The 222,220-nt window shown below is 62.3% G+C and carries 209 protein-coding genes, 5 tRNA genes, 2 pseudogenes and 2 riboswitches (2 of these 218 running past the window's edge); of the genes and pseudogenes, 104 read left to right on the top strand and 112 right to left on the bottom strand.

Annotated features, from left to right (window positions below; all coding sequences use genetic code 11):
* Both ACXAEK_RS20185 and ACXAEK_RS20180 read left to right on the top strand, forming a co-directional pair.
* Window positions 1–354, top strand: partial view of a hypothetical protein gene (locus ACXAEK_RS20185; RefSeq protein ID WP_475044662.1) — the final stretch only. It extends 1,020 nt beyond the left edge of the window; only the last 354 of its 1,374 coding nucleotides appear in the window; the start codon falls outside the window, past its left edge; its stop codon occupies window positions 352–354.
* A 70-nt stretch (window positions 355–424) separates the two neighbouring features.
* Complete coding sequence (locus ACXAEK_RS20180) at window positions 425–1,327, top strand: hypothetical protein (protein ID WP_475044660.1); 903 nt, start codon at window positions 425–427, stop codon at window positions 1,325–1,327.
* Here ACXAEK_RS20180 and ACXAEK_RS20175 read toward each other — a convergent pair.
* The 6 genes from ACXAEK_RS20175 to ACXAEK_RS20150 all read right to left on the bottom strand — a co-directional run bounded on the left by ACXAEK_RS20175 (window position 1,311) and on the right by ACXAEK_RS20150 (window position 7,588).
* Window positions 1,311–2,249 carry a hypothetical protein gene (locus tag ACXAEK_RS20175; protein ID WP_475044658.1) on the bottom strand — a complete coding sequence of 313 codons (939 nt, stop codon included), beginning with the start codon at window positions 2,247–2,249 and terminating at the stop codon, window positions 1,311–1,313. The two genes, ACXAEK_RS20180 and ACXAEK_RS20175, sit on opposite strands and share 17 nt — an antisense overlap.
* Before the next feature lie 4 nt (window positions 2,250–2,253).
* Complete coding sequence (locus ACXAEK_RS20170; RefSeq protein WP_475044656.1) at window positions 2,254–3,564, bottom strand: TRAP transporter large permease; 1,311 nt, start codon at window positions 3,562–3,564, stop codon at window positions 2,254–2,256.
* A 5-nt stretch (window positions 3,565–3,569) separates the two neighbouring features.
* Window positions 3,570–4,103 carry a TRAP transporter small permease gene (locus ACXAEK_RS20165; protein ID WP_475044654.1) on the bottom strand — a complete coding sequence of 178 codons (534 nt, stop codon included), beginning with the start codon at window positions 4,101–4,103 and terminating at the stop codon, window positions 3,570–3,572.
* Window positions 4,104–4,175: 72 nt separating this feature from the next.
* Window positions 4,176–5,150 carry a TRAP transporter substrate-binding protein gene (locus ACXAEK_RS20160; protein WP_475044652.1) on the bottom strand — a complete coding sequence of 325 codons (975 nt, stop codon included), beginning with the start codon at window positions 5,148–5,150 and terminating at the stop codon, window positions 4,176–4,178.
* Between the two features lie 51 nt (window positions 5,151–5,201).
* Window positions 5,202–6,455, bottom strand: coding sequence for an NAD(P)/FAD-dependent oxidoreductase (locus ACXAEK_RS20155; RefSeq protein WP_475044651.1), 1,254 nt, complete (start codon window positions 6,453–6,455; stop codon window positions 5,202–5,204).
* Window positions 6,452–7,588, bottom strand: coding sequence for an enolase C-terminal domain-like protein (locus ACXAEK_RS20150; protein WP_475044649.1), 1,137 nt, complete (start codon window positions 7,586–7,588; stop codon window positions 6,452–6,454). Before ACXAEK_RS20150 ends, ACXAEK_RS20155 begins: the two co-directional genes overlap by 4 nt.
* Window positions 7,589–7,681: 93 nt before the next feature.
* Between ACXAEK_RS20150 and ACXAEK_RS20145 the strand changes: the two genes are divergently transcribed.
* From ACXAEK_RS20145 to ACXAEK_RS20135, 3 genes are all read left to right on the top strand, one after another.
* Window positions 7,682–8,593 carry a LysR family transcriptional regulator gene (locus tag ACXAEK_RS20145; RefSeq protein WP_475044647.1) on the top strand — a complete coding sequence of 304 codons (912 nt, stop codon included), beginning with the start codon at window positions 7,682–7,684 and terminating at the stop codon, window positions 8,591–8,593.
* A gap of 85 nt (window positions 8,594–8,678) precedes the next feature.
* Complete coding sequence (locus ACXAEK_RS20140; protein WP_475044645.1) at window positions 8,679–9,371, top strand: GntR family transcriptional regulator; 693 nt, start codon at window positions 8,679–8,681, stop codon at window positions 9,369–9,371.
* A gap of 9 nt (window positions 9,372–9,380) precedes the next feature.
* On the top strand, window positions 9,381–10,115 hold the full coding sequence (locus ACXAEK_RS20135; protein WP_475044643.1) for an aspartate/glutamate racemase family protein: 735 nt from the start codon (window positions 9,381–9,383) through the stop codon (window positions 10,113–10,115).
* A 113-nt stretch (window positions 10,116–10,228) separates the two neighbouring features.
* On the opposite strand, the gene ACXAEK_RS20130 is transcribed toward ACXAEK_RS20135, so the two are convergent.
* From ACXAEK_RS20130 to ACXAEK_RS20100, 7 genes are read right to left on the bottom strand one after another with little or no spacing between them, the layout of a single operon-like run.
* Window positions 10,229–11,161 carry an AEC family transporter gene (locus ACXAEK_RS20130; RefSeq protein ID WP_475044641.1) on the bottom strand — a complete coding sequence of 311 codons (933 nt, stop codon included), beginning with the start codon at window positions 11,159–11,161 and terminating at the stop codon, window positions 10,229–10,231.
* 48 nt (window positions 11,162–11,209) lie between these two features.
* Entirely contained in the window at window positions 11,210–12,007 is a 798-nt protein-coding gene (locus ACXAEK_RS20125; RefSeq protein WP_475044640.1) for an MBL fold metallo-hydrolase, read from the bottom strand.
* Window positions 12,007–12,816, bottom strand: a complete 810-nt coding sequence (locus ACXAEK_RS20120; RefSeq protein WP_475044638.1) for a TatD family hydrolase — start codon at window positions 12,814–12,816, stop codon at window positions 12,007–12,009. Before ACXAEK_RS20120 ends, ACXAEK_RS20125 begins: the two co-directional genes overlap by 1 nt.
* Before the next feature lie 37 nt (window positions 12,817–12,853).
* Entirely contained in the window at window positions 12,854–13,972 is a 1,119-nt protein-coding gene (locus ACXAEK_RS20115) for a DNA polymerase III subunit delta' (RefSeq protein ID WP_475044636.1), read from the bottom strand.
* On the bottom strand, window positions 13,962–14,615 hold the full coding sequence (tmk, locus tag ACXAEK_RS20110) for a dTMP kinase (RefSeq protein WP_475044634.1): 654 nt from the start codon (window positions 14,613–14,615) through the stop codon (window positions 13,962–13,964). The genes ACXAEK_RS20115 and tmk overlap by 11 nt, the downstream gene beginning before the upstream one ends.
* Window positions 14,612–15,832, bottom strand: a complete 1,221-nt coding sequence (locus tag ACXAEK_RS20105; protein WP_475045325.1) for a D-alanyl-D-alanine carboxypeptidase family protein — start codon at window positions 15,830–15,832, stop codon at window positions 14,612–14,614. Before ACXAEK_RS20105 ends, tmk begins: the two co-directional genes overlap by 4 nt.
* Window positions 15,810–16,763 carry an SPOR domain-containing protein gene (locus ACXAEK_RS20100; RefSeq protein ID WP_475044632.1) on the bottom strand — a complete coding sequence of 318 codons (954 nt, stop codon included), beginning with the start codon at window positions 16,761–16,763 and terminating at the stop codon, window positions 15,810–15,812. Before ACXAEK_RS20100 ends, ACXAEK_RS20105 begins: the two co-directional genes overlap by 23 nt.
* Window positions 16,764–17,004: 241 nt before the next feature.
* Here ACXAEK_RS20100 and ACXAEK_RS20095 point away from each other — a divergent pair.
* From ACXAEK_RS20095 to ACXAEK_RS20080, 4 genes are all read left to right on the top strand, one after another.
* A tRNA-Ser gene (locus ACXAEK_RS20095) sits at window positions 17,005–17,094 on the top strand.
* Window positions 17,095–17,767: 673 nt separating this feature from the next.
* Window positions 17,768–18,739, top strand: coding sequence for a UDP-glucuronic acid decarboxylase family protein (locus tag ACXAEK_RS20090; protein WP_475044630.1), 972 nt, complete (start codon window positions 17,768–17,770; stop codon window positions 18,737–18,739).
* Window positions 18,740–18,860: 121 nt separating this feature from the next.
* Complete coding sequence (locus ACXAEK_RS20085) at window positions 18,861–20,237, top strand: glycosyltransferase family 61 protein (protein ID WP_475044628.1); 1,377 nt, start codon at window positions 18,861–18,863, stop codon at window positions 20,235–20,237.
* A 67-nt stretch (window positions 20,238–20,304) separates the two neighbouring features.
* Entirely contained in the window at window positions 20,305–21,627 is a 1,323-nt protein-coding gene (locus ACXAEK_RS20080) for a UDP-glucose dehydrogenase family protein (protein ID WP_475044626.1), read from the top strand.
* Between the two features lie 468 nt (window positions 21,628–22,095).
* On the opposite strand, the gene cobF is transcribed toward ACXAEK_RS20080, so the two are convergent.
* From cobF to cbiE, 6 genes are read right to left on the bottom strand one after another with little or no spacing between them, the layout of a single operon-like run.
* Window positions 22,096–22,848 (bottom strand): precorrin-6A synthase (deacetylating), encoded by a 753-nt coding sequence (gene cobF, locus ACXAEK_RS20075; protein WP_475044624.1) that lies wholly within the window; start codon window positions 22,846–22,848, stop codon window positions 22,096–22,098.
* Window positions 22,849–22,873: 25 nt separating this feature from the next.
* Entirely contained in the window at window positions 22,874–23,608 is a 735-nt protein-coding gene (gene cobA, locus ACXAEK_RS20070) for a uroporphyrinogen-III C-methyltransferase (RefSeq protein WP_475044622.1), read from the bottom strand.
* The gene (locus ACXAEK_RS20065) at window positions 23,605–24,924 is read right to left on the bottom strand and encodes a cobyrinate a,c-diamide synthase (protein ID WP_475045323.1); all 1,320 of its coding nucleotides are present in this window, start codon (window positions 24,922–24,924) and stop codon (window positions 23,605–23,607) included. Before ACXAEK_RS20065 ends, cobA begins: the two co-directional genes overlap by 4 nt.
* 4 nt (window positions 24,925–24,928) lie before the next feature.
* Window positions 24,929–25,723 (bottom strand): precorrin-4 C(11)-methyltransferase, encoded by a 795-nt coding sequence (gene cobM, locus ACXAEK_RS20060; protein WP_475044620.1) that lies wholly within the window; start codon window positions 25,721–25,723, stop codon window positions 24,929–24,931.
* Window positions 25,720–26,097 (bottom strand): cobalamin biosynthesis protein, encoded by a 378-nt coding sequence (locus tag ACXAEK_RS20055; RefSeq protein ID WP_475044618.1) that lies wholly within the window; start codon window positions 26,095–26,097, stop codon window positions 25,720–25,722. The genes cobM and ACXAEK_RS20055 overlap by 4 nt, the downstream gene beginning before the upstream one ends.
* The gene (gene cbiE / locus ACXAEK_RS20050) at window positions 26,094–27,290 is read right to left on the bottom strand and encodes a precorrin-6y C5,15-methyltransferase (decarboxylating) subunit CbiE (RefSeq protein ID WP_475044616.1); all 1,197 of its coding nucleotides are present in this window, start codon (window positions 27,288–27,290) and stop codon (window positions 26,094–26,096) included. Before cbiE ends, ACXAEK_RS20055 begins: the two co-directional genes overlap by 4 nt.
* On the opposite strand from cbiE, the gene ACXAEK_RS20045 reads away from it, so the two are divergent.
* Entirely contained in the window at window positions 27,289–28,029 is a 741-nt protein-coding gene (locus tag ACXAEK_RS20045) for a cobalt-precorrin-6A reductase (RefSeq protein ID WP_475044614.1), read from the top strand. The two genes, cbiE and ACXAEK_RS20045, sit on opposite strands and share 2 nt — an antisense overlap.
* Here the strand turns inward: ACXAEK_RS20045 and cobJ are convergent.
* From cobJ to ACXAEK_RS20010, 7 genes are all read right to left on the bottom strand, one after another.
* The gene (gene cobJ / locus ACXAEK_RS20040; protein WP_475044612.1) at window positions 28,026–28,790 is read right to left on the bottom strand and encodes a precorrin-3B C(17)-methyltransferase; all 765 of its coding nucleotides are present in this window, start codon (window positions 28,788–28,790) and stop codon (window positions 28,026–28,028) included. The two genes, ACXAEK_RS20045 and cobJ, sit on opposite strands and share 4 nt — an antisense overlap.
* On the bottom strand, window positions 28,787–29,503 hold the full coding sequence (locus ACXAEK_RS20035) for a precorrin-2 C(20)-methyltransferase (RefSeq protein ID WP_475044610.1): 717 nt from the start codon (window positions 29,501–29,503) through the stop codon (window positions 28,787–28,789). The genes cobJ and ACXAEK_RS20035 overlap by 4 nt, the downstream gene beginning before the upstream one ends.
* Before the next feature lie 2 nt (window positions 29,504–29,505).
* Entirely contained in the window at window positions 29,506–30,135 is a 630-nt protein-coding gene (locus tag ACXAEK_RS20030) for a precorrin-8X methylmutase (RefSeq protein ID WP_475044608.1), read from the bottom strand.
* A gap of 1 nt (window position 30,136) precedes the next feature.
* Window positions 30,137–31,300 carry a precorrin-3B synthase gene (cobG, locus tag ACXAEK_RS20025; protein ID WP_475044606.1) on the bottom strand — a complete coding sequence of 388 codons (1,164 nt, stop codon included), beginning with the start codon at window positions 31,298–31,300 and terminating at the stop codon, window positions 30,137–30,139.
* Entirely contained in the window at window positions 31,297–34,542 is a 3,246-nt protein-coding gene (cobN, locus tag ACXAEK_RS20020; protein ID WP_475044604.1) for a cobaltochelatase subunit CobN, read from the bottom strand. The genes cobG and cobN overlap by 4 nt, the downstream gene beginning before the upstream one ends.
* Before the next feature lie 152 nt (window positions 34,543–34,694).
* Window positions 34,695–35,729, bottom strand: a complete 1,035-nt coding sequence (gene cobW / locus ACXAEK_RS20015; protein WP_039128726.1) for a cobalamin biosynthesis protein CobW — start codon at window positions 35,727–35,729, stop codon at window positions 34,695–34,697.
* A 2-nt stretch (window positions 35,730–35,731) separates the two neighbouring features.
* A complete protein-coding gene (locus ACXAEK_RS20010) occupies window positions 35,732–36,142 on the bottom strand; it encodes a DUF1636 family protein (RefSeq protein ID WP_475044602.1) in 411 nt (136 codons plus the stop codon).
* Window positions 36,143–36,239: 97 nt separating this feature from the next.
* Window positions 36,240–36,445, bottom strand: a riboswitch (cobalamin riboswitch).
* Between the two features lie 51 nt (window positions 36,446–36,496).
* Between ACXAEK_RS20010 and cobO the strand changes: the two genes are divergently transcribed.
* A complete protein-coding gene (cobO, locus tag ACXAEK_RS20005) occupies window positions 36,497–37,132 on the top strand; it encodes a cob(I)yrinic acid a,c-diamide adenosyltransferase (RefSeq protein WP_039173313.1) in 636 nt (211 codons plus the stop codon).
* Window positions 37,133–37,356: 224 nt separating this feature from the next.
* On the opposite strand, the gene glpD is transcribed toward cobO, so the two are convergent.
* The 12 genes from glpD to metG form a co-directional block, all read right to left on the bottom strand.
* Window positions 37,357–38,934 (bottom strand): glycerol-3-phosphate dehydrogenase, encoded by a 1,578-nt coding sequence (glpD, locus tag ACXAEK_RS20000; RefSeq protein WP_475044601.1) that lies wholly within the window; start codon window positions 38,932–38,934, stop codon window positions 37,357–37,359.
* Window positions 38,927–39,712, bottom strand: a complete 786-nt coding sequence (locus ACXAEK_RS19995; protein ID WP_475044600.1) for a DeoR/GlpR family DNA-binding transcription regulator — start codon at window positions 39,710–39,712, stop codon at window positions 38,927–38,929. Before ACXAEK_RS19995 ends, glpD begins: the two co-directional genes overlap by 8 nt.
* A 139-nt stretch (window positions 39,713–39,851) precedes the next feature.
* Complete coding sequence (locus ACXAEK_RS19990) at window positions 39,852–40,931, bottom strand: DUF1513 domain-containing protein (protein ID WP_475044599.1); 1,080 nt, start codon at window positions 40,929–40,931, stop codon at window positions 39,852–39,854.
* Window positions 40,932–40,945: 14 nt separating this feature from the next.
* Window positions 40,946–41,941 (bottom strand): imelysin family protein, encoded by a 996-nt coding sequence (locus ACXAEK_RS19985; protein WP_475044597.1) that lies wholly within the window; start codon window positions 41,939–41,941, stop codon window positions 40,946–40,948.
* Complete coding sequence (locus tag ACXAEK_RS19980; protein WP_475044596.1) at window positions 41,941–43,470, bottom strand: di-heme oxidoreductase family protein; 1,530 nt, start codon at window positions 43,468–43,470, stop codon at window positions 41,941–41,943. Before ACXAEK_RS19980 ends, ACXAEK_RS19985 begins: the two co-directional genes overlap by 1 nt.
* Window positions 43,460–43,948: a bacterioferritin gene (bfr, locus tag ACXAEK_RS19975; RefSeq protein WP_475044595.1), complete on the bottom strand. Its 489-nt coding sequence runs from the start codon at window positions 43,946–43,948 to the stop codon at window positions 43,460–43,462. The genes ACXAEK_RS19980 and bfr overlap by 11 nt, the downstream gene beginning before the upstream one ends.
* Window positions 43,896–44,189 carry a (2Fe-2S)-binding protein gene (locus ACXAEK_RS19970; protein ID WP_475044593.1) on the bottom strand — a complete coding sequence of 98 codons (294 nt, stop codon included), beginning with the start codon at window positions 44,187–44,189 and terminating at the stop codon, window positions 43,896–43,898. The genes bfr and ACXAEK_RS19970 overlap by 53 nt, the downstream gene beginning before the upstream one ends.
* A 212-nt stretch (window positions 44,190–44,401) precedes the next feature.
* Window positions 44,402–45,415 (bottom strand): porin, encoded by a 1,014-nt coding sequence (locus ACXAEK_RS19965; RefSeq protein ID WP_475044592.1) that lies wholly within the window; start codon window positions 45,413–45,415, stop codon window positions 44,402–44,404.
* A gap of 91 nt (window positions 45,416–45,506) precedes the next feature.
* Window positions 45,507–46,775, bottom strand: coding sequence for an imelysin family protein (locus tag ACXAEK_RS19960; protein WP_475044590.1), 1,269 nt, complete (start codon window positions 46,773–46,775; stop codon window positions 45,507–45,509).
* A gap of 27 nt (window positions 46,776–46,802) precedes the next feature.
* A complete protein-coding gene (locus ACXAEK_RS19955) occupies window positions 46,803–47,282 on the bottom strand; it encodes a hypothetical protein (protein ID WP_475044588.1) in 480 nt (159 codons plus the stop codon).
* A gap of 10 nt (window positions 47,283–47,292) precedes the next feature.
* Window positions 47,293–47,463: a hemin uptake protein HemP gene (hemP, locus tag ACXAEK_RS19950; protein WP_008554566.1), complete on the bottom strand. Its 171-nt coding sequence runs from the start codon at window positions 47,461–47,463 to the stop codon at window positions 47,293–47,295.
* A gap of 369 nt (window positions 47,464–47,832) precedes the next feature.
* Window positions 47,833–49,551, bottom strand: coding sequence for a methionine--tRNA ligase (gene metG / locus ACXAEK_RS19945; protein ID WP_475044585.1), 1,719 nt, complete (start codon window positions 49,549–49,551; stop codon window positions 47,833–47,835).
* A 234-nt stretch (window positions 49,552–49,785) separates the two neighbouring features.
* Between metG and ACXAEK_RS19940 the strand changes: the two genes are divergently transcribed.
* The gene (locus tag ACXAEK_RS19940; protein WP_475044583.1) at window positions 49,786–50,547 is read left to right on the top strand and encodes an OB-fold-containig protein; all 762 of its coding nucleotides are present in this window, start codon (window positions 49,786–49,788) and stop codon (window positions 50,545–50,547) included.
* Window positions 50,548–50,618: 71 nt separating this feature from the next.
* On the top strand, window positions 50,619–52,361 hold the full coding sequence (locus ACXAEK_RS19935; protein WP_475044581.1) for a flotillin family protein: 1,743 nt from the start codon (window positions 50,619–50,621) through the stop codon (window positions 52,359–52,361).
* Window positions 52,362–52,497: 136 nt separating this feature from the next.
* On the opposite strand, the gene ACXAEK_RS19930 is transcribed toward ACXAEK_RS19935, so the two are convergent.
* The 6 genes from ACXAEK_RS19930 to ACXAEK_RS19905 all read right to left on the bottom strand — a co-directional run bounded on the left by ACXAEK_RS19930 (window position 52,498) and on the right by ACXAEK_RS19905 (window position 57,412).
* Complete coding sequence (locus tag ACXAEK_RS19930; RefSeq protein WP_475044579.1) at window positions 52,498–53,721, bottom strand: MFS transporter; 1,224 nt, start codon at window positions 53,719–53,721, stop codon at window positions 52,498–52,500.
* A gap of 114 nt (window positions 53,722–53,835) precedes the next feature.
* On the bottom strand, window positions 53,836–54,441 hold the full coding sequence (locus ACXAEK_RS19925; protein WP_475044577.1) for a YceI family protein: 606 nt from the start codon (window positions 54,439–54,441) through the stop codon (window positions 53,836–53,838).
* A 190-nt stretch (window positions 54,442–54,631) separates the two neighbouring features.
* A complete protein-coding gene (locus ACXAEK_RS19920) occupies window positions 54,632–55,399 on the bottom strand; it encodes a hypothetical protein (RefSeq protein ID WP_475044575.1) in 768 nt (255 codons plus the stop codon).
* On the bottom strand, window positions 55,342–56,280 hold the full coding sequence (locus ACXAEK_RS19915) for an alpha/beta fold hydrolase (protein WP_475044574.1): 939 nt from the start codon (window positions 56,278–56,280) through the stop codon (window positions 55,342–55,344). Before ACXAEK_RS19915 ends, ACXAEK_RS19920 begins: the two co-directional genes overlap by 58 nt.
* Before the next feature lie 18 nt (window positions 56,281–56,298).
* Window positions 56,299–56,700 carry a rhodanese-like domain-containing protein gene (locus ACXAEK_RS19910; protein WP_475044572.1) on the bottom strand — a complete coding sequence of 134 codons (402 nt, stop codon included), beginning with the start codon at window positions 56,698–56,700 and terminating at the stop codon, window positions 56,299–56,301.
* 82 nt (window positions 56,701–56,782) lie between these two features.
* Window positions 56,783–57,412: a hypothetical protein gene (locus tag ACXAEK_RS19905; protein ID WP_475044571.1), complete on the bottom strand. Its 630-nt coding sequence runs from the start codon at window positions 57,410–57,412 to the stop codon at window positions 56,783–56,785.
* 246 nt (window positions 57,413–57,658) lie between these two features.
* Here ACXAEK_RS19905 and ACXAEK_RS19900 point away from each other — a divergent pair, with 246 nt between their 5' ends.
* A complete protein-coding gene (locus ACXAEK_RS19900) occupies window positions 57,659–58,702 on the top strand; it encodes an aldo/keto reductase (protein ID WP_475044569.1) in 1,044 nt (347 codons plus the stop codon).
* A 220-nt stretch (window positions 58,703–58,922) separates the two neighbouring features.
* On the opposite strand, the gene ACXAEK_RS19895 is transcribed toward ACXAEK_RS19900, so the two are convergent.
* Window positions 58,923–59,906: a GlxA family transcriptional regulator gene (locus ACXAEK_RS19895; RefSeq protein WP_475044567.1), complete on the bottom strand. Its 984-nt coding sequence runs from the start codon at window positions 59,904–59,906 to the stop codon at window positions 58,923–58,925.
* A gap of 133 nt (window positions 59,907–60,039) precedes the next feature.
* On the opposite strand from ACXAEK_RS19895, the gene bcoG reads away from it, so the two are divergent.
* From bcoG to ACXAEK_RS19880, 3 genes are all read left to right on the top strand, one after another.
* Window positions 60,040–60,954, top strand: coding sequence for a 3-dehydrocarnitine:acetyl-CoA trimethylamine transferase BcoG (gene bcoG / locus ACXAEK_RS19890; protein ID WP_475044566.1), 915 nt, complete (start codon window positions 60,040–60,042; stop codon window positions 60,952–60,954).
* A 152-nt stretch (window positions 60,955–61,106) separates the two neighbouring features.
* The gene (locus ACXAEK_RS19885; RefSeq protein WP_475044564.1) at window positions 61,107–62,579 is read left to right on the top strand and encodes a carnitine 3-dehydrogenase; all 1,473 of its coding nucleotides are present in this window, start codon (window positions 61,107–61,109) and stop codon (window positions 62,577–62,579) included.
* Window positions 62,576–63,334, top strand: a complete 759-nt coding sequence (locus ACXAEK_RS19880; protein ID WP_475044563.1) for an SDR family oxidoreductase — start codon at window positions 62,576–62,578, stop codon at window positions 63,332–63,334. The genes ACXAEK_RS19885 and ACXAEK_RS19880 overlap by 4 nt, the downstream gene beginning before the upstream one ends.
* A 182-nt stretch (window positions 63,335–63,516) precedes the next feature.
* On the opposite strand, the gene ACXAEK_RS19875 is transcribed toward ACXAEK_RS19880, so the two are convergent.
* Window positions 63,517–64,377 (bottom strand): helix-turn-helix domain-containing protein, encoded by an 861-nt coding sequence (locus ACXAEK_RS19875; RefSeq protein WP_475045322.1) that lies wholly within the window; start codon window positions 64,375–64,377, stop codon window positions 63,517–63,519.
* 114 nt (window positions 64,378–64,491) lie between these two features.
* Between ACXAEK_RS19875 and ACXAEK_RS19870 the strand changes: the two genes are divergently transcribed.
* Genes ACXAEK_RS19870 through ACXAEK_RS19860 form a run of 3 tightly spaced genes read left to right on the top strand, consistent with a single transcriptional unit; the run spans window position 64,492 to window position 66,526 of the window.
* On the top strand, window positions 64,492–64,698 hold the full coding sequence (locus ACXAEK_RS19870) for a DUF2061 domain-containing protein (RefSeq protein WP_039134240.1): 207 nt from the start codon (window positions 64,492–64,494) through the stop codon (window positions 64,696–64,698).
* Window positions 64,691–65,605 carry a fatty acid desaturase gene (locus ACXAEK_RS19865; RefSeq protein ID WP_475044561.1) on the top strand — a complete coding sequence of 305 codons (915 nt, stop codon included), beginning with the start codon at window positions 64,691–64,693 and terminating at the stop codon, window positions 65,603–65,605. Before ACXAEK_RS19870 ends, ACXAEK_RS19865 begins: the two co-directional genes overlap by 8 nt.
* 18 nt (window positions 65,606–65,623) lie before the next feature.
* The gene (locus ACXAEK_RS19860) at window positions 65,624–66,526 is read left to right on the top strand and encodes an EamA family transporter (protein ID WP_475044560.1); all 903 of its coding nucleotides are present in this window, start codon (window positions 65,624–65,626) and stop codon (window positions 66,524–66,526) included.
* 92 nt (window positions 66,527–66,618) lie between these two features.
* On the opposite strand, the gene ACXAEK_RS19855 is transcribed toward ACXAEK_RS19860, so the two are convergent.
* Together ACXAEK_RS19855 and ACXAEK_RS19850 are read right to left on the bottom strand one after the other, a co-directional pair.
* Window positions 66,619–67,350 (bottom strand): NUDIX hydrolase, encoded by a 732-nt coding sequence (locus ACXAEK_RS19855; RefSeq protein WP_475044558.1) that lies wholly within the window; start codon window positions 67,348–67,350, stop codon window positions 66,619–66,621.
* A 4-nt stretch (window positions 67,351–67,354) separates the two neighbouring features.
* A complete protein-coding gene (locus ACXAEK_RS19850; RefSeq protein ID WP_475044557.1) occupies window positions 67,355–67,771 on the bottom strand; it encodes a DUF983 domain-containing protein in 417 nt (138 codons plus the stop codon).
* 198 nt (window positions 67,772–67,969) lie between these two features.
* On the opposite strand from ACXAEK_RS19850, the gene ACXAEK_RS19845 reads away from it, so the two are divergent.
* The 4 genes from ACXAEK_RS19845 to ACXAEK_RS19830 all read left to right on the top strand — a co-directional run bounded on the left by ACXAEK_RS19845 (window position 67,970) and on the right by ACXAEK_RS19830 (window position 69,944).
* The gene (locus ACXAEK_RS19845) at window positions 67,970–68,440 is read left to right on the top strand and encodes an EF-hand domain-containing protein (protein ID WP_475044555.1); all 471 of its coding nucleotides are present in this window, start codon (window positions 67,970–67,972) and stop codon (window positions 68,438–68,440) included.
* A 67-nt stretch (window positions 68,441–68,507) separates the two neighbouring features.
* The gene (locus ACXAEK_RS19840; RefSeq protein ID WP_475044554.1) at window positions 68,508–69,089 is read left to right on the top strand and encodes an RNA polymerase sigma factor; all 582 of its coding nucleotides are present in this window, start codon (window positions 68,508–68,510) and stop codon (window positions 69,087–69,089) included.
* Window positions 69,082–69,456 (top strand): hypothetical protein, encoded by a 375-nt coding sequence (locus ACXAEK_RS19835; protein ID WP_475044552.1) that lies wholly within the window; start codon window positions 69,082–69,084, stop codon window positions 69,454–69,456. The genes ACXAEK_RS19840 and ACXAEK_RS19835 overlap by 8 nt, the downstream gene beginning before the upstream one ends.
* Window positions 69,453–69,944, top strand: a complete 492-nt coding sequence (locus tag ACXAEK_RS19830) for a periplasmic heavy metal sensor (protein ID WP_475044551.1) — start codon at window positions 69,453–69,455, stop codon at window positions 69,942–69,944. The genes ACXAEK_RS19835 and ACXAEK_RS19830 overlap by 4 nt, the downstream gene beginning before the upstream one ends.
* A 95-nt stretch (window positions 69,945–70,039) precedes the next feature.
* Here ACXAEK_RS19830 and ACXAEK_RS19825 read toward each other — a convergent pair whose 3' ends face one another.
* Window positions 70,040–71,434, bottom strand: a complete 1,395-nt coding sequence (locus ACXAEK_RS19825) for a diguanylate cyclase domain-containing protein (RefSeq protein WP_475044549.1) — start codon at window positions 71,432–71,434, stop codon at window positions 70,040–70,042.
* A 115-nt stretch (window positions 71,435–71,549) separates the two neighbouring features.
* Here ACXAEK_RS19825 and ACXAEK_RS19820 point away from each other — a divergent pair, with 115 nt between their 5' ends.
* From ACXAEK_RS19820 to ACXAEK_RS19800, 5 genes are all read left to right on the top strand, one after another.
* A complete protein-coding gene (locus ACXAEK_RS19820) occupies window positions 71,550–71,834 on the top strand; it encodes a DUF3572 domain-containing protein (protein ID WP_475044548.1) in 285 nt (94 codons plus the stop codon).
* Between the two features lie 57 nt (window positions 71,835–71,891).
* On the top strand, window positions 71,892–72,581 hold the full coding sequence (locus ACXAEK_RS19815; protein WP_475044546.1) for an HAD family hydrolase: 690 nt from the start codon (window positions 71,892–71,894) through the stop codon (window positions 72,579–72,581).
* A 236-nt stretch (window positions 72,582–72,817) separates the two neighbouring features.
* Entirely contained in the window at window positions 72,818–74,377 is a 1,560-nt protein-coding gene (locus tag ACXAEK_RS19810) for a trimethylamine methyltransferase family protein (protein WP_475044545.1), read from the top strand.
* A gap of 407 nt (window positions 74,378–74,784) precedes the next feature.
* The gene (locus ACXAEK_RS19805) at window positions 74,785–75,372 is read left to right on the top strand and encodes a heme NO-binding domain-containing protein (protein WP_475044543.1); all 588 of its coding nucleotides are present in this window, start codon (window positions 74,785–74,787) and stop codon (window positions 75,370–75,372) included.
* Window positions 75,369–76,415 carry a diguanylate cyclase domain-containing protein gene (locus ACXAEK_RS19800; RefSeq protein WP_475044542.1) on the top strand — a complete coding sequence of 349 codons (1,047 nt, stop codon included), beginning with the start codon at window positions 75,369–75,371 and terminating at the stop codon, window positions 76,413–76,415. The genes ACXAEK_RS19805 and ACXAEK_RS19800 overlap by 4 nt, the downstream gene beginning before the upstream one ends.
* A 145-nt stretch (window positions 76,416–76,560) precedes the next feature.
* Here the strand turns inward: ACXAEK_RS19800 and ACXAEK_RS19795 are convergent.
* From ACXAEK_RS19795 to ACXAEK_RS19770, 6 genes are all read right to left on the bottom strand, one after another.
* A tRNA-Glu gene (locus tag ACXAEK_RS19795) sits at window positions 76,561–76,635 on the bottom strand.
* Between the two features lie 171 nt (window positions 76,636–76,806).
* Window positions 76,807–76,881: transfer RNA gene (locus tag ACXAEK_RS19790), tRNA-Glu, on the bottom strand.
* A gap of 104 nt (window positions 76,882–76,985) precedes the next feature.
* The gene (gene recJ, locus ACXAEK_RS19785; protein WP_475044540.1) at window positions 76,986–78,725 is read right to left on the bottom strand and encodes a single-stranded-DNA-specific exonuclease RecJ; all 1,740 of its coding nucleotides are present in this window, start codon (window positions 78,723–78,725) and stop codon (window positions 76,986–76,988) included.
* Between the two features lie 108 nt (window positions 78,726–78,833).
* Window positions 78,834–79,820 carry a class II fructose-bisphosphatase gene (glpX, locus tag ACXAEK_RS19780; RefSeq protein ID WP_475044539.1) on the bottom strand — a complete coding sequence of 329 codons (987 nt, stop codon included), beginning with the start codon at window positions 79,818–79,820 and terminating at the stop codon, window positions 78,834–78,836.
* Between the two features lie 155 nt (window positions 79,821–79,975).
* Window positions 79,976–81,262 carry a homoserine dehydrogenase gene (locus ACXAEK_RS19775; protein ID WP_475044537.1) on the bottom strand — a complete coding sequence of 429 codons (1,287 nt, stop codon included), beginning with the start codon at window positions 81,260–81,262 and terminating at the stop codon, window positions 79,976–79,978.
* 115 nt (window positions 81,263–81,377) lie between these two features.
* The gene (locus ACXAEK_RS19770; RefSeq protein WP_475044536.1) at window positions 81,378–81,632 is read right to left on the bottom strand and encodes a hypothetical protein; all 255 of its coding nucleotides are present in this window, start codon (window positions 81,630–81,632) and stop codon (window positions 81,378–81,380) included.
* Window positions 81,633–81,808: 176 nt separating this feature from the next.
* Here ACXAEK_RS19770 and ACXAEK_RS19765 point away from each other — a divergent pair, with 176 nt between their 5' ends.
* Window positions 81,809–82,396 carry a TetR/AcrR family transcriptional regulator gene (locus tag ACXAEK_RS19765; protein WP_475044534.1) on the top strand — a complete coding sequence of 196 codons (588 nt, stop codon included), beginning with the start codon at window positions 81,809–81,811 and terminating at the stop codon, window positions 82,394–82,396.
* Complete coding sequence (locus ACXAEK_RS19760) at window positions 82,393–82,872, top strand: GNAT family N-acetyltransferase (protein WP_475044532.1); 480 nt, start codon at window positions 82,393–82,395, stop codon at window positions 82,870–82,872. Before ACXAEK_RS19765 ends, ACXAEK_RS19760 begins: the two co-directional genes overlap by 4 nt.
* Window positions 82,873–82,879: 7 nt before the next feature.
* Here ACXAEK_RS19760 and ACXAEK_RS19755 read toward each other — a convergent pair whose 3' ends face one another.
* Together ACXAEK_RS19755 and ACXAEK_RS19750 are read right to left on the bottom strand one after the other, a co-directional pair.
* On the bottom strand, window positions 82,880–83,182 hold the full coding sequence (locus tag ACXAEK_RS19755; protein ID WP_475044530.1) for an antibiotic biosynthesis monooxygenase family protein: 303 nt from the start codon (window positions 83,180–83,182) through the stop codon (window positions 82,880–82,882).
* A gap of 71 nt (window positions 83,183–83,253) precedes the next feature.
* A complete protein-coding gene (locus ACXAEK_RS19750; RefSeq protein WP_475044529.1) occupies window positions 83,254–84,165 on the bottom strand; it encodes a pirin family protein in 912 nt (303 codons plus the stop codon).
* A 216-nt stretch (window positions 84,166–84,381) separates the two neighbouring features.
* Between ACXAEK_RS19750 and ACXAEK_RS19745 the strand changes: the two genes are divergently transcribed.
* The gene (locus ACXAEK_RS19745) at window positions 84,382–85,569 is read left to right on the top strand and encodes an adenylate/guanylate cyclase domain-containing protein (protein WP_475044527.1); all 1,188 of its coding nucleotides are present in this window, start codon (window positions 84,382–84,384) and stop codon (window positions 85,567–85,569) included.
* Window positions 85,570–85,587: 18 nt separating this feature from the next.
* Here the strand turns inward: ACXAEK_RS19745 and ACXAEK_RS19740 are convergent, their stop codons facing one another.
* A complete protein-coding gene (locus ACXAEK_RS19740) occupies window positions 85,588–86,778 on the bottom strand; it encodes a reductive dehalogenase (RefSeq protein WP_475044525.1) in 1,191 nt (396 codons plus the stop codon).
* 53 nt (window positions 86,779–86,831) lie between these two features.
* Complete coding sequence (locus ACXAEK_RS19735; protein WP_475044523.1) at window positions 86,832–87,707, bottom strand: LysR family transcriptional regulator; 876 nt, start codon at window positions 87,705–87,707, stop codon at window positions 86,832–86,834.
* A 122-nt stretch (window positions 87,708–87,829) separates the two neighbouring features.
* On the opposite strand from ACXAEK_RS19735, the gene ACXAEK_RS19730 reads away from it, so the two are divergent.
* Together ACXAEK_RS19730 and ACXAEK_RS19725 are read left to right on the top strand one after the other, a co-directional pair.
* Window positions 87,830–88,786, top strand: coding sequence for an NAD(P)-dependent oxidoreductase (locus ACXAEK_RS19730; protein WP_475045321.1), 957 nt, complete (start codon window positions 87,830–87,832; stop codon window positions 88,784–88,786).
* A gap of 104 nt (window positions 88,787–88,890) precedes the next feature.
* Window positions 88,891–89,364, top strand: a complete 474-nt coding sequence (locus ACXAEK_RS19725) for a hypothetical protein (RefSeq protein WP_475044522.1) — start codon at window positions 88,891–88,893, stop codon at window positions 89,362–89,364.
* 20 nt (window positions 89,365–89,384) lie between these two features.
* Here the strand turns inward: ACXAEK_RS19725 and ACXAEK_RS19720 are convergent, their stop codons facing one another.
* Genes ACXAEK_RS19720 through ACXAEK_RS19710 form a run of 3 tightly spaced genes read right to left on the bottom strand, consistent with a single transcriptional unit; the run spans window position 89,385 to window position 92,138 of the window.
* The gene (locus ACXAEK_RS19720; protein ID WP_475044520.1) at window positions 89,385–90,008 is read right to left on the bottom strand and encodes a TadE/TadG family type IV pilus assembly protein; all 624 of its coding nucleotides are present in this window, start codon (window positions 90,006–90,008) and stop codon (window positions 89,385–89,387) included.
* Window positions 90,009–90,012: 4 nt separating this feature from the next.
* On the bottom strand, window positions 90,013–90,549 hold the full coding sequence (locus ACXAEK_RS19715) for a TadE/TadG family type IV pilus assembly protein (RefSeq protein ID WP_475044518.1): 537 nt from the start codon (window positions 90,547–90,549) through the stop codon (window positions 90,013–90,015).
* Window positions 90,546–92,138 carry a pilus assembly protein TadG-related protein gene (locus tag ACXAEK_RS19710; protein WP_475044516.1) on the bottom strand — a complete coding sequence of 531 codons (1,593 nt, stop codon included), beginning with the start codon at window positions 92,136–92,138 and terminating at the stop codon, window positions 90,546–90,548. The genes ACXAEK_RS19715 and ACXAEK_RS19710 overlap by 4 nt, the downstream gene beginning before the upstream one ends.
* Window positions 92,139–92,476: 338 nt before the next feature.
* Between ACXAEK_RS19710 and ACXAEK_RS19705 the strand changes: the two genes are divergently transcribed.
* From ACXAEK_RS19705 to ribD, 19 genes are all read left to right on the top strand, one after another.
* Window positions 92,477–93,907: a Glu/Leu/Phe/Val family dehydrogenase gene (locus ACXAEK_RS19705; protein WP_475044514.1), complete on the top strand. Its 1,431-nt coding sequence runs from the start codon at window positions 92,477–92,479 to the stop codon at window positions 93,905–93,907.
* Window positions 93,908–94,173: 266 nt separating this feature from the next.
* Window positions 94,174–95,427 (top strand): sarcosine oxidase subunit beta family protein, encoded by a 1,254-nt coding sequence (locus ACXAEK_RS19700; protein ID WP_475044512.1) that lies wholly within the window; start codon window positions 94,174–94,176, stop codon window positions 95,425–95,427.
* Between the two features lie 66 nt (window positions 95,428–95,493).
* Complete coding sequence (locus tag ACXAEK_RS19695; RefSeq protein ID WP_475044510.1) at window positions 95,494–95,763, top strand: sarcosine oxidase subunit delta; 270 nt, start codon at window positions 95,494–95,496, stop codon at window positions 95,761–95,763.
* Window positions 95,760–98,705: a sarcosine oxidase subunit alpha family protein gene (locus ACXAEK_RS19690; RefSeq protein ID WP_475044508.1), complete on the top strand. Its 2,946-nt coding sequence runs from the start codon at window positions 95,760–95,762 to the stop codon at window positions 98,703–98,705. The genes ACXAEK_RS19695 and ACXAEK_RS19690 overlap by 4 nt, the downstream gene beginning before the upstream one ends.
* Window positions 98,698–99,243, top strand: coding sequence for a sarcosine oxidase subunit gamma (locus ACXAEK_RS19685; RefSeq protein ID WP_475044506.1), 546 nt, complete (start codon window positions 98,698–98,700; stop codon window positions 99,241–99,243). The genes ACXAEK_RS19690 and ACXAEK_RS19685 overlap by 8 nt, the downstream gene beginning before the upstream one ends.
* A 38-nt stretch (window positions 99,244–99,281) precedes the next feature.
* The gene (locus ACXAEK_RS19680) at window positions 99,282–99,620 is read left to right on the top strand and encodes a hypothetical protein (RefSeq protein WP_475044504.1); all 339 of its coding nucleotides are present in this window, start codon (window positions 99,282–99,284) and stop codon (window positions 99,618–99,620) included.
* 1 nt (window position 99,621) lies between these two features.
* Window positions 99,622–101,625 (top strand): DNA primase, encoded by a 2,004-nt coding sequence (dnaG, locus tag ACXAEK_RS19675; protein WP_475044502.1) that lies wholly within the window; start codon window positions 99,622–99,624, stop codon window positions 101,623–101,625.
* 133 nt (window positions 101,626–101,758) lie between these two features.
* The gene (rpoD, locus tag ACXAEK_RS19670) at window positions 101,759–103,744 is read left to right on the top strand and encodes an RNA polymerase sigma factor RpoD (protein WP_475044500.1); all 1,986 of its coding nucleotides are present in this window, start codon (window positions 101,759–101,761) and stop codon (window positions 103,742–103,744) included.
* Between the two features lie 83 nt (window positions 103,745–103,827).
* Window positions 103,828–104,439: a hypothetical protein gene (locus ACXAEK_RS19665; RefSeq protein WP_475044498.1), complete on the top strand. Its 612-nt coding sequence runs from the start codon at window positions 103,828–103,830 to the stop codon at window positions 104,437–104,439.
* Between the two features lie 34 nt (window positions 104,440–104,473).
* Window positions 104,474–104,902 carry a thiol-disulfide oxidoreductase DCC family protein gene (locus ACXAEK_RS19660; RefSeq protein ID WP_475044496.1) on the top strand — a complete coding sequence of 143 codons (429 nt, stop codon included), beginning with the start codon at window positions 104,474–104,476 and terminating at the stop codon, window positions 104,900–104,902.
* On the top strand, window positions 104,899–105,444 hold the full coding sequence (locus ACXAEK_RS19655) for a DUF4166 domain-containing protein (RefSeq protein WP_475044494.1): 546 nt from the start codon (window positions 104,899–104,901) through the stop codon (window positions 105,442–105,444). The genes ACXAEK_RS19660 and ACXAEK_RS19655 overlap by 4 nt, the downstream gene beginning before the upstream one ends.
* Window positions 105,445–105,527: 83 nt before the next feature.
* On the top strand, window positions 105,528–105,824 hold the full coding sequence (locus tag ACXAEK_RS19650; RefSeq protein ID WP_475044492.1) for a hypothetical protein: 297 nt from the start codon (window positions 105,528–105,530) through the stop codon (window positions 105,822–105,824).
* Window positions 105,825–105,927: 103 nt separating this feature from the next.
* The gene (locus tag ACXAEK_RS19645; RefSeq protein ID WP_475044490.1) at window positions 105,928–106,332 is read left to right on the top strand and encodes a hypothetical protein; all 405 of its coding nucleotides are present in this window, start codon (window positions 105,928–105,930) and stop codon (window positions 106,330–106,332) included.
* A 12-nt stretch (window positions 106,333–106,344) separates the two neighbouring features.
* Complete coding sequence (locus ACXAEK_RS19640) at window positions 106,345–106,545, top strand: hypothetical protein (RefSeq protein WP_475044488.1); 201 nt, start codon at window positions 106,345–106,347, stop codon at window positions 106,543–106,545.
* Window positions 106,546–106,709: 164 nt separating this feature from the next.
* Window positions 106,710–107,120, top strand: a complete 411-nt coding sequence (locus ACXAEK_RS19635) for a hypothetical protein (RefSeq protein WP_475044486.1) — start codon at window positions 106,710–106,712, stop codon at window positions 107,118–107,120.
* 49 nt (window positions 107,121–107,169) lie between these two features.
* Window positions 107,170–107,595, top strand: coding sequence for a hypothetical protein (locus tag ACXAEK_RS19630; RefSeq protein ID WP_475044485.1), 426 nt, complete (start codon window positions 107,170–107,172; stop codon window positions 107,593–107,595).
* Window positions 107,596–107,655: 60 nt separating this feature from the next.
* Window positions 107,656–108,072 carry a secondary thiamine-phosphate synthase enzyme YjbQ gene (locus tag ACXAEK_RS19625; protein ID WP_475044483.1) on the top strand — a complete coding sequence of 139 codons (417 nt, stop codon included), beginning with the start codon at window positions 107,656–107,658 and terminating at the stop codon, window positions 108,070–108,072.
* Window positions 108,073–108,194: 122 nt separating this feature from the next.
* On the top strand, window positions 108,195–108,662 hold the full coding sequence (gene nrdR, locus ACXAEK_RS19620) for a transcriptional regulator NrdR (protein ID WP_019294728.1): 468 nt from the start codon (window positions 108,195–108,197) through the stop codon (window positions 108,660–108,662).
* The gene (gene ribD, locus ACXAEK_RS19615; RefSeq protein ID WP_475044482.1) at window positions 108,662–109,759 is read left to right on the top strand and encodes a bifunctional diaminohydroxyphosphoribosylaminopyrimidine deaminase/5-amino-6-(5-phosphoribosylamino)uracil reductase RibD; all 1,098 of its coding nucleotides are present in this window, start codon (window positions 108,662–108,664) and stop codon (window positions 109,757–109,759) included. Before nrdR ends, ribD begins: the two co-directional genes overlap by 1 nt.
* 9 nt (window positions 109,760–109,768) lie before the next feature.
* Here the strand turns inward: ribD and ACXAEK_RS19610 are convergent, their stop codons facing one another.
* The 4 genes from ACXAEK_RS19610 to ACXAEK_RS19595 form a co-directional block, all read right to left on the bottom strand.
* Window positions 109,769–110,086, bottom strand: coding sequence for a hypothetical protein (locus ACXAEK_RS19610; RefSeq protein WP_475044480.1), 318 nt, complete (start codon window positions 110,084–110,086; stop codon window positions 109,769–109,771).
* Between the two features lie 77 nt (window positions 110,087–110,163).
* Window positions 110,164–112,176: a capsular polysaccharide biosynthesis protein gene (locus ACXAEK_RS19605; protein WP_475044479.1), complete on the bottom strand. Its 2,013-nt coding sequence runs from the start codon at window positions 112,174–112,176 to the stop codon at window positions 110,164–110,166.
* A gap of 6 nt (window positions 112,177–112,182) precedes the next feature.
* Complete coding sequence (locus tag ACXAEK_RS19600) at window positions 112,183–113,316, bottom strand: polysaccharide biosynthesis/export family protein (protein ID WP_475044477.1); 1,134 nt, start codon at window positions 113,314–113,316, stop codon at window positions 112,183–112,185.
* Between the two features lie 95 nt (window positions 113,317–113,411).
* Window positions 113,412–114,704, bottom strand: coding sequence for a capsule biosynthesis protein (locus ACXAEK_RS19595; RefSeq protein WP_475044475.1), 1,293 nt, complete (start codon window positions 114,702–114,704; stop codon window positions 113,412–113,414).
* 164 nt (window positions 114,705–114,868) lie between these two features.
* Between ACXAEK_RS19595 and ACXAEK_RS19590 the strand changes: the two genes are divergently transcribed.
* Window positions 114,869–115,456 carry a riboflavin synthase gene (locus tag ACXAEK_RS19590; RefSeq protein ID WP_475044473.1) on the top strand — a complete coding sequence of 196 codons (588 nt, stop codon included), beginning with the start codon at window positions 114,869–114,871 and terminating at the stop codon, window positions 115,454–115,456.
* Window positions 115,457–115,625: 169 nt separating this feature from the next.
* Here the strand turns inward: ACXAEK_RS19590 and ACXAEK_RS19585 are convergent, their stop codons facing one another.
* Window positions 115,626–116,678, bottom strand: coding sequence for a proline racemase family protein (locus ACXAEK_RS19585; protein WP_475044471.1), 1,053 nt, complete (start codon window positions 116,676–116,678; stop codon window positions 115,626–115,628).
* A gap of 196 nt (window positions 116,679–116,874) precedes the next feature.
* On the opposite strand from ACXAEK_RS19585, the gene ribB reads away from it, so the two are divergent.
* The 5 genes from ribB to ACXAEK_RS19560 all read left to right on the top strand — a co-directional run bounded on the left by ribB (window position 116,875) and on the right by ACXAEK_RS19560 (window position 120,362).
* The gene (ribB, locus tag ACXAEK_RS19580; protein WP_475044469.1) at window positions 116,875–118,002 is read left to right on the top strand and encodes a 3,4-dihydroxy-2-butanone-4-phosphate synthase; all 1,128 of its coding nucleotides are present in this window, start codon (window positions 116,875–116,877) and stop codon (window positions 118,000–118,002) included.
* A 1-nt stretch (window position 118,003) separates the two neighbouring features.
* On the top strand, window positions 118,004–118,555 hold the full coding sequence (locus ACXAEK_RS19575) for a 6,7-dimethyl-8-ribityllumazine synthase (RefSeq protein WP_475044467.1): 552 nt from the start codon (window positions 118,004–118,006) through the stop codon (window positions 118,553–118,555).
* A complete protein-coding gene (gene nusB, locus ACXAEK_RS19570; RefSeq protein WP_475044465.1) occupies window positions 118,552–119,034 on the top strand; it encodes a transcription antitermination factor NusB in 483 nt (160 codons plus the stop codon). Before ACXAEK_RS19575 ends, nusB begins: the two co-directional genes overlap by 4 nt.
* A 168-nt stretch (window positions 119,035–119,202) precedes the next feature.
* On the top strand, window positions 119,203–119,529 hold the full coding sequence (locus ACXAEK_RS19565; protein ID WP_475044463.1) for a hypothetical protein: 327 nt from the start codon (window positions 119,203–119,205) through the stop codon (window positions 119,527–119,529).
* A gap of 353 nt (window positions 119,530–119,882) precedes the next feature.
* Window positions 119,883–120,362 carry an MmcB family DNA repair protein gene (locus ACXAEK_RS19560; protein ID WP_475045319.1) on the top strand — a complete coding sequence of 160 codons (480 nt, stop codon included), beginning with the start codon at window positions 119,883–119,885 and terminating at the stop codon, window positions 120,360–120,362.
* 137 nt (window positions 120,363–120,499) lie between these two features.
* Here ACXAEK_RS19560 and ACXAEK_RS19555 read toward each other — a convergent pair whose 3' ends face one another.
* Window positions 120,500–120,685, bottom strand: coding sequence for a DUF6324 family protein (locus tag ACXAEK_RS19555; RefSeq protein ID WP_475044461.1), 186 nt, complete (start codon window positions 120,683–120,685; stop codon window positions 120,500–120,502).
* An 88-nt stretch (window positions 120,686–120,773) separates the two neighbouring features.
* On the opposite strand from ACXAEK_RS19555, the gene ACXAEK_RS19550 reads away from it, so the two are divergent.
* Both ACXAEK_RS19550 and ACXAEK_RS19545 read left to right on the top strand, forming a co-directional pair.
* Complete coding sequence (locus ACXAEK_RS19550; protein ID WP_475044459.1) at window positions 120,774–121,271, top strand: N-acetyltransferase family protein; 498 nt, start codon at window positions 120,774–120,776, stop codon at window positions 121,269–121,271.
* Window positions 121,272–121,465: 194 nt separating this feature from the next.
* Window positions 121,466–121,542 (top strand) — tRNA-His (locus tag ACXAEK_RS19545).
* A gap of 339 nt (window positions 121,543–121,881) precedes the next feature.
* Here the strand turns inward: ACXAEK_RS19545 and ACXAEK_RS19540 are convergent.
* Window positions 121,882–122,973 carry an aminomethyl transferase family protein gene (locus tag ACXAEK_RS19540; protein ID WP_475044457.1) on the bottom strand — a complete coding sequence of 364 codons (1,092 nt, stop codon included), beginning with the start codon at window positions 122,971–122,973 and terminating at the stop codon, window positions 121,882–121,884.
* A gap of 16 nt (window positions 122,974–122,989) precedes the next feature.
* Window positions 122,990–124,531: a trimethylamine methyltransferase family protein gene (locus ACXAEK_RS19535; RefSeq protein WP_475045317.1), complete on the bottom strand. Its 1,542-nt coding sequence runs from the start codon at window positions 124,529–124,531 to the stop codon at window positions 122,990–122,992.
* 117 nt (window positions 124,532–124,648) lie between these two features.
* Between ACXAEK_RS19535 and ACXAEK_RS19530 the strand changes: the two genes are divergently transcribed.
* Window positions 124,649–125,518: a LysR substrate-binding domain-containing protein gene (locus tag ACXAEK_RS19530; RefSeq protein WP_475044455.1), complete on the top strand. Its 870-nt coding sequence runs from the start codon at window positions 124,649–124,651 to the stop codon at window positions 125,516–125,518.
* Between the two features lie 1,266 nt (window positions 125,519–126,784).
* Here ACXAEK_RS19530 and ACXAEK_RS19525 read toward each other — a convergent pair.
* Window positions 126,785–127,141 (bottom strand): hypothetical protein, encoded by a 357-nt coding sequence (locus ACXAEK_RS19525; RefSeq protein WP_475044453.1) that lies wholly within the window; start codon window positions 127,139–127,141, stop codon window positions 126,785–126,787.
* A 153-nt stretch (window positions 127,142–127,294) separates the two neighbouring features.
* Here ACXAEK_RS19525 and ACXAEK_RS19520 point away from each other — a divergent pair, with 153 nt between their 5' ends.
* Window positions 127,295–127,876, top strand: a complete 582-nt coding sequence (locus ACXAEK_RS19520) for a hypothetical protein (protein WP_475044452.1) — start codon at window positions 127,295–127,297, stop codon at window positions 127,874–127,876.
* A 9-nt stretch (window positions 127,877–127,885) separates the two neighbouring features.
* Here ACXAEK_RS19520 and ACXAEK_RS19515 read toward each other — a convergent pair whose 3' ends face one another.
* Complete coding sequence (locus ACXAEK_RS19515; RefSeq protein WP_475044451.1) at window positions 127,886–128,191, bottom strand: DUF6476 family protein; 306 nt, start codon at window positions 128,189–128,191, stop codon at window positions 127,886–127,888.
* Here ACXAEK_RS19515 and ACXAEK_RS19510 point away from each other — a divergent pair.
* The 4 genes from ACXAEK_RS19510 (at window position 128,190) to ACXAEK_RS19495 (ending at window position 132,406) form a co-directional block, all read left to right on the top strand.
* Window positions 128,190–129,227: an RluA family pseudouridine synthase gene (locus ACXAEK_RS19510; RefSeq protein ID WP_475044450.1), complete on the top strand. Its 1,038-nt coding sequence runs from the start codon at window positions 128,190–128,192 to the stop codon at window positions 129,225–129,227. The two genes, ACXAEK_RS19515 and ACXAEK_RS19510, sit on opposite strands and share 2 nt — an antisense overlap.
* 184 nt (window positions 129,228–129,411) lie before the next feature.
* The gene (rpoH, locus tag ACXAEK_RS19505; RefSeq protein ID WP_475044448.1) at window positions 129,412–130,308 is read left to right on the top strand and encodes an RNA polymerase sigma factor RpoH; all 897 of its coding nucleotides are present in this window, start codon (window positions 129,412–129,414) and stop codon (window positions 130,306–130,308) included.
* 513 nt (window positions 130,309–130,821) lie between these two features.
* Complete coding sequence (locus ACXAEK_RS19500) at window positions 130,822–131,091, top strand: DksA/TraR family C4-type zinc finger protein (protein ID WP_475044446.1); 270 nt, start codon at window positions 130,822–130,824, stop codon at window positions 131,089–131,091.
* Window positions 131,092–131,284: 193 nt separating this feature from the next.
* Window positions 131,285–132,406, top strand: a complete 1,122-nt coding sequence (locus tag ACXAEK_RS19495; RefSeq protein ID WP_475044444.1) for a serine/threonine protein kinase — start codon at window positions 131,285–131,287, stop codon at window positions 132,404–132,406.
* A gap of 62 nt (window positions 132,407–132,468) precedes the next feature.
* Here the strand turns inward: ACXAEK_RS19495 and ACXAEK_RS19490 are convergent, their stop codons facing one another.
* From ACXAEK_RS19490 to ACXAEK_RS19475, 4 genes are all read right to left on the bottom strand, one after another.
* Window positions 132,469–132,972 (bottom strand): GNAT family N-acetyltransferase, encoded by a 504-nt coding sequence (locus tag ACXAEK_RS19490; protein WP_475044443.1) that lies wholly within the window; start codon window positions 132,970–132,972, stop codon window positions 132,469–132,471.
* Window positions 132,972–134,792 carry a M3 family oligoendopeptidase gene (locus ACXAEK_RS19485; RefSeq protein WP_475044441.1) on the bottom strand — a complete coding sequence of 607 codons (1,821 nt, stop codon included), beginning with the start codon at window positions 134,790–134,792 and terminating at the stop codon, window positions 132,972–132,974. The genes ACXAEK_RS19490 and ACXAEK_RS19485 overlap by 1 nt, the downstream gene beginning before the upstream one ends.
* A 149-nt stretch (window positions 134,793–134,941) precedes the next feature.
* Entirely contained in the window at window positions 134,942–135,904 is a 963-nt protein-coding gene (locus tag ACXAEK_RS19480) for an alpha/beta fold hydrolase (protein ID WP_475044439.1), read from the bottom strand.
* Window positions 135,904–136,194 carry an SCP2 sterol-binding domain-containing protein gene (locus ACXAEK_RS19475; protein WP_475044438.1) on the bottom strand — a complete coding sequence of 97 codons (291 nt, stop codon included), beginning with the start codon at window positions 136,192–136,194 and terminating at the stop codon, window positions 135,904–135,906. Before ACXAEK_RS19475 ends, ACXAEK_RS19480 begins: the two co-directional genes overlap by 1 nt.
* 101 nt (window positions 136,195–136,295) lie before the next feature.
* Here ACXAEK_RS19475 and ACXAEK_RS19470 point away from each other — a divergent pair, with 101 nt between their 5' ends.
* The 5 genes from ACXAEK_RS19470 (at window position 136,296) to ACXAEK_RS19450 (ending at window position 141,384) form a co-directional block, all read left to right on the top strand.
* Window positions 136,296–136,862 carry a tetratricopeptide repeat protein gene (locus ACXAEK_RS19470; RefSeq protein WP_475044436.1) on the top strand — a complete coding sequence of 189 codons (567 nt, stop codon included), beginning with the start codon at window positions 136,296–136,298 and terminating at the stop codon, window positions 136,860–136,862.
* A gap of 28 nt (window positions 136,863–136,890) precedes the next feature.
* Entirely contained in the window at window positions 136,891–139,791 is a 2,901-nt protein-coding gene (locus tag ACXAEK_RS19465) for a helicase-related protein (protein WP_475044434.1), read from the top strand.
* A 7-nt stretch (window positions 139,792–139,798) separates the two neighbouring features.
* Window positions 139,799–140,173 carry an RNA-binding S4 domain-containing protein gene (locus tag ACXAEK_RS19460; RefSeq protein WP_475044432.1) on the top strand — a complete coding sequence of 125 codons (375 nt, stop codon included), beginning with the start codon at window positions 139,799–139,801 and terminating at the stop codon, window positions 140,171–140,173.
* A gap of 62 nt (window positions 140,174–140,235) precedes the next feature.
* A complete protein-coding gene (gene fdxA / locus ACXAEK_RS19455; protein ID WP_019294695.1) occupies window positions 140,236–140,574 on the top strand; it encodes a ferredoxin FdxA in 339 nt (112 codons plus the stop codon).
* A 300-nt stretch (window positions 140,575–140,874) separates the two neighbouring features.
* Entirely contained in the window at window positions 140,875–141,384 is a 510-nt protein-coding gene (locus tag ACXAEK_RS19450) for a CarD family transcriptional regulator (RefSeq protein ID WP_019294694.1), read from the top strand.
* Window positions 141,385–141,455: 71 nt separating this feature from the next.
* Here ACXAEK_RS19450 and ACXAEK_RS19445 read toward each other — a convergent pair whose 3' ends face one another.
* Window positions 141,456–142,214 (bottom strand): adenosylcobinamide-GDP ribazoletransferase, encoded by a 759-nt coding sequence (locus tag ACXAEK_RS19445; protein WP_475044430.1) that lies wholly within the window; start codon window positions 142,212–142,214, stop codon window positions 141,456–141,458.
* A gap of 100 nt (window positions 142,215–142,314) precedes the next feature.
* On the opposite strand from ACXAEK_RS19445, the gene cobT reads away from it, so the two are divergent.
* Window positions 142,315–143,331, top strand: coding sequence for a nicotinate-nucleotide--dimethylbenzimidazole phosphoribosyltransferase (gene cobT / locus ACXAEK_RS19440; RefSeq protein WP_475044429.1), 1,017 nt, complete (start codon window positions 142,315–142,317; stop codon window positions 143,329–143,331).
* Window positions 143,332–143,388: 57 nt separating this feature from the next.
* Here the strand turns inward: cobT and ACXAEK_RS19435 are convergent, their stop codons facing one another.
* The 3 genes from ACXAEK_RS19435 to ACXAEK_RS19425 all read right to left on the bottom strand — a co-directional run bounded on the left by ACXAEK_RS19435 (window position 143,389) and on the right by ACXAEK_RS19425 (window position 147,126).
* Entirely contained in the window at window positions 143,389–145,281 is a 1,893-nt protein-coding gene (locus tag ACXAEK_RS19435; protein ID WP_475044427.1) for a cation:proton antiporter domain-containing protein, read from the bottom strand.
* Window positions 145,282–145,383: 102 nt separating this feature from the next.
* The gene (locus tag ACXAEK_RS19430; protein WP_475044425.1) at window positions 145,384–146,604 is read right to left on the bottom strand and encodes a PAS domain-containing protein; all 1,221 of its coding nucleotides are present in this window, start codon (window positions 146,602–146,604) and stop codon (window positions 145,384–145,386) included.
* Between the two features lie 66 nt (window positions 146,605–146,670).
* Window positions 146,671–147,126 carry an Lrp/AsnC family transcriptional regulator gene (locus ACXAEK_RS19425; RefSeq protein ID WP_475044423.1) on the bottom strand — a complete coding sequence of 152 codons (456 nt, stop codon included), beginning with the start codon at window positions 147,124–147,126 and terminating at the stop codon, window positions 146,671–146,673.
* Between the two features lie 151 nt (window positions 147,127–147,277).
* Here ACXAEK_RS19425 and hppD point away from each other — a divergent pair, with 151 nt between their 5' ends.
* The gene (hppD, locus tag ACXAEK_RS19420; protein WP_475044422.1) at window positions 147,278–148,378 is read left to right on the top strand and encodes a 4-hydroxyphenylpyruvate dioxygenase; all 1,101 of its coding nucleotides are present in this window, start codon (window positions 147,278–147,280) and stop codon (window positions 148,376–148,378) included.
* A 63-nt stretch (window positions 148,379–148,441) separates the two neighbouring features.
* On the opposite strand, the gene ACXAEK_RS19415 is transcribed toward hppD, so the two are convergent.
* Window positions 148,442–151,030 (bottom strand): hypothetical protein, encoded by a 2,589-nt coding sequence (locus ACXAEK_RS19415; RefSeq protein WP_475044421.1) that lies wholly within the window; start codon window positions 151,028–151,030, stop codon window positions 148,442–148,444.
* Between the two features lie 176 nt (window positions 151,031–151,206).
* Here ACXAEK_RS19415 and ACXAEK_RS19410 point away from each other — a divergent pair, with 176 nt between their 5' ends.
* Entirely contained in the window at window positions 151,207–151,926 is a 720-nt protein-coding gene (locus tag ACXAEK_RS19410; protein WP_475044420.1) for an SIMPL domain-containing protein, read from the top strand.
* 65 nt (window positions 151,927–151,991) lie between these two features.
* On the opposite strand, the gene ACXAEK_RS19405 is transcribed toward ACXAEK_RS19410, so the two are convergent.
* Window positions 151,992–153,284: an O-acetylhomoserine aminocarboxypropyltransferase/cysteine synthase family protein gene (locus ACXAEK_RS19405; protein ID WP_475044418.1), complete on the bottom strand. Its 1,293-nt coding sequence runs from the start codon at window positions 153,282–153,284 to the stop codon at window positions 151,992–151,994.
* A gap of 263 nt (window positions 153,285–153,547) precedes the next feature.
* The gene (locus tag ACXAEK_RS19400; RefSeq protein ID WP_475044416.1) at window positions 153,548–154,537 is read right to left on the bottom strand and encodes a hypothetical protein; all 990 of its coding nucleotides are present in this window, start codon (window positions 154,535–154,537) and stop codon (window positions 153,548–153,550) included.
* Between the two features lie 143 nt (window positions 154,538–154,680).
* On the opposite strand from ACXAEK_RS19400, the gene ACXAEK_RS19395 reads away from it, so the two are divergent.
* Window positions 154,681–155,172, top strand: coding sequence for a hypothetical protein (locus ACXAEK_RS19395; RefSeq protein ID WP_475044415.1), 492 nt, complete (start codon window positions 154,681–154,683; stop codon window positions 155,170–155,172).
* 40 nt (window positions 155,173–155,212) lie between these two features.
* On the opposite strand, the gene ACXAEK_RS19390 is transcribed toward ACXAEK_RS19395, so the two are convergent.
* Window positions 155,213–156,088 carry a hypothetical protein gene (locus ACXAEK_RS19390; protein WP_475044414.1) on the bottom strand — a complete coding sequence of 292 codons (876 nt, stop codon included), beginning with the start codon at window positions 156,086–156,088 and terminating at the stop codon, window positions 155,213–155,215.
* A 340-nt stretch (window positions 156,089–156,428) separates the two neighbouring features.
* Here ACXAEK_RS19390 and ACXAEK_RS19385 point away from each other — a divergent pair.
* From ACXAEK_RS19385 to ACXAEK_RS19305, 17 genes are all read left to right on the top strand, one after another.
* Window positions 156,429–156,504 (top strand) — tRNA-Thr (locus ACXAEK_RS19385).
* 294 nt (window positions 156,505–156,798) lie between these two features.
* A protein-coding gene (locus ACXAEK_RS19380) for an IS3 family transposase (protein WP_475038988.1) occupies window positions 156,799–157,925 on the top strand; the annotation gives its coding sequence in 2 pieces (ribosomal slippage) (window positions 156,799–157,063 and window positions 157,063–157,925; 1,128 coding nt in all).
* Between the two features lie 579 nt (window positions 157,926–158,504).
* Window positions 158,505–158,807 (top strand): transposase, encoded by a 303-nt coding sequence (locus ACXAEK_RS19375; protein WP_475044412.1) that lies wholly within the window; start codon window positions 158,505–158,507, stop codon window positions 158,805–158,807.
* Window positions 158,693–159,262, top strand: a complete 570-nt coding sequence (locus tag ACXAEK_RS19370) for an IS5 family transposase (RefSeq protein WP_475044410.1) — start codon at window positions 158,693–158,695, stop codon at window positions 159,260–159,262. Before ACXAEK_RS19375 ends, ACXAEK_RS19370 begins: the two co-directional genes overlap by 115 nt.
* A gap of 182 nt (window positions 159,263–159,444) precedes the next feature.
* Window positions 159,445–160,698 (top strand): polysaccharide pyruvyl transferase family protein, encoded by a 1,254-nt coding sequence (locus tag ACXAEK_RS19365; protein WP_475044409.1) that lies wholly within the window; start codon window positions 159,445–159,447, stop codon window positions 160,696–160,698.
* The gene (locus ACXAEK_RS19360; RefSeq protein WP_475044407.1) at window positions 160,692–161,936 is read left to right on the top strand and encodes an oligosaccharide flippase family protein; all 1,245 of its coding nucleotides are present in this window, start codon (window positions 160,692–160,694) and stop codon (window positions 161,934–161,936) included. Before ACXAEK_RS19365 ends, ACXAEK_RS19360 begins: the two co-directional genes overlap by 7 nt.
* Complete coding sequence (locus tag ACXAEK_RS19355; RefSeq protein ID WP_475044405.1) at window positions 161,873–163,192, top strand: Coenzyme F420 hydrogenase/dehydrogenase, beta subunit C-terminal domain; 1,320 nt, start codon at window positions 161,873–161,875, stop codon at window positions 163,190–163,192. Before ACXAEK_RS19360 ends, ACXAEK_RS19355 begins: the two co-directional genes overlap by 64 nt.
* On the top strand, window positions 163,189–164,166 hold the full coding sequence (locus tag ACXAEK_RS19350; protein WP_475044404.1) for an acyltransferase family protein: 978 nt from the start codon (window positions 163,189–163,191) through the stop codon (window positions 164,164–164,166). The genes ACXAEK_RS19355 and ACXAEK_RS19350 overlap by 4 nt, the downstream gene beginning before the upstream one ends.
* A 2-nt stretch (window positions 164,167–164,168) precedes the next feature.
* Window positions 164,169–165,476, top strand: a complete 1,308-nt coding sequence (locus tag ACXAEK_RS19345) for an O-antigen ligase family protein (RefSeq protein WP_475044402.1) — start codon at window positions 164,169–164,171, stop codon at window positions 165,474–165,476.
* A complete protein-coding gene (locus ACXAEK_RS19340; RefSeq protein WP_475044401.1) occupies window positions 165,397–166,437 on the top strand; it encodes a glycosyltransferase family 2 protein in 1,041 nt (346 codons plus the stop codon). The genes ACXAEK_RS19345 and ACXAEK_RS19340 overlap by 80 nt, the downstream gene beginning before the upstream one ends.
* The gene (locus ACXAEK_RS19335) at window positions 166,434–167,633 is read left to right on the top strand and encodes a glycosyltransferase family 4 protein (protein ID WP_475044400.1); all 1,200 of its coding nucleotides are present in this window, start codon (window positions 166,434–166,436) and stop codon (window positions 167,631–167,633) included. Before ACXAEK_RS19340 ends, ACXAEK_RS19335 begins: the two co-directional genes overlap by 4 nt.
* Window positions 167,634–167,728: 95 nt before the next feature.
* Window positions 167,729–168,244, top strand: coding sequence for a UDP-N-acetylglucosamine--LPS N-acetylglucosamine transferase (locus tag ACXAEK_RS19330; protein ID WP_475044398.1), 516 nt, complete (start codon window positions 167,729–167,731; stop codon window positions 168,242–168,244).
* A gap of 28 nt (window positions 168,245–168,272) precedes the next feature.
* Window positions 168,273–168,815, top strand: a complete 543-nt coding sequence (locus ACXAEK_RS19325; RefSeq protein ID WP_475044397.1) for a glycosyltransferase — start codon at window positions 168,273–168,275, stop codon at window positions 168,813–168,815.
* Complete coding sequence (locus tag ACXAEK_RS19320) at window positions 168,812–169,654, top strand: glycosyltransferase family 2 protein (RefSeq protein ID WP_475044395.1); 843 nt, start codon at window positions 168,812–168,814, stop codon at window positions 169,652–169,654. Before ACXAEK_RS19325 ends, ACXAEK_RS19320 begins: the two co-directional genes overlap by 4 nt.
* 4 nt (window positions 169,655–169,658) lie before the next feature.
* Window positions 169,659–171,713 (top strand): GumC domain-containing protein, encoded by a 2,055-nt coding sequence (locus ACXAEK_RS19315; RefSeq protein WP_475044393.1) that lies wholly within the window; start codon window positions 169,659–169,661, stop codon window positions 171,711–171,713.
* Window positions 171,714–171,739: 26 nt separating this feature from the next.
* A complete protein-coding gene (locus tag ACXAEK_RS19310; protein ID WP_475044391.1) occupies window positions 171,740–172,384 on the top strand; it encodes a sugar transferase in 645 nt (214 codons plus the stop codon).
* Window positions 172,385–172,508: 124 nt separating this feature from the next.
* On the top strand, window positions 172,509–175,505 hold the full coding sequence (locus ACXAEK_RS19305; protein WP_475044389.1) for a calcium-binding protein: 2,997 nt from the start codon (window positions 172,509–172,511) through the stop codon (window positions 175,503–175,505).
* An 817-nt stretch (window positions 175,506–176,322) separates the two neighbouring features.
* On the opposite strand, the pseudogene ACXAEK_RS19300 reads toward ACXAEK_RS19305, so the two are convergent.
* From ACXAEK_RS19300 to ACXAEK_RS19285, 4 genes and pseudogenes are all read right to left on the bottom strand, one after another.
* A pseudogene (locus ACXAEK_RS19300) lies at window positions 176,323–177,447 on the bottom strand (IS3 family transposase); the annotation flags it as partial.
* 313 nt (window positions 177,448–177,760) lie between these two features.
* Window positions 177,761–178,021 carry a hypothetical protein gene (locus tag ACXAEK_RS19295; RefSeq protein ID WP_475044388.1) on the bottom strand — a complete coding sequence of 87 codons (261 nt, stop codon included), beginning with the start codon at window positions 178,019–178,021 and terminating at the stop codon, window positions 177,761–177,763.
* Window positions 178,018–178,524: a hypothetical protein gene (locus ACXAEK_RS19290; protein WP_475044386.1), complete on the bottom strand. Its 507-nt coding sequence runs from the start codon at window positions 178,522–178,524 to the stop codon at window positions 178,018–178,020. The genes ACXAEK_RS19295 and ACXAEK_RS19290 overlap by 4 nt, the downstream gene beginning before the upstream one ends.
* Window positions 178,521–179,351, bottom strand: coding sequence for a hypothetical protein (locus tag ACXAEK_RS19285; RefSeq protein WP_475044384.1), 831 nt, complete (start codon window positions 179,349–179,351; stop codon window positions 178,521–178,523). The genes ACXAEK_RS19290 and ACXAEK_RS19285 overlap by 4 nt, the downstream gene beginning before the upstream one ends.
* Before the next feature lie 184 nt (window positions 179,352–179,535).
* On the opposite strand from ACXAEK_RS19285, the pseudogene ACXAEK_RS19280 reads away from it, so the two are divergent.
* Window positions 179,536–180,029, top strand: a pseudogene (locus ACXAEK_RS19280) (transposase); the annotation flags it as partial.
* A 2-nt stretch (window positions 180,030–180,031) separates the two neighbouring features.
* On the opposite strand, the gene ACXAEK_RS19275 reads toward ACXAEK_RS19280, so the two are convergent.
* Window positions 180,032–180,244 (bottom strand): NUDIX hydrolase, encoded by a 213-nt coding sequence (locus ACXAEK_RS19275; RefSeq protein ID WP_475044382.1) that lies wholly within the window; start codon window positions 180,242–180,244, stop codon window positions 180,032–180,034.
* 378 nt (window positions 180,245–180,622) lie between these two features.
* Here ACXAEK_RS19275 and ACXAEK_RS19270 point away from each other — a divergent pair, with 378 nt between their 5' ends.
* Window positions 180,623–181,237: a DUF2059 domain-containing protein gene (locus ACXAEK_RS19270; protein WP_475044380.1), complete on the top strand. Its 615-nt coding sequence runs from the start codon at window positions 180,623–180,625 to the stop codon at window positions 181,235–181,237.
* 394 nt (window positions 181,238–181,631) lie between these two features.
* Here the strand turns inward: ACXAEK_RS19270 and ACXAEK_RS19265 are convergent, their stop codons facing one another.
* Complete coding sequence (locus ACXAEK_RS19265) at window positions 181,632–186,878, bottom strand: calcium-binding protein (protein WP_475044379.1); 5,247 nt, start codon at window positions 186,876–186,878, stop codon at window positions 181,632–181,634.
* A gap of 123 nt (window positions 186,879–187,001) precedes the next feature.
* Between ACXAEK_RS19265 and ACXAEK_RS19260 the strand changes: the two genes are divergently transcribed.
* Window positions 187,002–187,433 carry a glutathione S-transferase family protein gene (locus ACXAEK_RS19260; RefSeq protein WP_475044377.1) on the top strand — a complete coding sequence of 144 codons (432 nt, stop codon included), beginning with the start codon at window positions 187,002–187,004 and terminating at the stop codon, window positions 187,431–187,433.
* Between the two features lie 1,073 nt (window positions 187,434–188,506).
* On the opposite strand, the gene ACXAEK_RS19255 is transcribed toward ACXAEK_RS19260, so the two are convergent.
* From ACXAEK_RS19255 to ACXAEK_RS19190, 14 genes are all read right to left on the bottom strand, one after another.
* A complete protein-coding gene (locus ACXAEK_RS19255; RefSeq protein WP_475044375.1) occupies window positions 188,507–188,872 on the bottom strand; it encodes an energy transducer TonB family protein in 366 nt (121 codons plus the stop codon).
* 422 nt (window positions 188,873–189,294) lie between these two features.
* Window positions 189,295–189,678 (bottom strand): biopolymer transporter ExbD, encoded by a 384-nt coding sequence (locus ACXAEK_RS19250; protein ID WP_475044374.1) that lies wholly within the window; start codon window positions 189,676–189,678, stop codon window positions 189,295–189,297.
* 5 nt (window positions 189,679–189,683) lie between these two features.
* Complete coding sequence (locus tag ACXAEK_RS19245) at window positions 189,684–190,064, bottom strand: ExbD/TolR family protein (RefSeq protein WP_475044372.1); 381 nt, start codon at window positions 190,062–190,064, stop codon at window positions 189,684–189,686.
* Window positions 190,061–190,702 (bottom strand): MotA/TolQ/ExbB proton channel family protein, encoded by a 642-nt coding sequence (locus tag ACXAEK_RS19240; RefSeq protein WP_475044370.1) that lies wholly within the window; start codon window positions 190,700–190,702, stop codon window positions 190,061–190,063. The genes ACXAEK_RS19245 and ACXAEK_RS19240 overlap by 4 nt, the downstream gene beginning before the upstream one ends.
* Before the next feature lie 11 nt (window positions 190,703–190,713).
* Complete coding sequence (locus ACXAEK_RS19235) at window positions 190,714–191,715, bottom strand: DUF6925 family protein (RefSeq protein WP_475044368.1); 1,002 nt, start codon at window positions 191,713–191,715, stop codon at window positions 190,714–190,716.
* Complete coding sequence (locus ACXAEK_RS19230; protein ID WP_475044366.1) at window positions 191,708–192,364, bottom strand: adenosylcobinamide amidohydrolase; 657 nt, start codon at window positions 192,362–192,364, stop codon at window positions 191,708–191,710. Before ACXAEK_RS19230 ends, ACXAEK_RS19235 begins: the two co-directional genes overlap by 8 nt.
* Complete coding sequence (locus tag ACXAEK_RS19225) at window positions 192,364–193,119, bottom strand: ABC transporter ATP-binding protein (protein ID WP_475044364.1); 756 nt, start codon at window positions 193,117–193,119, stop codon at window positions 192,364–192,366. Before ACXAEK_RS19225 ends, ACXAEK_RS19230 begins: the two co-directional genes overlap by 1 nt.
* Window positions 193,116–194,099 (bottom strand): FecCD family ABC transporter permease, encoded by a 984-nt coding sequence (locus ACXAEK_RS19220; protein ID WP_475044362.1) that lies wholly within the window; start codon window positions 194,097–194,099, stop codon window positions 193,116–193,118. Before ACXAEK_RS19220 ends, ACXAEK_RS19225 begins: the two co-directional genes overlap by 4 nt.
* The gene (locus ACXAEK_RS19215) at window positions 194,096–194,932 is read right to left on the bottom strand and encodes an ABC transporter substrate-binding protein (protein ID WP_475044360.1); all 837 of its coding nucleotides are present in this window, start codon (window positions 194,930–194,932) and stop codon (window positions 194,096–194,098) included. Before ACXAEK_RS19215 ends, ACXAEK_RS19220 begins: the two co-directional genes overlap by 4 nt.
* 3 nt (window positions 194,933–194,935) lie before the next feature.
* Complete coding sequence (locus ACXAEK_RS19210; RefSeq protein ID WP_475044358.1) at window positions 194,936–196,819, bottom strand: TonB-dependent receptor plug domain-containing protein; 1,884 nt, start codon at window positions 196,817–196,819, stop codon at window positions 194,936–194,938.
* A gap of 160 nt (window positions 196,820–196,979) precedes the next feature.
* Window positions 196,980–197,188, bottom strand: a riboswitch (cobalamin riboswitch).
* Window positions 197,189–198,337: 1,149 nt separating this feature from the next.
* Complete coding sequence (locus ACXAEK_RS19205; protein ID WP_475044356.1) at window positions 198,338–199,375, bottom strand: GlxA family transcriptional regulator; 1,038 nt, start codon at window positions 199,373–199,375, stop codon at window positions 198,338–198,340.
* Between the two features lie 4 nt (window positions 199,376–199,379).
* Window positions 199,380–201,344: an ABC transporter permease gene (locus tag ACXAEK_RS19200; protein ID WP_475044354.1), complete on the bottom strand. Its 1,965-nt coding sequence runs from the start codon at window positions 201,342–201,344 to the stop codon at window positions 199,380–199,382.
* A complete protein-coding gene (locus ACXAEK_RS19195; protein WP_475044352.1) occupies window positions 201,341–202,372 on the bottom strand; it encodes a quaternary amine ABC transporter ATP-binding protein in 1,032 nt (343 codons plus the stop codon). Before ACXAEK_RS19195 ends, ACXAEK_RS19200 begins: the two co-directional genes overlap by 4 nt.
* A 69-nt stretch (window positions 202,373–202,441) precedes the next feature.
* Window positions 202,442–203,389, bottom strand: coding sequence for an ABC transporter substrate-binding protein (locus ACXAEK_RS19190; RefSeq protein WP_475044351.1), 948 nt, complete (start codon window positions 203,387–203,389; stop codon window positions 202,442–202,444).
* A gap of 188 nt (window positions 203,390–203,577) precedes the next feature.
* Between ACXAEK_RS19190 and ACXAEK_RS19185 the strand changes: the two genes are divergently transcribed.
* Window positions 203,578–204,270 (top strand): response regulator, encoded by a 693-nt coding sequence (locus ACXAEK_RS19185; RefSeq protein ID WP_475044349.1) that lies wholly within the window; start codon window positions 203,578–203,580, stop codon window positions 204,268–204,270.
* Here ACXAEK_RS19185 and ACXAEK_RS19180 read toward each other — a convergent pair.
* Window positions 204,251–207,148: a response regulator gene (locus ACXAEK_RS19180; RefSeq protein ID WP_475044347.1), complete on the bottom strand. Its 2,898-nt coding sequence runs from the start codon at window positions 207,146–207,148 to the stop codon at window positions 204,251–204,253. The genes ACXAEK_RS19185 and ACXAEK_RS19180 overlap by 20 nt on opposite strands.
* Before the next feature lie 122 nt (window positions 207,149–207,270).
* Between ACXAEK_RS19180 and torT the strand changes: the two genes are divergently transcribed.
* Complete coding sequence (gene torT, locus ACXAEK_RS19175) at window positions 207,271–208,323, top strand: TMAO reductase system periplasmic protein TorT (protein ID WP_475045315.1); 1,053 nt, start codon at window positions 207,271–207,273, stop codon at window positions 208,321–208,323.
* Between the two features lie 226 nt (window positions 208,324–208,549).
* Here torT and ACXAEK_RS19170 read toward each other — a convergent pair whose 3' ends face one another.
* From ACXAEK_RS19170 to ACXAEK_RS19160, 3 genes are all read right to left on the bottom strand, one after another.
* Entirely contained in the window at window positions 208,550–209,143 is a 594-nt protein-coding gene (locus tag ACXAEK_RS19170; RefSeq protein ID WP_475044346.1) for a DUF2189 domain-containing protein, read from the bottom strand.
* A gap of 514 nt (window positions 209,144–209,657) precedes the next feature.
* Window positions 209,658–210,611, bottom strand: a complete 954-nt coding sequence (locus tag ACXAEK_RS19165) for a CobW family GTP-binding protein (protein WP_475044344.1) — start codon at window positions 210,609–210,611, stop codon at window positions 209,658–209,660.
* Window positions 210,611–212,359, bottom strand: a complete 1,749-nt coding sequence (locus tag ACXAEK_RS19160) for an amidohydrolase (RefSeq protein WP_475044343.1) — start codon at window positions 212,357–212,359, stop codon at window positions 210,611–210,613. The genes ACXAEK_RS19165 and ACXAEK_RS19160 overlap by 1 nt, the downstream gene beginning before the upstream one ends.
* A 163-nt stretch (window positions 212,360–212,522) precedes the next feature.
* Between ACXAEK_RS19160 and ACXAEK_RS19155 the strand changes: the two genes are divergently transcribed.
* The 6 genes from ACXAEK_RS19155 (at window position 212,523) to ACXAEK_RS19130 (ending at window position 218,895) form a co-directional block, all read left to right on the top strand.
* A complete protein-coding gene (locus ACXAEK_RS19155; protein WP_475044342.1) occupies window positions 212,523–213,452 on the top strand; it encodes a LysR substrate-binding domain-containing protein in 930 nt (309 codons plus the stop codon).
* A 133-nt stretch (window positions 213,453–213,585) separates the two neighbouring features.
* On the top strand, window positions 213,586–214,653 hold the full coding sequence (locus ACXAEK_RS19150) for an ABC transporter ATP-binding protein (RefSeq protein ID WP_475044341.1): 1,068 nt from the start codon (window positions 213,586–213,588) through the stop codon (window positions 214,651–214,653).
* Between the two features lie 66 nt (window positions 214,654–214,719).
* The gene (locus ACXAEK_RS19145; RefSeq protein ID WP_475044339.1) at window positions 214,720–215,823 is read left to right on the top strand and encodes an ABC transporter substrate-binding protein; all 1,104 of its coding nucleotides are present in this window, start codon (window positions 214,720–214,722) and stop codon (window positions 215,821–215,823) included.
* A 23-nt stretch (window positions 215,824–215,846) separates the two neighbouring features.
* Complete coding sequence (locus ACXAEK_RS19140) at window positions 215,847–216,674, top strand: ABC transporter permease (RefSeq protein WP_475044337.1); 828 nt, start codon at window positions 215,847–215,849, stop codon at window positions 216,672–216,674.
* On the top strand, window positions 216,671–217,474 hold the full coding sequence (locus ACXAEK_RS19135; RefSeq protein ID WP_475044336.1) for an ABC transporter permease: 804 nt from the start codon (window positions 216,671–216,673) through the stop codon (window positions 217,472–217,474). The genes ACXAEK_RS19140 and ACXAEK_RS19135 overlap by 4 nt, the downstream gene beginning before the upstream one ends.
* A gap of 26 nt (window positions 217,475–217,500) precedes the next feature.
* Window positions 217,501–218,895: an FAD-binding oxidoreductase gene (locus ACXAEK_RS19130; protein ID WP_475044334.1), complete on the top strand. Its 1,395-nt coding sequence runs from the start codon at window positions 217,501–217,503 to the stop codon at window positions 218,893–218,895.
* 99 nt (window positions 218,896–218,994) lie between these two features.
* On the opposite strand, the gene ACXAEK_RS19125 is transcribed toward ACXAEK_RS19130, so the two are convergent.
* The 4 genes from ACXAEK_RS19125 to ACXAEK_RS19110 form a co-directional block, all read right to left on the bottom strand.
* Complete coding sequence (locus ACXAEK_RS19125) at window positions 218,995–219,558, bottom strand: GNAT family N-acetyltransferase (RefSeq protein WP_475044332.1); 564 nt, start codon at window positions 219,556–219,558, stop codon at window positions 218,995–218,997.
* Window positions 219,506–220,426, bottom strand: coding sequence for a GlxA family transcriptional regulator (locus tag ACXAEK_RS19120; protein WP_475044330.1), 921 nt, complete (start codon window positions 220,424–220,426; stop codon window positions 219,506–219,508). Before ACXAEK_RS19120 ends, ACXAEK_RS19125 begins: the two co-directional genes overlap by 53 nt.
* Window positions 220,427–220,580: 154 nt before the next feature.
* The gene (locus ACXAEK_RS19115; protein ID WP_475044328.1) at window positions 220,581–221,606 is read right to left on the bottom strand and encodes a succinylglutamate desuccinylase/aspartoacylase family protein; all 1,026 of its coding nucleotides are present in this window, start codon (window positions 221,604–221,606) and stop codon (window positions 220,581–220,583) included.
* An 18-nt stretch (window positions 221,607–221,624) separates the two neighbouring features.
* On the bottom strand, window positions 221,625–222,220 hold the 3' portion of the coding sequence (locus ACXAEK_RS19110; RefSeq protein WP_475044327.1) for an aminotransferase-like domain-containing protein. Its footprint extends 589 nt past the window's final position; only the last 596 of its 1,185 coding nucleotides appear in the window; its start codon lies off the right edge, out of view — the gene reads right to left on this strand; the stop codon is at window positions 221,625–221,627.

Genomic DNA, 222,220 nt, shown 5'->3' with positions numbered 1-222,220 from the left:
GATGTGCATATCATGTTCGACCCGTTTGTCGCTCCGGATGCCGCCCATGCAGCGCGGTTTACTGGCGATAATGTGACATTCTGGCGCTGCCCGCTCCTGGGGCACCGGCTGGGCTCTTCTCTGCAGCAGATGGGCGTCTTGCAGGACATCGCCGCAGGGGCCATCGCAGGAGAGCTGACACCGCAGCGTTTCCATCGGCTGCTGCGCCGGCGCCATGCGTTTCCCCGGTTTCAGCGGGAGCTGGCCAACCTGGCCCTGGACCGCGGCCATCCGCGCCTTGCGAAACAGGTGTGCGACTATATCCTGCACCAGCGGGACGACCGGTTCTTCCGCCAGATGAGGGCGCGTCTATGATCTGGTGTACACCGGGGCGGAGACAGCAGCAGCCGTCAACAAGCAAAGCAGGCAGGGGCTGGACAGAAGAATGAGCCAGGCAAATACGGACATGCGCGGCATAACCCTTGCCTTTCATGTGGGCGCGCCTAACACGGACAACGGCCAGTTGACCTGGTCGCTGCGCAAGGACGCGCAGCCGCTGCTGGACCGTGGCGTGATGGTCCGCCGTCCCGGAACCTACATGACGGCACTCAATCAGATGCTGCGCAAGCAAAGCCAGGAATTTGTCACCGATCAGGAGCGCGAGGGGCTTCTGGCGGGCATTGTGAAGGACCAGGATGTATCGCGCATCATCCTGACAAACTCGGGGTTTCTGGGGGTGCCCGGCTGGATGCTCAGCGGCGGGCGGCTCTACCGGAATGCAGGCAGCAACACCGCCGCTTTGCGGGGGATCTTTCCCGGCAACCCCTGTGAGTTCTTTCTGGGGCTGCGCAACCCCGCAACCCTGATCGGCCCGGTGTTCCGGTCCCAGTCCAGCCGGACCTGGGACCAGTTCGCCGGCAGCACCGATTTCATGAACCTGCGCTGGTCCGAAGTGGTCGCGGATATTCAGCAGCGCAATCCCGGCTGCCGCATCACCGTCTGGTGCAACGAGGAAACGCCGGTGATCTGGCCCAGCATTCTGGGGCATGTCACAGGCCTGGGCGATGGTTTCAGGTTCAGCGGCGAGCTGGATATCACCCGCGGTATTATCTCAGAATCCGGGTATGAGCGGCTGGAGGCCTATCTCTCCGAGCGGCCCGGGCTTTCGGAGGATCAGCGGGAGCGGGTACGGTCGCTTTTCCTCAGCTATTTTCATTCCGAAGACGCGGTGGAAGAGGAAATCGACCTGCCCGGCTGGTCGCAGGCGCTGGTGGATGACATGAGCGAGGCGTATTTTGCCGATGCAGATCTGATCCGCTGGATGCCAGGGGTCACATTCCTGTCCTGAAACCGGCCTGGCTGTAAAGCGGCTTCATCAGAATTGCCGTCAGATACATCGGGATCTGATAGCAGCCGAGAAAGACCAGCAGCGGATCGGTCGTGGCTGCGGGCAGGGCGATCAGGAGAAGCGCGAAGTTCCGGTTGCCGGCGACAACGGATACGGGAACGGCGCCGCTGCCCGCGCGGCGGCGCAATACTGCAAAGGTCAGCGCTTGCAGGCCCAGGTTGGCGGCCAGCGCAAATCCCAGCCATTGCAGGACCAGCGCTGGGTCCGCGTGCAGCGCAGGTCCAAGCGCCGCCATCAATCCCACCACGATCACCGCCAGCGCGATCACGGTCAGCCCGTCGATGGCCTTCCCTTGATCCTCGCTCAGGCGGGGCAGGGTCAGGCGGCGCAGCAGGAAAGCGGCTGCGACAGTGAGGCCGATCACGCCGATCAGCCGCCCGGCCGCGCGCAGCACATCCCCCAGGTCGCCAAGGCTGGGAGCCAGCAGGAACACCGGGATCACCGTCAGCGGCATCAGCGCGGTGCCCAGGATCAGCAGGCGGAAGGCCGGTTCCGGCGCGTGGCCCATCAGCGCGGTGATATTGGGGCTGCCGGTCACCGATGGCGCGCTCAGCATCAGGATCAATGCCACCGCGGCGGGCGTCTGCGCCACGCCGGCCAGCGCCGCCAGACCCAGTGCCAGTAGCGGCAGGACAACCTGCAGCAAGGCGATGGCCTTGAGGCTGCCGATCCCGTCCGCCAGCCCGCCGGCGGCCTTGCGGAACCCGATCCGGTAGGCGTTCAAGAACAAAAGCCCGGCCACCATTTCCGGCAGCCAGGGCTGGAGGGATGCGGCCACCCCGGGCAGCAACAGCCCGGCCAGAAGCCCCAGGACCAAGGCGGCCCGCCCGTGCCGGGCGGCAAAGGCGAGCGCGCGCATCATGCCTCTAGACCGGTCCTGGCCTGAGGTTATTGGGCAGATAGGTCGCCAGTTCCGGGAAGGCGATCAGCACAAAGACCATCAGCACCATGATCAGGAACATCGGCACCGCAGCGCGGGCGATATAGCTCATCTCGTGGTGGGTCATGCCCTGCATCACAAACAGGTTGAAGCCGATCGGCGGGGTGATCTGCGCCATTTCAACCACCACCACGATGAAGATGCCGAACCAAATGAGGTCGATGCCCGCCTGACGGATCATCGGCTCCACCACCGCCATGGTCAGCACCACCGAAGAAATGCCGTCGAGGAAACAGCCCAGGATGATGTAGAACACCAGCAGCACCATCAGCAGTTCCAGGCGCGACAGTTCCCAGCCGGCAATCAGGTCCGCCAGCCCGCGCGGCAGACCGGTAAAGCCCATCGACAGCGACAGAAACGCCGCGCCTGCCAGGATCAGCGCAATCATCGCGCTGGTGCGGGTGGCGCCCATCAGGCTTTCAGTGAAGGTCTTCCAGCTCAGCGAGCCCTGTCCCAGCGCCAGCAGCAGCGAGCCGATAACCCCGAACGCCGCCGCTTCGGTCGCGGTGGCAAAGCCCAGATACATCGACCCGATCACCACCACGATCAGCGCAATCACCGGCGCCAGGAAGCGGGAGTTGTGGATCTTCTGCGCAAAGGTCAGCTTGCTCTCCTGATCCGGGTTCCAGTCCTTGCCGACCTTGGAATAGATCGCCACATAGCCCATGAACATCGCCGCCAGCACCAGGCCCGGCAGGATACCTGCAAAGAACAGCTTGGTGATCGATTCATTGATGGTGACGCCATAGACGATCAGCGTCAGCGACGGCGGGATCATCAGACCCAGCGTGGCCGCGCCGGTCAGGGTGCCGATCACCATCCGCTCCGGATAGTTGCGCTTGCGCAGTTCCGGGATCGACATCTTGCCGACGGTGGTCAGGGTTGCGGCAGAGGAGCCGGAAACCGCGGCAAAGACTGTGCAGCCGACGATATTGGTATGCACCAGCCCGCCGGGCAGCGGCGCCATCCAAGGCGACAACCCCTTGAACATATCCTCCGATAATCGGGTCCGGTAGAGGATTTCGCCCATCCAGATAAACATCGGCAGCGCCGTCAGGGTCCAGCTGGAGGAGGCCGACCAGATGGTGGTCAGCATCACGTCGCCGACGGGGCGGGTGGTGAACAGCTCCATACCGACCCAGGCCACGCCCATCAGCGCCAGGCCGACCCAGACGCCGGTGCCCAGAAGCGTGAACAGCACAAAGAGGAACAGAATGATGACGGATATATTTTCCATGGGGCTTACTCCGCGTGGCTCTGGTCAGCCAGATCCGTGGTGATGCGGTGATCGCCGCGGAAAATCACATGGATCAGATGGTCGGTGAGGGCGATGGCCAGAATGATTGCACCAATCAGCATGGCGCTTTGCGGCAGCCACAGCGGGGTGCGGTCCTGGCCCTGGCTCACGTCGTGGAACTTCCAGCTCCAGTAGACAAAACGGTAGGCGTAATAGCAGAAGTACCACATCACCGCGGTGCCGATGCCGAAACACCAGATCTCCAGCACCCGGCGGAAACGTTCGGGCACGGCATTCAGCAGGATCGACACCCGGATGTGGCTGCCGCGGTTCAGCGCATTGGCAAAGGCCAGGAAGGAGGCCGCCGCCATTGCGTAACCCGCGTAGTCCGGCGCGCCGGGAAAGACTTCACCGGTCCAGCGGGCCAGCATCTGGACCACGATAAGCCCCAGAATTGCGATCAGGCAGAGGGCGGCCAGCACCCCCGCCGCGAGGTAGAGAAAATCCAGTCCGGAGCGCAGCCCCCTGAGCACAGTCATATCATCCCCATCGGCATATTTTTATGAGAATACGGGCGGCACCTGCCGCGCCGCCCGTATCATGCAAAGTGATTATTCGGCGTGGAACGCGTCGACGATGGCCTTGCCTTCGTCACCGGCCGCTTCCAGCCACTCGTTGGTCATGGTGACGCCGATTTCCTTCAGCTCATTTGTCATCTGTTCAGATGCCGGCCCCACGCTCATGCCGCCGTCGCGCAGGCCTTGCAGGGTAAAGCCGGTGTATTCCTTGGCACGCCAGTTGCCGGCGTATTCAGCCAGTTTGGCGCAGCCCAGGATCACGTTCTTGTTGGCGTCCGAGGTGCCGTTCCAGACGTCCGAGTTCACCATCACGTAGTTGCGCGGCAGCCAGGCGTCCACTTCGTAGAAGTAGTTCAGGCTTTCCCAGACCTTGCGGTCATAGCCGGTGGAGCCCGACGATACCATCGAATCCGCCACGCCGGTGGCAAAGGCCTGGCTGATCTCAGCCGCCTCGATGGTCACCGGCAGCATGCCGGTCAGCTCGGCCAGGCGCGAAGTGGCGTTGTTGTAGGAGCGGAACTTGATGCCCTTCATCTCGGCGACCGAGTTCACTTCGTTCTTGAAGTACAGGCCCTGCGGCGGCCACGGCACGGCGTAAAGCAGGGTCAGGTTCTGCTCGGCCAGCAGTTTTTCCAGCGCAGGCTTGGCGGCTTTCCACAGCTTGTCGCTGTCATCGAACGAGGTTGCCAGGAATGGGATCGAGTCAAAGCCAAAGAGCGCGTTTTCGTTCTGGTGGCCGGACAGCAGCCGCTCGCCAATGGGGGCCTGGCCGGTCTGGATGGCGCGCTTGATGTCGGCGCCCTTGAACAAGGAGCCCGACGGATGGGTCTTGATCTCAATCTCGCCGCCGGTGCCGGTGGTCACGCATTCGGCAAACTCGGCGCCGGTGGCCGAGTGGAAGTTGGAGGCCGAATAGGCCATCGGCATGTCCCAGACCTCGGCAGCGGCGGGCAGGGCGGCAGCCGCGGTCAGCGCGGTGGCGGCCAGCAGTTTGGTCAGTTTCTTCATGGTCTTCTCCCTGTGTTTAGTCACGGCCCCTTAGGGGGCACTGGTTCAAGTTCAAATCGCATAGCGCGCCGGGTCGTAGGCGCTCATATCCATGTTCGGGGTGCGGCCCGAAATCATCTGCGCCAAAAGGCGCCCGGTCTTCGGCCCTCCCGTCAGGCCGATGTGATGGTGGCCAAAGCCGACAAAGGCACCTGACAGCCCCGGCACCTCGCCGATCACCGGAATGGAATCCGCAGGCGCAGGCCGGAATCCCAGCCATTCTTCCTCGTGCTTCCAGGTGACGCCGGGCAGGATGCGCCGCGCGTTCCTGCGCAACAGCTCCAGCGGCCCCTTCGACGGCCCGGCCTCCAGCCCGCCGAATTCCACAATGCCCGCAATCCGGATCCGTCCCTCCATCGGGGTCACCACGCATTTGGCTGCTGCCACCATGACGGGGGCCTTGGGCATTGCCGAAGGCTCCCACAATTCAAGATGATAGCCGCGTTCTGCTTCCAGTGGTACGGAAATTCCCAGTTTATCGGCCAGCGGTTTAGACCAGACGCCAGTGGCCACCACGACGGCATCGCAAGCAATGGTCTCGCCGCCCGCGCGGACACCTGTCACCTTGCCGTTCTCGCGGGCCACATCAGTCACATAGGCCTGGACCATCCGCCCGCCGCCCGCGGTGACATGCGCCGCCAGATCCTTCACGTATTGGCCCGGGTCCGAAATGATCCCGTGATCCTTCAGCCGGGCGGCAAAGCCGAATTCTTCGGCGTAGATCCCGTCATAGGCGCGGAAATCCGCGCCCTCCAGCTCATCCCAGCCAAAGCCGTGCTTCCTGCGCAGCTCCCAGCCAAAGGCGTCCTCGCCGAAATGCGCCCGGTCGTTATAGATGAACAGGTAGTCCGAGGGCTTCAGATGCCGCTCCGCCGCGGTGCCCGCCGCCAATGCCTGGTGATCGGCCAGCGAATCCCCGACCACCGGCGCCAGCGCCGCGGCGATACGCGTGGTGTCCTCTGCATTGGCGTGGCTCATGTATTTCATCAGCCAGGGCGCCAGCTTGGGCAGATACCCCCAGCGCATGAACAAGGGCTGGTTCGCATCCAGCAGCATCTTCGGCGCCTTCTTCCACAGCCCCGGACCCGTGACCGGCACGATGGAGCAGGAGGCCAGAATGCCACCGTTGCCGTGGCTGGTGCCTTCACCCGGCCCCTTGCCGTCGATCAGGATCACCTGATGCCCGTCGCGCTGCAGTTCAATCGCTGCCGAGACGCCGACAATGCCGGCGCCGATGATGGCAACGGTTTTCTTAGGCTGGCTCATGCCGCAACCTTCTTGGCGACCGCATAGCGGTCCAGCTTTTCAACGTCCGGCTTGATGCCCAGGCCGGGACCATCCGGCACCACCACTTGGCCGTCCTCCACCTGGAATGGCGTCTCCAGAATGTCTTCCTTCAGGAAGTAGCTGGCCTGATAGAACTCGCAGCCCAGCTTGATCTCGGGCGTGGCCGCAATCATGTGAGTGCCCGCCAGATGTGCCAGACCCGCCTCGAACATGTCACCGCCATAGGCCGACAGCCCATTGGCCGCCGCAATCCGCGCCACCGTCTGGCCGCGGGTCAAACCGCCCGATTTCATGATCTTGACTGAGACACCATCGCAGATGCCCTCGCGCGCCGCGCGCACCATATCCTCGGGGCCGAAAACGCTTTCGTCGGCCAAGAGCGGCACGTCGATCATCCCGCGCAGCTTGGCCATCATGGCAAAGTGATGAAACCGCACCGGCTGCTCGATGAAATCCGGCTTGAACTCCGCCACATCGCGCACCTGCGCCGGCGCGTCCTCGATGCTGAGGCCCTGATTATAGTCCACCCGCACCCGGAACTCAGGGAAATCCTTGGCGATCCGTTCCAGCCGCATGATGTCGAAGGCATGATCCTTGAAACCGGTCTTCAGCTTGATCAGCCCCACCTTGTCGGTGCGCAGCCGGTGCAACAGGTCAATGTCCTTCTCAAAATCCGGATCGGCAATCGAACAGCTGAGCGGGATGGTGTCGCGGCACTTGCCGCCCAGCAGCGCCCAGACAGGCGCCCCGGTGATCCGTCCGGTCAGGTCCAGCAGCGCGCTTTCCAGCGCCGCCTTGGCCTCGGTGCAATGGGCGACCGCCTTGGCCGCGTCCTCCATGATCGCCGCGCGGTCCGCCACCCGGCGGCCTTCCACCAGCGGGCGGATGTAGCGGTCCAGTGCCGCCAGGCTGGCCTCCGGCGTGCCGGTGAACACCGACCAGGTCGAGGCCTCGCCGTATCCTTCCGCCCCGCCTTCGCTGCGCAGGCGCACGATGATGACCTCACAGGAGCCCTCAACAGACCCGATCCCATGGTCGCGGCGCGACATCACGGGCAGCGCGAGATGCCACAAATCCATCCCGGCAATCTTTTCTTCCAGCACTTTCAACATCCTCCCAGGTGCGAGCGGAAGGGTGCCTTGACTTGGCTATCATTACAAATACAAAGAATTCGATAGAGTATCATAAAAAATGATGTGCTACCGATGTCCCTCCGCTTCCGCCAGTTGCAGGCGTTCCACGCGATTGTCGAAACCGGCACCGTCACCGGCGCGGCGGAGCAGCTGGGGATTTCCCAGCCCGGCATCTCCAATCTGTTGTATCAGCTGGAACGCCAGACCCGCCTCAAGCTGTTCGAACGCAGCAAGGGGCGGCTGATCCCGACGCCCGAGGCCGGCGTGCTGTTTCAGGAGGTCGACACCGTGGTGCGCGGCCTTGACCATGTGGCGCAGGCGGTGACTGATCTCCAGAACAAGCAGGCAGGCCAGCTGCAGGTCGCCTCGCAGCACTCCATGTCCTTCGGCTTCATGCCCGCGCTGATCGCCCGCTTTGCCCGCACCCGCCCGGACCTGTCGATCTCCTTTCAGGCGCAGTATTCGCTGAAGATCCAGGAATGGGTGATCTCCGGGTTGTTCGAGATCGGCATCTGCGAAATGCCCCTCATTCACGACGGGCTGGAGGTGCATCCGATCAACGTCGAAACCCGGCTGGCGATCCCGGCGGACAGCCCCTTGGCCGAACATGAGGTACTGACGCCGGAGCTGCTGGACGGCGTGCCTTTCATCGTCATGGGCCCCGAGCACATGACCCACCGCCGCACCCGCGAGGTGTTCCAGCAGGCGGGCGTGCCGCTGAAAACCCGGGTGCATTCGCATCTGTTCAAAAACCTCCTCAGCTTCGTGCAAGAGGGGATGGGGGTTTCCATTCTCGACCCTTTCGTGCTGGATTTTGAGACCGGCGGCGGCTTTGCCTCCCGTCCGTTCCGCCCGCGTATCATGATGGAAATGGGCGTGATCACCTCCAAGTCGCGGCCGCTGTCGGCGGTAGGGCAGGAGTTTCTGGCGCTCTTGAAGCAGGAACTGGCGCCTTATTCCGCTGGGGACGCTTCTGGGACTTGAAAATTGTATGCAACCCAGAATTCAGCATTGCGCAGACCTGACGCCCCGCCTAGTCTGCAGCGCGGAATGAACAAATGGCGGAACCATGGCCAAACGCGAAAGCAATGTGGATAGGGTTTACGAGGCACTGCGCCGGATGGCGGCGGATTTTGCCTTCAAGCCCGACCAGCGGATCAACGAAAGCGCGTTGTCCGAGGTGCTGGGCGCCAGCCGCACGCCGCTGCGCGAGGCGCTGAACCGGCTGGTGGCCGAGGGGTTCCTCACCTTTCAGAACAACCGCGGCTTCTTCTGCCGCCCACTGACGCCCAGCTATATCATGGACCTCTACGAGGCCCGGGTGGCGGTGGAATGCGAAGCCGTGTGGCTCGCCTGCACCCGTGCCTCAGATGAGGACATCGCTGCGCTGGCGGATTACCTCAACCGGATGGAGCCGGAGTACCAAAGCGCCACCGACCCGGAGGCGCTCTTGGCGATGGACGAAAGCTTCCACGCCCGGCTGGCGCAGCTTTCGGGCAACAGCGAGTTGCAGCGGATCCTCAACAATCTCAACGGCCGGATCCGCTATATCCGCCTCATTGACCTCAAGCGAATGCGCGACCGGGCAGGGGGCAAGGCGCCGGGCGACATCTCGGCCCACCGCCAGATTGTCGAGGGCATCGCCGCCCGCAACGCAGAGGCCGCCACATCAGCCATGCGCAGCCATATCGAAAAACGCCGGGAGGAAGCGACGGAAGCCGTCCGCATCGCCTTTTCCCAGCTCTACGTGCCGGACGAATAGGGGATTCACATGGAACATGGCGGCAAGACGGTCTTTGGCGCGGCGGTTGGCATCCTGATGCTGGAAACGCGCTTTCCCCGCATCCATGGCGACATGGGCAACGCGATGACCTGGGACTTCCCGGTCCACTACAAGGTGGTGCGCGGCGCCAATCCTGAAAACGTGGTGCGCGGTAATCCCAAGGAGCTGATCGACCTGTTTGTCGAGGCCGGCCGTGACCTTGTGGCCATGGGCGCCGATGGCATCACCACCAACTGCGGTTTCCTGGCGCTGATCCAGGACGAGGTGAAACAGGCGCTGGGCGTGCCGGTGGCAACCTCCTCGCTGATGCAGGTGCCGATGGTGCAGAATCTGCTGCCCGGGGGCAAGCGCTGCGGCATCCTGACCATCTCCAAGGCCACCCTGACGCCCGCCCACCTTGTTGCCGCAGGTGTTGCGCCGGATACGCCCATTGCCGGCACCGACGGCCTGCGCGCCTTTACCCGCGACATCCTGGGCGACGCGGCAGAGATCGACTTTGAGGCCTGCCGTCTGGACATGATCGACGCGGCCCGGGCGATGGTCGCGGATACACCCGATCTGGGCGCCATCGTGCTGGAATGCACAAATATGGTGCCTTACGCCCGTGATGTGAGAAAGGCCACCGGGCTGCCGGTGTTCTCGATCCACTCCTTCATCAACTGGTTTCAGGCCGGTCTGCTGCCCAAGGGGTTTCCGCTGGAACTGGATGATCCCCGGTTTTGAAGGCGGTAACCTTTAGTTGGATATTTCCTAATGAAATCTGAAGGATAAGGTCAGTCTTGTTGTCCAAATGTTTCGCGCGCGAAACATTTGGGCAGAAGTGCTGACCTTTTTCTTCAGCTCAAAACCAGCAGCCAGAACCATACGGTCAGGATGCTCGCCCCGGTGGCAATCAGCACCGAGGATGCCGCCACCCGTTTGGCCCGCCCGTACATATTGGCAAAAATATAGCCGTTGAACCCAGTTGCCATTGCCGCGTTCAGCACACCCGACCGGAACAGGTCCTGCGGCAGCGCCAAGACCGATCCCATGGTCCAGACAATCGCCGGATGGATCATCAGCGAGGTGAAGCAGACAAACAGGATCGCCCGCATATCGCCTTCGGGGCGGTATTTCACCAGCACGCCGCCAAGCGCAAACAGCGCCGCAGGCAGCGCGGCGCGGATCAGCAGCGACAGCGCCTCGTTTATCACCAGCGGAATGGCCAGCCCCGACAGGTTGACCGCGAACCCCAGCGTAATCCCCAGGATCAGCACATTGCGGAACATCGCGTTCAGCACCGCAGTAACCGTCTTGATGCCACCGGCCCCGCGGTTGCGCACAAACTCCATCGCGGTGATGCCGACGCCATAGCAGAACGGCGAGTGGAAGGCGATGATTGCGTAGTTGCCGGTCAGGTTGTCCGGCCCGAACGCGCGTTCGGTGATCGGCAGCCCCAGCAGGACCGAGTTGGAAAACAGGCAGCAAAAGCCGATGGCGATGCAATCCTCCCAGTCCCGCTTGAACAGGATACGGGCGCCAAACAGCCCGATCAGAAAACAAGTAAAGGCACCGGTGTAGAAGCTTGCCAGCAGCTGCGGATTGAAACTGGCGGAAAGGTCCAATTCGGCCATTGCCTTGAACAGCAGGCAAGGGATCGCAAAGCCTTGGGCGAACTTCATCACGCCATCGACATGTGCCTGGTCCAGCACGCCCCGCGCGGTGGCAGCATAGCCTGCGCCCACGACCAGAAATACCGGCAGGATGACGTCGATCAGGCTCTGAAACACTTTAGGTCCTAAAAGCTGCAAGAATGAAAAAGGGCGCAATTGCGCCCCTTAGATCTCCATCCGGATCACCATCCCGTCAAAGGCGGGGGTGATATGGCCCGGTGTCTCGGCCTCGACCGTGGCGTAATCCATGTCGATATGCATGTTAGTGAGAATGCCGCGTTTGGGCGCCATCCTGGCAAACCACTCCAGCGCATCATCGTAGCTGAAATGTGTCGGGTGCGGGGTACGGCGCAGCGCGTCCAGGATCCAGATATCCAGCCCCTCCAGTTCCGGCAGGGCGGCGTCCGGGATCTCCTTCACATCCGGGAGATACACCAGCCCGCCAATGCGGAAGCCCAAGGCGTCGATGGAGCCGTGGTTCACTTCGAACGGGCGGAACTGGATCGCGCCGCCAGGGCCATCAATGGTGAACGGCCCGCCGATGGTTTTCAGGTCCAGAATAGGCGGATAGGGCGATCCCTCAGGCTGTGCAAAAGCATAGCCGAACCGATTTAAAAGGGCGTCCTGTGTCGGCCCGTCGGCATAAACCTGAATGCGCTGGCGCATGTTGAAGTAAACCATGCGCAGATCGTCGATCCCGTGCAAGTGATCCGCGTGGGAATGGGTGTAGACCACCGCGTCCAGCCGCTCAACTTCGGCATCCAGCAGCTGGTTGCGCATGTCCGGCGGGGTGTCGATCAGCACCGCGGTGGTGCCGCCTGCATCAATGCGCTCCACCAGCATCGAGCAGCGGCCGCGGCGGTTCTTGGGGTTCCCCGGGTCGCAATCGCCCCAATGGCCGCCAATCCGCGGCACCCCGCCAGAGGAGCCTGAGCCAAGGATGGTAAAGCGCATCTCAGCCATCAGGCGGCGGCCTCAAAAGCTGCGGCCTTCCAGAACAGCCGGTCGAAATTGGCCTGTGTCTGGGCGGCAAACGCCGCGTAATCCATGCCGAACACCTCTGCGCCGACCTTGGCGGTAAAGGCCGTGTAGGCCGGTTCGTTGCGCTTGCCGCGGTAGGGGGGCGGCGCCAGGTAGGGGGCGTCGGTTTCGACCAGAATGCGCTCCACCGGGGCAGCAGCGAAAATGTCGCGCAGCTCCTGGCTCTTGGGGAAGGCGGCAATGCCGGACATCGACAGGTAAAAGCCCAAATCCAGTGCGGCCCGCGCTAGTTCCGCCGAGGAGGAGAAGCAGTGCATAACGCAAGTATAGGCGCCGTTCTTCATCTCTTCGCCCAGGATGCGGGCCATGTCGTCATCGGCAGCGCGGGAATGGATGATCAGCGGCAGGCCGGTTTCGCGTGCGGCAGCGATATGGATGCGCAAGGACTGCTGCTGCACGTCCTTGCTGTCGGCTGTGTAGTGATAGTCCAGCCCGGTCTCACCGATGCCGACAAACTTGGGGTGCTTGGCCAGCGCCACCAGCTCATCAACAGTCACCATGGGTTCGTCCGCGGCGCTCATCGGGTGGGTGCCCGCGGCGTAGAACACCGGCGCGTGTGCTTCGGCGATGGCGCGCACGGCAGGCTCGTTCTTCATCTTGGTGCAGATGGTCACCATGCGGGTAACGCCGGCCTCAGCTGCGCTGGCGATCACCTCGTCCAGGCGGCCTTCGAAGTCCGGAAAGTCCAGGTGGCAATGGCTGTCCGTAATCTGGGGGGGCGTCTCGGTCATGTATCCTCTGGTGCCGCTTGCGCCGCGCCGGAAAGCCTCAGCGCGACGCGGTTTCCTGCATCTTGAAAACCGTATCTAGGACAAGGGCGGCGGGGTCAAGGTTCACCGCCTGCCCGTGCCGCGCACGCGCTGTCACTTCCGCTGCCAGGTCGGCCCAGGCCCGCGCCCTGCGGGGATCGGGCGACAGGCGCTGCAGCATCGCCGCTTCCTGCGGTGCCGCCTCGGGCGCTGGCGGCGCGCCGGTGGCGCCGGTGCGCGCGAGCCGGGCCAGCGCCATCTCAGTCAGTGACAGCAGCAGCTCGAATTTCTCAGCCGCACCGCGCTGGGCGGCGGCCTCGGCCAGCGCCATGGCGCGCTGCCGGTCCAGGCGGGGCATTGAATCGAGGATCTGCACCAGTTCGGCATAGATCCTGAGCCCGCCCAGATTGATCAGCCGCAGCGCCGCGCCGACCGAACCGCCTGCCAAAGCGGCGAGGTTATCCATGTTTTCCGGCAGCTCCACCCCGGACTGTGCCAATGCGGCCTCCATGTCCGCAGCCAGCAGCGGCCCCAGCCGCAGGGTGCGGCAGCGCGAGCGGATGGTGGGCAAAAGCCGCGAGGGCTGGTGCGAGATCAGCAGGATCGTGGTGCGCGCGGGCGGCTCCTCCAGCATCTTCAGTAGTGCGTTGGCCGCGCTCACGTTCATGTCATCAGCTGCATCCACAATCACCACCCGGCGGCCGCCATCGGTAGCCGACAGGCCAAAGAACCGGTTCAGCTTGCGGATGTCGTCCACCACGATCTGGCTGCGCAGCTTGCCCTTGTCGTCATAAGAGCGGGTGATCGGCGCCAGGCCGGGTTCAGCCAGCGCCTGAATGCGATGGGAGACCGGATGTTCCGGGTCAATGTCCAAGCTCTGCGGCGGGGGAGGGGCGCCGAACAGGCCGTCCTCGGCCGGAGGGGTGGCCAGCAGGAAGCGGGCAATCCGCCAGGCCAGAGTTGCTTTGCCCACGCCCTGCGGGCCGGTCAGCAGCCAGCCGTGGTGCAGCCGGTCGGAATTGTAGGCGGTCAGGAAATCCTGCTCTGCCGCCTCCTGGCCGATCAGCTGCAGGGTTTCGCGCGGATGCGGCGCGCCCTCGGCCTGGTCGGCGCGTGGCAGCTCGTCGTCAGCGCTCATGCCCGGCTTCCTTCAAGGCTTCATCCGCCAGCTTGCGGACGTCTGCGGCGACGTCCTCCACCGGGCGGGCGCCATCGACCACGCGGAAGCGGTCCGCGAATTCCTGCGCCAGCGCCAGAAAGCCTGCGCGCATCTTTTCCTGCAGCCCGACGCCGAAATCCTCGAACCGTTCTTCCTTGCCCTGCCGCCCCTTGGCGCGGGCCAGGCCCTCAGCCGGGTCCATGTCGATCAGCAGGGTCAGGTCTGGCTCGCGGCCGATTATCAGCTTGTGCATCTGGTCGACAGCCGCGCGCAGGTCGCCGCGCGACAGGCCCTGGTACATCCGGGTGCTGTCGGCAAAGCGGTCGCAGATCACCACCTTGCCCGCCGCCAGGGCAGGCTCGATGGTGCGCTCCAGATGGTCGCGCCGCGCCGCCATGAACAACAGAAGCTCTGTCTCCGCCGACCAGCGATCAGGATCGCCCTCCAGCACCAGGCGGCGGATTTCCTCAGCCCCGGGCGAGCCGCCAGGCTCCCGCGTCAGCACCACATCGCGGCCTGCTGCGCGCAAAGCCTCTGCCAGCAGGCGGCATTGCGTTGATTTTCCTGACCCGTCAATACCTTCAAAGGTGATGAACAGGCCGCGTCCCGTGTCAGCCGTCACAGCGCCCCCTCGGGACCAGTCAGGAACTGCTTGATCAGCACCTGGGCCGCGGTTTTCACCCGCACAACAAAGCCGCCCGCAGGCACATCGCTTTCTGCCACCAGCGGCAGCCGCACCTCTGGCAGTTCCTCGGGCTGCAGGACCAGTTCGGCCAGGCGCTGGCCCTTTTTCACCGGTGCCTCGATCGGGCCGTTATAGACGACTTCACCCTGGATGGTCTTGGCCGACAGCGAGGGCAGCAGGATTTCCAGATCCTTGGCCGGCACCAGCCCTACCGATCGCTCGGCCCCCCGCCAAATTTCGGCTTCCGCGATGGAGATGCCCTCTTTGGCAACGGTTTTCTTGGTAAATTGGCGAAACGACCAGTTAACGAGGGCCTCTGCCTCCTCTGCCCGGCCGCGCTCTGTGTCCAGTCCAGAGACCACAAAGATTACCCGCCGGTCGCCCTGCTTGGCGGAGCCGACCAGGCCATAGCCTGCTTCCTCGGTATGGCCGGTCTTCAGCCCGTCCGCCCCGATCCCCAGCTTCAACAGCGGGTTGCGGTTGCGGGTGTTGGAGGGCGCGCGGCCGTCGAATTCGAAATGGGTCTCGGCAAACAGCGGGTAGTACTCGGGAAAGTCCTCGATCAGCCGCTCCGCCAGGATCGCCAGGTCATGCACGGACATCCGGTGCCCGGCAGCAGGCCAGCCGTTGGAATTGGCAAAGGTCGAGGCAGTCATGCCCAGATCCTGCCCGCGCTTGGTCATGTACCGGGCAAAACCGGCCTCGGTTCCGTCCGGGCTCAGCGCCTCGGCAATCACCACGCAGGCGTCATTGCCGGACAGCACGATGATGCCGCGCAACAGATCCTCGACCCGGACCCGGTCCTGAGTGTCCAGGAACATGGTGGAGCCCTTGTAGCTCATCGCGTGTTCACTGACCGGCAGCCGCTCGTCCAGTGTCAGCCTTCCGTCACGCAGGGCCTCAAAGGCCACATAGAGTGTCATAAGCTTGGACATGGAGGCAGGCGGCAGCGGCACATCGGCGTTCTTGGACAGAAGCACTGTATCGGTCCCGGCATCCAGCACATAGGCCGCGCGGGCCTTGGTGTCGAAAGCCGCGGCAGAGAGCGCCGACAGGCTGACAGCCAGGCCTGCGGCCAAGGCGAGACGCAGCGAAGACGGGAAAGCGCGGGCCGGCCGCGCCGTGTTCTGCTTAGTTAGTGACAGCATAGGCATCCGCAAATCCGGTTTCCTTTACGCTTTTCAGCAGCTGGCTGCGTTCGGACTTGTTCTGCGCCGGTCCGACCAGCACCCGCCAGAAGGCTTTGCCGCTGGAGGATTGTTCGCGCACCACTGGTACCATGCCGGCGCTGCGCATCATATTGGCTGTGCGCTTGGCATTGGCTTCGACGCTGAAAATACCGATCTGAATGAAAGGCTTGTCCAGCGAGGATTTCTGCGGCTTGGCGGCAGGGGCCGGCGCAGCAGCTGGTTCCGCCCGGGCCGGCGGCGCGGTTGCAGCCAGGGCTGAGGGCGCCGTGGCGTCAATTGCAGCGGCAGCACCGGCAATCGGGTCCAGTGGCGTTTCGGTGATGTCCGCGCCGGCAGCAGAGGCCAGCTCCAAGGCGGCATCCGTTTCGGCCTCAGCAGCGGGCAGTTTCGCAGCCGGATCCTCTGCGGCGGGTTCATTGCTGACTTCTTCGCGGCGCAATGCGGTCACGTTCAGCTCGGACGGGGCGCCTGCCAGCATACCCAGAGCGGCGGCAGCGTCCGAGGAGACCTGCAGGCGCGGGCCCGGGATCTCCCGCTCGCGCCGGAACAGGGCGCCGATCACAAACTGGCCGTTTGCATTGTTGCGGATGATCACCCGTTCCGGGTCCTTGGTGTCCGGATGCGCCACCCAGACGCCGCCGATCGAGGGCCGCCCGTCCCACAGGCCCGCTTCGGTGACCTGGAACACATCCGGCGCTTCGACGTCGCGTTCAACCAGCTTGGTGCGGCTGGACGCCTTGGCGCCGCTGCTGCTGCCGGCAGTGGCGGCGGCTTCCGGTTTCGGCTCTAGAAAGCCCAGTTTCGGCCCGTCTTCGCAGCCGGCCAGTACCAGCAGTCCTGCGACCGCCACGGCGATCCGCGGGGCCGTCCTTGCTCTCGACACGGTGTCTTTCATGCTCTCATCCTTGCCTGTGCCCGCGGCGCTTTTGCGCCCCCGCCGGGATGTCCGGTCTTTTTGATTTGGCGGCATGATAGCCTGCACATCCAGCCATGAAAACCCTGACGGGCTGCAGTGTTCGGTAATCCCGCGGCGGTGGCATAAATCCGCGCGGCGCAGAGGCGCGTGCGGATTTCTCTTGCAGTGCGGATTCCCCCTTGCCTCGCTGCGCGTTGCGTCCTAAACCGCTGCACGGACCGGGGAGGTGGCAGAGTGGTCGAATGCGGCGGTCTTGAAAACCGTTGAACGTGAGAGCGTTCCCAGGGTTCGAATCCCTGTCTCCCCGCCACCAAATCAGATAAGTGCTGCTGACTAATAAGAGTGCCCAAGAGGCCGGGCCGCCGGGTGGTTCCAGTATTTTAATGCGGTCATGGTCTGCTTCCGGTTCTGTCCCGGAGACATCACGCCTCAGTATGCCAATTGCTTCTGACATGCTGCTTGCCAGTTCTTTAGGGGTGTCAAAAGTCTTCTGAGACAATGCTGCGGTGATGTGCTGGTCTTTGGGGGGGGCGGGCTTTGCCTGCGCCTGTACTGCGCCCGGATCCTGACAGGCTGAAAAGGGGCGCTTCTCCGCGAACATTTTTCGTGCAAGGGTTGTGGCTGGGCCCGAAGCCCGGATGTGGTTGCCGGCGCACCCAGGAAGGCGGAGCAGAAGCAGAGGCAGACATAAAAAATGGATCCGGCTTTGCAGCCGCAAGTGCACCCGGGCCGTACTGGGCGGCAATTCTCCTGCCGGGGGTGGTGGTTCAAACCCTAGCCCGGCCAGCATGGAGGGGGAGAAGGGCAGGATCTATGCGGAAACCTTTCCAAGGCCTGTGGGGGCAGTTCAAAGGGGGAAAAACAGTCCCGAACAAATCTGAAGGATCTGTCTTGACCCTTAGATGGAACTTATGATCTTAGGCAGCTGTTGATCGCCAAGATAGCGCAGCCACAAATTTTGATACAGCAACCAGAGGGCCTAAATGGCACGTTATTACGAAAGCAGAAAGCGCATCCTTGTTACCGGTGGAGCTGGTTTCCTCGGGTCCCATCTCACGGACAGGTTGCTTGAGCAAGGTCACGAAGTTCTCTGTGTCGACAATTTGTTTACGGGCACGAAGAGGAATATTGACCATCTTCATAGCCATCCGCGGTTTGAGTTCGTTCGGCAAGACGTCACCTTCCCGCTCTATGTTGAGGTTGATGAAATCTACAATTTGGCCTGCCCGGCATCGCCGGTGCACTATCAGCACGATCCAGTGCAAACGACGAAGACTTCTGTCCACGGCGCGATCAACATGCTGGGGCTTGCCAAGAGGCTGAAATGCAAAATCTTTCAGGCTTCCACCAGTGAGGTGTATGGCGATCCGGATGTTCATCCGCAGCCTGAAGGGTACTGGGGCAGCGTGAACCCCATCGGCATTCGCTCGTGCTATGATGAAGGCAAGCGCTGTGCAGAGACCTTGTTCTTTGATTACCACCGGCAGCATAACCTTGAAATCAAGGTTGCGAGGATCTTCAATACCTATGGGCCGCGGATGCACCACGCTGATGGCCGCGTGGTGTCGAACTTCATTGTTCAGGCATTGTCAGGGCAGCCAATCACGATCTTCGGCGACGGCAGCCAAACGAGATCCTTCTGCTACGTTTCGGATTTGGTCGAGGGCTTCATGCGCTTGATGGAAACGTCAAGTGACGTAACTGGTCCTGTGAATTTGGGAAATCCTTGTGAGTTTACGATATCCGAGCTTGCAGAGGCTGTGGTGGAGTTGACGGGGTCGAAATCCGAAATCGTCTATAAATCTCTGCCTTCGGACGATCCAAAACAAAGACAACCCGATATTACCCTGGCCAAAAATACGCTGGGATGGGAGCCTGAGGTTCAACTCAAAGAAGGTTTGGGTAAAACAATTGAGTACTTTAGTAAGCGTTTGAAGGAGTTGGAGCTCCTCTAAAATACGGGCCAAATCCACCCTGTGCCATGTCAGGCTATAAAGCGGTAAAACGCGTTAAAGGACACGAGCCGGGCCAATACTTGGACAATTCTGCAGGAAACGCTTGAGGATATCACGTGTAATGAAGACCAAGAATAATGACCAAGCGCATGGTGCTACTGAGGAAATAAGCCCGTCGATGCAGATTCTGGCGACCCTTGAAACACAAGGGGCCGCCAGGGCTGTCGAGGTTGGCAAGGACCTTCTTCAAAAGAATTATTTCGACACAGCAACGCGGGAGGCCTTGGCTCAAGCCTATCGGGGATGCAACCGCGATGAAGAGGCGCGGCGCCTTCTCCCTGGCCCTGTGAAGCCATCCAATCCGAAGTCGCTGAAAATGGTCTCGCAAAGTGATCCGGAACTTGAAAGCCGGGTTCTGGCAGCAGGCAGCGATTATCCGGATATCCCGCCAGTTTCAATTCGTGACAACGGCAGGTCCTTCAAGCTGAGGACGCCACTGAACTTTCAGGATCTCCCGGAGAAAGTTCAACAGCACCCCGAATTCAAACACCGCGACATCACTATTGAGCTTCCTGGTTCCAGAACTGTTGCTTTTCCGAACGCACGGTATAGTGCAAATGGAACATTCGTAACCAGGGACTTTGAGGTCATCAACACCAATCGTGTTGGACATCACAAGTTGTCGGGTGTCTACTTTGCCCCTGGTTTGGGCTGGCATGTCGATTTGGATGACGAACCGGATGACCTGGGTGAGCCCGTTTTCCTTTTTCAGCGCCATCCAATGGCCAATTACTATCATTTTATTATGGAGCAAGTGTGCCATTTGCTCACATGGAAAGAAGTATTTGAGCCCAAAGGGATTAAGGTGCTTCTGAGGCGTAACAATTTTCTTGATTTGACACTTCAGATGCTCGAATTTCTGGAGATTGATACTCAGAAAGTGCTGTTTACTGACGCCGCGTATATGACTGCACCGCTTTTGATCAAGCCTGATGTCGCGATGCATACGGAAACGAGGGGAACTTTTGTTACGGCTGCCACGCTTGATTATTTTGACTTCGCTGTTGACAATTATCGGGGCGGCAACCGCGGCAGCACACCCAAGCGAATTTTCATTTCTCGCAAGGATGTCCCAAAACGTGGGCTTCTGAACGAAGCTGAGCTGGTAGAAACTCTGAAAAAGTTCGGGTTTGAAGAAGTCGTGTTGAGCGGCATGACCATTGATGAGCAGGTCGAGCTGTTCTCGAATGCAGAAGCGGTCGTCGCGGGACACGGAGCAGGGCTAACGAATATTGGATATTGCCGTCCCGGCACCTTTGTTCTGGAAATTACCAAGACCTTCACTCTGGATCGTGTGCGAATTTTCTGGGAGCTTGCTGCCGCCCGTGATCTGAATTTTGCGGTTGTGTGCGCAGAAGACGATCAAAAAGATCACTCGACTTCTTTCGCAGCGCCGATCGAAGAAGTCTCAGAGTGTCTTGCCAAGCACTTGGGGTGATTCTTCACCGCGTCTGATCTGACTTGGTTCAGGTCAGGGAAATCTAACGCAGTCCAAAGGAAGTTCTATGAAGATTGCTATGATTGGCACTGGTTACGTCGGGCTGGTGTCTGGTGTCTGTTTTTCTGATTTCGGGCATGAGGTCGTCTGCGTGGATAAAGATCCCCGCAAGATTGAGCAACTCAACCAAGGTGAAGTGCCTATCTTTGAGCCTGGCCTGGACGAACTTGTTTCCCGGAATATGAAGGCTGGACGCCTTTCATTCACGCAAGATCTTGCTTCCGCTATTGAGGGTGCCCAGGCGGTTTTTATCGCTGTCGGAACTCCCACCCGGCGCGGAGACAACCACGCTGACCTTTCTTATGTTATGGCTGCTGCTAAGGAGATTGCGGAATTTGCTCGGGGGTATTTGGTGGTTGTTACCAAATCTACGGTGCCAGTTGGTACCAACCGCAAAGTTCAATCCGTAATCAAAGAGGCAAATCCTGAATTGGATTTTGACGTGGCCTCTAATCCTGAATTCCTGAGAGAGGGAGCTGCAATCGAAGACTTCATGCGCCCTGATCGCGTGGTTGTCGGTGTGCAGAGCGAGCGCGCAGAGAAAGTAATGGCTGACATTTACCGGCCGCTTTACTTGCGTGATTTTCCGATTTTGAGCACGGATCTCGAGTCCGCTGAAATGATCAAGTATGCTGCGAACGCATTCTTGGCAGCGAAGATTACTTTCATTAACGAGATTGCCAGACTCTGCGAACGTGTCGGAGCGGATGTGAAAGAGGTTTCTCGGGGAATCGGGCTTGACGGCAGGATTGGCAATAAGTTCCTGCATGCCGGTCCTGGCTATGGCGGATCATGTTTCCCGAAAGATACCAAAGCCTTGTCGCGGATCGGCCATGAGTACGGTGTTCCGATGCAGATTACCGAGACCGTGATAAAGGTGAATGAGGAAATCAAGCATCGTATGATCGAGAAGCTGCTTGATCTTTGCGATGGTAGTTTCAGCGGCAAGGTCGTTGCCGTTCTAGGCGTAACCTTCAAGCCGAACACTGACGATATGCGCGATGCTCCTAGTCTGACAATCATTCCCAACATGATTGGTCATGGAGCAAAAGTGAGGGTCTGCGACCCGCAAGGACGGCGTGAAGGCGAAGAGCTTTTACCGGGGGTGGCTTGGCTGGAAGATCCCTATGCGGCCGCAGAGGGTGCAGACTTGTTGGTCATTCTCACTGAGTGGAACGAGTTCCGTGCATTGGATCTGCAAGAGCTTGCAAAACGAATGGATGTTCCGCGATTGGCGGATCTGCGGAATGTGCATTCTGCAGACGATGCAAAAGCCGCGGGCTTTGTCGCTTACGAAGGTGTCGGTCGGATAGGATACAGGAGAAGCTGAGCTTTTCTGCCGCAACTGGAACATTGACTTATGCCCGGGGTTGCGGCGCTGCTGACTTCCTTGTGGCGAAGATCGGCAGGCTTGAACTCCTGGCTGACGTCTGTTGCCGAACCCCCGCCGGCGTTTGTACTGCCGAGTGCCGCTGCACCTTGCAGGCGGTTGAAAATTCGTGGTGAGCCGGCTGCTGGGGGAATAGGCGCAGTTAACTGCGCAGCACCGGCCAAGGGATGCTGCGTAGTTTAGCGCACAAAGAGAATAATCAGGAACGGAGACGACTTTAACCGTCACTCCCTGTTTCGCATGTGTTTTGCGTGACTTTAAACTAAGCGGCTGAATTCGCTTAATATACCGCAGGCATTAAAACCATTGAACGTGACAGCGTTCCCAGGGGCCGCAACCCCGTGTCCTCGCGGCCAAATCAAACAGCTGCAGATGTGATCCGGCCGTTTCATGCAACGGCCGGGCTGTTCAGGTCTTGCGCAGCAGGTAGATGTCCATGATCCAGCCGTGCTCTGCGCGCGCCTTGGCGCGGGTGGCGATGATCTGCCCGGTGACATCCGCCAGCGGCCCGGCGACGGAAATCTGGTTCTCCATCCCGGCATAGGCCGTCCAGAAGATCTCCACCCCCTGCGGGTCAATCGCCTGAAAGGAGCACTCCCCGTCCAGCATGATCACCAGCGTATCAGCACTGTCCGGCCAGCCGTTTTCGCGCAGCTGCCGTCCGGTGGTGACAGTGAAGGGGGCGCCAATTTCGTTGACTGGAATAGCATGGGCCGCGGTCAGCGCTTGCATCGACGTAATGCCCGGGACCACCGTCAGCTTAATTTCGGCCAGCGTCTTCAGCCGTTCGGCAATCCGCATGGTGCTGTCGTAAAGCGATGGATCGCCCCAGACCAGAAAGCCGGCCTTGCCGCCCTCCGGCAGGTTGGCGGTGATGGTTTGCCACCAGATGCCGGCGATGGCGTCATGCCAGTCGTCCACGCGCTTGCGGTAGCTCTTGGTGGCCTCGTCGCGCACCGGCAAGGCGAATTCGACGATCTTCGGGGCATCGCCCTTGATCGCCCGGTTGCAGATCTCCCGGCGAAGCCCCGCAAGGTCGTCCTTTCCCGCACCCTTATTGGGGATCAGGATCAGATCCTGTGCGTTCAGCGCCTCGATCGCCTGCAGCGTCATGTGTTGCGGGTTGCCGGTGCCGATGCCGATCAGGGAAAGCTCTATCATAGAAGGGTCTTTCTGAATTGCAGGCTCAAGCGGCGGGCAGGTCCTGATCGGCCAGCGGGCCGTACAGGATCAACACCGGTGCCTTGGTTTCCATCGCGCGCAGCACTGATGGCAGCTCGCCCACATTGTGGCAGAACAGTTTCTGTTCGGGAGTGGAAACCCCCTGCGCCACCAGCGCGTGTGTGTCCGCGGGCAGGCCTGCCTCCATCAGCTTTTCCGCCAGATCGGCAAAGGTGCGTTTACCCATATAGACCACGGTTGTGGCATGCGGGTCGGCCAGCGCCGCCATGTTCAGGTCGTCCGGCAGACCGCCGGTCACGTCATGGCCGGTGATGAATTGCAGCCGCCGCGCTGTCAGCCGCCGGGTCAGCGGAATGTTGGCCGCCGCCGCTGCCGCAGAGGCTGCGGTGACGCCGGGCACAATCTCAAACCCGATGCCGGCCTCGCGCAGCGCGGTCATCTCTTCCTCCAGCCGTCCGAAGACGCCGGAGTCCCCGGATTTCAGCCGCACCACGTTGAGGCCGCTCTGGGCGTAATCGACCAGCAGCTGGCTCACATGATCCTGCTTGGGAGAGGGGCGGCCGGCGCGTTTGCCCACGCCCACCAGATCCGCCTCAGCACGGGCATGGCTCAGGATCGGGCCTGAGGATAGATCGTCGAACAGGATCGCATCCGCTGCTTTCAGCCGCTTCACCGCCTTGACGGTCAGCAGTTCCGGATCGCCGGGGCCGGAGGAGACAAAGCTCACAAAACCGCTCATGCCTGTTCTCCCGTGATCAGGTGGAAGAAGGTGCCCGTCACATGGCCCTTGATGGAGCCGGTCTCCGGCACCGGGCCGCCGTCGGCGTCCATGACATTTGCCAGCGGCGCGTCAGGTTCTTCCAGGATGGTTGAATAGTGGAACTCATGCCCCCGCAGTGCAGTGCCCGCGCCAAAGCCCGGCATCCCGGCCTGCAGAATGGCGCGGCGGTAGCCGAGGTGGAACTTGCGCTTCTCGTAGGAGGTCACAAGGCCCAAGAGCCCCAGCATCCGGTGGCGGTTGCCTTGCTTGTCGATCAGCGCCTCGCCCAGGGCCATGTAACCGCCGCATTCGCCATGCACCGGCTTGGTCTCCGCATGTTTGCGTACGCCCGCGCGGAAGGTTTCTGCCGCAGCCAGGGTGCCGCCATGCAGCTCCGGATAGCCGCCGGGCAGCCAGACCAGATCAGCATCCGCCGCCGGGGCCTCATCCGCCAGCGGCGAGAACGGCAGGATTTCGGCCCCCGCCGCGCGCCAGCCGGTCAAAAGATGCGGGTAGGTAAAAGAAAACGCCGCATCGCGCGCCAGCGCAATCCGCTGGGCAGGCGGAGTTGGCAGGCTTGCCGGCGCGGGCGCCTGGCCCGCCAGTGCCGCGGCTTTGATGGCTTCCAGATCCACATGCTCGCGCAGGAACGCCGCATAGCCCGCGATGGCGGCCTCCAGATCGGGGTGTTCCACCGCCTGGATCAGGCCCAGATGGCGCTCCGGCAGGGTCAGGTCGCCGCGGCGGGGCAGGGAGCCCAGCACCTTGATGTCAGCCTTCTCCATCCCCAACCGGGTGAGGCGTTCATGCCGCGGGCTGGCCACCCGGTTCAGGATGACGCCCGCAAAGGGCAGGTCAGGGTCGTAGTTCTTGAACCCCAGCGCGGTGGCCGCCGCGGATTGCGCCTGGCCGCCCACATCCACCACCAGCACCACCGGCCAGCCCATCCGTTTTGCTGTTTCGGCAGAGGAGCCAAAGCCCGACTGCCCGCGCGTTGCCACACCATCGTACAGGCCCATCGAGCCCTCACCGACGCAGATTTCTGCGCCTGCCGACTGGCTGGTGACCGCATCCAGCAGCCCGCCGTCCATCGCCCAGGTGTCGAGGTTGAAGCTGGGCCGCTTGGCCGCTGCCAGGTGGAAGGCCGGGTCGATATAATCCGGCCCGCTCTTGTAGGGCTGCACGGTCAGCCCGTCCTCGGCCAGCGCACGCAAAAGGCCCAGCATCACGGTGGTCTTGCCGGTGCCCGAGGAAGGCGCCGAGATCATCAGCCCGGGAGGGTTCATGTTGGTCATGGCCTTAGTCGTCCCCATGGTTCCAGCTCGACCACGGGCTGTCGGCGCTTTGCGGCCGGTAGCGGCGGTCGTAGTCGGCGGCGTACAGGCAGCTTTCGTCAAAGCCCTCGCCCTTCAGCACCGGACCCACCAGAATCAGCGCGGTGCGGGAGATCTTCTCGTCCAGCAATTCTTTCAGCGTGTCCAGCGTCGCGCGGATGATCTGTTGGTCCGGCCAGCTGGCGCGGTAGACCACGGCCACCGGGCAATCGCCGCCATAATGCGGCGTCAGGCTGTCCACCACATGGTCCAGATTGCCGATCGACAGGTGGATCGCCAGGGTGGTGCCGGTACGCGCAAAATTCTCCAGCGACTCGCCTTCGGGCATGGAGGACGCGCGGCCCGGGGTGCGGGTCAGCACTACCGACTGGCCCAGGCCCGGCAGCGTCAGTTCAGTGCCAAGCGCAGCAGCGGCAGCGGCAAAGGACGGCACACCGGGAGTGACGCTGACGGGGATGCCTTCGGCCTTCAGTCGGCGCAGCTGCTCGCCCATCGCCGACCACACCGACAGATCGCCCGAATGCAGCCGCGCCACGTCCTGGCCCGCCTCATGCGCCGCCTTGATCTCTGCCACGATGGCCTCCAGGTCCATCGCTGCGGTGTTCACGATTTTCGCGTCCGCCGGGCAGTGGCTCAGGATTTCCTCCGGCACCAGCGAACCTGCATAGAGGCACACCGGGCAGGACGCGATGATGTCGCGCCCGCGCAAAGTCAGAAGGTCGGCAGCGCCCGGTCCGGCGCCAATGAAGTGAACGGTCATGGCTCAAGTCTTTCTGCTATGGCCGCGGTGGCAAGCCCATCCGCGGTGACAACTCTGGGGGCCAGAAGGCGCGATTTTGCACCCGCTGCCCCATGGCGCGCCCCGGCCAGCGCCGCGGCTTCCGCCAGCGAGCCGGTGCCGAACCGCGCCTTGATCCGGGGCGAGCAGGTCAAGGTCTGCTCCCCGCTAATATCTTGTTCCTGCAAGGCAATCACCGGCAGCCCGGCGGCCTGTGCAAACGCCTGCATGGCGGGCGCTGCGGCCTTCTCCGCGATTGAAGCCAGCGCATCCACCTGCACCCCGGTCAGCGCCAAAGCCGCCTGCAAATCCGCCGCCGTGGCAGTACCGCGAAATCCGATCCCTGCCACTTTCATCGCGTGACGCTCCACTGGATCACAGGGCGTGCCCGCCGCCAGTCGCGCATCGACCCCAGCGGCCCGGCCTCGGCAATCTCCGCCTTCAGCAAATGCCCGCCGCGCGCCGCATGGGCCTGCATCAGCAGGGTCTCGGTCTCCAGCGTCACGCCATTGGCGACCAGCCGCGTGCCTTCTGGCAGCAGCTCCCACAGGTGGTCCAGCAGGGTCTGGGAGCCGCCGCCGCCGATGAACACGCAATCGGGCAGCGGTTGGCCTTCCAGCACCTCCGGCGCCTTGCCCAGTACCGCAGTCATCCGATGATCCAGCCCGAACGCCGCTGCATTGGCGCGGATATTCTCCAGCCGGCTCTCGCGCGGCTCAAATGTGATCGCCCGTGCCCTGCGCGCCGCCAGACACCACTCCACCGAGACCGAGCCGGAGCCGCCGCCAATGTCCCACAGCAGCTCGCCCGCCCGCGGCGCCAGTGCCGACAGCGTCAGCGCCCGCACTGGGCGTTTGGTGATCTGCCCGTCACTGATGAAATGCGCATCCGCCAGCCCCGACGCCTGCGGCAGCCCGGGCTGCATGGCCTCGATGGCCATAAGGACCGGAGCCCCCCCTGGCGGCATATCCCAGCCTTCGGCCGTGGTGCGGTGCAGCTGTTCCCTGGGGCCGCCAAGCCGTTCCATTACGGTCAGTTCAGCATCAGGCTGACCATGCGCGACCAGCCATTCCGCCAGCTCTGCCGGGGCCTTTCCATCCCGCAGGGTGCAGATAACCCGCACGCCCCGGCCCAACAGCGGCAGAAGCCGCGCATAAGGCGCGGCATGCAGGCCAAGGCACAGAACGTCCTCCAGCTTCCAGCCCAGCCGGTTGGCCGCCAGCGCAAAACAGGATGGCACCGGGTGTGAGACCCACTCATCGGGGGTCAGATCCCGCATCAGCGAGCCGCCGGCCCCATGCCAGAACGGATCGCCCGAGGCCAGAACAGCCACCTTGCGCCCGCGCATTTCCAGCACCGGTCCGGTGGAAAACGGCACCGGCCAGGGCTGGCCTTTGCTGCCAGCATCGACCAGTTCCAGATGCCGCGGGCCGCCAAAGATAACTTCGGCTTCGGCCAGCGCCTTCCGGCTTGCATCCCCCAAGCCTTCCAGTCCATTTTCGCCCAGACCAATGATCGTAAGCCAGTGTTTGGAAAGGCCATCAGACATGACACGCATCCTTCTTCTGGGCGGCACTTCTGAGGCCTCGACGCTGGCAAAAGCCCTGGCTGAAACGGATATGGATGCGGTGTTTTCCTACGCGGGCCGCACCGCCAAGCCGGTCAGCCAGCCGCTGCCGACCCGTGTCGGCGGCTTTGGCGGCGCCGAAGGGCTGGCGGCCTATTTGCAGGCCGAAGCCATCACCCATGTGGTTGACGCCACCCATCCCTTTGCGGCGCAGATGAGCACCAACGCGGTGCATGCCTGCGAGATGGCCGGCGTGCCGCTCTGCGCCTTCGAACGCCCTGCCTGGCAGGCGGGGCAGGGTGACAACTGGATCCACACCCTCAGCATTGAAGAGGCCGTAGACGCTTTGCCCCAGGTCCCTGCGCGGGTGTTCCTCGCAATCGGCAAGCAGAACCTTGCCCAGTTTGCGGCCAAGCCTCAGCATCACTACCTGCTGCGGCTGGTCGATGAACCCGAGGCCCCTTTGCCGCTGCCATACACCACGGTTGAGATCGCCCGCGGGCCGTTTGATGCGGCGGGAGACACCGCGCTGATGCAGCGCCAAGGTATCACCCATGTGGTGGCCAAGAATGCAGGCGGCACGGGGGCCGCAGCCAAGCTCACCGCCGCACGCGAGCTGTGCCTGCCGGTCATCATGATCGGCAGACCGCAGGTACCCGAACGGCCCGTCCTGGGCAGCGTGGCAGAGGTTATGGCCTGGCTGTCCCATTCCCCGGCTTAGGCCTCAGCCGCGTAGCGGGGGGTATAGACGTAGTTGCCGACCCGGCGGGTATCGCGGTTGCCTACAATCACCACGGTGCGCATGTCGGCCATCTCGGGCGTGGCCTCTTTCAGCGGCACCGTCAGCAGCTCTTGCCCCGGCTTGGTCACGTCGCGGGCAAAGGTGATCAGCGTGTCCTGACCGCAAGCCTCCCGCAGGATTTCCAGCGCGCGGGCAAACTGATGCGGCCGCGATTTGGAGCGCGGGTTGTAGAACGCCATCGCCAGCCCGGCCTCGCCCACCAGCTGCAGGCGCTGTTCAATGAGGCTCCAGGGTTTCAGGTTGTCACTGAGGTTGATGGCGGCAAAGTCATGCCCCAGCGGCGCGCCGATGGCGGCGGCAGCGGCCAGCATCGCGGTGATGCCGGGCAGCACTTTGATGTCCAGGTTCAGCCATGCGGGATGGGTTTCCGCATTGTTCTCCAGCGCTTCGAACACGGCGGAGGCCATGGCAAAGACACCCGGATCACCGGAGGACACCACGACAACCCGCTTGCCTTCGGCGGCCATCTCCAGCGCGTGGGTGGCGCGGTCGACCTCGACCCGGTTGTCGGTTGCGTGCAGGGTCAGACCCTCGCGCGGCTCGATGCGTTTGACGTAAGGGATATAGCCAACGATATCAGTGGCTTCCTCAATGGCGTCCCGCACTTCCTGGGTCACCAGCGCCTCGTTGCCCGGGCCAAGCCCCGCAATCACCACCCAGCCGTTTTGTGATACATTCATGGCCGGCGCCCCTGTCCGTGAACCAATACGATGGAGAAATAGGGAACCTCGCCCGTGATCTCCGAGAGCTTCTGCACGGTCTGGCCGGGCATGGTGCCGCGTTCGACCAGCCAGGCGTCATCCGCGCGGCCCGCGCGCTCCAGCGCGCGGCGCAGCTTGGGCAGGTTGCGGCCGATCTTCATCACCACCAGCGCGTCCGTCTCGGCGGCGCGTTTAGCCAGCTCATCCTCGCTGAGGGTGGCCATCGCCACGGTCAGCACATCGTCCCCCCAGGTGATCGGCTGGCCGGAGGCGGTCCAGCAGCCGGACATGCCGGTGATGCCCGGCACGATCTCCTGCGCGGCGCGGCCCTGCAGGCGGGTGTAAAGATGCATGTAGGAGCCATAGAGGAACGGGTCGCCCTCACACAGCACCACCACGTCTTCGTCCTGCGCGATCTCGGCGAGCGTATCGGCCCATTGGTCATAAAATTCAGCCAGCACCCGGTTGTATTCGGGGTCCGAGAAATGGATCTCGGTTGTCACCGGATATTCCATCGCGTGTTCGGTGACGCCCTCGGCCAGCATGCCCTCGACAATGGCGCGGGCCTGGCCCTGGCGGCCGGCCTTGCGGAAATAGGCGATGTGGCGCGCGTTTGAGATCAGCCGGTGCGAGCGGACGCTCATCAAGTCTGGATCACCGGGGCCGAGCCCTGCGCAAAAGACTGTACCCATGGTTACTCTTTCCAGCTCGCCAGCGCGTTCACGGCGGCGACGGTGATGGCGGAACCGCCCAGGCGGCCCTTCACGATCATGGACGGAACCGGAAGGTCCTCCATCAGCGCGTCTTTGGATTCCATCGCGCCGACGAAGCCCACGGGACAGCCGATGATGGCGGCGGGGCGGGGGCAGGACGGGTCCTTGAGCATGTTCAAGAGGTGGAACAGTGCGGTGGGGGCGTTGCCGATGGCGACCACGGCGCCCTCCAGCTTCGGGCGCCACAGCTCCAGCGCGGCCGCTGAGCGGGTATTGGACATCTCCTTGGCCAGCTCCGGCACCTGCGGGTCGCGCAGGGTACAGATCACCTCATTGTCCGCGGGCAGGCGCGGGCGGGTGATGCCTTCGCTCACCATATAGGCGTCGCAAAGGATCGGCGCGCCCTTGGCCAGCGCGGCACGGGCGGTCTCGGCCATGCCTTCGGAAAAGCGCACGTGCTCTTCCAGCCCCACCATGCCGGCGGCGTGGATCATGCGGACGACAACGCTTTCCTCGTCCTTGTTGAAGCGCGCCAGGTCGGCTTCGCGGCGGATGGTGGCAAAGCTCTCGGCGTAGATCGCGGCGCCGTTGGTCTCGTAGGTGTGGAGCATGTCAGCTGCCCTCTTTCAGAAGTTCGGGAGCGGCGCGCAAGGCGTCGGCGCTCAGGCGGGTCTTTAGCGGGAGATCCGCGGCAGTGCCATGGCGGATCAGGGAGAATTCGCCCGGACCGGTGGCGGTCAGGGTCAGCGGTGCGGCACCGGGGCAGGCGCAGCCCTTGGCGCAACCGGAGACATGCAGCTTAGTCCCGGCTGGGACATAGGGCGCCAGCTCCCGTGCCAGATCGCGCGTGGAGGAAAGCGCCTGCAGGCAGCCGGGCGCGCCGGTGCAAGCGATGATTTGCAGGCGCGGATCCGCCGCATCCAGGATCAGGCCGGGCAGGGACGGGAGGCTGACGGCGCCCTCTACCAGCAGCATCCGCCAGGGGGTCAGGCGGATTTCGCCGTACTCTGCGAGACTGGCGAGCGTGGCCGCAGGCATCTGGCCGAACTCCAAAGCGGCGAGTGTCCCTGCAGGGACAGCATCCGGCTTTGCGGTGAAGCTTGCCGCGGCCCGGAGAACGGTATGCTCCGGCGGCGGCCCGCGGCGCGCAATCAGACGGTGCATCCTGCCGCGGCCTTCGGGCGCGCCGCCCTGTTCCAGGAACCAGCGGGCCAGCGCCAGGGCTTCGGGCACCGCGGATTCACGTGTGACCGGCTTGCCGGCGTTTGCGCCGTCCGCGCGCAGAACCAGGGTTTCGCCGGCGCGTTCGATACGGATGTCGGCGGCGGTGTCTTGCAGGACGGGTTCGGCGCCGCAGTCGACAGCGAAGCCGAACTTGCCGGGCAGGGCAAGGTCCGTTGCCGCGGTTAGAGAGGCGCTCAGGTCTGTGGCGATAGCGTGGGTGTCGTCCCCTTCGCTCCAGAACGGAGCAAGCAGGACATTGCGGCGGGCTTCGGCCTGTGCGTCCGGGTCGATCAGGCCGAGATCGCGCAAACCTGCGATCAGCTCATCATGGGCGTCTTCGCGGATGCCGCGCATCTGCAGGTTGGCGCGGGCGGAAATGTCGAGGAGGCCGTTGCCGAACTCTTCAGAAAGTCTTGCGACACCGCGCGCCTGGCTAACGGACAGTTTACCGAGCGGCGCGCGCACGCGGACCACCAGCCCGTCGCCGGACATCATCGGGCGCAGGGCGCCAGGGCACCAGCCGTAGACCTTGGGGGCGGCGGCGGCACTCATGCGGCGCCCTCCAGCTCTGCCATGATCGAATTGCGCCGGGTGCTCCAGAGGCCTGCATCGAACAGAGCCCGGAAGCGGTCGCGCATGGCGGCGAGCGCTTCGGGGTTTTCGCGCTCCATGAACTCGACCAGATCGTCGCGGCCCAGGGTGGCCTCAAAATAGAGGTCGAAGAGATGCGGTTGCACCACCTGCGCCAGATGCGCAAAGGCGGCCATGTGGTCGAGGGTGGCAGCGACCTCAGCCGCACCGCGGAAACCGTGGGACATCATCGAGGTGGCCCAATCCGGATTGGCGGCGCGGGCGCGGGTGACGCGGGCAATCTCCTCGCCCAGCGAACGCGCCTGCGGCTTGTCGGGGCGGGTGGCGTCCATGTGGTAGAGCGCCGGGGCGGTCTGGCCGATACGGGCCATGGCGGCGGCAAAGCCGGCCTCATGCGCGGCGTAGTCGGAGGCGACCAGCAGGTCGGTTTCCGGCAAGTCCTGCAGGTGGACGAAGCTGTCGGCGCCTTGCAGGCGGGTTTCGAGCGCCTCACGGGCGTCGGTGATCGCGCCCTTGGCGTCGATGGCGTGGGAGGAAGCGTTGAGCCAGGCCTCGCCCGCCGCGGCACGGGCCTCGTCGCTGTAGTCATCCAGATGCGGGTTCATCGACAGGCCGTACTGGCCCGGTTTGGGGCCGAAGACGCGCGGTGTCTCGGTAAGATAGGGGTTGTCGGCCTGGGTCTCTTCGCGGTTTGCCAGCGCGGTGGCGGCGCTTTCGAACATCTGGGCGAGGCCCGGGAAGACGTCGCGGAACAGGCCGGAAACCCGCAGGGTCACGTCGATGCGCGGGCGGTTCAGCATGGAGAGCGGCAGCACGTCGAAGCCGGAGACGCGCTCGGAGCCTTCGTCCCACTTGGGCGCCAGCCCCGCGAGGTGCAGCGCCATGGCAAATTCCTCGCCCGCGGTGCGCATGGTGGCGGAGCCCCAGAGGTCGATCACCAGCCCCTTGGGCCAGTCGCCGTGGTCCTGGAGGTGGCGGCGCAGCAGCTCTTCCGCCAGTTTGACACCTTGCGCATGCGCCGCCCGCGACGGCACCGCCCGCGGGTCGGTTGTGAAGAGGTTGCGCCCGGTCGGGATCACATCGGCGCGGCCGCGGAACGGCGAGCCGGAAGGGCCGGGCGTCACGATCTTCCCGTCCAGCGCGGCGATTAGCCCGGCGCGTTCCTCTGCCCCGCATTGGCCGGTGCCGAAGATGTGCAGGCCCTCGCCGTACTGGCTTTCCTTGATGTCGCAGACAAAGGCGTCGATGCGGGTGATCGCCTCTGCGGGCGACGTGTCAGGGGTAAGGCCCAGGTCGGCCTCGACGCCGGTCCCCTGTGCCTCGGCGCGGATGTCGCCGATCAGGCGGTCGCGGCGGGCCGGGTCGAGGCCGTCGGCGGTGGAGTATTCGTCCAGCAGGCTTTCGAGCCGGGACATGCCCTCGGGCAGGTTGGTTTGCGCCAGCGGCGGCGGCAGGTGGCCGATGGTGACAGCGCCGATGCGGCGTTTGGCCTGTGCGGCCTCGCCGGGGTCGTTGACGATAAACGGATAGGCAACCGGGAGGGGGCCGGTCAGAACCTCGGGCCAGCAGGCGCCGGACAGAGCCACCGCCTTGCCCGGCAGCCATTCCAGCGTGCCGTGGGCGCCGATGTGGACCAACGCGTCGGTCTGGGCGCGCAGCCACTGGTAAAACGCCACATAGGCGTGGCGCGGGGTGCGGTCGAGGTCGTGGTAGTCGTCGACGCGGGTTTTGACCTCGCCGCGTTCGGGCTGCAGGGCAATCAGGGCGTTGCCTGCCCGCAGGGCCTTGAAGTGAAAGGCACCGTCACGGCAATCAATATCTTCCTCCGGGTCTCCCCAGGCCTCAGCCAAAGTGTTCTGCAGGTCTTGCGGCAGGGCGGCGAGAGCAGTTTTGTACTCCGTGAGCGGGACGCTTAGCGTTTCGTCCATCAGCCGCAGGCCGGTGTTTTCCTGCGGCTCAACGGTATAGCCTTGGTCCCAGAGCGTGCGCAGGATTTCGTCGCAGGACGCCAGCGCATCCAGTCCCACGGCATGGGCCAGGTTGTGGTCGCGGCCTGGGTAGGTGGAGAGGATCAGGGCAAGGCGCTTGTCTGCATTTGGAAGCTTGGCGAGGCGCAGCCAGCCTTCGAGGCGGTCCACAGCCGCCTTGATGCGGTCCGCGTCGGCGCGATGGGCAAAGCGGGAATACTGCAGGTCCGGGTCTTTCTTGCCTGGCGATTTGAAACTGACGACGCCGGCAAAGATGCGTCCGTCGACCTCCGGCAGCACCACATGCATGGCGAGGTCGGCGGGCGACAGCCCGCGGTCGGCCTCGGCCCAGTCCTTCTTGCGGGCGGTGGAGAGGGCGACCTGGAACACCGGGCAGCCGGTGGCGGAGAGCGGCGAGGCGCTGCCGTCTGTTCCTTGCGCTGAAAAGGCGGTGGCGTTGATGATGGCGGCGGGGGCCAGCTGCGGGAGTTTCTTGCGCAGCCAGTCCGCGGCAGAAGGCGCCTTGAGGCTGGCGGCAAAGGCGCCATAAGCGGCATAGCCGCGGGCGCGCAGTTCCGCGATCAGCGCATCCACCGGGGCGGTGTCGGCGGCGGTGAGGTAGGAGCGGTAGAAGCTCACCAGCACCAGCGGTTTGTCCTGCGGCGGCAGGTCGGCGAGCACGCCCTTGGCCGGGTCGTAGAAGCCGTGTTCCGGTGTCGTCTTGAGGCCGAGGACGGGGCCGGCGTAAAGCCCTGCAGCCAGCGACAGCTGGGCAAGTGCTGCCTGGGCCGCAACCGCACCGCCGGCGTCGCACAGGGATTGCAGGCGGCGCAGAGTGGAGACGGGCAGGGTGGACAGCTCATCAAGCCGCGCATCTTCGCGCCCGTCAGCGGGCAGGATCGCCAGCGCAATACCCTTGCGGCGGGCGAGGTCCTGCAGGGTGGCAAGCCCGTAGGACCAGTAACTTTCGCCGCCGATCAGGCGGACGAGGACGCCCTTGGCGCCCTCCAGTGTCTGTTCTGCATACACGTCGACCGACAGCGGGTGCTTGAGCGCCACCATGTTGGCGAGGCGCAAGCTGGGCAACTTGCCGCCCGCGCGGTGCCAGCCCGCCGCAAAGGCGCCGAGGTCGCTGTCGGAAAACGACAGCACCACAAGGTCCGCAGGCGTCTGCCCAAGGTCCTGCGGGGTATCGGTCTCGTCAAGGCCGTGGCTTTCGCGGAAGACGACGTGCATCAGATTTTGCCTTTCCCAGCCAGCAAAATGGAGTCCCGGGGCGCAAGCCCCGGATCGCGCCCGACCCGCCCCCATGGGCGGGCGCGATTGCGCCCACCCCGGGACGGGCGCGATCCTTTCCGCTCATGAAAATTGCGGGTCAAGAGCATGCTTCAGGCCCCCAGCTCGGCGCGGATGGCCTGTTCGTCGATGTCGTCATGCTCGGCGATGACCACCAGGGCGGTCTTGCGCGGCTGCGCGCCCCAGGGCTGGTCGTATTGGGCACGCAGGCGCTCGCCCACGGCCTGCACAAGCATCCGCATCGGTTTCCCCTCCACCGCGACATAGCCTTTGACGCGCAGGATATTGCGCTCGCGGGCGAGTTTCACGATGGCATTTTGCAGCGCTTCTGGATCGGAGACTTCGCCCATTTCGACAACGATGCTTTCAAAATCGTCATGCTCGTGGTCGTGATGGCCGTCGTGGTGGCTGGGGCGGGCGTCCAGATCGTCCTCGGCAGCCGCCTCGAGCCCTAGGATGATGCGCGGGTCGATGACGCCTTCGCTCATCGGCAGGATCGGCAGCTTGCGCGGCGCCTCGGCCTCGATCACGGCGCGGGCCTTCTCGACGCCTTCGTCGCCGGCCAGGTCGGCCTTGGACAGGAGCACGATGTCGGCGCAGGAGACCTGGTCTTCGAAGACTTCGCTGAGCGGAGTTTCGTGGTCCAGGCTCTCATCTGCTTCGCGCTGGGCGGCAACCGCGTCCAGATCGGGGGCGAACTGGCCTTTGGCAACGGCCTCTGCATCGGCCAGCGCAATCACGCCGTCAACGGTGATGCGCGAGCGGATCGCGGGCCAGTCAAACGCTTTCAGCAGCGGTTTGGGCAGGGCCAGGCCGGAGGTTTCGATCACGATGTGATCCGGCTTTTCCGGCAGGTCCATCAGCTGCTCGATGGTGGGGATGAAGTCATCGGCCACGGTGCAGCAGATGCAGCCGTTGGCCAGTTCCATGATGTTCTCGGCCGGGCAGTTCTCATCGGCGCAGGACTTCAGGATGTCGCCGTCGACACCGGCGGTGCCGAATTCGTTCACCACAACCGCCAGGCGCTTGCCCTGCGGGTTCTGCATCAGGTGGCGGATCAGGGTGGTCTTGCCTGCACCGAGGAAGCCGGTGATAACGGTGACGGGGATCTTGTTGAGATCGCTCATGATTACTCCTCGGAAGGGAAGGCGGCCGGCGGGATGCGGGCAACGGATTGTTTGCGGAATGCGGTGGGGCGCTCGCGCCAAGGCACAAGGCCGTCGGTTGTGGCGGCATAGGCGGCTGTGCCTGCCAGGATCTCAGGGATATGCTCTTCCGGGTCCATGTCGCCGTAGACATAGCTCCAGCGTTCCTCGCCGCCGGTCAGCAGCACGGTGCAGCTTCGCGAACAGGCCGACAGGCATTTGACGCCGCGCAGCGTTACGCCCTCGGGCATGCCGGCCTCTTTCAGCGCATCATGCAGCAGGGTGCCGGGGCGGGTTGCCTCGGGATCGGCGCCTTCGTTGCGGCACGTGAGGCACACGGTCAGCGTGACCGGTCCCGGTTTGCTGGCGGGGGTGCCCGCCTGATCGTCAGCCATCAGCGCGTCTCCTGTCGCGGCAGGGCTTGCGGGATGGCCGAAAAGGAACTGTCTCGTGCCAGCCCCTCACCCGGTCGCAGAACACCCCGTCTGCCCGTTGATCTCTCTCCTGCTGGCAGGTCTCCCGGCTTGCGGATGCCAAGGCGTTCGCCTTGCCGGCCATCCTGCCTTCCCGGGATATCTCCCAGTGGCATGGCGGCCTCATCCGGTCACGGTCGCGGGGGCGGCTGTGCTTCAGCCTGAGCAGGCCTTCACATTCCCTCTTCGCCTGTTTTCACAGGAACCAGCGGAACCCCCTTGCGCTATGGCGGGCTTCTTTGTCAAGACATGGGGTCAAACAGCTGGAGAGCCCCTATGAGCGAAAAGTCTGAAACCGGCATTTCAGAAGAAGAAGCCGCCCGTCACGCCTCGAAGATGGCTAAGAAGAAGGCGGCGCGTGACCGGATGATGAAGACCAAGGAGGGCGAGAAGGGACTGATCATCGTCCACACCGGGCCGGGCAAGGGCAAATCCTCGTCGGGGTTCGGGATGATCATGCGCTGCATCGCCCATGGGATGCCGTCTGCGGTGGTGCAGTTCATCAAGGGCGCCTGGCAGACCGGCGAGCGCACTCTGATCGAGGAGAACTTCAGCGATCTGTGCCAGTTCTACGCGATGGGCGAGGGGTTCACCTGGGAGACCCAGGACAAGGCGCGCGACATCGCTGCCGCCCAGAAGGGCTGGGAGAAGGCCAAGGAGATGATCCTGGACGAGCGCAACACCATGGTGCTCTTGGATGAGATCAACATCGCGCTGCGCTATGAATACCTGGACCTGGAGGAGGTGCTGGAGTTCCTGGTGGAGCAGAAACCGCCGATGACCCATGTGGTGCTGACGGGGCGCAACGCCAAGGAGGAGCTGATCGAGATCGCCGATCTGGTGACCGAGATGGGCCAGATCAAGCACCCGTTCCGCGCCGGGGTGAAGGCGCAGAAGGGTGTGGAGTTTTAATCTCTTACAGGCGGCAAAAGGCGGCGAAAGGCGGCAAATCCGATCGGGCCTGAGGTTTTGCGCTTTGCTTTGCAAATCGCCGGGGGGCGGGGGCGCTGCCTGCGGCAGCGCCCCCGCCCGGCCCAACGCTTTTCAGGGAACCTCTGGTTCCTTGAAAAGGGGCGGGAGTGCCCCCCCCCGTGTCTTGATGCCCCGCCTGCCTCCGCGCTTAAGCCCCTCCGCGCTTAAGCCGCCAGCCTCGCGGCTTTCTCGCTGATATAGGCATCCACCGCGGCGCGCTGCGCCTTATCCAGGCGCAGGCCCAGCTTGGTGCGGCGCCACAAATAGTCGTCGCCTGCGCGCACCCATTCGCGGGCAATTGCCCAGTCAAGCTCGCGGGCAGTGATGGTGGCGCCAAAGTCCCGGCCCAGATCACCGGCGGACTTGGCATCGCCCAGCACCTCCCAGGCCTCCAGCCCGTAAGCGCGGATCAGCCGGGCCGCCCAATAGGGCGTCAGGAAAGGGTATTCCTTGGCGAGCCGGGTTTTCAGCTTTTCCACATCCTCCACCGGGAAATCACCGCCTGGCAGGGCCGCGCCTGCGGTCCAGTCCGCGGGCAGCTGCGGGAAGACTTCACCGATCTTCGCCAGCGCCGCCTCGGCCAGCTTGCGGTAGGTGGTGATCTTACCGCCAAAGACATTCAAGAGCGGCGCCTGCGCCTGATCCAGTGTCAGCACATACTCGCGGGTCGCCGCAGTGGCGGAGCTGGCGCCGTCGTCATAGAGCGGGCGGACACCGGAATAAGTCCAGGCAATATCCTCGCGGCGCAGCGGCTGCTCGAAATATTGCGACGCGAAATCAATCAGGTAGTCCTGTTCGGTCTCGGTGCATTCAGGCGCCGTGTCCGGATCCGGATGGTCGGCGTCGGTGGTGCCGATCAGGGTGAAATCCTGCTCATAGGGAATGGCGAAGATGATCCGCCCGTCGGTGCCTTGGAAAAAGTAGCAGCGGCCATGATCGAACAGTTTCGGCACCACGATATGGCTGCCGCGCACCAGGCGGACGTTCTCGCGGCTGTTCTGGCCCAGCTTCTGGTGCAGCACGTCGGCCACCCAGGGGCCGCCCGCGTTGACCAGCATTTTTGCGCGGCGCTGGTGGGTTTCGCCGCTGGCCTGATCCTGCAGCGTGATCACCCAGTGGTCCGCATGGCGCTCCGCTGACAGCACTTTGGTCCGGGTCAGGATTTCGGCACCGCGGGCCTGCGCGTCACGGGCGTTCAGCACCACCAGCCGGGCGTCCTCGATCCAGCAGTCGGAATACTCAAAGGCGGTCTTGAACTTGCTTTTCAACGGCAGGCCCGCCGGGTCGGCTGCCAGGTCCAGCTTGGCGGTGCCGGGCAGGATGCCGCGTTTACTCAGGCTGTCGTACAGAAACAACCCCAGCCGGATCAGCCAGGCCGGGCGGCGGCCCTTCATCCAGGGCATGAAGGTCGTCAGCAGCTTGGACGTCGGCGTCTCGCTGTCGAACCGCATGTCCTTGTGGAAGGGCAGCACAAACCGCATCGGCCAGGAAATATGCGGCATCGCCTTCAGCAGCACCTCGCGTTCGATCAGCGCTTCGCGGACCAGGCGGAACTCGAAATACTCCAGATAGCGCAAGCCACCGTGGAACAGTTTGGTCGAGGCCGAGGAGGTGGCGGAGGCGAGGTCGTTCATCTCGGCCAAGGTCACCGAGAGGCCGCGGCCAGCCGCGTCGCGGGCGATGCCGCAGCCGTTGATGCCGCCGCCGATGATGAAGAGGTCCGTGACAGGTGTATCAGTCATTTTCGCTGCTTTCGTTTTGTCCTGCGGTGAGGATCCTTGTACCCGCCGCCTGTGCGGCCTGGGCGAATTCTGCCGGTACGGGGCGGTCGGTGATGACAACATCCAGATCTGCTGCATCGCAGATCCGCACCGGGGCGGAGCGGTCGAACTTGCTGCCGTCGCAGACCAGCACCTTCTGCCGTGCGTTTTTCAGGATTGCACGGGCGACAGATACCTCGCGGGCATCGTGATCCATCACCGCGCCGTCGGCATCCAAAGCCGAGGCGCCGATAACCGCAAAATCCACCTTGTAGCGGGAGAAGAACTCCACCGCGTCCTCGCCAACGATGGCGCCATCGCTTTGCCGCACGGTGCCGCCGGCCAGGATCAACTCCTTTGCCTGTCCACCCATCATCATATTGATAATGTTGATGTTGTTGGAAATCACCGTCAGGCCGCTGTGGCCGGAAAGGGCCCGGGCAACCTGTTCGGTGGAGGTGCCGATGTTGAGCGAAAGCGAGCAATTGTCGGGGATCAGCTCAGCGGCCATGGCTGCCATCGCCAGCTTGTTGCCCGCGTTCAGCTTGCGGCGGTCCTCATAGCCTTGGCTGGCAGCGGTGCTGACCCGGACGGCACCGCCGTGCACACGGGACAGGGCGCCGCGTGCCGACAGGTCGCGCAGGTCGGCGCGCACCGTTTGCAGAGAGACGCCAAAGCGCCGGGAAAGATCCTCGACCTCGACCCGGTCCTGCTGGTTCAGCAGGGAGACGATTTCGTTCTGACGGCCAATGGCATCCATTTGCTTTCCTTTCGCTGCGATTCTCTAGCGCATCAGGAAGGGAGAGTCACGATTCATTTTCGTTTTGATTTCGTGAATGCTGAAAACGAAAAAGCGCGCCTGGTGCGGCGCGCTTTGGCTGGTTCAGAAACGGGCTGGATCAGCTGAGCGGAATCAGGTGGTTGTCCCAGGCCAGATCCGCGCGGTGCAGCGGGTGCAGGCCAATGTCTGAAACCGAGAAGAGACGGCCGGTTCCGGTGCTGGCGGTGAACCCTGCGGCAGAGGGGGCAAGCCCGCAGACATCTGCCATCCTGTGCTCCTGCAGCAGGGTGCCGGAAACCGTATCCATCACTTGCAGCACCCCGCCGCGCGGCGAGGTGACGCCAATGTGCGATCCATCCGCGGAAAAGGCGATAGAGCCGCCGTAGCCCTGCATGTTCAGGATGCGGGGGTCGTCCTCAGTCAAAAGGCGCGCCGGGCCGCCGGGATGGTGCAGGCCTGCGGTGGGGACTTGTTCCCCCAGATCACCTTGCCACTGCATGGCAAAACCCACGGTGCCATCCGCGCGCATAGCCAGGTGGCGGATCGAGTTCAGATGCAGTTCCCGCGGCAGCTCCAGCTGCTCTTGCAGGGTGCCGTCGAAGTTCAGGTAACTGAGGTTCGGACGCATATCGGGCAGGTTCAGCTTGGCACGGCCGCTGTCGGGGTGGGTCTCGATACCGCCATTGGCCACCACAAGCCCCGGCGCGTCCCGGCGCAGCAGCATATCATGAGGGCCGATGCCGCCGGAACTGAAGGAGGTCAGGCGGCGGTAGCCGTTTGCCGCGTCCCAGACGCCGATCACGCCGCGGGCGTTTTCATAGTCATTTTCGGTTGTGAACAGGCGGCTGCCATCAGGTGAACACACCCCATGACCATAGAAATGATGGCCCGCGGGCGGCTGCAACCGGGCAATGGCGGCGCCGCTGCGGCAGTCGATCACATCGGCAAAGCGGCCCGGGCGGCGGGCAAAGGCCACCGCCTCGGGGCGCACCGGGTGGGCTGCCGCGGCATGGCCGCGGGCGGGCAGGGGGTGGCGGAACAGGATCTCGCCGCTGGCGTTCAGGCCTGCGAGCAGGAAATCCCCGCTGGCGTTTTTGCCTGCCGACAGGAAAGCCGGGCTGCCTGCGCTGGCCCAAGTGGTTTGCGGGGCAAGGCTTGCGGCGAGAAGGCCGGTCAGAAATCCGCGGCGGGAGGTCATGGTGCTTCCTTTCCTTAGTCGCCGTCCAGCGCGTTGAAACCGGCCGCGACGCCCAGTGCGGGGCCCAGTTCATCAGCCATCAGGCCGCGCAGGTCCTTGACCTCCTGCTGCAGCGATTCGATGCGGAAGCGGCTGGCGGGATCGGCCACGCCGGCAAAGACCGGGTCATCGAGGGTTTCCGCCTTCTTACGGGCCTTGGCAAAACCTGCGGTGATCTTGGCCTGCAGCTCCGGGTTGCTGTCCGCCAAGGCCAGCGCCAGCGGCTCCATAGCGTTGAGCGAGACCAGCACATGGCGCAGGCTGCGCCCCGAGCGGCGGGCCTCGGCACGATTTGGGCGGGGCCTGTCATAGGTGCCCAAGGGGCGGCCCAGGCGCATGTCGTCCAGCACCTGCAGTCCGGTCGTCAGCGCTTTCAGCAGCTCCTGGGTGATTTCATCCTCGCTGCGATAGCGGTTTTTCGGCGCGCGCATTTCGGTGGTGAAGGTTTCGGCCCAGTCCATGGCGATGGCTTGCGCAGTTGCGGCAATGCCGGTGCTGATGGCGCGGGTCAGGGCACAGCGGTAGTCCGCGCTGCCCGCGGTGGATAGGTCCGGATCATAGAGCAGGAATTCCAGCGCATAAAACCCGCGGGCGGCGATGGAGTAGCTGGCGAAATTATCCGGATCTCTGACGCCTTCATCCTCGCTGCGGATCAGATTGGCCAGCGCCTTGGGCGTCTTGCTGCGGCTGTCGGGCCAGAATGCCAGCGCAAAGGCGCGGCTGTCCGTTTCCGTCGGACCAAAGCGGTAGTGGCTGGCGGCGATCCAAGCGTCGAAGGCTTCGCCATAGGCCGCGCGCAGGCCTGCGGAATGCGGGGTGCAATCGGCTTGGGCGGCATCGGCCAGCGCAGCCGCATCCGCCGCCAGCTCCTCAAAGGCCGGCAGGATCAGCTGGTCTGTGATATTGCTGGTCAGCTCCGAGGCAGCCGCTGGCGCAGCGGCCAAGGCGAGGGTCATAGCAAGGGCGCGCATCAGAGGCTCTCTAGGAAAGAAATCAGGGCGGCGCGGTCCTGCGGCGGCAGTTTCACGATACGGGTTTTCGCGGGTTCTGCCTCGCCGCCATGCCACAGGATGGCCTCCAGCAGGGTACGGGCGCGGCCGTCGTGCAGGAAGGTGGCGCGCGGTGACACCTGCTGTGTCAAGCCAATGCCCCATAGCGGCGCAGTGCGCCATTCGCGCCCCGTGGCGCGGGCTTCGGGGCGGTTGTCGGCCAGGCCTTCGCCCATGTCATGCAGCAACAGGTCGGAATAGGGCCAAATCAGCTGAAAGCTCTGCTCCGGGCGGTCCGTCAGCCGGTGGGTCACATATTTTGGCACATGGCAGGATGCGCAGCCGCTGTCATAAAACACCTGCTTGCCGCGCAGAACCTGCGGGTCGCCGGTGCTGCGCCGGGCAGGCACGCCCAGGTTTCGGCTGTAGAAGGTGACCAGATCCATATTCGGCTGGTCGATCTCGGTTTCACGGGAATCACCGCCACCGTGCGGGGCCGTCTGGCAGGCGGTCTGCCGGTCCGTGCATTCTCCTGCATGGGCAGGGAACAGCGGGGTGGAGATGCCGATATCTCCGGCAAAAGCGCCTGCGGATTGCTCATGCACGGTTGGGGAACCTGCCTTCAGCCCAAAGCGGCCCAGCATGATCTGCTCGAACTCCCGCGACCAGACCAGATTGGCGCGGCCTGAGATGCCGTCGCCATCTGCGTCACCTTCATCCGCATGGGCCAGGATGTCGGCTGTCGGGATCGCCTCCAAGAGGCCCAGGCCGATCATCGGCGGCGCGACCCGGGGGGAGAGCATGGCGCCCTCGGCCAGCGGGCCGTAGCCGAGATTGGCGGCAGTATAGCTGGGGCGGCGAAGGGTGGCAGTCTCGCCGCCGTTCAGGGCAACCTCGAATTCCTCATATTCGACCTGCAGCTTGTACTCCGGCGCGATGCCGGGGGCAGAGAAATCCTGCAGCTGGCTGCCGTAGTGCGGATCGGGGACCGTGCCGATGTAATCGGTGATCTCCTGCAGCTCCGGCGGCACCGGGCCGGGCACAGACACCCGCAGGAACATGGTGGTGGCGGCATAATCCGGCTGCTCCGGCACATGGCCGCGGCCGTCTTTCAGGTGGCAGCGCTGGCAGGAGCGGGCGTTATAGAGCGGCCCCAGCCCGTCGGAGGCCTTGGTCGAAGCGGGTGAGAACACCCAGATTTTCTTGAACAATCCGTTGCCCAGCTTGAACTCCAGCTCCTGCTCGAAGCTGAGGTTGGCGGAATGCTGCGAGAACGCCTCGTCATCGGTGCGGGCGCGCACCGTGGCGGCGCCTGCGGGCAGGTCTTCGAACCGTTCGGGAGCGGAGAAATCCGTGGCCGGCGCGGTGGCACTGGCAATCCGGGCGCGTTCGGCATCGCTGCGGGGCAGGGGGGAGAGATGCGGCTCGGCCTGGTATTGGCTGGCCAGGTCCAGCGCCGCAAGCGGGGTGGCCGCCGCAAGCGCGGCAGCCAGAGCAATGTTAGTCTTCAACCTCTGCCATCTTGGTGGCGTTGAGCTGGGCATAGTTTTCGGCACCGATCCGGTCATGCAGTTCAAGCTGCGTTTCGAGGAAGTCGATATGGCCTTCTTCATCCGCCATCAGGTCTTCAAAGAGCTTTTGGGAGACGTAGTCGCCGGCTTTGTTGCAGACATCGCGGGCGTCTTTGTACAGCGCGCGGGCATCCACTTCGGCGGCAAGGTCGCATTCGAGGGTTTCTTTCGGCGTCTGGCCGATCCGCAGCGGGTCAAGCTTTTGCAGGTTCGGGTGGCCGCCGAGGAACAAAATCCTTTCAATCAATTTGTCCGCGTGCTGCATCTCTTCGATGCTTTCCTCGCGGCTTTTCTTGGCCATGCTGCCCAGGCCCCAATCGTCCTGCAGCCGGTAATGCAGCCAGTACTGGCTGACGGCCGTCAGCTCATGGCGCAGCGCTTTGTTGAGATAGTCGATAACCTTGGGGTCGCCCTGCATAATGTTTCTCCTGAATTGATGCCGCGCGCAAATTCGTAAGCTGCGCAGGTACTTCCAGCTTACTGCTGGACCGCATCGTGTCGAGGAAAAGCGGCATGCATCCGCCGCAATCGGCGGTTTTCCCCAAGGCGTGATAAATCTTGCCAGGGGTGATTATCGTTTCGGGGTCGGCGCTTCGCATCCAGTCGATGGCCGCGCGGATGTCATGGTCCGATATTTGCGTGCAGTGGCAAACAATCATGCTGCTGCGTCCTTACCCTTTGGCGCAAAAGGCCAAGTGATTCCGTTGGGAAATATATCCGACAGAAATGCTGGGGTTTCAAGGGTTATCCATACTAAAATACTTGGGAATGGGGCGACGGGCGGCAACCCGCTTGCAAAAAGGGGCCGCGCGAAACGCAGCCCCCTAGTGCGGTGGAGTTCAGGGGAATCCAAACGTCACCAAGGGAAAATTCAGGCGCCCAGCGGGATGATCAGGTTCACACCCAGAACGGTGCTTTTGGTGCCGGCTTCGTCCACGCGGGCGATGCCGCCGCCGATGGTGGCGCCGCTTTGAAACTCGTAATCGGCGCCAATGGTGATCAGGTCGGTCTCGCCCGCGCTGTCCAGATCGCGGTGCACCAGGCCGCCCGACAGGGTGACGCTGCCGATGGTATAGGCGCCGGTCAGAGTGGCATACAGCCCATCGTCGGCAGAGCCGCCGGCGTTGGAGAAGGCGGCCACTTCACCATATACGTCGAAACCGCCGTCGAAAGAATGCGCGAGGCCGGCCACGAAACCCTGCTCGTCATCAACGTCGCCTGCGCCGGCGCTCAGATGGCGCGCGCCGATGTGGTAGCGGGTATCACCGGCTTCCTGGCTCCACTGGATGGCAAAGTTGTCGAGATTTCCGGTGTTGCCTGCACCGCCGTCCGCGGTGGAGGTGCGGCCGCGGTCATAGCCGACAGAACGGCTGAGGCCGGAATCATCGGCGTAGAACACGCCAAAGGACAGGGTGCCCGCGCCGCTCAGTTCGACATCGGCCAGGATGCCGATTTGCTCAACCAGTTCATAGTCCTCGGCGATGGAGCTGCCGAAGTAACCCGCCGCGTCGTCCCAGGCAGTGCCGAAGACAGGCGCGAGTTTACCCACCGAAACGGTGGTGTATTCGCCGATGCCAAAGGAGACGCCCAATTCTTCGATATAGACGCCCATATCGTCAAAGGTGCGGTCATCGGCGGCATCGGTCAGCAATTCTGCGGTGACGGTGGCAAACAGCTCGACGCCGTTGCCAAAGCTATATGCGCCGGAGGCGGTGATCACGGCAAAGGTGTCGCGGATCTCGGCAGTTGCGTCATCAGAGGAGACGACGCTTTCATTGGCGATCTCGATCTCTCCTTCCCAGCTGAAGCCCTGGGCCAGGGCGGCGTTTGCGCACAGGAAGACGGGGGCGCTGAGGGCCAGCGCCGCGGAAGTTTTGATTTTCATGGGGAGTTCTTCTTTCTGCTGAGGGGCCAGGCCGCCGATGACAGCCGGGCCCCGTCATATTGATTCTGTTATGTTATTACGTTACGAAATCTTATTCGAAGACTGCCGAGGGGTTGTCAAGGCTGTCGGAACCTTCGATCGCGACACCGTCCAGTTTCAGCGTGGCCACGACACGCTCGATCGAGCGGGTCTGGTCGATCAGGCCGTTGACGCCGCCCATCACCAGCGCTTCGCCGGCTGTGTTGCCCTGGGCCAGCATCTGGTCATAGGACAGGCCCGCCTCCGCTGCGGTCTTGATGCGGCCAAGCGCCTGCATGGTGGTCGACAGCTTGCCGCGCATCTCGGCGTCCAGGTCCGCGTCCTTGGCAGCAACCAGATCGGACAGCGACGCACCCGAGACCAGTTCGCCGTTCACCCGCACGTATTCGCCCAGATAAACGTTCTGCACACCCAGCCCGTCGTAGTAGTGGCTGTTGTGGGTGTTGTCGGAGAAGCAGTCATGCTCTTCCTCCGGGTCGTTCAGCATCAGGCCCAGGCGCATCCGCTCGCCGGCCTGTTCGCCATAGGACAGCGAGCCCATGCCGGTCAGCATCGCGGTGATGCCGGCGCTTTCATCCGCCAGCAGCGCGCTGCGGGCTTCGCCTGCTTCCCCCCACTGGGCAGCGATCCACTCCAGATCAGAGATCAGCAGCTCGGTTGCGGCCTGCAGGTATTCGCCGCGGCGCGCGCAGTTGCCGCCGGTGCAATCGTCACCCGACGCGTAGTCGGTCCAGGGGCGGTCGCCCGCGCCATGTTCGGTGCCCTTCAGGTCCTGGCCCCACAGCAGGAATTCGATTGCGTGATAGCCGGTGGCCACATTGGCCTCGACCCCGTCAGCCTCATGCAGGGCGCCTTCCAGCAGTTCAGGCGTGATCTTGGCGGCGTCGATCACCTTGCCCGACAGCTCAAAGCTGGGGTTGGCGATCACATTGAGCGCCGCAAGGGTGTTTTCGTCGCTCGGCCCGCCATAGGAGGCGTCGACATAGTCGATCAGGCCCTCGTCCAGCGGCCAGGCGTTCACCTTGCCTTCCCAGTCATCGACGATGGCGTTGCCGAAACGGAACACCTCGGACTGCTGGTAAGGAACCCGGGCGGCGATCCAGGCGGCGCGGGCGGCTTCCAGGTTTTCGGCGGAGGGGTGCGCGACCAGCGTGTCGACAGCTGCCTTCAGCACCTTCGCGGTGGCCAGGCTGTCCTGGTACTTGGCCTCAGCGATATTGGCGTAGTTGGTCAGAACTGCGGCCTTGTCGGCGGCAAAGGCTGTGGTGGCGCCAAAGGCGAGACCAGCGAGGGCAGTGCCCGTGAGAAACAGGGATTTCATCAGCTAAGTCCTTGGTTGCTGTAGAATTCAATGAAGAGTTGCGGTTGCGGGCCGGGTCTGCTGCTGGGGCAGATGCGGGGTCATGATCTGCTGCAAAAGCAGGCCGCAGTCAGATGCAAGCTGTGTCAGCTCCTGCGCCTTGCGCGGGGTGACGATCAGCGAAGCGAGGATACGGGCGTCATCGTCCAAGCCCTCGGCAGCCGAAGCCAGAAGGTTGGCGAAACAATTCTCATCTGCGCCGAGGCATTTGCAGGTCATTCCGTGGCGCACCAGCGGGCGGCGGCCGTGGGTGGCGCAGAAGTTGCAGAGGAAACCGAAGGCCTCGAAGGCGGCCTCGGCCATTTCAGGGCCGAAGTTCACCTCGAAGTCGCGGCGCATCTGCGCCCGGGTCTCGGAGCCGGAGAACCAGTGGCGCAGATAGATCACGGCGCCTGCTTCCAGCGGCGGCAGATCGGACAGGGTGCCGACGGTCACGCCGCCGCGGGGCGACTTGTGCGCGGTGCTCATCTGCGGCGCCTTACTTGGTCAGGATCAGCTTGCCAGCGCGGGTGATGCGCAGCGAATAGATCTGGCCATTGAGCAGAATACGGGCCTGCACGCCGCCGCGGGTCAGATCCTCGGCGTGGTAGGTGGGGAATACTTCGGTGGTTGCGGTGGTGGGCACCGGCTTGGAGGCTATCTGGTTCATGACTTCCGCCCATTGCTGAATTCCGCCCTGTCCAGGATCCATTCCAGACAAAAGCCGGACAGAGCGCCGGAGGGGGCAAAGACCTGCGGCCACAATTGGCGCATGTCCTCTGCTTCCGGGTCTTTGACGTGGGGGCCGCGCAGGCGGCTGTCTCCGTTCGGCATGGTGGCGATCTCGATTGAATAACGTCACTCGGGCTCGCCTGAACCAAGTCAGGCTGGCTGGACTGCTGCATTCCTGAATTATTCACTCAGGTATGTCAATCTGAGTTTTTTAGTAAGAATTAATTTTTATGGCCTGCCAAGGAGATGAGGCAAAAGAAAAGGCCGCCCGGTGGGGCGGCCTTGGGAAGTTTCTATGCTGCAGAGCTTAGCTGCGGGTGCCGGAGAAGCGCTCTTGCCACTCCTCGCGCTGCTCGTCGGTGATCTTGGCAAAGAGCACGTCCGGCACGGTAAAGCCGTGGCCTGCGGGCAGAGCGGAGAGCGCCGCTGCCACGTCCTCGGGCCAGCTGCGGTCGTCCGAATTCAGCGCCGCCATCAGTTTGTCGCTGGCCTGCGGGATGAAGGGTGCGGACAGTACCGCGTAAAGGCGGATCAGGTTCAGGCCCAGGCGCACCTGCGCGGCGGCGCGTTCGGGGTCTTCCTTGAACACCGACCAGGGCGCGGCGGACTGCAGGTATTCGTTGCCGGCCACCCAGATCGCCCGCAGCTCCTGCGCCGATTTGCGGACCTCCATCGCTTCCATATGGCCCTCATAGGCGCGGATGCGGGTGGTCAGCTCGGCGATCAACGCCTGCTCCTGTTCGCCGCATGCGCCGCCTGCCGGAACCTCTTCACCGAATTTGGAGCGGCAGAACTTGGTGATGCGGCTGACGAAATTGCCCAGCACGTCGGCCAGGTCCTTGTTCACCGACTGCTGGAAGTTCTCCCAGGTGAATTCAAAATCCGAGCTTTCCGGCGCGTGGCTCAGCAGCCACCAGCGCCAATAGTCCGCGGGCAGGATCTCCAGCGCCTGGTCCATGAAGACGCCGCGCCCCTGCGAAGTGGAGAACTGGCCGCCGTCATAGTTCAGGTAGTTGAAAGACTTCAGGTGGTCGACCATCTTCCACGGCTCGCCGGAGCCGAGGATGGTGGCCGGGAACGACAGGGTGTGGAACGGCACGTTGTCCTTGCCCATGAACTGGACGTATTTCACATCCTCGGCGCCCTTGTCGGTGCGCCACCAGCGCTGCCAGTCGGCGTCGGTCTTGCCGTTGGCATCGGCCCATTCGCGGGAGGCGGCGATGTATTCGATGGGGGCGTCAAACCAGACGTAGAAGACCTTGCCCTCCATCCCCGGCCAGTCCTCGCCGCCTTTCTTGACCGGCACGCCCCAGTCTAGATCGCGGGTGATGCCGCGGTCCTGCAGCCCGGCGCCGTCGTGAAGCCACTTCTTGGCAATCGAGGTGGTCAGCACCGGCCAGTCGTGTTTGCTGTCGATCCAGGCGTCCAGCTGGTCCTTCAGCTGCGACTGGCGCAGGTACAGGTGCTTGGTCTCGCGCACTTCCAGATCGGTGGAGCCGGACACAGCCGAGCGCGGGTTGATCAGGTCGGTCGGGTCCAGCTGCTTGGTGCATTCCTCGCATTGGTCGCCGCGGGCCTTTTCATAGCCGCAGTTGGGGCAGGTGCCCTCGATGTAACGGTCGGGCAGGAAACGGCCGTCGGCGTTGGAATAGACCTGCTTCTCGGTCACTTCGCGGATCAGGCCCGCCTCGGCCAGCTTGCCTGCGAAATGCTGGGTCAGCGCGTGGTTCTGCGGGCTGGAGGAGCGGCCGAAATGGTCGAACGACAGGGCAAAGCCCTTGGCGATCTCCGACTGGATGCCATGCATCTCGGCGCAGTATTCCGCCACCGGCTTGTCCGCCTTGGCGGCGGCCAGTTCGGCGGGCGTGCCGTGCTCGTCGGTGGCGCAGAGGAACATCACCTCATTGCCGCGTCCGCGCTGGAACCGGGCGTAAAGGTCGGCCGGCAGCTGCGAGCCGACCAGGTTGCCCAGATGCTTGATCCCGTTGATGTAGGGGATTGCCGAGGTTATCAGAATGCGTGCCATGCCATCCATCCAGGTAATGCGTCAAAGGCCCGTCTAACCTATGCGGCGGGCGGCGGGAACCCCGTGTGCCGAAATCGAGGGAAATAGGAGATGCGGCGTCAGTTCCCGCTTGATCCTGTATGAGGGCTGGCGCACTCATGGGTTGAGAGTTTCCAATTTAAACCCTTGAAACGTCACGAGAGCGTTACCACATGTTTTGTATACCAATGCATACAATTGAGGGGCAATTCATCGGTGTTTGACTTTCTGCTTGATGGTGCCTTTGCGCCGTTTTCCCTTGCTTTGGCGCTGCTGGGCGGTCTGGCAGTGCTGGAGCTGGCGGCGCTCTTGCTGGGCGGCAGCCTGATCGGCAGCGACGGCGATGCGGGGCTGGACGCGGCAGAGGGGGCTGACCTCGGCGAGTTTCCGGATGCTGGCGACCTGGGGGACCTGGGCGCCGATGCCGCTGCGGATGCATTGGGCGATCTGGGAGACATTGACCTCGCGGATATCGACGGGGCAGAGGCATTGGACAATGCCGGAGCGGCGGATGCCGCGGGCGGCCTGGCGTCCTGGCTTGGGCTGGGACGGATGCCGACGCTGATCTGGCTGGCCGCTTTGCTGATGGGTTTCGGCCTCAGCGGCATTGGCCTGCAGATGGTGCTGAAATCCTATCTGGGGTTTGCCGCACCTGCCTGGATGGCGGGGCTGCCGGCCGGGGCCTTTGGCCTGTGGTTTGCGCGCGGCTTTGGCGGGGTCTTTGCCCGTCTCTTGCCGCAGACCGAGACCGAGGCGCTGTCGGAGCGCAGCCTGGGCCGCCGACGCGGGGTGATCACCCAGGGCACCGCGGCGCAGGGCCGCCCGGCCGAGGTGCGCGTCACGGATGGCTACGGAAATGCCCACTACTTGCGCGCCGAACCCTTTGCCGCGGGCGAGGTGCTGGCCCAGGGCACCGAAGTGCTGGTGATGCGCGACCGCCGCAAGGATCGTTTCGTGCTGATCCCGCTGTCGGAGTGACACGCCGGACAACATGGTCCGGCACCTGAAACCAAAACTGAAAAATCCTATTATCCAAGGAGGTATTCCGCATGGAATTTCAATTCATGCTCATTGTGGTGGTGAGCGCTCTTGTCTTTCTTCTGATCTTCGGCCTGGTGCTGGGCCGTCTCTACCGCCGGGCGACCCGCGAAATCAGCCTGGTGAAAACCGGTGCGGGCGGCAAAAAGGTCATCATGGACGGGGGCACCATCATCGTGCCGCTGCTGCATGAGGTGAGCCCGGTCAACATGAAAACCCTGCGCCTGGAGGTGAAACGCGACGGCGACGCGGCACTGATCACCCAGGACCGGATGCGGGTGGATGTGGGGGTCGAGTTCTATGTCTCGGTGATGGCCACGGCAGAGGGTATTGCCCGTGCGGCCCAGACCCTGGGCGGGCGCACCTTTGATGTGGAGCAGCTGCGCGAGATGATCGAGGGCAAGCTGATCGACGGCCTGCGCGCAGTTGCGGCGCAGATGACCATGGACGGGCTGCACGAGAAACGGGCTGACTTTGTGCAAGAGGTGCAGAATGCGGTCTCCGAGGATTTGCTGAAGAACGGCTTGTCTTTGGAATCCGTTTCGCTGACCGCGCTGGACCAGACCCCGTTTGAGGCGCTGGACGAAAACAACGCCTTTAACGCCGTGGGGATGCGCAAGCTGGCAGAGGTGATTGCCACCTCCAAGAAGGAGCGCGCCCAGATTGACGCCGAGGCCGAGGTGGCCGTGCGCCGGGCCGCGATGGAGGCAGAGCGCCAGCGCCTGTCCATCGAGCAGGACGAGGAGCAGGCCAAGATCGAGCAGGCGCAGCAGATCGAAACCATGAAGGCGGCGCAGGAGGCCGAGGTGGCCCAGCGGCGCGAGGATTCGATGCGCGAAACCGAACGGGCGCGGATTGCCCGCGAGGAGGCCATCCGCTCGGCTGAGATCGCCCGCGAGGGGAAAATCCGCGACGCCGAGATTGCCAAGGAACGTTCGGTCCGCGAGGCAGAGATCGCCAAGGAGCGTGAGCTGGAAGTGGCCGAGCAGGAGCGTCAGATCATCATCCAGCAGAAATCCGAAGAAGAGAGCCGGGCGCGGGCCTCTGCTGATCTGGCACGGGCCGAGGCGACCAAGGCAACCGAGGCAGTGGCAACCGCCCGCGAGGTGGCCGAGGCCGAGCGTCAGAAGCAGATCACCCTGATCGAGGCCACCCGCGAGGCCGAACGCCAGGCCACCGGCATCCGTCTGGCCGCGCAGGCGGAGAAGGAAGCCGCGGCCGACCGCGCCGAAGCCCGCCGCGAGGAGGCCCAGGCCGAGGCCGATGCGCTCAACATCCGGGCCGAGGCCAAGAAGAACGACATGCTGGCCGAAGCGGAAGGCAAGCGCGCGATTGTCGATGCCGAAAATGCGCTGTCGGGTGAGCTGATCCGGATGAAGGTCGACCTGGCCCGGATCGAGGCGATGCCCGCGATCATCACCGAGATGGTGAAACCGGCGGAGAAGATCAACTCGATCAAGATCCACCAGGTGAGCGGCATCGGTGCCGGTGCGCCCTATACCGCAGCAGGCGCCGGCCATAGCGCCGAAAAGCCGGTGGTGAACCAGGCGCTCAACTCGATCATGGGCATGGCGGTGCAGATGCCCGCGCTCAAGAAACTGGGCGAGGAGCTGGGCCTGTCGATGGAAAACGGTGTCAGCGGTGTCGCCAGCCAGGCGCTGGGCGTGGAGCCGGAGGCGGCAGAGGTGCCGCTTCTGAATGGCGCGGCGGAACCGGAGGCGGAGGCGGATAAATCCGCGGCTGCCCAAAACTGAGCAGCAGTCTCTCTGAGTGATCAGGAAGGGCCGGAAATTCCGGCCCTTTTTGCATGTGTAAACAGACTCTTAAAGGGTCAGAACTGTTGCCTGAATGTTTCGCGCGCGAAACATTTGGTCAAGGGTGCTGACCTTTTTACCGCCTCTCGCGCGAGCGCTTCAGCAGGCGGCCGATGGTGAAGGAGGTGCGCGGCGCATAGACATAGCTGGTGCGCTCTTCCGGGGTGGCGCGGACTTTCATCCGGCTGAGGCCGAAGACGATCAGCAGCACATGGCCGCAGGCGACATAGGCGAAGAGGGCCGGCGGGCCGTAGGCCTCGATCAGGGCCGAAGAGACATAGGGCGATGCGATGGCGCCAAGCGCGTACCAGAACATCAGGGCGGCCGACAGCTCGACCCGTTCGGCAGAGGTGGCAAAGTCGTTGGCGTGGGCGGCGGAGACCGAGAAGATCGGGAAGGTGGTGAAACCGAAGAAGCCGGCCGCCAGCATCACGCCCAGGGTGCCGGTGCCGCTGGCGGCCATAGTGATGGCGCAGCTGAGGATGGCGACGCCCGAGAGCCAGATCAGCACCCAGCGGCGGTCGTATTTGTCGGCGAGCCAGCCCATCGGGTATTGCGCCAGCGCACCGCCGGCCACAAAGGCCGCAAGGAAGAAGGCGATCTGATCCACCGCCAGGCCAACCTCCTGGCCATAGACCGGGCCGACCATCCGGAAGGAGGCGGAGCTGAGTGCGGCGACGATCACGCCTGCCACCGCCAGCGGAGAGCAGCGCCAGGCCAGCTTGGGGCGCAGCCGCGGGGCATTGGGGGTTTCCGGCTGGCTGGCCTTGGTCAGCGTCAGCGGCAGCAGCGCCGCGCAGCACAGAACCGCCAGCAGATTGTAGGACACATAGACCGCAGGCGGCAGCACTGCGATGATCAGCTGCGCGGCCAGCGAAGACCCCATGTCGACAATGCGGTAGGTGCCCATGGCGCGGCCGCGGTTCTCATTGGTAACCTTGGCGTTGAGCCAGGCCTCGATCACCGTGTAGGCGCCGGCGATACAGACACCGGAGGCAATCCGCATCGCGGCCCAGGCATAGGGGTTTTCGGTCAGGGTATGGCCAAGCAGGCCCATGGCGCCAAGCGCGGTGCAGACCGCAAAGGCGCGGGAATGGCCGACATTGCCCATCAGCCGCGGCGCCCACCAGCAGCCGATGAAAAAGCCGACGAAATGGCCGGTGCCCAAGAGGCCGATCTGGGTGGTGGTGAAGTTCAGGACCGAGCCGGAAATGGCATCCAGCGGGCCGACGCCTCCGGAAGACAGCTGCAGCAGGATGACGGACAGGAACAGGGCGGCAAAGGAAATGATCAGGCGCATAACGGCCCGACCATGACAGGCTGGGGTGGCATTGCCAGCCGGTTTCCGCCAAAGGGTGTCGTATTCTTGCGCAGCGGTGTTTTTTGGCACCGCAAGCCAGGGCGGGCCGCCGGGTCAGCCTGCCTGGCGTATCCTGGCCCGGATCGCAAGCGTCACCTGATCGGCGACCAGATCCGGATATCCGGTGGCGCCATAGGCGGCGCGGCTGAGCCGGCCAGAGAGGTGCACGTCCAATTCGCGCAGGTCATCCGGCGCGGTGCCGGGGCGGCGGTAGAGAGCGGCCTGCAGGGTGAGCGGCTTGGTGGTACCGCGCAGGGTCAGATCGCCATGTATCTGCGCGCCGCCTGACAGCCGCCCCTCCGGCCCGAGGTGCACCCGGGTGGAGCGGAAGCGGATATCCGGGAAACGCGCGGTATCCAGAACGGCGGCGCTCTTCAGCGCTTCGGTGGCAAAGATCAGACCGGTGCGGGCACGGCTGGCATTCAGGGTGATATCGGCCTGGCTGCGGGTCAGGTTTTGCGGGTCGATGCGGATCCGGGCGGCCTTGACCGGCACCCGCCCGTTGTGCGGCTGGCCGCTGAGCAGGAAGGTGAAGCGCACATCGGTCGCCTCCGGCATCAGCCGGTAGGGCAGCGGCGCTGCTTGCAACGCCTGCGGTGCCAGCAGGGCGGAGGCCGTCCAGCCGAGCAGCGTCCTGCGGTGCATCTGCCTTGTGTTCATGCGCGTTTCCCATCCGGATTGCCAGCTGTTGCCTGAGCCTATCCGGATTTGCCGCTTCTGGGCCTCACTTTCCCGCGTGCAGGCGTGAGGCGCGGGATCGGGGGGCGCTCCCGCCAGGCGGCGGCTTTTGGCAAAGCCTCTGCCTGTTGGGCCCGGCACCGGGCGATGCCCGGTGCCGGGCCCAAAGCCGCTAAGGCGGTGCTGGTGCAGCCAGGGCCGCCTGCGGGTGCGGGAGCCCTCCAGCCGCCGCCGGGCGCGCGGTCTGCTGGCTGGCCGTACCGGGCGGCAGCGGCGCGGCCTGCAGCGGGCTGCCTGCACAGGCTTGGGTGATCTGCCAGCTGCGGGGCGGCAGGGTGCGGGCGCGCAGACGCTGCAATGTCCAGCAGCATTTGCTGCCCGCAGAAGCGTGGCCGGACAGGCTGCTGCCGGGCGGGCTGCTGCTGGAGGGGCAGGGCGCATGGGACAGGTGCCAGCGGCTTTCGATCCCCTGGGCGCCGCCGGCGCCGGGGGTGAGCAGCAGGCCCAGCGGCGCCGGGCCGAAACGCCCGCCGGCCTCTGCCGCCAGATGCAGCCGCCGTACCGGGGTCATCGCCGGGGGCACGGGCAGTTCGGCCACCACCAGCGGTGCTGTGCCGCTGCGCAAGGCTTCCTCCATGGTCCATAGCAGATCCTCTGTCCGGGCGGCCTGCACGAAAAGGAAACGGGCCGGGCTGGCAAAGGGCGCCATGCCTTCCGGGTTCAGCTGCTTGCCGGCCTGGGGCGGCGACAGCCACAGCACGGGCGCCGGGAGCGGGTCCGGCGCGGCGGTGCGGGCTGCCGCAGCCAGCCAGAGCGCAAAACTGTGGCGGGCGGGGCCGCAGGCTTCATGCGCCCGGCCATGCTCCAGCGCGACCCCCTCTGTCAGGGAAAGCGCCGGGCGGGGCCGGTGGCGGCGGCGGGTGAGCAGGTGAGTCGGCATGAAGAAAGCATAGCATGTTCATGCTTTGTTCTCAACCGGGCGGCGGGCGGGCATGGCCCGCTCCGGTCCAGGCGCAGGCTGACCTTCCGGTCAGTTCGCGGACAGAGCGCTGCCCAGTGCCTGAAAGAAATCCTCTCTGGCATGTTGCTCAATCCAGGGCTTGTGGCCGCAGCGCTGCAGCAGGCAGAGGCTGAAATCCGGCAAGATCTTTTGCAGCGGCCGGGCAACACCTGCGGCGGGGTGCGGGTCATGGCTGCCGTGAATGGCCAGCACCGGGCAGCGAAGGCGGGCGGCTTCGCGCAGGAGCGCGCCGGACCGGCGCAATGCGGCAGCTTCCGGCCAGACGTGTTCAAAAATGCTCCGGTCAAAGGAGATTTTGCAGGGCTGCCGCGGCGCGGGGCATAGGCCTCCGCTTTCTCCAGCAGCTGCAAGGCCCGCTCCAGGCCTGCCTCCGTATCCACCGCGCCGTCAGCGAACAGCGCCCGCAGTTCCTGCCATTCGCCCGGCCGCAACCGGGCCTTGCGGGCCGCTTCAATGCCGGCGGCATATTCCGCGGTGAAGGGCGGGCTTCCAATCAGCACCAGTTTTGAAACCAGGCCCGGGTGCCGGGCCGCAAACAGGCAGGCCAGCCAGGCGCCCCAGGAAAAGCCCGCCAGTGCCACGGGCCGGGGGCAGGCGGAGGCCATCTGGGCGTGCAACTCGCGCAGTTGCCCCGCGACGGAGCGCTCCGATTGCCAGGGTTCGAGCACGCTGCAGCCGCGGGCCGCCAGTTCCTGCGCGACGGGCGCCATCTCTCCCGCAGCACCGGGGCCGCCGTGCAGCAGAGCTGCAGCCGCGGGCGGGGGGCCATGCAGCCGGGGCGCAGGCGCGGCGCTGGTCATTCCGGGACCGCCTGCCGGTCAGCCCTCGCGGGGGACAACCGGGCCGCCCTGTTTGGCCCATTCGGTAAAGCCGCCTTCCAGATGCACCACCGGCTTCAGCCCCATCTCCATCGCCGCCCTGGCGCTCAGCGCCGAGCGCCAGGCGCTGGCGCAGTAGAATACATAAGTCTTGTCCTGGTTGAACACCGGTTTGTGATAGGGGCTGTCCGGGTCGATCCAGAATTCCAGCATGCCGCGCGGGCAGGAAAAGGCGCCGGGGATCATGCCGCTGCGCTGCAGCTCCCGGATGTCGCGCAGGTCGATGAAGACGTAGTTCTCGTCCAAAACCTTCTGCTTGGCCTCTTCAACGGCCATGGTTTCCACCAGGCTGTTTGCCTCGGTCAGAAGCGCCTTGACGCCCTTGGTGATGGTTTGCGGCATGAGGGGCTCCCGGACAGAATGCGCTGATGGGACCCACCTTGCGACGGTTCGCGGCGGCAGGCAATGCCTGGCCCCCCTGCACCTACGGGCATTTCCGGCTTTTACCCAGCGGAACAAGCCACGCGACGCTTTCGACATAGACCGGATCGGAGGAGGACTTGTGCTTCTGGCAGAGAGGGGCGATCCAGATGTCCTTGTCTGTCCGCTTGTCCACAGAGCGCAGCAGGCCAAAATAGCGGGTGCTCTTGCCGCACGGGCTGGCCACACAGCGGGTGCGGCTTGACTTGCTGTTGTTTAAATAGTGGTTTGACAAGGAGCCGCACTGGCAGCTGAGCTTGGCCGGCTTCTTGATGACTTTCATTACGAAGTTATTGTTCCGGTTCCGTTTGGGGTCTTCCTTGACGCAGTGCTTGCCTCTGCTTTCAGGGATAAGCTCAACCCGCGCATCTATGTAGAACGGGTTTTTGTGTCCGGGGTTGTTATGCCGCTCGCATAGCGGGATGATCCATGATTTCCCGAGTTTGCGGCGCTTGTCCATGTCGATGAATTTGACATGGGCGCCGTGTGCAGGTTTGGATTTGCATCCAAGATACACGCATTTGAGGCGTTTCGTTCTGGCGTTGTTCTGCCAATGGGCAAGCCAGCTGTTGCAGCAGCTGCACTTCCGGCTGCCGGAGCCTTTCTCGTTTTCAACCGGATGGCGGTCCTCCATATAGGATTGTTCGCCGTCAATTCCGAATTTTCCGGTTTTCGAATAGGCGGGCATCGGACTCAGCCTCCGTGGGTTTGCAGCTGGGGTTCCCTTTGCTGGCGGCTGGGGAATTGCAGCTGTCAGGTGTGCAGCTTCTAGAGAATTAGCCCTTAGCGTTGTGCTTTCCACTGCAGGCGGCGCAAGCGGCTTGAACTTCCTGGATGGACCCTTAGGGTCGCAGGCTAATCCCGAACAGGAGCGCGCAAGATGAAAATGAACCCGTTGGGACGCACCGGCATGAGAGTGTCGGAACTGTGCCTGGGCACGATGACCTTTGGCACCCAGACACCAGAGGACGAGGCCCATGCACAGATTGATATGGCGCTGGCGAACGGTGTGAACTTTGTCGACACCGCCGAGATGTACCCGGTGAACCCGGTCAGCGCAGAAACCCTGGGCAACAGCGAGCGCATCATCGGCACCTGGAACGCAAAGACCGGCCGGCGGGGGGAGTATATCCTGGCCACCAAGCACTCGGGCGAGGGCATGCGGCATGTGCGGGACGGGGCGCCGATTTCCTCCAAGACCATCGCGCCCACGATCGAGGCGTCGCTGAAGCGGCTGAAGACGGATTATATCGACCTCTACCAGTTCCACTGGCCTAACCGCGGCAGCTACATGTTCCGGCAGAACTGGACCTATGATCCCTCCCGCCAGAACCGCGAAGAGACCCTGGCCAATATGGAGGATTGCCTGGAGGCGCTGCAGCGCGAGGTGGAGCGCGGCACCATCCGTGCTTTTGGCCTGTCGAACGAGAGCGCCTGGGGCACTGCGCAGTGGCTGCGGCTGGCGGAGGAGCGCGGCTGGCCGCGGGTGGCGTCGATCCAGAACGAATACTCTCTGGTCTGCCGGATGTATGACACCGATCTGGCGGAGCTGAGCGTCAATGAAGATGTGGGCCTGATGGCATTTTCGCCGCTGGGCACCGGACTTTTGACCGGCAAGTACCAGGGCGGGGCGGTGCCGGAAGGCTCGCGCAAGGCGATCAATCCGGAGCTGGGCGGGCGCCATAGCCCCCGGGTCTATGATGCCGTGGCGGCTTATTTGGAGATTGCCAAGCGGCATGGGCTGGACCCGGTGCATATGGCCTTGGCCTGGTGCCGGACGCGGCCGTTCATGGCTTCGGCGATCTTTGGCGCCACCCGCCTGGCGCAGCTGGAGCATCTGCTGCAATCGGTGGATCTGGAGCTGAACCAGGCAGTTCTGGACGAGATCAATGCCGGCCACCGGGCGCATCCGATGCCCTACTAAGGAGCGGCGGGGCTCCCGCCCGTCCTGCGGGCATTGACATGCCCCGGGCCGGTTGGGCCGGGCGCTGCTGGCGCAGCGCCGAAGGTTCTGCTGAGAGGCGCTTCAGGGGCAGGTTTGCCCTGAAGCGCTTTTGCAAGTGTATTCTTGCTTGCGCGTCAAGGGTGAACGGTGCTGCGCACCGCCGCTTTGCGGCCCTTGACCCGCGGGGCCGGGCTGGCGGTCAATGCGCGGTCGGGCGGGTGTGTTCCTGGCGCAGGTCGCGGGCCGAGGTTCCATGTGCGGTGCGGAAGGCACGGGCGAAGCTCGATTGCGAGGTGAAGCCGGTGGCTATCGCCACATCCATCAGCGGCATCGCGGTGTCGGTCACCAGGCGGCGGGCCTCGGCCAGGCGCAGCTGCAGGTAGTGGTCCTGCGGCGTGGTGTTGAGCTTGAGCCGGAACTGCTGCTGCAGGCTGCGGGGGCTGGTGCCCAGGGTCTCGGCGATCTGCGCCAGCGGCAGCGGCTCATCCAGAGAGGACTCCATCAGCGCATTGGCCTTGGCGGTCAGCGCACTGTGCCTGTGGCCGCCCAGGCGGCTTTGCGGACGCGGCAGCGCGGCGGGTCCGTCGAACAGGAACAGCCCGGCGACCCGGGAGGCAAAGCCCGCGCCATGGCGGGCGCTGATGATGTGCAGCATCATTTCGACCGCCGGCGTTGCGCCGCCGGATGTCAGGCGGGCGTCCGACACGGTGAAGCGGTCATTGCGGGCGTCCACCTCTGGAAAGCGGGCGGAGAAGTTTTCCAGGTCTTCCCAGTGGGTGGTGGCGGGGTGCCCGTCCAGCAGCCCGGCCTCGGCCATCAGCCAGGGGCCGCCGTCGATGCCTGCAATCGTGGCACCGCTGGCGGCAATGCGGCGCAGGCCTGCCAGCAGGCTGGGGGTGGCATGGCGGGCCAACTGGAAACCGGCCACGATGATCAGCAGCTCGCAGCCTTCCAGCCGCGCCAGCGGGAAGCTGGGCACGGTGAGGCCGCTGGTCAGCATCGGCGGCTCATGCGTGGCGCTGACGTAATCCCAGTCAAAGGCGGCGCGGCCCGCCAGCCGGTTGGCGGCGCGCATCGGGTCCACCGCGGCGGCAAAGGACAGCGTGTTGCATTCATCCAGAACCAGCACCGCTGTTTTCAGCGGCCGGTTCTCGGGCTGCAGGATGTTTTTTGCGGATTTCATCAACTTCAATTCGCCTGGTGTAAACTGTGCCGTAAAAGGCTGCGGCAGAGTCGCTGTCAGCGCAAATCGGAATCTGGGGAGGAGCCTGGGGATAACCCGTGGCAAAACCCTGTACATCGAAGGGAAAAGCGAAATGCCTCTGGAAATGAACCGTGAAGTCTTCATCACCTGTGCCGTGACGGGCTCTGGCGGCACTCAGGACCGCAGCCCGCATGTGCCGCGCTCGCCCAAGGAAATTGCCGACAGCGCCATCGCCGCGGCCAAGGCCGGCGCTGCTGTTGTGCACTGCCATGTGCGTGACCCGGAGACCGGGGTGCCGTCGCGCCGTCTGGATCTGTACCGCGAAGTGACTGACCGGATCCGCGATGCGGAGGTGGACGTGGTGCTGAACCTGACCGCGGGCATGGGCGGCGATATTGTCTTTGGCGGGGTCGAAAACCCGCTGCCGCCTGTCGAAGGAACCGACATGATCGGCGCCACCGAGCGGGTTGCCCATATCGCCGAGTGCCTGCCGGAAATCTGCACGCTGGACTGCGGCACCATGAACTTCGCCGAGGCCGACTATGTGATGACCAACACCCCCGGCGCGCTGCGGGCGATGGGGCAGATGATGACGGATCTGGGTGTGAAGCCGGAGATCGAGGCCTTTGACACTGGCCATCTGTGGTTTGCTAAGCAGCTGGTGAAAGAGGGAATTCTGGAACCGAACGCGCTGGTGCAGCTGTGCATGGGGGTGCCGTGGGGCGCGCCGGATGATCTCAACACCTTCATGGCGATGGTCAACAATGTGCCGGATGACTGGACCTTCTCGGCCTTCTCGCTGGGGCGCAACCAGATGGCTTATGCCGCGGCTGCGGTGCTGGCGGGCGGCAACGTGCGGGTTGGGCTGGAGGACAACCTGTGGCTGGGCAAGGGCCAGCTGGCTGAGAACTGGCAGCTGGTTGAGCGCGCCAACACCATCGTGTCGAACATGGGCGTGCGGGTGATCGGCCCCGCCGAAGTGCGCGAGAAGCTGGGGCTGACCAAACGCGCGCCGGCGGCGAAGTAAGCGTTCGGAACAGGGGGTGCTATGCGTGCACCCCCTGTGCACCCTCTGTGCACCGCCGCGCTGCGGCAACAGGGCAGATTGGGGGCTGGCCCCCAAACCCCCAGGATATTTTCGGCCAGAAGAAGTGCCGGGCGTTTTGAAAAGGACATCAGATGAAAACAGCAGCAATCATCGGCGGCGGGGTGATCGGCGGCGGCTGGGCCGCGCGGTTCCTTTTGAACGGCTGGAACGTGCAGGTATTCGACCCGGACCCGGAAGCCGAACGCAAGATCGGCGAGGTGCTGGGTAATGCCCGCCGCTCCTTGCCGGGGCTTGGCAATGTGGCGCTGCCTGCGGAAGGGCGGCTGACGTTTCACGGGACCGTTGCCGAGGCCGTGGAGGGTGCGGAGTGGATTCAGGAGAGCGTGCCGGAGCGGCTGGATCTGAAGCAGAAGGTCTATGGCGAGATGCAGGCCCATTGCGCGCCGGATGCGGTGATCGGGTCTTCGACCTCGGGCTTCAAGCCGTCGCAGCTGCAGGACGGGCGCGAGAACCCCGGCCAGATCGTGGTGACCCATCCCTTCAACCCGGTTTACCTGCTGCCGCTGGTGGAGCTGGTCTCAACCGGGGCCAACCCGGCGGGGGTGATTGAGCGTGCCAAGGAGATCATCAGCGCCATTGGCATGTTCCCGCTGCATCTGAAGAAAGAGATCGACGCCCATGTGGCCGACCGCTTTCTGGAGGCGGTCTGGCGCGAGGCGCTGTGGCTGGTCAAGGACGGTATTGCCACCACTGAGGAGATCGACAACGCAATCCGCTACGGCTTTGGCATCCGCTGGGCGCAGATGGGGCTGTTTGACACCTACCGGGTGGCCGGCGGCGAGGCCGGCATGCGCCATTTCATGGCGCAGTTCGGGCCGTGCCTCAGCTGGCCCTGGACCAAGCTGATGGATGTGCCGGAGTTCACCGATGAGCTGGTGGACCTGATCGCGGGCCAGTCGGATGCGCAGTCGGGCCATCTGGACATCCGCGAGATGGAGCGGATCCGCGATGATAACCTGGTGGGCATGATGCGGGCGCTGGGCAGCAACAACTGGGGGGCGGGTGAACTGCAGAACGCCCATGACACCGCCCGGATGGGGGCGGCGGGGCTGCCGCGTGCGATGGATGAGCTGGAGGATCTGAGCCAGCCGGTCCTGACCCAGAACCGTGTGGTGCCGCTGGATTGGACCGATTACAACGGCCATATGAACGAGGCGCGTTATCTGGAGGCGTTCTCGGAAGCGACCGACCGGATGATGGAGATCATCGGCTGCGATGCGGAGTATGTCGCCAACGGCGGCAGCTATTTCACCTTGGAGACCCATGTCCGTTACCTGGACGAGGCGCTGGCCGGCGATGCGATCCAGGTGAAGACCCAGGTGATCAAGGGCGAAGGCAAGAAGATGCACCTGTGGCACGCGATGTATGCGGGCGAGCGGCTGTTGTCGACTGGCGACACGCTGCTGGTGCATGTGGATCTGAAGACCCGCAAGTCTTCGCCGCCTGCGGCCCATATAGAAGCTAACTTAATGAAACTTGCCGAGGCCCATGCAGCGTTGCCTGCGCCTGAGGGGCTGGGGCGTGCGACGGGAGCACCGCGATGAACAGGGTTTTGATCACAGCCGGGGGCTCCGGCATTGGCCGCGCCATGGCGGAGGGCTTTGCCGCCGCCGGGCATCAGGTTTGGGTGACAGATGTGAATGAAGAGAGCCTGGCGGATATTCCGGCAGACTGGCGCAGCACCGCCGTGGATGCGACCGATGAAGCGGGCATGAAGGCGCTGTTCTCTGAGATCGCCAAATCCTGGGGCGGGCTGGATGTGCTGTGTGCCAATGCAGGCGTTGCCGGGCCGACGGCGCTGGTCGAGGATGTCGAGCTGGCCGACTGGCGCGCCTGCGTCAGCGTCAACCTGGAGGGCGCATTCCTGTCCGCCAAATATGCGGCACCTTTGATGAAGGCGGCCGAGGCGGGGTCGATCGTGATCACCTCGTCGACGGCGGGCCAGTACGGCTACCCGAACCGGGCGCCTTATGCGGCGGCGAAATGGGCCGTGATCGGCCTGATGAAGACGCTGGCGATGGAGCTGGGCCCCTTTGGCATCCGTGCCAATGCGATCTGCCCCGGCGCGGTGGAAGGCCCGCGCATGGAAGGGGTGCTGGAGCGCGAGGCGGCGGCCAAGGGCATGACCCGGGATGAGGTCTATGCGGGCTATGCCGCGGGCACCTCGATGGGCAGTTTTGTCGAGGCGCGCGACATTGCCAATATGGCGGTGTTCCTGGGCTCGGACGCGGCGCGGCTGGTTTCGGGCCAGGTGATCGCGGTGGATGGCCACACGGTGAACCCGGATCCGAAGGTTTGAGGTTTGAGCGGTGGGCGGAACCGCCCACCCTGCTGAAAACTGTTCCGCACGGCCGGCAGGCCGGGCAGCGCCCGTCCCGCCCCCCACGGGGCGGGCGCTTCGCTTCCCACCCCGCCGGGCCGGGCGCCGCCCTTAGTGGCATTTCGGTGTAGGGTAGGCAATTTGCCCACCAGCTGGGCGTGTCAGGAAATCGCCGCCCTGAGCGCGCGCAGCCGTCCGGGCAATTGCCGGGCGGTGATGTCTGCCTCGCGCACCAGATTGTCGAAATGGCTGGTAAAGGTGGCGATCCGTTCCTTATCGCGGAAGGCCAGATAATGGGTGCCTGCGTAGAACACGCACAAGAGCGGGCCGAAGATGGTGATCGGTGAGGAATACAGCCGCTTGGCATCAAACAGGTAGATGCGCAGGCGGGGGTAGAGCTGTTCGCAGAGGCGTTCGAACTGCTGCAGCTGCTCCAGCCGGATCTCCAGCGGCAGGCCCTCGTAGTAGCCTGCCGCATGGGCAAAACTGTCGAGCTCATAGAGCGGCATGGCGATTTCATAATCCGACGGCGACTGGCGCATCCAGGTGAGGCGGTCCTCAGACGCGCCGATGGCCTGATCGGCGGTGCGGCCCAGGTGGGGGGAATATTCCCATTCCAGAAAGCTGCGGGTTTTCAGCATGTCGGGCAGGGCGGCAGGCACATGGCGGATCTTGTAGCCGAGCGCCTCCTGATGCCATTCGAAGATCCGCTCATCGACCAGGGCGCGGGGCGCCTCGGTCAGGGTGAGGCTGGATGCCAGCAGCTCAGCGGCGCTTTCGGGGCGGTCAGACAGGCTGAGGAGCCAGTCGGCGGAGACCCCCAGCGCGCCGGCGCAGGCGCCGACCACATGGGCGTTCGGCAGCCGCGCGCCGTCATCCGTCAGCAGCTGCGAGATGGTGGAGCGGTCCACACCGACGGCGCGGGCCAATGCGCTTTGGCTGAGGCCGCTGTCGCGCAGGGCCTTGTTCAGCCTTTGCCGGAACTGCTCTGCCCGCACCCGTTTGTCGATATTTTCTAACATGTGTTTCGAAATATCATAAGTGATGGTTTTTGTTAACTGCATTCGGAATTCTGCACAGCTGCTGCGTAAGCTACTCTGGTTTCAAGCACTGATCCAAGAATTTCAGGAGGCAGTATGGAAACGCGCAAGCGCTCCATTGTGAAGGCGGTGATTTGGAACATCATGGGGCTGGTCTCCATGACGCTGGTGGGGCTTGCGGCCACCGGGTCTGTCAAGGCGGGCGGGGTGATGGCGCTGGTCAATACCGGCATCGGCTTCACCATCTACCTAGTTTACGAGCGGGTCTGGGCGCAGATCAACTGGGGGCGGCGCCATGTCTGAGAGCTGCCGCGACTACATGCCCCGCAGCGTCGAATGGGGCACGCTGGCGCTGATGCTGGGCTGTTATGCGGTGTGGCTGGCCGCCTTGTGGCTGCTGCCCGCAGTCAGCCTGGTGCTGGCAATTGCGGTGATGGGGCTGATGGCGGCGCTGCATTCTTCGCTCACGCATGAGGCGCTGCACGGGCATCCGTTCCGCAGCCGGTTCCTGAATGAAGCGCTGATGTTCTTGCCGCTGACGCTGTTCATTCCTTACGGCCGGTTCCGCGATACCCATCTGGACCACCACCGGGACGAATTGCTGACCGACCCTTATGACGACCCGGAAGCCAATTTCCAGGACCCGGCGGTCTGGGCGCGGCTGCCGGCCTGGCGCCAGCGGCTTTTGCGGATCAACAACACCATGCTGGGGCGGGTGATCCTGGGGCCGGTGATCGGGCAGATCTGTTTCATGGCGGGCGACTGGAAGCTGGCCCGTGCCGGCAAACCGGGCATTGTCCGCGACTGGGGGCTGCATGCCATGGGCCTGGTGCCGGTGATCTGGGTGGTTGTGCAATCGCCGGCGCCGTTGTGGGCTGCAGTTCTGGCCGCCTATACCGGGCTGGGGCTGATCAAGGTGCGCACTTTCCTGGAGCACCGCGCCCATGAGGACTGCCGGGGCCGTACCGTGGTGGTCGAGGACAAGGGGTTCTGGGCGCTGCTGTTCCTGAACAACAACTACCACATCGTGCATCACATGCATCCGGGCGTGCCCTGGTACGCGCTGCCGCGGCTCTACCGCGCCCGCAAGCCGGAGTTCGTGGCGGCCAATGACGGCTATGTCTACCGCAACTACCTGCAGATTTTCCGCAACTACCTGCTGCGCGCCAAGGATCCGGTGCCGCATCCGCTCTGGCAGCAGGGGGAATAAACCCGCATAAGCGGGGGCATGTTTGCCTGGATCCCCGTTTCCATCGCCGCTGCCAGCTTTCAGACCGTGCGCTTTATGCTGCAGAAGGTCCTGAGCAGCGTGACGCTGTCGCCGGGCGGAGCCACCTTCGCCCGGTTTTTCTATTCCGCACCCTTCATCCTGGCCGGGCTGGCGGGTTATCTGGCGGTGTCGGGGCGGAGCCTGCCGCCTTTGCCGCCCGCGTTCTGGACTTATGCAGCCATTGGCGGCACGGCGCAGATTCTGGCCACCGTCTGTGTTGTCGCCCTGTTCAAGCAGCGCAATTTCGCGGTTGGCATCACCTTCAAGAAGACCGAAGTCATTCAGACCGCCATCGTCGGGCTGGCGGTGCTGGGCGATTCCGTGTCGATCGGCGGCTGGGCGGCGATCCTGATCGGGCTGGCCGCGGTGCTGGTGCTGTCGAAGACGCCGGATGCGGCAGGCCCCTGGTGGCGGCATCTGACCAACCGGGCCTCGCAGCTGGGGCTGGGGTCGGGGGTGCTGTTTGCCTTTTCCGCAGTCAGCTACCGCGGGGCATCGCTGCAACTGGCAGAGCTGGAGCCCATGTTCCGCGCGGGCGTGACCCTGGCCGCGGTGGTCAGCCTGCAAACGCTGTTCATGCTGGTGTGGCTGGGCCTGCGTGAGAAGGGTGAGATAGCCCGGGTCTGGCAGGCGCGCAAAGTTGCGGTCTGGGTCGGGCTGACCAGCATGGGCGGCTCGTTTTGCTGGTTCTGGGCCTTCACGCTGCAAAACGCCGCCTATGTAAAGGCGGTGGGGCAGGTGGAGCTGCTGTTGTCGCTGCTGGCGTCAGTGCTGTTCTTCAAGGAGAAGGTCACGGGCCGCGAGCTGGCGGGCATGGGGCTGCTGGTGGTGTCGATCCTGGTGCTGGTGCTGGCCCTTTGAAAGGTGCCGCCTGCGTCAGGGCAGCCGGAATTATGCGATAATTCCGGCTCGGAAAACACGTGTTTTCCGGGACGTTTCCAGCCTTGGAAACGTTACCCGTCTGCGGGCATCGGGTAGCCTTTGAGGCGCAGGAACAGGCTGGCCTCGTCATTATTATGGAAATAGGGCACGCTTTGCGGCGGCTCTGCGTCCCGGACGCGGGCGGTGACTTCGGCCAGCACCACCTCTGTGATGAAGGGCAGGTCAAACTCCCGCACCTGGCTGAGCGGGATCCATTGCAGGTGCGACAGCTCATCCGCGGCGCGGGAGAAATCATCCAGGTCGCCGGTGATTTGATCGGCATCGACCAGAAAAAAACGCGCATCAAAGCGGCGCGGGCGGCCCGGCGGGGTCAAGGCGCGGAACACGAACTGCATGGCGCGGGCTGAAGGAATGTGGCCGGTGGCTGCAAAGCTCTGCCAGTCTTCGGGAACGTCTCCGGCCCAGGCGCCCGGTTCGCCCAGGATCAGGCCGGTTTCTTCCCACAGCTCGCGCACCGCGGCGACGGCGAGGGCGTGGTGCACGTTCCCGGGCGCCTTGTCTGCAAGGCGGTCCTGGCAGACCGGGGAGATCGGCGAGGCCAGCGGAATGTCCGCATCCGCCACATCCACCGCACCGCCCGGGAAGACGAATTTGTTTGGCATGAACGCCGCCTTGGCGCCGCGCTGGCCCATCAGCACCTGCGGGTCCTCCGACATCCGGCCGCGCATGGCGATCACCGTTGCCGCGTTGCGGATTGCGGTTTTGTCGGTGGTGGTCTCGCCGCAGAGATACGTCTCGCTCATGTTCTTACTGCCCTTGTCCTGCCGGGGTGTCCTTGCCAAAGCCATGCATCCGCCGCGCCCATTGATAGGCGATGACGATCCCCTTCATCCGCGGCAGAAGATAAAGGGAAGACGCAACGCAGCCAATCGTGAATACCGTGAACATCACCAGCGGCTCCGGCCGCCAGGAGAAGTAGACAACATGCATCAGCGGCGCCATGAGGTGGCCGACAATCAGGATGGTGAGGTAGGCCGGCCCGTCGTCGGCGCGGGCATGGGTCAGGTCGAGGCCGCAGTGGCTGCAGCTGCTGTTCACCTTGAGATAGGAATGCAGCAGCTTGCCCTCGCCGCAGCTGGGGCATTTGCAGCGCCAGCCCTTGGCCAGGGCGGGCATAGTGGGGCGGTCGTCTTGCGAGGGGGGAACGGCGGGGGACTCGGTCATGAAAATATCCTGTGTGCTGGGCGTATCTTTGCGCGCTTCAGGAGGGGGCGAAAGGGGAAAGGCCAATTTCTGCGCCGGTTTGCCGCAACGGGACGGGGGGTGAATTTTTTTCGGATTTCTGCGACGGATCTGCGGGGCTGGAGCGTTTTTCCTGTGCATCGGGCAGCAAGGGGCTGCCGCAGGAAAAGGAAAGCCGATATGAAACACGTCAAGTTCATCGCCGCAGTTGTTGCTGCCGCTGCTGTAACCGCGGGTGGCGCGGCGCTGGCCAAGGGCTTTGGCCATCACGGGCCGAAGATGTCCTTTGAGGAAATTGACACAGATGGCAATGGCGAGGTGACAAAGGCCGAGATCCAGGCGATGAAGGACGCGCGTTTTGCCAAGGCGGATGCAAACGGCGACGGCAAGCTGACGCTGGAGGAGATGCAGGCGCGGGCGCAGCAGCATGCAGGTGAGCGGGCGGCGCGGATGCTGGAACGCTTTGACAAGGACGGCGATGGCGCGTTGAGTAAGGATGAGCTGCCGCAGCCGCGCCGGGCGGGCAAGATGTTTGACCGGATGGATGCAGATGGCAGCGGCGGGATTTCGAAACAGGAATTCGAAGAGGCCCGGATGCATCATGGCGGCAAGCACCGCCACGGGCATGGGGATGAAACGGAGCAGAACTGATCGCTGAAGCGTGCTGCATAACGCGGAAATATCGCGGCGCCGGACCCCTGCTGCGGGTCCGGCAGCCATGAAGGCAGCGGCAGAGGAGGTCTCTGACGATGCGCTTCTGGTGCTTTATGCCAATGGCGACAGCCGGGCCGCGGCGGAGCTGACGGCGCGGCTGGGGCCGCGGGTCTTTGGTGTGGCGATGCGGGTGATGGGGATCCGCGCCGAGGCCGAGGACGTGACCCAGGAGGCGATGCTGCGCCTGTGGAAGATGGCGCCGCAGTGGCGTCCCGGCGAGGCGCAGGTTTCGACCTGGCTCTACCGGGTGGCGATGAACCTGTGCATCGACCGCAAGCGGCGCGCCCGCGGCGGGTATGTGGATCTGGACGCGGTGCCGGAGCCGCCGGATCCGGGCCGCTCGGCTGCTGAGGAGATGCAGGAGGGCGCGCGCCACGATGCGCTGCAGGCGGCGCTGATGCAATTGCCGGAGCGGCAGCGGCAGGCGGTGGTGCTGCGGCATTTGGAGGAACTGTCCAACCCGGAGATTGCCGGGATCATGGACATCAGCGTCGAGGCGGTGGAAAGTCTGACCGCCCGGGGCAAACGGGCGCTGGCCGCGGCTTTGGCCGGGCGGCGCGCAGAGTTGGGGTATAACGATGGCTGACACGGACAAAACACTGCAGGAGCTGGACGATCTGTTTGCCGCGGCGCGCAGCGCGCGCCCTGCGGTGCCGGAGCCGTTGAGGGCTGCCATCCTGGCGGACGCGGCGCGGGAGCAAGCGGGCTTGGTTCACGCAGCACCGGCCCGGGCCGCGCGGCAGCCGCTGTGGCGGCAGCTGATCGAGGCGGTGGGCGGCTGGCCGGCCATGGGCGGGCTGGCGGCGGCCAGCGCGGCGGGCCTGTGGATCGGGGTTGCGCCGCCCTCCTTTGTGCCGGACCCGGTGGCGCTGGCGGGGTATGAGGACGGCAGTTCCGCGGTCCCTTATGACAGTTACGACATGGCCGTGGTGCTGAGCGAGGACCTGCAATGAGTGCGGAAGGCAAGCCTGCAATGAAGCTGTGGCTGAAACTGCTGCTGGCGGGGTCGCTGGCGCTGAACCTGGCTGTTATTGGCATCGCAGCCGGGGCGGCCTGGCGGTTCTCCGGCAAGGAGAAACACTGGCAGAGGCCGCCGGAGATCGGTGCGGTGATCTTCCGTGAATTGGACCGGGACACGCGCAAGGCGCTGCGGCGGGAGGCGGGCGGCGGCCACGGCAGCTATGTCAAGCGCCGCCACGCAGAGGGCAAGGCGGTGATCGAGGCGCTGCGCAGCGAAGCGTTTGATGCAGCCGCCCTGCTGGCTGTGCTGCAGGGGCAGGCTGAGGCGCGCCATGCGTTTCACAGCAAGGTGCAGGAGGCCTGGGTGAACAAGGTGGCCGGGATGACGGCGCAAGAGCGTGCGGAGTTTGCCGACCGCCTGGAAGAGCGCATGGAGCGGCGCCGCGAGCGCTGGCATCAGCGCCGGGACGGGCGCAGCTAGGCCGCCGCGGCATCGGTTTTCAGACCTCCATTCACCTGCAGGCAGCCGGTTCGGCTGCCTCTTTTTTTGCGAGAGAGCGGCGGGGGATGCGGGGCTCAGGCTGCTTGGATGCAGTCCGGCGAGAGGGTGACCTGATTGCGGCCTGCATCCTTGGCGTTGTAGAGCGCCTGATCGGCTTTTTCGACCAGCGCCGCGGTGCTGGTCTCCTGACCGCCGCCGCCCATGACCGCGCCGATGCTGATAGTGACCTGGACCGGCTCAGCGGCGCCGGGCACCTGGAAGGGGGTGCTGTTGATTGCGTCGCAGAGGGCGCTGGCGGCCAGGGCGGCCTGCGCCTCGGTTGCGCCGGGCAGCACGGCCATGAATTCCTCGCCGCCGACGCGGGCGAGCAGATCCGCGGGGCCCAGCACCGCCTGCATGCGGCGGGCGGCCTCAATCAGAACGGCGTCGCCTGCGGGATGGCCATAGAGGTCATTGATCCGCTTGAAGTGGTCGAGGTCGGCCAGCATGACCGCGAATTTCTCGCCGGTTTCCGCGGCGGAGTGGGCCACGCGGTCCAGGAAAGGCCTGGCGTAGCGGCGGTTATAGAGGCCGGTCATCGGGTCCAGGACGGCCGCGCGCAAGCCGTTGCGGACGCTGTCGCGCAGCCGGTCCTTGCGGATCTTGTGCTGCAGCTGGGCGGTGAGGCGCAGTTCCAGCTCCTCGACATCGAAACCGGTCTGCAGCACGTCATGGGCGCCGCGGTCGAGCGCCTCGGCAGCGATATTGGGGTCGGCGGGATTGGGCACCGCAATCACCACCGACTGGCGGGTGGCGGCGCGGGCGCGCAGATCGGCCAGCAGGCGCAGGCCGGGGCCGGCCGAAGCCTCGTTCAGCTCGATGATGATGGCGTCGGCCACCGGGGCCTGCATCAGCCCCTGGATGTCGCTGATCGGATGGGTGCGCAGCGCATAAGGCAGCCGCGGCGCCAGCCGGTCGCGCCAGGCCATGGCAGTGCGCGGATCCTGGGCGACCAGAGCAACGGTGGCCTTGCGCAGATCCTCTGCGCAGGCGCGGTCGCTGAGCGGCAGGATGAAGCCGTGCGAGGCGTCGCGCTGCAGGTTCAGCTCCTCGTTGGCGCTGCGGGCGCGCAGCAGGCTGCGGATGCGGGCCTGCAGGATCACGTCGTCGACCGGCTGCTGCAGCACATCGTCGATGCCAGCGGCCAGTGCCGCCAGCCGGGCCTTGGATCCCTCCCAGTCGGAGACTGCGATCACCGGCAGGTCGGCCAGGGTTTCATCCGCCGCCAGTTCGCGTTTAACATCGGCGGCGGTGCCATCGGGCAGGGACATTGCGGTGAGCACCAGATCGGGGCGGTGGCGGCGCGCGGCCTGCAGCACCTCAGCCACGCTGCCGGCCTGGACCACATCGTAATAGGCAGCCGCCAGCTGCACCTTCAGCATGATGCGGTTGGTGGAGACGCCGTCGATGACCAGGATAGTGCCTTGCACGCGGTATCCTTTCGCCCCTTGCAAATCCTATGCCTTCCAATTTTGCTGAGACTGGTTAAGAAACCCTTTCGGATTTTTACTAAATTGGCCGCAATGCGGCAGGAAAGTGGGGAACATGCAGATTTCCGCCGATGCGGCAGAGACCCTGGCGCTGAAAGCGCTGGCCTGGCTGGCCGGAAATGATGAGCTTTTGCCGGTGTTTCTGGGGGCCACCGGGGCCTGCGAGGCGGATTTGCGGGCGCGGGCCGCGGAGCCGGAGTTCCTGGGTTCGGTGCTCGATTTCTTAACGATGGATGATGCCTGGGTGATCCAGTTCTGCGACAGCGCGGGGCTGGCCTATGAGATGCCAATGCATGCGCGGATGTCGCTTCCAGGCGGTTCGCAGGTGAACTGGACTTGAGATCGGCCCGTCCTGTGCCTAGGGTCCCGCCCGAATCCCGCGGAAAAAGGACCCGCCATGCCAGTTGATGCTTTCCTGTTCGACAAGGACGGAACCCTGTTCGACTTTGCCGCCACCTGGAACGGCTGGGCCGCAGAGCTTCTGGAAACACTGTCCCGCGGGGATAAGACTGCCAAAGAGGCGATGGCCAAGGCGATCAGCTATGATCTGGAGCGTGCTGCCTTCAATCCCGACAGCCTGGTGATTGCCAGTTCGAACGATGAGGTGGCAGAGGCGCTGATGCCCTATGTGGCGCATATGAGCCTGGCTGAACTGACGGATTACCTGGCGCAGAGCGCGTCGGATGCGGAGCTGGCCCCGGCGGTGCCGCTGGCGGAGTTTCTGGACAGTCTGCTGGCGCGCGGCAAAGTCTTGGGGGTGATGACCAACGACGCCGAGATTTCTGCCAAGAGCCAGCTGCGCAGGGCAGGGGTGCTGGACCGTTTTGCCTTTGTGGCAGGCTGCGACAGCGGCCATGGCGCCAAGCCGGACCCGGACCCGCTGCTGGCCTTTTGCAAGGCGGCAGGTGTCGAGCCCGGGCGCACGGCCATGGTGGGCGACAGCCGCCACGACCTGGAGGCAGGCGCTGCCGCCGGAATGCACCGGATCGGCGTGCTGACCGGCATGGCCCTGCGCGAAGAGCTGCTGCCGCATGCGGATGCCGTGCTGCCGGACATCGGCCATATTCCCGGCTGGCTGGACCGCTGACAACACGCTGATTCTCTGCCTGGCCTGTCTGGCTGCGGCTGTTTCGCCGGCGCACACCCTTGTGCGCCGGTTTTTGCTGCGACATACTGGGCACAAGTGTACAGAAATCGGCCGGACCGGCGCAATCCATGGCAAAAGCGACAGCTATGGTCGGGAACGGACAGGTTCGGGCTGACCGGATTGGCACAGTGAATGGCTATCAGCTCAGGCGAAATGCAGACGTAGGGGAGACCGGCATGGCAGAGACAGGCGCACGCAAGCGGCGGGGCGGGGGCAGGGCAGGCGCAGCGGCCCGGCGCGGCAGTGCCGTGCTGGAGCAGATGCCCTGGCAGATCCCGGTCAACATCGACCGCCCGACAGAACCCCTGAGCGAGGAGGGCGTGCAGGCGATCCACGAGGGCGCGATGCGCATCCTTGAAGAGATCGGCGTGGTGTTCCTGAACCCAGAGGCGCTGGAGATCTTTAAGCAGGCCGGCGTCAAGGTCGAGGGCGAACTGGTCAGGATGGACCGGGATTTCGTGATGGAGATGGTGGGCAAGGCGCCCCGCGAGTTCTCGATCACCCCGCGCAACAAGGACCGGGCGATCCCCTTGGGCGGCAATCATATCCTGTTCGGCAATGTGTCCTCGCCGCCGAATTACTGGGATATGGAGCTGAACAAGAAGGTGGCCGGCAACCGCGAGCAGTGCCGCGACCTGCTGAAGCTGACCCAGTATTTCAACTGCATCCACTTTGCCGGCGGCTACCCGGTGGAGCCGGTGGACATCCATGCCTCGGTCCGCCACCTGGATGTGCTTTATGACAAGCTGACACTCACCGACAAGGCGATGCACGCCTATTCGCTTGGCAAGGAGCGGGTCGAGGATGTGATGGAGATGGTGCGGATTGCAGGCGGGCTCAGCCATGAGGAGTTCGAAGCCCAGCCGCATATGTACACCAACATCAACTCCACCTCACCGCTGAAGCATGACTTTCCGATGATCGACGGCTGCCTGCGGCTGGCGCGGCGCGGCCAGGCGATTGTGGTGTCGCCCTTCACGCTGGCGGGCGCGATGGCGCCGGTGACCATGGCGGGCGCCGTGGCGCAGTCGATTGCCGAGAGCCTCTGTGCGATTGCGCTGTTCCAGTATGTGCGCCCCGGCACGCCCTGCGTCATTGGCACGTTTACGTCGAATGTGGACATGAAATCGGGCGCGCCTGCGTTCGGCACGCCAGAGTACATGCGCTCGACCCAGATGACCGGGCAGATGGCACGGTTCTACGGGCTGCCGATGCGGTCCTCGGGCGTCTGCGCGGCGAACGTGCCGGACGGGCAGGCGGTCTGGGAAACCTCGAACTCGCTGTGGGCCGCGGTGCAGTCGGGCACCAACATGGTTTACCATGCGGCGGGCTGGCTGGAGGGCGGGCTGATTGCCAGCCCGGAGAAGTTCATCATGGACTGTGAGATCCTGCAGCAGATCCAACGCTATATGGAGCCGCAGATCGCCGCCACCGGGCCTGAGGAGATTGCGCTCGATGCGATCCGGGAGGTGGGCAATGATGGCCATTTCTTTGGCATTCAGCACACCCAGGACCGCTATGCCACGGCCTTTTATCAGCCGTTCCTGAGCGATTGGCGCAACTATGAAGCCTGGGAGGCAGCCGGTGCCACCTGGACTGCCGAACGCGCGCACAAGATGTTCAAGGAGATTACCGGCAGCTTTGAGGAGCCGCCAATGGATGCCGCGATCCGTGATGAGCTGGCGGATTTTGTCGCCAGGCGCAAAGCCGAGGGCGGGGCGCCAACCGACTTCTGACCCTGAGGCGTCAACCGTCGTCCAGCAGAAACAGCGGAGGGAAGCCTCCGCTTTTTTTGTGCGGCAGCCTGTTTTGTGCCGCGGCCTGCGGGTCGGAAACTGCCGGTTTCGGCTCCGGCTTGCCCGCGGGCTTGCCTCCGGGCGCCTGGCGGTCCACTAGTGAGGAAACTGGGTGTTCCAAAGCCGGGGTGCCTGGGTGCAAATGGTCGAAGGGGCAGGTGCAAAGGGCCTGGCAGCCGGCTGCGGCCACCCTGGAGGCTGGGTTTCGCTGCTGAGGGTTCAGGCGTGGTGCAAGCGTTTAGGCTGACAAGGGAAATTGCTGCGTTTCACCGTGCAGATTTGTTTTGTTGGGTGTTTTTTAACCTGAATGCTTCAAGACTGGCTCAAAGGCAAAGAGGGGCCATTGTATGCACGGTCTGATCAACAGGGCGATTCAGGCTTTTGTGACCAGTACCTACGGGGCGGACCGCTGGGAAGAGGTTATGGAAGACGCAGGGCTCGGTTTTACCGAGTTCGAAGCGATGCTCTACTATACCGACGAGCAATCCGGCCAGATGCTTGCCTCGATGGAGAAAGTTCTGGCACGCCCCCTGGCGGAGATGCTGGAGGATATGGGCACGTTCCTGGTCTCCAACCCGCAGGTGGAGGCGCTGCGCCGCCTGTTGCGGTTTGGCGGGGTCAACTACGTTGAGTTCCTTCATTCCCTGGATGATTTGCCCGACCGGGCGCGGCTGGCGGTCTCTGACCTGCAGCTGCCCGGGCTTGAGCTGGTGGAGCAGGCACCGGACCAGTTTCAGCTGATCTGCCAGCCCGGATTGCCGGGCTATGCGCATGTCATGATGGGGGTTTTGCGTGCCATGGCGGATGATTACGGGGATCTTGTGTTCCTGGATCACAGCGGCACGCAGGCCGAGGCGGAGGTGATTTCGGTCACGCTGGTTGAGACCAAATTCGCGGCCGGGCGCGAATTCGATTTGGGGGCGCATTCCCTATGATGATTGATCACCTGACGCGGATGGCGGGCGTGATCTGCCCGATGTATGCCATTGTTGATGCCAAGGGGCGGATTACCTCTGTTGGTCCGACGCTGAAAAAACTGCGCCCTGACCTTGCCTGGCAAGGGCGCCGGTTCTTCCGGGTGTTTGATCTGTCGCGCCCGCGTTCCGTGCGTTCGGTGGAGGATCTGCTGCGCACATCCGGCAGCAAGCTGCATCTGCAATTCCGCGACAGCCCGCAAACCGGGTTGAAGGGCGTCTGCACCCCGATGCCCGACGGGCAGGGGGCGTTTATCAATCTTTCGTTCGGGATTTCCGTGCTGGAAGCCGTGCGTGACTACGATCTGACCAGCGCTGATTTTTCCCCCACTGACCTGACCATCGAGATGCTCTACCTGGTGGAGGCGAAATCCGCCGCGATGGAGGCGTCGCGGCAGCTCAACACCCGCTTGCAGGGGGCCAAGATTGCAGCGGAGGAGCAGGCGTTCACTGATACGCTGACCGGTCTCAAGAACCGCCGCGCAATGGATCACGTGCTGGGGCGGCTGATCAGCAGCGGCCGGGAATTTGCCCTGATGCATCTGGATTTGGATTTCTTCAAGCAGGTCAATGATACCCTGGGCCATGCGGCGGGGGATGCGGTGCTGCAGCAGGCGGCGCGGATCATGGTGGAATGCACCCGCCAGTCCGACACCGTGGCGCGGGTCGGCGGTGATGAATTTGTGATGATCCTGGAGGGGGTGCTGGATACCGCCCGGCTGGCGGCCATAGCAAAACGGCTGATCCAGCGGCTGGAGGAGCCGATTCCCTTTGGCGGCCAGACCTGCCGGATTTCGGCCAGCGCGGGCACGACTCTGTCCACCTGGCAAAAGACACCGGACGCACAGCAGCTGCTGAACCAGGCGGATCTGGCGCTTTATGCAGCCAAGCGTGCGGGCAGGGCGCAGCATTTCTTCTACCGCGAGGGTATGGAGAAAGAAGATGCAGGCGGTGCCGCAGCAGCAGCTCCGGCCCAGGCTGCGGCCCGCGGCCCGGCGGTCTGAAGAGAGAGTGTATTAGTCAAGTCAATACGGGCGTGCGGTCAAGACTGCCGCCCTTTTAATTTGTGCGCCGGAAACCCGCCCTTCACCGCAGCGGCACAGCAGCCTGCAAGGCCTGAATGGAAACTGCGGTTCTGTCGGGGAAAAGTGGCAGCCCGTAGGGGAATCGAACCCCTCTTTCCAGGTTGAAAACCTGGCGTCCTAACCGATAGACGAACGGGCCACTCTGTCTGTGAGGCGGTGTTTACTGATTGCGCCTGCTGGGGCGCAAGAGGGTTTTTGCAGAAAAACGAAGTTTTTCCAGCCTGTAATGCGGCTGGCTAGCCGCCTGAAAATAAACGAAAAAATCCGCAATGCTGCGGCGATTTTCTGGGCGGCGTCTGTGCGGGAGAAGTGGCAGCCCGTAGGGGAATCGAACCCCTCTTTCCAGGTTGAAAACCTGGCGTCCTAACCGATAGACGAACGGGCCACTCAGTGCGTGAGCGGGTATTTAGTTGTAAGCGCCGGAACCCGCAAGAGAAAAAGTACGGTTTTGTGAAATTTCTTATCCGCAGGGCGCAAGTGATTGAAATCTCAGGCTTCGGCGGCGTCTTCCAGGCGCAGCTGGGGGCTTTGGCGGCCGCCCCAGGTGTTCACTTCCAGCCGTCCGGCAAAGTGGAAGCGGGAGCCGCCGTGCTCCAGCAGCTTCGGCCCCAGCGCGGTGTCGAAAGCGCCAAAGCAGATCGCATCCACACCGCCGCCCATGCCGTCGCTGAGCGAGAGCTTCAGGTGGCTTTCGCCGACCTTCTTGGCAAAGCGCACCTGCAGGTCCGGCAGCGCATAGCGCGGGGCAGGGGCGCCGGCGCCAAAGGGGCCTGCCTGTTCGATCTGTTCAATCAGATCCACCGAGGCCGCGCCGGGCATCAGCGCGCCGTCCAGTTTCAGATCGGCGGGGCCGCCCTGGCCGGCGCCTTGTTTGGCGAGCAGCTCCGTGAGGCGTTCCATGGCCGGTTCCAGCTTGTCCCGCATCACTGTGAGGCCAGCCGCCATCTTGTGGCCGCCGCCCTTGACCAGCAGGCCCTCGGCCGCCAGCCGCTGGATCGAGGCGCCAAGGTCGACGCCGGAGACGGACCGGCCGGAGCCCTTGCCCTCTTCGCCGTCAAAGCCGATTACGATGGCAGGGCGGTTGGCGGCTTCCTTGAGGCGGGAGGCAACGATGCCGACCACGCCCGGGTGCCAGCCTTCGCCCGCCGCCCAGACCAGCGGCGCCTCCAGGCCGCGCTCTTCGGCCTGGTCCAGGGCTGCCGCGCGCACCGCGTTTTCGATGTCGCGGCGTTCGGTGTTCAGCTCGTCCAGCCGCTCGGCCAGGGCGGCGGCCTCGTGCGGGTTGTCCGTCGACAGCAGCCGTGCGCCGAGGTCGGCTTTGCCGATGCGCCCGCCGGCATTGACACGCGGCCCCAGAAGAAATCCGAGGTGATAGGCGGAGGGAGCTGAATCCATGCGGGAAACATCCGAGAGCGCCACGAGACCGGGACGCTTGCGTGCGCCCATGACTTTCAGCCCCTGGCGCACCAAGGCGCGGTTGGCCCCGATCAGCGGCGCCACATCCGCCACGGTGGCAAGTGCGACCAGATCCAGCAGCGCCATCAGATCCGGCCCCTTCGCGCCGGCTGCGCGCATCTGGCGGCCTGCCTCCACCAGCATCAGGAACACCACGCCGGCAGCACAGAAATAACCCAGGTCGCCGCTCTCATCCTGCCGGTTCGGGTTCACCACCGCGACGCAATCGGGAAGGGTTTCGCCGCCCAGGTGGTGATCCAGCACAATGACGTCGGCGCCTTTGGCCGCTGCGATGGGTTCGTGGCTGAGGGTGCCGCAGTCAACGCAGATGATCAGGTCGTGGGCGGCGGCCAGCTCCTGCATGGCGGGCACATTGGGGCCGTAACCCTCGTCGATGCGGTCGGGAATATAGAGCGTGGCCTCCAGCCCCATCTGCCGCAGCCAGACCAAGAGCAGCGCGGCAGAGCTGCCGCCGTCCACATCGTAGTCGGCAAAGACCGCGATCCGCTGCTTGCGCTGCACCGCCTGCAGGAACCGCGCGGCGGCGGCTTCCATGTCCTTCATCTCGCGCGGGTCGGGCAGCAGTTCCTTCAGCTTGGGCTCCAGAAACCCTGTGGCCTCCATCGCGGGCACCCCGCGGCGGGCCAGCACCTGGCAGACCGAGCGGGGCAGGCCGGTCTGCTGCGCCATCATCTCTGACGCCCGGTCCACCTCAACCCCGGGACCCACCCAGCGGCGCCCGGTCAAGGACTGTTCAACACCCAAAAAGCTCATCTTCTGCCCTCATATGCAAAGGCCGGACCCAATACGGACCCGGCCCTTCTTCTGGCTCTAAATATCCCCGCCGGAGGCAGCGGCGCAAGCCGCAGCTTGGCGCAACGCTTAGTCCTGATGCGGCGCCAGCGGCGTGCGGTAGGTCATGCGGCGCACGGAGCCGGTTTTCGAGCGCATCAGCAGGGTGGTGGTCTCCACCCAGCCCGGCTCGCGCTTGATACGCGGCAAGAGCGAGCCGCCGGTCACGCCGGTGGCAGCAAAGATCACGTCCTGGGTCACCATCTCGTCGCGGGTGTAGATGCGGTCCAGATCGGTGATGCCGGCCTTGGCGGCGCGCGCCTTTTCGTCTTCGTTGCGGAACACCAGGCGGCAGAAGATCTGGCCGCCCATGCATTTCAGCGCGGCTGCTGCCAGCACGCCTTCGGGTGCGCCGCCCTGGCCCATGTACATGTCGATGCCGGTGGTCTCGGATTCGGCGCAGTGCATGACGCCGGCCACATCGCCGTCGGTGATCAGGCGGATCGAGGCGCCGGTTTCGCGCACTTCTGCAATCATCGCCTCATGGCGCGGGCGCTCCAGGATGCAGACGGTGATGTCGGAGGGCGCGCAGCCTTTGGCGGCGGCCAGCGCCTCAACCCGTTCGCGTGGAGACATGTCCAGCGACACCACGCCGTCCTCATAGCCCGGGCCGATCGCCAGCTTGTCCATGTAGGTGTCCGGCGCGTGCAGCATGGAGCCGCGCGGGCCCATGGCGATCACGGTCAGCGCGTTGGGCATGTCCTTGGCGGTGAGGGTGGTGCCCTCCAGCGGGTCCAGGGCGATGTCGACGCCGGGGCCGTTGCCGGTGCCCACTTCCTCGCCGATGTACAGCATCGGCGCCTCGTCGCGCTCGCCTTCGCCGATCACCACCACGCCTGCGATGTCCAGCAGGTTCAGCTGCTCGCGCATGGCGTTGACGGCGGCCTGGTCGGCGGCTTTTTCGTCGCCGCGGCCAATCAGCGAGGCGGAAGCCAGCGCCGCCTGTTCTGCAACGCGGGCCAGGCCCAGCGACAGCATGCGGTCATGAAAGGGCGCGTCAGAGGTGTTCGAAGTCATACCGGAAATCCTGTCTCAACGGGAAAGATGTGAATGGGCGTTTCACGCCGAATAGCGCGGGGCGGGGCTTGCTCGCAAGGGCCGATAGCGCTCGCCGCGGCAGGAAAGCCCCGCCGCAGCGCAGTATGTTGCGCATTTCCGCCGGTTGGCGCGGCTCAGAGCTCTTCGATGCGGAGCGCGACCGGATCGCCGTCGACCACATCGGTGGCAGCCAGGCCTTCGAGCGCGGCGTCCAGCGTGGCGCGGGTGCATTTGTGGGTGACGATCAGCACCGGCGCGACCGGGGCGGAATGGCCGTACTGGCGCATCCGGTCGATGGAGACGCCGGCTTCGCCCAGAACCGCGGCCACCTTGGCCAGCGCACCGGGTTTGTCCAGCAGCCCCATGCGCAGGTAGAAGGGGGCGGGTAGGCCGGTCTGGGCGGCCGGAACCTCCCGCAGGGTTTCGGCAGGCTGGCCGAAGGTTGCGATGCGCAGGCCGCGCGCGAGGTCCAGGACGTCGCCCATCACCGCGCTGGCGGTGGGGCCTTCGCCCGCGCCGGGGCCGCGCAGCACCACTTGTTCAATCGAGTCGCCTTCGATCACCACCATGTTGGTGCCGCCTTCCAGCTGGCCCAGCGGCGAATTCGCAGGCACCAGGCAGGGCGACATGCGCTGCTCCAGCCCGCGGGCGGAGCGCTGCGCCACACCCAGCAGCTTGATGCGGTAGCCCATGTCGGCAGCGGCATGGATGTCTTCCAGCTGGATGCGCTGGATGCCTTCCAGCTCCACGTTATCAAAGGCCGGTTTGGTGCCGAATGCGATGGAGGCCAGCAGCGCCAGCTTGTGGCCCGCGTCGATGCCGCCGACGTCCAGGTTCGGGTCGGCCTCCAGATAGCCCAGGCGGCCGCATTCCTCGAACAGCGCGTTATAGCCCTGCTCGGTGGCCTGCATCTGGGTCAGGATGTAGTTACAGGTGCCGTTCATCACGCCCATGACGCGGGTGATTTCATTGCCGGCCAGGCCCTCGGTCAGCGATTTGATCACCGGGATGCCGCCGGCAACGGCCGCCTCAAACCGGATCACCCGGCCTGCGGCTTCGGCCTGTTCGGCCAGCGCCTGGCCGTGGATGGCCAGCAGTGCCTTGTTGGCAGTGACAACGTCCTTGCCCGCGGCCAGTGCGGCCTCGGTTGCGGCCTTGGCGGCGCCTTCATGGCCGCCCATCAGCTCGACAAACACATCCACGTCATCGCGCACCGCCAGCGCCACCGGATCGGTCTCCCAGGCGTAGTCCTTGAGCGAGACGCCACGGTCCTTGCTTGCGTCGCGGGCGGAGACCGCCGAGATTACCACGGGGCGTCCGGTCCGTGCCTCCAGCAGCGCAGCATGGCGGCGGATGATCTTCACCACACCGATGCCAACCGTGCCCAAACCTGCAATCCCAAGACGAAGCGGTTCTGTCATAGCTGGAGGTCCTTTGTTCCAAAATTCTCAGCCCCGCCTTAGCCGGTTCAGCGCGGGCGTGCAACGCTGCTGCGGGGCAAGGAATGGTGATGCAGGCGGTAAAGCCGGGAACGGGTCAGAATTCGGCGTTTTTCACCGCCTCGGCGCGGCGTTTCAGCCTGGCACTGCGGGCGTCGAGCTCTTCCTGCAGTTCCGTGCTGGCCTGTTGCGGCGGGTCAAGCGGTTCCAGCGCGCTGTCCAGAGGCAGCAGTTCGGGGTATCCCGCGCCGCGAAGGTCCGGGGTCAGCCGGTCTTCCAGCTCAGGCACGCGGGTGCAGGCGGCGGCAGCCGTCATGGCCAGAAGAAAAGCGATCCGTGTCCAAACCTGCATTGAAATAGCCCTTGTCCCCTATGGTGCCGGTTCTAAGGCGTCCGGCGCCGCGGCACAATTGAATTCCCGCCGGGACGCAGGGGATTGGCTTGGCCCGGCCACGCAGGTAAAGGGCGGGCTGGCTTTCGGGCATTCTCACCCTTTTTTCTGAACATATGTTCAGTTACGGTCACCTCATGGCACGTACCCAAGGTTCCCATTCCGGTATCACCGGCCCCAAGATCCGCGAAGCCGCTTTGCGGCTGTTTGCGCAGCAGGGCTATGCCGCGGTCTCGATGCGCCAGATCGCCAAGGAGGTGGGGGTGCAGGCCGGGGCGCTGTATAACTACACGCCGGACAAGCAGAGCCTGCTGTTCAACCTGATGGAAACCCACATGGTGGAGCTGCAGGCGGCCTGGGACGCGGTGCCGCGGGCCGGCAGCGCGCTGGAGCGGCTGCGCGCCTTCACCGGTTTCCACATCCGGTTTCACCTGGAGCGCCCGGATGCGGTCTTCATTGCCTACATGGAGCTGCGCAACCTGACGGAGGAGAATTTCACCGTCATCGAATCCCTGCGCCGCGATTATGAGAACGGGGTGGAAGGAATTCTGAAGGAAGGTGTGGAGCAGGGGGTGTTTGCTATCCCGGACACCAAGATCGCCACCCTGGCGGTGATTGCGATGCTGAACGGTGTCAACACCTGGTACCGCTCCGAAGGGCGGCTGTCGCTGGACGAGGTGGAGTCCGTTTACTGGGGCATGGTGCAGAAAGCGGTCAGCGCATGAGGCTGCTGGACCTGCAAACCAGCCGGTTGCGGGCGGCCCCCTGGCAGGACCTGACGGACACGGAGCTGGCGGATCTGTTTGCGCCAAAGGTGGTGCAATGGCTGCCCGCCGGGTTCCAGTCGCCGGCAGACGGCCGGGCGCGCCGGGCGTTTCTGGAAGCGGTGTCGCAGCAGGCCGAGGTAATTGCCCTGCGCAACGCGGCGGGGCAGGGGATCGGGCTTGTGATCCTGTCGTTTGCCGAAGAGGGTGGGGCCGCCCGGAACCTGGGTTATCTGTTTGCCGAAGCTGCCTGGGGGCAGGGGCTGGCCAGCGAGCTGATTACCGGGCTGCAGGTCCAGTTCCGCGGCAGCGGCGTGATCCTCAGCGGCGGTGTGATGCAGGAGAACGCGGCCTCTGCCCGGGTGCTGGAGAAAGCCGGGTTTGCGCCCAAGGCAGCAGGCGCCGAGACTGTCTACAGCTGGCGCGCGGACGGCTGACACCGGGTCAGCTGAGCAGTCCGATCATGTCGTAATGGTCGATCTGGCGGCTCAGCACCATCGGGTCCTCCTCGGGCAGCACATGCGGCTGCTCCCAGTCTTCGCCGGCAAAGGCCTGCAGCGCCTCGACGCTTTCCCAAACCATGACCACGCAGAAGGTTGCAGGCAATTCCGGCCGCGGCAGGCCGGCAGTGACCGAGACCAGACCCGGCTGGCGGCGTACATGCGGCACCGCGGTATCGGTCAGAAAAGTCTTGAAGTCCTGGATCTTGTCGTCGCGGACGGTGGCACGGAACACCCGGATAATCATCACTCCCCCCATCGGTCTTTGGACAGGGGGAGTATAGCATATCAATGGCCCGTTTGGGCGGGCCAATCCAGTCAGTGCGCGGGCTTGATAAACGTTCCGTTGCGCAGGTCGCGGAAGGCCTGGTGCAGCTCAGCCTGGGTGTTCATCACGATCGGCCCGTGCCAGGCCACCGGCTCATTGATCGGGGCGCCGGAGATCAGCAGGAAGCGCACGCCTTCGGGGCCCGCCTGCACGGTGATTTCGTCACCGGTGCCAAAGCGGATCAGGGTGCGGTCGCCCGACAGATCGCGGATATTGACCTCTTGGCCCGCGACTTCCTTTTCCAGCAGCACGCCCTGGGGCGCGGAGGCGTCGGCAAAGGCTGCCTGGCCTTCAAACACATAGGCAAAGGCACAGCGGTAGGTGTCGATGGGCAGGGTCTTCTTGACGCCGGCGGGCACAAAGACATCCAGATACTGCGGATCGGCGGCGATGCCGTCCACCGGGCCGCGCTTGCCCCAGAATTCGCCGGTGATCACCTTCACCCGTGTGCCGTCATCGTCGATGACCTCGGGGATGTCGGTGCCGCGCATGTCCTGATAGCGCGGCGCGGTCATTTTCTGGCTGGCGGGCAGGTTGCCCCAGAGCTGGAAGCCGTGCATCTGGCCCTTGGCATTGCCCGCGGGCATCTCCTGATGCAGGATGCCCGATCCGGCGGTCATCCATTGCACATCGCCCGCGCCCAGGGTGCCGGCATTGCCCAGTGAGTCGCTGTGCTCGACTGAGCCTGCCAGCACATAGGTGATGGTTTCGATGCCGCGGTGCGGGTGCCAGGGGAAACCGCGCAGGTAGTCCTCGGGATTGTCGTTGCGGAAGTCGTCGAACAGCAGGAACGGGTCCAGCTCCGAGGGATCCTGAAAGCCGAAGGCGCGGTGCAGTTTGACCCCGGCGCCCTCCGTGTGGGGCTGGGCGGGGCGGGTTTCGATGATAGGTCTGAGGGACATGGGCCTGTCTCCTGGTTTCCGTTGCTTGCGGGTAAAATAGGATGTGCGGCGGCGCCGGAAAACCGGCTGTGGGCCACGTGTGCTGTGCGCTGATGAACAGAGCGCCCCGCAGCCCGCGGGGCTGCGCGGCCCAACGGGGCGCGGTGCTGCAGGCGCCAAGGACGGGCGGGAGTTCCCCCGTTGCCGGGCGCAGCGCAGGCGGGGTAGCGTAAGGGCATGACACAAGCACCTGATCTGCTGCCGCTCTTGCCGCCGGAGCGCCTGCAAGGCGCCCTGCGTGTGATCACCTACATGCTGGGTGAGGCCCGTGCCGCCACTGATGCCGACGATGTGCTCACCCGGATGTCAGAGCTGATCCGCGCAGGCGGCGTGCCGCTGGACCGGGCCACCTCCATCGTGCCGCTGCTGCATGCCGAGGCGGTGGCCAGCGCGCGTTTCTGGGAGCGCGGCAAGGGCGCGCGCAGCTACCTGTTTCCCTTCAACGAGGCAAGCGGCCAGGGCTATGCCCATTCACCCGCCGCCGATGTGCACCGGACCGGCGAGTGGGTGGTCCTGTGGCTGCCGGACACGCCGGACGAGCGTTACGGCATCGTGCCGGAGCTGAAAACAGAGGGCTACACCCATTACATCATGGCGCCGGTCTTCATGCGCAGCGGCATGGCCAGTACTTTCAGCTTTGCAACCCAGGCACCCGAGGGGTTCTCGGACGAAGACATCACCTTCCTGCGGGCCGTCTTCCCGGCGCTCTCGGCCTGCCAGGAGATCCTCACCACCGCCCGCGCCATGCAGGAAGTGCTGCGGATCTATGTCGGCGAGGAGCCGCAGCGGCGGATCATTTCAGGCGACGTGCACCGGGGCGAGGTGATGCATATCCGCTCTGCCATCCTGTTTGCCGACATGCGCCGCTTTACCGAACTGACCGCAGGCATGAGTGCAGAGGAGGCCACCAGCCTGCTCAATGCCTATTACGATTGCATCGTGCCGCCCGTCGAGGACGCCGGCGGCGAGGTGCTGAAATTCATCGGCGACGGTATTCTGGCGATCTTCCGCGCCGAAGGGGACGGGGTGCAGACCTGCGCCCGGGCGCTGGAGGCCTCGCGCGAGGGGCTGGCGCGGGTGGCTGCCTGCACTGGTGCGCCGGGCTTCGAGGTTGGTATTGCGCTGCATTTCGGCGAGGTCGCTTTTGGCAACGTCGGCTCCGGTATGCGGCTTGACTACACGGTGATCGGACGTGACGTGAACCTGGCGGCGCGTGTGGCCGGGCTCTGCGGTTCCAAGGAGGAGGTGCTGCTGGTGTCGTCGGAGTTCAGGAAACGGGCAGGGCTTGCGGGGCGCTCACTGGGCGCGCAGAGCCTGAAAGGGCTGCAAACGCAGGAAGAGGTGTTTGCGATCCCCGCGCGGTGAGCCCGTTCTGGGTAACCCTCACTCTGCCGGGGAACCGGCGGCCTTGTTCCACCACTCGGACGGTTTGATGCGCTGCCCATGTTTGCCGGCCAGCCGCAGCGCCAGCTTGCGCAAGGGGCTCAGCGCCAGCTTCAGCCACAGCCGGTTGCGGCGTTTGGAATAGTCGCGGTTGAAGGGGCAGACCCGCATGCAGATTGCGCAGTCAGAGGCCATCTTGGCCCAGAAGGAAAAGCATTTCTCGGCATCCGAGGTCCATTTCCTGACGCCCTTGATGGCCGATACATTGGCAGTGTCCGTTGAGGGCGGCCCGTAAGGCAGCGCCTTCACCGGGCAGGCATCGGCGCATTTGGTGCATATGCTGCAGAAGTCCCTCACCCCCAGTGGCTGCGGCGCATCATGGGCCAGCGGCAGGTTGGTGAAGATCTTGGAAAACCGCAGGCGCGGCCCGAATTCCGGTGTGATCACCATCTGGTTGCGCGCGTATTCGCCAAGCCCGGCCTTCACCGCGTAAGGGATCACCAGTCCGGTGTCGTTCATCGACGGCACCGCCTCATAGCCGAGGTTGCGGATATAGGCGGCCAGCTGCATCACGATAGAGGCCTCGTGGCTGTATTCCCGCCCCGTCGCGGCACCGGCCAGGGCAGAGGGGTAGGTGGCGACCAGTTCCTTGTCCATCTCATGGCCCAGCACGATGACGCTGTTCAGCCCGTCCGGCAGATCATGCGGCGCCTCCGACATGTCGCGGGCATCGACGCGGGACGTGTAGAGCCAGCGTTCGTCCATGTCGGTGATGCCGCAGAGGTTGGCGCCAAAGAATTTTGCAATGCGCTTTACCTCGGCGGACATCTTGGCGGGGTCGCCGATCTCCAGCGCGTCCTTGGCCACCGGCGTATCGGGGCGGATCGCGGCCTGGAAACCCTCGCGGATGCCCTCATGCGCGCGGCGGCCGGAGACCACGTCGGAGATCAGCCAGGCGGCATTGCGCAGGGCAAAGTCGCGCTGGGAGAAACCGTCGCCGCGGCGCGGGGCGGCCTCCATCCGGTAGGAGGAGAAGAACTTGGCAGTGTGCTTGGACTTGACCCGTTCATCCCAGAAGGCGCGGGTGAAGATGTCGTTGCGCTGCGAGAACCGCTCGAAATCATCGGTGACTTCGATCCCTGCGGCTGCATCGCCATCGCGCTGAGGCGGGGTGTTCTGTGGCCAGGGCATGGCCGGACGCTATCGGGCAAAGCGCGCGCGGGCAAGGGATCGCGCAGGGTTATTTAACAGAACAAGGAGACGATCCAGTCCCGCACCATAGCCACCTCGGCGCTGTTCGGGGCGTCGCCCGCGGCGGGCAGCAGGTAGTGGCCCTGGCCCATGGGAATCTCGGCGTCCAGCACCGGCGCCAGCCGTCCTTGCAGCAGCGGCAGATCACCATATCGGCGCATCAGCATCGCCACGCCGGCGCCCGAGGCGGCCATCTCGATCGCTGCCAATGATGTGTCCACATAGAGCGGTGCGGCGCGGTCCTTGAGCGGTACGTTTTCCTGTTCCGACAGCCGCAGCCAATGATCCTGGTAGCCGTGGATATGGATCAGCGTCTGGTCAAACAGCTGGTCCACCGATTGCAGCCGACGTGCCAGCTGCGGCTGCGCGACGGGGATCACGCTTTCGGTGGAGAGCAGATGCGCGCGCCGGTCGAACCAGCCGGAGGGGCCAAGCCGCAGGTCGATGTCCACGTCCTCGTCCTGGGTGCTGTCGGCCCAGACGGCTGAAATCAGCCGGATGCGGATATGCGGGTTGGCCTGATGAAATGCGCCGAGCCGGGGGGCGATCCAGAGAACTGCGGTGGAAACCGGCGCGCGGATCGTCACGGTCCGGGTCTGCACGTGGCCCAGCAGCCCGCGGGTGGAATAGGCTATGTCCGTCAGCGCCTGCGCGACCGAAGGGTAATAGGCATGCCCCAGCTCCGTCAGCTCTAGATGGCGGGCGCGCCGGGTGAACAAGGTGATGCCAAAGCTTCTCTCCAGGCTGCGGACCTGATGGCTGACAGCGGCCTGGGTCAGCCCCAGTTCCTCCGCCGCGGCGGTGAAGCTTTGCAGGCGGGCGGCGGCCTCAAAGGCGCGCAGCCAGACGAGATTTGGCAGATCGGACATGTATGTTGCAAAAAATTTTGGGGTCAGGCCGCGTTATTATTCGTTTTTGTTTCAGCAAAGGTCAAGCTAGCCATAGGGGCAGACGGACACCCCGGGAGGAGAAATTTGCAATGGGAACCACTTTGAAAGTCGGCTTCATCGGTCTTGGCAATGTCGGCGGCAAACTGTCCGGCAGCCTGCTGCGCAATGGCGTGGACCTGACCGTGCATGACCTGAATGCTGATCTGGTGCAAAGCTTTGTGGACAAAGGCGCCAAGCGGGCGGAAGACCCGGCGCAGCTGATGCGCGACTGCGATGCGGTGATCACCTGCCTGCCGTCGCCTGCCGCGTCCGATGCGGTGATGCGGGAAATGCTGCCGGAGGTAACCGCAGGCAAGATTTGGATGGAGATGTCGACCACCGACACCGCCGAGGTTGAACGCCTGGGCGCGATGGTGATCGAGCAGGGCGGCCGCGCGGTGGACTGCCCGGTCTCGGGCGGCTGCCACCGGGCGGCGACGGGCAATATCTCGATCTTCGCGGGCTGCGACCGCGAGACATTTGAAACCATTCTGCCGCTGCTCACGACCATGGGCCGCCGCATCCTGCACACCGGCGGGCTGGGGTCGGCATCGGTGCTGAAGGTGGTGACCAACTATCTGGCGACCGCCAACCTGATCTCTTGCGTGGAGGCGCTGACGGTGTCCAAGGCGGCCGGCATGGACCTGAACGTGGCGTTTGAGGCGATGCGGATTTCCTCGGGAAATTCGTTCGTGCATGAGACCGAAAGCCAGGTGATCCTGAACGGGTCGCGCGACATTTCCTTTACCATGGACCTGGTCAAGAAGGATATCGGCCTGTTCCAGGAAGTTGCCGACCGCGCCAATGTGCCTTTGGAGCTGAACCCGGTGATGATCAATATCTTTGATGATGGCATCGCCAAATACGGCGAGCGGGAATATTCCCCCAACATCATCCGCCGCCTGGAGGACGCCACCGGGCTGGACATTACCGCGCCGGGCTTCCCGGCGGAAATGCTGGACGATGAGCCGGAGGAGCCCGGCTACGAGGTTGTCGTGCGCCGCGCTGCTGCGGAATAGGTTTCCCCAACCTGTACGGCTGCATTCAGCCCCTGCTTTGGCGGGGGCTGTTTTCTTTTGCTGATCCGGTTTATGCCCGGCAGAGCAGAAACGGGGAGCAGCGGATGAATAACGAAGTTCTGGCGACGATTGAGGCCTCGGCCAGCCGGCGCGTGATGGGCACCGTGATGCTGGGGCTGACCGGCTGCCTGCTGGTCTATGTCGCCTTTGCTGCGCCGCCCTCGCCGGCCTGGCTGGTATTCCTGGTCGCAGTTGGTGCAGGTGCCCTGTGGCTGGCTGTTCGGATGTGGCAGGCAACCGTTCACCGGATCGAACTGACGGCGGAGGAGCTGCGCTGTTCGGACGGGCAGGTGATTGCGCGGGTCGAGGATATCGAAGCCATCGACCGCGGCTTCTTTGCCTTCAAACCGTCAAACGGGTTTCTGATCCGCACCGGGAGCCAGGGCGCCAGGGCCTGGATGCCGGGGCTGTGGTGGCGCTCGGGGCGCCGGATCGGCATTGGCGGGGTGACGCCTGGGTCGCAGGGCAAGGCGATGTCGGAAATACTGGCCGCGATGCTGGTGCAGCGCGGCCAGTAAGATCTGCGTTCACTGAACGGTCAGTCGGTTGCTTCACCGCCATCGTCATGGCTGCCTGAGCCAGTGGCGCTGCCTTCAAAGGCGACCAGCGGAGCAAAGCGGGGCCGGGTGAAGACAAAGTTCTTCACATCCATCAGCGGAATACCGACGTTGAAGGCTGGGCTCACCTCGTTCCAGGTTTCCACGAGGATCACACGCTCCTGATCGGGCATATCCGGCAGCTTTTCCTTGACGGTATTGATGGTGCCATCCGCCCAGGGCTGAAATGCAGCACCGCGGACCTCGGACCAGTCGACATAGTAGTTCTGATCATCTTCGTCCCAGCGGACGACAGAAATCCGGGTCGACAACGTGGTGTCGTTGCGCACGAGTTCCGACGTTAGCGCGTGCATGCTGTCGATATAGTCGTCATTCACGAAATTGGTTTCGCGCGAGATCAGGTCCGAGACGGTATAGGCTGCCTTCAGATTGATGCTTTGCTGGCGGAAGGCGTCGAAGAAGGTGTAAATAGACGCAAACAATCCCAGAAGAAGCGGCGCGTAGAAGGCAAACTCGATGGCTGCGTTGCCCTGGGTGCTGTCCAGAAAGCGGCGGGCCGGTGCCGGCAGGTGCCGGCTCAAATGGCGGGAAAAGAGTGTCAGCATGGCGTTACCTCGGTTCCTGGACGAAGGCGGAAGACGCAATCAGATTGACGCGGCCGTCCTCATCCTTGGTCAGGTTCGTGCCAAGGCCCCAGGTGGGAAAGATCGGCTCGAACTTCATGCAGGCGCGGATGAACATCAGCTCATTTGACTGACCGTTTTCGAATGACCGGACCGGCTGGACGTCTTCAACGCGGTTCACACAATCCGGTGTCGGATCAATGGCTGTCCATTGGTACGGGTCGATCTGCAGCATCTCCAGGCGCAGCGATGTGCTGCACTCATCGATGAAGCCGGAGCGGTTGCAGATCTCGTCGCGCAGCTGATCGTGCTGCATATCGCCGCCGGTGCCCAGACGGATGATCCGGACCGTCTCGTCCAAAGCCCTTTCTAACTGGGAGTGGCGGAGGTTGATCATGCCCAGTTCGACGGTGGACATCAGGATCATCAGGAAGGCGGGAATGACGATGGCGAATTCCACAGTGGAGTTGCCATCCTCGCGCTGCCTGAAACGGCGCAGTGCGTGTGTGATACGGCAGATCATTGGGTGAGCCTCAGCTGACGGATGGATGTTGCGATCGAGGCAAAGGCGTCGGAAATCTCCAGGCCTTCCACGTCGAAGTAATGGGAGTCAGAGCTGGCGCAATCCTGCAGGACAGCCACACCATCGCTGGGCGCTTCAAAGCCGATGGTATAGACAATGATGCCCTGATCTTTGGCTGCTTGGCAGATGCTGCGGGTCCGCGCGTTTTTGGTCGAGTTGCCAAAATAGTCGTAGACGCCGTAGTACCATTCACTGCGGGCGGCAGAGCTGCCCATCCAGTCGGCATAAAGGTTATAGTAGAGGTACTTGAGCGGTGTTTTGGCGAAAAGATCCACATAGCTCAGCCGCTCAGCCGCGTCATCGCCATAGGGTGTGTCGTGCCAGTAGGAGTAGCCGTCCCGGCGGAATTTGCCTGTGGACGGGTTCAGTGTCGAATAGACGCCGCTGGAGGCGTGGTACCAGACGTTAGAGTTGCCTTCGCGGTGGTCGCTCTCGACATAGTACTGCGATGTGTTCTGGCCATCCGTCATCAGCACGATGACCTTGACAGTATCGGTGTCGGTATATTCCGAGGGACGCGCGGAAAAATCGTTAGGAATAATGGCGTCCGGCCCGGAGGACAGTGCACTGACGGCCGGGCGCGAGGAGGGGTCAAGCAGGCTGGTTCCCCATTTCATGCCAATGTCGATGGAGGTGTTGCCGCGCCCGACAAGACCGTCGATGAAGTTCTTGAGCGTCGTCGCGTCTTTTTGGAACAGCATCATTTCCCGGTGCGCGTGCTCCTCGCAAATCGGAGATCCGACCAGGTCCGGCCGGTCATCCCAGCGGTCCCACGGGGAGAATTGCATGGTTTGTTCCAGCGATGCGGTGGTCGACAAACCTGCCGAGGTGAAGTCTGAGGAGGAAAAATTCACGCAGTTGGAATAGCTGTGAAGCCTGTCGAGATTGTACTGGTTCAACAGCTCTTCAGGTGCGGACACCTGCGTTGCATAGGGAACGATGGAGATCGACATCTTACCGTCGGTGGTGTTCGCCACCATGGTGTCGACGAATTCCTTGGCCGCGATTTTGAGGTTTGTCAGGCGGCTGTTGCGGGTCATGGAGCCGGAGACATCCAGAACCAATGAAATCTCGACCCCGTCGATGCTTTCTTCGGCACGCGAAGTCGCAAAGAGAGGCAGGTCGCCGCCGCCGGCAAATTTCAGCAAGTGGGTCGGGAAAGTGGTGTCGATTGTGGCTTGCACTTTTTTAAAGCCAAGCCCCGATTCCCACCAGGGAGCTTGGTAATAGTCTTCCAAGCCCGACTTGGAGAGGTAGTCGCGCACCACTGCATCGGGCGAGTGCTGCTGGTCAAGGTCAGCTGCTGCCAATGCAGCCCGGTCCAGGGTGTATTGCAGCATGGTGCGGTCGCGCTCCATGCGCATCAGATCCACGCCGATGCCGCCAACAGCCAGCATTGCCAGAAATGTGCCGATCATCGGCTTGGCCAGCATCCCGTCCTCTTCCCGCAGGAAGGATTTCCCCTTGGCCAGGCAGCGCAGGGTGAGCGGGCTGCTCAGCGCCGTTGAATTCTTGTGCCGTCTACTCATTTAAACACCCCCCGCCGGAACCTGAGTAGGTCAGCCCGGCTTCAGCAGCGAAATTTACACATAATTAATGGTCTGCGAACGTGGCGGAATTGGGGCGGATTTGGGCCTAAAAAGCTGCGATTGCAGCGGTCTGAGTTGCCAATTTCCCCGCATCCGGCAGGGTTGTCGCGGACCTGGCGACAATGCGTGCGAGCAGGCTGCGAATTGTGAGCTTTCGGCTAAAATGCGAATCTTTTTGATAGGAAATGGTCAAAAAGGTCGCACTCCTTAATCTTCTCTGCATAGAGTGAGGGCATCATCGGCAGCGAGTTGATGTTTGATCACGGAGAAGATTTTAGATGACCAGCCGCACAGAGCCGAGCTTCCGCGAGAGCGTGGACCTGATGTTTAACCGGGCCGTGAAACTGATGGACCTGCCGCCTGGGCTGGAAGAGAAGATCAGGGTTTGCAATGCAACCTATACGGTGCGTTTCGGTGTGCGCCTGCGCGGCGCCATGCATACATTCACCGGCTACAGATCTGTCCATTCCGAACATATGGAACCGGTGAAGGGCGGCATCCGCTATGCCACCGGGGTGAATCAGGATGAGGTCGAGGCGCTGGCGGCGCTGATGACCTATAAATGCGCCCTGGTGGAGGCGCCGTTCGGCGGCTCCAAAGGCGGTTTGTGCATCGACCCGCGGGAGTATGAGGAGCATGAGCTGGAGCTGATCACCCGCCGCTTTGCCTATGAACTGGCCAAGCGCGACCTGATCCACCCCTCCCAGAACGTGCCTGCGCCCGACATGGGGACCGGCGAGCGCGAGATGGCCTGGATTGCAGACCAGTACGCGCGGATGAACACCACCGACATCAACGCCAAGGCCTGTGTCACCGGCAAGCCGTTGAACGCCGGCGGTATCTCGGGCCGGGTCGAGGCCACGGGCCGCGGGGTGCAATACGCGCTGCAGGAGTTCTTCCGCCATGAGGAAGACAAGGCGGCGGCGGGTCTCAGCGGCAAGCTGGATGGCAAGCGGGTCATTGTGCAGGGCCTTGGCAACGTGGGCTATCACGCGGCCAAGTTCCTGTCCGAGGAAGATGGCTCGCGGATCATTGGCATCATCGAACGGGACGGCGGGCTGTACAGCGCGGACGGCCTTGACGTTGAGGCTGTTCGCAACTGGATCGTCAAGCATGGCGGCGTTTCCGGCTATCCGGACGCACAATTCCTGGAAGATGGCGCGCTGCTGCTGGAGGAGGAGTGCGACATCCTGATCCCGGCGGCACTGGAAGGGGTGATCAACCTCTCCAACGCGGACCGCGTCAAGGCGCCGCTGATCATCGAGGCCGCAAACGGCCCGGTCACGGCTGGCGCGGATGAGGTCCTGCGCAAGAAGGGCTGTGTGATCATCCCTGACATGTATGCCAACGCAGGCGGCGTGACCGTGTCCTATTTCGAGTGGGTCAAAAACCTCTCCCACATTCGGTTTGGCCGGATGCAGCGCCGCCAGGAAGAGGCGCGCCACCAGCTGGTGATCGACGAGCTGCAGCGCCTGGACGATGTGATGGGTGACACCTGGTCGATGTCGCCGAACTTCAAGGACAAGTACCTGAAGGGCGCGGGCGAGCTGGAGCTGGTACGCTCGGGCCTCGATGACACCATGCGGGTGGCCTATCAGTCGATGCGCGAAGTCTGGCACAGCCGCGACGACGTAACCGACCTGCGCACCGCCGCCTATCTGGTGTCGATCGACAAGGTGGCCAAGAGCTATCACGCCAAGGGACTCTGACCGGGGTTGGCTCTGGCGGGTACCTGGGGGCGGAGAGGAAACTCTCTGCCCCTTTTCTGTGCGCGGCATGCAATACGGCATCCGGTGTCGCAAATATTACTAGACAGAGGTGACTAGTTCGTGTGACTTGCGGCAAAGCCCTGCTGAACCGCCGCAAAATGAACCTTGGGGCTAGGAGCGGCAGGCGAAAGCAGTTAGCAATGCCGCCAAGGCCCGGGCCGCAGATTTTCCGGGCAGCGGAAAGCGATTTGACGGGGAGGGACGACATGCGGTTTTCGGGCTGGCGTGTGCTCAAGGAGGGGCTCACCGGAAACAAGGGGTGGAAGCCCCATTGGCGGGACCCTGAGCCCAAATCCGAGTATGATGTGGTGATCATCGGCGGCGGCGGCCACGGGCTGGCGACCGCCTACTACCTGGCCAAGGAGCATGGCATCACCAATGTCGCGGTGCTGGAGAAGGGCTATCTCGGCGGCGGCAACGTGGGGCGCAACACCACCATCGTGCGGGCGAACTATTACCTACCGGGCAACTCGGAGTTTTATTCCCACTCGCTGAAACTGTGGGAAGGGATGGAGCAGGATCTGAACTACAATGCGATGATGTCCCAGCGCGGCATCATCAACCTGTTCCACAACGACGGCCAACGTGACGCGGCAGTGCGCCGGGGCAACTCCATCGTCAACCAGGGCGACGATGCCGAGATCCTGAGCCGCGAGCAGGTGCGCGAATTGGCGCCGTTTCTGAATTTCGACAACAACCGTTTCCCGATCATGGGCGGGCTGATGCAGCGCCGTGCCGGCACCGCACGCCACGACGCGGTGGCCTGGGGCTATGCCCGCGGCGCCGATATGCGCGGGGTGGATCTGATCCAGAACTGCGAAGTGACCGGCATCGACGTGGAGAACGGCAAGGTTGTGGGTGTGCAGACCGTCCGCGGCCCGATCCGGGCCAAGAAGGTGGCGCTGGCCGCAGCAGGGCGCTCCGGCCAGGTGGCGGTGATGGCGGGGCTGACCTTGCCGATCGAAAGCCATGTGCTGCAGGCTTTTGTCTCGGAAGGGCTGAAGCCGATTGTCGACCACGTTATCACCTTTGCCGAAGGGCATCTGTATATCAGCCAGTCCGACAAGGGCGGCATGGTGTTCGGCAGCTACCTGGATTCCTACAGCTCCTACGCCGCGCGGGGGAACCTGCCGATGGTGGAGCACACGATGGAGAGTTTTGTGGCGATGGTGCCGGCGCTGAGCAAGGCGCGTTTGCTGCGCAGCTGGGGCGGCATCATGGACATGACGCCGGACGGATCACCCATCATCGACCATTCGCCCATCGACGGCCTCTACCTGAACTGCGGCTGGTGTTACGGCGGCTTCAAGGCGACGCCGGGCTCGGGCCATGTCTATGCGCATCTGATCGCGACAGACCGGCCGCATGGCGCAGCCACGAAACTGAAGCTGGACCGCTTCCGCAGCGGCGTGGGCCTGATGGATGAGGAGGGGACCGGTGCGCAGCATAACCTGCACTAAGCGTTTGGAGTGCGCCGGGTTTGCCTCCGGCGGGAGTATTTTCTGCAAATTGAAAGGGCGCTGGTCATGAGGATCACTTGTCCGGTCTGCGGCGAGAGGGACCGCCGCGAGTTCTATTACAAAGGTGCCGCATTGGTGCGTCCGGCAGAGGGCGCGGATCTGGATGCTTGGCATGAGTATGTGAACCTGCGGGAAAATCCGGCGGGGCCGCTGGAGGAACTGTGGTATCATGAGATGGGCTGCAATTCCTGGCTGAAGGTCACCCGCAATACTGCGACCCATGAGATCCTGGATGTACAGCTGGCCTCAGAGGCCGGGCTGGGAGGTGAGAAATGAGACTTCCCGGCAAAGGTTTGAACCAGGGCGCAAAGCCCATCACGTTCGGCTTCGATGGCCGCCATTTGATGGGGCTGGAAGGCGACACGCTGGCCTCGGCGCTGCTGGCCAATGATGTGCATCTGATGGGGCGGTCGTTCAAATACCACCGCCCGCGCGGGGTGCTGACCGCAGGCAGCGAGGAGCCGAATGCGCTGGTGACTGTCGGCACCGGCGGCGAGCAGGACCCGAACATCCGTGCCACCCAGCAGGAGCTGTTTGAAGGCTTGGAGGCGCGCAGTCAGAATTGCTGGCCGTCTGTAGAACGCGACGTGATGGCGGTGAACGACCTAGCGGCGCCGTTCTTTGGCGCGGGGTTCTACTACAAGACCTTCATGTGGCCGGCGGCCTTCTGGGAGAAGGTCTATGAGCCGATGATCCGCAATGCGGCAGGGCTTGGCGCGCTTTCTGGCGAGGCGGACCGCGATACTTATGAGAAGGCTTTTGCGTTCTGCGATGTCTTGGTCATCGGCTCCGGCCCAGCGGGTTTGATGGCGGCACTGACCGCAGGCCGCGCTGGTGCGGATGTGATCCTGGCCGAGGAAGACAGCCGCATGGGCGGGCGCCTGCTGGCCGAGCGCGAGGACATCGGCGGCAAGCCGGGCTATGAGTGGGCCGCCGAGGTGCTGGCTGAGCTGGAGGCGATGGACAACGTGCGGCTGATGACCCGCACCGCTGTCACCGGCGCCTATGATCAGGGTACTTATGGCGCGCTGGAGCGGGTCTCGCACCATCTGCCGCGGCGGCATTCGCTGAAGGGCAGCCATTTGCCGCGCGAATGCTTCTGGCGGATTGCGGCCAGGCACGCGGTGCTGGCGGCAGGCGCGATCGAGCGTCCGGTGGCATTCCGCAACAACGACCGGCCCGGCATCATGATGGCGGGCGCCGTGCGCGCCTATCTGAACCGCTGGGGGGTGGCGCCAGGGGAGCGGGTGACGCTGTTTGCCAACAACGACCAGGCCCACCGCACGGCGCGGGATCTGCATGACGCGGGCGTGCATATCGCCGCCGTGATCGACAGCCGCCATGATGCGCCGGTCGATGGCCCCTATCAGGTGATCAAGGGGGCGCAGGTCTGCAACAGCGCAGGCCGCCAGCGTGTCGAGAGCATCACCGTGCGCTCGGTGAAGGGCGAGGAGAAGATCCAGACCGACTGCCTGGCGATGTCCGGCGGCTGGAACCCCTCGGTGCATCTGACCTGCCATCTGAACAGCCGCCCGCAGTGGAACCGTGAAGCACTGGCATTTGTGCCCACTGAGGGCGCGGTGCCGGGGATGGTGACGGCGGGTGCCTGTAACGGCACCTTCTCCACCGCAGGTGCGTTGCGTGAAGGCGCTGAAGCGGCCGGCAAGGTGCTGGAGGCGCTGGGCCTGAAATCCGCGGCTGCCGACCTGCCGGACGCCGAGGATGATCCCTACTGCATCGCTGCGCTGTGGGCCGTGCCAGGCAAGGGCCGCGCCTGGCTCGACTTCCAGAACGACGTGACCGTCAAGGATGTGAAGCAGGCGGCCACCGAAAACTTCCGCTCGGTCGAGCATATGAAGCGTTATACCACGCAGGGCATGGCGACCGATCAGGGCAAGAACTCCAACGTGGCCGCACTGGCGGTGCTGGCGGATGCCACTGGCCGGACAATCCCTGAGACCGGCACCACCACCTTCCGCCCGCCGTTTGTACCGGTGTCGCTGGGGGCAATGGGGGCAGGGGCCACCGATGAGGGCTTCAAGCCGCAGCGGTTCCTGACGTCGCATGGCGAGAGCGACAACCGCGGCGCGCATCAGCTGGAGGTGGGCCTGTGGTACCGGGCGGCTTATTACCCCAAGCCGGGTGAGACCAATTGGCGCCAGTCCTGCGACCGGGAGGTGACCCTGGTGCGCAATGCGGTGGGCATCTGCGATGTGTCCACCCTGGGCAAGATCGACATCCAGGGTCCGGACGCGGGCAAGTTCCTCGACTTCCTTTACACCAATACCTTCAGCACGCTGAAGGTGGGCAAGGTCCGCTATGGGCTGATGCTGCGTGAAGACGGCTTTGTCATGGATGACGGCACTACCGCGCGGCTGGGTGAAAACCACTATGTCATGACCACCACAACCGCCGCCGCGGGGCAGGTGATGGCGCATATGGAGTTCGTGTCCCAGGCGCTTTATCCGGAATGGGATGTGCGCTTTACCTCGGTGACCGAGCAATGGGCGCAGTTTGCGGTGGCCGGGCCGAAGTCGCAGGAGCTGCTGAACGGTCTGCTGGATGAGGATGTGAACGGCGAGACCTGGCCGTTCATGGGCTGCGGTGAGGCGACCGTGCTGGGCGTCAAGGGGCGGCTGTTCCGGATCTCCTTCTCGGGTGAGCATGCCTATGAGGTTGCCGTGCCCGGGCGCTATGGCGAGGCTCTGTTCCGCGAGCTGCTGAAGCGCGCCGAGGCGATGGGCGGAGGAGCCTATGGCATGGAGGCGCTGAATGTTCTGCGGATCGAGAAAGGGCTGATTACGCACGCCGAGATCAACGGCACCGTGACCGCCTTTGACCTGGGCCTGCAGGGGATGATGTCCAAGAAGAAGGCTTTCCTGGGCCAGGCAATGTCCACCCGCGAAGGCCTGATGGCCGAAGACCGGATGTGCTTGGTGGGGCTGAAACCTGTTGGTGCTGCCAAAGAGATTACTGCTGGTGCGCATCTGTTCACGCCAGGCGACCCGGTGGAGCGGATCTATGACCAGGGCTATGTAACCTCGGCCGGCTATTCGCCGACCTTGGGGCACCCCATCGGCCTGGCGTTCCTCAAGGAGGGGCCGGACAGGATTGGTGAAACCGTGCGCCTGGTCGACCATATGCGCGGTGTGGATACGTTGTGCGAGGTAGTGTCGCCTGTGTTCTTTGACCCGGAAGGAGGGCGTGCCCGTGGCTGAACTGATTGCAAAAAGCCCCTGTGAAGGGCTGGTTCCGGCAAGTATCGGCGGCATGAGCCTGACCGAGGAGCATCCCGGTGCGATGTGGGCGGTGGCACCGTTCAAAGGCCGGCAAGAAAAGCTGAGCAAAGAGCTGGAAGCCGCCCATGGCATGGCGTTCCCGGCGGCAAACCGGGCAACTGGCAAGGCGGGCAGCCGTGCAGTCTGGTTCGGCCGGGACATGGCGCTGCTGATGGGGCCTGTGCCGGATGCCAAGCTGGCGGAGCACGCGGCGCTGACCGATCAGAGCGACGCCTGGGCAGTGGTGAAGCTGGAAGGCAAGGGCGCCGAGGACGTGCTGGCGCGGCTGGTGCCGGTGGATCTGCGGCCTGAGGTCTTCAAGCGCGGCCATACCGTGCGGGCGGAGCTGAAGCACATGATGGCCTCTGTCACCCGCACTGGCCCGCAGGCGTTTCAGGTGATGGTGTTCCGCTCGATGGCGAAAACGCTTGTGCATGATTTGAAAACAGCCATGGAAGCCGTGGCGGCGCGGGGGTAATCTTTCGGGAATCACCAACTGATTCCCGGAGCGCATCTATGATCCGCATCGCCTTTGCAGCCGCCTTGCTGGCGGCTCCGGCCTATGCTTCTGAAAGCAAAGAACAAAGCTGCAAATACCAGGGCCAGGTTATGGCCGCGGTGCAGCAGGCGCGGCTGGACCGGGTAAAGCAGGAAGTGGTGGAGCAGGTCATTCTGGACAGTGAACCGGAATGGCCCGAAGCCTTTTCCAACGCAATCCCGCAGCTGGCCTCCCACGTCTACGCGATGAAGCGGCGCGACCTGAAGGGCGTGGACCTTGGCGCGGCTTTTGAGGAGCAGTGCCTGCAAAACTGGGACCAGATCCAGGCGATGCAGCAGCAGCTGAAGTCGAACTGATATGTCGCTGCCGCCCGGTTTTCTGGATGAATTGCGCACCCGCGTCAGCATCTCTGATGTTGTCGGGCGCAAGGTCATGTGGGACCAGCGCAAGTCGCAGCCAGGCAAGGGCGACTTTTGGGGGCCGTGCCCATTCCATCACGAAAAGACTGCGTCATTCCACGTCGAGGACCGCAAGGGCTTCTATTACTGCTTCGGTTGCCACGCCAAAGGCGACGCGCTGAAGTTTGTGCAGGAGACCGAGAACGTCGGCTTCATGGAGGCAGTCGAGATCCTGGCAGGGGAAGCGGGCATGGAGATGCCCAAGCGCGACCCGCGCGCGCAGGAGAAACAGGACCGCCGGGCGCTCTTGGCCGATGTGATGGAGCAGGCGGTGCAGTTCTTCCGTCTGCAACTGAAAACCGGGGCGGCGCAGGATGCCCGCGCCTATTTGCAGCGCCGGGGGATGACGGCGCAGGCGCTGGACCGCTGGGAAATCGGCTTTGCCCCTGACGGTTGGCAGAACCTGTGGGATGCTTTGCGCGGCAAGAACGTGCCAGAGGATCTGATCATCGGCGCAGGGCTGGCCAAGCCGTCGAACAAGGGCGGCAAACCCTATGACACCTTCCGCAACCGGATCATGTTCCCAATCCGCGATGCGCGCGGGCGGGCGATTGCCTTTGGCGGCCGGGCGATGGATCCGAATGACAACGCCAAATACCTGAACTCGCCTGAGACCGAGCTGTTCGACAAGGGCCGCAGCCTGTACAACCACGGCCCCGCACGCTCTGCATCCGGCCGCGGCTCCACGCTGATCGTCGCCGAAGGCTATATGGATGTGATTGCGCTGGCCGAGGGCGGTTTCCAGTCCTCTGTCGCACCGCTGGGCACAGCGATCACCGAAAATCAGCTGCAGATGCTGTGGCGGATGTCGGATGAGCCGATCATCGCGCTGGATGGCGACAAGGCAGGTATCCGCGCCGCGATGCGGCTTATTGATCTGGCGCTGCCGCTGCTGGAAGCCGGCAAAAGCTTGCGCTTTGCCATCATGCCTGAGGGCAAGGACCCCGACGACATGATCCGCTCCGAAGGCCCCGAGGCGGTGCAGGCGGTGCTGGATCAGGCGATGCCGATGGTCAAGCTGCTGTGGCAGCGCGAGACCGAAGGCAAAGTGTTCGACAGCCCCGAGCGCAAGGCCGCGCTCGACAAGGCGCTGCGGGAAAAGATCAAGCTGATCCGCGACCCCTCGATCCGCAAGCACTATGGCGAAGACGTCAAGGAAATGCGCTGGCAGCTGTTCCGCGGCAGTCGCGACAGTGGCGGCGGAGGGGGCGGCTATCAGCAGCGGGGCGGCAAGGGCGGCGGCTTCCGCGACGGCGCCCGCGCACCCTGGAAACCGGGCAAGGGCTTTGGCCCGATCCCGCAGCCGCGGGCGACCACAAGGGCGTCGCTGGTGGCGGGTGCCGATGATGAATCCTTTGCCTCCATGCGCGAGGCGGTGATCCTGGCGACAGCCATCACCACGCCGGAGGTGATTCCGGAATTCGAGACCAGCCTGGAACGCCTGCAGTGCGCCGACCCGGATCTGGCGGCGCTGCGCGACATGGTGCTGCGTCACGGCATCAGTGCACCGGAGCGGCTGCGCGAGGAAATCGACTGGTCTTTGGGGCCCCATGCCCTTGAAAACCTCTTTGCCCTTCGCCATGTCGCAATCATCCCCTGCCTGCGCAAACCCGGCGACACCGAACTGGCCAGCATGACCCTGGCGGAAGAACTCGCAAAACTCGAAACGCTGCGCGGGCTGGATGCGGAACTGGCAGAAGCCGAAGAGGATTTGCATGGCCTAGCGGATGAGGCGCTGACCTGGCGGCTGCGGCAGGCGGCAGAGGCCAAGAACAAGGCCGTGCGCAGCGAAAATGAGGATAAGGCAACCTATGACGTGGGCAAGAATGGCGCGCGGCTCAACCGGGATGAGCGCGATGCCTTCGGTGCCCTTTTGGACCGGATCGGCTTCTCCGAAAAGTAAGTCGCAGGGTGATTCTGCGTTTTGCTAAGGAAGAGCACAGGAAAATTGGGTAAACGGGGTGACGAATCAGATGATCGCGCTAATGATTCGCGAGAATCGAATCGCCCCCGCAGCCCCTGGTAAGGAGCAATGAATGGCCGCCAAAGACACCGACGACCGCAAACCTGACGATCAGGACGCCGAAATCTCCCTCGACATGAGCCAGGCTCAGGTCAAGAAGATGATCGCGGAGGCCCGCGAGAAAGGCTACATCACCTACGATCAGCTCAATCAGGTTCTGCCGCCGGATCAGGTCAGCTCGGAACAGATCGAAGACGTGATGTCGATGCTCAGCGAGATGGGCATCAACATCATCGAGGACGAAGAGGCCGAGGAAGAGGAAAACAAGGGCACCACCGACCTTGTGACCACCGAAGGCCCGCGCGAGGTTGCGCTGGCCGGCGCCCAGACCGAAAAGCTGGACCGCACCGACGACCCGGTGCGCATGTACCTGCGCGAGATGGGCTCGGTTGAGCTGCTGAGCCGTGAAGGCGAGATCGCGATTGCGAAACGCATCGAGGCGGGCCGCAACACCATGATCGCAGGCCTGTGTGAAAGCCCGCTGACCTTCCAGGCGATCACCATCTGGCACGACGAACTTCTGTCCGAGGACATTCTGCTGCGCGACGTCATCGACCTGGAGGCCACCTTTGGCAACCAGATGGACGAGGACGGCGAGGAGGAAGAGCCGGTTGTCGACACCTCCGCCGTGGCGGCTGCCAAGCCGGCCAAGGATGAAGGCCCGGAGCTGGATGCCGATGGTAATCCGATTGCCAGCGATGATGACGACGATGAGGACGATCAGGCCAACATGTCGCTGGCCGCGATGGAGGCCGCGCTTAAGGACCGGGTTTTGGTCACTCTGGAGCGGATCTCCACCGACTTTGCCGAACTCAGCGAAATGCAGGACAGCCGGATTTCGGCCACCCTGAACGAGGATGGCTCCTTCAGCTCTGATGATGAGGCGCGCTATCAGTCGCTGCGGTCTGAAATCGTCGAGCTGGTGAACGGCCTGCACCTGCACAACAACCGTATCGAGGCGCTGATCGACCAGCTTTATGGCATCAACCGCCGTGTGATGCAGATCGACAGCTCGATGGTCAAGCTGGCCGACCAGGCCCGCATCAACCGCCGCGAGTTCGTCGACGCCTACCGCGGCCGCGAGCTGGACCCGAACTGGCTGGCCGACATGGGCGAGAAACCGGGGCGCGGCTGGCAGATGTTCATCGAACGCTCCACCGGCAAGGTTGAAGAGCTGCGCGCCGATATGGCCCAGGTAGGCCAGTATGTCGGCCTGGACATTTCTGAATTCCGCCGCATCGTGCAGCAGGTTCAGAAGGGTGAGAAAGAGGCGCGTCAGGCCAAGAAGGAAATGGTCGAGGCCAACCTGCGCCTGGTGATCTCCATCGCCAAGAAATACACCAACCGCGGGTTGCAGTTCCTGGACCTGATCCAGGAGGGCAACATCGGCCTGATGAAGGCGGTGGACAAGTTCGAATACCGCCGCGGCTACAAGTTCTCGACCTACGCAACCTGGTGGATCCGTCAGGCGATCACCCGCTCCATCGCGGACCAGGCCCGCACCATCCGGATCCCGGTCCACATGATCGAGACCATCAACAAGCTGGTCCGCACCGGCCGCCAGATGCTGCACGAGATCGGCCGCGAGCCAACCCCGGAAGAACTGGCGGACAAGCTGCAGATGCCGCTGGAGAAGGTCCGCAAGGTGATGAAGATCGCCAAGGAGCCGATCTCGCTGGAGACCCCGATCGGCGACGAGGAAGATTCGCAGCTGGGCGATTTCATCGAGGACAAGAATGCCGTGCTGCCCTTGGACAGCGCCATTCAGGAAAACCTCAAGGAAACCACCACAAGGGTGCTGGCGTCCCTCACGCCGCGTGAAGAGCGGGTTCTGCGGATGCGCTTCGGTATCGGCATGAACACCGACCACACCCTGGAGGAAGTCGGCCAGCAGTTCAGCGTGACCCGCGAACGGATCCGCCAGATCGAGGCGAAAGCCTTGCGGAAACTGAAGCACCCCAGCCGCTCGCGCAAGCTGCGCAGCTTCCTGGACCAGTAATCAAAAGGCGCCCCGCGGGGCGCCTTTTTCTTGCCTGATTGACATGTATTCTCCGCGCCATAACAGCTTGGGAATTTTAGATTATGTTGTTCAGGATCGTATTTGCCCTTTTGGCAGCCAGCACGGTATCTGCGCAGGCGGAGGCCCCGGATTTCTATAAAGTCCCGTTCCTTTCGGATGTCGCCAGCGCCAGTATTCAAAGGGACTATGAGCGGGTTCGCTGCAAGCAAACCTATATGGTGGCAGTGTCGCCCAATGGTCATTGGGCGTCCCGCTGCAGCGGCAATAAACTGTCATCGACGATCACCAGTGCCGTATTGCAGAAATGTGAGCACCTTGCCGGCCAGCCTTGCGGCCTGGCGATAGCAAAGGGGCGTAATTTGCCTGGTTGGCAGGCTGTGCCTTCAATGGTTTATGCGGAAAGGGTCGGCCCGGACACTATTCCGTTCGTGGCGGATCTGCGCGGCCGGGATGTCGCCGCCCGCTACTCTGCGGCCCGGCGCACCAAAGCCATAGCGCTGAGCCGCAACGGTGCCTGGGCCTTTGCGTCCGGACGGCTGACAAGGCGTGAGGCGGAGCAAGCCGCGCTTAGAAAATGTGAAGAAAATGATGGTAACCGGAGGCGCTGCTTCTTGTATGCATCCGGCAATGAAGTTGTGTTTGGGCCTGATACGGATATCTATCCCGAGCGCTGAGCATCACAGGAGCAAGATTTGGAAAGGCCGTTTCATGATTGCGAGTGACACGCGTCAGAACCTCATCGTCTTCGACGGCGAATGCGTGCTGTGTTCCGGCTTCTTCCGCTTCATGCTGCGGCATGACCGGGCAGGGCGGTTTGCCTTTGCCACTGCGCAGTCGCCTTTAGGGCAGCGGCTTTACCGGGAGCTCGGCCTGCCTGCGGACAACTTTGAAACCAACCTGGTGATCGTTAACGGCCGCACCTATCAGCGGCTCGATGCGGTTGCAGCGACCCTGCGGGCGCTGCCCTTTCCCTGGCCGCTGCTGTCTGCATGCCGTTTTCTGCCGCGGCGGCTGAAGGATTTTCTCTACTTCAGCATCGCCCGGAACCGGTACCGTCTGTTCGGCCGCCATGACCGCTGCATGATCCCCAGCGCCGAGTTGCGCGCGCGGTTCGCACCTGGGGGATATCAGGCATGAGGGATGCCTTTGGCGAGGTTATTGCCGCGCAAAAGCTTGATGTGCCGCCTGCCTTGCTGAGGTTCCATGCAGAGCCGCCTGGCACCTGCCGCGGGGTCGTGAGTGTCGAGGGCGGCAGCCGCTGGGGGCGGCTGCTGGCCGCGCTTGCAGGCTTCCCGCCGCCGATGCCGCCGTCGCGGTTCCAGCTGGATGTCGCGCCACAGGGAAAGGGCCATGTATGGCGCCGCCGTTTCGGCAGGCATCAGACCCGCTCACTGCTGCGCTACGATCCGGCGGGCGGCAGGGTGCTGGAACGGTTCGGCCCTATCGACTTGGAACTCCGCGTGACCGCGCGCCAAGGCGCCCTGACGGTTGCGGTGGAGCAAGCGCGCCTGTTCGGTGTGCCGCTGCCGCGCGTGCTCTGCCCGCAGAGTGCCTCTGTGGAATTTGAAACACCTGACGGCCACATCGGTTTTGACATCTCCGCCAGCCTGCCGCGGGTTGGCCTGCTGGTGCGGTACCACGGCCATATCGAGCTTCCGGAACTGGATCTCAGGCGTTAACCATTTGCTAACCCTGTTGTTGTTCCGAACTGCCCTGGACTCTAAAATGGCGGCATCGCTCATGTACTTCCGGGGGGAAGAAGATGTCTGCACATACCAACATGGATGAGGCGCTGCAGGCGCTGACGGACAAGCTAAAGTCGCTGAATGACCTGGTGACCGCCAACCACTTCATGGTTGATGTGCTGTCCAGCCAGGGCGAGGAACTGAAGCAGATGGGCGCCGCGGAAACCCGTGACATGCTGCGCCGCCAGGCCCGCGACAAGTTCCACCCTGACACCGGCGCCGCACCGAATGCCGCCGCACTGGAAATTCTGGAACAGGTGCTGGGCGAGCAGCAGCAGAGCGCCGAAATCATTCCCTTTCCTGCCCGCGCGTGAGCCTTCGTTCACAGATCTGCGAGAGGCCGTGAGAAAGCTGCCGGACCTATTGGAGCGCGCCGGCGGACTCCCTATGTTAGTTTGAACACAGGGATATTTCCGAATGAAACAGCTTTTTTCCGTCTTGGGCCTGGCCGGTCTGGCCGCTCTATCAGCCCCTTCTGCAGATGCTTTTACAACCACCCGCGGCGTGCGGGTGCTGCCGGTTGATGACACCGTATATGAAGTGGTGCCGCGCGGGGCTGGGGGAACCTGGGAATACTGGTGCGCCGCCGCTGAATACGCCCGCCGCGAGCTGGGGGCGGGCTGGACCGACCGATTTTATGTGGTGCGGGGCCGTGGCGTCAGCGTTACCACCGGCCGCCGTTCTTCGGTACAGTTCACGCTCTTCCCCGAACGCCGCGGTATTGCCCCCAAAACGGGCTGGCTGTCGCTGGGCTTCCGCCCGGGCGAGAGCATGTCGGTGCAGCAAGGCTACGGGTATTGCGTGAACGAGCCGGTTTTGTAGTGCATGAAAATCATGGCGCTGATCCTGCCTGAGTTAGCGGGCAGTCTTTTCGACACGCCTTCTGAACACAGTCAACAGTTCACGGAAGGTCACGGCAAGGTGCTTCCGCAGGACAGGGGAAGTGCCCCGTCGGTTCAAACGAGCGGTCGCAACAGTTTTCTGCGTGACGTGCAGCGAGGCGACCTCAGTATTGAAAATGCCTTAAGTGTCTGAAAATTATATTATTTTAGAACCGTTTGCGTCTTTGGCGGCCAATTGCGCGGGACAGGAGAAAGGCGCGCAGCCACCGCACGGCAGTTTGAGTGGCTCGTGTGCTTATTCTCTCTAACCTAGAGGTGGGGCATTGGTCTGCCCTGCTTTGAGGAAAAGGAGCTTCCATGAAACTTGTTGCAACCGCCGCTATCGCCTCTGCATCGTTAATTTTGACGATCCCTGCCAGCCTGGAGGCCAATGCCAGCCGCTACAATATCCGTGTTAACCCGGTGTCCGACGGCGTCTTCGAAGTCATTCCAGGAACCGGTAATGGAATTTTATTCTGGTGCGGTGCCGCGGACTATGCTCATCGCGTGCTTAGGGCGCCCTGGAATGCAAATTTGCGCATTACTCGCGGGCTTGGTCCCAGCGAAACTACTGGGCGCCGTTCAGCGGTACAGTTCACGACGGATGCCAACTTGACGGCAGACACTCGGGCTGGCGGATACAAGTCTGTTAACAGTCTGCAATCTGGTGATACAATGAGAATTCAGAAAGCCTTTGATTATTGCTTTGAGCCCTTCGGGCGGCCGTGAGTGTGTTTTAGGCCGCGGCCTTCCGGAATCCGCAGGGAAGGAGGTTGAAATGATCCGTAAAGCACTGTTTCTGAAAGGAATTCTGGCAGTAGTTCTGTCGGTTCCTGTGCCTGCGTCCGCATGGCGTGCGATAAACCGGAATGAGGTGCTGCCAGTTTCCGAGGGCGTTTGGGAAGTGGTTGCCGGGAGCCGCTCGGGCGCACAGGACTATTGGTGCAGCATCGCAGACTACGCCATCCGCCAGCTGCGGGCGCCGGTGAACCAGAGGATCTATGTCTGGCGTGGGGAGGGGCCGTCGGTAAACCGGCCTGGGCGCAAAGCAGTGCAATTTGCCTTTGGAATGCCGCCGGGGGTTCCAGACCGCTCTGGCGGCTTGTCGCTGAATGTGCGCGAAGCGGGAGACAGCCTGCGGGTGACTTCGGCGCAGAACTATTGCTTTGACCGTCTGCCCGGGCGTGACCTTTGGTGGCCCTAAACAAAGGCGTTTGCAGATTTCCGGGTTGCCTGAACATAGGGTTTCCGCCACAACGGCCCAATGCAAGACAGCTTCATTATTCCGACCCGCGGCCAGGGGCTCTATGAGTTTACCGGCGACGTGCAGGCCTGGGTGGCTGCCAGCGGTGTTCAGGACGGGCTGCTCACGCTGTTCGTGCGCCACACGTCCTGTTCCTTGCTGATCCAGGAAAACGCGGATCCCGACGTTCAGAGCGACCTGCGCGCCTTCTTTGCGCGGCTGGTCCCGCCGTCGTCCCACCCATCCATGAGCTACTTGCGCCATACCTATGAAGGGCCCGATGACATGCCGGCCCATATCAAGGCGGCGATGATGCCGGTCAGCCTGTCCATACCGGTTGACCGCGGCAAGCCGGTATTAGGCACCTGGCAAGGGATCTACCTGTTTGAACACCGCGACGCGCCGCATCGGCGCCAGGTGGCAGCGCACCTGGCCTGAACCTCTTCATCTAGCGGCAAAAAAACACCTCTACCCAAATTCTGGAGGGTAGCCTATAGTTGTGGATAACCGGGAGAACTCCGGCACAAAGAATAGGCTGACAGGATTGAGGGAGCAGGCGGATGCGCTGCCCATTTTGCGGAAATATCGACACTCAGGTCAAGGATTCACGTCCCGCCGAAGATCATGTTTCGATCCGGCGGCGCCGGTTCTGCCCGGCCTGCGGCGGCCGCTTTACCACCTATGAGCGGGTGCAGCTGCGCGACCTGGTGGTGATCAAGACCAACGGCAAGCGCGAAGATTTCGACCGTGACAAGCTGGAGAGGTCAATCCGCATCTCAATGCAGAAACGCCCGATTGAGCCGGAGCGCATCGACCAGATGATTTCCGGCATTGTACGTCGGCTGGAAAGCATGGGCGAAACCGATATTCCCTCCAAGAAGATCGGTGAGATCGTGATGGAAGCGCTGGCCCGGATCGACACTGTTGCCTACGTGCGTTTTGCGAGCGTTTACAAGAATTTCCAGGCCGCAGACGACTTTGAGGACTTCGTCCACGAGCTGCGCCCGCCGGTGGCGCCGGAAGAATAATGGACGCAGATCACCGATTTATGGCGCTGGCGCTGTCCCTGGGGCGGCGGGGGCAGGGCAATTGCTGGCCGAACCCGGCTGTGGGCTGTGTCATCGTGAAGGACGGCCGGGTGGCCGGCCGCGGCTGGACCAAGCCGGGCGGCCGCCCGCATGCCGAAACCGAAGCGCTGGCGCAGGCAGGGGATGCAGCCCGCGGAGCTACCGCCTATGTGACCCTGGAGCCTTGCGCACATCAGGGTGAGACGCCGCCCTGTTCGCAAGCGCTGATTGATGCAGGCGTGGCCCGCGTGGTGGCCGCTGTGGAGGACAGCGATCCGCGGGTGTCCGGCCAGGGCTTCCAGATGCTGCGCGATGCGGGCATCACAGTTGAAACCGGGGTCTGGGCCGCCCAGGCCGCCCGCGATCATGCGGGGTTCTTTCTGAAGACCGAACAGGGCCGCCCGCTGGTGACGCTGAAGCTGGCCAGCAGTTTTGACGGGCGGATTGCCACCGGATCGGGGCAAAGCAAATGGATCACCGGACCGGAGGCCCGCCGCGCCGTGCATGCAATGCGTGCCCGCCATGATGCGGTTATGGTCGGCGGCGGCACCGCACGGGCGGATGATCCGTCGCTGACAGTGCGTGATCTGGGGGTGGAGAGCCAGCCGGTAAGGGTAGTGATTTCGCGCCATCTGGATCTGCCGCTGATGGGTCAGTTGGCCCGCACGGCCAGGGAGGTGCCGGTTTGGCTGTGCCATGGTCATGGCGCTGACCATGAACGGATCCAGGCCTGGGAAGGGCTGGGGGCCCGGCTGATCCCTTGCGCGTCTCACGGCGTGCAGCTGGACGCGGGCGATATCCTGCAGCAGCTGGGTGCCGCCGGGCTCACCCGGGTATTCTGCGAAGGCGGCAGTGCGCTGGCGGCGTCTCTCCTGGCCTTTGACCTGGTGGATGAGCTGATCGGGTTTACCGCAGGTCTGGGCATCGGGGCCGAAGGCCTGCCCTCGATTGGTGCATTGGGCATCGGCCGCCTGGAAGAGGCGCCGCGCTTCGATCTGGTCGAAACCCGCCCGCTGGGCAAGGATATTCTGCACCGCTGGACCCGCGCGCTGCGCTAGGGGCAGGGGCTAGTAATCGCGGATCTTTGGTTTGGAAGATTTTCTGTCTGACAAGGCACTGGAGTGCAGGAAATCTGGTTGATTTCCAAGATCCTGTAACGCTGCCTGGCTGAAAATCCGCCAAATCCGCAGGACGCCAAAACTGCTGCATTTCAGCGGCACGGCCTGTATGCAAATGGCGCTGCCTTTCCCGGGGCTTGCCAAGCCTCTGGAATTTTGCGGTTTTGGTGCCAGTGGTGCGGAACTGCTGGGTTTTGACCCGATTTTGCTGCCGGTCTTTTGACTGAGAAGCCGGGCGCTCCCGCCCGTCGCAGGAGCATGTGTCATGCTCCGCTCCCATTGGCCGCCAGGGGTGCGCTGGCATGGCCAGGGCATCCCGCGGGCGCGGGAGGACACCGGAACTTTCAGCGCCAGAGGCTGGCATAGGTGGCAAACAGGCCTTGCAGTTTTGACAGCAGCCGGTTGCCGGGACCGGGGTGCGGCAAGCGTCCGTCGCGCAGCCGCATAACGGCGGTTTCAACAGAGCATGGCTGTCCGGTGACCGGGTCGAAATAGCGCGGGTAGTCGATCAGGGCGGCATGAACGAGACCCAGAAGCGGCACCGGAGCCTGGCGCCAGGGCGGTGGCGGCGCCATGTCGGCGGTCAGGCCCCAGCCGGCATAGAACGGCGTTCCCATCGTGGTGACACGAACCCCGCGCAGCAGCGCCTCGAACCCCAGCAAAGAGGTCATCGTCCAGACCTCCTGCACCTCGTCCAGCAGCGCAACCGGATCCGCATGCGCCGCCACGGCATCCGCGAAATCCCCGGCAGCCACCTGTCCCTTGCGCAACCCGGCCTCCACGTCCGGATGCGGCTTGTAGATGATCACGGCCTCCGGGTTGGCGCTGCGCGCCGCGCGCAGCAGGTCCAAATTCGTCCGCACCGTCCCCGCTCCGCACAGGATTGAGGCATCGTCCTCCACCTGCCCCGGCACCAGGATCCGGTGCCCCGTTGGCAGCGACGGGGCCTGGCCGCCAAGATTATACTTCGACAGGCCGCCCCGGATCAGCGATTGCACCAGCCGCTCCGCCCGCAGCTCCTGCGCCTCTGTCATCGCGGTGCGGCGGGCAATCAGCCGGTCCAGGTCAGAGGGCTGGCGCGGGTCATAGTAAATGCCGCTGCTGTCCGTCACCAGCGACAGCGGCGGTACCAGTTCCGCACCCAGCCCGCGGGACCGCAAGAAGCCGTCCTCCACGCGTACGGCACTGCCGTGGGCCTTTGTGGCTTTGCCTGCCCAGATCATTCGGCGGCGCGCTCCCGCCTGTGCCTTGGCAGGGTCTTCGGTGAACAGCACCCGCTTCTCGGCACCGAAAAACTTCTGCAGCGGCTTGCGCTTCCACAGCCGCATGCCGGAAGCCGCCCAGCCGTGACGGTCCTGCCGCCAGGCCCTTGCCTTGGCCTCCAGATTGTCCAGCACGGTTTCCAGCTGGCACAGCTCATCCCTGAACGGGTCGTACCATTTGGGATAGAGGATCATCGCCGCCGCAAACAGTTGCGCCCGGGTCAGCTGCCGCTGGCGCCGGGCAGGCGGGGCATCGTCCAGGGACAGCCCCCATCCAGCGTAGAACGGCTGTCCGAAGACCCGCGGTTTGTGACCTGCCAGGATCGCCTCGAACCCCAGTTGAGAGGATACAGTATAAACCCCCACGGCACCTTCCAGCAATTCCCAGGGGGAGACGCTGCCTGTGAACAGGGTGACGCGCCCCTGCGCGTCCGCTGCATCGAAATATCCCGCACGGAAGCCGCGCAGTGTTTCTGGGTGGGTCTTGATCAGCACCCGGGCACCGGGGTGTTCTTCCTGGGCAAAGGCCAGCATCTCAAGGAACCGCGCCCGGTCCGCCCGGGAGGCCGTGACAGAGGCGTCATCCCGGGCCTGATCCGCAACCAGCACATAACCGGGCTCAGGTGCCGGGGTTTCGGGGTCAAAGGCGTTGTATTTGCTGAGATGCGCCTCCCTGAGCCTGGCAATTGCGTCCCGCGCCCGGCGCATCAGATGCGCGTCATCCAGCGGATGGCCGGCGAGCAGCTGCTCCAGTTCCGAAGGCGCTGCGGCATCGAAATGCACACCGGAGCGGTCCAGCAGCAGCCCCATCGGCGGCTCCCCGGCCCGGCCCGGGTGGATTGATCGCAAAAAGGCATCCTCGACCCTGAGTAAGCCGCAGCCGCGCTGCCGTGCCACCGCCCGGCCGCGGTGCGCCGTCGGGGAGGCGCCCCAAATTCCTACCAGATCCTCCGGCCGGGGAAGGCCCAGCCGGATGTCGTACCCAGCCAGCTGCAAGATCCGCCGCACCCGGCGCTGGGTCAGAAATCCGCCATTGAAAACAAAAAGCCGGGACGCATCGCTCCCGGCTTTGTGCTGGCCTGTTGTCAGGCACATGAGGGGTTAGCCATCCAGTGCAGTGGAGACGCTCGACAGCGAGCCGACCGGCGTTACGAGAAGCGAGATGGTCTTGGTCCACTGGGTATAGGGCGCTTCGGTGACATAGAGCGTATCGTCGTCGCGGATTACGAAATCGCGGGCGACAAACAGCCCGTTCGGCTGAGTGAGGTTCAGCACATAGACCATGCGCTGTGCCCCGATCAGATCGTCGCGCCCCAGCACCTGGTTGGCAATCTCGGCCGGCTCGTTGCGCAGCACGAACACGCCGGTGGGGTCCGATGCTGTGGAAATCAGGCCGCCCACCTGGGCAATGGCTTCCAGCGCTGACAGATCCTGGCTTTCAAACGGCACCCGCGCCTGGGCAGAAGTGGCGCCCAGTGCGGTAAAGGAGCGGGTGTCCTCTTCCACCAGGATGCGGTCTCCGCCGCGCAAGGCGACATCCAGTTCCGGATGGTCGAACAGATCCTGGAACCAGATCTTGCCCTTTTCGCTGCCCCGGATCACGGTCACCTGGGCGATTTCCGGTTGAATGGTAACGCCGCCGGCCTGCGCCAGCATCGCGGACAGGGTGCGTGTCGGCCGTTCGATCGGATAAACACCCTGGGCACCGACGGAGCCTGTCAGGCTGACGGTCGCACCGTCGCCCGCCAGGCGGCGCACCTGCACCTGCGGGTCGGGAGTCTGGTCTTCCAGCTTCCGGGTGATGGTCTCGCGCAGCTGATCCGGGGTGTTGCCGGAGGCGCGCAGGCGGCCTGCATAGGGCACAAAGATATAGCCGGCGCTGTCCACCTGCACCTCTTCCAGCACTGTGGAGTTGGTGGCCTCGGCTGCCAGCAGCCCGTCGTCGACGTTTTCCCAGACCGTCAGCCCCAGCACATCGCCGGGGCGGATCGTGTCGGAGGTCAGCCTGCCCGCAGAGGTGAAGCCGGATGAAAAGCCAAGCGCGGGCACCACCGCGGTGGCACGGGCGACCCGGTCATTCACCGAGACGATGAAGGCGTCGCCTTCGCGCTGCACGGAACCTGCGAAGATCTGGCGTTTGTTGGGGCCGACCTTGGGCAGGCCGCAGGAGGCCGCAAGGGCCAATGCTGCCAGCATTGCCACCGGACGCGCCCAGCGAAGGGGAACGGATTTCACTGCTCGGTCTCCTCGACCAATTATTGTTTGCCACAAGTTTTAGGGGCAACCTAACCGGATGGAAGGGAAAAATCCAGTCTTTGGGCGAAATGCTGTCAGGTCACCAGCCGCAACTGTTGCCGCGGTGCCGCTGTGCCCAGGCGCAAGGCGTCATAGGGGTCCTCGTCTGCCAGCATCATATCGGCCACCTGGCGCAGCAGCTGGCGGCGGCCTTCGCGGGAGTAGAACCCGCCCGGCACCTGTGATGTTTCCAGCAGGAACCGGCGGTAATCCTTGTAGGCGCGGCTGTCGGGCCGGCTGGCGGCGGCAAAGAATTCCGCCAGGGGCTGCTGCGAGACGAACTCCGGCTTGGCATAGACAGCGCGCCCGAACACCCGCAGAGGGATGCCGCGCCACAGCACTTGCTGCCCGGCGGTGGAATTGACCGTCACCGCTGTGCGGGCCTCGTTCAAGAGCTGCGCCAGCTTGCCGCCGCGCACGTAATGCACCCGGTCAGCAATGCCATGCGCGCGCGCCAGTTTCCGCAGCGTGCGGCGCACCTGGGCGCGGTCATCCTCCAGCGGATGCGCCTTGATCACCAGATGGTGATGGCGGGGGGCGCCTTCGGCAAAGCCGCTGATTACCTCATCCAGGAAATCGCCCATGCTGGAAAACGGCGAATGCATCTGAAAGGAGCTGTCATGCTCCAGTTGCAGCAGCGCCAGGTGATAAGGAAAGCCGCCGTTTCGGATGCGCCGCTCGGCCAGCCGCCGGTCCAATGCCTGGGCGGGCATAAGCAGCAGGCGTTTCAGATAGAGCCGGAATTCCTTGGTCACGGTAAGCGCCCGGTGCGGCCGGAAATTGCCGTACTTGCGGTTCCGGAACATCACGAACCAGTGGTAGAGCGCGCCGTAGAACACGTGCTGGCGCATGTCGCCCCAGTGGGCAGGCGGCAGAGGTGCCTCCATATCGGATAGCGCAAGCGCTTGCTGCATTTCTGAAACGCTCATTTCCATCAGCCGCGAATGGCCATTGGCACCGCCGCGCTCATAGGTCACCCAATAAGGGCGCAGATAGCCTTCCTCAAACACATGCACGGTTATGCCGCGCTGCTGCGCCGCCTGAACGGCGGCGGCATGTATCGGCCGGGTATCGCCATAGAGCACGATGTCGGTGATGCCGCGGCGCTCCAGCAGCCCGGCGAGAGCTTCCGGCCATGTATCCTGGCGGCCGTTGAAAGGGATGTAACTGTCCTTGCAGCGCCAGAAGGCCTGATCGCCCGCATTGAAGCCCACCCGCGCCACCTCGCAGCCGGCCGCCTGCAGCATCTTGCCAAGGGCGGCGAAAAACGGGCCGTGCGGGCCCTGCAGAAACAGAAAGCTGCGTTGTGTCTTGGGAAGGTTCGGCATTACGATCGCAAAGATAAGGCTGGCTGGCTCAAGGTTTTGTTAACACCCGACTGGGGCGAAACTATGGCCGCAGGGGCGGGCAGGGCAAGCCGGGGCTTGTGCCGGCAGCGCAGCTTGGCTACCTCTGCGGCAGGATTGTCATAGCACCGGCAAGGAGCAGCCCCATGTTTACAGGCATCATCACCGACATAGGCACCATTGCCGAGCTGGAGCAGCAGGGCGATTTGCGCGCCCGCATCCGCACCGCCTATGACACCGCCACCATCGACATTGGCGCCTCGATCGCGTCTGACGGGGTCTGCCTGACCGTGATTGCCCTGGGCGAAGACTGGTACGATGTGCAGATCTCGGCCGAAACTGTCTCCAAGACCAACCTCGACAGCTGGGCCGTGGGCAAGCGGGTGAACCTGGAGCGCGCGCTGAAAGTGGGCGACGAGCTTGGCGGCCATATAGTCTCCGGCCATGTGGACGGCGTTGCAGAAGTGGTGAAGATGGAAGACGAGGGCGACAGCACCCGGGTCACCCTGCGCGCACCGGAGGCGCTGGCCCGTTTCATCGCGCCCAAGGGCTCGGTGGCGCTGAACGGCACGTCGCTGACAGTGAACGATGTGGATGGCTGCGATTTTGGTATCAATTTCATCCCGCACACCAAAGAAGCCACCACCTGGGGCGGCGTAAAGACGGGCGACCGCATCAACCTGGAAATCGACACCTTGGCCCGCTACGTCGCCCGTCTGCACGAGGCCGGCTGACCACCCGCCCTTCGGCTTCTTTCTGGTTGAAAATACTCCGGGGTGAGGCCCGGAAGGGCCGAGGGGCAGCGCCCCTTTTCCCCCTCAGCCAGACGCTCCCGCCCCCTCGGCCAGCATCATGGATGCCGCCCAAGGCGTTGGGCCGGGCGCGCCGCTGGCGCGGCGCGCGTCACCACATGTCGCCGACGGTATAGCCTGCCGGGAACGGGTCGCTGGGATCCAGCGTGTAGCTGGAAAGGCCATAGATCCAGCCCTGGCCTGACAGGGTCGGGACAATCGCCTTGTAGGGGCCCACCTGTGTCTCCTCCAGGATGCGGCCCGTAAAGGTCGTGCCCAGCGGGCCGGCATTCACATAGTCCTGCCCTGCGCCCAGCAGCCCGCGGGCGTGCAGCACCGCCATCTTGGCGCAGGTGCCGGTGCCGCAGGGCGAGCGGTCGAGGATGCCGCTGGCGTCCTGCGGGCGCGCCGGATCGAAGGGGCCGGTCGAGATGGTGATGGCCCCGCGCCCATGGGTTCCCTCCGCCACCGGAGCGCCCCAGAGGTTGGTGATCGTCGGCCCGGTGATTTCAGGGTTCCCGGGATGCACCACCGGCAGCTGCTCCGCGGTGGCATGGCGGATCGCCTCGGACACCCGCACGATTTCGGCGCCATTGTCCGCGTCCAATGAAAGGCCAAGCCTTTCCGCCTCGGCCAGCACAAAGAACATGCCGCCCCAGGCCACATCCACGGTGACCGTGCCCAGGCCGGCGACCTCGACCTGTGCATCCAGATGCACCGCAAAGGCGGGCACGTTCTTGAACTCCACCCGCGTTACCTTGCCGTCCTTGCACGCGGCGCGGACCCGGATCAGCCCGGCCGGCGCCTCCAATGTCAGCTCGGTGACCGGCTCCACCATCGGCACCATGCCGGTCTCCAGCAATACCGTCACCACGCAGATGGTGTTGGAACCCGACATCGGCGGATATTCCGACTGCTCGAAGATGATGAAGCCGGCGTCCGCCTCCGGATGGCAGGGGGGCACGATGGCATTGCCGCACAGACCCGGGTTGCCGCGCGGCTCGCGCAGCATTTGCAGGCGGATTTCGTCATGGTTAGCGGCCATGTCCTGCATCTTCTCGAACACCGAATTGCCCCGCAGCAGGGGCATGCCGCCAGTGATCACCCGCCCCGGTTCGCCTTCTGCATGAGCCTCAACCGCCTGAATGATGCGGGATGCGCGCATGTCTGGTCCTCCCAACCCTTTGAAACCCTGGATCCATGATTGGATCCAAAATAACTTGTGCACGGATGCACAAGGCGCGTCCAGACCCCTTGTTGCCGTTTGCAGGACTGGCATTTGCTGCATCTCTGGGCTATCTGGCAAGGAAAGAACCCGCAGTGCCAGGCGTACTGCCCCAAGCCCACTGAAAGGCTGCCACATGAGCTTTGAAACACCGGGGCCGGTAGAAGCGCAACTGCGCGATGCCATCAGCCCGATTGAAGAGATCATCGAAGAGGCCCGCCAGGGCCGCATGTTCATCCTGGTCGACCACGAGGACCGTGAGAATGAGGGCGATCTGGTGATCCCGGCGCAAGCTGCCGATGCGGCTGCGATCAACTTCATGGCAACCCATGGCCGCGGCCTGATCTGCCTGACCATGCCGGCCGAACGGATCGAGGAACTGGGCCTGCCGATGATGGCGATGCACAATTCTTCGCGCCACGAAACCGCCTTTACCGTTTCCATTGAGGCGCGCGAAGGCGTCTCCACCGGCATCTCTGCTGCCGACCGCGCCCTGACTGTCGCCACCGCCATCGACCCGGAGAAAACCGCCGCCGACATCGCCACGCCCGGCCACGTGTTCCCGCTGCGGGCGCGCCGGGGCGGGGTGCTGGTCCGCGCGGGCCACACCGAGGCCGGCTGCGATGTTGCCCGTTTGGCGGGCCATTACCCGTCCTCCGTAATCTGCGAGATCATGAAGGAAGACGGTACCATGGCGCGTCTGCCTGACCTGGTGGAATATGCGCAGAAACACGGGCTGAAGATCGGCACCATTTCCGACCTGATCACCTACCGCGCCCGCAACGACAACCTGGTGGTGGAAACCTCGCGCGAGACCGTCAACTCCGAAATCGGCGGTGAGTGGGAAATGCGGCTGTTCACCGACCAGACCCACGGCATCGAGCATGTGGTGATGATCAAGGGCGACATCACCACGCCGGAACCGGTGCTGGTGCGCACCCACGCACTGCATGAGGCAACCGATATTCTGGGTCTCGGCCCGAAATCCGCCCGCCAGCTGCCGCGCGCGATGGAGATCATCGCCGAGGAAGGCCGCGGCGTCGTGACGCTGTTCCGCCAGCCGCGCAATGCGCTTTATGCCAACGAGGACGAAGGCCCGCGCACGGTGACCATCAAACAGACCGGCATCGGCGCCCAGATCCTGTCGAGCCTGGGCTTGCATAAGCTGGTCCTGCTGACCGACTCGCCCTCGACCAAATACGTCGGGCTGGACGCCTATGGCCTTTCCATCACCGGCAGCCGCCCCATTCTGAAGGACGCTTGATATGGCTGGACATGAAACCCACTACACCCTGCCGCGCGCGGAATTCGATAAGCCGGTGAAGCTGCTGATCGTGGTGGCGCCTTACTACAAGGATATCGCCGACAATCTGGTGGCGGGCGCCGCGGCGGAGATCGAAGCCGCAGGTGGCACTTATGAAATCGTCGAAGTGCCGGGCGCGCTGGAAGTGCCGACTGCAATTGCCATCGCCGACCGGACTTCGAACTTCGACGGCTACGTGGCGCTGGGCTGCGTGATCCGCGGCGAGACCACCCATTACGAGACTGTCTGCAACGACAGCTCCCGCGCAATCCAGCTGATGGGGCTGCAGGGCCTGTGCATCGGCAATGGCATCCTGACCGTGGAAAACCGCAAACAGGCCGAAGTGCGCGCCGATACTGCCGATCAGAACAAAGGCGGCGGTGCTGCGGCTGCGGCCTTGCATCTGATCGCACTCACGCGTAAGTGGGGCGCCCAGACCAAAGGCATCGGCTTCAAGGCGCCCGCAGGGGCCTACCAGGTTGCCGATACAGACAACGGATCCACCAGCGCATGAGCACCCAGGACAGCCGCCCCAAGGGCAACGGCAAGAATCAGATGAGATCGGCAGCGCGGCTTTACGCCGTGCAGGCGCTGTTCCAGATGGAACACAGCGGCCTCACCTTTGACAGGGTGATCGTTGAATTTGAGGACCACCGTTTTGGCGCTGTTTATGAAGGCGATGAGATGGCGGAAGGCGACACCAAGGTGTTCCGCAATCTGGTGCGTGAGGCGGTGAATCATCAGGCGAGGATCGACCAGATGACCGACCGCGCCCTGGTGGCGAAATGGCCGATTGCCCGCATTGATCCGACCCTGCGGGCACTGTTCCGCGCGGCCGGTGCCGAGCTGCTGCAGTCCGACACCCCGCCCAAGGTGGTGATCAACGAGTTTGTGGACATCGCCCGCGCCTTCTTCCCGGAAGGCAAAGAGCCGAAGTTTGTCAACGCCGTGCTCGACCACATGGCGCGCGAGGCGCGGCCGGAAGCGTTCTGAGGCATTCAGAACCGGTGTTGAGAGATGAAAGGCGCGCCTTTGGGCGCGCTTTTTGTGTTTAAACAAAGGTTTCGCAATGACTTCGGCAAATTCCGCCGATGCGGCAAAGAAGCGCTGGACGGCGCTGTAAAGACTGCTAACCTCCTCTTGAAATTCTGGAGGTCAGTGATGCCTGAACTGGTGAAGATGTACATCCGCAATGTTGTGATTGGCTTTGGAATCGCAGGCGGTTTTGTCGCCATGCTCTTGTGGTTCAATGTGATGAACCTCTGGTCTCTCGTCTCCACCTCCGATGCCGGGCTGCTGGCAGTGTTTCTGCTGTGGTTCATGCATGGCATTGTTTTTGCCGGCGTGCAGTTTGCCTGGGCGGTCATGGCGATGGCAGAAAAGGACAAGGGCCCCCGCGGCGGCACCCCGGTGGCGCATCAGTTCCAGCCGGTGCGCGTGCAGGCTGAGGCGCATTCGCAGCAGGACCGCCAGCTGCGCCGCCGCTGAAAGGTCAAAGACGCTGAAACATTCCGCCGCGCTTTCCACCCCGGAAGGCGCGGTTTTTCTTTGCGGGGGGAGGAAAAGCGGCGGGACCACCAGTCAACCGTGCGGCTTTGATTCCCGAGGACCTGTATATACAGGTGGGCGCCAGGTAAACGGACCAGGATCCGGACAGAGCCAGCTCCCTCGGAATTGCTTAAGGCCACCGGAATGCTGCCTGTCACGAGAAGGGCAGAACCCGCCAAGCCCGTAACTAAGCTGCCGGAGGCGCCGTTACAAGGGGGCAGGAGCATCCGGCAGCGTTTCGCGGCAAAAGCGCGGCATTGCTTTTTGTTCTCCAATTGTTCACATTTGCCCGCATGATGGAAGATCTGCAACCAGGACAGAAGCTCGCCCGCGGCGTGTCGCGCTATCTGCGCTCGCTCGGCTATGCGCCGCTGGAGGAATTCGTGCCGGCCCGCGGCCTGCGGGTGGATGTTATGGCGCTGGGGCCCAAGGGAGAGATCTGGGTGATCGAGTGCAAGTCCAGCCGCGCCGATTTCCAGTCCGACAGCAAATGGCAAGGCTACTTGGAGTGGTGTGACCGGTACTTCTGGGCAGTGGATGCGGAGTTCCCGGTGGAACTGTTGCCTGATGAAACCGGGCTGATCATCGCTGATTCCTATGATGCGGAAATCATCCGCATGGCGCCTGAGGAGAAGCTGGCGCCGGCCCGGCGCAAGAAGCTGGTGCAGAAATTTGCCATGGATGCTGCCCGCCGCCTGCAAGCCTTGCGCGATCCGCGTCCGGGCAAGGATGGGATGCTGCTGGGCGGCGCTGAGGATGAGCCGCCGGACTAGTGATCCGGCGGTGCTCCCGCGCCAGCGGATGCCCCGGCTGCGCCGGTGCCTCCTGGCAGCCTTGGGCTGTGCAGCGCAGCTGCGGTGCGCTGCGGACGGCACTGCCGTCTCAGCCCCTTGTGTGCGATGTTTCTGCCTTACTTGACGCTGCGCGCGGCTTGGGCTGCGGCGCGGATCTCGTCGGCGATCTCCTCGGCCTCTTCCGGGTCGAAGTCCATTGGGATTTCGGTGCCGCCGGCCTCGATGAAAATTCGCACCATGCCCTGATCGGTCGGGCCGATTTGCAGGTTTGCCTCGATGTCGCGTTCGGTATTGATACTCATCTTGCACTCCCAAGCCGGTCAGCGGATTGCAGCCGGTGCTAGCCCGCCGCAGGCTGAAAGGCAAGCCGGGTTTGCGCTACACTGGGGCATGACGGATGTGACCCTGCGCCGATTCGCCCCGACCGACATGCAGTGGCTGGTGGCCCGCCACCAGGATCTTTATGCCCGCGAGGCCGGGTTTGACGAAACCTTCGGGCCGCTGGTTGCCGATATCCTGCACAGCTTCTGCGCCGGCCATGATCCGGCCTGCGAGCGGGGCTGGATGGCGGTGAGCGGGAATGAACGGCTGGGCACCGTGTTTTGCATGAAAAAGGACGAGGCAACCGCGCAGCTGCGGCTGTTCCTGCTGACACCCAAGGCGCGCGGCAAGGGGCTGGGAAAGCGTCTGCTGCGCGAGTGCATGGCGTTTGCCCGCGCGGCGGGTTACGGCAGTATGATGCTGAAGACCCACGAAAGCCATCGCACAGCCTGTGCGCTGTACCGGGCCTTTGGCTGGGAGCTGGAAGGAAGCCGCCCTGTGCACAGCTACGGGCAGGATCTTGTGGAGCAGACCTGGCGCCTGTCCCTTGTTGAGGAGCACGCTTAGGAGCGAGGATTGCTCACGCATCCCTGAAGGGAAGATTCTGACGTGTTTGCAAATGCTTGTGGATAAGTTTCCGCATAGCCTGCCGTCATGTTCAGGCTTTGTCCGTCATCAGCCGACAGAGGGCCGGTTTCTGAAACAGAAGGCAAAAAAACCTCTTGCACGGCTCTGGAGCGTGCTATAAATGCCCCCTCAGTGCCGCCTTAGCTCAGTTGGTTAGAGCGCTGGATTGTGGATCCAGAGGTCCCCCGTTCAAGCCGGGGAGGCGGTACCATAAACCCTCAGTAAAATGAAACTTTGCCACCTCTGAGAAGTGCATGCGCTGCGGCCTGTCCCGATGTGTAGCCAATGTGCAGCCATTGCTAATCCGAACGCTTTAGACAGCTACAGAGGTGCTCAGCACATAGTCGCGAGTTGCTCTGGCTCCGACGGTTTATGCAAGTATTTGCATGCCTGAGTTTGGCAATGCCCTGCGTCTTGGCAGACACCCAATCTGCCGAAAACCTCAAATCTCTTGGCTGGGCTCTTGCAAAGGCCCCCCCCCCTCGAACTGGCAGCCTAGCAGCCAATCAAAGCGCGCGTTTCTTAGGCCGCCGCTCTGCTTTTGGCTGGCTTACTGATGAGGTCGCAGCTTTTGCGGATCATAGACCGGGCTTTCAACCACAATAGCCGTGGTTTCCAGCGCATCGCCCTTGACCGTGAGAACCGCCCCGGCCGCGACCCCTGGGCGGACATGTGCCAGCGCCAGCGACTTCCTCATCCGGTGCGAATAGCATGGGCTGTTGATCACCCCGATCTCCTCACCATCCAGCAGCAAGGCCTCTCCGCCCTCCACCATGTCAGAATGATCAATATCGAGGCAGGCATTGGAAATCTTCTCCCGGCCTTTCGCCGCCATCACTGCTTCCTTGCCGCGGAAATCGCCCTTAGCGGCGCTTACTGTGAACCCCAGGCCGACCTCCCACGGGGTGTGCGCTTCGGTCATGTCATAACCGTAAAACAGCAGTCCCGCTTCAATCCGCACCTTGTCGAGCGCGGTGAATGAGCAGGGCATGACACCAGCCTCTGCCAGCTTGTCCCAGATATCTGCTATCACTGCGGCGCTGGCAAAGATCTCATAGCCGCGTTCACCTGAATAGCCGGTGCGTGAGATCCGGCAGGGGTGGCCAAACAGGACGGCGGGTGCGTGTTCAAAATACCCCAGCCGGGCAAGATCGATGTTGCAAAGGGCGTTCAGGATGTCCAGCGCTGCCGGACCCTGGACCGAGACGTCGTGCAGGTCGTCGGTGAACTCCAGCCAGACGTCACGGCCCTCTGCCGAGGCTTGCAGCAGCGCCATAGTATTGCCGGAGCCATGCACGATCATCCATTCATCGCCGCCGTTGTTTGAGACGATGGCGTCGTCAGCAATTCCGCCCGCTTCGGTCAGCACGCAGAGGTAGGCGGCTTTACCCGGCACCAGTTTGGACAGGTCGCGTGTGGTCAAGTGATCCAGCACGGCCTGCGCGTCCTTGCCGCGGACAAACACCTTCTTCAGCGGGGACATATCGAACATGCCGGCCCGCTCGCGCACTGCGTCGTGCTCGTCATTCGGGTCGGTGCTGTAAGTCCAGGCGGTGCCCATGCCGTTCCAGTCCTCAAGCCCTGAACCCAGGGCAATGTGGCGGGAGGCAAGCGCCGAGATGCGGCTCAGTTCTTCGGTCATGTTTCAGGGTCCTTTCTCAATACCATTCGTCGGGCATGGCGGCTTTGCGCTCCGCCACGAAGTCATTCAGGGCTGTGCGGATTGCTGTCGGCATCTCCGGCGGCTGATACTCCGTCAGCATCTGCCGCCAGCGGGTGGCAGCGCGCTGGTCAGAGGTCTTGCGGCCATTTTCGTCCCAGGTTTCAAAGGGGCCGCCTTCGGGCACCTGCGGTTCAAAATTGGCGGTGGTGTAATGGCGCAGGGTGTGGCTCGAAGACAGGAAGTTCTCGCCCGGACCCGCCTCGGCGTAGGCATCACGGCCAAAGGCCTCGTCGCCCGTGCCAAACCCCTGCAGCATCTTCAGCATCGCGCCGCAATGGTCGAGGTCCATTACGAACTTCTCGTAGGACATCACCAGCCCGCCTTCTAGCCAGCCCGCCGCGTGCCAGACCTGATGGCCGCCGGACAGGAGAGTTGCCCACATCGCACCAGTGCTGTCCTGCATCGCCTGGCCGTCGGCGGCGTTGGAGGCTGTGACCTGGCCGCCGCCGGAGCGCACCGGCACTCCCAGCCTGCGGCCCAGCTGGCTCAGCGCCATGGTGGTGAGGTTCGCCTCCGGGGAGCCAAACGTCAGTGCGCCGCTGCGCAGGTTCATGGAAGAATGGAAGCTGCCGAAGACGGCCGGGCAGCCTGGGCGCACCAGCTGGGTGAGGGCGATGCCCACCATCGCCTCTGCCAGGGTTTGGGCAGCAACCGCTGCCGGTGAGAGCGGCCCCATAGCGCCGGCAAAGATGGCGGGTGAAATGCAGACGCATTGGTTGGCCTCAGCATAGATGCGCAGGGAGGCGGACATCACGCCGTCATAGATCAGCGGCGAATTGACGTTGATATTGGCCTGCATCACCGCGTTCTGGTCGAGAAACTCCGCGCCAAAGGCCAGCCGGGCCATCTCAACGCTGTCCTGTGCGCCCTGGGCTGAGGTGACGCCGCCCATGAAGGGTTTATCCGATAGGGTGAGATGCGCCAGCATCATGTCCAGATGCCGCTTGTTCACCGGCACATCGGTCGGTTCAACCACGGTGCCGCCGGTATGGTGCAAGGCAGGCGACATATGCGATAGCTTCACGAAATTCTCAAAGTCCGCCAGCCTGGCGTAGCGGCGGCCTTGCTCCAGGTCGGTGACAAAGGGCGAGCCGTAGCCGGGCATCAGCACCAGGTTGTCACCGCCCAGGGCCACGGTGCGGGCGTGGGTGCGGCCATGCAGCTGGAATTCTGCGGGCGCAGATTTGCACAACTGGCGCACATGGCCCGGCTCGAAGCGGACCCGGACACCGTCAACGCGCGCTCCGGCTGCGGCAAACAGAGCAAGTGCTGTGTCGTCACCACGGAATTCAACGCCGATATGCTCCAGGATCCAGTCCGCCTGAGCTTCGATGCGCCGGAGTGCGGTCTCGTCCAGCAGGTCGTAGGCAGGGATCTGACGGCGCCTGTACACCGGTGCAGCCTGAGGTGCATTGTGCCGGGTCAGCCGCCCCTGGCGCGACCTGCCGCGCTGGGTGATGTGGGTCTTGGCGTTCATATTTCCCAACGATGCACCTCCTGAAGATAAGTTTCGTGATTCATTTTTTCAGATTTTGAAACGCCAACAATCGATATTATTTGCCCTCAGTGTTCAGAAAATTTATACGTTTGTATCGTGCCCGTAGAATTCCGCCATCATGACAGCCTGCGCCTGTTTGCTGAGATCGCCCGCTACCGCAGTTTTTCAGATGCGGCCGGGGCGTTGAACATGACCAAGGGTGCGGTCAGCTATCAGATCAAAACACTGGAGGCGGATCTGGGGTTTGCGCTGTTTCAGCGCAACGCCCGCGGGGTGGAGATGACGCCCGGCGGACTCAAGCTGCTGGCTGCCTGCCAAGACCATTATGAAGAGATCGAGGCTGGGATCCTGACTCTGAAGGGGCTCTCTGCCAGGACATTGACGGTGGGCATCTCCACCTATTTCGCCGCCCGCTGGCTGTCGCCGCGACTGATGTCCTTCATGCAGGAGCATCCGGATATCCAGCTTCGGCTGCAACCGATGATCCGGCTGTTCGACCTTGAAGCGCAGGGTGTTGATATCGCGATCCGTTGGGGAAGCGGGCAATGGGGAGATGGCGACGTTACGCCGTTTCTGCCGTGCCCGGCTTTTCCCGCAGGCAATGCTGCAGCACTGGAAACGGTGGAGCGGCTGGGCTGGGAGCAAGCGGTTTCAACCTTTACGCTGCTGCGTGACCATGATGACAGCGATGCTTGGACAGACTGGCTGAATACCGCGGCGCTGCCGCACTGGACGCGGCGGGATACGCTGATCATCCCTGACCCCAACGTGCGTGTACAGGCAGTGATCGATGGTCAGGGTGTCGCCTTGATGGACACCCTGATCGAAAGGGAGCTGGAAGAGGAGAAGCTGTTCCGTCTGTCACCGCATATGCTGCAGGACTATGGCTACTTTCTGGTCCGCCCGCGCAAAGCTGTCTCGCGGGAAGCTGTCCGTGCATTCTCTGAATGGCTGCAAAAACAATAGGCTGCGCATATTGCCGGCTTGCCTTTTAAGCTCTCGCATAAGCAGCTCCGGCACCGGCGCCGGACCTGTATGTGGATGGCGGTTTCTGGGCAGCTGCCACGTGGCGAAACAATGTTCTCCAAGACCGGCTCAGGGCCGGTCAGGTTCCGAAGGGGGGGGGGGGCGCAATCTGCGGCATTGCAACGGAATCTTTTGTATAAAACGGTCCCTAAAGCACCGCGCAGCATTCAGCATACGGGGCTAAACCCGGTCGCTCGCCGCACTAAGAACAGGCGGCCGGTTCGAGCCTGTTTCGTTGAAAACTCTGGCTTGATCGAGGGGTAACTCGCTTGTTCAATTCCCGTGTGGATTGGGGAGAGCAGCGACGATGAAACCGAGGCGGAAAGCGCCAGCGGCGTTGGTCCATGAGTTCTCGCTCGGCCAATCCTCAGCTGGCCGAACCAAGCAGCCAAGTTGCTTTGGGTTGATACTTTTCTCAGTCTTTCCGCGGAACATTCCGGCCATTGGTTGAGCGGCTGTGCGAGGTGTGGGTTTGCCCGGCTCACCAACTCGCAAGTGCGTTGCTTTGGCGCTTTTAACAAGCGTTGACGTGGGTCGGATCGGTGGCCGTAGTATGAGGCGGCGGATCGTTCGTACGTGCCCTCTGCAGGGGGTGTAAACCAAGAAGTTCTTTGCTTCGCGCCGCACCTCTTGAGTGATCAGCGCATCGGGGCGGCCAGTTGTTGCCTGCCGCTTTCTACCCTTAACACGAGCTGCAGAAAGGTAAGTTCTGGGCGCCTTGGTGAGCCTGTATTCAAAGCCGCGCAGCATTGTGTTCCAGGCGCTTTGCACCCTTATTCAGGGATGGAGAGTTCCGAGACCATCTTCGCATTGAGAGGTGCTCGGGTCATGGTTCGCGGGCTCCACTGTAGCGATACAACAGCCAAATGCAGGCAGGGCATGAAAGCGATCGAAGGCCTGATTTTTAACCAAGGCAATGTTTGATCAGGGTAAGTGAGTAAATCGCGGGCTGTGGAAAAATGTAATAATCTAGGGTGAGATTTGTTGATCCACAGGTGCCCCGTTCACGCCGGGGGGTACCATTTTGCAGTTCCAGCATCCGGCCGGTGTTTGCCGTTGGTCCGCTTTGCTGCCGGGCCTGGTATTTCAAGTGGTGCGGGTACGTAAATGAGCCCCGGCAGGGGCTCAGATTTTGTGCTGCAGAGGCAGGCCTGCAGGGGCGTCACGGCCGCGTTTGCCTGCAGGCACTGCCCGGCGCAGCCATCCTCAGTCTGTGGTGCTGGTTGTTGTGGTTGTCGTCGTCGAGGTCGCGTCATCGTCATCTGCCACCAGCACCAGGAACAGGGTTCCCGCGACAACGCCAGCCGTGGCACCCGCGGACAGCCCGGTTTGCGGCAGGCTGTCGGTGGTGGCCTGCGAGACAGCTTCGGCGCCCGGCGCCTGGCAGGTCACCTGCAGGGTGCCGTCTGGCAAATAGCTGGCGGCGACAGGCACCGCAGCACCGCAGGCCAGCCGCCGCTTGGCCTCGTCCAGCGCGGGGTTGCCGGCCTGGGCAAAGGCAGCCTGGCCGGCAAGGGTGAGCGGAATAATCAGGGAAACTGCCTGCAAGATGCTGGTAGGCATGGGAAAACAACCTTATGCTATGGAACAGTTTGAGGGTAGTGAAGCTGCGTCTGGCGGACAATATGCTGCGTATTGCCCGGCGGGGTTCCGGCAGTATGCCGCGCAACTGCCGGATGTCATGAGCGGATTTTGGTTTATTGCGAGGAAAATGTTATGAACGGCACTTTTGTCAAAAGCCTGACCGCATGGGCGTCCTGTCTTGGCCTGGTTGCCGGACCGGGGCTGACGCAAGGCTCGGCACCCCTGGTCTACACGGTTGTGGTACCCGCGGGGGAATTCGGGTCGGCAGCTTTTCTGGCGGAGCTGATGGCCGCCTTGTCCGCAGCCAAGGCCTTTTGCCGTGCCACCGGCAATTCGGCGCTGCAGGTGGATTGCCTGTCCGAACGCCTGGAAGCCACGGCAGGCGGTATCCCCAAGGGAACGGATTATGATGAGGTGCGCAGCGTCCTGCAGGACACGTCTGCCAAGCTCAGGCGCCTGGCCCGGCAAAACAGTGATCCGGGACGCGGCCGGGTCAGCGTTACCAGCTCTGCCGATCCCTCGGTGCGTACCAGCCGCCCGCTGACACCTGTCAGCCCGTCCGCACAGGCGGCAGTCAATCAGCAGGCCGCCCGGATTTTCGAGGAGGCAGCCACTGTTTTGCTGCGCAGCGCCGAGACCGCGCGGGAGCGGCAAAGCCAATACGCGCAGATCGCCGCGGCCATTGATTCAAACAAGGTGCTGCTGCGGTCCTGAGCCGCCGGCCTATTGCTGGATCTGAACTTCCTGGCGCAGCGCACCGGTCTCGCGGTCAAAGATCAGTATGCGGTTGTCCCGGCTGACGACTGCAATCCAGCCGCGCCCCAGTGTCACCGCATCGGCCTCCACCCCCGCAGGCAGGGTGATTTCCGCGGGCAGCGGCGCATCGCCGGACTGCAAGCGGATGACAAGCAGCGAGATAATCACTACAAGCCCGCCAATCATCACCACGGTCAGCGTGGTCACCAGCCGCCGCAGGAACCGGATCTGCGGCGGTTCCACATTGGTTTCGGTCTCGGAAGGATCAGTCATGGGCAGCCGCCGGATTGAGTTTGTCATCGCGGAAAACCCGCCTAAGCGGCTTGATAAAGCGGTTTCGCGCGATGTGCCAGAGGAGGCGTCGCTGTCGCGCACCCGGCTGGCGCGGCTGATCGATGAGGGCGCGCTGATGGTGGACGGCATCGTGGTGCAGGACGCCAAGGCGCGCGTCGCAGAGGGCGCGCAGATCGCCATCGAGGTGGAAGAGGCCGAGGACAGCCATATTGGCCCTGAGGATATTCCGCTGGAAATCGTCTATGAGGACGAGGATCTGATTGTCATCAACAAGCCCGCGGGCATGGTTGTGCATCCGGCGCCGGGTTCGCCCTCGGGCACTTTGGTCAACGCGCTGCTGCACCATTTCGGCGGCAATCTGTCGGGCGTGGGCGGGGTCAAACGCCCCGGCATCGTGCACCGCATCGACAAGGAGACCAGCGGCCTCCTGGTGGTGGCCAAGTCCGACGCCGCCCACCAGGGGCTGGCAGCGCAATTCGAGAAACACACGGTTGAGCGCTACTACCAGGCCGTTTGCTACGGTGTGCCGGACGGCAACGACCCGCGCCTGCGCGGCGTTAAGGGCGCCAGTTTCGAGCCTGGCAATATCCTCAAGCTCACCACCCAGCTGGCCCGCCACAAGGCCGACCGCCAGAAGCAGGCGGTGCTGTTCCAGGGCGGCCGCCATGCGGTGACCCGCGCGCGCATCATTGAAAGCTTTGGCAACCCGCCCTGCGCTGCGCTGATCGAATGCTGGCTGGAGACCGGCCGCACCCACCAGATCCGGGTGCATATGGCCCATGCCGGGCACGGGCTGATCGGCGACCCCACCTATGGCGGCCGCCGCAAGCTGGCCGCCAAGGCGCTGAATGAAGCCGGGCAGGCAGCAGTGCAGGCTTTCCCGCGCCAGGCGCTTCATGCTGCGGTGCTGGGCTTTGACCACCCTGTTAGCGGCGAAGCGCTGCGCTTTGAGGCGCCGCTGCCGCCGGACATGGCGGATCTCCTAACAGCTTTGCGGAACGAAACCGCGCAGTGACGGTGCCGGAACATCCCCGGTAAACTACCAGCAAATCAGCGTGTTCCTGCCTGTGATGCAATTCACAGACGAAATAAGTCGGGCTAAACTAGAAGAATTCCCTGTGTGGTCCTTGAAAAGGATTTGGCGCTAACACATATGCGCTGATGTTAAGTCCTTATACATTTTGGGAGGGACACTTTATATGGCGAATTATGCAAATCTGCCTGCCCCGACACCGGAAGGCGGCCTGAACCGGTATCTCCAGGAAATCCGCAAGTTTCCGCTTTTGGAGCCGGAAGAGGAATACATGCTGGCCAAGCGCTGGGTCGAGGAGCAGGACGCGCAGTCTGCCCACAAGATGGTCACGTCCCATCTGCGGCTCGCGGCCAAGATCGCCATGGGTTACCGCGGCTATGGCCTGCCGCAGGCCGAAGTGATCTCTGAGGCCAACGTCGGCCTGATGCAGGCGGTGAAGCGTTTTGACCCGGAAAAGGGCTTCCGCCTGGCAACTTATGCCATGTGGTGGATCCGCGCCTCGATCCAGGAATATATCCTGCGGTCCTGGTCGCTGGTCAAACTGGGCACCACCTCGGCGCAGAAGAAACTGTTCTTCAACCTGCGTAAAGCCAAAGCCCGCATCGGCGCGCTGGAGGAGGGCGACCTGCGCCCGGAAAACGTCGCGCAGATCGCCAACGACCTTGGCGTGACCGAGGATGAGGTGATCTCGATGAACCGCCGTATGTCCGGCGGCGATGCCTCGCTCAATGCCACCGTCGGATCCGAGGGCGAGGGCACCATGCAATGGCAGGACTGGCTCGAGGATGAAGACGCCGACCAGGCTGGCGACTATGAAGCCCGTGATGAGCTGGAAGCCCGCCGTGAGCTGCTGACTGCTGCGCTGGACGTGCTGAACGACCGCGAGAAGGACATTCTGACCCAGCGCCGCCTGATGGATCAGGCGGTGACGCTGGAAGAGCTCAGCACGCAGTATAATGTCAGCCGCGAACGCATCCGCCAGATCGAAGTGCGGGCGTTTGAAAAGCTGCAGAAGAAAATGCGCGAACTGGCAATGGAAAAAGGCATGCTGACCGGCGCTTGATCCGGCGGCCATGCGAAGGAATGAAAGGCGGTGCTGGGCACCGCCTTTTTTGTCATCTGGCAATGATGCTGGCTTTACGGCAGTGCTTCTGCCGTAATGTTTCGCGCGCGAAACATTGGGACAGCAGTACTGACCTGAAAAAGCTGGCGGATGCTGGCGGGAAACCTGTCTGGCACGGGCCTGGCGAAACGCTGGGTGCGCGGCGGGATAGGGGCTGGCAGAAACGCTGGCACGGTCGTTTTGGCGCGGCTGGCTGAAATCACTCTGGTTGCTGGCGGTGCTAGCTGTCTGGCTGTCCCGAAGGAGAGCTGGAGCGCTGGCTGCTTGCGGCCTGGTGATTCTGGCTTGCTTGCAATTTCTGTATTCTGTTTATGCGGTCTGCGAGTGCGGGTCAATGGAAAATGCAATAAAATCAAATAGTTGATAGATTTACTCGGATATTGCCGCCATGCCGGGCTGGCCAGGGCACCGGCGCGGGATTAAACTCAGGTCTCTGGCACAGGAGGAGGAGCCATGGCAGGCGGCTGGGCGCAGGACGGCGCGGTGAATGAACAGATCGAAGCCTCGATCAACGACGAGCTGGCGCGGATGAAGGCCGTGAGGCGCCCGGTGGGCGAAAGCCTCACCCATTGCGCCGAATGCGAGGAACCCATTCCGGAGAAACGCCGCATTGCTCTTCCCGGCGTCAAGCTCTGCATCGACTGCCAGCAGGAACGCGACGGCGCCCAACAGGCGCGCGGCGGCATCAACCGGCGCGGCTCCAAGGACAGCCAGCTGAAATGACGCAAGCCTCTGCTGCGTCTGAATCGTCTTCCCCGCATCCCCTTTGGCTGCTATATCGGGCGCCGGGCTCACAGGCGATGGCGTCGCTGGAGAGCGGTTTGCTCTCGCCCAAAACCCACGCTCCTGTACGCCGGGACTTTCAATCGGGAGATTGAAGGCCCCGCCTTGTCTCCCAGAAAATGAGGAGGCATCCATGGCCTGGTCGCCGGAAAAAACCGAAGTCAAAAGCTGGAACGAATGGGACACGCTGCGCCATGTGATCGTGGGGCGTGCGGATGATTGCCACATCCCGCCGGAAGAGCCCGCGCTGGATGCCAAGGTGCCGGAAGACAGCGACATGCGCGGCCAGTGGGGCCGCCGCCCGCAGGAAACCATCGACCGCGCCAATGAACTGCTGGACAATTTTGCCGATCAGCTGCGGGGCCGCGGCATCCGTGTCGACCGTCCGGTCTCAATCGACCATGCGCAGCCCGTCACCACGCCGGATTTCCACACCGACAGCCAATTCGGCTGCATGCCGCCACGCGACGTGCTGCTGACTGTCGGCCATGAGATGCTCGAAGCCACCATGTCCTACCGCTGCCGCTGGTTCGAGTACCTGAACTACCGGCCGCTGCTGAAGCAGTACTGGGAGGAAGATCCGAACTTCCGGCACGAGGCAGCCCCCAAGCCACGCCTCACGGATGCGGATTACCACCCGGATTACCTCAGCGACAAGATCGGCGAGGCCAAGCGGCTGGAATGGGCGGCGGAGAAGTTCTTTGTCACCACCGAGGAAGAACCCTTGTTCGACGCCGCCGACGTGCTGCGCTTTGGCAAGGACCTGGTGGTGCAGCATGGTTTCACCACCAACCTCAAAGGCATCGAATGGCTGCGCCGCCACTTCCCGGATCACCGCGTGCACACGGTGAATTTCCCGGGCGACCCGTACCCGATCCACATTGACGCCACCTTCACCCCGCTGCGCCCGGGGCTGATCCTGAACAACCCGCAGCGCCGCCTGCCGGATGAGCAGCGCGAGATGTTCAACAAGAACGGTTGGGACATCGTCGACGCGGCGCAGCCCGCCCACAACACCCCGCCGCCGCTGTGCTATTCCTCGACCTGGCTGTCGATGAATGTGCTGGTTCTGGACCCCAAGACCGTCTGCGTCGAGAAATCCGAGGTCTACCAGGCGGAGCAGATGGACAAGCTGGGTATGGAAGTGGTCGAGGTCGAGCTGCGCGACGCCTATGCCTTTGGCGGCGGCTTGCACTGCTGCACCGCGGATGTTTACCGCGACGGCGACTGCGAGGACTACTTCCCGCATCAGTGAGCCCTCTGAGACCCTCGCGCCGTTTCCCGGCGCGGGAAACGGCTAGGAAAACACGTGTTTTCCTAGCCAGAATTTTCGCAAAATTCCGGCCGCCCGGCGAGAGGCATCCGCAAAATATGTTGCGGGCCGGCAATACCATGCGGATGGATGCCGCCGGTGTCTGCAAATCCGCCCCTGCGGTAGCAGCGGACGGCGCCAAGGTTTTGCATATTGACCGTCAGCACCACCGCGCACCGGCCCGGATATTGCGCAGGCAGGTAGGTTTTCAGAGCGGCCACCGCAGCGGTGGCATAGCCTTTGCCTTGATCCTCGCGATCAATCATGAAGGCACGGAGGCCCAGTTCATCCGCAGCGGCAAAGCTGTATGTCTCATGATACAGCCGGTCGATTTTGAAGAAGCCCACCGCGCGGGAGCCGTCGAGGATGGCATGAAAATCCACGCCCTCCTCATTTTCCTGGAACGCCTGCGCCACGGTGCCGGAGTAGCGAACCTGATCCGGCTCCACCTGGATGCGGGCGACAAGATCAAACTCGCCGCGGGCCACCGGGTGCAGGGCAATTGGCATCAGTCTTCCATCGCTTCCAGCTCGTCGATGAAGCCGGAGATCATGGAAAGACCCTTGTCCCAGAACTTGGGGTCGGTGGCATCGAGGCCGAAGGGGGCCAGCAGTTCCTTGTGGTGCTTGGAGCCGCCTGCCTTGAGCATTTCGAAATACTTGTCCTCAAAGCCTTCGCCGCCCTCGGCATAGACCGAGTAGAGCGCGTTCACCAAGCCATCGCCAAAGGCATAGGCGTAGACGTAGAAGGGCGAATGCACGAAGTGGGGGATATAGGCCCAGAAGGTCTCGTAGCCCTCCATGTACTCGAACGCCTCGCCCAGCAACTCAGCCTGCACCGACATCCAGATGGCGTTGATGTCATCCGGGGTCAGCTCGCCCTCAGACCGGGCGGCGTGCAGTTTGCATTCAAAGTCATAAAAGGCGATCTGGCGCACAACCGTGTTGATCATGTCCTCGACCTTGCCGGCCAGCAGCACCTTGCGCTGCTCCTTGGTCTTGGCGTTGTCGAGCATCTTGCGGAAGGTGAGCATTTCGCCAAAGACAGACGCGGTTTCCGCCAGAGTCAGCGGGGTGGAGGAGAGCATTTCGCCCTGTTCTGCGGCCAGCACCTGGTGGACGCCATGGCCCAGCTCATGCGCCAGTGTCATCACGTCGCGCGGCTTGCCCAGGTAGTTCAGCATCACATAAGGATGCACGTTGGTGACGGTGGGGTGGGCAAAGGCGCCGGGCGCCTTGCCGGGTTTCACGCCGGCGTCAATCCAGCCGTCCGAGAAGAAGGGGGCTGCAATCTCGCCCATGCGGGGATCAAAGGCGTTATAGGCCTCCATCACGGTCTTTTCGGCATCTGCCCAGCTGACGACCGAGGTGTCCTCCAGCGGCAGCGGTGCGTTGCGGTCCCAGACCTGCATCACGTCGAGGCCCAGCCATTTGCGCTTCAGCTCGTAGTAGCGGTGGCTGAGCTTGGGGTAGGCGGCGACCACGGCCTCGCGCAGCGCCTCGACGACCTCGGGCTCCACGTCGTTGGAGAGGTGGCGGCCGGTCTGCGGGCTGGGCATGCCGCGCCAGCGGTCGATGATTTCCTTTTCCTTGGCCTGGGTGTTGTGGACGCGGGCAAAGGTCTTGATGTTCTCAGCAAAGACGCGGGCCAGTTCGCGGGCGGCAGCCTCGCGCTTGCTGCGGTCCTGTTCGGTCAGCAGGTTCAGGGTGCCTTCGATGTTCAGCTCTTCGCCATCAACGGTGAAGGTGAGGCCCGCGATGGTCTCGTCAAACAATTTCTCCCAGGCGTCGCCGACGATGCCGAGGTCATGCATGAACTTTTCCAGCTCGTCCGACAGCTGGTAGGGTTTCATGGCGCGGATGCGGCGGAACACGCTGTCATAACGCGCCAGTTCCGCATTGGCGGCCAGATGCGCGTCCATCACGCTGTCTTCGATCCGGTTCAGTTCCAGCGTGAAGAACACCAGCGGGGTGGTGGCGATGGTGACCTTTTCCTGGCAGTCGGACAGAAAGGCCGCGCGGCCGGCGTCGGTGGTCAGCTGGTAATAGCGCAGCCCCGCAAAGGACATGATGCGGCCGGCGATGTTGTTGATCTTCTCATTGCGCTGCACGCATTCCAGCAGGCCGTCCGCATCCAGATCCGCCAGCTTGCCCTCGTAGTCGGCGGCAAAGGCGGCGCATTCCTCTTGCAGCCAGTCCAGGTCGCGGGCCAGTTCGGGGGCGTCCTCAGACGCATAGAGATCGCTGAGATCCCATTCCGGCAGGTTGCCAAGGCCGCCGGAACCGGCAGTGGCGTTTGCGTCGCGGACGGGGAAGGGAAGCTGGAACATGGGGGCTCCTGTCATGAAAAATGCGTTGACCCAACATCTAAGGGCGGGCTTCAGGGATCACAAGCCGAGGGTCGCGGAACCGGGAGAGAATGACAGATGCAGGTAAGAACGGGGTAAATGCAGCGTACGCCGCAGAGGCAACGGCGGGGTCAGCCGCGGTGCTGCTCGAAAAGGCGGCACATGCTGTTGAAAACGTGCTCCCGGATTTCCGGCGTTTCCATCATCACCTCGTGCTGGCCGCCCTTGATCAGGTCCAGTTCGCCGCCGGGCCAGCGGTTCATGCGATCGTGGATGGCGTCCGTGTTGACGATCTGTTCATCCGAGCCAAGGAAGGTGATGCAGGGCAGGGCGGGCGAGGATTGTTCCGCCAGCCAGGAGCATTCCTGCAGGCTGACGCGCAGCCATTGGATGGTCGGCCCGCCAAGCGCCAGATCGGGCTGCGCCGCCAGCTGCGCGTGCATCATCCGGTACATATCGGCATCGGTGGTCAGAGTGTTGCCCTCAAACGGGGTGATCTGCACGTATTGGTCCAGCGCCGTGGTCGGCAGCAGCAGCCTGTCCAGGTGCAGATAGGGGGCAATACCGCCGAGTAAGCTGGCAAAAGGGCGCAGCAGCGGCGGGATCTGGATGCCCCACATCGGGCCGGTGAAGCAGCAGGCGTTTACCTTCAGCCCTTGCATCACCGCGCGCAGGCCGATGGCGCCGCCCATGGAGTGGCCCACAAGGAACCAGGGTTTGGGAAGCTCCAGCTTTTCTGCCAGCCGGATCAGGGCCTGGACGTCCTTTTGAAAGTCGGTGAAGTCTTCAACATGGCCCAGGCGGCGCTCTGCCAGCATCCGGTCTGCCAAGCCCTGGCCGCGCCAGTCCACAGTGAGGGTGGCAAAGCCGCGGTCTGCGAAATCTGCCGCGGCCAGGCCGTATTTCTCGACATATTCGGTGCGCCCGGGGAACAGCAGGACAGTGCCCTGTGCCGCGCCTTCGGGGCGCCAGTGGCCCGCGCGGATGCGCAGGTCGTCAGAGGCTTGCACCCAATGGGCCTGGCCGCCCGCAGGCCCCTGGGCGATATCCGCGAACAGGGGGGCGGGCTGCAGGTCCATTTGGGCGCCGTCCATTAGGACAAGGCCGACGCAAGTTTCATCGCGGTGCCCATGTCGCCGTCAATGGTCAGCTTGCCCGACATGAAGGCGGCGGTGGGGTTCAGGTCGCCCTCCAGGATCGACTGGAACGTATCGGCGTCCGCAGTCATGGTCACATCGGCGTCTTCGTCGCTGACCCGCGCGCCGCTGCTGTCCAGCACGATGGCGCCCAGGCCCTCAATCTCGAATTTGGCGGACGCGTCAAAGGCGCCTGCGTCCAGTTTTTCGTTCAGGGCTTCTGCCGCCTGTGCAAGGGTATCGCTCATATCGGTCCTCAATCTGCTTTGCGCGCTTCATAGCACAAACCTGTGAAGCATTTGCATCCAATACTGGAAAATGCCGCGCGCGGGATTACACTGGGGGCATCATGCTGGCAATTCACTCAAAGCTCAAAGCTATCGTGGCGGCAACGGCGGTCACAGTCACGTATTCCCTGCCTGCGCAGGTTTCCGCGCAAGCGCTGACTGCTGATGTGCTGCTGCAGGACCTGGCGCAAGCGGCGCCGGCGGAGGCTGCGGCAATAGACCGCGAGTTGCAGGCGCTGTGGGCCAAGAGCGGTTCGCCTGCCATGGATTTGCTGCTGCGGCGGGGGCGTGACGCGATGGAACGGGGCGACCTGCAGGAGGCGGTGGAGCACCTGACCGCGCTGACCGATCACGCGCCGGATTTCGCCCGCGGCTGGTACACACGCGCGCGGGTCTATTTCGAGATCGGGCTTTATGGCCCGTCGGTTGCGGATCTGGAGCGGTCACTGGCGCTCAATCCGCAGGACTACAACGCGATCTATGCGCTGGGCGTGGTGTTTGAGCAGTTCCGACAGCCGGAACATGCGTATAAGGCCTACCAGCGTGCCAAGGCTATACATCCGCACCACGAGGAAGTAAGCAGCGCCCTCGAACGTCTGAAATCCTCGGTCGAGGGCAGGGAACTGTAAGCCCCGTTGGGGCGCGGGGGCTGAAATCATGGCAAGCGCATCGCGGATCGTGGCCGTCCTGGGCCCGACCAATACCGGCAAAACCCATTATGCAATTGAACGGATGCTGGGCTACCGCACCGGTGTCATGGGCTTTCCGCTGCGGCTTTTAGCGCGGGAGGTCTATGACAAGGTGGTGGCGGCCCGCGGGCCGTCCGTTGTGGCGCTGGTCACCGGTGAGGAGCGCATCGTGCCGCCGCGGGCGCAGTACTGGATCTGCACGGTTGAAGCGATGCCGGAGGGCATGGGCTGCGACTTCCTGGCCATCGACGAGATCCAGCTTTGCGCCGATCCGGAGCGCGGCCATGTGTTCACTGACCGGCTGCTACGCGCCCGTGGCACCCATGAGACGCTGTTCCTGGGAGCAGACACCATGCGCGGTCCGATTTCAGCGCTGGTACCGGGTGTTGAATTCGTGCGCCGCGAACGGATGTCCGATTTAGCGTATGCAGGTTCGAAAAAGATAAGCAGGATGCCGCCGCGCACGGCAATCGTCGGATTTTCTGTTGATAATGTCTATGCGATTGCTGAGCTGATCCGCCGCCAGAAGGGCGGGGCGGCAGTGGTGATGGGGGCGCTGAGCCCACGGACACGCAATGCTCAGGTGGCGCTCTACCAGAATGGCGAGGTCGATTACCTGGTGGCCACCGATGCCATAGGTATGGGGCTCAACCTCGACATCGACCATGTGGCGTTTTCCTCCACCACCAAGTTCGACGGCCGCCGGATGCGCGAACTGGCGCCCAATGAACTGGCGCAGATTGCAGGCCGCGCAGGCCGGGGGATGAGCCACGGCACCTTTGGCGTCACCGGCGACGCCAGGCCGCTGGACGAGGGCACCGCCTCGGCAATCATGAACCACCAGTTCACGCCGCTGAAGAAGCTGAACTGGCGATCGGCTAACCTGCAGTTCGGCACCGTTGAAGCGCTGATCAACTCGCTCGAATCAAGCCCCTCGAACGAGAACCTGATCAAGGCGCGCGAAGCGGATGACCTTGGCGCGCTGAAGATGCTGTCGCGGGAATCCGCCGTCATCTCGCGCACCACCAACGCGCAATCGGTGAAACTGTTGTGGGATGTCTGCCGGATACCCGATTTCCGCGGTATTTCCCATGCCGAGCACGCCTCGCTTCTGGGGGTGATTTTCGAGCATCTGCACGGCGGCGGGGTGGTGCCGGACGATTGGATGGCTCGCCAGATAAAGCGGATTGACCGCACTGACGGAAACATCGACACATTGTCCAAACGTCTGGCATTTATCCGGACGTGGACATATGTCGCGCAGCGGAATGGCTGGCTGCGTGACGAAAGCCATTGGCGCGGGGAGACGCGCGCTGTAGAAGACAGGTTGTCGGATGCTCTGCATGAGCGGCTGACTCAGCGATTTGTGGACCGGCGCACGTCTGTGCTGTTGCGGCGGCTCAAACAGAAGGAGGCCCTTTTGGCCGAAGTGAATGACAAGGGTGAAGTGACGGTCGAAGGCGAATTCGTCGGCCGTCTGGAGGGGTTCCGGTTCAGCCCGGACAAAGCTGCGCAAGGCACTGAGGCAAAAGCCCTCAAGGCGGCCTCGCTGCAGGCTTTGGCGCCGCAATTCCATCTGCGTGCGGACCGGTTCTATAACGCGCCCGATACCGAGATCGATTTTACCGAACAGGGCGGCCTGATGTGGGGCGAGCATGCGGTGGGCAAGCTGGTTGCCGGCGCCGATGCGCTGAACCCGCAGATCGAGGTGTTTGTAGATGAGGCCGCAGGCCCGGATGTGGCCCAGAAGGTCGAGCGCCGCCTGCTGCATTTCATCACCCGCAAGATCAACGCGCTGTTCGAACCGCTGTTGAACCTGCAGAAGGATGAGGAACTGACCGGCCTCGCGCGCGGTTTTGCTTTCCGCATGGTCGAGAACCTCGGCGTGCTGCCGCGCGCAGGCGTGATGCAGGAGGTCAAGGATCTGGATCAGGACGCCCGCGGCGCGCTGCGCAAGCATGGCATCCGCTTCGGCCAGTTCACCATTTTCATGCCGCTCTTGCTGAAGCCCGCGCCGACCCGTCTGCGCCTGGTGCTGTGGTCGCTGGCGAACGGCCTGCAGGACTTCCCCGAGGCGCCGCCGCCGGGCCTGGTCACCGTTCCGTCGGTCAAGGACGCGCCTGAGGGCTATGACACCATGTCCGGCTACCGCGCCGCGGGCGAGCGGATGATCCGCATCGACATGCTGGAGCGCCTGGCCGATATGCTGCGTTCTGAGGACAGCCGCGGTGGTTTTGAAGCCAAGGCGGATATGCTGTCGATCACTGGCATGACGCTGGAGCAGTTCGCGGACCTGATGCAGGGTCTGGGCTATAAGGCCGAGAAAGGCGAGCGCGAGAAGGTGAAGCCGGTGGCGGCTGAGCCGGAAGCGAAGCCTGCTGAAGCGGCTGTAGAAGAACCTGCGGCAATAGAGGCTGCGGCTGAAGCGCCCGCGGCGGAAGCTGCAGAGGCGCCGGCAGAGGTTCCTGCTGAAGACGTGGCTGCCGAAGCACCGGCGACCGAAGCCGAAGCGGCACCTGCGGAAGCGGCAGCAGAAGCCAAATCTGAAGCCCCTGCTGATGCGGAACCGGAAATGGAAGTGTTCTTCACTTTCACCTGGGGTGGCAACCGCGGCGGACGCCAGGGCGGTGGCCAGCGCCAGCAGAACCGCCGGCCGCAGGGCGACGGTAAGCCTGGCGGCAAAGGCAAGCCGCGCGGCGCCAAAGGCGGCGACCGCGAGGGCGGCCGGGGCAAGCCGGGCCGCAAGGGCGGAGCGCGCCAGGATCAGGGGGCCAAGACCTATTCCGCGCGCCCTGCCAGGAAGGAAAAGCAGATCGACCCGGACAATCCCTTTGCAGCTGCGCTGATGGGGCTGAAACAGGGCGACTGACCCGGCCATGACTGAGGGGGCGCCCAAGATCCGCATTGACAAGTGGCTATGGCATGCGCGGTTCTTCAAGACCCGCAGCCTGGCCGCGAAGCAGGTCAGTGCGGGCCATGTGCGCCTCAATGGCAGCAAGGCGCTGAAACCGGCTCAGAACGTCACCCCTGGTGATGTTCTGACCTTTGCTCAAGGCAATGTGATCCGCGTGGTGCGGGTTGAAGCCATAGGCGAACGCCGCGGACCGGCCCCTGAGGCGCAGGCGCTGTACTTTGATATGACCGAAAAACAGGAAAAAATTCCTGCCAATCCGAAGTTCGAGGGAAAAGGCCGTCCGGACAAAAAAGCCCGCAGGGCGCTTGATCTTACCCGCAAGCCCGAGGGCTTTTGACGCCTTGAAGTGCAGCCGCGTCTGGATTAGCTAGGCGCAAACGGAAAACGGGACTCGGTACAATGACCTATGTCGTGACGGAAAACTGCATTGCCTGCAAATACACCGACTGTGTCGAGGTATGCCCGGTGGATTGCTTCTATGAGGGTGAAAACACCCTGGTGATCCATCCCGACGAATGCATTGACTGCGGCGTTTGCGAACCGGAATGCCCCGCTGACGCGATCCGCCCGGACACTGAGCCGGATATGGACAAATGGGTTGAGTTCAACCGCAAATACGCTGAGCTGTGGCCGGTGATCGTGTCCAAGAAAGACCCGATGCCGGGTTACGAGGAACGCGACGGCGAAGAGGGCAAGATGGAGAAGTATTTCTCTGAGGCGCCTGGCGAAGGCGGCTGATTCTCTGCCGCACGCCGCGATGCCGCAATTGTGCGGAGAATCGCCGCATTATCACGGGATTTTACGAACCCGTGCCAGCAGGCCGCCTTTCGGGCGGCCCTTTTTTATGGTATGCTTGAAGCACAAAAGACATAAACAATCGGAGTCCGCCCCCGGCGCACGCCTGCAGCGTTGCGCATTTTGGGCGGTATTTCTGCGGAGAAGATGTCCTGGGGGCTGGTCACGATGAACTGACCGGATCCGGGAGTTTTGTTCGCCAAAATGCCGGTGCCGCCCGGCTGTGAGTGAGGAAAAACCTGTATGACCAAGTCGAAGAAGCTCGAATTCCGCCCCAATGATTACGTGGTCTACCCGGCGCATGGCGTTGGCCAGATCATCTCGATCGAGGAGCAGGAAGTGGCCGGCTTTGCGCTGGAGCTTTTCGTGATCACCTTTGAAAAGGACAAGATGACCCTGCGGGTGCCGACCAACAAGGCCACCGAAGTGGGCATGCGTTCGCTCAGCTCGCCGGACGTGATCGCCCAAGCGATGAAAACGCTCAAGGGCAAGGCCAAGGTGAAGCGCGCCATGTGGTCGCGCCGCGCGCAGGAGTATGAGCAGAAGATCAACTCCGGCGACCTGATCTCAATCGCTGAAGTGGTGCGCGACCTCCACCGCACCGATGATCAGCGCGAGCAGAGCTACTCCGAGCGCCAGTTGTACGAGGCGGCGCTGGAGCGGCTGACCCGCGAAGTGGCTGCCGTGTCCGGCAATGACGAGATCGCAGCCGCCAAGCAGGTGGACGAGGTGCTGACCTCCCGCGCTGCCTGATCCGGCGCTCCGCTTTAAAGTAAAGGCCGTGCCCGCCGGGCGCGGCCTTTTTCGTTGTGAGTGAGCCAGGGTCAGGCGCAGATTGCAAGCAGCGCCAAAAGGCCCGCGATCTCTGCCACTTGCTGCGAGGCGCCTAGAATGTCGCCAGTCTGGCCGCCGATCTTGACCTTGGCCAGAAGGCCCAGTCCAGCCACGGCCATGGCCATGGCCAGGGCCATGCCAAGGGCCGCGGCGCCAAGCACAGGCAGTGACAGGCCAATGGCCAGTAGGGCGGCCAGCAAGCAGGGCAGAACGCGGGGGCGGCCTACGGTTTGGGACAATCCGGCACTTCGTGCATTGGGCAGCGACGCCATCAAGGCAGGCATCACCGCGCGGCTCAGCATGGCCAGTGGCGGCAGGATCCAGGGCCCGGCGGTCGCGAAAAGTGCAGCCAGGGCGCTCCAGCGCAGGCCGAAGCCGAGGATCAGCGCGATTACCCCATAGGCGCCAATATGGCTGTCCTTCATGATCTCCAGCCGCTGTTCGCGGGTGAAGCCGCCCCAGAGCCCGTCGGCGGTATCGGCCAGCCCGTCCTCGTGCATGGCGCCGGTCAGCATCACCTGCGCCGCCAGCGCCAGCCCTGCGGCCACGATGGCCGGAAGGCCGGCCGCCAGTGCCAGCGCCGCAAGAAGCGCCGCGGGCAGGCCCACCACAAGCCCGGCTAGCGGAAACGCCCAGACAGCCCTGGCCTGACGCTGAAAGGCGTCAGGGGGGAGGTGCGGCAGCGGCAGCCGGGTCAGCAGCACCAGTGCCAGCGTCATGTCTTTAGCTTGAATGTCGTTTTTTCGCATCTGCGGGCCTATTGGAGGGCTTGCGGCGTTGCGGCCAGCGGGTAAACAGTCTGCAACCGCTTTATCCGCGTCACCCACTCAGATGCAACGAGGCAATGCCATGCTGCCACAGCTTTCCTCCCTTGATGATTTCCGCGCCGCGCTTGCTGGCGCTCCTGCGCAGGACCAGGCCGCACTGGATGGTGCCGCCGCGCGCAATACGCAGCTGACTAAGCCGCCGGGAGCACTGGGCCGGCTGGAGGACCTGGCGATCTGGTACGGTGGCTGGCGCCGCAGCGACCGGCCGGAGATCACCGCACCGCAAGTGATCGTCTTTGCCGGCAATCACGGGGTGATGGCGCAGGGGGTCTCGGCCTTTCCGGCAGAAGTGACGGCCCAGATGGTGGTCAACTTTGAGCATGGCGGCGCGGCGATCAACCAGCTGGCCCGGCTGGCTGGTGCCCGCATGGATGTGCATGCGCTGGAGCTGGACCGCCCCACTGCCGATTTTACCCAAGCGCCTGCCATGAGTGCGGACGAACTGCTGACGGCGCTTCAGGCTGGCTGGTCGGCAGTGGACCCCAGTGCCGATTTGCTGGTGGTAGGCGAAATGGGCATTGGCAACACCACCCCTGCGGCGGCGCTGGCCTGTGCGCTGTTTGGCGGCGAAGCCGCAGACTGGACCGGACGCGGCACCGGTGTGGATGATGCCGGCCTTGCAAACAAAACCCGCGTGGTGGCCGAAGGCGTTGCCCTGCACAAGGAGGTAATCCGGGACGGCCTGGACGCGCTGGCTTGCCTGGGCGGGCGCGAGATTGCCGCCATGGCCGGCGCCATCGCCGCAGCGCGGATCCTGCATATTCCGGTCATCCTGGACGGTTTCATCTGCTGCGCTGCCGCAGCCTGCCTGGCGAAGACTGCAGATGGCGCGCTGGACCACGCAGTGGCGGGTCATCAAAGCGCGGAGGGCGCCCATCCGGCGCTGCTGGCGAAGCTGGGCAAGCAGCCGCTGCTGTCGTTGGGCTTGCGGCTGGGAGAGGCCTCTGGCGCGGCGCTGGCGATCCAGGTGCTAAAAGGCGCCATCGCCTGCCACAGCGGCATGGCCACCTTTGCCGAGGCAGGGGTTTCAGACAGCTGAACCTGGCGGCTGTTCTCCGGATCGAATTCTAGGCCCCGGCACTGCGCCGGGGCTGTTTCATTCGGCGGCCTCGGAGGATTTCTTGCGCTTGCGTTCGGCCATGTCAAAAATCGCGCTTTCGATGGCTTTCTCCAGCTCCCGCGCCCGTTCGATATAGGCGGGGTTCTGGCTGGCGGGCACGCCGGGGATCCAGTGCTGGGCCAGATCGCGCAGGTTGGCCCGGTCATGGGCATAGAAGGTTTGCGCGGCCTGCGCAGCCTCATATTCGCTGAGGCCCACGTTCTCCAGCACGTAGCGGCCGGCGCGGACCGAACTGTCGAACATTTCGCGCACGATGTCGTCGGCGCCGGCCTGGTACAGCTCATAGACGTGGTTGCGGTCCTTGGCGCGGGCGATGATGTGCAGATCGGGGTAGGAGCGGCGCACATATTTGACCATCTTGACCACGCCCTCCGGGTCATCCAGCGCCACCACAAAGACCTTGGCCTTGGCGATGCCCGCGGCCTTCAGAAGTTCCGGCCGGGTCGGGTCGCCCAGAAAGCTTTTGACCCCGAAGCGGCGCATCAGCTGCACCGCCTCCATATCGTGGTCCAGCACCACGGTCTTAAACCCGCTGGCCTGCACCAGCCGGTTGACGATCTGGCCAAACCGGCCGATGCCGGCGATGATTACCGGGCCTTCTTCGTCGATTTCATCCGGCTCGTGGGCCTGCAGAGGTTCTCCCATGCGCTTTGACAGGAAGTCATAAAGGATGAATAGCAGCGGGGTGATCAGCATCGACAGGGCGATTACCAGCAGCAGCTTTTCCGACAGGGCCGGCGGGATGACGTTCAGCTGGGTCGAAAACGCCAGCAGCACAAACCCGAACTCGCCGGCCTGGGCAAGGCTAAGGGTGAAAAGCCACAGCCGGCGGCGGCGCAGGCCAAAAGCGTGGCCAACCGCAAACAGCACTGCGCCCTTGGCAAAGATCACCAGCAAGGCCAGGCCGATCAGGTCGCCGGGGTCGGCCAGGAACTGGCGGTAGTTGATACCTGCGCCGACGGTGATGAAGAACAGGCCCAGCAGCAGCCCCTTAAAGGGGTTGAGGTCGCTTTCCATCTCGTGGCGGAATTCAGAGTTGGCCAGCACCACCCCCGCCAGAAAGGCGCCAAGCGCCGGCGACAGGCCCACCAGGGTCATAAGGAAGGAGATGCCGACAACAATCATCAGCGCCAGGGCGGTGTACATTTCACGCAGGTTGGAAGCGTGGATGAAACGGAACAGCGGCCTGGTCAGATAGATGCCTGCCAGGATGATAAAGGCAATCGCGGCCAGCGTGACCAGCGCCACTGCCCAGCCGGGCAGCCCGTCGACCAAAGACAGCGAGTGGTGGCCGCCGCCATGCCCGCCTGCGCCCTCCCGGTTGATGGAGCCGTCGGAGGCGAATTGCGGAATGGCATAGGTGCCCAGCAGCGGCAGGAAGGCCAGGATCGGAATGACCGCAATATCCTGGGTCAGCAGCACCGAGAAGGCAGAGCGCCCGCCGCCGGTTTGCATCAATCCTTTTTCCGACAATGTCTGCAAAACAATTGCGGTGGAAGACAGCGACAGCGCCAGCCCGACCGCAAGGCTGACGTGCCAGGGCTGGCCCGCGGCCATGGCCGCCGCCATCAGAACAACGGTGGAAGCGGCAACCTGCATGCCGCCAAGTCCGATCAGCTTGTCCCGCATCGCCCAAAGCGCGCGCGGCTCCAGCTCCAGCCCAATCAGGAACAGCATCATCACCACGCCGAATTCGGCGAAATGGCGCAGATCTTCGGTTTCGGCGCCGGTAAGGCCCAGGACCGGGCCAATGGCGATGCCTGCAGCCAGATAGCCCAGCACAGAACCCAGCCCCAGCCGGGCTGCCAGGGGAACGGCGATGACGGCGGCACCCAGGTAAATGGTTGCCTGATAAAAAAACTCTTCCATATAGAAGGTATCGCAAGCAGGCCGGGGCCTTGGCAATCATTTTGGCAGCGAAAGGCTGAGGCGCTGGCAATCCGGCGCCTGCCGGGACCGCTGCGGGCGGTCTTAGTGCTCCAGAATGCGGATTTCTTCGCTTAGCTTGCCAATACGGTCCAGCCGCCGGGAGATCCGCTCCTGAAAACCGCCCAGCTGGTCGATGATGTCGGCCAGGGTTTCACCGGAATCAGTCAGCCGGGCACTTTCAATCTTGAGCAGGACACGGGTGGAGCTGAGGCCCAGGAAGTGGCGGTGCATAACTTGGCAAGCGCTGGTGATGCGCACGGCTTCCTCATCGACCTCTTTCATGCCGTCCTCCGAGCGTTTGACCTGCGCCTTGACCAGGTCGCCCAGAATCTTGCGCTCGGCCTCCATATCGACATTGCCCAGGTCGCGGCGCTCCTTTTGCAGCTGGTTGTCGCATTCGATCAGGATGCGCGCCATGCCTTCGACAAACAGGCTGTTGTTCACCGAAGATTTGATCTTAGCGAAATTGCTGTTCTTTCCCATCACATGAGCGGCGAACCAGTCCGACATTTCGCGCGACATCGAGCCATAGTTTTGTGACAGAACGGTCACCGGGCCACCCGAGGGTTCGATCCGCGACGCCAGCACACGCAGGTTATGCGGGATGGTATGCATCGCGTCGAAGTCGGTAATCAGCCCTTCGGTTTCCTCTACCAAGGTCTCCGCGTCCCGCAGCATGCTGGTCAGCTCCTGGACGCGGGCGTGCGGCTGCTGGCCCAGCCCGTGATCGCGGGCAATCAGCTCCTGGCTCAGCGCGTGGGCGGCGAATTGGTGGTAATCTTCATACCCCTGGCTGTTCAGCCAATCGAGGAGATACTGCGCGCTGTCCGCGGGATTGACGCCTTCGTCCTTTTCCCGCTTCAGCATCTTGGCGTAGAGGCTGCGCACCTGGTCAAACAGTTCGCTGCTGGGCTTGATACGGGCGGACAGATACCCGTCCTGGCAGGGCACCACCACCGCAAACACCCAGTAGTACAGCCCGTCCTTGGACTTGTTCTTGACGTATGCCCCCATCGATTCGCCGCGCTGGATGGTGTCCCAGAACAGCGAAAACACGCCCTTGGGCATATCCGGATGGCGGATTACTTTGTGCGGGGCGCCGATCAGCTCTTCCCAAGGATAGGCGCCGACGCGGCGGAAGACATAGTTGCCGGCCTGGATCACACCCCGGCTGTCGGTTCTGGAGAAGAAAACTTCATTGAGGGCGAACGGGGCCTCGCCGCTGGTGGGGCGCGTTTCGACGCGGCGGTCAACAAAAGACACGGCACATTCCACTTTGGGTTACAGTAGTCGTTACTGCATCTTTACGCCGAAATCCTTCCCAGCTGGTTAAGTCGGCAGCGGTGCATCGCGTTTTAATTGTGCCATTACGATCTGGCTTTGGACCCTGGAGACGGCGGGATGCGGCAGTAAAATGCCGTGAATGAGCGTATTCAGCGCCTCCAGGTCGGCGCAGTAGACACGCAGCAGGTAATCGGCCTCGCCGGTCATCGTCCAGGCGGAGGTGATTTCCGGCTGGCTGGCCACCAGGCGGGCGAATCCCTTGGATTGCTCCGGCCCGTGGCTGCCCAAATGCACTTGCACGAAGCCCTGGACCGCCAGCCCCAGTTTTGCTGGGTCCAGCCGTGCCGAATAGCCTTGGATATAACCGTCGGCCTCCAGCTTTTGGCGTCGCCGTCCCGCTTGGCTGGGCGAGAGATTGAGCATTTCACCCAGTTGCTGTGCGGTCAGATGCGCGTCTTTCTGCAACGCTGCCAGAAGTTTCATGTCTGTTGTGTCTAGCATGCGGAAAATCTCCATACTTTTAACTATTCTCGCGGAAATTGCGCACGGATCAAGGTGTGGGTGCGAAACAATGCGGAAAACAAGCATGCGATATGCGGTACTCTTGATGCAAGAATTCACTTGTTTCCCCATGATCTCAAGGAGATGCGCAATGGGCCCGTTCCCGCATAATGCCCCGAAATCCGAAATCACGACTGAAAACCCCGCAGGCACCGATGGCTTTGAATTCGTTGAATTTGCCAGCCCCGAGCCGGAAGAGTTGCGGGAGCTGTTTACCCGCATGGGCTATGAATTGGTGGGGCACCGCAAGGACCAGCCGCTGGTGGAGTTGTGGCAGCAGGGCGATGTGACCTATATCCTGAACGCCGACCCTGAGAGCTTTGCCGCCAAGTTCGTGGAAGAGCACGGCCCCTGTGCCCCGGCGATGGGCTGGCGTGTGGCGGATGCGCAAAAGGCATTGGATCATGCGGTTGCCAAGGGCGCAGAGGCCTATGATGGGCCGGGCAAGGTGATGGATGTTCCTGCGATCAAAGGCATTGGCGGGTCGCTGATCTACTTCATCGATCAGTACTACGACACCTCACCCTACAACGGCGAATTCGAGTGGTTGAAGCAGTCCAAGCCGCGCGGCGACGGGTTCTATTATCTGGATCACCTGACCCACAATGTCTACAAGGGCAACATGGACAAGTGGTTCAGGTTCTACGAGGAGCTGTTCAACTTCAAGGAGATCCGTTTCTTCGATATCCAAGGCAAGTACACCGGCCTGTTCAGCCGCGCGCTGACTTCGCCCTGCGGCCGCATCCGGATCCCGATCAACGAGGATCGGGGCGAGACCGGTCAGATCGTGTCCTATCTGAAAAAATACAACGGCGAAGGTATCCAGCACATCGCAGTCGGCACCGAGGACATCTATGCCAGCACCGACGCGATTGCCGGCAAGGGCCTGAAGTTCATGCCAGGCCCGAATGACACCTATTATGAGCTGTCCAAGAAACGGGTGCACGGCCATGAGGAGCCGCTGGACCGCATGAAGAAACACGGTATCCTGATCGACGGCGAGGGTGTGGTGGACGGCGGCGAAACCCGCATCCTGCTGCAGATCTTCTCCAAAACCGTGATTGGGCCGATCTTCTTCGAGTTCATCCAGCGCAAGGGCGATGACGGCTTTGGCGAAGGGAACTTCAAGGCGCTGTTTGAATCGATCGAGCGCGAGCAGATTGAAAACGGCGAGATACAGGCCGCAGAATAGTCTGTCAGGAAAGCAGGCTAAGCCGGGTTTGCCTCGCAGGCCCGGCTTTTCTTCGGGCTGGTCTTAGCCCTTGGGCATGGTCAGAGTGCGGTTGCGGCCGCCTTTCTGGTATTGCAGCTGGCTTTCGCCGATGGCGATCACCCGGCCGCCGTCAATGCGGTCGCCGACTTGCACCTTCTTGTACCGGCCGGAGGGCAGGCGGACCAGGGCGCGGCGGTCGGTGGCAGTGCCATAAACGCCGATCAGGTTCAGCTTGCGCAGGTTGATGGCGTTATTGACCGTGGCGCGGCGGGCAACAGAAGCTGCTGTTGGAATGCGCGGTGCGGCGGCCGCTGCGGCGGCAGGCACCGCGGCGGCGGTTTGCACCTGATTCTGGGAATTGCGGCGGGCGCGGTCGACGAGATTGGCGAAGTTGGCGGGCCGGCCGCGGGGCTGCACCGATGCGGCAACGGCCAGTTCCGTTACCGGCAGCTGTTCCTCTTCGGCGGGTTTCAGGCTCGCAGGCCGTTTGCGCGGCCGCAAGGAGGCCAGCTCTGCCCGGCTGAGGCCGCCAAGCTGTGCCCGCTCCACCTGTTCCTCCAGATCTGCAGGCCGCGGCTTCGGCCGTTTGCGCGACAAGACTTGGTTGCGCGCGACTTCCTCGGCCAGGGCCTCGGCCGCCGGGTCGCTGCGGTCAGGTGCGGGCGGCGGCACCACCTTGGGGCGGCCCTTGAAAATCATGATGCCATCGGGGTTGAGCGTGCCATCAGGGCTCGCCTTGACCAGGCCGCGCCCGTCCAGATCAAACGCTTTCCCGGCGGCGGCGGGGGAGGCGACAGGGGCAAGTTCCAGATCGTTGGAAAAGCCGTTCGGCTGCGGCAGCGCCACGGCATCGGGGGCTGATCCGGTCCGGTCGATGGAAGCGGTGTAAAGTTCGTCCAGCCCGGCGCCAGCGGGGAACTGCCCCAGATCCGGTGCAACCGTCCAGACGCCGGTGGCTGCATAGCGCGCAGCCTGGGCCAGCGGGTCCAGCGGCTCCTCCGCCGCGGTGTTCTGCGGCGGGCTGATATTGCCGGGCTGCAATGTTTCCGGTTCCAGGAAGGCCGTGTCAGTGCCTTCCTCCGGCAAGTCCACACCGTCTGCGGCGGCTTCATCCGCGACAGACGGGTGCAGATTAGCGGCGCCGGTCCCGGCCAGTTCCGGGTTGCCTTCCTCAAAACTCTCAGCTGCATCCGCGCCGGTGTCTGCTGCTCCGGCATCAGGCTGTTCTGCCAGCACGCTGACCTGCGGGGCAATCGGTTGCGGATCGGCCTCTTCGCTGGGGTGTTCCAGCGCAGCCGGCGTGTCATTCGGGCCAGAGTTTTGCGCCGTGCCGCCGTCTGCTGCGTTAACTTCAGGGGCGGGGGCCAGACGTTGATCCGGTTCCGGGCTGGAGGTCAGGAAAGCTTCTTCGCCCAGCACGGCCCAGACAGCCGCAGCGGCCAGGAACAGCAGCAAGACTGCGGTCAGGATCAGCCCCAGATGCCGCGGCTTGCCTTTGGTTACGGTCTTGTTTTCTTGTGCCTCTGCTGCAGGCTTTGCCTGGACCGCGCCGGGCGCTTCTGATGCGGTTTCCCGCAGGGCGGCTGGTGCAGGGGGAATTGACGGGCGGGGCGCAGCAAGCGTTGCCGTGTCCAGAACCAAGGCCGGCTGTGCCGCGCCCAGCGGTTTGGCTGCGGCCGTCTCTGCGCCGCGCTTGGGGGCGGCAACAAGCGGTGCAGGAGACGCGGTGCTTTTGTCATCTTCGGCGGTTTCAGCGGGTGCAGTGGCGGTATTGGCGGCCGGCGGAGCGGGCGGCAGGCTCGAGGGTTTTGCAGATGGCGCCGCGGGGCCTGTCTGAGGCGCATCAGCCAGGGGCTGGTCCTGTCCGGCGGGGGCAGGCTTGGAAACAGCGTCGGGGCCAGCCTGTGCCGCCGCCACTGCAGGAGCGGCAGGTTCTGGCTGCTCTGCCTGGTCTGCATGATCCGGCAGAGGGTCGTCCAACACTGCAGCGTTTAAAGTGCTGTCTTCGTCCTTGGCTGGATCATCTGCCGCCTCCGCCGCGTCTGCAGCGGCATCTTCACTGGCAGTTGCTGGTTCTTTGGCAGAAACCGGAAGGTCCAGCGGCCCTGCCACCGCAACAGCTTCGCTGTCCGGTTCCACCTCAGTGCCGCGGATCGCCCGCGTGGTGCCAAAGAACGGCTCACCCAGAAACCCGCTGCCATCCGGAACCGCAACGAAGCTGACCGGTCCGAACCCGTGTTCAACGGCAAATGTCTCTGCCTCGTCCAGTGTTTCCAGTGCCACGGCCGCGACATGGGTGATGCTGCCATCGGCTGAGATGTCAAAGGCCAGCTCATCCACGGAATAAGGGGTCGCCCCAACCAGCGCCTGCCGGGCAGTGTCAATTCGGGCATCAGCCGGAAGATCACCGGTCTCGACGGTCAAATAGCGGATCTGGTCGTTGGGCAGGATAAGTTTGGAAAAGACGCCTTCCGGTTCAAGCCGCAGCGCTGCCTCGCGCATTTCCGCCAGCGCGGCGGGCAGGTCGCCGGCATCGAATGGCGTGAGGGCAACGCTGCGCCAGCCGTCGCCGGCGCGATAGATCAACTCAATACCATCAGAGGAAAGCGAAAGTGCAAATGCCGGTTTCATGCTTTGGGTCAAACCCTCAAAATCCATACTGCCCGGGGCCGCTTGGCGCGCCCGGTGTTTTGCCGCGGACCTTAAAGCAGAAACCTGCCGGGTTAAAGGAAAAGACCGCTGCGGGGGCTTGCGGGCGGCAGTTCGCCGCCCCCATCTAGAGGGCATTCCAAAAGGAGCTATTGAGCATGAAAGCAAAGAAACTTCTGGCAGCGGCGCTGATGCTGTCGGTGAGCACTGCGGCAATGGCGGCGGACGAGGCACAGGCGTTGCGGCAGATCACCGTGAACGGTGAGAGCATGGCGCAGGTGGCGCCTGAGCTGGCAACCATCACCCTCGGTGTGACCGAAGAGGCGGAAGAAGCCGCCGCTGCAATGGCCGCGGTCTCGGACTCGATGGCGGCGGTGATTGCACGCCTCAAGGACGCGGGCATTGCTTCGGCGGATATGCAGACCCGGCAGATTGCCATGCATCCTGTCTGGTCGCAGGACCGCTCTTATGACAGCGGCGGCCGCCGCGAGATCACCGGTTTCCAGGCCTCCAGCACGCTGATGCTGCGGGTGCGCGAACTGGACCGGCTTGGTCCGGTGCTGGATTCGGTGCTCGGCGCCGGTGCCAATCAGTTCCAGGGCCTGAGCTTTGGTGTGGAAAATCCGGAGGCGGTGACTGACAGGATTCGCGGCGAGGCGGTCAAGGACGCCATCCGTAAAGCCCAGCAGCTGGCTGAAGCCGCGGGGATGAAGCTGGGGCCGGTGCGGACGATCAGTGAGCATGGCAACGGCGGCGGCCGCCCGATGATGGCGATGGAAATGGCCCGCAGCGATGCGATGCCCATTGAGGCGGGTGAGCTGACCTTTACCCACACCGTGTCGGTTGTCTTTGACATGATGGCGCCGGGCGGCGAATAGGCCCGGCGGAAATGGAAAAGGCCGGGCAGGGCGCCCGGCCTTTCTGACTTGAACGGCGGGAGACCTCAGCCGCAGGCCTTGGCCAGGGCCTGATCCAGGTCGCGGATAAGATCATCCGCATCCTCGATGCCGATGGAGACGCGCACCACATTGGGGCCGGCGCCCGCAGCTTCCTGCTGCTCCGGAGACAGCTGGCGGTGGGTGGTGGAGGCCGAGTGGATGATCAGCGACCGGGTGTCGCCAAGGTTGGCCACATGGCTGAAGATCTCCAGTGAATCCACTAGTTTGACGCAGGCCTCGTACCCGCCCTTGACGGCAAAGGTGAACAGGCCGCCGGTGCCCTTGGGATAGCACGCCTGAGCGCGCTCGTAATAGGGCGAGGACGGCAGGCCCGCATAGGTCACATAGTCGACGCGATCATCGTTTTCGAGCCATTCGGCCACCTTGCGGGCATTCTCGCAATGGCGCTGCATCCTGAGGGAAAGGGTCTCGATCCCCATCAGCGTGTAATGCGCCGCTTGCGGGTTCATCGTCATGCCCAGATCGCGCAGGCCGATGGCGATGCCGTGGAACGTATAGGCCAGAGGGCCGAAGGTCTCATGGAATTTGAGCCCGTGGTAGGCCGGTTCCGGCTCCGACAGCGACGGGAACTTGTCATTGGCAGACCAGTCGAACTTGCCGCTGTCGATCACACAGCCGCCGGTCACGGTGCCGTTGCCGGTCAGATACTTGGTGGTCGAATGCACGACCAAAGCAGCGCCCTGGGCAATCGGGTTGCACAGGTACGGTGTGGCAGAGGTGTTGTCGACGATCAGCGGAATGCCCGCAGCATCGGAGACATCTGCCAGCGCCCGGATATCGGTTACATAGCCGCCGGGGTTGGCAATGGATTCGCAGAACACCGCGCGGGTGTTTTCGTCGATCGCCGCCTTCACTGCGTCCAAGTCGTCGGTGTCGACGAATTTTGCCGACCACCCGAAGCGTTTGATGGTCTGGCTGAACTGGGTGACGGTGCCGCCGTAAAGCCGGGTCGAGGCCACCACGTTGCAGCCCGGCCCCATCAGCGGGAACAGTGCCATGATCTGTGCCGCATGGCCGGAAGAGCAGCACACCGCGCCAACGCCGCCTTCGAGCGTTGCCAGGCGTTCCTGCAGAACCGCGACGGTGGGGTTGGTCAGGCGCGAATAGATAAAGCCGACTTCCTGCAGGTTGAACAGCGCGGCTGCATGTTCGGCGTCACGGAAAACATAGGCGGTGCTTTGATAAATCGGCGTCTGCCGCGCGCCGGTGGCCGGGTCCGGTTTGGCGCCGGCGTGGATCTGCAATGTGTCGAAACCATAGGACGGAGCGTCTGACATGAGGTGGTCTCCCTGAAAGGTCTTTTGTCTCGCGCGCACCACAGCATGGCTGCGTGCCAAAGGCAATCACGTGAATGCCGCAGCAGAGGCCTCCCGCCCGTCGCCGGCCGCCTGACGGCAGCCGCTCCCGTTGGGCCTGGCGCCATGCTGCGCATGGCGCGCGCCGCGCATCGCGCGGCGCCGGGCCCAACTGTGAGAGGCATCCGGCGGATGCCCGGGAACAGGCGGGAGCGCCCGGTCACGAGAGGGGCAGCCGGCCGCCGTCAGCGCATCCAGAAGCCTTCAGACTTGATCCGGTTGCGGATCGCCTGTTCGCGCCGGGGCAGATTGCCCTGATCAAACAGCGCCCGGACCTTTTCACCGCGGCCCTGATAGACCATGCGCTTTATGGGCTCATAGCCTTTCAGAACCTTCTTGATCCGGTTCGGCGCGGTGATTTCATGCAGCAGCTCCACCACCCGGTCGCTTTCGCGTGCATAAAGCAGCGGGAACAATCGGTAGTGGCAGCTGGTCCTGCCATCCAGATAGCCGCCAGGCAGCCCGTCGCGGCCGCCGCCAAAAGAGTGGATCACCAGCGGCAGCACAATCTGATCCAGCCAAGGATCCAAGGCCTGGCAAACCAGTTGCGGAGGCGGATCGTTCAGCACCGACTGCGCGTAGACCAGAAACCGCTTTCCAAAGGCCCGCGGGCAGGCGCCGTAAAAGAAGCCGGCGTTGAAGTAAAGATACCGTTTCCAGTATTCATCCGGCTGGCTGGGATCGAGGCTGGACAGGAAATCCAGCCCAAAGCGGTTGTAAAGAGATTGCCAGATCCCGCCGTAGCCGGGACCGTAAAGCGTCGGTTTCGGCCAGGTGCCCTCAACCCGCAGCGAGGCGGAGGGGCGGGAGAAGTCAAACGGCACGTCCGCCAGCTCGTCCGTGATCAGCGTGTCAGTGTCGAAGAACACAAAAGGTTCGCCCTTGGGCATTGCCTGCAGCGCTTCGATTTTGTTGCCGTAAGGATAGGAAGCGCCAAATACCTTGCTCTCGAACGGCAGGATGTCGGCCCCCAGATCCGCCAGCGCCTGCAGAACCTCTGCGTTGCGGATGCTGGGATCCTTGTCCCACAAGGGGCCAGGCTGCGGCACCGCCACAAAAAGCCGGCCCGCAAAGCCCGGTGAGCAATGGCGCAGCGAGGCGGCAAACAGCACGGCTTCATACTGCAGCCGGCCCGCTTGGCCGATGATCATCACATTGAAGGGGGCATTTACCATTGTTTTCCCCGTTTTCCGTCTCTTCCGGGCGGATAGGACTGCCTGATAGAGTAGCTACTAGCCTGCAGGGCGCGGCGCAACCGGCCTGCGGCAATTACCAACGGGTCTGTGCTGTGCCGGGCGCAGACCGGGGAGAAGAAAAGATGATCGACGTGTTCCTTGCCATTCTGGCGGCATCGGTTCAACCGGGAGAGCCGAAAGGGGCAGGCACGGCCGCCGCCGGAACGGCAGAACCGGCTGCGCAGCAGGCGGCGCTTGCCGCAGAGCCGCAAGAGGCCACCGGCCGCTTTACTACCGCGCTTGAAGTCAAGCCGATCCTGGCGGCCACCCGGACCAATTGGATCCATGTGCGCGAGTTCGACGGACAGGACCTGCTTTATGTCACGCATCTTTGGTCATGGCGCTGCGGCCTCGCCGGGATCAGGCTGGGGGTAAACGGTCAGGCGCCGCAGGATTGGCCGCTGCCCGCCTGCCATCTGGAGGAGGGGTTCCCCAATATGATCAAGGAAGAGGATGGGATGCCCTACCGCAGCTATCCATTAGGCTCGCTTCAGCAGGTCGCAGTGGAAATCACCTATGATGATCTGAGCACCGAGAGCCTGATTTTTGGCCGCGACGGCCAGCCGCTGGATTAATGGGGGCTGACCCAAGAACGGGCCGGGCAGACCGCAAGCGTCAGGGGGCGATCAGAGCTACCCCGGGCATCCGCTGGATGCGAAAGAGGTCTTCTTCGTAAAGTTCGCTCAGTTCGTCCACCAGCCCGGCTGTCCAGCCTGGCAGATCCAGTTCCTCTTCCAGTGCCTCTTCGCGGGCGAATTTGTCCAGAAAGGCCGCATAAACCCGGCGCTTGTGGATTTCCGTAAGGCCGGGATGGGCCGCCAGATAGGCGCGCAACCGTTCCAGCCCTTCCGGTTGCAGAAGCGCCGCCAAAAGATCCATTCCGCCCTTGAGGCCGGTGCCGGCCTCCAGCCCTCCCAGCTCGCGCAGCACTTGCTCCCAGGTCAGCGGCAGATCTTCATAGCACCAGACCGTGACGGGCATGCTGGGCGCCATTTTGCGCATCTGTTCCAGCAGCTGCGACCAGCGCAGCTGCCGCAGGTCACAGCCTTGCAGCGCCTTGTTTTTAATGGCCCGGCTGGATCGGGCAAACAGTGCCGGCAGAAAGGTTGCCGGGTTGCGCAGCGCCATGAAGACCTCGGGTGCGTCGTAAGGAAACAGTGCCTGCAGCGCTTGCAGCCGAGTGCCGGCTTCCGGATAAAGCCGCCCTTCCTGCAGTGCGTGCCTGGGCGAGCCAAAGAAATGCGGATTGGACAGTATGACCCGGTCGGCCTGATGGTCCCCCAGGATCGCACCCCACAGCAGATCAGGCGCATCCTCCGCGGCGGATCCATTCTTCATCGCGGCAATGCAGTCCTTCAGCAGGGTCCGGTACCGCCCAGGGCCTGGAACGGCCGTGCCCTGCGTGGACAAACCGTCCGCGTTTTTCAGCAGAGCTTTCAGCAGAAGGTCTTCCTCCGTCGCATGCGCTCCGCAGTGGATAATGACCTGCATGACCTGGCCTGTTTTTACGGGTTTCTTACAATCAGACCTACTTCGGCCCCGCAGCAAGGTCAAACCTGTGCTTGAAGCACTGTTTCCTGGCGGGTTTGAGTTCCGCAGAGTTTCAAGTGCAGCTGCTAAAATGCGGCGGCAGATCCGGGCGGGGGCATTTGCCAGGGGCACTATCCCCGAAATGTGCCTAAACTGATGATTCCGGGTGCCATACACGCTTGACGCCTTTTGCAGACTTTAGTACCAGACGCGGGCAGATCGGGCCGAGGCGTTTCCTTTGCCCTAAACGGCTTGCCTGGGCGGTTGCCTGGCGTCTCGCCGAAAACCTGCAATTGTGTGTGCCCCTATAGCTCAGCTGGTAGAGCAACTGATTTGTAATCAGTAGGTCCGCGGTTCGAGTCCGTGTGGGGGCACCATTGCAAAGTAAATTTCCTCAGCATTTCAAGGACTTACCTTGTAAGTTGAATTCCCAGCCCACCTCTAGGTCCACCCTTTGAATGCCGTATAACTGGTCTGTAGACCAGCAGCCCAAGCGCCCTCGACCCGCTCGGAAACAATTGGGAAGAGCAAGCGCCCAGCCTCCCAACCTGAAAGGCGGTCAATCGGCCACACTTTTGAAGGTAGCTTCTGCCACATAATCGAAGGCCAATTTACTGATCCTCCCCCAATGAAGTGGTCCGCCGTTATGTTTAGGAAAACGGAGGATCAGAATGGGAACGAAGCGACACAAGCCGGAAGAGATTGTCACGAAGCTGCGGCAGGTTGAGGTGCTTGTCGGTCAGGGATTGCAGCGCGTGGATGCGATCCGCGAAGTGCGCATCACCGAGCAGACCTACTACCGCTGGCGCAAGCAATACGGCGGGATGGGAACCGACCAACTCAGAGAGCTCAAACGGCTGCAGAAAGAGAACGAGCGGCTGCGTCGCGCCGTTTCGGATCTGACCCTGGACAAGCTCATCCTGTCGGAGGCCGCAAAGGGAAACTTCTGAGCCCCGCTCGCCGCCGGGCCTGCATAGATCATGTGCGCAGTCGGTTCAGCGTGTCGGAACGGAAGGCCTGCCGTGTCCTGGGGCAGCACCGTTCCACGCAGAGAAAATTGCCACGAGGCCGGGTCGACGAGGCGCGCCTGATCGCGGACATGATTGAGCTGGCGCGCCAATACGGCCGCTACGGTTACCGGCGGATCGCGGCCCTGCTGAGGGATGCAGGCTGGCAAGTGAACGACAAGCGTGTCGAACGCCTGTGGCGGCGTGAGGGGCTGAAAGTGCCTGCGAAACAACCGAAGAAAGGACGGCTCTGGCTGAACGACGGCTCCTGTGTCCGGTTGCGGCCCGAATATCGCAACCACGTCTGGAGCTACGACTTCGTGCATTGCCGGACCGATGATGGGAAGGCCTTCCGCACGCTGAACATCCTCGACGAACATAGCCGGGAGTGCCTGGCTATCCGGGTGAAGCGGAAGCTGAACTCAGGTGACGTAATCGATGCCTTGAGTGACCTGTTCATCCTGCGGGGCGTCCCGGCCTACATCCGGTCCGACAACGGTCCTGAGTTCGTGGCACAGGCTGTCCGGGACTGGATTGCTGCGGTCGGCTCCAAGACCGCCTACATTGAGCCGGGATCCCCCTGGGAGAACGGATACTGTGAAAGCTTCAACGCCCGGTTCCGCGATGAACTGCTCAACGGAGAAATCTTCTACAGCCTGCGCGAGGCTCAGATCCTGATCGAACAATGGAGGAAGCACTACAACACAAAAAGACCACACAGCGCCTTGCGCTATCGCCCACCGGCTCCGGAAACACTCGTCCCGATGGACCCGAGGCCGGTCATGCACTAACAATCAAACCGGACCACTCAGGTGGGGCTGATCACTAGCTCGCGATGGTTCTCCGCGATTTCCAATCGTACACGGATGGCCCAAACATGTTTCGGCATCAGCGGACGCTTTTGCCCAACAACCCGCCCTTTGTTCCAGGCAGGGCGGCAGGCACGTATTGCTGGTAGATTAGCGACAGTCATGACGGTTCCTCCAACCCGCCACGATCCGCCGCATCGCCAATCCGACATTGGCAGCTCAGGGTAACACGATGAAGGCCGATCCTGTCATGGTTACAAAGAGCCCAGAGCCGACTTTGATCGCTTATTAAGCCTTCGCGTGTGCAGCACGCCGCGAACGGCGCTAAGGAGCCATTGACCTTGTTGCCTTGAAAAGCCACGGTTACCTCTGATCAGATTAAGGGTTTTCAAGTGAATTTAGAACAATCCGGTTGCCGTTTGTTGCTTCGAGCCGTGGCGATTGCTGCTCTTGCGTTCTGGCTGCTACCCACTCACAAGCTGCAAGCGCAGAACCTAGGGTCAGGATGCATTGATTTTCAACGCGCTGCGTGATTCACGGCTCGGAAAACGGAGCGGTGACATGAGCGACCTTTATTGGCTGACCGACGAGCAGATGGCCAAGCTTGCCCCTTTTTTCCCGAAGTCGCACGGTAAACCACGGGTCGATGACAGGCGGGTGCTGAGTGGAATTATTTTCATCAATCGCAATGGGTTGCGCTGGCGAGACGCACCGGAAGCCTACGGACCGCACAAGACGCTCTACAGCCGGTGGAAGCGGTGGAGCGAGAAAGGCATCTTCGCGCGGATGATGGCTGGGCTGGCTGCCGAACACGGCGAGGAAAAGACCGTGATGATCGACGCGACATACCTGAAAGCCCACTGAACAGCGACCAGCATGGGCGTGAAAAAGGGGGGCGTGGACGCCTGATCGGCCGGACCAAGGGTGGCATGAACACCAAAATCCATGCCATCTGCGACAGCCAGGGACGCCCCCTCAATCTGTTTGTCACCGCCGGGCAGGTCAGTGACTACATTGGTGCCCGGGTATTGCTGAGCAGTTTGCCCAATGTCGAATGGTTGCTCGGGGACCGTGGGTATGACGCCGACTGGTTCAGGAACGCATTGAAAGACAAAGGGATACGCGCCTGCATCCCAGGCAGAAAGCAACGCAAGACCCCGGTCAAATACGACAAGCGCCGATACAAACGGCGCAACCGCATCGAGATCATGTTCGGCAGGCTCAAGGACTGGCGGCGTGTGGCGACACGCTATGATCGCTGCCCCAAGGTCTTCCTATCAGCCATCGCCCTCGCAGCTGTCGTCATTTACTGGTTATAAATCCTGACCCTAAATTGTATGTACCTTACTATACTTTGGCTTATCCAAGTATCTGCAAGTGCGTTTTAACTGTACTTACGGATGGCTCTTGCTTGCATTTGTGCGCTACATCTCAACAGTTGCGCCCAAGATATCCCACACTGCCCAGGCCTATAGTTCTCAAAATACCTTTGAGGACTATCATGATTACACTTTTAAACGCAGCTCCGGACACCGGAAACCAGGGTGTAAGCGCGCTCTGCCATGCGACCGTGTCAGGTCTGGCGCGCCGAGGTGCCTCTGAAATTACGGTTGCCGACCATGGGCGCGGTTTGCGGCAGGCAGATTGGGGCCATGCGACGGTCAATCTAGTTGGCCTCACACACAGCCGTCGCTTCTGGCGCGGAGATAACCTGCGTGCGGCCCATGTTTGGACGCGTGCAGGTGGAGGCCCGAACGCGCCTGCACGAACGGTCGCAAGATCTCGTGCAGTTTTGGATATTTCTGGCGGCGACAGTTTCACGGATGTTTACGGTCCCAAACGGTTCCGCGCTATGATCCTTACCAAGCGCTTGGCGCTGAACGCCGGTGTGCCGCTCATTCTCTTACCGCAGAAACTTGGCCCATTTTCTAACCCAGCATTCAAAGCAGAAGCCGTTGCTGTTCTGCGCGCAGCCTCCGCTGTCTGGGTGCGAGACACTCTCAGCTTCAAATTCCTTCTGGACGCGTTGGGAGCTGACTTCAATCCGGACCGGCACCGCCTGGGGGTCGACGTCGCAGTCGCTTTACCTCAGGCACGGCCAATCGGTTTGAAATCGTCTGTCTCAAGTTGGCTCCAAGCTTCCAGGAATTTCCCTCTGGCGGGGCTGAATGTTTCCGGTCTTCTGTGCAATGACAGGGAGGCGGCGCGTCAAAACTTTGGCTTAAGAGACTTGCATACCAACCAAACCGTTGCGCTGTCGCAAAGATTGCTGAAACAACATCCAGATCTTCGGTTGCTGCTAATCCCGCATGTGCATCGTCCCGGCGGTGACGCAGAAAGTGATCTGGACGCCGCACAGGCTTTAAAGACACGGCTTGGCGTCTTGGGAGATGGCCGTGTTTTGGTGCTGGAAGACCAGTTGAACGCAATGGAATTGAAGTGGGTGCTGTCCCGACTGGACTGGTTCGCCGGAGCACGAATGCACGCAACAATCGGTGCGTTTTCCTCCGGGGTGCCAACCCTTGGGCTGGGCTACACAGACAAGGCGCAAGGGGTGTTTGCCGAGTGCGGCATTGGCGAAGAGGTTGTGGATCTGCGCTCTGCCGATGCCCGCCAGGTGGCCGACAGAGCTGCCGCCTCTTTTTCCAGCCGGGGCATCCTGAAGCTTGATCTTGCCAGCCGCATTGAAGGGATCAAGGCCCGGGCCTACCGTGAGATGAGTGTGATTGCCCGCCAGGCAGGCATTGCATGCTGAGCACAGCGCGGGCTTCATCCGGAAAACCGATGGTATGGGCAATACCAATCCTGGCTGAAGCAGCCGCGCTAGGCCGCTCAGTGGTCTTTGCATGGGTTCTCGGTCCAGGCGAGCTGGGCCAAGCGATGATACTGGCCCTTACTGTCAGACTTGCGGAAATGGCAAGCGACGTGGGTGTAGACCGGCTAATGCTGCAGGCCGATGACGGCGGCACTTACCGCTTTCAATCAAAGATGCACGGCGTTGCCATTGCAAGGGGGCTGATTGCAGCGTTCGCTCTGCTGGCTGCAGCACCGATCCTTGCCGCGGTTTTCAGTGGTGGGCCTTCGCCGACAGCCTATGCATGGCTGGCGGCCGTCCCGGCGCTGCGCGGGATGGTCCATCTGGATTTTCGCCGAAGTGAACGCCTGTTCCGCTACAAACCGATGGCGCTGGTCGAGGGCGGCGCATCCGTTGCGATGATCATCTGCGTGCTGCCGTCCACACTTTTTTTGGCGGACCATAGGGCGATGCCGGCTGTTCTGATTGCTCATGCTGCGGTGTATGCCTGCCTTTCCCACCTGGTTGCCGTGAGGCCGTATGTTGTACGTTTTTCTGCCAGCGCTTTCCTGCGTATTTGGCACTTTGGTGCTCCGCTGGTTTCGAACGCAGTGCTGTTGTTTGTTACCTTTTATGCGGATCGGATTATCGTCTCCAAAGCATACGACTGGGCAACACTGGCACTGTACGGCGTAACACTGCAACTGGCGCTGCTGCCGGCGCAAATTACCGGCCGCGCGGCCTCGTCTCTGGTCCTGCCGAGTCTTCGCGTTTCCATCCGCCGCAATGCACTAGCTAAGACCTGGCAGCCGGTTTTGGCACTGCACATGTTGCTCGCCGCAGCTATCGCAGCGGGGTTTGTCCTGCTGGCCCCAACCGGCATTGGGCTTGTCTACGGCGCTGGCTTTCGGCCAGACTCCACTTTGGCGTTGGCCTTGGGGATCGCCGCCGGGTTCCGCATCCTAAGAACCCCCTATTCTCAGCTTGCCATTGCTACCGGGCGCACCGGGGACCCGGCGCGCGCCAATCTGGTGCGGGCCCTGGCGATCATCCCAGCGGCTGTTTTTGCTGCAGTCGGACTTCCGCTCTCAGCAGTTGCTGCGGCAGCCGCTCTTGGAGAAGTCGGAGCTTCGTTGTGCGCGTATTTGCTGGCCCGGCCCACGTTCAAACCTGCAGGCAGACAGGAGGTTTACGCATGAGCACCGATCCAATCTCCGCGATTGTTGCAGGCAACATGTGTACCGGCTGCGGTGCCTGCGCAGGGGCCTTCCCCAACGCGATCCGGATGATTGAGGATCCGGTGCATGGACGGCGGCCGGTTGTGGAAAACTCCGGTGAGGGACGGCAGGCCGCGAAGTCGGCGCTGGCGGTTTGCGCGGGAGCATTTAGCGATTGGTCTGAGCTGAAGCGGGATGATGGTATCGATGCAGACTGGGGTCCTGTTCTAGGCGCCTGGGAGGCTTGGTCCAGCGATCCAGAAATGCGGCGCCAAGGGTCATCGGGCGGTGCGGTGACAGCTTTGGCCGGCCATGCGCTGGCGATGGGCACTGCTGACGGGGTGGCTCATATCGCAGCGCGGCGGGATGACCCGCGCTTGAATGAAGCCGTAATCAGCAAGGACCGTAAGGGGCTGATGCGAGGCACCGGGTCACGCTATGCTCAGGCAAGCCCAGCTGAATTGCTGGGCAAAATAGCTACATGCAATGACCAAGTCGTGTTCATTGGTAAGCCATGCGATGTCGCGTCGGTGCATCAGGCCAAGCAGCTCCACGCTGATTTCGCGGCCAGAATTCCGCTGACGATCTCGATTTTCTGCGCCGGGGCTCCAAACCTGACGGCGACGGAACAGCTTTTGGACAAGCTGGAGGTCCCCAAGAACGCCAAACTGGTCGACTTGCGCTACCGCGGGAATGGCTGGCCAGGAATGATGCGGGCCAAATGGCAGGATACCCAAGGCATCCTGTATACAAGTAAAAGCATCGCCTATGCCGAAGGCTGGGGCAAGTATCTGCAATCGGAGCGCCGCTGGCGCTGCCGGATTTGCTCGGATCATACGGGCGCATTTGCAGATATTTCGGTGGGTGATCCATGGCACTCCCCCCCTTGCGGCGAACAGGACAAAGGGCGTTCACTGATCATTGCCAGGACCAGGCGGGGGCAAGAACTCATCGAAGCGGCCATACAGGCCAAAGCACTCGTAGCAGAGCCAAGACCCCGCGATGTGATCGCACGCGCTCAGCCCAATCTGAAGAACACGCATGGGGCGGTCTGGGGGCGGTCTCTAGCCATGCGTGCCGTGGGGCTGCGCGCTCCCAGAACCTTGGGCCAGCCGCTCTTCTCCTTGTGGATGGAGCTGCCCTTGAAACAGAAATTCCAGTCGGTTTTCGGCACTTGGAAACGCATATTGCGCGAGCGTCTGTGGCGCAAAGTGACTATCTCGGAAGTTCAGAAATGAAGCTGGCGGCTCACCTCTCCGCAGGGCGGACGTCCAATCTGGATGTTCTCAGGCTGGGTCTGGCCGGCTGCGTTATCGTGAGCCATGCCTGGCCCCTTGCACTTGGTCCCGGCACACCAGAGCCACTGGAGCAGCTCACAGGCCGTTCACTTGGCGGGTGGGCTGTACTGTTGTTCTTCTTCCTGTCCGGCCTGCTGGTAACTGGAAGCGCCGAGCGCAAGACGATGCCGACCTTTTGGCAAGCACGTGCCAAAAGGATTTTCCCCGGACTAGGAGTGGCTTTGCTAACCACGTTGGCACTGGCATGCGCCAGCGGTGCTGCGCCCCAGGCGAATGAAGCGGCCATTTGGTTCCTGCGCGCTTTTACTCTTCTGTCGATAGAGCATCAGATCCCGGGAGCCTTTGCGGAAAATCCGTATCCCGGCGTTGTAAACGGCCCGCTGTGGAGCTTGTTTCATGAAGTGACGGCCTACGGCCTTTGTGTCCTGCTCGTCCTTTCTGGCTTGGTTCGCCATGCCCTGGCTGTTGCAGGGCTGGCGCTGGCCGCCGGAGCTGCAACGTTGTGGGGCGGGCATTTACCCGGGCGCCTTACGGTGTTCGTCCCCTTGTTCTACGCCTTTCTGCTGGGCATGGCCGTCTACCGCCTGCGCCATCGCATCGAAATAAACCCCACACTTGTTGCCGCGGCTAGCCTGGCCTCAGTGGTTCTTCCTGGAGCTTGGTCCATTGGGGCTGTCTGCTTTGCAATGCTCGCAACAGCACTTTGCCTGCCGCAGATTAAGCTGCACGCAGACTATTCCTATGGCCTCTACATTTACGGCTGGCCGGTTGCGCAGTTTGCGATCCACATTCTGCCGGGCACGGGGCCGGTTGAGCTAGCCATCCTCAGCCTTGCTGCAACACTTCCTTTCGCCTTTCTGAGCTGGCATCTCGTCGAAGCCCCGATGACGCTTCGCCGGCGCGTTCAGGTGTAATCATGGCAGCCAAGCTTGCATCATCGCGCGGGATAATGGGCGTTCCAACCGAGATTGTGGTCTTTTTCCTGGCCGTCATGCTGCCAACGGCTGTCTCGCTCAACCTTGGCGGGCTGCGGCTTTCTGCCTACCGGGTTGTTCTGATCGTTATCTTCCTTCCTATGCTTGTCCAGCTGTTGTCGGGACAGCGGGGCCGGATCACCATTTTCGACATCTTGCTCCTTTTGCACTGCACTTGGGCCGTAATCGCACTGATCAAATGGGGCGGGTTTGGGCAAGGAATTGAATCCGGCGGCATCTATTTTGTGGAATGCGCCGGTGCCTATTTAGTCGGCCGCTTGTACATACGGTCCTATGAAGACTTTGCCGCAGTGGCACGCGCCTATGTTGCTGTTGTGGTTGCAATGCTCATATTCACAATCCCCGAAGCGCTGACCGGCATTCACATACTGCACGACAGTATCTCAGGTGCGTTCGGAGGTGCGCGGGCGCCCTTCATTGAGCCGCGAATGAGTATCGAACGCACTTTTGGCCCCTTCGACCACCCGATCCTCTACGGGGTGTTCTGCGCTTCCGCTTTCTCGTTGGCTTACTTTGTGGTCGCAGAACGGAGGTTCAGCAATCTGGGGGGCATGGCCAAGGTGTTCGGTGTTGGCCTTGCAACCTTTGTTTCCGCGTCAGGCGGCCCCTATCTGGTCATGATGATGCAAGGGTTTGTCGCCATTTGGGAGCGAGCATTCAGCCGCGTGCAAGGCCGCTGGGCCGCCCTCTTTTCGCTGATGGCGTTGGCCTATGTTGCGATTGACCTTTTTTCAACAAAAACGCCCTTCCACGTCTTCGTGAACAATTTCACCTTTTCCAGACAGTCCGCCTACAACCGAATTCTGCTGTTTGAGTATGGAACCGCCGAAGTCGCCAGGCATCCCGTTTTCGGGATTGGCCTGGGAGATTGGGAGCGCCCGGCATGGATGTCAGACAGCATGGACAACTTCTGGCTGGTGACAGCTGTACGTTACGGTCTGCCAGCTTTCTTTCTATTGGTCGGAATGATGCTTGGCCTGATTTGGGCCGCTGGGCGGCGCAAGGGCTTGCCTGCGGAATGGCGCCGGGCCCGGCATGCCTGGGCATTTACCCTATTCGGGATCAGCGTTGCCGCTGCAACGGTCCATCTTTGGAATGCCCTGTTTGTCTTGTTTTTCTTTCTCATAGGTGCAGGCGCCTGGCTGCAAGATGCGCGCCCCAGGAGGACCCGGCCACCGCTTCACACTCCCTCAACGGTCTCCAGAGCGCGGCCGCAGTGTTTGTTTTAACCCTTTCAGGAAGGCCACTGCTATGGATCTCTCAATTGTCATTGTAAATTGGAATACCCGGGGTTTGCTTCGTGATTGCTTGCAATCCGTCGAGGCAGGGAGCGGCTCCTTGAAGCTTGAAGTACTAGTTGTTGACAATGCTTCCAGCGATGCCTCGGCAGATATGGTCCGTGCTGAATTTCCCCGCGTTCACCTCATTGAGAACAATGAGAACCTCGGCTTTGCCGCGGGTAACAATGTCGCTCTCAAGAAAGCCGTGGGTCGCTATGTAATGTTGTTGAACACCGACACGCTGGTGCATGGCAGTGTTCTAACCGAAGCGGTTGCATGGCTGGACGCACATCCTGACGCCGGTGTGATCGGCCCAAGGGTTTTGAATTCGGATGGCACAGTCCAGCCGTCTTGCAGCGCATTTCCTTCATTGACGTTCCTGACGATGCAGGCATTCGGCCTAACTAGGATCGCGCGATGGGACAAGTACAGGATGACCGGCTGGGACCGCTCCTCTGAGCGGAATGTTGATGTGATCTCGGGCGCGGCAATGTTTGTCCGCCGCCAGGCAATAGCCGATGTCGGTCTGCTGGATGAGACGTTCTTCTTCTATGGGGAAGAAACTGATTGGTGCCACCGTTTTGGACGTGCAGGCTGGAAGCTTGTTTTTGTCCCAATCCCGGAAGTTACGCATTTTGGCGGCGGAGCTGTCGGCAAGCTCAACCACAAGCGGGATGTCATGATGACAGAGGGAACAACCCGATTGCATCGGAAGCATGGTGGGCTGGCGGCAGGGATTATCTGCTTTGCAATCCTTTGCCTTCACAACCTGTCCAGAGCTCTGCTTTGGTCTGTCTTAAGCCTCGCAAACCGAAAAGGAGCCAAGGGTCGCGCCCACCACTTTCTATCCGTTGCAGCAGACCTGCCCAAAGCCTGGCCATCCGGAAAAAAACAGGTGGGGCAATCATGAAGACTCTGCTGATTGCCCCGAATGTTGACGCCACTGATGTGGGGGAAGCCTACGTAGCATTCAAATGGGCACAGGCATTGTGTGCCCTGACAGATCTGACTGTTTTGACTTTTCAAAGGCCCGGGCGCCAAAGAGTGGCGGCTCAATTGCCAGGGGCAAGGGTAGTGACCTGGCCCGAGCCGTCGTGGGCCCTGAAGCATGAGCGCCTTAATGCAATGCTCAAACCCGCTTGGCCAGTGTTTGCTCACAAGGTGCGTAACTGGATTGCTTCCGCTTGTAACGCAGGCGAACGCTTTGACATAGCCCATCAACTGATGCCGCAAGCTGCCCGCTATCCCTCTCCGTTGCGACACTTCAGCATTCCGTATCTCATCGGTCCGCTAGGAGGGACACTCGGCACACCTGCAGCCTTTCAAGCGGAGGCTGCCAGCGCGCCTTTCTTTACCCGCCTCCGGAAACTTGACGCGTTTCGCTTCCGCAATGACCCTTGGCTGCGCACAAGTTACGCCCGGGCAGCCTGTGTGCTTGGTGTTGCCCCATATGTTCAGAATATCCTTAGTGATGTCCCGTTGCAGCGGTTCGAACCTGTACTCGAACTTGGAATAGACGATGTAGAGCCAGAACAGATGCGGGATCAGATGCCAGGCCGTCTTTCTTTGTTGCATGTGGGGCGCGCAGTGCGGACCAAAGGGCTGCGGGACACGGTGCGGGCGCTTGCGCATCTGAAGGATCTGCCAGGTATCACCTTGACCAGCGCGGGCGCAGGAGAAGAGCTGGAACCGTGCCGCGCGGAAGCTGCCCGGCTAGGGGTCGCTGGCCGCGTCCGGTTTCTAGGCAAGGTTTCGAGGGAAGAGGTTGAGCACTTGTACGCTACCCATGATGTCTTTTGCTTCCCGTCCTTTCGCGAGCCGGCTGGTGGCGTGCTGTATGAAGCGATGCGTCATGGTTTGCCAGTGATAACTGCAGACAGAGGCGGGCCAGGCTGGATCGTAGATGATGGCTGCGGGATCCGGATCCCTGTTACGACACCGAAAGAGTTTGCTACTGAAATCGCCTCAGCCGTGAGGCGTCTTACAGTTTCGCCATCAATCCGCAACAGGCTTGGTGCTAACGCAAGAAGCAAAGTCCTTCTTGAGGGACTTTGGGAGGCGAAGGCCGCCCGGCTAGTCCATATTTATAAAGACGTGCTGACATAACAAAAAGAAACAGATTGTATCCAAGAGTATAGGTGGGCCTCACCTAATTATTCAAGGGGGACTTCTTTTTACAATTTAAATCAAATACTTACCAAATGTTACGGTGGTCTCAAGAACGCAATAGAAAACTTGGGAGCACCAAAATGCTTAGACACGACCATTCGCGCCCCGTTGTCCTAGCAGTCTCATCAGGCGGAGGCCACTGGGTTCAGTTGCAGTATCTTTCCCCGGCGTTCGATGGCGCGGAAGTCCACTATGCGACAACTGACTCTTCAGCAGCCGAAAACGCCTGCACGAACCACGTGCATGTTTATCCAGATGCTAACAAGGACACCCCCCTTCGTCTGATCGCATGTGTGCTTCGCTTGGCCTGGCTGGTCTTGCGCATTCGACCAGACGCAGTGGTGTCAACGGGCGCAGCAGGCGGCTTTGTCGCCATCCGGCTGGCCAGAATGCTTGGTGCGCGGACGATGTTTGTCGACTCGATTGCAAATGCCCGGAAGCTGTCGATTTCGGCAGGCCTCTCACTCGGGGTTGCCGACCGAGTGCTGTCTCAGTGGCCCAAGGTCGCCGAAGAAACCGGCGCAGAATACCAAGGGGCTTTGATCTGAACGCATTCCATAGAGTGAGGTTTGAGCAATGATTTTTGCTACTGTTGGCACACAGCTGCCATTCGACCGAATGCTTACGAGCCTGGACAGCTGGGCGGCTCACAATCCAAACACCCCAGTGTTCGCCCAGACAGGCAACAGCTCCGGATCCTTTCCTCATCTCGAAACAGTTTCCAGTCTCAGCCTGGTTGAGTTTCGAGACTATTTCGAGCGGGCCCGGCTAATTGTTGCACATGCGGGAATGGGCACCATTCTTTCGGCTGCTGAGGTAGGCAAACCTCTCATCCTGATGCCCCGCCGACTGAAGTTCAACGAGCATCGCACGGATCATCAGCAGGACACTGCGAAGGAGATGGCAAGACTGTCCAATGTCACCGTCGTGCAGGATGGCGTGGCCCTACGTAAAGAGTTGGACCAGGCCTTAAACTGCAATTTCGAATTGGCTCCATCCACTACCTCCAATGAAGCGCCCGAATTGGAGCAGCTACTGCGTACAATCCGGGATTTCGTCTGGAATCGGCCAACTCAGCCGCCTTCTACCAAATCCGCAGATCAAAGCGGTGCGGCATGAGGAAGGCGACGATCCTTGTTCCCGCGCACAATGAGGAAGCGGTCATCGCGCGTACTCTTTGGTATCTTTCCAAAGGACTCCGGCTTGATGATTTCCGTGTTGTTGTCATTGCAAACGGCTGTTCAGATGCCACAGCAGCGCGGGCGCGTGCAGTTATGCCACATGCGGAGGTCATCGAGACGGAGCACCGCGGGAAATGTCATGCTCTCAACCTTGGATTTGAAGCATCCTGTAAATCATCGCCCATTGTTTGCCTGGATGCAGATCTGGATGTGACTTCCGAGTCGCTGACAGCTTTGCTGGCACCACTGAACAGCGGAACCGCGCTGGCCTCTTGCGGCAAGATGGAGGTCATAACGTCTGAATCCTCTGCCGCCGTGCGCATTTTCTATCAGGGATGGCGGTCAAACCCCTATTTCAGTCAGGGCAAATTCGGCGGTCTGTTTGCGCTTTCGCCGGAAGGCGCTGCACGTGTGTTTCCTTTGCCCGAAATCACTGCTGATGACGAATACATCCGCCGGAGTTTCGGCGGACAGGAAGTTGCCTTCGTGCCTGATTGCAGCTTTTCGGCTCGGGCCCCCTTTGGGCTCCCCGAGCTTATTAGGGTTAGACGGCGCAGCATCAGAGGGGCACACCAGGTTACCAAGCTTGGCATGTCCAGCCCGGAGCAGAAAAGCATGGCGAAAATGCTGCGCCGCGCACTGGTATCGCGCTCGGACACTCTGCCAATAGCTTTCTTTTTGCTTGTAATGTGCTGGGTGAGGGTCTGCTTGATGTGCGAGGGGCAAGCCACCTCTCTGCGCTGGGAGCGCGATCTTTCCTCGCGAGCGGCCGGGTGACGCAATGGTCTTAACCGCGTCCGCCCATATCCAGGGTCTTCAGCAACAAAACCTTGCAGCTGAAGAGGCCCCCGAGCCAAACCCGGTTCATAGTGTAATCCGAATCATGAGAGGGCGCTGGAAACGTACTTGCGGCAAAGCATTGCTTCTCGGTTCGGTGATGGCAGCTGCGGGCTTCTGTTCTGGTGTCCGGCTCTATAAATCGCAGGCCATTCTCCGAGTTTTTCCCCAGGAATCCAACATCCTGTATGCCACCGGAGATGGATCGGTTCTGAAGACATTCGACAGTTTCGTAAAGGCAGAAACCACTTATGTAGCGTCCCCCCCGGTCATGTTGCGGGCTGCCCAATTCCTTTCGTCTCAGATGCCTGAGCTTGCCGGATCCATGAGCATCTCTGACCTGTCGGGTTCAATTGAGATCAAGCGGTCCGACAGCTTGATAGTGCTCATAACTAAAAGCCGGATTGCAGCTTTCGCGCAGAACAAACTGGATGCCGTTGTTACCTCATATCTTGAGCTGAAGACCGAGGCAGAAGCCGCACGATCGGAAGTCCGCCTGTCCGAACTCCGCACCCGGGAAGAAGAGCTTGCGCTGCGCCTTACCAGGCTTCGGGCAACCCAGCTGGAGGTCGGCGGCGAGTTCGGCAGAAACGCGATAACGAAGGCCCACATAGAGAAACTCGCCAAAATTGACGGGCTTGCAGCACGCAAAGCCGAAGTTGCAGCCACACTTGCGGCGCTGGAAGCCCGCAGCGGCGGAGCATCTGCAGACACCTCTGACGAGGAAATCATGCGGGCCACGCTTTTGGACCGGGCAATGGCCGACCTCAATTTTGAGCGTGCCAAACTGATGAGCGAGCTGGCTGGGTTGCAAGCCGGCTACAACGGCCAAAGCAATATGCGCTTCCAACTCAAGGAAGAGGCGCTGATTGATGAAATTGCTGTCATCGAAACTGCCCTCGCAGACCGGCGCGAACAGATCAGGGTGCTGGGTCAGACCGGTGCGCTGACAAATGCTTCGGCAGAAGGAAACGACACCAGCGTCACCGAAATCCGCAGTCTGTTTTCAAAAGTCGAAAGCCAGCTGGAAGCTGCCCGGCTTGAAGCCCGGGATCTGAACCGCCGACGCATCGAGCTGGACCAGGTTGAACATGACATCAACGAGGCACAGGACCTGCTTGCGGAAACGCGCCGCGCCCTTGAGGTGATCAAGCTTAAATCCGGGCGTTCGCTCCCCGGCTACGCCGTTCTGATGTCGCCGGCTTCGATGCCTGCCGGTCCGGTGAGCGATAGCCGCAAAATGCTGGCTGCGTCAGGTCTTGCCGGAGGGGCTGGCCTGGCTTTCGTCCTGTCTCTTATCCTTGGTTTCAAAGACGGACGGCTGCGGTTTGCAGAAAGTCTGGCACCCGTGCAACACCGTTTGCCGGTTCTGCAGGTCTCGGCCGCCGAAGACGCCGACCAGCATGCTGCAGATCTGCTGCGCAACGAGTTGCAGCTGCATCCTCTTCGCAAGCCGCGGCTGGTGGGAAAAGCTCCGGTAATCGCTGTGACCCGGGCCGGGGCAGGGCCAACCATCGAATTGGCCCGAGCTCTTGCAGAAAGCTATGCCCGGGCGTGCATGAGCGCGCTGATCATCGAAGCGGATATCGCTCAGACCTCCCAATCAGCGTCCGCCAACCGCTGGCGAAGCTTTTTGTCCGGCAATGTCCCGGAAGTCACTGTCGAGAAGGGCAAAGCAGGCGTCTGGGAATTGCCGGACGGGCCGAAGAGCAATCTGAATGACACGACCGTCTCAGCACCGATGGTGCGCGAGGCCATTGAGAAGCTGGTGCGCTCTGTTGACATCGTGGTGATTTCGGCCGGCAGCCTGACCGGCCGCTTATCCAGCCAGTTTGTTCTATCCGCGTCTGACGTCGGCGTTCTTGCCATGGTGCCTGCTGACCAGAAAGACGCGGTTTTAGCCCAAATCGAACGAATGGACGGCCTGCCACGTCATGGGGGCGTGGCCGTCATGCGCAAGGCCTTGCCCAGCGACCCGTGGCTGGCCGTTCCCACCTGAGTTTGTTGTTTTTTCGGAGATTGCCAATGACGCTGTCATCTATTGAAACCCCGAAGCAAGCCCGCGCCTGGACTGGTGTGAGTTCGAAACGACTGCTCGATCTTACCCTCTCCCTGGCGGCTTTGGCTGTCACCTGGCCGCTGATCGTTCTGACCGCTGCTGCTGTCGCATTGAGTTCCCACGGTCCTGTCTTCTTTGTGCAAAGGCGGGTCGGCTTGGACGGCAACCCGTTCAACATGATCAAGTTCCGGTCCATGCTTCAGGATGCGGAAGAGCACAGAGACCAGCTTGCGGAGCTAAGCGACCGCGAAGGATTGTGCCTGAAGATCAAACACGATCCCCGGATCACTCGTGTCGGCCGGTTTCTCCGCCGCTGGTCCCTGGATGAACTGCCGCAGCTTTTCAATGTAATCAAAGGTGAAATGTCCCTGGTCGGGCCGCGCCCCGCCTTGATTGAGGAGGTCGCGGAATACCCCGAGCGGGCGCATCTCCGCCACCGCGTTCTGCCTGGCATCACGGGACTTTGGCAGGTCTCTGGGCGCGCAGAAGTAGGGTTCGAGGAAATGATCGATTTGGACCTGGCCTATGTCCGCAACTGCACACTCAGAACTGACATTGTCATCTTATTTCGGACTTTTCGCGCCGTTTGGGACGGGAGGGGCGCCTATTGATTGATGCTCCGGCGATCTAAGGCGGTAGCGCGTTGGACGCACTATCCGCACATACCGCTGAACCTGCCGAAGTCCGCACCTTCGGCGCCGGCCTCAGGCCAAACAATCAGGGAAAGAAATGAACATGACCAACCTGCTGCAGGATACCGACGAAAAACTCACATTCGGGCAATACACCGTCTCGGATCACTGGGAAGGGGAAGTCGATGAAGGTGGAAGCCCGGTTTTATCGACAACGGTCGAAACGACTGAGAGCATCCCCTACGAGCTGGAATTCAACTTGGCGGCCAACCTGTCTGCCAATGTCGAAAGCGTCACAATCGAAGTTGTCTTTGGCGGCGAAAGCATCGGGAGTTTTGTTCACGAGGGCGGGATTTTCGAAACATACACCTTCAACTTGACTGGCACCGGACAGGCTACCGAACTCGAATTCAGGATTCTGGATAACTCGTCGGATGCGGACGGGTCGCTGGATACCACCGGCGTAATCCCATCTTACGAAAAAACGGTGAGCTTCCTGGGCAGTGAGGCGACGGTCGATGCCTTCGCACCGGGCCAGAACTTCATCTACCAGGTATTAAATGGGCAGCTCGTCAAATTCGATCTGGAAACAAACAGTTATACAGAAACCGAGACCTCTGCCGCAGTCAATGTAAACGCTATTGGCTACGCTAGCGAGTTCGATCTGATATATGGTCTGGCCAGATCTGACGGAACAGATGCCCGTGGCAACGTGATTGCAAGAAATGATGTCATCGCAATGGACGCCACCGGTGCCACCTACAAGGTGTCTCCAGGCATCATGGGTTCCTACATTGGAGACGTTGATGACCAAGGCAATCTGTGGACCTTTAGCGGCAACCTGACAACCGCGGTAGTCTATGACTTGTCGGAAACCGGCGCAGACGACGCACTGGTGTCCAACGTCATTCAGATGCCTGCACTGGGTATCCCAACCCGCGGGCTTGCAGACCTGGCGTATGATGCGGGCAGTCAAACTTTCTTCGGCGTTGCGCATGAAGGATCAAACGGCGCCGCAGGGGTGCTGGTGTCCATCGACATCTCCGAAGTGAGCCTGGGCGGTGAACCGATTGTAACATCCCAACCCCTTGCTGGAACAATTGTGGATGGCGAAGTAAAGCCCGGTATTCCGGCAAGCGCATACGGCGCAACCATCGTGGATGCGGATGGTAACATCTATGCAGGTGCGAACAACACGGATCATGATCTGGACAGCACAACGCCAAGTGCTGGCGGGTTTTACCGGATAACCACTGGTGAAGGTGGCGCGCTCTACATGGAGCTCCTTGCGCAAGCGCCAAAAGTTTACAGCAACGATGGTGCCATGGACACGCGGGGTTTTGATCCGTTCCTTGGTATTGATACCACGTCGACCGTCCTGCTGCGGGCGCCGGTGCTATCGGTTGCGGTAGCTGAAGATGATTCATTGAAGTTTGCCGCAAAAGGCACTGCTATGACGGTCGACCTGCTCGCGAACGACGAGGTGACTGAGGGCGGAACTTTGACACTGACCCATATTGACGGGGCCGCAGTCAGTACCGGCGACATTTTCACTCTGGCAAATGGAGAAACAGCAACCTACCTCGGCAACGGGCTGCTTGAGGTTGCGCCTGCCGGTGAACCGCGCGACGTCACCGCAGAAATATCCTATACTGTTGAGAGTGAAGCCGGAATTTCGGACACCGCAACCCTGATTATTGAAACCTCACCCGTCCAAGGCACTGCCGGGAGTGATCACATTGTTGGGTTCACCGATCAAGATGGCACCCAAGTCGATGGATCAGATGGACCGGATGATGTCATCCTTGGATATGGAGGCAACGACAAGATCTTCGCGGGTGCTGGCGATGACGATGTCTACGGCGGTTCCGGTAACGATTTCATCCGCGCGCAATCTGGAAATGACGTGGTCTACGGCGAAGCAGGCCGCGACGTGCTTGATGGCGGGACTGGCGCCGATGTGATGTATGGCGGCGCAGGCAATGATATCTACTTTGTGGATCAAGTTGACGATGTGGTCTCTGAAGCCGGTGGGGATGGCACCGATACTGTGAAGTCGAAGGTCAACTACACGCTAGGCGGCGGCCTGGAAAACCTGTGGCTTCAAAAAGGGTCAGTTGCAACAAGCGGTACTGGCAATGAACTGCGCAACATGATTGTTGGAAACGAGCAGGACAATGTTGTTGATGGCAGGTCCGGGAACGACAACCTGATTGCAGGAGCAGGAAACGACACTGTTTATGGCGGCGAAGGACACGACAAGCTGCATGGCAATGATGGCGCCGATTTGCTTTGGGGACAATCGGGAAACGACAAGCTGCACGGTGGCGCAGGAGCGGATATCGTCCATGGCGGTGAGGGTAACGACACACTTTGCCCCGGTCTTGGCGACGACGTCATGTACGGCGGTGCGGGCAATGACCTGCTGTCAGGCAATGCCGGCGCCGATACCGCTTACGGCGGTTCCGGAAATGATACCTACAAAGTTTCAGATTCTCTCGACACAATCGTAGAATTTGACGGCGAAGGCCATGATGTCGTGCATGCCAAAGCGGATGTGACGCTGTCAGAAAATGTCGAGGATGTTTTTTTATTCGGCAGCGTTGACTACAACGCGACCGGAAATGCGAGTGCAAACCGCCTTCTGGGCAACTCAGGCAGCAATACTTTGTCAGGAATGGCGGGGAACGACCACATTAATGGCCGCCAGGGAAGCGACAGTGTTCACGGCGGCGCCGGAATGGACAAGCTGCACGGCGGCACAGGCGACGATGAGTTGGCTGGAGGCGCAGGATTTGACACGATCAGCGGCGAAGAGGGCGCGGACCTGCTGTCCGGTGGAAGAGAGAACGACCTGCTTTACGGAGGAGCCGGAGCTGACACCTTTGAGTTCCGCAAAGGCGACGGACAAGACGTGATCGGTGATTTCGACGTGACAACTGATGTCATACATTTGCTAGGCGTCAGCCCTGGTGAACTGACTTGGCACAACGGAACAAATGGTATCAGCCTATCTTACGGGCAGGAAGACGAAGTTCTATTCAGTGGCCTTACGCAGGACACTGCATCAGAAATAGATTTCTTTCTACTTGATGGCTAACAGCCAAGGCATGGGCTGTCATGCTGGAAAGGTTTCTTGATCTGCAGAACCAGCATGGCAGGTATTTGCTGTGTGTAAGTATTCCCAAGTGCCGCGAACCACTGGAAAATGGATATGGAGATTGAATTATCTTCAAGAGGAGGCAGGATGAAGGTCCGATTTTATCAACGATCTGAAACAATCATTCAGTCAAAACAAGTTCAACATCGTAGTGGGAAAGAAGTCAGAAAATACATCTCTCTTCGTTCATGTAGTTGTACCGGAAAAACAATTGAAATAGTGGAATTGCAACGGGCGGAAGTTAACAGCTCAAGCAGGCTAGAGATCAAACGACTTAACGAGGAAAACCGCCAGCTTCGCAAGACGATTATGCGGTTTCTTCAGAATGCTGCCTATGGAAAAAATTTCTGAACCACCCCCGATGTCCAAAAGAGGCTGCAAGGTTCATGACCAATTAACCTTTGGGATCAGAAAAGGATGCAGTGGCGGTTTCAGTGCCTGATGAAAAATTCCTTGCACCTAACCGCGAGATTTTCATAATCCCATTATAAGTAACGCGAAGTATTTCTGGTCGCATTGTTTGCATATCCCTTTTCCTATTAATCTGCCGCTTCAAAATTCGTACAACGTTTGCTCAACAATGAAAGTTCGCTTTGGGGTCGGAGCGGTTGTTGCGCTGACGATCCCAGATCGATCGGCTACATCCAACAATGGAGAAACCGATTTGGTTAGGAGACTGGTCAAGGCGTGCCTGAAACTGTTGGTCGCCATTTGGCTCTCAGGTATTGCAATGCTTTCTGATCCTAAGAAATTCTCTTCGTTTTGTGTAGTAGTGTTTTCTCCAGCTTTCGATGATGATCTGCGCTTCCTTCACCGAAAAGAATATCTCGCGATTGAGCAGTTCGTCCCGCATCCGGGCGTTGAAGCTCTCAACGTACCCGTTTTCCCAGGGACTTCCGGGTTCGATGAAGGCGGTCTTTGCCCGGACAGCCTCAATCCAGGCCCGCACGTCATTAGCAACAAACTCCGGCCCATTGTCGCTTCGAACGAATGCCGGCGGCCCGCGGAGGATGAACAAGTCCGTCAGGGCATCAATCACGTCGGTCGAGTTGAGTTTCCGCTTCACTCGGATCGTTAGGCATTCACGGCTGAACTCGTCCAGAATGTTCAGTGTGCGAAATGCTTTCCCATCGTCGGTTCGGCAATGAACAAAATCATATGACTAGACTTGGTTGCGATACTCGGACCGCAACCGGATGCATGACCCGTCGTTCAGCCATAGCCTTCCCTTCTTTGGCTGTTTCGGTGGCACTTTCAGCCCCTCCCGCCGCCACAGCCGCTCGATCCGACCATCACTGACCTGCCAGCCTGAATATCGCAGCAGCACAGCAACGCGCCGGTAGCCGTAGCTGCCGTATTGCCGGGCCAACTCAGTCATGTCGCCAACCAGCCGTTCATTCGCCATTGTGCTTGAACCAATGGCGCATCAAAGGCTCATTCTTCCCGGCCCCTTGGACGGTGTCGCTGTGTCGAGGGGTGTTGCCCGAGCACGCGGCAGATCCGGCGCTCTGATACCTTCATCTCGCTACGGATCAGCTCGATACAAGTTCGGCGGCGGGCGGGGCTCAGAAGTTTCTCCGTGCGGCTTTCTTCAGGATGAGCTTGTCCAGCGTCAGATCCGACACGGCCTTTCGCAGCCGCTCGTTCTCCTTCTGGAGACGCTTGAGTTCCTTTAGCTGGTCGGTTCCCATCCCGCACTCGCCATTGGGCTCGAACCAATGGCGCCTTCAATGGCTCGTTGCTTGCGCCAGCGGTAGTAGGTCTGCTCCGTTATGCGAACCTCCCGGACCGCATCAACACGTGTCATTCTTTGCTCGACAAGCACATCAACCTGCCGCAGCTTCTGAACTATTTCCTCTGGCTTGTGCCGTTTGTTCGCCATTCTCTGTCCTCCGTTTCCTAAACATAACGGTGGACCAGTTCAGATGGGGTATTCCAGAGGATGGAGCCCACAGCGGACCTTGATCATAGGACTCATCTTCCCAGGCGCAGAAAGTTGGGAACAGCCCGAAGCGGTCATTGGATTTTATGCTCGGGTCCAGATGTTGCATGTGCTACCTTTGCCATCGTTTCAATTTAAGTGGCTGCTCATCCAGTTGCGAGGGTTTTCCCGGTGGTCGGTGACCGGAAGAATGCTCCTTGCTGTGTTTTGCTGTCAAGGAGCCCCTTACCAGCCCGGCATGGGTTAGCAGCACTTAATGCGAACTATGGCCGCGCAAATGCCTCATGACCAAGCGCCAGGAAAAAGTGGCGACTACAGCCGCGATTAACAGTGTCTCAAGACCGCCAGAGCCCAATTCGCCAAACGGGGCGGCGTTCCCGCCGCCGGAGCAGCTGAGAAAACTCGCATTGCAGTTTGCATTGTTGTAAGCAGTCGCGGATTGTGCAAAAGCCGCACCGAAGAAAGTTGCATAACTTGTTGCAGACAAAGCGGATATTGCAAGCAGGCGTTTCATAGAGAGTTCTCCTTTTCAGTTTCTAGGGACCAAGTTACTTTTTGAGCGAGTTTGCAGGGGCCGAGTTCCCGATATGCGAAGACGGTTTTGACCCATGCGCTGTTATCCGGACCGCTGAGGTAGAGCACATTGAGAATTCGGTACAAGGTAATACGGAGATAGGGGTACACCTCGCTGTACTCACCACGGTAGATGAAGCCTTCATATGCAACCGCATCTTCAAATCCGGCCACGACCGTTTCAAAGTTTTGTGCAGTTGGAGGAAGTGGTGCGACGATCAGGGCGCCTTTGCATTCTTGTTGAGGACCGAATACAACTGCGGCTTTGTAACCGCTGATTGAGATGTCCGAACTCAGATCTTGGCGCAGACCATTTGTTTCCAATACATGTTCCGCCAACTTGATACTTTGAGCACGGTCGAAATCTGACGTTGCAGGGTAGGCAACCTTCAACCAAGCGCCCGCTAAGGGGAGTAGCGCCAATACGGCAGCCCTGCGTATCATCTTTGGAGTTTCCTGAGGTTCAGTGCGATAACCAGCGCGATGCACGACATAGTGACGAGACGCAGTAACGTGGCGCCTTGGCCAGCGTGCAAGTATTCGTAGGCCTCGACGCTCAAAGCCATGCCTGAAATTCGCAGCACGTTGGACGAAATTACGATTACTGCAACCAAGACTCCAGATATCAGAGCTTTAAGCGGCACGCGCCCCAGCACGAAACGCGCCGTTGAGTACCAGGTCAGCAATACGATCGACAGGTTGCCTAGAACGCCGCAACGCCAAACCAGAACCAGGTCCATTCCCTCTTCAACAGACAAACTCGCCGCGTTGGCTGAAACAGTATTTCCTGACAGAGACAAGAGCGCCGCAGCCAATTGAGCGTCGAGAGCTAGAAGGTCGCTTCCGAAAAAAAAACCAAAAATGGACACAAGCGGCGCATGTAAGCCTACTGCGAGCAAAATCGCAGCTCCGTCCTTGGATTTTGAAGGTAAATCGGAACACGCAAGCACGATGAACATCGAAATGGCCAAGCCAAGCCATGCAACGTCAGGGCTGCGTAACACTGCTCCAACCCCGGCAGGAACCAGGACAGGTATCAAATCAACCGGCCGTGATGTCTGAAGCAGTCGAATGAGGCCAAGCACTGCGCAGAAAAGAACTAATTTGCTAATTCCGAAATGAGGAAGGCCAAACTGATCTTGATCCGCCCCTAGCATCTTTGGCAGCAGAGCGTTTGCAATCACTCCGACCAAAGTAAATATGATCGATACCTTGGCGAAAATTCTGTTTTCCACCCTTAGAGAAAATAAATTTCCACTTATTGCAGTCACTCAGATCACCTTGATTGCATAGGGGTTTGTGCAGAATGTTGCAAAAGTCATGATTGGGCGAGAGATCAAAAGTTTAGAGTGACCTATCTAGACGGATAGTGATGTACGAAAAGGAACGTAGGCGCCCTTGGAATGCCCCATCTGAACTGGTCCACCGTTATGTTTAGGAAACGGAGGACTGAGAATGGCGAACAAGCGGCACAAGCCGGAGGAAATAGTTCAGAAGCTGCGGCAGGTTGATGTGCTTGTCGGCCAGGGGATGCAGCGCGTGGATGCGATCCGCGAAGTGCGCATCACTGAGCAGACCTACTACCGCTGGCGCAAACAGTATGGCGGGATGGGAACCGACCAACTGAAAGAACTCAAACGGCTTCAGAAGGAGAACGAACGGCTGCGGAAAGCCGTCTCGGACCTGACCTTGGACAAACTCATCCTGAAGGAGGCGGCCCGGGGAAACTTCTGAGCCCCGCCCGTCGGCGCGCCTGCATCGAGCTGATACGCAGCGAGATGAAAGTGTCGGAACGCCGGATCTGCCGGGTGCTGGGGCAGCATCGATCAACACAAAGGTATCAACCGCGAAGCCGGGAAGAACGAGCCATTGAAGGCGCCATTGGTTCGAGCCCAATGGTGCGTGACCGGCTCGTGGTGGACATGATTGAACTGGCCAGGCAATACGGCAGCTAAGGGCCGATATCTGCCGTTAGGCCAGTCTCTTCCCGTAGTTCACGTAGTGCTGTCTCGTGAGCCTGTTCGCCCCATTCCATGCCGCCACCCGGCAAAGTCCAAGCCCCCGACTTCGGATGCCCCACTTTACTAAATTGCGTCAACAGAACCTGTTGCTGGGTGTTAACTGCAACGACATAAGCTGCTGCCCTTTGCCAATCGGTACTCATTCCAGTGCCTATTCAATCTCTGAAAAGGCGACTTTGGCGGCAACGCAGCATTCTTGCAAGTTGAGGCTCAACCCCGCCTTCTGCTACGGTTCTGACAGGCGGAGGGATGAGCCCATAGCAGTCTTTGATCACATGCCAGGTCTTCGCGTGTGCAGCACGTCGCGAACGGCGCTTTGCGGCCATTCAAAACATGCCCAACGAACGATAGGGGTGGCGGGACAAAGCGGGCATTCCTGACGCACCTGGAGATGCTCGCTTTAGCGAATGCTGCGAGTTCCCCCGGGGCACAAGCGAGGATCTGCTTTTGGGGCAAGGGTGAATATAGCCTTCGGTTCATGGCGTCAAATTTCCGCCATGAACCAGTAATACCCTGGCTCTATGAAACAAATTCTTATTGCTGCACTATTTTTACTCTGGACCGTAACTTCCGCACTTTCGGAGGCGGCTGCGGACGCTGCCTTTGTTGCAGATGCGCATGTGCGTTGGTCAGATGCAGAAGAACAGGTGACAAACCTTAGACAAGAGATTTACACGAAACTGCAACCGGGCTTTGCGGACTTGGGTGCTGAAATCATAAACTCCGACCGGTTTTGGGAGGAACTGGCAGGCGGTTTTGATGCTGAAATTCTTAAATTAATCCGTGGGAACGTTGCCGCCGTCTACCAAGAGGTGTTGACGCCCGAAGAAATCGCCGCCCTGGCAGACTTCTACCGCACAGACGAGGGGCGCGTCTTGTTAGAGCGGGGCGTGACGCCTGTTACTTTCACCTCTAATGTTGCGTTTTTTACTGAAGGTGCGGGCGTACCGCTTGCTGAACATTTGCTTGAGTTAGAAGCAAGTGTGGAAGCCAAGGGGGATGCCGTAACCCAATATCTGCGCGCAGTTTTCTCGCCGAAACGGATCGCCGACATCATAGAAATGGAAGATGTGATGGCGTTTACAGATGAAAGCCGACGTGCAGTGGTTGCAGAAGCCTTGCGCAACGCAGAATAACATCGCGCTTGTTAGATTTGCCCGGCAAAATACTGTGGCGGAACATGTCCGTTTTTCTAATTTTATTGCCTAACCAAATTGAAGCGGACATTTAGAGGCAATGCAGCATTTAACGGGTTGGGCTCGAACCCATCTTCCGCTGCAGTGAGCCCAGGCAGGCGGTTCGAGCCCATTGCAGTCCTTGGTTGCCCGTCAGCTCTTCGCATGTGCAGTACGACGCAGACCACGCCAAGCCGACGTTCAGCACTGGGCAGGAGGAGATGGGCCGCTAACCGGCACCCTTTAACTTCCTGGTCAAGACGAGCCAGATGTAGCGACCCCAATCCGTCCGTCAAACAAGACACCCTCTCCCGGCAAGTGCCGGGAGGGATTTACTGGAGCCGATACAGCTTTGTCAGATGAAGATGATGTCTGTTTCTGCTACATCCATGCTGCTCAAGCCGGTTAGCATAATGACTGTCGCAACTGATGGGTCTGTGAAGCTGATTTGCAGGTTATTACCGGTATCTGCAAGTGCAAGATCCGTGAAATTAGTACCCTCCGGCAGTCCGGCAGAGCTGATTTCAATCAGGTCCACACCGGCTTCAAAGCCATTGACTGTGTCTGTGCCGGTCGAAGCGCCGAACACAAATGTGTCCTCCCCGCTGCCGCCGGTGAGGATGTCATCTCCGTTGCCACCGTCGAGCCTGTCGTCACCGCCTCCGCCATAAATGGTGTCAGCGCCTTCAAGCCCCAATATGGTTTCCCCTGCCGCGCTACCCATGAATAGATCATCCCCGGTGCTGAGGACAGTGTCTTGGACCGTTGGCGGAGACAGGAGGACTTGAGAGTAAATTCCTTTACTTTCTTCCCAAGTCACAACCAAATGGCCGCTTGATAGCTGATCAAGATCGGAAATGAAGTTCGCACCATTTGATGTTTCTATAGTCACAACGTCTGTCAGCGCATTGCCAGCCTCGTCAAACGACTGCACATAAAGATCGCCGTTCCTCTTGTGCCAGGCTACTGCGACCCCTCCACTGGAAAGTGCAATTGCCTGCCATTCTGCACCCATGTCAGTCATTGCTGCGCCGGTTGCCAATATTCCCTCGCCTCCCGAGGATGTGCCGTCGCCATAGAATTTTTGAAAACGCAGCTGATCTGGTGAGCCATCATGCTTCCACAGAACCATGAAGCCACCATTTTCCAGCGCAACCATGCGCGAATGCTCCTGATCATCTGCGGTGGTTGTGTTCACATGGAACTCGCTGGCAATTGGCGCACCGTTGGCATCATAAATCTGACCGTATATTCCACCAGCAGAGTCACTGACTACTACGCCTTGAGAGAACCCTTTGGTTGCGGTCCAAGTCACCACGTAGCCTCCGCCATTCAATGCCAGGATTTCTGGATCCGTCTGGTTGTAATACGCAGGATCGGGCACTCGTACTGGGCCAGTCAGCGGGTTTCCGGCGGCATCAGTATAAATCTCGGGTGTCCCATCAGCCTCAAACTGCTGAAGGTACACGCTACGATTGCTGCTGGAGCCATGGTATTCGTACCAGACGATAGCATAGCCACCGCCCTCAAGAGCAGCAATATCGGCTGTTTTGGAGTAAGCGGCGGTGCTGTTAGGGTTGACGGCAATTTCATCCCCGAGTTTGCCGTCTGCATTGACCCGCTGGGCATAGATATCACCACGTCCATTGGTCCGGCTGGTGCCTGACATCCAGGTCACCAAAACGCTTCCATCTTCCAGGGTAACCGCTTCCGGGCTGGTCTGGTTATCAGCTGTTGTTGTGTTGATCTGGAAGATCGGCCCGACTTCATTGCCGACCGTATCATAGCGCTGGCCCCAGATGCCGGTGCCGTCACCATCACTGGAGGCCCACACTAGCGTCCGTCCGCCATCCTGCTGCGCTGCAGAGGACGGGTCATAGGCATCCAAAATGGTAGGAAGCAGCTCCACCGGGCCGTCCCCTACTAAGCTAGTCGGCGGCGCATCCAGGGTCTGGGTGTGGATTTCCTGAGCCTGCTCAGCTTCCCAGGTGACCATCAGGCGGCCATCCGACAGCTGGTCCAGATCGACCCCGAAGGCATAGCCACCGCCGGTGCCGTTCTCGGTCGGTATCAGCGTCTCCGCTGTGAGCGCATTGCCGTCAAGATCAAAGCTCTGAACGTAAAGGTCGGCATGGGTGTTCTGCCAGGCCACGGCAATGCCGCCGCCGGACAGCGGAATGACGGTCCAGTTTTCATCGCTGCTGGAAAGCGTGCCCAATTGACCGTCTGCCTGCAGAACCCCTTCATCCCCAACCAGCGCACCAGCGCTGTCGAACTTCTGGAACCGCAGCTCCGGAGGGTTGCCATCATGATGCCAAAGCACCATGAAGCCGCCGTCTTCCAGGGCCACCATCCGCGGCTGGGTCTGCTCGATATGGGCATCATCGGTGTTAATGCGGAACTCGCCGCCCAGAGCTGTAAAGCTGCCCGGGTTCTCTGCATCCGGTGCATACATCTGACCGTAAATGCCGCCAGCTGCGTCACTGCCCCACAAGCCGCTATTGGCCTGCCAGCTCACGACAAAACCGCCGTTGCTCAACGCCAGAACCTCCGGTTCCTTCTGGCTATTGGACACCGGATCCGGAACCCGGAAGGCCGGGCTGGCATTGCCGCCGGCATCCACAACCTGGGCATAAACCGACGACCTCGATGCGTCCGCATCATTATATTCGCGCCAGACGGTCACCGTCGCTCCGTTTTCCAGCCCGGTGCCCGGATCTTTCAACGCTGCAATGCTGATGCTTTCGCCCCAATCCGGCACGATGTCAGACACCACCTGCTCGGCAGGACCCACGATAGCCGGGTTATCCGGATCCGCGGTCAGCTGCACGTCCTGGCGGTAAAAGGATCCGCGGTCCCCTGCAGTGGTATCTTCATCCGGGGTGCGCCAAATGACCCTGACAGTACCATCTGGAAGCAGCACCGCTTCCGGCTGTGTCTGCCGCCCCTCTGTCAGCCCGGTGCCCGGGTGGTTAAGCTGCACCATCTGGCCGAACATGCTGCCGTCCGCATTGTACCGCTGCAGCCAGATGCCCTGCGCATCCTGGTCTTCTGCGGAAACAAGCAGCACAAAACTGTCATCCTCCAGCATCAAAACGGTGGGATCATAGGCCTTCACGGCGGTCGGGATCAGCGTCTTGGGCCCGGCAACGCCAGCCGGGGCCGGCGGCGCATCCAGGGTCTGGGTGTGGATTTCCTGAGCCTGCTCAGCTTCCCAGGTGACCATCAGGCGGCCATCCGACAGCTGGTCCAGATCGACCCCGAAGGCATAGCCACCGCCGGTGCCGTTCTCGGTCGGTATCAGCGTCTCCGCTGTGAGCGCATTGCCGTCAAGATCAAAGCTCTGAACGTAAAGGTCGGCATGGGTGTTCTGCCAGGCCACGGCAATGCCGCCGCCGGACAGCGGAATGACGGTCCAGTTTTCATCGCTGCTGGAAAGCGTGCCCAATTGACCGTCTGCCTGCAGAACCCCTTCATCCCCAACCAGCGCACCAGCGCTGTCGAACTTCTGGAACCGCAGCTCCGGAGGGTTGCCATCATGATGCCAAAGCACCATGAAGCCGCCGTCTTCCAGGGCCACCATCCGCGGCTGGGTCTGCTCGATATGGGCATCATCGGTGTTAATGCGGAACTCGCCGCCCAGAGCTGTAAAGCTGCCCGGGTTCTCTGCATCCGGTGCATACATCTGACCGTAAATGCCGCCAGCTGCGTCACTGCCCCACAAGCCGCTATTGGCCTGCCAGCTCACGACAAAACCGCCGTTGCTCAACGCCAGAACCTCCGGTTCCTTCTGGCTATTGGACACCGGATCCGGAACCCGGAAGGCCGGGCTGGCATTGCCGCCGGCATCCACAACCTGGGCATAAACCGACGACCTCGATGCGTCCGCATCATTATATTCGCGCCAGACGGTCACCGTCGCTCCGTTTTCCAGCCCGGTGCCCGGATCTTTCAACGCTGCAATGCTGATGCTTTCGCCCCAATCCGGCACGATGTCAGACACCACCTGCTCGGCAGGACCCACGATAGCCGGGTTATCCGGATCCGCGGTCAGCTGCACGTCCTGGCGGTAAAAGGATCCGCGGTCCCCTGCAGTGGTATCTTCATCCGGGGTGCGCCAAATGACCCTGACAGTACCATCTGGAAGCAGCACCGCTTCCGGCTGTGTCTGCCGCCCCTCTGTCAGCCCGGTGCCCGGGTGGTTAAGCTGCACCATCTGGCCGAACATGCTGCCGTCCGCATTGTACCGCTGCAGCCAGATGCCCTGCGCATCCTGGTCTTCTGCGGAAACAAGCAGCACAAAACTGTCATCCTCCAGCATCAAAACGGTGGGATCATAGGCCTTCACGGCGGTCGGGATCAGCGTCTTGGGCCCGGCAACGCCAGCCGGGGCCGGCGGCGCATCCAGGGTCTGGGTGTGGATTTCCTGAGCCTGCTCAGCTTCCCAGGTGACCATCAGGCGGCCATCCGACAGCTGGTCCAGATCGACCCCGAAGGCATAGCCACCGCCGGTGCCGTTCTCGGTCGGTATCAGCGTCTCCGCTGTGAGCGCATTGCCGTCAAGATCAAAGCTCTGAACGTAAAGGTCGGCATGGGTGTTCTGCCAGGCCACGGCAATGCCGCCGCCGGACAGCGGAATGACGGTCCAGTTTTCATCGCTGCTGGAAAGCGTGCCCAATTGACCGTCTGCCTGCAGAACCCCTTCATCCCCAACCAGCGCACCAGCGCTGTCGAACTTCTGGAACCGCAGCTCCGGAGGATTGCCATCATGATGCCAAAGCACCATGAAGCCGCCGTCTTCCAGGGCCACCATCCGCGGCTGGGTCTGCTCGATATGGGCATCATCGGTGTTAATGCGGAACTCGCCGCCCAGAGCTGTAAAGCTGCCCGGGTTCTCTGCATCCGGTGCATACATCTGACCGTAAATGCCGCCAGCTGCGTCACTGCCCCACAAGCCGCTATTGGCCTGCCAGCTCACGACAAAACCGCCGTTGCTCAACGCCAGAACCTCCGGTTCCTTCTGGCTATTGGACACCGGATCCGGAACCCGGAAGGCCGGGCTGGCATTGCCGCCGGCATCCACAACCTGGGCATAAACCGACGACCTCGATGCGTCCGCATCATTATATTCGCGCCAGACGGTCACCGTCGCTCCGTTTTCCAGCCCGGTGCCCGGATCTTTCAACGCTGCAATGCTGATGCTTTCGCCCCAATCCGGCACGATGTCAGACACCACCTGCTCGGCAGGACCCACGATAGCCGGGTTATCCGGATCCGCGGTCAGCTGCACGTCCTGGCGGTAAAAGGATCCGCGGTCCCCTGCAGTGGTATCTTCATCCGGGGTGCGCCAAATGACCCTGACAGTACCATCTGGAAGCAGCACCGCTTCCGGCTGTGTCTGCCGCCCCTCTGTCAGCCCGGTGCCCGGGTGGTTAAGCTGCACCATCTGGCCGAACATGCTGCCGTCCGCATTGTACCGCTGCAGCCAGATGCCCTGCGCATCCTGGTCTTCTGCGGAAACAAGCAGCACAAAACTGTCATCCTCCAGCATCAAAACGGTGGGATCATAGGCGTTGGTAAAAATTGGAGTTGGGCCAGACATTCTAAAATTCCCTTAAAGTTTTCTTTTGAAGTCGATCAGAAACCCTAACATTACGTTAACAACAATGGGTTGCGTGCCGATCCGGCCTCGCATATCGCTGCCTTTGAGGCCGAATAAGTGGGCATGAACTTTGACACCACCGGAGAGTTTGTCGATATCCTGGACGCCCTTGGCCTCGTGCAGTCCGAAGTTGTCACTGCCGCGACGGTTGCCATCTGGCTAAATGTCATGGCTACGACAGGATACCCAACCGTCGCCAGATGGAACCACCCGGAAAGGTATGCCTTTGCAGAAACGGCAATTGCCGAAGTGGAAAGGAAGGCAGAACGCGACCTCGACCAGTTCTTCGACGTTATGGGAGGGGCGATTTCTGGTGGTGAGACGATACTGAAACGCGGCTTTGCCGCGCTGGATTATTACCTTGTCATGTTGACCGAATGGCCGCCCGATCGATCGGCCCTGTTTGCGACCCGTCCAAAGATCAGAGCGCTGTATGGCGCCGTTGCTCAGCACCCGGCATACGAAAAGACCATGAAAACCCATGCGCTGCCTTGATGCGTGTTTCACAAGCCGCGTTCCGAGCGTTGGGTAAACGCAGGTCTGTCTCACACAGCTTGAGTTCGATCATCTCCTGACTTAGCACACGCGGCGAGCCCATTGCTGTCCTTGGCTGCCCGTCTGCTCTTCACATGTGCAGCACGACGCAGACCGCGCCAAGCCGACATTCAGCACTCGGCAGGAGGAGATGGGCGGCTAAGCGGGAGGTTGCCTTCCCTTGCTTGCTGCCCTTACTTAGGGTTATCCGACTTCCCGTAAGTCGATGAGATTTCTCGGCTACTTTCGTACCAATTACTTCCCCAAACGGCCAAGGACGCAAACATCCATATCAGCGTTGCGATTAAGACAAAGAAACTAAACAACTGGATGAGTGGCCATTCGAAGTTTGACGCTCCAAGGAAAAAAATTGCTGAAACGGCGGCAGCCACTAGTGCCCAACTAAATATCGTCTTGCTCATTTGATCAAACAATCATCCGCCTTAAGTTCCGCCTGCTAGGTTAGAAGCCTAAGATGCACTGCCAGCGAAGGCTAGAGCGATTGGTGGATCTACAGGGCAGCGAGAGACGAAGAGCCCTAAGCGGACGCTGACCACCTGGCAGACCTTTGCATGCGCGGCAGGGCCTGAACGGCGCGAAGCGGCTATTGCTAGGCCTACCAGGGAAGGACAACATGCGGGACAAAGCCGTCGCTCCCGCCGCCGGGGACAATGGCTGCAGGCGGCCGATTGCGAACCTTCGTGCTTGTTGCAGATCACCGGGGTCGTTCATGCTCGCTGGGCGGAAAGCAAAAGTTCGCGGCAGCCACCCTTCCACAAACTTTGCGCCATTAAATCGGACGTTCAAATTGGAGGTCTGTCGATCTATTGAAAACGAGACATCGACCCTTTGAACGTTGCCAGCGTGCTGGAATGACAGTATTTGGGGCGGTTTAAGGCTTGTCTCTTTCTATATCCTTCGCAGACATTCCAAAATGCTTTTGCGGTTAAAACATCTAAGTGCTTCAACAAGCTGGCACTTACTTACACCTTAGATGTATTTTACTATGTGACGAGGGCCGGAGACAGCTGTGGTCAGCCGGTAAATGTCGTCCGGAATGTGAAGCTGTAGCCACCGGGTGCCAGGGCTTTGGGAGCACGCGGCATACGGGCTCTTTTCACCGCCGCTACTGCCGCTTGATCTACCTTAGCGTTACCGGAGCTTCGGGTAATAGAAACGGTCATCAAACGCCCCTGGGTTGAGACTGTCAGGTGCAGCCGCACTGTCCCCTCCCCGCCGCCGCGGGGCGGGCGTTTCTGCCGCTCGACCCGAGAGATGATTGCTGCACCCCAGCGGTTCTTGAGACTGGCAGTGAGGCTTGAATCTCCGGTGGTGGCCGCATCTGCGCCACCGTCGCCCTTGGCCTGCTGGCGGCTGCTGCCGGCAGCTTGCTCTTGCATACTTTCCGTTGAAGGTGCGGGGGATGGGGCGGGTGCCGCTGCAGCGGGTGGAGGTGGTGGAGGCGGCGGTGATACTTGCCGCGCAGGTGCTGTGTCCGCGGCGGGTGCAGCGGCAAGCACAGCCGAACTGACAGCTGCCGGAGCGTGCGGGGCATAAGGCGCAACCGGAGCGGCAGCCTGCACAGGCTGCTGCGGTGGGTCGGCTGGGGGTTTGGCAGGAGCTGGCGTGTGGATTTCCGGCGGACGGGTCCAGTTAGAGACCTGCTGCGTCAGCGCCTCAGAGGCGGCCGCCAGTGTCACTTGCCCGCTGCCGCTGCTGCCGAAGCCGACTGCCCTTGTGCCGCCCTCGCGCATTGTCAGAAATGGCAAGGCGTGCAGCACAGCGGCGGCGGCAAGGCAGGCGGGGAACAAGGCGCGCCGGGTCAAGAGCCTGTACCTGTCAGGCTGACAGCCTTGATGCCTGCGTCGCGCAGCCGGGAGATCAGCGCCGCAACCTCGCGGGCAGGCACCCCGGCATCGGCGCGCAGTGTGAGGACCTCAAGCTTCGCTGCCTGCGCCGCAACAGCGGCCAGGGCGTCCCCGCCTTCAGCTCCGGAGAAATGCAGCTGGCCGTCTGCGGCCATGAACAGCACCGCCTCCGGCGTCGGAGGTTCACCGCTGTCCAGCTTGGGCGGGGTCACCGCAAAGGGCGCGCGTGGCGCGATTTGTGAGGACAGAAGGAAGAAGATCAGCAGCAGGAACACCACATTGATCATCGGCAGGATTGGCTCGCCGGCTTGCCGCTTCTTGGGTGTGGAGAAATTCATGCCGCTCACTCCATCACCACCAGGCCGGTGAAGCCAGCTCTGGACAGCGAACCAGCCGCATCCATCAGCTGCTGCAGCGACGCCTTGGCGTCCGGTTGCAGGATGATCGCATCCGATTTCTTGCGGGTCAGCGCGGTCAACCGCTCCGCCAGGGCTTCTTCCTCCACTGGCACCCCGTTCAGCTGCAGCCCTTCGGCGGTCACCAGAACCAGGCGTGGCGGCCCCTGATAGACGCGGCCTTCGCCGCCCATGGCCAGCGGCACCACCCGGTCGCGGCCGAATTGGGAGACCAGCATGAAGAACACCAAGAGCAGAAACACCACGTCGATCATCGGTGCGAGGCCGAGGCGCTTTTTTACGCGCGGTGTTCCAAATGCTAGTGTCATTCCGCGACGTGCCGCAGTGCCGGGTGGGCGGTTGCCGCGGTGAACACGCGGGTGGCGGCGTCCTCCATTGCCGCTTGTTCACGCTCAACCAGCCCCTCGATCCAGGAAGCAAAAGCCGAGGCCGGGATTGCCACCGCCATGCCCGCCGCCGTGGTCAGCAGCGCTTCCCAGATACCGCCGGCCAGCACTGAAGGGTCAGCGCCGCTGCCGCTTTCCTGCAGGGCCTGGAACGCGCCGATCATCCCCAGCACGGTACCCAGAAGTCCGACAAGCGGAGCAATGGCAGCTATCAATTCCAGTGGGCGCAGCCCCCGGCGCAGCTCTGCCAGTTCCGCTTTGGCGATGCGCGTAGTTTCCTTTTCTGCCGTTTCCGGACTGAATTCAGGTGTCAGGAGCGCCCGCATCGCGGACTGCGTCACCCGGTCCAGCGACGTGCGGCCTGCGCTGTGGGGCGGGGTGCCCCCCGCACGCCATTGACCGAGCCAGGCTTCAGCCTGCGGTTTGCGCCAGACGCCCGCCTGCGCAAGCCCGATCACCCGCCAGAAGAATAGCGCCAGGGTCAGCACCGACAGCGCCGCGATCACCCACAGGGTGGGGCCGCCGTGGGCCATGAAATCGAGGAGAGGGGCTAGGGACATCGCAGCCTCCGTCAGTGGCCCGGGTTTTCCGGGTCAGTTTGCTCAGTGCCGCGGTCAAAGCGTTCGGCGTAAGCCTCGGTCAGCCGGTTCGGACCATGCAGCACCCGCCATTGCCGGATGCCATTGCGCCAGCCGGCCCGGCCTTCGCGGGTGTCGGGCTCTACGGCATCCTCAGCCGGAATTTCCGTCTTCAGCAGCTCCCAGACCGCCTGCTTGCCCTGGCAGTATGCTTCGGCGCCCCAAGTGCTCAGCAGTTTCTGGAACGCGTCAAAGGCGGCGCGGTTGAAGACCTTGTCCTCGCCCAGACGGCCGATCACCGGGTTCTCAGGATGGACGCCGCAGCAGGGCACCCAGCCTTCGGGGATGGGCGTGTTGGCGGAATGGGTGCGCTCGGCACGCAGCAGTTTGGGCAGCACATGGGTGTGCGGGCCTTCGGGGGATTTGCCGCCGGTGTCGGGACCACCGATCATTTGATAAACTTCGACACGGCCAAGACGGGTCAGCAGCACCCGGTGCGGATGGTGCTTCAGGATTGCCCCCATTGCCGGGTTGCCGTGCTCAAACAGCGAGCGGCCGGCGTTTTCGTTCAGCACCGCCAGCAACTCAGGGTCGGCGGTGCGGATGCAGAAATCCGCCTGGTACTGGCCCAGCCCCATGTCGAACAACTGGGCGCCGCAGTCTTCGCCGCGCAGCGCATCTTCGTCCGGGCCAAGCGCGGTCAGCGCGCTGCGCTGGTTCATCGCGGCGTCATCATGCGGCAAGCACAGCGACACGGCTTGCGTCCAGCGGTGCGGCTTTGGGCTGAGTGTTTCATAGGCCACCGGGCGCACGCCCTCCAAATTGTCGATGCGCACGCCGCCGCGGGGGGTTACCTGCATAAGCCCGGCATGCTCCTGCGGGGCCGGATCGCCATAAACATGGTGAAACTCACCGATGGCGCCGAAGGAGCCCATATTCCAGCCGCAGTCCTCCTGCATCAGTGCCTCTTTCAGCACCTGTTGAAGCTCAGGCATGTGCTGCCCTCCTGTTGGTTGATTTCCATTCCAGGGCGCCGGTGTGGACGGCCTGGTACACGGCTTTGCCGATGGCTTCGCCGGTGGCGGTGTGCAGCCCGGCATAGGGATTTGCGCCAGCCGGGGCCGCCACCGCGACACAGTCGGTCCCGGTGCCGGTCGCGGTTCCTGAAGACAGGGTGATACCTGCCTCCATCACGGCCGCGGTGCGGGCCTGGACGGCGATGCTCATCGCTTCGATCAGCCCGGCCTGGGTCAGCCCTTCGGACAGGCGCAGGGCCACGTTGATGGTGCCCCAGTTGCGGCTGGCGTAATCCATCCGGCTGCCTACGCGCTCGGCGTTGGACAGGCCGGCGGTGGCCACCGCATGGGCCTGGACACCCTCCACCGCGGCCGAAGCCTCGCAATAGCGGCGCACATCGCGCGAGGTGAGGAAGGCCACGGCATCGCCGGCGCCGCGCTGTGCCAGTTCACCTGCGAACCATTCGGTGACATCCAGATCACGGGGCAGGTCGCTGTTGCGGACTTCACGCCACAGAATGCGGCGGGCTGTAACAAAGCCAGGGCGGTTCACAGCCCAGCTCAGGACCTGCATCTCTGCGCCGAGGTCAAACTCGATCCAGGGGCGTTGCAGGGTGACCATGCCCATCACAGCACCTCCAGCGGCTGGAACACCGGCCCTTGCGCCGTGGTCTCATGCCAGATGGAGATGCCAAAGGCGCGGGCCATCAGGTCAGGCGTGAGCACTTCGGCGGGTGATCCGTCAGCCAGGATGCCGCCTTCGGCCAGCAGGATCAGCCTTGTGCAATGGCGCGCCGCCAGCCCCAGATCATGCAGAGAGACCAGTGCAGCGCGGCCTTCGGCGGCGAGGCTGGCAAAGACCTCCATGGTGGAGATCTGATGCGCCGGATCCAGCCCGGCGGCGGGTTCATCCGCCATCAAAAGCGGCGTGTCCTGCGCCAATGCACGGGCAATCAGCGCGCGGGCCTGCTCGCCGCCGGACAGGCGCGATGCGGCGCGCTGGCGGAAAGGATCAAGTCCCATGCGCGCAATCGACTGATCGACCAGCGCCTGATCGCCAGGCGGCAGCCGCAGCCTCTGTGGCAGATGCGGCAGGCGGCCAAGCGCCACCAGCCGCTCCACCGGGATCGGCCAGGCGATTTCGCGTGATTGCGGCATCCAGGCCACCGCGCGGGCGCGCTCCGCGGCACTCATCTCTGCCAGCGAGCTGTGCCCCTGCGCCGGGATCAGCCCCAGGGCGGAACGCATCAGGCTGCTTTTGCCGGCGCCATTCGGCCCCAGCAGGCCGACAAACTCGCCTGCTTGGATTTCAAACGACACATCGCGGAGCACCGGACGGTTCCGCAAGGTGACGGAGAGGTTCCGGACCGAAAGCACGCTCATGCCAGCCCCTTCCGCGTCTTATAGATCAGGTGCAGGAACAGCGGCGCGCCGACCAGGGCAGTGACCACACCCAGTTTCAGATCGCGCGACGGCAGGATGATCCGCACCGCAATGTCAGCCAGTTGCAGCATGATGGCGCCGCCAAGTGCCGAGGCCCACAACAGCCGCGACGGCTGGCCGCCAACCAGCGGGCGCAGGATGTGCGGCACAACCAGGCCGATGAATCCGATGGCGCCCGCCACCGCGGTTGCACCGCCGACAATGGCGGCAGTCCCGGCCACCAGCAGCAGCCGCAGCCTGTTCAGGTTCATCCCCATGGTCTGCGCCGCATCCTCGCCCAGGGTCAGCGCATCCAGACCCCGCGCCAGTGTCAGCAGGATCGCGCCCCCCGATAGCGCAAAGGGCAGCACCAGCCAGACATGCAGCATCGAGCGGTCGGCAAGTGAACCCATCATCCAGAACACAATCTCATTGGCGGCAAAGGGGTTTGGCGACAGGTTCAGGACCAGCGATGTGAGCGCGCCCGCCATGGCAGAGATTGCGATCCCTGCCAGGATCAGCGACAGCGAGCCGCCCTGCGGCCCGGCGAGCGCCATTACCAGGAATACCCCCGCCAAAGCGCCTGCCAGCGCCGCCAGTGGCAGGCCCAGCGTCAACGAGGCCGCAAGCCCGGTGTTGATCGCCAGCACCGCTCCCAGCGCCGCCGAAGAGGACACCCCGATCAGTCCCGGTTCCGCCAGCGGGTTGCGCAGGTAGCCCTGCATCGCAGCCCCCGCCAGCCCCAGGCCGCCGCCGATGATAATCGCCAGCACCGCCCTCGGCAGGCGGATTTCCTGCATCACCAGCGTCAGCGGGCCATAGCTGTCGTTAAACAGCGCCGCCAGGCTTTCGCCCATGCCGACATCCGCGGGCCCCACTGTCAGCGAGATCAGAAACAGCACAATGACGGCAATGGACAGTCCCAACATCAGACGGGTCATTCCCGGCTCTCCTTTTCGGCGAACAGGCGGCGCTCCTCAGCCAGGATTTGCACCGCGCGCAGCACATGGGGCGTGCCGCAGACCCAATCCGCATCGCGCATCTGCCCGGCACCGCTTTGGGCCGCCAGCTGCTGCACGACGGGATGTGCCAGATTGTCCTCGCTGCGCGAAGCGCGCGGGTAAGGCGAGGTTCCCACCAGCAGGTCCGGCTCAGCCATCGCCAGCACTTCCAGCGGCATCTTGCCGGAGCGGGCGTAACCCAACTCGGCGGCGACATTCCTAAGGCCCGCAGCCTCAAGGATTTGCCCGGCCAGCGATTTCGGCCCGGCGGTGTAATTGTTGGCCGCATAGAGTGCTGCCCGCGGGCGCGTGCCTTCGGCTGGCAGCAGCAAGGCCAGTTGCCTGTCAAATTCTGCCAGAAGAGCGCGGGCGGCCTGTTCCCGGCCCAGAACACCGCCCATCTTCAGGATCCGCTGCCGCACGTCTTCCAGCGAGTTGGCGGGCTGAAACACCACCACGGGCACACCAAGCCGCTGCAGCATATCGGTTGTCGCCCGGGTCGAAAACGTGCCGGCAATCACCAGATCCGGCTTCAGCAGGTAAATCTCCTCTGCCTTGCCGTGATTGATGGGATAAGCCATGGCCTCATCAGCCATGGCCGAGGCGCGGGCGTCCCGCGCGATGTAAGAAACCGAGGCCAGCTGCCCCGGCGCTGCAAGCAGCATCGCCAGCTGGTCGGTGCACAGGTTCATCGACACCACGCGCGACGGCCCGGCAAAGGCGCCGGTGGCGGCCCACAAAAGGGCCAGGGCTATGCCGGGCAAGCTGCGCATGGGTCAGAACGCGGCCCGTACGCCGATATAGGCGGCGCGGCCGCGCTTGGCGTAGCCCCAGACGTCCGCGTAATCCTCGTCGAACAGGTTAGTGACGCGCCCGGTCAGTACGACGTTATCCGTCAGCTCATACTGAGCAGCCACATCAACGGTGGTGTAATCCGGCAGCTCAGCTGTGGCAAAGGAGCCAAAGAACTGGCTGTCCGAATTGCCTGCCACATGCCGGATGTCCGTGGTGACAGAGCCGCGGCCGTTGAAAGTATCCAGTGTGGCACTCAGTAGAAGCTCGTGCTCCGGGCGGCGGATCTCGACGGAGCCATTGGGGTTGGTGGCGTCCAGATAGGTGTAGGACAGACGCAGGTCGAGGTTGTCGGTGGCTTCCAGGCGTGCTGCCAGTTCAACACCTTTGCGATCACTGTCTCCGGCTTGGTTGCGGTAGGAGAACGTGGTTGCGTTCACCATGTAGCTCTCGATCTCGCCTGTCAGTGTCTCGTCGAAATAAGTCACATCAACCAGACCGCGCCCTTGCAGGAATGGCACTTCAACCCCGAAATCGAAGCTGCGGTTTTCTTCCGGCTGCAGGTTCGGATTGCCGAGGTAGGTAGTGGAGCCGAAGGTGCTGTTGGCAAACAGTTCAAAGTAAGAAGGGTTCACGATGCCGGTACCGGCCGAGCTGTGCAGGCGCACACCGCTGCCAGCAAACGTGTAGGAGGCACTGACGGTCCAGCTGGTTGCGTCTTCGAATACGCTGTTGCTGTCGTGACGCACCCCGAGCTGCAGGTCCAGGCCGTTGGCAAAGCTGCCGCGGTATTCCAGGGCAATCGACTTGGTTTCGCGTGTAAAGGCCGGGTTGGAGCTGCTGGAATCCTCTTCCCACTCCAGCATTGCGTTCAGAAGATGGTCTGCTTGATCAGCCTGCTGCCCGTCCAGGCCGAAACTCAGCAGGTACTTTGCTGCTTCAGTCTTGGTCTCGGTCGGGGTGCCGCCATTGAAGGACCGGTCAAAGTCAGTGCGTTCGATTGACAGGCGGTGTTTCAGGCGGCCGCCCAATGTGTCCAGTTCAGCATAGACTTGCGCCAGTTGCTCATCCCGGTCACTGAATTGCGTCGGATCATCCACGACATAGCTGGCCGCATCCGTTGCGGTAAAGGAGGTGCGATCGCTGTCATAGCGTTCATCCGACGTGCGGAAGTTGAAGCCAAGTTTCAGCCAGTCGGTGACCAGGTAGTCGCCTTTCAATTGCAGTGTATTGCGGCGGATGCCGTCTTCTTCACCGCCATCGCCCGAGGTGTCATAGCCGTCGTCATTGTCATGGGCGAAGCTGAAGGCGATACCGCCGCGCTCGGTCCGCGACGAAACCCGGGCCGAGGCCCGGTAGCCGTCGGACCCCGCTTCCGCGCTGCCGCCGTATTCCGTGCCGATGCCGCCGGACTTGGTGATGATGTTGATCACACCGGCCGAGGCGTTGGAGCCGTAGAACACCGACTGCGGGCCGCGCAGGACTTCGATCCGCTCGATATTGGCAGTGTCCAGGCCGGACAGAATGTACTCGCTGTCACCGCCCGAGGCTTCGACGCCGTCGATCAGGATCAGCGTGTGATTGGCTTCGGCACCGCGGATGCGGACCTGGGTAAAACTGTCGCCGGAGCCGTTCACCATCAGGCCGGGGACCGAACGCAGCGCGTCCTGGACGGTGGTGATACCGTGATCTTCGATTTCTTCGCTGGTCAGGACTGAGACTGAGCGGCCGTATTTTTGGGCCTCGACCGGCGTAAAACCGCCGGAGACGATGATCTCTCCCAGATCGGTGACCTCAAAATCCTGGGCGGTTGCGATTACAGGGGTGGCGGCCAGGGCCGCAGCTAGGGACAGGCTTGCCTTGCGCATATTCCATTCCTCCCGGCCCACGCAGCAAGCACAGGCCAAGCGGCTGCCCATACCGGGCAGCATGTTCATAATTTTGGTCTTTGGAAGGCAATGCCCCCGCAGACGGTGAAAACTGCCACCACTACGGAAGGTCCGTTATCTTCGGCGCGCCCCGCACCGCGATAGGGTGATCATCCTGGCAGGTCTCCTGACTTGCGGGTCGAGGCTTTGCTGCGCCTTCCCGCCCCTTGGGGCAGTGGCATACCGCAGCATTGCTCTCCGCTCACAGTTGCGGGGGCAGTCACGGATTCGGCGCCTGTTGGCTACACCTCACCGTGTTCCCTTTTAACCGGGTGGTCTCCCAGCCGGACCAGAATGGCCGGGACTTAGGCAAACTGAACTTATTCTGTCAAGCGCCAAAGTCTAGTGAGGCGGCTTAGAGAGGGCGCCAAAAGGCGTCATCGCAAGAAACTGATTTCGTTAAACTGTTATAACTGAATACTACTTCGGGAGAGGGAAGACTGACGCGATTAGGCTCAAAGTTCTTACTCGGAAGCAATGCTGCATACGTATCTCGCAGTATTTGATTGAAGTGGATGAACGCATGCAAGCTTCACCACCGGCGGTGAACCTCAATCAGTGCATCTACCGCAGAACTACTGCTTTGGCCCTGCCGAGTTGTGGCTGCTTCGATGCTGAGGAATGTCTGAAATGGTCCGGTCAGGCTGATCCATTGCGTCGACTAGTGCCGACCTTGGAAACGCAACTTTCCTCGCATAGCTGCCGCTGAGATCAGGCGCAGCATTCGGTAGAATGGGCTCGATCCCACCCTCCGCTGCAGGGCGCACAAACGGGCAGATCGAGCCCATAGCTACGGTCACCGCTTGGCATGGTCGCTGCAGGTGCATTGGACCGCTCACAGTCCGAAGCGGACATGGCCCGTGCTACCACAGCATTAGATTCTTCCGGCTTGTGTCGCTTCGTTCCCATTCTGATCCTCCGTTTTCCTAAACATAACGGCGGACCACTTCATTGGGGGAGGATCATCGGGGCTAGCTCTATCTCCGAGGGCGTCATCCTTGCCCTTCAGCGGGAATGCCGTCAGATCAACGAAGAAATGCGTTGGCTTGTGGCCGTCGTGGCCGATACTGGCATGCGTCTGGCTGAAGCTGCTGGCCTGCTTAGAGAAAACACCTTGCAGGACGATGAGAGGCAGTGGCTAGCCTAGAATTGTTCCCCGCCCGCAGCGGAGCCTTAAGACGGGCGGCAGTGAGCGGCTGGGTCTTCTTGTCCGTTCTGCCAGGTGTGCGGCCGAGCGTGTCCATGTGCAAGAGGCCGGCAGCAAGCTTGCCTTCCCAATATACAACGCAGCGGGGAAAAACGTCAGTTCGGTCAGTGCTCAGGTTCCAGGATCCAGGCTCTTCTCGGTCCTCATTCCCTCGCCGATGATGTGATTGTTTTCTCGAAAATACCCAGCCTGTCAGTGTTTTAGTTAGGCATAGCGGCGTCTGTGGGGGCACAATTTCAAGTGCAAGCCGGTTATGTAACCTGCCCCTGCAGCCTGGCTTCTCCAAATTGCGTTGTGGCCTGCCGGAAAGCTGATTTGCGATCCTGAATGGGAGTAAGGCCGTATAGCCTGCGGTAGTGCAGCGTGAGGGTGGAGGAGCTGGCATATCCAACGGCATGTGCAATGCTCGAAATGCTGTCCCAGGAAAACAGCACCATCTGCCGGGCGGCTTGCAACCTTTTCTTCCGGTAGTATTCGCCGGGGCTCAATCTGGTCGCAGCCTGAAAACTGCGTTCCAGCTGGCGCGGCGAAATGCCGACCATACGGGCCACGTCGCGGATGCCATGCGGTGTTTCGAGGTTTTCCGAGAAAATGCGTATGGCTTCTTTCACCGTAGGAGGCATTTGATCGACTGTACGGTCGCTTTGCAGCACCGGAACCTTTTGGCTGGAGCTGCCGCTGCGGATGACCGGATGCTGGAACAAGCAAGCCACCTCGTTCATCGCATCCGCGCCGAGGGCGTTGCCGATCAGCTCAAGCGAAAGGTCGAACATCGCCGTAGCGCCTGAAACAGACTGTATATTGCCGTCACGCACGATCAGCCGGTCGACGGCTGTGCAGTCCGGAAAAGCTGCCTCGAAGGCGCTGCGGTAGCACCAGTTTACCGCCGTCCGCCGCCCGGCCAGCACGCCACTGCGGGCGAGCGGGAAGACCCCGCCGGACACCGCGCCTAGGGTTACGCCGTGGCGGGCAAGGTAGCGCAGCCTGCCGGGACTGGAGACCGGGTCTTCAAATTCGGCTTCCGGACCTGACAGAAGGAACAGGCAGTCGAACCCTTCGGCCTCTGCCAGGCTGGTTTCCGCTGGAAAAAAGACCCCGGCAGAAGCCTTTGCGTCCGCGCCGGTTTCGCTCACCAGGGACCAGGAGAACACCTGGTGCCCGGCGATTTCATTGGCGGCACGCAAGGGCTCCATTGCCGAGGTCAGGCAGGCCATGGGAAAGCCTGGAAACAGCAGAAAGCCTATGCGGGTGTGGGGGGCGGGGCCGAAGTCGTTTGAATGGATGGTCATGGTCTTACTCCAGCCCCAGCGCTTCTTTCTTGGTCTTTGCCCAGGTGGTGACCAGGTGGTCGACCATCAGCCCCATGAAGGCGACGGCGAGGCCAAGGACCAGCCCTTTGCCCACATCGGTAGAGGACAGTGCGCGCTGCATTTCCTGCCCCAGGTCCTGGGTGCCGATGAAGGCGGCGATGATCACCATGAATAGCGAGAACATGACCGACTGGTTCACCCCGACCATGATGGTGGGCAGGGCCATCGGCAGGCGGACCTTCCACAGGGTCTGTGCCCGGGTGGCGCCGGACATATCGGCGGCCTCGATCAGGGTTTCCGGCACCTGGCGCAGGCCCTCGATGGTGTAGCGCACCAGCGGCACGGCAGCGAAGAGGACCACGGCGCCGATCACTGCCACGTCGTTCACGCCGAACAGCATCACCACCGGGATCAGGTAGATGAAGCTGGGGAAGGTCTGCAGCGTGTCGCAGATCAGCAGGGCCAGCGCGGCGCGTTTCTCGTGAAACGATCCCCAGATGCCCAGCGGGAAGCCGATGACGGCGGCAATAGAGACGGCAACCACGACAGTATAGACCGTGATCATTGCGCGGTCCCACCAGCCGGACATGGCGATGAGGCCAAAGAAGGCGAGGCAGACAAGGGCAGAGCGCAAGCCGCCGATGGCCCAGCCGACCGCCGCCAGCAGTGCCAGCACCGCGGCATAGGGCATCCACAGGAAGGCGTCGCGGATCGGAATCAGGACCCAGGTGATCAGGAACCAGCGCAGCCATTGTGTGATCGGGTCGATCAGCACGATGAACCAGTCCGCAACCGCGTCAATCGGCTTGGAAATGGTGAAGGCGTCGCGGCGGCCGATCTGGTCCAGCAGCGGGACGAACTGCGCCAGCACCAGGCAGGCCAGCGACAGGCCGGCGCCAAGCAACAGGAACTTGTTGCGCACGGCGAATGAGGTGCCTTTTTCGAAATGCTCGGGCTGTTTGGTGGCCCAGGCCTTGGTGCAGCGGTCCAGCATGACCGCCAGCAGCACGATGGTGATGCCGATTTCAACCGAGCGGCCGATCTTCAGCGCCTGCAACAGCTGCAACAGCTTCTGGCCGAGGCCCGGCATACCGATGAAGCTGGCCAGAACCACCATGGCGAGGCACTGCATGATTACCTGGTTCACGCCCACCAGAATCTCAGTCCGGGCGGTGGGAATGCGCACGTAGCGCAGCAGCTGCCAACGGGTGGAGCCGCACATGTGGCCGCTTTCGATCACCTCATGCGGGACCTTGCGCAGGCCGAGGAGGGACATGCGGATCATCGGCGGCACCGAGAAGATGATGGTGACGATGGCGCCTGCCTTGGGACCGACGCCGATGAAGACAACCACCGGGATCATATAGGCGAAATGCGGCAGGCTTTGCGCGATGTTGAGGATCGGGTTCAGGATCCGCTCGAACGTCTTGGACCGCCAGGCGCAAATGCCCATGACCAGGCCGAACAGGATCGAGAAGGGGGCGGCGACGACGATGACCGAAAGGGTCTCCATCGCCCATTTCCACTGCCCCAGGACGGCGATCCAGACAAAGGTGCCGCCAGTGAGCAGCGACAGGCGCCAGCCTTGCAGCGCGTAGCCGATGACAAAGCCGATGCTGGCAATCACGGTCCAGGGGACCGGGCCGATGCGGGGCCAGCGGTTCTTGCCGTAGAGCAGGTTGGCGGTCACATCGAGCAGCCATTCGACACCATCGGCAAAAGCGCGGGTCAGGTAGAGAAGGCCCAGGTCATCGCGGACAAAGGCAAAGATCGCATTGATCCAGTCGGCAAAGGGCAGCACCAGCCATTCCGGTGGACGCACCAGCCCTGCGGGCAGAAGGGAGTTGCCGATGGCCAGCGCGCAAGCGGCGGCAAAGATCGCCCAGCCGGTCTTGGCCCGTGTCCAACTGTGGGATTTTCCAGTTAATGTCATGGTTTGGTCTGTCATGACGCCTCTCCCAGAAGCACGTCGAGCGCCTCCTGGCGGCTCATGGCGCCGATCAGGCTGCCGGCGCCATTGGCCACGGGCAGGAAGTCGCGGTTGTCATTGACCAGCAGACGGGCCAGTTCGGAGATGGTCTGCTTTTCGCCAATGGGGGTGCCTGTCAGGCTGTGGCCGTTCACTTCGCGCGCCAGCACGCCAGCATGGACAACGCGGGATTTCTCGATCTCCTCGGTGAACTTGGCGACATATTCGGTGGCCGGGTTCAGCACGATCTGATCCGGGGTGTCGCATTGCTCGACCACACCGTCCTTCATGATGGCGATCCGGTCGGCGAGGCGCAGGGCCTCGTCAAAGTCGTGTGTGATGAAGACAATGGTTTTGCCCAGCATCTCCTGCAGGCGCAGGAATTCGTCCTGCATCTCGCGGCGGATCAGCGGGTCAAGGGCGGAGAAGGGTTCGTCCAGGAACCAGATGTCGGGTTCAATCGCCAGGCTGCGGGCGATGCCGACACGCTGCTGCTGGCCGCCGGAGAGTTCGCGCGGGAAGTAATCTTCGCGGCCCGAGAGCCCCACTAGTTCGATCACCTCAAGCGCGCGTGCGCGGCGTTCGTGGCGGTCCTGGCCGCGCATTTCCAGCGGGAAAGCCACATTGTCCAGCACGGTGCGGTGCGGCAGCAGGCCGAAGCTTTGGAACACCATGCCCATCTTGTTGCGGCGCAGGTCAATCAGCTCTTTCTCGGACATGTCGCCGATGTTCTGGCCTTCGACACGAACCTCGCCGCCGGTGATGTCGATGAGGCGGGACAAGCAGCGCACAAAAGTCGACTTGCCGGAGCCGGAGAGCCCCATGATCACCAGCATTTCCCCCTTGGCAATATCCAGGGAAACGTCGCGCACCGCGGCGATGTAGCCGGCCTGGCGGATTTCATCAAAGCCCGGGTTGCCGGTCAGCGACTTCAGATACTGTTCCGGATTGGCGCCAAACAGCTTCCAGACGTTTTTGCAGGAAATGACGGGGGTGGCGGCGGTCATGGGTCTACTTTCGTTAGTAAAAATCCGGGGCAGCAGGCCGCCCCGGTGAGTTGGAGAGGAGTGCGTGGTTCAGGAGCCGGTCCAGGGCTTCCAGAGATCCTCATTGGCCTCCAGCCATTCGGCGGCGGCGTCCTCGGGCTCCATCTCGTCAATGTCGACCAGCTTGGCCATCTCGGCGATCTGCGGATTGGTGAAGCTGATTTCGGTTAGCGTCTGATAAGCGGCAGGCCACTTGTCCTTCATGCCGTCCCAGGCAGCCTTTTTCAGGTAGCCATTGGCCGGGTTGCCGCAGTCATAGGTGGCATCCGGGTTCGGGCCGACCGAGGGGGCCTTGTCGCAGCCCTCGACCCAGGTTGGGAATTCGACAAACTCGCCGGGCCAGACCGCTTCGGCGAAATTCGGGGTCCAGTTGAAGATCACGACAGGCCGTTTGGTCTTCTCGGCCGCGGCCACTTCGGCCCAGAGTGCCGAGGCCGAGCCTGCATTCACCACGGTGAAGTTCATGTTCAGCGCCTCGACCCGCTCGGCGTCATGCTTGAGCCAGTCCACCGGGCCGCCCAGGAAACGGCCCTTGTCGCCGGTTTCAGGCGTGGCAAAGACGGCGGCGCAGTCGTTCAGCGCTTCCCAGCTCGGCAGACCCGGGCAGGCTTCCTTGGTCCAGGCCGGATACCACCAGTCCTCGCGGGTTACCGCGTTGTGGTCGCCCGCGTCGTGCAGGCCGCCCTTGGCCAGCGCCTCGTTGAAGGATTTGCCAAAAGCGCCTTCCCAAACCTCCAGCTCCAGCGTCACGTCGCCCAGGCGCACGGATTCGTAAACCGCCTGGCTGTCGGTCGAGACGTATTCGACATTGTTGCCCATCGACTCGAAGATCTGGCCGACAACGTGGCTCATCACGATCTGGCTGGACCAGTTGTGGACCGGGATTATGATGGGGTCCGAGGAGTCTTCTGCCATTGCCATCGGGGCTGTCATGGCGATGGCCGCTGCACTGGCCAAAAGGGTTTGCCGGTATTTCATGTGTGTCTCCCTGTTGTCGCAGCCCGGGTCCGGATGGCCTGAGCTTTTCGCGTATTGAAAGCGCGTGCTTTCGGGGGAGAGGCTAGGCAGCAGATGTGAACAGGTCAGCCCGGCGGGATGAACAGGCTGGTCAGTGATGTTAAAATTTGTTAACCGATAGGAATATTTCGCGAAGGGGCACAGCGTTCATGGCGCATATTCTGATCATCGAGGACGAGCCGGTCACCAGGGCCACGCTCGCAAGTTACCTGGATGCGCAGGGCTATGATGTCTCGCAGGCCGAAACCGCGGAAGAGGCGGAGAAAATCCTGGAGGAGCAGGAGGTTGACCTGCTTCTGGCCGACATCAACCTGCCCGGCAAGGATGGATTGCAGATCACCCGCGAGCAGCGCGCCAAATCGGAGATCGGGATCATCCTGGTGACCGGACGGGATGATGAGATTGACCGGATTGTCGGGCTGGAGCTGGGTGCGGATGATTATGTCTGCAAGCCGTTCAACCGGCGGGAACTGCTGGCGCGTTTGAAAAATCTGTTGCGGCGGACACAGGACATCCGGCGGCTGTCGCGGCGGATCTACAAGTTTGGCAAGTTCCAGTTCGACGTGGCCGCCCGGCATCTTCAGACCGCGGAAGGCGAAAGTATTTCGCTGACCCGGGCCGAGTTCGAGGTGCTGGATATGCTGGTGAGCCGGGCAGGGGAAGTGGCCACGCGCGATGCGCTGATGAGCCGGGTCACCCACCGGCAGTATGGCGCCAATCCCCGCACTGTTGATGTGCTGATCCGGCGTTTGCGCGGCAAGCTGGAGGAAGACCCGGCCAACCCGCGGGTGATTACCACCGTGCATGGCGAAGGCTATGTATTCACCGCGCCTTTGACCTGACGGCCTCGCACTCCCGCAGCACCACGGCAAGCGCCTCGAGGATTTGCGGTGCCAGCCGGTTGAGCGCGCCCAGCTTCTCCGCGGCACCCGAACGGCCGGTGTCTCCGGCCCGGGCTTCTAAGCTTGCCAGCAGCGCCGCCAGATCTTTCTGGCCGAATGTCGCTGCAGCCCCTTTGGCCCTGTGCGCCTCCTTGGCGAGGGCCGTGAAGTCCTGCTCTTCAAGCGCCGCTTTCATTTGTGCGAGACTTTGAGGCAGTTCCCGTTCGAACATCCGAGCGATGTCCAGAGCCTGGGTTTCCCCGAGGTCCCGGATGTTTTCCTGCATCTGCTGCCGCAGGCTGGCGTAGCGGTCAGGCGGTTCAGCCGCGGCCTGCCGCGCAGACAGGTAGATCGCACCCTTTCGGCCCTGCGTGACGCTGTCGAGCGCTTTGGCAAGCCGCTCGGGCGAAACCGGCTTGGCGACAAAGCCGTTCATCCCGGCCTGCAGATGGGTTTCGATCTGCTCTTCCTGCACATGTGCGGAGATGCCGATGACCGGCAGGCTGGCCAGTTTCGGGTCGGGCATGGCGCGCAGGCGGCGGGTGGCCTCGGTTCCGCTGATGCCGGGCAGGTTCACATCCATCAGTACTAGATCGAACCCGGAGCCTGGCAGCAGTTCCAGTGCCTCTTCGGCGCTGGCAACACATAGGCAGGAATGGCCCATACGCTCCAGATAGCCCTGGGCAACCATCTGGTTGATCTCGTTGTCCTCCACGACCAGGACGGACAACGGCGTCTCCGCCTTCTGCACCGGGGCCGGGGTTTCTTCCGGATCCAGTTCGGCGGGATTACCCCTTTCAAGCTCCAGGGCCAGGGTGAAAACCGAACCGATGCCCTGTGCGCTTTCCAGCGAGAGCCGGGCGCCGATGGTCCCGGCAAAATGCTTGCTGATTGCTAATCCCAGCCCGGTGCCGCCGAACCTGCGGGCGGTATCGCTGTCCTCTTGCTCGAAGGCCTCGAATATCCGGCCTTTTGCCTCGTCCGAAATACCCATGCCAGTATCGCTGACTTCAAAGGCAACCTGGTGGCGTCCATCGCTTTCACCATTGGTGCGGACCCGCAGGATGACCTCGCCTTCCTCGGTGAACTTCAGCGAATTGGAGAGCAGATTAAAGAGGATTTGCCTGAGCTTGGCCGCGTCGCCCCGGACCACGTCGGGCAGGTCAGCGGGGGTGTCAAGCCAGAGGTGCACGCCCTTGGCATCCGCGCCGGGGCGCAGCAGCACGACGATATCGCGCACCAGCCCATGCAGCGAAAAGGTGGTTTCCTCCGCCTGCAGCGCGCCGCTTTCGATTTTCGAGTAGTCCAGAATGTCGTTGAGGATCTTCAAGAGGTTCTGGCCCGAGACCAGCGCCGCCCGCAACCGTTCCATCTGCCGGGGCGGCAGCCCGTCATCAGACAGGCTGCGCAGCATCCCCAGCACTCCGTTCATCGGTGTGCGGATTTCGTGGCTCATCATGGCGAGGAATTCAGATTTAGCCTGATCCGCTGCCTCGGCTTTTTGCCGGGCCTCGTCATGTGCTTCAACTTCCTCGCGCAGGCGTTCGGTCTGCTCATCAACCAGGTTTTGCAGGTTGTTGCGGTGCTCGCGGAGCTCCAGTTCGTTCCTGTCTCGAACTTGTTCCAGCTCCAGTTTTTCAATGGCCTGCTTGCGGAACACCTCAACGGCTGCTTCCATCCGGGCAATCTCGTCCTGGCCTTCGGGGCGCAGCCGCCGGTCCAGCTGACCCCGCATCAGGGCCGCCATGATGCCTGAAAGCCGGTTGAGACGGCTGGTAATGCTGCCGCGGACGTAGAACCACAAGACCGCCAGCGACAGGAGAAACCCAGCAAGGGCAGCGAAGCCATTGCGCCGCTGCGCTGTCCGTACATCAAGGGCAGCGGCATTTCCGGAGGAAATTGCCCTGGCCTGTGCCTGATCAGCTACCGCGGCGGCTTCATCACCAAGACGCAGAGCGGCGTCCTGCAGTTCCTGTTGCAGCGCGGTAATGCGTTTTTCGGTGGCCAGGATCCGGTCGCGCAGCACGAACAATCCCTCATTTTCGTTAGGAACAGTCCGCAGTTGCGCCGCATAGCCTTCGGCCTGCTGGCGGCGGCCTGGATCGCGGATCGCCTTGATCCGGCGTGCCACAATCAATAGGCGGCTGATTAGCGAAGCCTCGATCTCGCCCAGCTCGATTTCGCTGCCGACGTCTTCGATCCGGTTGATCAGCAAACCGATTTCAGCGGTTTGCGAGCGCAGTTCGAACATCAGACCCAGCTGAAACAGATCTACCTCGAGCAGCTTGTCCAGAGTATCGGTGCGGGCCTGCTCCTCAACCGGCGAGGATCCAGGGCCATAGAGACTGGAGATCACTGCAGTCGTGCCCATTTCGGCATTGGCCACCAGGGTATCTGCCATGCTCAGGAGGTTGCCCGCAGCCGCGAGATTCCGGTCAGTCAGCTCCTTGAATTGACTGCGCAAGGCAATACGGCTCTCCACCAGATCATTCAGTAGTGAAAGAACCTGGGATGCTTCGGAAACAGTTTCCCGCAGCCGGGCGGAGCCGGTACCACCAGCCTGTTCCAATGCTTCCAGCCTCTCGGTCAGCGCCTCAACCTGATCAGACAGGAACTTCGCGCGGTTCTTCCGTTCCGCTTGGCTGTTCACCGCGGCCAGCTCAGGAGCGATGGCAATGATGCGTGTGCTTTCTTCAGCCATGCCGCGCACTTCAGCAATGGCGGGAATTGTCTGGCTGATCACTTCGGCCTGACGCCGGGCCAGTATCCGCAGTTCAACCAGCCCAAGGATACCTGCAAGGGTTGGCAAACCCGCAATCACGATGAATGCGAGGCTCAACTTTCCGCCAAGGCCGAGCTTTCCTATCATTCCCGAACTTTCGCGCGCATTCGGGCGCAGCGCAATTTTGAATTTCCCTTTTGCATCCTGCTGCCTATTCTCCGTCCCGGAAAGGGGAGTTTATGCGTGCAGTCTGGCTGATGTTTTTTACGTTGCTTGGCACCGCTGCGGCTGCGGAGATCTGGCACTTGCAAGCACCGCAGATCCCGTTCGACTACGGCAGCGGATACGAGACCATCGGCTACCAGCCACTAAAGAAGGCGTCGCAAGACTGGCAGCTGTGCATCGCCTACCCGCATCTGAAAGATGCCTATTGGCTGAGCGTCAACTATGGAATGGTGTCCGAAGCCAACCGGCTTGGAGTGTCTTTCCAGCTGGTTGAGGCCGGCGGCTATCCGAATTTGCAGCGCCAAATCGGTCAAGTCGAAGAGTGCGTGGCAGCGGGCGCCGATGCCCTGGTCCTTGGAACAGTTTCCTTTGCTGGCTTCACAAGCACCGTGGAACGGATTTCGGCTTCGTTGCCGGTGATTGCCGCAGTGAATGACATCGCCGATGCCGGAATTACTGCCAAAGTGGGGGTTTCCTGGGTGGAAATGGGGGCCAAAGCAGGGCGGATTATCGCGGCACGCCACCCCAAGGGCACGCCACCGGTGAAGGTCGCCTGGTTTCCAGGTCCGGCAAAAGCAGGGTGGGTCAAGTTTGTAGAACAGGGATTCCACGCAGCCTTAGCGGAAAGTTCCGCAATTGTTGCGGTGACAAAATACGGCGATACTGGCCGGGAAATCCAGGTCCGGCTCGTTGAGGACGCATTGGACGAGGAACAGGACCTGGATTATATCGCCGGATCAGCGCCTGCGGCCGAGGCAGCTGTGTCGGTTCTGCGTGCCCGGGGCCTGCAAAGCAAAGTTCAGATTGTCTCGGACTATATGACCCATGCTGTCTACCGGGGCGTTTTGCGGGATCGTATTGTAGCAGCGCCAACAGATTTCCCTGTGCTGCAGGGGAGACTGGCCATCGAAATGGCAGTGCGCGCGATTGAAGGTAAGCTTCGCGTAAAACACGCAGGCCCTGAAATCCGGATTTTTGATCAAAGCACGCTGGACGCTGATATTCTGGAGCAGTCATTGGCGCCGGCTAGTTTTGTGCCTGTGTTTGAGTATAGGGCGGCACGGTAAGGGGGGGCTTTGTCCCGCTTGGCGCCAAGGGATGAAGGCTGAGTTGAGCGATCAGTCGCTTCTCCTAAGTGCAGAACGGCTTTCGAAGGCGTGCAGTTTTGGCATAGCTTCAGCAAATTGCGCGGCTCCTTTCTCAATTTCCATAGATGCATAGAAATTGGCCTCTGCTTCTGCCGGCCGAATATTCCCGATAGGTCTTATTGGGCGGCGGCGAACGGCCGGGAGATTATGCTTCAGCTGGTTGCACGGCCCGCCGGTAGAGGTGCCATGAGGTATGGCCAAGGATCGGCAAGGTGAAGATCAGGCCCAGAAACGCCGGAACCAGCGACAGCAGCATGGTCACTGAAATAACCGCTGCCCAGGTGAGCATGACCACCGGGTTTTCCGTGACAACGCGAATAGACGTCAGCATGGCTGAAATGAAATTGGTTTCCCGCTCAAGCAGCATGGGCATGGCAACAACAGTCACCGAGAACAGAACCGCTGACAGAAATGCGCCTGCGCAGGTGCCGATTGCAAGAAAGGCCCAGCCTTGCGGCGTGAAGAATACGATGTTCAGGAAACCATCAAAATCCGAGAAGGACGCATCCTTCAAAATGATCGCCAGCCAAAGCCGGACCTGGTAGATCCATACCCAGAAAATGAACAGGGTGACAAAAGCCATCCAGCCCATTTCGCGCTGGCGCTGATTGGCCATTACTGTGAGGATTTCCGACCAGCTGAAACTCTCTCCTTCCTGCAAGCGGCGGGACATCTCATACAGGCCGGCCGCTGCGAAAGGTGCGACCAACGGGAAACCCACAGCGGCGGGAATGATCATCCAGATCTTGCCTAGCCAAACCAGGCACCAGACAAACAAGAGCCCGAAAACCGCATAGAACAGGCCGAAGAATGCGCTCATGAAAGGGCGCGCCAGAAAGTCTGAAAACCCGGCCTGCAGCGATGCCGTGATATCACCAGCGGACAGCCTATTAATCTGGGGCATGTCCTGCGGGGGCGGCGTCAGTTTGCCGGGCGATGCGGTACCTTCGGTCTTGGGTTTCATGACACACTCCTCCTCAGAGTATGGCATTGCGCTGGCCTTTTTGCCAACAGGTTCAGCGGTAAAGCAGGCATCCCGCCGCCACACGCAGGTGTGCATCCGGTAGAGCAGGGCGGCAAGAGGGACTAGCGCCGCCAAAGAAACAGCGGGTGCAGCGGGCCGGCGTGCTTGCCCGGAGCGCACACTGCCCTCATAGCGCCGCCACCCCCAACGAAGCAGCAAGACTTGAGGCTGCTTGCGATATGGTTCGAGGCCGCTCCGTCCTTGACGCGCGCCTGGTTGAGAACTTCGTCTATTCGGGCAGAGCTTCAGTGTTCAACATCAGGTCCCAAATCCAGTCTTGGGCACTCTCGTTGCTGTAGCCATCCGGGCACCGGGCGTTTTCCCCAATAACAACAATCCGGGTTTCCGGAGCGCTGCCCCAGGTGCCTTGTTTTGAGAAATTCATCCTGCTGCCAACTTTTTGGAAGATAATTGGGGTATCGGGAAAATCGGAGCAGAACAGAATTCCCTTTGCTCTGAAAACCGCTTTGGGCAAGGCGCTGAGGGCTTTGCGGAAACGCTCATAGGTATGTGCTTCGCTTGTGCTCCAGCTGGCGGAACAGAAACCGGTGCCTGGGTGAGAAAGCAGAAGCTCTTTGCCCTCCTGCGAATGGCGCCCTGTGTCCAGAAGGACCTCAAAAGGCACCTGGCCTTGGATTGCCTCATAGACTGGCAGATCCGGAAACAGCCATTGATCCCGGAACGCCTCCAGATCCAGGGGCGTCACCAGGTCCGTCTTGGTCAGGATAGCAATGTCCGCCGCTTCGATCTGAGATTGCACCAGCAGCCGGCATGAGGCTGACAGGTTTTCCGTATTTGCTGCGTCAATCAGCGTTACCACTGCATCCAGCCGGGCATAATTCCGCAGCTGCGGATAGCCAAAGACAGAGGCGATCCGGCCGGGCTGGGACACCCCGCTGGCCTCGATCAGCAGATACTTGGGCGGATTGCCAGAGCGGAACAAGGCCTGCAGTTGCGCTACCAGGTCGTTTTGAATCGAACAGCAGACGCAGCCGTTTGACAGCTCCATCACCTCGCGTTCGCGCTTCAGGATCAGGTCGGCGTCGATATTGACCGCACCGAAGTCGTTGACCAGCACGGTGATGTTCAGGCCGTGATCTCCCTGCAGCAGGGTGTTGATCAGCGTGGTTTTGCCAGAGCCGAGAAAGCCCGCGACGATGGTTACCGGAACGCGCGTATCCATCAGATGTCCTTTGGCGTGAAGTCGGGAACCGGGGAGGTGATGCGCGCTTCAAACTCCGTGCCCTGCATCCAGCCATCGGGGTCATACACGACCTCGCCATCGACCATGGTCAGCTGCACCTGCGTCTTGTGCCAGTTGCCCTTGGCCTCAACCTCCAGCAGGTTGCGGTCCAGCACGATCAGATCGGCGGTCTTGCCTGCGGTGATTGAGCCCGAGACATCCTCGCAGCCCATCGCATAGGCGCCATTAAGGGTCAGCATCCGGATCGCCTCTTCAGGTGTGATCGGCTGGCCCAGCTTGCCCTCCATCTCGCCGCGCGGGTTTTCGCGGGTGACCAGGGTCTCGAATCCGAACCAGGGATCAATGCTGCTGACCGGCCAGTCAGTGCCCATCACCGCGACCCCGCCCTCATCCAACACGCCGCGGACGTTATAGGCCTCTTGCAAGCGCTCCCCGAAAGACGACCTAGCGCCGATGGTGAACTCTGACGGGAACCAGCCCACCGGGGAAAACTCTGCGATCACGTCCAGTTCAGCAAACCGGGCCAGGTTGCCCTCATCCAGCAGGGTGGAATGGGCGCATTGGTGGCGCATGCCACCGGGACCGTTGCGGCGGCGGCACTCAGCCACCGCATCCAGGAAGATGTCCGATGCCCCGTCACCGGTGCAATGGGCAATCACCCGGATCCGCTTGCGGTCCATTTCCGCAACCATGTCATAGATATGCTCAGGCGTCAAATTCAGCGAGCCCTGCCAAGTCTTCTCGTTCGGCCAGGGAGAAATCAGGTAAGAGGTGCGCGGTTCGGCGGTGCCGTCAAAGTGGAACTTGACCGCATTCGCATTGAGACGCTTGGAACGGTAGTAATGCCGCTCCCCCGCCAGCAGTTCCCAGCGGCGGCGCACCGGAAAGATGTCGTCCTGCCAGCTGATTGCGGCCTCGACCCGCACCGGCAGCTCACCTGCCAGGTCGATGGCGCGCAGCGCATCCAGACGCTGTTCGCAGACATGCACGTATTTCGTTGCCACCACCCCGCGGGCGGACTGGAACCGCGCGCCTTCGCGGTAGGCGCGGGTCAGCGCGTGCATCGGTGGTGGCGGCATTGCTGCCATGATCAGCGCATAGGCGCCATCCACCAGGATGCCGTCCGGCTCTCCAGTCAGTGGATCGCGCACGATGTAGCCGTTGTTGGGGTCGACGGTGTCCTTGCTGACCCCCGCCAGCTCCAGCGCCTTGGAGTTGGCCATGCAGCTGCCCCACATCCGGTCCATGATCGCAACCGGCCGGTCGGGAATGAAACTGTCAAGCCAGTCGCGCCCTGGCTTCAGCCCCGCCTTGCGAAAGGCGTAGTGGACAAAATGCTTGCCGAAAATCCACTCGCGGTCCGGGTTTTCCGCGGCATAGCGCAGGATCGCCTCGCGCACCTGATCCGGGGTGGGTGTCTCCAGCCCCACATCCAGATAGTCGGAGTATTTCGGACCCAGAGCCAAATCGGGATGTGTGTGCATGTCATAAAGGCCCGGCATGGCAAAGGCACCATTCAGGTCATGCACATGGGTGTAATCCGCAATCAGCGGCTCCATCTCGGCATTGCTGCCCACCGCCATGAACCGCCCGTGCTTGATCGCCACCGCCTCGGCCCAGGGCTGATCCGCGTCGACGGTGTAAATCCGCCCGTTCCGCAGCACCATATCCGCCGCAGGCAGCCCCTCGGGTGTGTTGGTCGACCGGATTCCGGCGCTCGAAACCATGCGTCTGTCCTTTCCCTGCCGCGAGGCCAAGCCCCGCACCTGTCTGGGCACAGTAAGAACGCAGAATTTCTCACGTCAAATGAAAGAAATTCGGATGCATTTCCCAATTTTTCTCATGTAGTCTGCCGGCAAACCCGCACAGAGAGGTCCGAACATGGGCAGCATGGCCGAAAGAGACGCAAGCGACGCCCGCCGTGTCTACCCATCGATGACGGCGCTGAGGATGCTGGAGGCGGTGTCGCGGCTGGGCAGCCTGCACAAGGCATCGGAGGCGATGTTCGTGACCCCCAGCGCGGTCTCGCACCAGCTGCGCAACCTGGAGCAAATGCTGGGGGTCAAGCTGATCAGCCGGGCGGGCCGCAAGGTCGAACTGACCTCAGCCGGCAACCGCTATGTGCTGGACATCCGAAAGGCGCTGGAAATCGTCGAACGTGCCAATGCGCCGCTGGGCGACAGTGAACCCTTTGGCCCCTTGCGCATCAACTGCGCGTCCGGCCTGGGCAGCTATTGGCTGGCTTACCACATCACCGAGTTCCTGGATCTGTTTCCCAACATCGATCTGGAAATCACCAACGAGACCGACCGCAACGATATCCTGAACGATCAAACCGATTTCTCGATCATCTACGGCGACGGCGCCTGGCCCGGTAAACACGTTCAGCACCTGTTCACACCGCGCGCCTTCCCGGTCTGCTCGCCTGCCTTTCTGGAGCGCCACGGCCGCATCCGCACACCCGAGGACCTGGTGAAGCTGCCCTTGCTGCACCACCGCAATCAAAGCGACTGGGTGGTTTGGCTGTCCGCCGCCAGCAAGAAAAGCTTTGAGCTGAGCAAGGGCATCGTGTTCTCGGATGTGACCCACAACATGAACGCAGCCATTGCCGGCGCCGGCATTGCCATCGGCGACGACATCCTGGGCCGCCACGCGCTGAGCGAGGGCAAGCTGGTGAGGCTGTTCGACACCGAAATCCGCGGCCCCCACGCCTATTACATCGTTGCCCAGAAAGAGCGGATGCAGCGCCGGGTCTGCCAGCTGGCGATCGACTGGCTGTCGCGCTGGTTCCAGGAATACACGCTGCAAACACAGGGTTAGACTGCCGCAAAATCGTGAGAAATTTTCACCATAACACGGCAATTACTTTCATTTGACGTGAAAAAAACTGACTGCAATCCTCCCGCCAATGCCTAGGGCCTTGCCCGGGCCAGGAACGACGGGGAGCCAGCCAGTGTCACAAATCGCGGCCAGCAGCATCTGCAAGTCCTATGGCGACTTCAAGGCGCTGCACGACGTCAGCATGGAGATCAGCAAGGGCGAGTTCCTGACCTTTCTGGGCCCCTCCGGCTCCGGCAAGACCACCTTCCTGATGATCCTTGCAGGCTTTACCGAACAGTCCTCCGGCACATTGATGAAGGATGGCCAGGACATCAGCCGGATGGCCGCGGAAGAGCGCAATTTCGGCATGGTGTTCCAGGGCTACGCGCTGTTTCCGCATATGACCGTCTGGCAGAACGTCGACTACCCGCTGCGGGTGCGCAAGATGGGCAGCGCCGAGCGCAAACAGAAGGTGGGGCGGATCATCGAAACCGTCGGCCTTGCCGAACATGCGCACAAGAAACCCTCGCAACTGTCTGGCGGTCAGCAGCAGCGGGTGGCGCTGGCCCGTTCGCTGGTGTTCCAGCCGGATGTGCTCTTGCTGGATGAGCCGCTCTCGGCGCTCGACCGCAACCTGCGCGAACAGATGCAGAGCGAGCTGAAGCGGGTGCATGAGGAAACCGGCACCACCTTTGTCTTTGTCACCCATGACCAGGGCGAGGCGCTGGCGATGTCCGACAAGATCGCCATTTTCAATAAGGGCCGGCTGATGCAGCTGGCGACGCCTGATCGGATCTACAACGCGCCAGACTCACGATTCGTTGCGGAATTCCTGGGCCAGATCAACATCTTCCCGGTGGCCAGCCCCGGCATGGACGGCGGGCTCCTGCGCGGCAATCTGGACGGCACCACCCTGTCGGCCGCCAACCCTGGAAACCCTGTGAACGGCACCGCCAGCATCGCGGTGCGCCCCGAGCATATGACCCTCAGCGCCGAGCGCCCCGCGGATCAGGCCAATGTGCTGCCCGCCCGGGTGATCCAGACCACCTATCAGGGCTCCCACAGCGACCTGGTGCTGCAGACGCCGCAAGGCCACAGCATCAGCGCCTCGACCCACAGCGCCAATGGCGCGCTGCCATCGGTTGGCAGCGACCTGTGGGTCGGCTGGTCGCCCGAAAACAGCATCGTGATTGCCGATTAACAAGACCCGGGCCGGACCGCGCAAGGCGGCCTTCGGACCCGGCGACGACTGACCAGGGAGAAGATCATGAACAACTTTCAACGAGACTGCTGCGAGCTATTGGCCGAACGCTTCCGCTCCGGCAAGCTGGACCGCCGCGGCTTTCTGACCGGGCTGGTGGCACTGGGTGCCGCCACCGTGGCAGCACCTGGCGCCCGCGCCGCGGGCCAAGAACTGGTGGTGGTCAACTGGGGCGGCGATGCGATCGACGCCTACTCCGCTGCCTTTGCCGAAGCCTATGAGGCCGCCACCGGCAACACGCTGAAAATCGACGGCTCCGGCCCGCTTGAAGGCTCAATGAAAACCCAGTTCGAAAGCAACTCGGTCCGCTGGGACGTCTGCGACGCAGAACCCTATTCCGCGATCCGCCTGGGCCGCGAAGGCATGATGGAGAAGATCGACTATTCCATCGTCGACCGCAGCAAGATCGAGCCGGGCTTTGACGGCGAATTTTACGTTCCCTCCTATTTCTACAGCAACGTCATCGCCTATGACGCCACCCGCTTTGGCAGTGACGCGCCCAGCACCTGGGCCGATTTCTGGAACCTGGAAAAATACCCGGGCAAGCGTACCCTTTACAAATGGATGACCGGCGTGCTGGAGGCCGCACTTCTGGCCGATGGCGTCGCCCCTGCCGCGCTGTATCCGCTGGACGTGGACCGCGCCCTGGCCAAGATCGAGACACTGAAGCCGCATATCGTCAGCTTCTGGTCCTCCGGCGCCGAAAGCCAGCAGCTGCTGCGCGATGGCGAAGCCTCGATGGGTCTCTTGTGGCACACCCGCGCCAACCTGACCAAGCAGGACACCGAAGGCGAGGTCGACTGGACCTTTGACCAGGGGCTGGTGTCGCCCTCAGGCTGGACTGTGATCAAGGGCAACCCGGCCGGCGTCAAATCCGCCATGGAGTTCATCGCCCTGGCCCAGAACCCCGACAATCAGGTGACGCTGCTGAACGAGCTGGGCAACGGCCCGGCCAACCCTGCCGCCCACGCGCTGGTCTCGGAAGAGATGAAACCGGTGGATGCAAGCTCCAAGGAAAACCTGGAGCGCCAGATCGTGCTGCAGGCGGAATGGTACGCCGACCACTACGGCACCGCGCTGGATAAATATCTGGCCCTGGTCAGCAGCTAAACCACTTGGGGAGGAGCAGCAGGATGGCCGCACGGCTCAATATACACACCGTAGCCATGTGGCTGCTGCCCGCCCTGTTCCTGGCGGTCTATCTGGCACCGCTTCTGGGCGTCTTCGGCTGGTCCGTCTCCCGGCCGGAGCCGGGCGCCGAGAACTATGTGCGGATGCTGACGGATGCCGATGCACTCAACATCATGCTGCGCACCGCACGGGTCTGCATCCTAGTCACCGGCATTTCCGTGCTGTTGGCCTATCTGCTGGCCTATCATTGGGTCTTCGGATCTCCGGCGCGCAAGCTGTTCATGGAGCTGTGCATTTTCATCCCCTTCTGGATCTCGGTTCTGATCCGCGCCTTCGGCTGGGTGGTGATCCTGCGCAACAAGGGCATTCTGAACGAGAGCCTGCTATCCATCGGCGCCATAGCAGAGCCGCTAACCTTGGTGCGCACCGAGTTTTCGGTGATCCTGGGCATGGTGCATTTCCTGGTGCCCTTTGCGGTTTTTCCAATCGCCTCGGTGATGCGCCAGATCGACAGCCGGGTGCTCCTGGCCTCACGCGGCATGGGCGCCAGCCTCGCCTTCACCTTCTGGAACGTGTTCCTGCCGCTCACCGTGCCTGGCATCCTGGCTTCGGTGATAATCGTCTTTGTCTTTGCGCTCGGCTTCTTCATCACGCCGGCGATCCTGGGCGGCGGCAAGATCGTGATGATTGCCGAATACATCTATATTCAGATGTTCCAGACCTCAAACTGGGGATTTGGCGCCGCGCTCAGCATCGGGGTGCTGGCGGTGGTCGCTGCCATGGCGGGCCTGTTGTTCAAAGTCATCCGCCCGGAAAGGCTGGTCAAATGATGCGCAAGCCCCTGAACCTGCAAGGCTGGCTGCTGAAACTTGCTGCCGTGCTCACCGGCCTTTTCATGCTGATGCCGCTGGTGGCGGTGATCCCGGTCTCCTTCACCCCCAAGCGCTTCCTGTCGCTGCCCAAGGGCGACTGGTCCCTGCGCCACTACCAGGCGCTGCTGACGGATGAGGCCTGGCTTGCCAGCATCTCCGACAGCATCCTTGTCGCACTGGCCAGCAGCGTGATTGCCACCGTCTTAGCCGCCGCCTTTGCGCTTGGCCTGTGGTTCCGCCAGCCCCGCTATGGCGGCGCGCTGGTCGGACTGGCGCTGCTGCCAATGGCGGTGCCGCCGGTGGTCTCGGCGGTGATCATCTATTTCCTGCAGGCCCGCATCGGCCTGATCGACACCTACCCGGGGCTGATCCTGACCCATGTGATTATGGTGACGCCCTTTGCGGTCATCGTGATGCTGACCGCCACCTCGCGGCTGGATAAATCGCTCGAACTCGCCTCCCGCAACCTAGGTGCGTCGCGGATGCAGACCACCTTCTGGGTGGTGTTGCCGAACCTCAAATTCGGGCTGTTCTCGGCCTGGTTTCTCAGCCTGGTGCTGTCCTGGGAGGAAATCGCCGTCACCCTGTTTGTCAGCGGTATCGACGTGATCACCCTGCCGAAACGGATCTGGGACGGGCTGCGGCTGAACGTCGACCCGATCATTGCCGCAGTCTCGGTGATCCTGATGGTGCTGACCACCATCGCCATCGTCGCCAAGACCCTGCACGAGCACCGCAAAGGCAAGTCCGGCAGCTAAGACCGGGCGAAACGAAAGCACCCCTAATGGACATCAACCAGATTTCCGCTCTGTTCACCCCGGTGACCGGCGCCCAGAACGTGATCACCGGAGAGCGGCTCGCCCTGCGAAACACCGGCTATTGCGCCGCGAGCTATGACGGCGGCGTGCTGCTGACGCCGGAGACGGCGCAGCAGGTCAGCGAGATCTGCCGCCTGGCCGCTGCACACTGCCTGGCAATCGTGCCGCAGGGCGGTCTCACCGGCCTGGTGCAGGGCACCGCTACCGCATCCGGACAGGTGGCTCTGTCGCTGGAAAAGATGAACCGCATTCTGGACCTCGATCCGGTGCAGGGCGTCGTCACCGCCGAGGCCGGCGCCACCCTGCAGCAGGTAATCGACGCCGCCGAACCCCTCGGCCTCGCCCCCGGTGTCGACCTGCCGTCGCGCGGCAGCTGCACCCTGGGCGGCATCGCCTCGACCAATGCCGGCGGCATCCAGGCGATCCGTTATGGCATGGCGCGGGACAATATCCTGGGGCTGGAGGCGGTGCTGGCCGACGGCACTCTCCTGGACCTCAACAACACGCTGCTCAAGAATAACGCTGGTTATGACCTGAAACAGCTGTTCATTGGCTCGGAAGGCACGCTGGGCATCATCACCAAACTCACCCTGCGCCTGCACAGCCGCCCGTCCTCGGTGCAAACCGCGCTGATCGGCTGCGCCGGACCCGCAGATCTGTTCGAGGTGCTCGCTCAGGCCCGCAAAACCTTTGGCGGCAGCCTGTTGTCGTTTGAGGCCATGTGGCCGGAGTTCTTCAGCCAAATTGCCGCGCATCTCGGCAGCAGCCTGGTATCATCCGAATGCGGCATCTACGGGGTGATCGAAACCGGCCAATGGGGCGGCTCGGAACAGGAAGAGGCCCTGACAGCCTTCCTCGCCCAATGTTTCGAAGACGGCCTCCTGCTGGACGGCGTCGCCGCCCAATCCGAAAGCCAGCGCCGCACCATCTGGCAGCTGCGCGAGGACGCGGATGTGATCGAAAGCCTGAACGGCCCCTGCCTGTCCTACGACGTCGGCCTGCGCCTCAGCGATATCCCGGGCTACGTCAATCAGCTGCAGGAGCGGATCGCCGCGGACTGCCCCAGCGTCAGCTGCTATGTCTTCGGCCACATGGGCGACGGCAACCTGCACATCATGGCAGGGCCAGCCCCCGATCCCGCCGGCCACGCCGCAATCGACGGCGCGGTCTATGGCACGCTGCAGAACTTTCCCGGCACAACGGTTTCAGCGGAACACGGTATCGGGCTGGAGAAACGCGCACATTTGCCGCTCAGCCGGCCCGGAGCTGCTCTCGCAGCGATGCGGCAACTGAAAGCAGCCTTTGATTCCCAATCTATGCTTAATCCGGCGAAGATACTTACAGAGGCACCAGACCAGTAATGTTCTGAGTGCGTGCAGCCCCCTTAGCAACTCGCTTGAAGACGGGTATTGAATGCTGGGGTCAGGATACGCAGGTAAAGCGATAATGCCCATCAGCATTCACGCAAGGATTGCGGCAGAGCGCAGCCGGTGCGCCATCCGGTAGGTTGTGATCCCGCGATAGCCCGCATGTGCGCGGCCGCCGGTGATCTCAAATCCCATGGCACGGAACTTGGCCTGGTTCTCTTTCAATGCTGTTCTGGTCTCCAGCACGAGGCAGGACTTGCCGCGCTGGCGGGCCAAAGCGCTGGCCTGTTCAATCATACCGCGGGCCAAGCCGCTGCCCTTGTGTTCGGCGCGGATGGCAAACCGGCCCAGAAACAACGCGTCCTTCGCCTCTTTCAGGAACAGGCATCCGGCAAGGCGGGCACGATCTCTTGCGATCATAAGATGTTCGAACTCAGCCCGTCGGGCCAGATCGGCCGCGGTGCAGCTATAGACCGTGCTGGGTGGATCGACCTTGCCGACGGTATGGGCAAAGGCATGGCGCAACAGCCCCAGCAGACCGGTCCAATCACCGAACCCATCGGGATTGAGCGCGATCTCCGGCAGGGCGTAAACTGACGGGACATCAGGCGTGGCGGCTGCCGGGCTGCCTGCGGGACTGGTATTCGACTGGAGCAATGCCAAATTTCCTTTTGAAGCTGCGCACAAAGGTGGTGGTGCTGGAGAATCCGCAGGCGGCGGAGATCGCCGGCAGCCGGTAGTCGGTTTCGCTCAAGAGCTTGCGGCCGCGCTCCAGCCGCAGGTCGCGGTAGTATTGCGCGGGCGTGCGCCCGGTATAGGAGCTGAAAAGCCGCTCCATATGGCGGCGTGAAATGGCCGCGCGCCGGGCGACTTCCTGCAGGGGCAGGGGGTCTTCCAGGTTTTCAGCCATGATGCCGGCTGCCTTGACCAAATGCGGGCTGCGGCTGCCCAGCACGTAAGAGAGCGAGCTTTGCGGCCGGTCTTGGCTGCTGCGCAGGCCGGTGTGGACGCACATGTCCGACACGGTGCGGGCAAAGCGCTGGCCGTGATGGCTGGCGATCAGATGCAGCGACAGGTCCAGCGCCGCAGTGCCGCCGCTGCAGGTCAGGACCTGGCCATCCGCGCAGAACAGCTGGTCCAGCGGCGCCAGTTCCGGAAAGCGTTCGCAAAACCCCAGCCGGTCCTCCCAGTGCAGGGTGAAACCGCCGGATTTCAGAAGCCCGGCTTCAGCCAGCAGCCCGGTCCCGCCAGAGACGGCGCCGACCGTGCCGCCAAACCGCGCCCTGCGCCGCAGCCAGCTGACGACCGGAGTTTGCCGCAAATGCTGTACGGCCGGGCCGGCAACGATAAGCGAATAGTCGGCCCGCGGCGCATTCGAGAGCGGTCCGTCAACGGCCAGTTCAGTTCCGTTGGAGCAGGTCACGCCGCCGCCGTCTTCGGACAGGGTGTGCCAGGTGTAAAGCGGCTGTGCTGCCAGCTGATTGGCGATCCGAAGGGGTTCGATCGCCGAGCTGAAACTGAGCATGGAAGCGCCGGGCAGAAGGAAGAACGCAAAGGACTTTTGCGGCAGGTCCCGGGGGAGAGAGAGGGTGGGCGCCTGCGCATGGGCTTTGCCAGGTCCGGCGCTTCCAGCTGAGCACGGCCCTATGGAGCCAGGGGGCCGTGCAGAGAGGGGCCGGTCAGCCTTCATAATCGCTGAGGGTGAAGAACAGCGTATCGCCGATTTCGCACAAAGCAGGGGTGCGTTTGCAGAACACCACGCCGCCCTTGTTGAAGCGCAGCTCTTCCGGTTTTTCCCAGGGCTCTTTCAGGTTCCAGATGTAGCCGGCCAGCTGGCCGTCCTCGACCACGTCGCCCAAGTTCACAACCGGTTCGAACATGCCGTCCTTGCCTGCAAAGATGTAATGGTCACCGGTCTGCATCGCCTTGAGCGAGACCTTGTGCTCGGGGTCGGGCAGGTGTTCGTCTTTGGTGAAGACACCCAGCTCGCGCAGGCAGCGCTTCATGCCGTTAAAGCCGAAGTCGCGGATCCAGGGGCGGATCTTGCCGGCGCCGCCCAGTTCAGTGGACAGGTAGATCTTGTCCTGCGGCAGGATCTCGCCCGACAGGGTGGTTTCATGCACCCGGTCGCCGACGATGCCCAGCGGCGCGCCGAACAGCTCCAGGAACTTCATCTGCATCGCGTCTTTCTGGGCGTCGCCCATCAGACGGATTTTCACCGAGGGATGGTGATCGATGGATTTGCCGGCCGAGTGCAGGTCAAAGAACGCATCGCCGCGCGGCACGATGTGGTTGGTGATGTACCAGGCGATCATCTCGGTCGGGGAGCCGTACTGGTTGCCCGGGAACATCCGGTTCAGGTTGGCTTCGCCGGTCCAGTCCAGCGGCGAGGTGCGGCGCCCGGCATAGAAGGCCGGGGCGTTGGCCGCGGGCAGGAAGATGATCTGGCCTTTGATGTCTTCGGGCTCCAGCTCCTGGTACAGGCCGTTGCAGATCGAGACACCTTCGTATTCGTCGCCATGGTTGGCGCCGATCACCACCGCAACGGGGCCGTCGCCGTTCTTGATCGACATGATCGGCATCGGCAGCCAGCCATAGGCAGAGCGGTCCGAGGAGAACTGGATACGCACGTAGCCGTGCTGTTTGCCTTCGGCGTCCAGATCGATCTCGCAGCTGGGGGCGAGGGAGACTTTGGGGCAGGGCATGGGTTAATTCCTTCTGTTTTATGCCGCTTGTGCTGTGGATTGGAGTTTGCGCCAGGCCGCGCCGAGCTTGGCGATGCCGTCCTTGATTTCGTCCACCGTGATGAAGCTGTAGGCCATGCGGATGCAGTTGCCGGGATCGTCATTGGGGAAGCTGAGCCGGCCGGAGGAGACCTCGACACCTTCTTCGATACCCAGTTCAACCAGCCGCTCTGCATCGGTGCCTTCGGGAAGGGTCGCCCACAGGAAATAGCCGCCATGGGGCGCGCGGATCTTGGCTTCGGGGATGTGCTCGGCAAAGGCTTCGATCATCGCGTCGCGGTGGATGCGCATCTGGTGGATCATCTCGTCGATGTGATGCGCCATCTTGTTGGACTGCATCAGCTGCACCACGATGCGCTGGGCAAAGGCGTTGGAGCCGCCATCGGCCTTCTGCATCGCCATGCGGCGGATCACGCCGGCATCACCGATCGCCCAGCCGACACGCAGGCCGGGGGCGAGGATCTTGGACACGGTGCCGAGGCTGATCACATGGCCGGTGGTGTCCATGGATTTGATCGACGGGATAACTTCGCCCTCGAACCGGATACGGCGGTAAGGGTCGTCCTCGCAGATCA

The sequence above is a fragment of the Leisingera sp. ABM4_101 genome (assembly GCF_056158725.1).
Note: the sequence above shows the minus strand (reverse complement) of the source record. Positions and strands in the feature narration are given on the sequence as shown.

Excerpts from the sequence above, each read along its gene's own strand:
- ACXAEK_RS20180 (WP_475044660.1), top strand. The coding sequence starts at position 425 with ATGAGCCAGGCAAATACGGACATGCGCGGCATAACCCTTGCCTTTCAT.
- ACXAEK_RS20175 (WP_475044658.1), bottom strand. The coding sequence starts at position 2,249 with ATGATGCGCGCGCTCGCCTTTGCCGCCCGGCACGGGCGGGCCGCCTTG.
- ACXAEK_RS20170 (WP_475044656.1), bottom strand. The coding sequence starts at position 3,564 with ATGGAAAATATATCCGTCATCATTCTGTTCCTCTTTGTGCTGTTCACG.
- ACXAEK_RS20165 (WP_475044654.1), bottom strand. The coding sequence starts at position 4,103 with ATGACTGTGCTCAGGGGGCTGCGCTCCGGACTGGATTTTCTCTACCTC.
- ACXAEK_RS20160 (WP_475044652.1), bottom strand. The coding sequence starts at position 5,150 with ATGAAGAAACTGACCAAACTGCTGGCCGCCACCGCGCTGACCGCGGCT.
- ACXAEK_RS20155 (WP_475044651.1), bottom strand. The coding sequence starts at position 6,455 with ATGAGCCAGCCTAAGAAAACCGTTGCCATCATCGGCGCCGGCATTGTC.
- ACXAEK_RS20150 (WP_475044649.1), bottom strand. The coding sequence starts at position 7,588 with ATGTTGAAAGTGCTGGAAGAAAAGATTGCCGGGATGGATTTGTGGCAT.
- ACXAEK_RS20145 (WP_475044647.1), top strand. The coding sequence starts at position 7,682 with ATGTCCCTCCGCTTCCGCCAGTTGCAGGCGTTCCACGCGATTGTCGAA.
- ACXAEK_RS20140 (WP_475044645.1), top strand. The coding sequence starts at position 8,679 with ATGGCCAAACGCGAAAGCAATGTGGATAGGGTTTACGAGGCACTGCGC.
- ACXAEK_RS20135 (WP_475044643.1), top strand. The coding sequence starts at position 9,381 with ATGGAACATGGCGGCAAGACGGTCTTTGGCGCGGCGGTTGGCATCCTG.
- ACXAEK_RS20125 (WP_475044640.1), bottom strand. The coding sequence starts at position 12,007 with ATGGCTGAGATGCGCTTTACCATCCTTGGCTCAGGCTCCTCTGGCGGG.
- ACXAEK_RS20120 (WP_475044638.1), bottom strand. The coding sequence starts at position 12,816 with ATGACCGAGACGCCCCCCCAGATTACGGACAGCCATTGCCACCTGGAC.
- ACXAEK_RS20115 (WP_475044636.1), bottom strand. The coding sequence starts at position 13,972 with ATGAGCGCTGACGACGAGCTGCCACGCGCCGACCAGGCCGAGGGCGCG.
- ACXAEK_RS20105 (WP_475045325.1), bottom strand. The coding sequence starts at position 15,832 with ATGCCTATGCTGTCACTAACTAAGCAGAACACGGCGCGGCCGGCCCGC.
- ACXAEK_RS20100 (WP_475044632.1), bottom strand. The coding sequence starts at position 16,763 with ATGAAAGACACCGTGTCGAGAGCAAGGACGGCCCCGCGGATCGCCGTG.
- ACXAEK_RS20090 (WP_475044630.1), top strand. The coding sequence starts at position 17,768 with ATGGCACGTTATTACGAAAGCAGAAAGCGCATCCTTGTTACCGGTGGA.
- ACXAEK_RS20085 (WP_475044628.1), top strand. The coding sequence starts at position 18,861 with ATGAAGACCAAGAATAATGACCAAGCGCATGGTGCTACTGAGGAAATA.
- ACXAEK_RS20080 (WP_475044626.1), top strand. The coding sequence starts at position 20,305 with ATGAAGATTGCTATGATTGGCACTGGTTACGTCGGGCTGGTGTCTGGT.
- cobF (WP_475044624.1), bottom strand. The coding sequence starts at position 22,848 with ATGATAGAGCTTTCCCTGATCGGCATCGGCACCGGCAACCCGCAACAC.
- cobA (WP_475044622.1), bottom strand. The coding sequence starts at position 23,608 with ATGAGCGGTTTTGTGAGCTTTGTCTCCTCCGGCCCCGGCGATCCGGAA.
- ACXAEK_RS20065 (WP_475045323.1), bottom strand. The coding sequence starts at position 24,924 with ATGACCAACATGAACCCTCCCGGGCTGATGATCTCGGCGCCTTCCTCG.
- cobM (WP_475044620.1), bottom strand. The coding sequence starts at position 25,723 with ATGACCGTTCACTTCATTGGCGCCGGACCGGGCGCTGCCGACCTTCTG.
- ACXAEK_RS20055 (WP_475044618.1), bottom strand. The coding sequence starts at position 26,097 with ATGAAAGTGGCAGGGATCGGATTTCGCGGTACTGCCACGGCGGCGGAT.
- ACXAEK_RS20045 (WP_475044614.1), top strand. The coding sequence starts at position 27,289 with ATGACACGCATCCTTCTTCTGGGCGGCACTTCTGAGGCCTCGACGCTG.
- cbiE (WP_475044616.1), bottom strand. The coding sequence starts at position 27,290 with ATGTCTGATGGCCTTTCCAAACACTGGCTTACGATCATTGGTCTGGGC.
- cobJ (WP_475044612.1), bottom strand. The coding sequence starts at position 28,790 with ATGAATGTATCACAAAACGGCTGGGTGGTGATTGCGGGGCTTGGCCCG.
- ACXAEK_RS20035 (WP_475044610.1), bottom strand. The coding sequence starts at position 29,503 with ATGGGTACAGTCTTTTGCGCAGGGCTCGGCCCCGGTGATCCAGACTTG.
- ACXAEK_RS20030 (WP_475044608.1), bottom strand. The coding sequence starts at position 30,135 with ATGCTCCACACCTACGAGACCAACGGCGCCGCGATCTACGCCGAGAGC.
- cobG (WP_475044606.1), bottom strand. The coding sequence starts at position 31,300 with ATGAGTGCCGCCGCCGCCCCCAAGGTCTACGGCTGGTGCCCTGGCGCC.
- cobN (WP_475044604.1), bottom strand. The coding sequence starts at position 34,542 with ATGCACGTCGTCTTCCGCGAAAGCCACGGCCTTGACGAGACCGATACC.
- cobW (WP_039128726.1), bottom strand. The coding sequence starts at position 35,729 with ATGAGCGATCTCAACAAGATCCCCGTCACCGTTATCACCGGCTTCCTC.
- ACXAEK_RS20010 (WP_475044602.1), bottom strand. The coding sequence starts at position 36,142 with ATGGCTGACGATCAGGCGGGCACCCCCGCCAGCAAACCGGGACCGGTC.
- cobO (WP_039173313.1), top strand. The coding sequence starts at position 36,497 with ATGAGCGAAAAGTCTGAAACCGGCATTTCAGAAGAAGAAGCCGCCCGT.
- glpD (WP_475044601.1), bottom strand. The coding sequence starts at position 38,934 with ATGACTGATACACCTGTCACGGACCTCTTCATCATCGGCGGCGGCATC.
- ACXAEK_RS19995 (WP_475044600.1), bottom strand. The coding sequence starts at position 39,712 with ATGGATGCCATTGGCCGTCAGAACGAAATCGTCTCCCTGCTGAACCAG.
- ACXAEK_RS19990 (WP_475044599.1), bottom strand. The coding sequence starts at position 40,931 with ATGACCTCCCGCCGCGGATTTCTGACCGGCCTTCTCGCCGCAAGCCTT.
- ACXAEK_RS19985 (WP_475044597.1), bottom strand. The coding sequence starts at position 41,941 with ATGCGCGCCCTTGCTATGACCCTCGCCTTGGCCGCTGCGCCAGCGGCT.
- bfr (WP_475044595.1), bottom strand. The coding sequence starts at position 43,948 with ATGCAGGGCGACCCCAAGGTTATCGACTATCTCAACAAAGCGCTGCGC.
- ACXAEK_RS19970 (WP_475044593.1), bottom strand. The coding sequence starts at position 44,189 with ATGATTGTTTGCCACTGCACGCAAATATCGGACCATGACATCCGCGCG.
- ACXAEK_RS19965 (WP_475044592.1), bottom strand. The coding sequence starts at position 45,415 with ATGAAAATCAAAACTTCCGCGGCGCTGGCCCTCAGCGCCCCCGTCTTC.
- ACXAEK_RS19960 (WP_475044590.1), bottom strand. The coding sequence starts at position 46,775 with ATGAAATCCCTGTTTCTCACGGGCACTGCCCTCGCTGGTCTCGCCTTT.
- ACXAEK_RS19955 (WP_475044588.1), bottom strand. The coding sequence starts at position 47,282 with ATGAGCACCGCGCACAAGTCGCCCCGCGGCGGCGTGACCGTCGGCACC.
- hemP (WP_008554566.1), bottom strand. The coding sequence starts at position 47,463 with ATGAACCAGATAGCCTCCAAGCCGGTGCCCACCACCGCAACCACCGAA.
- metG (WP_475044585.1), bottom strand. The coding sequence starts at position 49,551 with ATGGCACGCATTCTGATAACCTCGGCAATCCCCTACATCAACGGGATC.
- ACXAEK_RS19935 (WP_475044581.1), top strand. The coding sequence starts at position 50,619 with ATGGAATTTCAATTCATGCTCATTGTGGTGGTGAGCGCTCTTGTCTTT.
- ACXAEK_RS19930 (WP_475044579.1), bottom strand. The coding sequence starts at position 53,721 with ATGCGCCTGATCATTTCCTTTGCCGCCCTGTTCCTGTCCGTCATCCTG.
- ACXAEK_RS19925 (WP_475044577.1), bottom strand. The coding sequence starts at position 54,441 with ATGAACACAAGGCAGATGCACCGCAGGACGCTGCTCGGCTGGACGGCC.
- ACXAEK_RS19920 (WP_475044575.1), bottom strand. The coding sequence starts at position 55,399 with ATGCCGACTCACCTGCTCACCCGCCGCCGCCACCGGCCCCGCCCGGCG.
- ACXAEK_RS19915 (WP_475044574.1), bottom strand. The coding sequence starts at position 56,280 with ATGACCAGCGCCGCGCCTGCGCCCCGGCTGCATGGCCCCCCGCCCGCG.
- ACXAEK_RS19910 (WP_475044572.1), bottom strand. The coding sequence starts at position 56,700 with ATGCCGCAAACCATCACCAAGGGCGTCAAGGCGCTTCTGACCGAGGCA.
- ACXAEK_RS19905 (WP_475044571.1), bottom strand. The coding sequence starts at position 57,412 with ATGGAGGACCGCCATCCGGTTGAAAACGAGAAAGGCTCCGGCAGCCGG.
- ACXAEK_RS19900 (WP_475044569.1), top strand. The coding sequence starts at position 57,659 with ATGAAAATGAACCCGTTGGGACGCACCGGCATGAGAGTGTCGGAACTG.
- ACXAEK_RS19895 (WP_475044567.1), bottom strand. The coding sequence starts at position 59,906 with ATGAAATCCGCAAAAAACATCCTGCAGCCCGAGAACCGGCCGCTGAAA.
- bcoG (WP_475044566.1), top strand. The coding sequence starts at position 60,040 with ATGCCTCTGGAAATGAACCGTGAAGTCTTCATCACCTGTGCCGTGACG.
- ACXAEK_RS19885 (WP_475044564.1), top strand. The coding sequence starts at position 61,107 with ATGAAAACAGCAGCAATCATCGGCGGCGGGGTGATCGGCGGCGGCTGG.
- ACXAEK_RS19880 (WP_475044563.1), top strand. The coding sequence starts at position 62,576 with ATGAACAGGGTTTTGATCACAGCCGGGGGCTCCGGCATTGGCCGCGCC.
- ACXAEK_RS19875 (WP_475045322.1), bottom strand. The coding sequence starts at position 64,377 with ATGTTAGAAAATATCGACAAACGGGTGCGGGCAGAGCAGTTCCGGCAA.
- ACXAEK_RS19870 (WP_039134240.1), top strand. The coding sequence starts at position 64,492 with ATGGAAACGCGCAAGCGCTCCATTGTGAAGGCGGTGATTTGGAACATC.
- ACXAEK_RS19865 (WP_475044561.1), top strand. The coding sequence starts at position 64,691 with ATGTCTGAGAGCTGCCGCGACTACATGCCCCGCAGCGTCGAATGGGGC.
- ACXAEK_RS19860 (WP_475044560.1), top strand. The coding sequence starts at position 65,624 with ATGTTTGCCTGGATCCCCGTTTCCATCGCCGCTGCCAGCTTTCAGACC.
- ACXAEK_RS19855 (WP_475044558.1), bottom strand. The coding sequence starts at position 67,350 with ATGAGCGAGACGTATCTCTGCGGCGAGACCACCACCGACAAAACCGCA.
- ACXAEK_RS19850 (WP_475044557.1), bottom strand. The coding sequence starts at position 67,771 with ATGACCGAGTCCCCCGCCGTTCCCCCCTCGCAAGACGACCGCCCCACT.
- ACXAEK_RS19845 (WP_475044555.1), top strand. The coding sequence starts at position 67,970 with ATGAAACACGTCAAGTTCATCGCCGCAGTTGTTGCTGCCGCTGCTGTA.
- ACXAEK_RS19840 (WP_475044554.1), top strand. The coding sequence starts at position 68,508 with ATGAAGGCAGCGGCAGAGGAGGTCTCTGACGATGCGCTTCTGGTGCTT.
- ACXAEK_RS19835 (WP_475044552.1), top strand. The coding sequence starts at position 69,082 with ATGGCTGACACGGACAAAACACTGCAGGAGCTGGACGATCTGTTTGCC.
- ACXAEK_RS19830 (WP_475044551.1), top strand. The coding sequence starts at position 69,453 with ATGAGTGCGGAAGGCAAGCCTGCAATGAAGCTGTGGCTGAAACTGCTG.
- ACXAEK_RS19820 (WP_475044548.1), top strand. The coding sequence starts at position 71,550 with ATGCAGATTTCCGCCGATGCGGCAGAGACCCTGGCGCTGAAAGCGCTG.
- ACXAEK_RS19815 (WP_475044546.1), top strand. The coding sequence starts at position 71,892 with ATGCCAGTTGATGCTTTCCTGTTCGACAAGGACGGAACCCTGTTCGAC.
- ACXAEK_RS19810 (WP_475044545.1), top strand. The coding sequence starts at position 72,818 with ATGGCAGAGACAGGCGCACGCAAGCGGCGGGGCGGGGGCAGGGCAGGC.
- ACXAEK_RS19805 (WP_475044543.1), top strand. The coding sequence starts at position 74,785 with ATGCACGGTCTGATCAACAGGGCGATTCAGGCTTTTGTGACCAGTACC.
- ACXAEK_RS19800 (WP_475044542.1), top strand. The coding sequence starts at position 75,369 with ATGATGATTGATCACCTGACGCGGATGGCGGGCGTGATCTGCCCGATG.
- recJ (WP_475044540.1), bottom strand. The coding sequence starts at position 78,725 with ATGAGCTTTTTGGGTGTTGAACAGTCCTTGACCGGGCGCCGCTGGGTG.
- glpX (WP_475044539.1), bottom strand. The coding sequence starts at position 79,820 with ATGACTTCGAACACCTCTGACGCGCCCTTTCATGACCGCATGCTGTCG.
- ACXAEK_RS19775 (WP_475044537.1), bottom strand. The coding sequence starts at position 81,262 with ATGACAGAACCGCTTCGTCTTGGGATTGCAGGTTTGGGCACGGTTGGC.
- ACXAEK_RS19770 (WP_475044536.1), bottom strand. The coding sequence starts at position 81,632 with ATGCAGGTTTGGACACGGATCGCTTTTCTTCTGGCCATGACGGCTGCC.
- ACXAEK_RS19765 (WP_475044534.1), top strand. The coding sequence starts at position 81,809 with ATGGCACGTACCCAAGGTTCCCATTCCGGTATCACCGGCCCCAAGATC.
- ACXAEK_RS19760 (WP_475044532.1), top strand. The coding sequence starts at position 82,393 with ATGAGGCTGCTGGACCTGCAAACCAGCCGGTTGCGGGCGGCCCCCTGG.
- ACXAEK_RS19755 (WP_475044530.1), bottom strand. The coding sequence starts at position 83,182 with ATGATTATCCGGGTGTTCCGTGCCACCGTCCGCGACGACAAGATCCAG.
- ACXAEK_RS19750 (WP_475044529.1), bottom strand. The coding sequence starts at position 84,165 with ATGTCCCTCAGACCTATCATCGAAACCCGCCCCGCCCAGCCCCACACG.
- ACXAEK_RS19745 (WP_475044527.1), top strand. The coding sequence starts at position 84,382 with ATGACACAAGCACCTGATCTGCTGCCGCTCTTGCCGCCGGAGCGCCTG.
- ACXAEK_RS19740 (WP_475044525.1), bottom strand. The coding sequence starts at position 86,778 with ATGCCCTGGCCACAGAACACCCCGCCTCAGCGCGATGGCGATGCAGCC.
- ACXAEK_RS19735 (WP_475044523.1), bottom strand. The coding sequence starts at position 87,707 with ATGTCCGATCTGCCAAATCTCGTCTGGCTGCGCGCCTTTGAGGCCGCC.
- ACXAEK_RS19725 (WP_475044522.1), top strand. The coding sequence starts at position 88,891 with ATGAATAACGAAGTTCTGGCGACGATTGAGGCCTCGGCCAGCCGGCGC.
- ACXAEK_RS19720 (WP_475044520.1), bottom strand. The coding sequence starts at position 90,008 with ATGCTGACACTCTTTTCCCGCCATTTGAGCCGGCACCTGCCGGCACCG.
- ACXAEK_RS19715 (WP_475044518.1), bottom strand. The coding sequence starts at position 90,549 with ATGATCTGCCGTATCACACACGCACTGCGCCGTTTCAGGCAGCGCGAG.
- ACXAEK_RS19710 (WP_475044516.1), bottom strand. The coding sequence starts at position 92,138 with ATGAGTAGACGGCACAAGAATTCAACGGCGCTGAGCAGCCCGCTCACC.
- ACXAEK_RS19705 (WP_475044514.1), top strand. The coding sequence starts at position 92,477 with ATGACCAGCCGCACAGAGCCGAGCTTCCGCGAGAGCGTGGACCTGATG.
- ACXAEK_RS19700 (WP_475044512.1), top strand. The coding sequence starts at position 94,174 with ATGCGGTTTTCGGGCTGGCGTGTGCTCAAGGAGGGGCTCACCGGAAAC.
- ACXAEK_RS19695 (WP_475044510.1), top strand. The coding sequence starts at position 95,494 with ATGAGGATCACTTGTCCGGTCTGCGGCGAGAGGGACCGCCGCGAGTTC.
- ACXAEK_RS19690 (WP_475044508.1), top strand. The coding sequence starts at position 95,760 with ATGAGACTTCCCGGCAAAGGTTTGAACCAGGGCGCAAAGCCCATCACG.
- ACXAEK_RS19680 (WP_475044504.1), top strand. The coding sequence starts at position 99,282 with ATGATCCGCATCGCCTTTGCAGCCGCCTTGCTGGCGGCTCCGGCCTAT.
- dnaG (WP_475044502.1), top strand. The coding sequence starts at position 99,622 with ATGTCGCTGCCGCCCGGTTTTCTGGATGAATTGCGCACCCGCGTCAGC.
- rpoD (WP_475044500.1), top strand. The coding sequence starts at position 101,759 with ATGGCCGCCAAAGACACCGACGACCGCAAACCTGACGATCAGGACGCC.
- ACXAEK_RS19665 (WP_475044498.1), top strand. The coding sequence starts at position 103,828 with ATGTTGTTCAGGATCGTATTTGCCCTTTTGGCAGCCAGCACGGTATCT.
- ACXAEK_RS19660 (WP_475044496.1), top strand. The coding sequence starts at position 104,474 with ATGATTGCGAGTGACACGCGTCAGAACCTCATCGTCTTCGACGGCGAA.
- ACXAEK_RS19655 (WP_475044494.1), top strand. The coding sequence starts at position 104,899 with ATGAGGGATGCCTTTGGCGAGGTTATTGCCGCGCAAAAGCTTGATGTG.
- ACXAEK_RS19650 (WP_475044492.1), top strand. The coding sequence starts at position 105,528 with ATGTCTGCACATACCAACATGGATGAGGCGCTGCAGGCGCTGACGGAC.
- ACXAEK_RS19645 (WP_475044490.1), top strand. The coding sequence starts at position 105,928 with ATGAAACAGCTTTTTTCCGTCTTGGGCCTGGCCGGTCTGGCCGCTCTA.
- ACXAEK_RS19640 (WP_475044488.1), top strand. The coding sequence starts at position 106,345 with ATGGCGCTGATCCTGCCTGAGTTAGCGGGCAGTCTTTTCGACACGCCT.
- ACXAEK_RS19635 (WP_475044486.1), top strand. The coding sequence starts at position 106,710 with ATGAAACTTGTTGCAACCGCCGCTATCGCCTCTGCATCGTTAATTTTG.
- ACXAEK_RS19630 (WP_475044485.1), top strand. The coding sequence starts at position 107,170 with ATGATCCGTAAAGCACTGTTTCTGAAAGGAATTCTGGCAGTAGTTCTG.
- ACXAEK_RS19625 (WP_475044483.1), top strand. The coding sequence starts at position 107,656 with ATGCAAGACAGCTTCATTATTCCGACCCGCGGCCAGGGGCTCTATGAG.
- nrdR (WP_019294728.1), top strand. The coding sequence starts at position 108,195 with ATGCGCTGCCCATTTTGCGGAAATATCGACACTCAGGTCAAGGATTCA.
- ribD (WP_475044482.1), top strand. The coding sequence starts at position 108,662 with ATGGACGCAGATCACCGATTTATGGCGCTGGCGCTGTCCCTGGGGCGG.
- ACXAEK_RS19610 (WP_475044480.1), bottom strand. The coding sequence starts at position 110,086 with ATGACACATGCTCCTGCGACGGGCGGGAGCGCCCGGCTTCTCAGTCAA.
- ACXAEK_RS19605 (WP_475044479.1), bottom strand. The coding sequence starts at position 112,176 with ATGTGCCTGACAACAGGCCAGCACAAAGCCGGGAGCGATGCGTCCCGG.
- ACXAEK_RS19595 (WP_475044475.1), bottom strand. The coding sequence starts at position 114,704 with ATGCCGAACCTTCCCAAGACACAACGCAGCTTTCTGTTTCTGCAGGGC.
- ACXAEK_RS19590 (WP_475044473.1), top strand. The coding sequence starts at position 114,869 with ATGTTTACAGGCATCATCACCGACATAGGCACCATTGCCGAGCTGGAG.
- ACXAEK_RS19585 (WP_475044471.1), bottom strand. The coding sequence starts at position 116,678 with ATGCGCGCATCCCGCATCATTCAGGCGGTTGAGGCTCATGCAGAAGGC.
- ribB (WP_475044469.1), top strand. The coding sequence starts at position 116,875 with ATGAGCTTTGAAACACCGGGGCCGGTAGAAGCGCAACTGCGCGATGCC.
- ACXAEK_RS19575 (WP_475044467.1), top strand. The coding sequence starts at position 118,004 with ATGGCTGGACATGAAACCCACTACACCCTGCCGCGCGCGGAATTCGAT.
- nusB (WP_475044465.1), top strand. The coding sequence starts at position 118,552 with ATGAGCACCCAGGACAGCCGCCCCAAGGGCAACGGCAAGAATCAGATG.
- ACXAEK_RS19565 (WP_475044463.1), top strand. The coding sequence starts at position 119,203 with ATGCCTGAACTGGTGAAGATGTACATCCGCAATGTTGTGATTGGCTTT.
- ACXAEK_RS19560 (WP_475045319.1), top strand. The coding sequence starts at position 119,883 with ATGATGGAAGATCTGCAACCAGGACAGAAGCTCGCCCGCGGCGTGTCG.
- ACXAEK_RS19555 (WP_475044461.1), bottom strand. The coding sequence starts at position 120,685 with ATGAGTATCAATACCGAACGCGACATCGAGGCAAACCTGCAAATCGGC.
- ACXAEK_RS19550 (WP_475044459.1), top strand. The coding sequence starts at position 120,774 with ATGACGGATGTGACCCTGCGCCGATTCGCCCCGACCGACATGCAGTGG.
- ACXAEK_RS19540 (WP_475044457.1), bottom strand. The coding sequence starts at position 122,973 with ATGACCGAAGAACTGAGCCGCATCTCGGCGCTTGCCTCCCGCCACATT.
- ACXAEK_RS19535 (WP_475045317.1), bottom strand. The coding sequence starts at position 124,531 with ATGAACGCCAAGACCCACATCACCCAGCGCGGCAGGTCGCGCCAGGGG.
- ACXAEK_RS19525 (WP_475044453.1), bottom strand. The coding sequence starts at position 127,141 with ATGCCTACCAGCATCTTGCAGGCAGTTTCCCTGATTATTCCGCTCACC.
- ACXAEK_RS19520 (WP_475044452.1), top strand. The coding sequence starts at position 127,295 with ATGAACGGCACTTTTGTCAAAAGCCTGACCGCATGGGCGTCCTGTCTT.
- ACXAEK_RS19510 (WP_475044450.1), top strand. The coding sequence starts at position 128,190 with ATGGGCAGCCGCCGGATTGAGTTTGTCATCGCGGAAAACCCGCCTAAG.
- ACXAEK_RS19515 (WP_475044451.1), bottom strand. The coding sequence starts at position 128,191 with ATGACTGATCCTTCCGAGACCGAAACCAATGTGGAACCGCCGCAGATC.
- rpoH (WP_475044448.1), top strand. The coding sequence starts at position 129,412 with ATGGCGAATTATGCAAATCTGCCTGCCCCGACACCGGAAGGCGGCCTG.
- ACXAEK_RS19500 (WP_475044446.1), top strand. The coding sequence starts at position 130,822 with ATGGCAGGCGGCTGGGCGCAGGACGGCGCGGTGAATGAACAGATCGAA.
- ACXAEK_RS19495 (WP_475044444.1), top strand. The coding sequence starts at position 131,285 with ATGGCCTGGTCGCCGGAAAAAACCGAAGTCAAAAGCTGGAACGAATGG.
- ACXAEK_RS19490 (WP_475044443.1), bottom strand. The coding sequence starts at position 132,972 with ATGCCAATTGCCCTGCACCCGGTGGCCCGCGGCGAGTTTGATCTTGTC.
- ACXAEK_RS19485 (WP_475044441.1), bottom strand. The coding sequence starts at position 134,792 with ATGTTCCAGCTTCCCTTCCCCGTCCGCGACGCAAACGCCACTGCCGGT.
- ACXAEK_RS19480 (WP_475044439.1), bottom strand. The coding sequence starts at position 135,904 with ATGGACGGCGCCCAAATGGACCTGCAGCCCGCCCCCCTGTTCGCGGAT.
- ACXAEK_RS19475 (WP_475044438.1), bottom strand. The coding sequence starts at position 136,194 with ATGAGCGATACCCTTGCACAGGCGGCAGAAGCCCTGAACGAAAAACTG.
- ACXAEK_RS19470 (WP_475044436.1), top strand. The coding sequence starts at position 136,296 with ATGCTGGCAATTCACTCAAAGCTCAAAGCTATCGTGGCGGCAACGGCG.
- ACXAEK_RS19465 (WP_475044434.1), top strand. The coding sequence starts at position 136,891 with ATGGCAAGCGCATCGCGGATCGTGGCCGTCCTGGGCCCGACCAATACC.
- ACXAEK_RS19460 (WP_475044432.1), top strand. The coding sequence starts at position 139,799 with ATGACTGAGGGGGCGCCCAAGATCCGCATTGACAAGTGGCTATGGCAT.
- fdxA (WP_019294695.1), top strand. The coding sequence starts at position 140,236 with ATGACCTATGTCGTGACGGAAAACTGCATTGCCTGCAAATACACCGAC.
- ACXAEK_RS19450 (WP_019294694.1), top strand. The coding sequence starts at position 140,875 with ATGACCAAGTCGAAGAAGCTCGAATTCCGCCCCAATGATTACGTGGTC.
- ACXAEK_RS19445 (WP_475044430.1), bottom strand. The coding sequence starts at position 142,214 with ATGCGAAAAAACGACATTCAAGCTAAAGACATGACGCTGGCACTGGTG.
- cobT (WP_475044429.1), top strand. The coding sequence starts at position 142,315 with ATGCTGCCACAGCTTTCCTCCCTTGATGATTTCCGCGCCGCGCTTGCT.
- ACXAEK_RS19435 (WP_475044427.1), bottom strand. The coding sequence starts at position 145,281 with ATGGAAGAGTTTTTTTATCAGGCAACCATTTACCTGGGTGCCGCCGTC.
- ACXAEK_RS19425 (WP_475044423.1), bottom strand. The coding sequence starts at position 147,126 with ATGCTAGACACAACAGACATGAAACTTCTGGCAGCGTTGCAGAAAGAC.
- hppD (WP_475044422.1), top strand. The coding sequence starts at position 147,278 with ATGGGCCCGTTCCCGCATAATGCCCCGAAATCCGAAATCACGACTGAA.
- ACXAEK_RS19415 (WP_475044421.1), bottom strand. The coding sequence starts at position 151,030 with ATGAAACCGGCATTTGCACTTTCGCTTTCCTCTGATGGTATTGAGTTG.
- ACXAEK_RS19410 (WP_475044420.1), top strand. The coding sequence starts at position 151,207 with ATGAAAGCAAAGAAACTTCTGGCAGCGGCGCTGATGCTGTCGGTGAGC.
- ACXAEK_RS19405 (WP_475044418.1), bottom strand. The coding sequence starts at position 153,284 with ATGTCAGACGCTCCGTCCTATGGTTTCGACACATTGCAGATCCACGCC.
- ACXAEK_RS19400 (WP_475044416.1), bottom strand. The coding sequence starts at position 154,537 with ATGGTAAATGCCCCCTTCAATGTGATGATCATCGGCCAAGCGGGCCGG.
- ACXAEK_RS19395 (WP_475044415.1), top strand. The coding sequence starts at position 154,681 with ATGATCGACGTGTTCCTTGCCATTCTGGCGGCATCGGTTCAACCGGGA.
- ACXAEK_RS19390 (WP_475044414.1), bottom strand. The coding sequence starts at position 156,088 with ATGCAGGTCATTATCCACTGCGGAGCGCATGCGACGGAGGAAGACCTT.
- ACXAEK_RS19375 (WP_475044412.1), top strand. The coding sequence starts at position 158,505 with ATGAGCGACCTTTATTGGCTGACCGACGAGCAGATGGCCAAGCTTGCC.
- ACXAEK_RS19365 (WP_475044409.1), top strand. The coding sequence starts at position 159,445 with ATGATTACACTTTTAAACGCAGCTCCGGACACCGGAAACCAGGGTGTA.
- ACXAEK_RS19360 (WP_475044407.1), top strand. The coding sequence starts at position 160,692 with ATGCTGAGCACAGCGCGGGCTTCATCCGGAAAACCGATGGTATGGGCA.
- ACXAEK_RS19350 (WP_475044404.1), top strand. The coding sequence starts at position 163,189 with ATGAAGCTGGCGGCTCACCTCTCCGCAGGGCGGACGTCCAATCTGGAT.
- ACXAEK_RS19345 (WP_475044402.1), top strand. The coding sequence starts at position 164,169 with ATGGCAGCCAAGCTTGCATCATCGCGCGGGATAATGGGCGTTCCAACC.
- ACXAEK_RS19340 (WP_475044401.1), top strand. The coding sequence starts at position 165,397 with ATGCGCGCCCCAGGAGGACCCGGCCACCGCTTCACACTCCCTCAACGG.
- ACXAEK_RS19335 (WP_475044400.1), top strand. The coding sequence starts at position 166,434 with ATGAAGACTCTGCTGATTGCCCCGAATGTTGACGCCACTGATGTGGGG.
- ACXAEK_RS19330 (WP_475044398.1), top strand. The coding sequence starts at position 167,729 with ATGTTACGGTGGTCTCAAGAACGCAATAGAAAACTTGGGAGCACCAAA.
- ACXAEK_RS19325 (WP_475044397.1), top strand. The coding sequence starts at position 168,273 with ATGATTTTTGCTACTGTTGGCACACAGCTGCCATTCGACCGAATGCTT.
- ACXAEK_RS19320 (WP_475044395.1), top strand. The coding sequence starts at position 168,812 with ATGAGGAAGGCGACGATCCTTGTTCCCGCGCACAATGAGGAAGCGGTC.
- ACXAEK_RS19315 (WP_475044393.1), top strand. The coding sequence starts at position 169,659 with ATGGTCTTAACCGCGTCCGCCCATATCCAGGGTCTTCAGCAACAAAAC.
- ACXAEK_RS19310 (WP_475044391.1), top strand. The coding sequence starts at position 171,740 with ATGACGCTGTCATCTATTGAAACCCCGAAGCAAGCCCGCGCCTGGACT.
- ACXAEK_RS19305 (WP_475044389.1), top strand. The coding sequence starts at position 172,509 with ATGACCAACCTGCTGCAGGATACCGACGAAAAACTCACATTCGGGCAA.
- ACXAEK_RS19295 (WP_475044388.1), bottom strand. The coding sequence starts at position 178,021 with ATGAAACGCCTGCTTGCAATATCCGCTTTGTCTGCAACAAGTTATGCA.
- ACXAEK_RS19290 (WP_475044386.1), bottom strand. The coding sequence starts at position 178,524 with ATGATACGCAGGGCTGCCGTATTGGCGCTACTCCCCTTAGCGGGCGCT.
- ACXAEK_RS19275 (WP_475044382.1), bottom strand. The coding sequence starts at position 180,244 with ATGAGTACCGATTGGCAAAGGGCAGCAGCTTATGTCGTTGCAGTTAAC.
- ACXAEK_RS19270 (WP_475044380.1), top strand. The coding sequence starts at position 180,623 with ATGAAACAAATTCTTATTGCTGCACTATTTTTACTCTGGACCGTAACT.
- ACXAEK_RS19265 (WP_475044379.1), bottom strand. The coding sequence starts at position 186,878 with ATGTCTGGCCCAACTCCAATTTTTACCAACGCCTATGATCCCACCGTT.
- ACXAEK_RS19260 (WP_475044377.1), top strand. The coding sequence starts at position 187,002 with ATGAACTTTGACACCACCGGAGAGTTTGTCGATATCCTGGACGCCCTT.
- ACXAEK_RS19255 (WP_475044375.1), bottom strand. The coding sequence starts at position 188,872 with ATGCAAGAGCAAGCTGCCGGCAGCAGCCGCCAGCAGGCCAAGGGCGAC.
- ACXAEK_RS19250 (WP_475044374.1), bottom strand. The coding sequence starts at position 189,678 with ATGAATTTCTCCACACCCAAGAAGCGGCAAGCCGGCGAGCCAATCCTG.
- ACXAEK_RS19245 (WP_475044372.1), bottom strand. The coding sequence starts at position 190,064 with ATGACACTAGCATTTGGAACACCGCGCGTAAAAAAGCGCCTCGGCCTC.
- ACXAEK_RS19240 (WP_475044370.1), bottom strand. The coding sequence starts at position 190,702 with ATGTCCCTAGCCCCTCTCCTCGATTTCATGGCCCACGGCGGCCCCACC.
- ACXAEK_RS19235 (WP_475044368.1), bottom strand. The coding sequence starts at position 191,715 with ATGCCTGAGCTTCAACAGGTGCTGAAAGAGGCACTGATGCAGGAGGAC.
- ACXAEK_RS19230 (WP_475044366.1), bottom strand. The coding sequence starts at position 192,364 with ATGGGCATGGTCACCCTGCAACGCCCCTGGATCGAGTTTGACCTCGGC.
- ACXAEK_RS19225 (WP_475044364.1), bottom strand. The coding sequence starts at position 193,119 with ATGAGCGTGCTTTCGGTCCGGAACCTCTCCGTCACCTTGCGGAACCGT.
- ACXAEK_RS19220 (WP_475044362.1), bottom strand. The coding sequence starts at position 194,099 with ATGACCCGTCTGATGTTGGGACTGTCCATTGCCGTCATTGTGCTGTTT.
- ACXAEK_RS19215 (WP_475044360.1), bottom strand. The coding sequence starts at position 194,932 with ATGCGCAGCTTGCCCGGCATAGCCCTGGCCCTTTTGTGGGCCGCCACC.
- ACXAEK_RS19210 (WP_475044358.1), bottom strand. The coding sequence starts at position 196,819 with ATGCGCAAGGCAAGCCTGTCCCTAGCTGCGGCCCTGGCCGCCACCCCT.
- ACXAEK_RS19205 (WP_475044356.1), bottom strand. The coding sequence starts at position 199,375 with ATGACCATCCATTCAAACGACTTCGGCCCCGCCCCCCACACCCGCATA.
- ACXAEK_RS19200 (WP_475044354.1), bottom strand. The coding sequence starts at position 201,344 with ATGACAGACCAAACCATGACATTAACTGGAAAATCCCACAGTTGGACA.
- ACXAEK_RS19195 (WP_475044352.1), bottom strand. The coding sequence starts at position 202,372 with ATGACCGCCGCCACCCCCGTCATTTCCTGCAAAAACGTCTGGAAGCTG.
- ACXAEK_RS19190 (WP_475044351.1), bottom strand. The coding sequence starts at position 203,389 with ATGAAATACCGGCAAACCCTTTTGGCCAGTGCAGCGGCCATCGCCATG.
- ACXAEK_RS19185 (WP_475044349.1), top strand. The coding sequence starts at position 203,578 with ATGGCGCATATTCTGATCATCGAGGACGAGCCGGTCACCAGGGCCACG.
- torT (WP_475045315.1), top strand. The coding sequence starts at position 207,271 with ATGCGTGCAGTCTGGCTGATGTTTTTTACGTTGCTTGGCACCGCTGCG.
- ACXAEK_RS19170 (WP_475044346.1), bottom strand. The coding sequence starts at position 209,143 with ATGATCATTCCCGCCGCTGTGGGTTTCCCGTTGGTCGCACCTTTCGCA.
- ACXAEK_RS19165 (WP_475044344.1), bottom strand. The coding sequence starts at position 210,611 with ATGGATACGCGCGTTCCGGTAACCATCGTCGCGGGCTTTCTCGGCTCT.
- ACXAEK_RS19160 (WP_475044343.1), bottom strand. The coding sequence starts at position 212,359 with ATGGTTTCGAGCGCCGGAATCCGGTCGACCAACACACCCGAGGGGCTG.
- ACXAEK_RS19155 (WP_475044342.1), top strand. The coding sequence starts at position 212,523 with ATGGCCGAAAGAGACGCAAGCGACGCCCGCCGTGTCTACCCATCGATG.
- ACXAEK_RS19145 (WP_475044339.1), top strand. The coding sequence starts at position 214,720 with ATGAACAACTTTCAACGAGACTGCTGCGAGCTATTGGCCGAACGCTTC.
- ACXAEK_RS19140 (WP_475044337.1), top strand. The coding sequence starts at position 215,847 with ATGGCCGCACGGCTCAATATACACACCGTAGCCATGTGGCTGCTGCCC.
- ACXAEK_RS19135 (WP_475044336.1), top strand. The coding sequence starts at position 216,671 with ATGATGCGCAAGCCCCTGAACCTGCAAGGCTGGCTGCTGAAACTTGCT.
- ACXAEK_RS19130 (WP_475044334.1), top strand. The coding sequence starts at position 217,501 with ATGGACATCAACCAGATTTCCGCTCTGTTCACCCCGGTGACCGGCGCC.
- ACXAEK_RS19120 (WP_475044330.1), bottom strand. The coding sequence starts at position 220,426 with ATGCTCAGTTTCAGCTCGGCGATCGAACCCCTTCGGATCGCCAATCAG.
- ACXAEK_RS19115 (WP_475044328.1), bottom strand. The coding sequence starts at position 221,606 with ATGCCCTGCCCCAAAGTCTCCCTCGCCCCCAGCTGCGAGATCGATCTG.